Genomic DNA, 226,587 nt, shown 5'->3' on the forward strand with positions numbered 1-226,587 from the left:
GGTCTGGAAGACCGCCCCCTCTTCGACGACGGGGCTGCGCCGCCGGCCCCGGTAGGTGGCGGAGATGTCGCGGCGCCTGGACGGGGCGAAGGCGTCCCACGGGCTGGTCGCGCCGGGGATCACGATGCGCTCGAACGGGCCCGTGTCGACGACGCGCCGCAGGGGTCCGGTGTCGAGGATGAGCTCCAGCGGTCCCGTGTCGTCCTGGATGGCCGCGATCGTCCCGGTGTCCTCGGTGAAGGCGAAGCTGCTCCGGTCGAAGTCGGCCTCGAAGGGGTCGGCGTCGAACGCGGGTGTGAACGGCTCGGTGTCGAGCGGTTTCGTACCGGCGGCGTGGCGGTGGGGCCTGGAAGCGGCCTGGGCCGGCGCGGCGTCCGTGGCGAGATCGAACGGCCTGGTCTCCAGCCGGCGATGCCTGGGCGTCTCCACAGAGCGCTTGGGAGCGTCCAGGACCTCCAGCGGGTCCCGGCGCGAGACGGTGGCCGTGACCGGCGCCGTGGTGGCCCTGCGCCGGCGGCGGCGGCCCGCCTTGGAGCGGGACGGGCGGGACGGGCGGGACGACGCCGCCGCGGCGGGCGCCGGAGCCAGGCGGAGGCGGCGGGTCTTGGCCACCGCGAGCAGCGCGATGGCGGCCACCAGGGCCGAGCCGATCAGCGTGGGGGAGTCGACGCTCGGCAGCGGGCTGCCGGCGGAGGCGTCCACGTGGGTCGGGAGGGGCTTGGCGGTCTCCGCCGTGGTGTCGGCCGTGGCCGGCTTGGCGTGCTTGCCCTTCTTGGGCGCGCCCGTGGGTGTGCCCGAGGGGGCGGCCTGCGGGGCCTTTTGAGGGGACGTCGCGGGCTGCCTGGCCGGCTCTTCCGCGCGGGTCTGGGTCTTGGTCTTGCCCTTGGCGGGCGACTCGTTCTGGAGCTGGATGCGGCCCTGGTCCTGCTTCTGGGCCGACTCGCCTGGGTGGGCGATCAGCGGGACGGGGTCTCCGTCCGGCCGGGGGATCATGGAGCTGAGCGCCTCGTCCCCGATCTCGATCGGGGCCTCCTTCTTCGCGGCCTCCTTGTCCAGCCGCTCCTTGACACGCTGCGGATAGCCGTACCCGACGACCTTGCTCGTGTCACGTTCCTTGCGTTTGGCGACGCCTCCGTCGATGTTGCCCTCGATCGTGTAGATCGTGTCGCCTTCGATCCTGGTCACGATGCCGACGTGGTCGATGCGGTCGATGCTGTTCGTGCCGCTCCAGTCGTAGAAGACGAACGCGCCGACCTTGGGCGTCTTCCCCCACGCGTCCTGCTCCTTGAACCACTTGGCGTGCGCGACCGTCCACGCGAACTGCCCGATCCACTCCTCGTAGCCGAGCTTGTGCGCGGCCCAGGAGAGATACATGTCACACCAGGGAGCGGAGGCGTAGTCGGCGTCGAACTCGATGTTCTTGCCGTACCAGTCACCGAACTTGGTGTAATCGCCTGACTTCTCCGAGTAGCCGAGCTGACTCTCGAGCAGGTCGATGTACTTCTGCATCTCTGGCGTCATGGAAGTGAGGGGCAACCTTCCGGGCAAGACCGGGTTTGCGCACGCGACACGGGGTAGAGGTGCAACCCGGGACGCGTGTGACAAAACCGGAGGCCTGTCGTCTTACGTGATGAGTGAGGTTACCAAGTCGTAACCCCAGGTCAAGCACGTTCCAAGAAAGACCCATGTCTTCCTCGGGATCGAATCCGCAGGTCAGCGATGCTGCCAGAAATGTCCAAACTAAGGTGGTTTAATGTAAAAAGATCTACCTTTGGGTGAGATTTCAGTACCCTGCGCCCGTCAGTAGACCCCCGTCGACCGTGAACTCGCTGCCCGTGCAGTAGCTGGACCGGTCCGACGCCAGGAACGCCACCACGTGCGACACCTCGACGGGCTTGGCGAACCGCTTGATGACCATGGACTTCGCGAAGGCGTCGGCGTCGACCTCGCGCATCATCTCCGGATCCATGACCATCGCGGTGTTGATCGCGCCGGGGTGCACCGAGTTCACCCGGATCTTGAACCTGGCCAGCTCCCGCGCCGCCGACTTGGTGACGCCGCGCACCCCGAACTTCGAGGCCGCGTACGCCGACAGCCCCTCGGCCCCGACGAAGCCCTCGATCGAGGAGATGTTCACGATCGCGCCGCGCCCGGCCGCCTTCATGGGCTCGATCACCGACTTGATCCCCAGCCAGGTGCCCTTGAGGTTGACGCCGATGATCCGGTCGAAGTCGTCGGGCGACATTTCGGCGATTCGCCGAAATTTCAGGATCCCGGCGTTGTTGACCAGGATGTCGAGCTTCCCGTACGTGTCCGTCGTCGTCTCCACGGCCCGGTCCCATTCCTCCGGGCTCGTCACGTCATGACGCACGTACGTCGCCCCGGTCTCTTCCGCCAGCGCCTTGCCCTCCTCGTCCAGCACGTCCCCGAACACCACCCGCGCGCCCTCCGCCAGGAACAGCCGCACGTGCGCCGCCCCCATGCCCCGCGCCCCGCCGGTGATCAGCGCGACCTTGCCGTCAAGCAGCCCCATAGCGTCCTCCAGCCGCGACGGCCACGGCGGCCGCCTCCATGGAGCGGTAGACGGGGATCCCCGCCGCCGCCGCGATCCGCCTCACTTCGTCCTCGGCGCCCGGGGGCGCGCACTCGCCGTTCCTGGTGACGAGGGTGATCCTGGTGGCCGGCCGCGCGGCCTGGGCTCCGGCCAAGGCCCGCGTGTACGCGTACAGGGGTTCGGCCGCGTCGCCGTAGGTGAAGAACGCCTGGACGTTCACGTGCGCCACCACGTCCCGGTACGGCACCCCGAGCGCGTCGACCACCTCGGCCACCAGCCCGGGCCGCCCCATGGGCCCCACGGGCACTTCGAGCGGGTTGCCCGTGGCCACCACCCCGAGCCCGCGCAGCGCGGCCAGGCGGTCGCCGGGCAGCGCGCCGAGCCGTACCCCGGCCAGGTCGAACGCGTCCGCCGCCAGCACGCTCGCACCCCCGCTCGGCCCCACCACCAGCACCTGGTCGCCGGAGGTGACGCGCGAGCCGTGCGCCTGGAAGTAGGCCAGCACCCCGATCAGGTCGTCCTGGCTCGACACCAGCGCGGCTCCCGCCTGCTCGGCAACCGCCTCCCAGATCCGCCGGTCGCTCACGAGGCCGCCGGTGTGCGAGGCCGCCGCCTCCTGGCCCTGCCCGCTGCGCCCGCCGACCAGCAGCACCACGGGCAGGTCGGCGGCCCGCAGCGCCGCGTACAGCTCCCGCCCGTCTCTCGGGTCCTCCAGATAGAGCCCCACGGCCTGCGTCTCGGGGTCGCGGGCGAGCCAGCGCAGCAGCTCGGCCGGGGTGACGTCGGCGGAGTTCCCGACGGTGACGACCCTGCTGAACGCCAGCCCGCGCCCCTCACCGACCTTGATCACCTCGCCCGCGAGGCCGCCGCTCTGCGAGATCAGCGCGACCGACCCCGGCGGCCCCAGGCCACCGCCGACGAACGTCTGGCGCCCGCGCGGGCAGTAGACGCCCATGCAGTTGGGCCCCAGCAGCCGCGTGCCCGCCGCCCGCGCCGCAGCGACCAGCTCGGCCTCCAGCTCGGGCCGCCCGGCCTCGCCGAACCCGCCGCTCATCACCTGCACGAACGGCACCCCGCGCGCCTGCCGCAGCACCTCGGCGCACCGCTCGGCGGGCACGGCCACGAGCGCGTAGTCGACCGCGTGGTCGACCGCTTGGTCGAGCTGGGCCCGCTCCAGCGACGGCACCGCGCGCACCCCGGCCACCTCGTCCGCCGACGGATGCACGGCCACCAGCGGGACGCCCGCCGCCCGGTAGAAGCCCAGGAACATGTTCCCGAAGTTCGGCCGGGACGTGGAGGCCCCGGCGACGGCCACCGCCCTGGGTTCGAACAGCGGCAGGAAGTCCGTCGTCCTGGTCACGGCGGCGGGCGGCGTCTCGCCCGGCAGATGGCGGGCGTCGACCGCGATCACCCCCGAGGGGCCGGCGATCACCGGGTTCAGCTCGAACTCGCCCAGCTCCAGCCGTTCCCACAGCCCGCCGGGGCCGCCCACGGTCATGAGCAGCTTGACCACGGCGTCCACGTCCACGGGCGGGCCGCCGCGCCAGCCGTCCAGCAGCGCGGCGCCGCGCAGGGAGGCCAGCATGCGGCGCGCGTCCTGCTCGGAGATCGGGCAGAGCCGCAGCGCGGTGTCGCGCAGCGCCTCCGTCCACACGCCGCCGAGCCCGGTGAGCAGCACGGGGCCGAACGCCGGGTCCCGCACCAGGCCGACGATCAGCTCGACCCCCGGCCCGGCCTGCTCCTCGACCAGGAACCCGGCGGGCTCCAGCCTGGCCCGCATCCCGGCCGCGACCGCTTCGAGCTCGCTGAAGCGCAGCCCCAGGGCCACCGCCTGGTTCTCGCTCTTATGGACGAGGCCGGCCCCGAACGCCTTCAGCACCAGCGGTTCGGCCAGGTCGCGGGCCGCGCCGAAGTCGGTCCCGCGCACCACGACGCCGCGTGGCACCGGCACTCCCGCCGCGCTGATCAGCGCCTTGACCTCGTGTTCGTAGATGGTCACGTGAGCAGCTCGCGGATCTTCCTGCGCAGCAGCTTGCCGGGTCCGCCGGAGGCGTCCTGCGAGTGCGGCAGTTCCTCGGCCACCACGATATGGTCGGGGCACTGGTGCGCGGGCAGCAGGTCGGCCAGGGCCAGCGCCAGCTTGGAGGCGTCCAGGCCGTGCCCGGCGCGCGGTACGACGGCCAGCAGCACCCGCTGCTCGGCGGCGCCCTCGGGCACCCCGACCGCGCCCGCCTCGGCCACTCCGTCCAGCGCCGAGGCCGCCTCCTCGATGACGGACGGCTGGGTCCAGACGCCGCCCTTGACGATCGCGTCCTCGCGCCGCCCGAGCACGCGCAGCACGCCGTCGGCGGAGATCGTGCCGAGGTCGCCGCCGACGTACCAGTCGCCGCGCAGCACCTCCGCCGTCTTGTCCGGCAGGCCGTCGTAGCCCGCCATCCGGTGCGGCCCGGCCAGGTTGATCTCACCGACCTCGTCGATCACCCGGTCGCCCTGTGTGTCGGTGATCAGCACCGCGTTGCCCGTGCGGGCCCGCCCCGACGACCCCAGCGGCGTGGAACCGTCGTCCACCCGCCCCATGCACGTGTACGGCGCCTCGGTCTGCCCGTAGTACGAGAACACGCCCGCCTCCGGCAGCCGCGCCTTGATCCGGTCGAGCATGGTCGCCGTCAGCGGCTCGCCACCCAGCATGATCACCCGGAGCGACGACAGGTCCACGCCCTCGTGGTCGGGCGAGGCCAGCAGCGCCGAGTAGAACGACGGGATCTGCGACACGTGCGTGACCCGCTCGCGGGGCACCACCCGCAGGAAGTTCGCCGGGCCCCAGTCCTGCTCCAGCACCAGCCGCATCCCCGCGTACAGGGCGGGCCCCACGATGGCCGGGAAGCCGATGCCCCAGATGATCGCGCCCGTCCCGAACACCGAGTCGGGCGCGCGCGGCACGTCCAGCCAGATCTGGGCCGTGGCCAGCGACGACGCGTGCGTGTGCACGACCGCCTTGGGCAGCCCGGTGGTCCCCGAGGTGTAGTAGAGCGCCAGCGGGTCGTCGTGGAACCCGCTCAGCGGCGGCTCGTCGTCGGGCGCGCCGGGCAGGTCCCGTACGTCGATCCAGGTGGTCACGCCGGGCAGCGAGTCGCGGATCCGGCCGACGACGTCCTCGACGGTGGCGTCGTACACGAAGGCCGTGCAGCCGGAGGCCGCCACCACGTCCCGCAGCGTCTCCACCGGCCAGTACGGGTTCAGCGCCGCCGTGACCGCCCCGATCTTGGCCTGCGCCAGGTAGACCTCGGCCACCCGCAGCGTCTCGTTGAGCAGCGCGGCCACCCGCTGCCCCGGCGCGACGCCGGCCGCGAGGAGGGCGTTGGCGATGCGGTTGACGTTCCGGTTGAGCCGGTCGTAGGTGAAGCTCTGCTCACCGCAGTACGTCAGCGCCACCCGATCGGGCGTGCGCAGCGCTCCGGCGGTCAGGATCGCGTGGCCGTAGTTGCCGTAAGGTGATCGCGCCATGGGGGGTGCCTCCAGGTCAGAGGGGCGAATAGAGCACGAAGACGTTTCCGGAGGGATCGCGCAGCACGGCCCGCGTCTCGTGCGGCCCGGCCTCGGGAGCCCGCACCACCTCGGCCCCGCGCCCGGCCATCTCCGCCACGGTCCGCGTGACGTCGTCCACCTTGTACGACGGCGCCGCCGACGCGGTGACGTGCTCGGCGGGACCGGCCAGCGCCACGGTGACCCCGCCCCCGTCGAGCGCGGCGAACCTGTCGCCGTCGCGGAACTTCACCGGCAGCCCGTAGAAGGCGATCGCCTCGTCCAGGTCGGTGACGGGGATCAGGACGTTGCCGAGCTTCACGCGGGCCTCCAATGGGGAAGGTCGTCGACGAACGTCACCCGTACCGGCAGGCCGATCCGCACGTCGTCCGGCGCGCACCCGATCACGTGCCCGAACGCCCTGACGCCTTCTGGCAGGTCCACCCAGGCCATGACGTACGGCTCCCGGCCCCGATAGGCGGGGGCGAAGGAGCGGTGCACGACGGTGAAGGTGTGCACGACGCCCTCGCCGGAGGCGGGCTCGAAGACAAGGCGCTCGCCGCCGCACCAGGGGCAGGACGCCTCGGGGAGGTGGATGGGGCGTTCGCAGGAGGTACAGCGCTGGATGACCAGCGCGGAGGTGTCACCGCTCATCGCTTGCCAAGCTAGCGCACGCTTGGTTGGCCGACAAGGGCCGAGTCGGTCGGGGCCGGAGCGGCGGTCGTGGGCGTCGCGCTGGGCGTCGGAGTGGGGGCGGGCTCGGGGGCCGGGCAGGCGGGGCCGTCCAGCGCCGCCTCGCGCACCTGCGGGCCGTTGAGCGCGGCCGGCTCGGTCATCACCAGGATCCCGGCGTAGGCCCGCTCGCCGCAGCGCACCCGGCCCGGGGCGTGCGTGACGCGGGCGGTGTAGGTCGTGCTCCCGCGCAGGGTGCGGGTCTCCCGCCGGACCGTCCTGGCCGCGCCCTCCTCGCCGTCCCGCCGCGTGTACGTGATCCGCAGTCGCACGGTCGCCGTGCCGTTCGCCGCGACGGTGATCGTGCCCGCCCGGCCGCTCCACCGCACGATTCCCACCGTTCGCACACCGGGACGCGGCCCGGAGGTGCCGCCCTGACGGACCGTGGGCAGCGGCGGCGGGCTGGTGCTCGGCGGGGGAGGGGGCGCGGTCGTGCGCTTCGGGGGTGTGGTGATCGGGCGCGGCGAGGGCGTGGGGGCGGGCTCGGTCTGGACCTGCGGCGGTGGCATCAGGATCGTCCCGGGCCCGGCGGGCATTCCGCCGCCCGACATCAGGATCGCGATCACCGTCGCCGCCACCGCCGCCCCCGCCACCCAGAGCTGCGGCGGCAGCCGGTTCGGCGCGCGAGCCGGTTCGGGGCCGGTGGCGGCCAGCGGGAAGCGGAGGGCGAGCACGGTGGCCTGCTCGGCCAGGTGGCGGCGGCCGCGCTTCTCCCAGTCGAGGCCGTACCCGGTGTTGGCGGCCTCCTCCAGCTCCGCCGCGAACTCCCTGGCGGAGGCGAACCTGGCCGCGGGATCCTTGGCCAGCCCGCGCCTGAGCAGGTCGCGCAGCGCGGGCGGCGCCACCTCCAGCGGCACGGGCTCCACCAGGTGCAGATCCCGCAGTGCCGGTACGTCCTGCGCCCGATAGGGAGGGTGACCCGCGACCGCCTCGAACAGCACGCAGGCCGCCGCGTACACGTCCGCCGGCGGCCCGGCCCTCTCCTGCGTCCACAGCTCGGGCGACATGTACGCGGGGGTGCCGGCGGGCACGCCCGGCTCCTCGGCGTGCACCACGACGCCGAAGTCGCCCAGCTTGCCGGTGCCGTCGGCCTGGACCAGGATGTTGCCCGGCTGGACGTCGCGGTGCGGCACGCCCTTCTCGTGGGCGGCGGCCAGGGCCAGCAGCGCGCTCTTGGTCACGGTCAGCGCCGCCTCAGGGCCGGTCCTGCCGTGCTCGGCCAGCAGCGTGCGCAAGGACACGCCGTCCACCAGCTCCGTGACCACGGCCGCCCTGGACGAGGTCTCGACGTACTCGTAGAGCCGCACGACGTGGGGGTCGTCGATCTCGACGAGCCGGTGGGTGTCGGACCGGAAGCGGTCCATGAACTCGGTGTCCCTGCGCAGGGTGGCGTTCAGATACTTGATCGCCACGTACGCGCCGGTCTCCTGGTAGGTGGCGAGGAACACGCGGCCGGTACGGCCCGCGCCGAGCTGGCGTGCTTCACGGTAACCAGGGACCAAGTCGAACCCCCAACGTGTTGGATTCGACGTTCTCACCCGGGGTGCGGGTTGTCACGGTTCGAACTGTTCCGTCCCCGGGTCCGGGGGGTATGCTGTGGCGGTCCCAAGCAAGCGCTCGGCTAAAAGCTGAGGAGGTCGCCGGTGGAGCGGGTGGCGGTGCTGGTGATGGAGATGCAGCGGGGCGTCGTCGGCGATCTCACGAAATTTCCGGAACTGGTGGACGCCTGCGCCCGCCACGACGTCGTACCCAACGCCGCGCGCCTGCTCCACGCCGCCCGGCACGCCAAGATCCCGGTGATCCACTGCACGGCCGCCTTCCGGCCCGACCGGGCGGGCTCCCACACCGACAACTGCCCGTTCATCGTCTCCCTGCTCAAGGACCCCGCCCACATGCTGGAGGGCAGCCCCGCCATCGAGGTGCTGCCCGAGCTGCTCGGCGCGGACGACCTGGAGAGCCGGCGCCACCACGGCTTCTCCCCGTTCACCGGCACCTCGCTCGACATGACGCTGCGCTCGCTGGGCGTCTCCACCGTGGTCGCGCTCGGCGTCTCGCTCAACCTGGGCATCCCCGGGCTGGCGCTGGAGGCGGTCAACCTGGGCTACCGGGTGACGGTGGTCAAGGACGCGGTGGCGGGCATTCCCGAGGACTACGCGCGTGCCGTACTGAAACACACCATCAGCCTGCTCGCCGGCCGCGCCACCGTGACGGAGCTGGTCGGGGCGTGGACCTGATGGACGGGCTGCGCCTGGACGGGCGCGTGGCCGTGGTGACCGGGGGAGCGGGCGCGATCGGCACGGCCATCGCGACCGACCTGGCCGCCCTCGGCGCCGACGTCGTGATCGCGGACCTGCCCGAGGCGGTGAAGGCCACGGACCTGCGGGCGCTGCCCGTGGACCTCGCCGCACCCGCCTCGGTGGAGGAGTTCGCGGACGCGGTCGGGCCGGTGGACATCCTGGTGCACAACGCCGGGGTGTCGGTCGTGGAGCCGTTCACGCGCAGCGACCCGGCGAACTGGGACCTGATGTGGCAGGTCAACCTGCGCGGGCCGATGCTGCTGACCAAGCTGCTGCTGCCGGGCATGATGGACCGGGCTTGGGGGCGGCTGGTGTTCGTCTCCTCCGACGGGGCGCGCGCCGGGTCGGGCGGCGAGGGCGCGTACGCGGCCACCAAGGCGGGGCTGTTCGGCCTGGCCAAGACGCTCGCCCGCGAGGCCGCCAAGGCCGGCGTCACCTCCAACGTGGTCTGCCCTGGGCCGACGGACACGCCCATGCTCCGCCGGGTGTCCGAGGCGGAGCCGGGGCTGGTGGACAAGATCGCACGGGGCATCCCGCTGCGCCGTCTCGGCACGCCGGCCGACGTGGCGGGGCTGGTCGCGTACCTGTGCACGGAGCGCGCCGCGTACATCACCGGACAGACGCTGTCGGTGAGCGGCGGCGTGACCATGCAGTGACGCCCCTACAGCGACTCGTAGACCGCCGTGACCAGCCGCGTCCCGCGCAGGTTGCCGGAGATCGCGTTGGCCATCTTGTTCATGACGTAGCCGATGGCCAGGCCGCGCTCCACGTCGCCCAGCCCGATCGAGCCGCCCATGCCCGAGTGGCCGAACGACGTCTGCGACGGCGTGAAGAACGTGAGCGACGGCCGCATGAAGCCGAGCGCGAACGCGGTGTCCAGGTAGAGGATGCGGTCGGGGCCGTTCACGCGCGGGCGCAGGGCCTCGGCCAGCGTGTCCGGGCGCAGCAGGTCACCGGCCACGAGGTGGCGGTAGAACCCGGCCAGCCCCCTGGCGGTGGTCACCATCCCGGCCGCCGGCCAGCCCGCGCGCAGGATGACCGGGTGGTTCGCGCCGCCCTTGAGCAGGTGCATGCCCGGGTTGCCGAGCGCCCTGTTCATCAGGCTCCGCGGGTCGAGCGCCGCCTTGGCCATGTCGGCCAGCACACCGGTCAGCTCGGTGGAGGAGGGGCCCGCGCCGCCGCGCTCGGCCGCCTTGAGCCGGGCCGTACGGGCGATCACGTCGTCCGGCGCGCCCACCCACAGCTCCAGCCCCAGCGGCCCGGCGATCTCGGCGGCCACCACCTCGCCCACCGACTTGCCCGTCACCCGCCTGATCACCTCGCCCACCAGGAACCCGTACGTCAGCGCGTGATAGCCGTGCGCCGACCCCGGCTCCCAGAGCGGCGCCTGACCCGCCAGCCGGGCCGCGATCGCCGCCTGGTCCTCGAACTCCTCCACCGGCACCGTCTCCTCCAGCACCGGCAGCCCGGCCTGGTGGCTGAGCAGGTGCTCGACGGTGATCGCCGCCTTGCCGTGCGCCGCGAACTCCGGCCACACGTCGGCGACCGGCGCGCGCACGTCCACCAGCCCGCGCTCCGCGAGCCGCAGCAGCACCGTGGCGGTGATCGCCTTGGTGCACGAGTAGGCGAAGGCGGGGGTGTCGCGCTCCCAGGGCCGGTCGGTGTGCCGGTCGGCGACGCCGCCCCACAGGTCCACCACCAGCTCGCCGTCCAGGTGGACGGCGAAGGCGGCGCCCAGCTCGTCGCCGTCGGCCAGGTGCCGCTCGAACACCTCGCGCACGCGGGAGAACCGAGGATCGCAGTGCATCAGACCTCCGCGGAGAAAGGGAGCGCTTACTTGGTTCACGAGCCTAACAACTGGGGACGATTCGGCCCAGACGATCAGCGCGGCACTCTCAACCTCCTCACCCCGGCCGTGGTCCTGGCGGCTCTGGGCAGTGCCACCACGGGTGAGGTGCTGAGCCTGGCCATGCCGATCAGGGGCGCCACCTCCTCACCCGCTCCCACGACGGTCCCGCACCTGCCGGGCCGTCCGCTGCCGCAGCACTTCATGTCCGTGGACGGCGGCGACTACGCGGCCGGCGCGCGGCCGATCGGCGAGGGGCTGCGCGTGGCCGACGACGCCCTCGTCGTCACCCACCACGGCACCACGACGCACATGGACGCGCTGTGTCACATGTGGTCGGGCGACGAGCTCTACAACGGGCATCCGGCCGCCAGGGTGCGTTCCTACGGCGCGACCCGGTGCGGGATCGAGCAGGTGGGCGGGGTGGTGGCGAAAGGCGTCCTGTTCGACGTGCCCCGTCATCTGGGCCTCGATCACCTGCCAGTGGACTTCAGGATCTCGGCCGAACTCTTGGCGGAGATCGCGACGCCGGGGCCGGGGGACGTGGCGGTGATCCGTACCGGGTGGCCGGTGGTGTGGGAACGCTCGCGTGAGGAGTACTGGTCGGGCCAGCCCGGGCTGTCCGCCGAGGCGGGGCGGTGGCTGGCGGCGCGCGACGTGGCCGTGGTGGCCTCGGACAACGCCGCCATCGGCGGGCTCAACGGGAGCGGGCTCGCCGACGAGTCACTGGCCGACGACCTGCACCTCGTCCTGCTGCACCGGCACGGCGTCCACCTGATCGAGATGTTGTGGCTGGAGGAGCTCGGGCGCTCCGGCCGTACGGAGTTCGTGTTCGTGGCGGCGCCGCTGCGGATCGAGGGCGGCACCGGCAGCCCGCTCACCCCGCTGGCGATTTTGTAGCGGTCAGTCCCAGGTCACCGGGAGGCGGGTCAGACCGTACACCGCGGCGTCGTGTTTCAGTGGCACGTCGGTGGTGGCCAGGCGCAGGGCCGGGAAGCGGTCGAACAGTGCCCGGTAGCCGATGCTCAGCTCGATCCTGGCCAGTTGCTGCCCGAGGCACTGGTGAACGCCGTGGCCGAAGGACAGGTGGCGGCGGGCGTCCGGGCGGTCCGGGCGGAGTGTGTCGGGGTCCTCGAATGCTTCCGGGTCGCGGTTGATCATGGGGAGAGAGAGGGCTACCGTTTCACCTTTTTTCACCATTTCTCCGGCTACCTCCACGTCCTCCAACGCTGCTCTGCTGGGGGCGCCGAGGTGGACTATGGCGAGCCAGCGCAGGAGCTCCTCGACCATGCCCTCCTCATATTTCTTCTTTGACGTCAGCAGGGCGTACGTGCCGAGCGACAACATGTTCGCGGTGGTCTCGTGGCCCGCGACCAGCAGGATCATCGCGGCGGTGGCCAGTTCCTCGTCGGTGAGGTCGCCGGTCAGGCCGCTGATCAGGTCGTCGCCGGGCTCGGCCCGCTTGCGGCGCACCAGGGTGTGCAGGTAGGCGCCCAGGTCGGCCATCGCCCCGTCGACGTCGCCGCCCGCCGTGACGATCTGGAGGCTGCGGTCCTGGAAGAACGCGTGGTCCTCGTACGGGACGCCGAGCAGTTCGCAGATGACCATCGAGGGGATCGGCAGCGCGTACGCGGTCACGAGGTCGGCCGGTGGGCCGGCCGCGGCCATGGCGTCGAGGTGGTCGGCGGCGATGCGCTCGATGCGCGGCTCCAGCAGGCGCATCCTGCGCACCGTGAACTGGCCGATGAGCAGGCGGCGGTAGCGGGTGTGCTCCGGCGGGTCGGTGGCGGCGAAGAAGCCGGGTGGCGCGGGGCGCCGGCCGCCGTCGGGCATCGTGGAGCGGACGGCGGAGTGCTTGAGCTCGGTGCGCGCGCTGAACCGGGGGTCGCCCAGAACGGTTCTGGCCGCCTCCAGCGTGGTGGCCAGCCAGCCCTGATGGCCGTCGGCGAACTCCAGGCGGCTCATCGGCGGCAGGCCCTGGAGGCCTTGCGGGGGATCGAAGGGGCACTTCGGGTCTCGGTCTATGGGGAGTCGCATGATTGTGAGAGTAGACTCTTATTTGAGAGTTGACTAGCGTTTTTGAAGTGGACGTGAGGTGGCAGCACGCCCGAGAATGCGGAGTCATGAGTCTGCGTGAGCGGAAGAAGGCCAAGACCAGGGCGCTGATCCAGAAGGAGGCGCTGCGGCTCTTCCGCGAGCAGGGATACACGGCGACGAAGGTCGAGCAGATCGCGGAGGCGGCGGAGGTGGCGCCCAGCACGGTCTTCCGCTACTTCCCGACAAAGGAGGATCTGGTGCTGGTCGACCAGTTTCCGCCCTTCGTCGAGGCGCTCAGGGCGGTGCCGCCCGAGCTCCACCCCCTGCGGGCGTTCCGCGTCGCCATGCGTCAGGTGCTGGCCGAGCAGACACCGCAGGAACGCGTGGACAGCATGGAGCGGGAGAAGCTCATGTTCACCGTGCCCGAGCTGTGGGCGGCGAGCCTGCGGAACATCAGCGGGGTCATGCGGACGTTGCGGGACGAACTGGCGGCGCGCGAAGGCCGCGATCCCGGAGATCCGGAGATCCGCAACGTCACCGGGGCGATCTCGGGGGTGATGGTCGCGCTCTGGTTCGAGTGGGCCGAGAATCCGGAGATGGACGTCGTGGAGGAGTTCGATCGGGGGCTCGCCCATCTGGAGGCGGGCCTGCGGATCCGGCGGGAGTGATCACGCTCCGGGGTAGTTGCCGCCGCCGTGCGCCTCGTCCAGGGCGTCGTAGTCGGGGGTGAAGCCGCGTTTGGGGATGCTGTCCACGAAGGTGATGTGGCGGGGTTTCTTGTACGCGGCCAGCAGGGTTCTGACGTGGTCGATGAGGTCGGCTTCCGAGGCTTTTTCGGCTGGTTTCAGGGCCACGATGGCTTTGACCGTCTGGTGCCAGGTTTCGTCGGGTACACCGATCACGGCGGCGTCGGCGACGGCGGGGTGAGACTTCAGGACGCGCTCGACCTCGGCCGGGTAGACGTTCTCGGCGCCGGATTTGATCATGCGAAGACGGGGGCCGATGAAGGTGATGGTGCCGTCGGGTTCGCGGCGGCCGAGGTCGCCGGTGTGGTGCCAGCCGTTCTTCGACTTTTCCGCATTTAAGTCGGGCCGGGCGAAATATCCGGAAAAAAGGGTTTTTCCTCGGGCGCAGATCTCGCCGGTCTCGCCCGCCGGGACCTCGGTGCCGTCGGGGGCCAGGATCCGTACCTGCACTAGCGGCGACGGCCGCCCCGCGAACCCGGCCCCGCCCTCCGCCAGCCCCAGGAAGGTGAGCATGCCGCCCACCTCGGTCTGCCCGTACCCGCCCATCTTGGACCGGCACCAGGGGGAGTCGTCCACGGTGATCATGCCGTCCCACGCGGCGGAGTGGGCGACGAAGCGGAGCGAGGAGAGGTCGTACTTACCGCTCTCGTTCGCCTTCGCCACCGCGTCGATCATCCCCCCGAACAGGAACGCCTGCGTCACCCGCTCGGCGTCGATCAGCCGGCAGACCTCCTCGGGGTCGAAGGCGGGGGTGAAGACGTTCGTGCCGCCGATCTGGAGGGTGGCCAGGCAGAACATCATGGTGCCGACGTGGAAGAGCGGGCCGTTGTTGAGGAAGGTGAAGACCGGCTCCATCTGGCGTACGACGAGCAGGGACGTGGCGTGCGCGACCAGCGCGGCGCTACTGAGCAGCGCGGCGTTGGGCCGCCCGTCGAACGCGGCGGTGTAGAGAGCGAGGACGGGCTCCGCGTCGTCGACCTGGGGAAACTCCTGCTCCTGGCCGGTTGCGACGAGAGATTCGTACTCTTCGCCCGCCTGCACCCACCCCTCCTGACGTAGGGCCTGGGTGACGTCCGACGGCTCGTACGCGACAGCGGCAGGGCTCAGATCATCGACCACGAAGCGCAGCTCGTCCGCCGACTGCCGCCAGTTGGCCGGGCAGAAGACGGCGCCCAGGCGCGAGCAGGCCAGCAGCAGCTCCAGTACGGCGTGCGCGTTCTGCCCCAGCCAGAGCACCCGGTCGCCCTTCGCGACGCCGCGTGCCCGCAGCGCGGCGGCCAGGCGGGTCACCCGGGCGTCGAGCTCGGGGTAGGTGAGCCGTACGGCACCGTCCACCACCGCCGTGACCTGCGGACGGCTGCGGGCGTGATCGGCGAGGACGTCCGACAGGGACAGGCTGTGGATCATGATCGGCCTCCCGGGCTCGTGGCGAAGGCGGGCATGACTTCGGCGGCGAAGAAGCGCATCACCCGCTTCATGTCCTCCAGCGGCATCGGCCGGGTGCTGCCGAAGTCGCACAGCAGGTTCGTGAACCCGGCGTCCCTGAGCACCGAGATCTGCTCGATCACCCGGGCCGGATCACCGATCACCTCCAACTGCTCCCACCGGAAGTCGGCCGACACCGAGCCGCCCTTGAGATAGCGGTTCTGGTAGTACTCGAACCCCTGCGCCGCCTGCCCCGTCTTCGGATCGATGGGCGCGCTGCGCTCGTTGAAGATCCGCGACCGGTCGAACGACGCCTCGAACCGGGCCTGGTCCTCGCGGGCCTGCTCCAGCGTGGGGGCCACGTACACGGTGCGAGCCACCACCAGCTCGGCCTCCGCCCCGTGGCCCGCCTGCGCCGCCGTCTCCCGCCACGTCTCGGCCGCCTTGACGACCTTCCGGAACGTGGCCGCCGGATCGGCGAGGATGGGCAGGCCGCGCTCGGCGTACATGGTCACGGTCTCGGGCGACACGGCCGCCACGTGCAGCGGCGGATGGGGGTCCTGCAGTGGCCTCGGCACCAGCGACACCTCGGCCCCGGTCTTGTAGAACTTCCCCTCGTGCTGGTACGCGTCCTGCGTCCAGAGCCCGACGATCACCTCCAGCGCCTCGTTGAACCGATCTCTGGCCTCCGCCAGCTCGATCCCGAACCCTTCGAACTCGAAACTCTGATACCCCCGCCCGATCCCCAGCTCCAGCCGCCCGCCGGACAGCACATCCACCTGCGCGGCCTCCTCGGCCACGTGAATGGGATTGTGCAGCGGCAACACCACGATCCCGGTGCCCAGGCGGAGGCGGGAGGTGCGGGCGGCGGCGTGGGCGAGCATGGTGAACAGATTGGGCACGACCCCGTAGTCCCGGAAATGGTGCTCGGCCAGCCGTACCCCGTCGAACCCCAGCTCTTCGGCCAGCTCGATGAGCTCCAGGTGGTAGTCGTACACGTCCTTGAAGCTCTGGCCGTCGAAACGGTGGAAGAGGTGGAAGGTCGAGAACTTCATGCGGCGGCCCCTCAACGGTAAACCAAGCGCTCGCTTGGGAGCGTACCACGATGGGGCCCCAAGAACACGAACCGCAAAAACCTCCGCCAGGACGGGGCGGCCGCACGGCCCCTCGATCATTCCTGGGTGCCAACTCCCGCTTTCGTCCTGGAACGTTCCTGCCGGGCCGTCCGCGCCGAGAGTCGCCGAACGCACGACGGTTCTGGCGCTCTCTTCCGGCGACCTCCACCGCCGAAGGCCGCGGTCAGTTCGGTGGCGGTGAACCCGGGCTGCCGGCGCGCAGATCGCTGTTGGACATCGTCTCTAGATCTGGTTCAGGCCGCCGTCGACGTACAGGCTCGAACCGGTGATGAAACTGCTCTGTTCGGAGGCGAGGAAGACCACGGCGGCGGCGACCTCCTCGGGGCGCCCGAGCCGGCCCAGCGGCACGCGCGCGGCCAGTTGCCGCTGGAACCGCTCCGGGTCGGGGGTGAGCGCCACCAGGGCGGGGGTGTCGGTCGGGCCGGGCGTGACGGTGTTGACCCGGATGCCGCGTCCCTTGAGCTCGTTGGCCCAGGTGCGGGAGAACGATCGGGTGGCGGCCTTGGTCGCCGCGTACACGCCGAGCGCCTCGTCGCCGACGTCCACGTTGGTGGAGCCGTTCAAGATGATCGAGGCGCCGTCGTTGAGCAGCGGCAGCGCCTTCTGAACGGTGAACAGCGTGCCGCGGACGTTGATGCCGAAGAGGGTGTCGAAGTGCTCCTCGGTGATCTGATCGAGCGGCCCGAGCAAGGCGATGGAGGCGTTCGCGAACAGGACGTCCAGGCCCCGTCCCCGGCCGCGGATCGTGTCGTAGAGCCGGTCCAGGTCGGCCAGGTTGGAGATGTCGCCGGTCACCGCGGTGGCCGAGCACGGCCACGAGGGCGACCTGCCGCCGGAGACCGATCCGGGGCTTCTGGCCCGCTACGTCACCACCCTGGCCTTCGGCATCGCCGTGCAGGCCGCGAGCGGTGTCTGCCGCGACGAACTCCAGCGAATGGCCGACGCCGGCCTGCGCAACTGGCCACCGCTCTTCTGAGAACAACCGGCAGGCTCCGGCATCGCGTCGCGCGAGCTCGCCGCAGGCCGCCGCATGGCGCGGCCGCGTTCCTGCCTCGGTGAGCGTCCACGTGCTGGTCGCGAACCAGGCCTCAGCTCAGCGCGAAGCCGGCTGCCGCCTCCGCGTGCAGCCGGGCGCTCGGCAGTACCGGGATGGCGGTGTCCTTCTCGCTGATCAGCAGCTCGATTTCGGTGCAGCCGAGGATGACGCCTTCGGCGCCCTGGTCGGCGAGGTCGGCGACTATCCGGGCGTAGGCGTCTCTGGAGGATTCTTGGATCACGCCGCGTACGAGTTCGTCGAAGATCACGTGGTGGACCAGTTCGCGTTGTTCGCGTGGTGGGACGATGACGTCGAAGCCGTGGGCGGTGAGCCGGTCGCGGTAGAAGGGCTGTTCCATGGTGAAGCGGGTGCCGAGCAGGCCGACCTTGCGCATGCCTCGGGTGCGGACTTCGGTGCCGACGGCGTCGGCGATGTGCAGCACGGGGACGTTCGCGGCCCGCGCGACGTCGTCGTTGACCCGGCTGAAGGTGTTGCTGCAGATGAGCAGCATGTCGGCGCCGCCATCTTCGAGTTTCCGGCCGGCGTCGGCCAGCAGTGTGCTGACGTCGTTCCAGCGGTCGGCGAAGATGAGGTTTTCGACGGTGGTGTAGTCGATGGACCAGATGAGGCTGTTGGCGGAGTGGCTGCCGCCGAGTCGTTCGCGGACCCGCTGGTTGATGATCTGGTAGTAGATCAGGGTCGATTCCCAGCTCAGCCCGCCGATGAGACCGATGGTGCGCATGGAGCTCCGTTTCAAGGGGTGGGGGTGGCCAGTGCGCGGGCGCAGGTGGCGAGGCCGATCTCGCTGGAGGCTTTGACGAACACCACGTCGCCTGGTTGGAGCAGGGTGGTGGCGAGGGTGATGGCCGCGGCCACGTCGGCGACGGTGTGCACGGTGACGCCCTGGCCGGACGATCGCGCGGCGTGCGCGATGGCGAGGGGGTCGCCGGTGCCGACGGTGATCAGCACGTCGTAGTGGAGGTCGGCGACGAGCCGGCCGATGTCGGTGTGCCGGGCGGGGGAGGCGTCGGCCTGCTGGCCCATCGCGCCGAGCACGGCGATGGTGCGGCGGGGGCCGGCCAGGGCTTTGGCGGCGCGCAGGCCGGCGCGCATCGATTCGGGGTTGGCGTTGTAGGCGTCGTTGACGATGGTGATGCCGTCGGGCCGTTCGGTGATCTCCAGGCGGCCGCCGGAGCGCCGCCGGGCGGCGGTCAGTCCGGCGGCGATGGCGGCGGGGTCCAGGCCGAGGGCGGTGGCGACGGCGGCGGCGCCCAGCGCGTTGGACACCTGGTGCTCGCCGATCAGGTCGAGTGCGACCGGGGCACGGCCGGTGGGGGTGACCAGCTCGAACTGGGCGCGAGCGCGCTGGTCCATGCGCACGTTCTCGGCGCGCACCTGCGCGTGCGGTGACCGGCCGTACAGCAGGATCTGGGCCTGGGTGCGGCCGGCCATGCCGATGACGTACGGGTCGTCGGCGTTGAGCAGCGCGAACCCGTCCGCCGGGAGCGCCTCGACGAGTTCGCCTTTGGCCTGGGCCACGTCGGCGGGGCCGCCTCCCATGCGTTCGATGTGGGCGGTGCCGACGTTGAGTACCAGTCCGATCCGGGGCGGTGCGAGTCCGGTCAGGTAGGTCAGGTCGCCCTTGCGGCCGGCGCCCATTTCCAGGACCAGGTAGCGGGTGGCGGCGTCGGCGCGCAGCACGGTGAGCGGCAGGCCGAGTTCGTTGTTGAAGGAGCGGTCGGTGGCGACCGTCGGGGCGTGCCGTTCGAGGATCTGGGCCAGCAGGTCTTTGGTGGTGGTCTTGCCGACGGAGCCGGTCAGGCCGATCACGGCCGGGCTGATGCGCGTCAGCAGATGCCGGGCCAGCAGGCCGAGCGCGACCTGCACGTCCTCGACCACCAGCGCCGGCACGCAGACCGGCCGGGCTGCCAGCACCGCGACGGCGCCGCCCGCGATGGCCACGGCCGCATAGTCGTGGCCGTCGACGTGGGCGCCGGCGGTGGCGGCGAACAGCCCGCCGGGCAGCACCGCGCGGGAGTCGACCGCTGAGGGCGCCGTCACCCGCGCCCCCGGATCGGGCACGTCGTGCAGGTGCGCGCCGACAACCCGCGCGATCTCGTGCAACGTCATGGCGATCACGAGCCGCTCCGGGCGAGCGCGAGGTCGATGAGCCGGCGCAGCAGCTCCGGATAGGCGATCCCACTCGCCGCCCAGGCCCGGGCGTAGACGGAGCGGGCGGTGAAGCCGGGCATGGTGTTGATCTCCAGCACGTACAGGCGGCCGGTGCCCTCCTCGTACAGGAAGTCGACCCGGGCCAGGCCGTAGCCGCCGATCGCCCGGAAGGCGCGCAGCGACAGCTCGCGCACCTCATCGGCCACCTGGTCCGGCAGCACGGCGGGGATGGTGGCGATCTCGGCCGGGCTGAGGTATTTGGCCTCGTAATCGAGCCAGTCGCCGGGCACGATCAGCTCGCCGGGCACCGACGCCTGCGGCGTGTCATGGCCGCCGAGCACACCGCAGATGAGCTCCCGCGCCACCACGCCCTGCTCGACGATCACCACCCGGTCATAGGACAGCGCCAGCTCCACGCCCGCCCGCAACTCCTCCAGGCAGGTGACCCGGGAGATGCCGATGGAGGAGCCCATGTTGGCCGGTTTGACGTACATCGGCCACTCCAGCGACTTCACCAGCGCCCCGGGGTCGGTGCCGGCGCGCCATTCGTGCCCGGTGAACCACACGGACGGAGTGAGGGGAATGTCCTCCGCGAGCAACGCCCGCCGCATCGCCACCTTGTCCATGCCGACGGCCGAGGCCAGCACGCCGCAGCCCACGTACGGGATGCCCAGTGCCTCCAGATATCCCTGCAGCACCCCGTCCTCACCGAACGGGCCGTGCAACACCGGGAACACCACGTCCGCCAGCCCGCGCCGCGGCTCAACCGACCACCGGCCCTGCCGATCGATGATGACGGCCACAGGCTCGTACAGATCCCTCGGCAGAGCGTCGAGGACGGCCTGCGCCGACTGCAGCGACACCTCATGCTCGGCGGACGGCCCACCCGCCAGCACGGCCACCCGTACACGTTCAGACACGATCCATCAGCCTTCCTCAGCGGCACGGAGACAGCCGGACCCACAGGCGCCGGTCGACCCCATCCACTGTCGGGCGATCGTGTCCCCGCCCCGTCAGCGCCGTGTCATGGTTGTGTCACGGCCCCGCCGGTCATCGCCTTCGGGGTGGCGAGCCGGCATGCCGGGTGAGGGGCGGAGGGCCGGGGCGAGCAGGGGCAGCAGCAGGAGTACGCCGGTGATCACCGCGAAGGCCGCCGGATATGACAGGCCGCCCGCCACCCACCCCGTCACCGCCGGGGCCACGAGGCCCGACAGGTACGTGAGCGTGGCCACGCCCGTCACCCCTTCCCCGGGTGTGGCCCCCTTGTTGCCCGCGGCCGCGATCGCCAGCGGGACGATCACCGCCACGCCCAGCCCGATCAGGGCGAAGCCGGCGATGGCGAGGGCGGGGGTGCGGGCCAGGACGACGATCAGGGCGCCCACCGCCGCCACCGCGCCGCCCGTCCGGACCGTCGCCACCGGTCCGAGGAAGCGGATGGCGCGGTCGCCGAGCAGCCGAGTGCCCGCCATGAACAGCATGAGGACCGTGTATCCCGCGGCGCCCACCCCGGGCCCGGCGTCGGTGACCTCGGTGATGTAGACGGCCGACCAGTTCGCGCTGGCGCCCTCGGCGAACGTGGCGCAGAAGCCCACCACGCCGATGAGGGCGATGCCGCGGCCGGGCAGGGCGAAGCGGCGGGGTGCGGGGGCGCCCGCGGGGGTGTCCTCGTGGAGGAGTCCGCGGCCGGCGAGGAGGCCCAGCAGGAGGAGGGCGGCCGAGATCGTGCCGAGGTGCAGGCGGGCGTCGATTCCGGCCTGCGCGGCCAGGGTGCCGAGGCCGGCCCCCACCAGGCTGCCCACCGCCCACATGCCGTGCAGGCCCGACATGATCGAGCGGCCGAGGTGGCCTTCGAGGACGACGGCGTGGGCGTTCATCGTGACATCGGACATGCCCGCGGCCGCCCCGAACAGCAGGAACGCGGCGAACAGCCACACCGGCGACGGCGCGAGCGCGGGCAGGGCCAGACCGGCGCACCACAGCGCGATCAGGACGCGGGTGACCCGGCGGCCGCCGAAGCGGTACGCCAGACGCCCGGCCATGGGCATGCCGATGAAGGCGCCGATCGGCGGGCACAGCAGCGCCAGGCCGAGGATCCGGGGGTCGAGGTGCAACTGGTCCTGGATCCAGGGGATGCGCGTGGACAGACTGCCCGCGACCGCCCCGTGGACGGCGAAGATGGCCGCGATGGCGCGATGATGGCTCATGTGCCGGAAACTATCAGGAAGGCTTCCTGATGAAAAGAGGTTTTAGGCAGGGTCCCTGACTAATATGGGGGGTGTGAAGACCGCGACCCCGTCCATGGCCCGTGCGATCAACGACCGGCTGGCGCTCGACCTGCTGCTGGAGCGGGGACCGCTGACCGCGCCCCAGCTCCGTACGCTGACGGGCTTGTCCAGGCCGACCGTCTCCGACCTGATCGAGCGGCTCATGGAGGGCGGGCTCGTCGAGGCGACGGGAGAGTCGGGGGAGGCTCGGCGGGGGCCCAACGCGCGTCTGTACGGGCTGGTGGCGGGCCGCGCCCACGTGGCGGGGGTGGACCTGCGGCTCGGGACGATCAGCGTGAACGTCGCCGACATCAGCGGGAAAGTCGTCGGTACGGCCGTCCGGGCGGTCAGCGGTGATCTGGTGGATCTCGTGGAAGGCGCCATAGCCGAGGCGGCGGGGGAGCGGGTGCTCGACACGGTCGTGATCGGCGCTCCGGGGCTGGTCCAGCCGAGGGACGGGGAGCTGGTGTCGTCCAACGACGTGCCGGGCTGGCGGGCTGGGCTGGTCGCCTCCTGGCGTCGGCGGCTCGGCGTGCCCGTGGTGCTGGAGAACGAGGTCAACCTGGCCGCCATCGCCGAACTCCGTACCGGGGCCGCGCAGGGGAGCGAGGACTTCGCCCTCATGTGGGTGGGCGACGGGGTGGGGGCGGCGGTCGTGCTGGGCGGACGGCTGCGGCGGGGAGCGTCCGGGGGTGCCGGCGAGATCGGGTTCCTGGAGGTGCGCGGGACCGCGTTCTGCAATCTGGTGTCCAGCGCGGTCGCGGGCGGCATCGAGAGTACGGAACTGGCCGCGCGCCTCGCCGACGGGGCCTTTGCCTTCGTCACACTCCTGGACCCCGGGCTCGTCGTGCTCGGCGGGGAGACCGGGCAGGAGGGCGGGGACGAGCTGGCGGCGATGGTGGCGGCCCGGCTGCGGGCGCTGGGGCCGGCGCCCACCGAGGTCAGGGCCAGTACGGTGACCGGCAACGCGGTCCTCCAGGGCGCCGTGCTGACGGCTCTCGACCTGGCCCGTGACAACGTTTTCGGCGCCTAACCACCGGCCAGGGCGGTAAGGAGGCCGATGGTCAGGGCCGTGCGGGCGGGGATATGGTCGATCAGGACGTGCTCGTGCCGCGCGTGCGCCCCGTCCCCCACCGCCCCCATCCCGTCCAGCACGGGCCGCCCCAGCGCCGACACGAAGTTCCCGTCGCTGGCCCCGCCCACGGCCGCCTCGTCCAGCAGCCAGCCGAACCCGGCCGCCACCTCCTGCGCCTCCTTGAACAGCCGCTGCGAACCGGGGTTCGGGGACATGGGCGGCCGGTTCCACTCGCCGGTGGCCGAGACGGACACGCGCGGGTCGGAGGCCCGCAGGTCGGCGAACACGTCGTCGATCCGTCCCATCTCGGCCGGGTCCGTCACGCGCACGTCGACGCCGCACGTGGCACGCCCCGCGGCCACGTTGCGGCCGGTGCCGCCGCCGATCAGGCCCACGTTCACGGTGGTGCCGCGCTCACGCGAGCCCGCTCCGGCCAGGGTGGTGACGATCTCGGCCAGGGCGTGGATGGCGCTCGCCCCCGCGTACGGATCCAGCCCCGCGTGCGCCTCGACCCCGGTCACGCTCACGTTGAACAGCCCCACCCCCTTGCGCGACGTCTTGACCGCCCCGTCCAGGGACGCCTCGAACACCAGCGTCGCCAGCGCGTCCTCGCCGGCCGCCTCGATGTGCGGCCGGGAGGCCGGGCTGCCGATCTCCTCGTCGCCGTTGAACAGGAACCGCACGCTCGGATGCGGCAGCCCCAGGTCCCTCAGGCCGCGCAGCGCCCAGACCGACTGCACGAGCCCCGTCTTCATGTCGAACACGCCCGGTCCCGTGGCCTTGCCCTCCACCACCGCGAACGGCCAGCCGGCCAGCGTCCCGGCCGGCCAGACGGTGTCGTAGTGGCTGAGCATGAGCACGGTTCCCGGCGCGGTGCCCTGGTAGGTGAGCTCCAGGATGTCGCCGTGCTGACCGCCCTCGTGCAGCACCTCGTCGTCCGGCGTGCCGAGCAGCGCGACGGCCCGGGCGCGGATCGCCCGCAGCCCCTTGACCAGCAGGGCCTTGTCGTAGCTGTGGGTCTCCAGCTCCACGATGGCCTTGAGGTCGTCGAGCATGGCCGGGAGGGCCTGCCGGGTCCAGTCGGTGATCAACACAAACGTCCTTTCTAGGGAACGGGCGCTCCGGGGCCGAGCGGGATGCCGAGCCCCCAGAACACGAAGAACAGCAGCGTCCAGACGACGAGCAGGGTGAACGCGAGCGGGATCGTCATCGAGGCCAGCGTGCCGATCCCGGCCGAGCGGCGGTAACGCTGCAGGAAACCAAGCGCCATCACGAAATATGGACTCATGGGGGTGATCGCGTTGGTGCAGGAGTCTGCGATGCGGTAGAGCGCCTGGGTGTACTCGGGCGGGATGTTCAGCAGCATCAGCATCGGCACGAAGACGGGCCCGACCAGCGCCCACTGGGCCGACCCGCTGGTCACCACCAGGTTGATGACGGTCACCACGAGCAGGATGCCCAGGAACACCACGGGCCCGCTCACCCCGGCCGACTTCAGCAGCCCGGCCCCGTCGATGGCGATGATCTCGCCGATGCCGGTCCACTTGAAGTAGGCCAGGAACTGCGAGATCGCGAAGAACAGCACGAGGATCGGCGCCATCTCGCGCAGCCCGTGGGCCATGAAGCCGGGGATGTCCGCGCTGCGCGTGACCGTGCCGGCGGCCCGGCCGTACGCCCAGCCGACGGCCAGGAAGGCCAGGGCGAGGAAGATCGCGATCGAGGTCAGCAGCGGCGACTGCACGATGCTGCCGCCCTCGCCGCGCAGCGGGGACCCCGGCGGCAGTACGGCGGCCACCATCGCGGCCAGGAACACCACGAGCGTGATGAGGGCGGCCCGCAGCCCACGGCGCTCCTCGGGGCTGAGCGTCAGCGAGCCGAGGTCGTCCTCGTCGGCGTCGGGGTCGACGGGGATCGCCTCGACCCGGCGGGCCAGCACCCGTTCGGTCACCAGGGTGATCGCACCGGCCAGCACCAGGGACGACGCCAGCGAGAAGTAGTAGTTGGCCAGCGGCGTGACCACGTACGCGGGGTCGATGGTGTGCGCGGCGGCCGTCGTCAGCCCGGACAGGATGGCGTCGACCGGCGTGATGAGGGGGCTGGCGTCGTAACCGGCGGAGATCGACACGAACGCCACCACGATGCCCAGGATCGGGCTGCGGCCCACCGCGCGGAAGGCCAGCGCGCCGAGCGGGATGAGCACCACGTACGCGGCGTCCGAGGCCACGTGCGCCACCATCCCGGTGAACGACAGCGCGAACGTCACCCACTTCGGCGACACCCTCGACACCCCGGAGCGCAGCACCGCGGCCAGCAGCCCGGAGCGCTCGGCGACCGCGACGCCGAGCATGACGACGAGGATCGTGCCGAGCGGCGGGAACGACGTGTAGTTCTTGATCGCGTCGCCGACCATCATGCGCACGCCGTCGGCCGACAGCAGGTTCTGGGCCACGACGGTCTTGCCCGTCGCCGGGTTGACCGCCGACACCCCGGCCGCCGCGAGTCCCCAGCTCACCAGGGCCAGCAGCGCGCTCAAGATGACGAACAACCAGAACGGGTGCGGCAGCTTGTTCCCGAGCCGCTCGATGCCGCTCAGCACTCTGAGCAGCGCGTTGAGCGCACGCGAACCCGTCACAGACGCCGACGTGCTCACCGGGGCCCGCCTCCCTCCCGCATTTCGGTCAACCATTACATGCGGTCAGGAAGGCTTCTGACAAGTCAGGCGGGCTCGCGGAGCGGCAACCGCACCTCGAACCAGGTCTCGCCCGGCACCGAGCGCACCTTGATCTCGCCACCGTGCCGGCCGGCCACGATGCGGTAAGAGATGTCGAGCCCGAGCCCGGTGCCCTCGCCGACGCTCTTCGTGGTGAAGAACGGCTCGAAGATGCGGTCCTTGATCGCGTCGGGCACGCCGGGGCCGGTGTCGCCGATCTCGATGATGGCCTCGTCCTCGTCGTGGGCGGTGCGGATCGTCAGCGTGCCCTCCTCGCCCATCGCGTCGAGCGCGTTGTGGATGAGGTTCGTCCAGACCTGGTTGAGCTCGCCCGCGTAGCAGGGGATGAGCGGCAGCGTACGGTCGTAGTCGGTGACCACGCTGATGCCCGGCGCGATCTTGCCGCGGAAGATCGCGACCGTGCTGTCCAGCAGATCGTGCACGTCCACCTGCTGGAACGGCGCCCGGTCCATCTGCGAATACTGCTTGGCCGAGCGGATCAGCGTGGTGATGCGCTCGGTCGCCTCGGTGACCTCGTTGAGCATCTGCGAGATCTCGATCGCCTCGGCCAGCCAGTGCAGCGCCGCGGGGGTGTGCTCCTGGCCCACCTTGGTACGGATCTTGTCCAGGTATTCCGCCGTGAACCCGGCGTTGACCAGCGCGGGAGCCAGATCCCACGCGTCCTCGACGCCCACCTGCTCCAGCGCGTCACCGAGCTCGTCCTCGGCGTCGGAGATCTCCAGCGGCGAGCGCTGCGGCTGGTTGCCCAGGTTGTTCGTGCACGCCTCCTGCGCCTCGATCAGCGTGCGCAGCTTCTCCGGCGGGATGCCGTCCTCGGCGAGCTGGGCGAGCTGGAAGCGCGAGGTCTTGATCAGCGAGCGCAGCTCGCTCACCGCGCGCACGGCCGCCGCGGCCGGGTTGTTCAGCTCGTGGGTGAGCCCGGCGGTGATCGTGCCGAGCGCGGTCAGCCGCTGCCGCCGGTCGATGATCTCCCGCTGCATGCGCCCGCCGGACAGCAGCCCGTCGAGCAGGTGCATCGCCATCGGGAACCACTCGGCCACGATGTAGGCGAACTTCCTGGCGGGCAGCATGAAGATCCGCGACGGCGCGGTGGCCCGGAGCGTGTGCTGGTAGGTCGACGGCGCGCGCTCGCCCAGGTAAGCGCTGGTGGCGCCGCCGTACACGCCGGGCTGGGAGCTGCGGGGCATGGCGACGGTGCCGGCGCTGACCGTCTGGTTGATCATCTGCACCTCGCCCTCGATCAGCACCGCGAAGCACTCGGCCGGCTCGCCCTGCCGGACGATGTCCTCGTCCTGGGCGTACGTCTGCACCCGGCCACTGCCCGCGAGCTTGGCGAGCTGCTCGTCGGTCAGCCGCTCGAAGAGGAAGAGTTTGCGCAGCTCGTCGATGTCGATGTTCACGGTGTCGGTCATTGCTTCTCCAGGTAACGATGCACGAGCGCGACGGCCATCGCGCCCTCGCCGACGGCGGAGGCCACCCTCTTGATCGATTCGGCGCGTACGTCTCCCGCGGCCAGCACTCCGGGCACGTTCGTCTCCAGGTAGTACGGCTCCCGCCGCAGCGGCCAGTTGCGTGGCCGCCGCCCGCCCTGCACCAGGTCGGGCCCGGTCAGCACGAACCCGCGCGAGTCCCGCTCGACGGTCTCGCCCAGCCAGGACGTGTAGGGCTCGGCGCCGATGAACACGAACAGCCACTGCGCGTCGACCGTGCGCTCCTCGCCCTTGGTCGACAGCGTCAGCCGCTCCAGGTGCCCTTCACCGCCGCCCCCGGCGACCTGCGTCTGCAGGTGCACCTCGATGGTGGGGATCGCGGCGATCTGCTCGATGAGGTAGTGAGACATGGACTTCTCCAAACCATCACTCCTCACCAACAAGTGGACCTTGCTCGCGAATCCCGACAGGTAAACGGCCGCCTGACCGGCCGAGTTGGCGGCGCCGACGATGTAGACCTCGGTGTTCTGGCACGCGGGCGCCTCGGTGAGCGCCGCTCCGTAGAAGACGCCCCGGCCGACGAGCTCGTCCAGCCCGGGCGCCTCCAGCCGGCGGTAGGTGACGCCGGTCGCCAGGATCACCGCGTGCGCCGCGATCTCCCCGCCGTCCTTGAACCCGACCACGCGCGCCTGCCCGCGCGGCTCCAGGCTGGTCACCACGCGCGCGGACAGCAGCTCGGCCCCGAACTTCAGCGCCTGCCTGCGCGCCCGGTCGGCCAACTGCTGCCCGGAGACGCCGTCGGGGAAGCCCAGATAGTTCTCGATGCGGGAGCTCTGGCCCGCCTGCCCGCCCGAGGAGTACTTCTCGACCAGCACGGTGTTCAGTCCCTCGGAGGCGCCGTAGACGGCCGCGCCGAGCCCGGCGGGACCGCCGCCGACGACGATGAGGTCGTAGAAGTCGGTGGCCGGGGTCGTCGACAGGCCCACCGCGGTGGCCAGCGCCGAATGGTCGGGCGACTCCAGCGTGGTGCCGTCGGCGGTCACCACCAGCGGCAGGTGACACCCCTCGCCGGCCGCCTTGACGAGCTGCGCGCCGTCGGGGTCCTCCGACAACATCCACTGGTACGGCACGTGGTTGCGGGCCAGGAAGTCGCGCACCCGGTACGACTGCGCCGACCACCGGTCGCCCACCACCCGCAGCTCGGCCCGCTCGACCCGGTCGGTGCGCAGCCAGGCGTCGAGCTGCCCGTCGATCACCGGGTAGAACTTCTCCTCCGGCGGATCCCACGGCTTGAGCAGATAATGGTCGAGATCGACCACGTTGATCGCCTGGATCGCGGCGTCGGTGTCGGCGTACGCGGTCAGCAGCACCCGCCGCGCGTACGGGTACATGTCCATGGCGGCCTCGAGGAACTGCACCCCGTTCATCTGCGGCATCCGGTAGTCGGCCAGGATCGCCGCCACCTCGTCACCCCGCAGCCGCATCTCCTTGACCGCCTCGATGCCGTCGGCGGCGGCCTCCGCGCGGACGATCCGGTATTCCTGGCCATAGCGGCGTCTGAGGTCACGGGCCACCGCCCGCGACACGCCTGGATCGTCGTCCACCGTCACGATGACCGGCTTGTCCATGCCTACGCCCTTTCAATGGTCCCTAAGGGAAGGATGTCATGCGCGGGATCCGAGGTGAGCAGGCGCTCATATCATGGGCGGATGGGCACACGCGATCGCATCATCGACGCCGCCGAGCAGGCGATTCATGACTTCGGCATCGCGGGCGCCACGACCAAGCGGATCGCCCAGCGGGCGGGCTGTTCCGAGGCGCTGCTGTACAAGCACTTCGCCGGCAAGGAGGCCCTGCTGCTCGCGGTCCTGCTCGAACGGCTGCCCGCGCTCGCGCCCGCGCTGACGGGGCTGCGGCGGCGCACGGGAGACCTCGACGCCGACCTCGCCGAGTTCGCGCTGGCCGCCCTGCGGTTCTACGGCAAGGCCGCGGCCATCGCCGGCGGCGTGCTGGGCGACCCGCCGCTCATGGCCGGGTTCAGGGAGATGCTGGCCAAGGCGAACTCCGGGCCGCACGTCCCGATCCAGATCCTGGGCGAGCTCCTGCGGGCCGAGCAGCACGACGGCCGGCTCGACCCCGACATCGACGCCGACGCCGCCGCCGCGCTGCTGATGGGCGCCTGCTTCCATCGCGCCAACCTGTCCTACTTCGTCGACCTGCCCGACGAGGACGAGACCTGGGCGACCATGATCGTGAAGACGCTCATCAGGCGATGACGCGGCCGCCGGTCTCGCCGGAGAGTCAGGCGATGACGCGGCTCTCCCCGCCGTCGACCAGCATCGAGACCCCGTTCACGAACGACGCCCGCTCGCTGGCGAGAAACGCCACCACGTCGCCGACCTCCTCCGGCCGCCCGATGCGGCCGACCGGCACGGCCTCGCCCCGCCGGGTCAGCGCCTCGTCGCCGCCGGCCAGCTCGCGCAGCCGCTCGGTCTCGATCGGCCCCGGCATGACGTTGTTGACCAGCACGCCGTCGCCGCCGACCTCGCGGGCCAGCGTGCGCACGACGCCGGCCACGGCCGAGCGGGTCGCGTTCGACAGGGCCAGCCCGTCGAGCGCCTCCCGCGCCGACCGGCTGGTGACCGTCACGATCCGGCCCCAGCCGCGCGAGCGCATCTCCGGCAGCACGGCGTGGATCAGCCGTACGGTGCCCAGCAGGTTGCGCTCGATGGCCACCTCCCACTCGGCCAGCCCGACCTCGTCGAACCGGCCGGCCGGCGGCCCGCCCGCGTTGGCGACCAGAATGTCCACCGGGCCGAGCACGTCACGCGTCTCCTCGACCACCCGCCGGGCGGCGGCCGGGTCCTCCACGTCGGCCAGGACGGCGTGCACGACCTTGCCGAACTCCTGCAGCTCCACCACCGCGTCCGCCAGTTTCTCCGGGTCACGGGCGCAGACGCAGACGTCGCAGCCCTCTCGCGCGAGGCTCTTGGCCGCGGCGAGCCCGATGCCCGCGCTGCCTCCGGTGACGAGGGCGACCTTGCCCGAGATGCCGAGTTCCATAGGGGCGACTATAGATCGTGCGCCGCGCCGGGCTCAGTCCGGACGCACCCGGGTCAGCTTGTCCGGGTTGAGTACGGCGTACATCTCCCTGATCTTGCCGTCCCGGATGTCGATCATGATGACCTTGGGATGCCCGTTGACCCGCGTCGAGATCGCCGGCAGGCCGTTGACCTCGATGAGGCTGGTGGTGGTGAAGTCGTAGCGGTTCAGCAGGCCGTTGATGAGCGACACCACGTTGTGCTGCCCGAGGATCGGCCGCAGCGCCGCGCGCACCTTGCCGCCGGCGTCGCTGTAGGCCACCGCGTCCTCGTGGAACAGCTCGGTGAGCGCTTCCAGGTCGCCGCCGGCCGCCGCGTCGATGAACCGGGTCAGCAGCCTGGCGTGATCCTCCGAGCTCGGCTGGAACCTGTCGCGCCCCTCGGCCAGCCGCACGGAGGCCCGGTGGTGCATCTGCCTGGCGTTGGCCACGGAGGAGCCGACGATCTCCGCGATCTGGTCGTACGGCAGCTCGAACGCCTCCCGCAGCACGAACACCGCCCGCTCCGGCGGCGAGAGCCGCTCCATCATGTGCAACGTCGCGTACGAGACCGTGTCGCGCAGCTCGGCCGTGTCCATCGGCCCCGCCTCGGTGGTGAGCACCGGCTCGGGCAGCCACGGCCCGGTGTACGCCTCCCGCTTGACCCGCGCGGAACGCAACTGGTCGAGCGCCAGCCGCGAGACCACCGTCACCAGGAACGCCCGCGGCTCCCTGATCTCGCTCTTGTCGATGCTCTCCCAGCGCAGCCACGCTTCCTGCACGACGTCTTCCGCGTCCCACATGCTGCCGAGCAGGCGGTAGGCCAGCCCGAGCAGCATCGACCGGTATTCCTCGAAGTCCACGGCTGGCATCATGCCAATTCCGTGCGGGACGAGCCATGCCGGGCCGCCGGTTGAGCCGGATGTCACGGCGGACGGGTGGAAATGCCGCGGTAACCATGATGAGCTTGGCAAGTGGCGAGAAATCTGATCCTGTCAGGAGGACTGTTCCACGACTTCGCCGCCACATCGGCCGCGCTCTCAGAAGTGCTCGCCGAGGTGGGGGTCGAGTCGGAGATCACCGAGGACATCGCGGGCGCGCTGAGCGAGCCGTCGGAGGTCCAGCTCATCACCGTCAACGCGTTGCGGTGGCAGATGGACCAGGACCGCTTCGCCGACCTGCGTGACGAGTGGCGCTTCGCCTTACCGGCGCAGGCCCGCACCACCCTGCTCGACCACCTCGACCGCGGCGGCGGGCTGCTGTGCATGCACACGGCCTCGATCTGCTTCGACGACTGGCAGGGCTGGCCCCGCGTCCTCGGCGGCTGCTGGACCTGGCCCAAGTCCCACCATCCGCCGCTGGGCTGGACGGGCGTGCGCGTGCACGGAAGGCATCCCGTGGTGGAGGGCCTGCGCGACTTCGACGTGGTGGACGAGGTCTACAGCGACCTTGACGTGCTGCCGGACGTCGAGCCGCTGGCGTCGTCGAACGGCCAGCCGCTCATCTGGGCGCGGCCGGTGCGGCGGGGCCGGGTGCTCTACGACGCGCTGGGGCACGACACGAGGTCCTACGAGAACGAGGTCCACCGGACGCTGCTCCAGCGGGCGGCGCTGTGGCTGCTCAAGCGGCCGGTCGGGATCAGGGACTAGCCGACCACCCCGACCACCTGGTCACCTCGACCATGATCACGGACCCGGCGGGGCGGTGCTCCTCGTACTGCGGATATTTGTCCGCCAGCGCGTCGAGCGCCGCCTCGCGATCCGGCCCGTCGTCCATGACGGCGGCCGGGCCGTCGGCGCGGATCCACCACAGCCGGGTCCAGTCGTCCTCGTAGTGGTCGGCCAGCAGGCTGACGGCGGGGTTGGCCCGGATGTCGCGCAGCCGCCCGAGGTCCGTGGTCGTCTTGGGCTTGTGGTCGACGGCCGTCACGACCCGATCGCCGAGTACGGCGAACGTGACGGGCACCACGCGCGGTGTCCCGCCGGCCCGCACCGTGGCCAGCCGGGCCACCCGCTGCGCGGCGAACCTGGCCCTGATCATCGGCGTTTCTCCCGTCGTGTCCGGAACCTACAAGACCAGACGGCGGCGGTCTGGGCACGATGAGGTCATGAACGTGAACCTTTCCGTGATCCCCGGCTTCATGGCCGGGCATGCGCGCGTCCTGGACCGCCGCCGCTACGACCTGCTCATGGGCGGGGGTGATGCGGCCGGCGTACTGACGGCCCTGGAGGGCTACCGCAACTCCGACGGCGGCTACGGGTGGGGCCTGGAGCCCGATTTGCGCTCGCCCGAGAGCCAGCCGGGTGCGGCGCTGCACGCGTTCGAGGCGCTGGAGGAGGTCGCCCCCGTGACCTCCCCGCAGGCCGCGACGCTGTGCGACTGGCTGGACTCGGTCACGCTGCCCGACGGCGGGCTGCCGTTCGCGCTGCCGGTCACCTTCCCCGACGCCACCGCGCCCTGGTGGGCGGGCGGCGACTCGACCACCTCGTCCCTGCAGATCACCGCCATCTCGGCGGCCGCCGCCCACCGCGTGGCCGCTCACGACCCGGCCGTGGCCGCGCATCCGTGGCTGGCCAAGGCCACCCGCTACTGCCTCGACACGATCGGGGCACTGGAGGAGATGCCGCACGCGTACGTGCTGATGTTCGCGGTGCGCTTCCTCGACTCCGTGTACGACACCCAGCCCCGCGCGGCCGACCTGCTCAAGCGGCTCGGCGCCCACATCCCCGCCGACGGGCGGGTCCCGGTCGAGGGCGGCACCGAGAACGAGTCGCTGCGGCCGCTCGACTTCGCGCCCGTCCCCGGGCGGCCGGTCCGCGACCTGTTCGAGCCCGACGTCATCGCGGCCGACCTGGTACGGCTGGCCGGCGAGCAGAAGGACGACGGCGGCTGGACGGTGGACTACGCGCGGATCTCGCCGGCCGGCGCCCTGGAGTGGCGCGGGGCCATCACCGTCGCGAACCTCCAGACCCTGCGGGCCAACGGCGTCGTCTAAGCCAGATGATGGGCCGACGCCGACTCCTGGGCCATGCGGCGCAGCGTGTCGAGCGCCTTGCCGTAGAGGACCGTCCCGAGCACCAAGGCTTCCACGGCCGCGTCGCGCGGGCCGTGGAACGGGATGGTCTTCATCTCGACCTCCGACACCAGCTTCCGCGCCACCTCCGCGTACGGAGCCAGGTCGACGGGCAGGCCCAGTTGACGCATCCGGATGAGGGTCTGGGCCAGCTCGTCCCGGGTGGGGGCGTCCGGGTGGATGTCCCAGCCCAGTTCGGTGACGAGGCCGTCCACCTGGTCGCGGGCGGCCTGCCACTCCTCGCCCGGCTCGGGCTCGACGGCCGGGCTCAGGGCGTAGTGGGCGGTGCCCAGCATCTGGTGCATGGGCAGGGACTCGTCCTCGACGGCGGCGATGACCTTCTTGATCGAGGCCACGGAGAGCCGGCCCACTTCGAGCAGGGCCCGGATCAGACGGAGCCTGCGCAGGTGGGACTCGTCGTACTCGGCTCGGGTCGCGGCCAACTGCTCGCCCTGGTGCAGCAGGCCCTCGCGCAGGTAGTACTTGATCGTCGGGAGAGCGACGCCGGACGTGGCACTGAGTTCCGAGATGCGCATCGTTGGATAATAGCGCTATCCAGATCGGGCCAGATGCCGGGCCGCGCTCACGAGTTCGTGCACGTCAGACTGGCGGTTCCAGAGGAAGACCACCTCCAGCGGCGGCACCTCCTCCTTTATGGGGATGAAGCATAAGGCGTCGGGAACCGTGGTGCCCTCGTGCACGCACAGGGCGTAGCCGGCGCCCTCCTCGACCAGGTTGATCACCAGGTCGTGGGTGGTCGCGGCGGGGCCGAGGCGGGGGTGCAGGCGATGGCGTACGAAGCCTTCGAGGAAGCGCCGGGCCCCGGCCACCGCGTCGGACTCCGGCATGACCAGCGGCTCACCCGCCAGGTCGGACAGCGACAGCGCCTCCGACGTGGCCAGGTGGTGATCCCGGTGCAGCAGCGCGCGGACCGGGAACCGGTGGACGAGCATGCGGGCCACGCCCCTGGGCAGCGAGCCGGGCGCGTAGCCGAGCCCGGCCTGCAGGGCGCCGTCCGCGATGGAGACGATCTGCTCGGCCGTGCCCATCGGGGCCACCCGCAGGCGCACGGAGTGGAGCTGGGCGAGCAGGCGGGCGGCCACGTCCGCCAGCCCGTCGGCCACCCCCAGGCGGGCGGTCTGCCCCGTGCTCCTGGCGGCCACCACGGCGCGCTCGAAGGCGTCGATCGCGACCGTGGCCTGGGCCAGGAACGCCTCTCCTGCCTCGGTGAGCTGCACGCCGCTCGACGAACGGCTGAACAGCTCGACACCGATCTCCTTCTCCAGCGCCCTGAGCTGCTCGGACAGCGTGGGCTGCGCGATATGCAGCGCGGCGGCGGCCCGGCGGAGACTGCCCGCGCGGGCGATTGCCATGGCGTACCGGACATAGCGTAAATCCATCGCTCACCTCGGCGTGATGATGATGGGCTATCGGTTGATCGCACCTCCGTATTACAAGAGCGGATAGCTTTCGTGAAGACACTCAGTCAAACTTCGCCATTATGGTCACCCGGAACGCACCCGAGCAAGCGCTTGCCTCGCCTGGTGGGCGCGGGTTAGCGTGGGGTCATGCAGCCGTTCGCGGGGCGCGCGGCCGTGGCCGGGATCGGGATGACGGCGCTCAGCAGAGAGTCCGGGCGCACCGAGCTGGAGCTGGCGGTCGAGGCGGGCCGGGCGGCGTGCGCGGACGCCGGGATCGGGCCGCGCGACGTGGACGCGGTGCTCAGCTACCACCTCAACGACTCCGCGCCCGTGGCGCAGGTCGCCAGGGCGCTCGGGATCGAGCGGCTGGGCTGGCACAACGACATCGCCGGAGGGGGTACGCAGGCGGCGTCGATCCTGGGTGACGCGGCGATGCTCATACACGCCGGTTTAGCGCGAAATATTTTGATATATCGGGCGTTGAACGGGCGCTCCGGGAAGCGCATGAACACCGTCTCCACCGGCCCCCAGGAGCGCCACACCTACGGGCTCGCGGGCCCGATCCCCATGTTCGCCCTGGCCGCCACCCGCTACCTGCACGACACCGGGCTCACGGCCGAGCACCTGCACGCCGTCGTCGCCCAGTCCAGGCAGAACGCCAAGGCCAACCCCCGGGCGCTGCGCCGCGAGCCGCTCGAACTCGGCGACTACCTGGCCAGGCCGTACGTCTGCACCCCGCTCCGCACGGTCGACTGCTGCCAGGAGACCGACGGCGCCTGCGCGCTGCTGGTCAGCGCCATGCTCGACGGGCCGCGTGTGCGAGCGGTGGTGCGCGGGGGCGGGCCGGGCTGCTCGTCGATGGACCGGGCGCCGGACGTCACGGCGATCTTCTCGGCGTATGTGGCTCCCATGCTCTGGGAGGCGTCCGGGATGCGGCCGTCGGATGTGGACGTGGCGCTGCCGTACGACGCCTATTCGTGGCTCGTGCCCCGGCAGCTTGAGGACTTCGGGCTGGCCGAGCGGGGGGAGCTGGGGGCGTACCTGCTGGAGCGTCGCCACGCCTGGGTGAACCCGCACGGCGGCCTGCTGTCGGAGGGCTACGTGCACGGGCTCAACAACGTGGCCCAGGCCGTGCGGGAGCTGCGGGCGGGGCGCGAGGTGGCGCTGGTGACGGGGTTCGGCGGGAGCTACGGGAGTGCGGCTCTGCTCACCTCATGAAAAATCGGGTGAAATGCTGATGGCGGCCTCGACATGTACGGGGTGTTCCGACCCCTAACCTGAGGAGGCCACCATGGGGACCGCCCGTGGATGACGACCGGAAGCACCGGTTCGAGGCCGTTTACCTGAAGACGTACGAGCACATCCTCGGCTACGCCACCCGCCGCTGCGACTCGCCGCACGACGCGGCCGACGTGGTGGCCGAGACGTTCGCCATCGCCTGGCGCCGCGTCGACGACCTGCCGGCGGACGGCGAGGCCAGGCTCTGGCTGTACGGCGTGGCAAGGAACGTGCTGGCCAACCACCGGCGCGGCGTGGCCAGGCACCGGCACCACAGCGTGGAGCTCGACACCGACCTCGCCGACCTGTACTCCTCCTCGCCCGAGGGCAGCGTTCTGCTGGGCGAGATCGGGCGGGCGTTCCGGCAACTGCCCGGCGACGACCGGGAGCTGATCTCGCTGGTCGCCTGGGAGGGGCTGGACCACGGGGAGATCGCCAAGGTTCTGGGGTGCTCTCGCAACGCCGTACGGATCCGGCTCTACCGCGCGCGCAAGCGCCTGTCCAAAGCGCTGGCCGGAGCCGGCGTCGCCACCCACCACCTCGTCATGGAGTCCGCGTGAACCGGCTGAACGACCTGGCAAGAGTACGAGACGAGGACCTGGCCGGGCGGGCGTCCGGCGCGGGGGCGCGGGCGCTGCTCGCCTCGATCACCGCCGAGGAACCCACCATCGTGGGGCACCGTACGCGGCGCCCGATCTGGGGCTCGCGCCGCTTCCTGGCGAGCGCGGTCGCCGTGGCCGGGCTCGCGGCTGTGGCCGTCATCGTCCCGGCCGCCCTGGGCCCCGCCACCTCCTACGCCAGCTCCGCCATCGACATCCAACTGCGCGGTGACCATTACGTGGCGGTCATCAAGGACCCGCTGGCCGAGTACGCCGAGTACACCAAGGGCTTCAAGGCGGTGGGCCTGGACGTGCGGCTGGAGCCGGTGCCCGCCTCACCTACCGCGGTGGGCGAGGTCACCGGCATGAGCGGCAGCTTCGCCGGCGTCGATCATCCGAACCAGGACCGCACGATCGGCAGCGACACCGAGCCGGCGGGGTGCGACCTCGGCAAGCCGGGCTGCGCGATGACGATCATGGTGAGCCGCGACTACGACGCGCATGCCGTGATCCGCCTCGGCCGGGTGGCCCAGCCGGGGGAGAAGTATCAGAACGCGCGCCCGGCCACGAGCAGGGGCGAGATGCTCGAAGGCTTCCGAGCCGACGAGAAGACGGTGGGCGAGGTGCTCACCGAGGCCCGCAAGCGCGGCCTGAAGGCGGTCTACGAGGTCATCACTCCGGAGCCGGACAACAACGGGTGGAGGGTGGAGCCGGACAAGCAGTCGGCCGAGGTCGGGGACGACTGGATCGTCTGGGAGGCGGAGTCGGAGCAGGCCGGCGTCCTGCGCCTGCTGGTCACCAAGGAGCGTCTGCCCAAGAACCCGATCTACGCCGGCCCGAAGCCGGCCGGGTTCATCGACTGAGGCCGTACGAAGCGGGCGTGACAGGACTCCGCTGAGTTCAGGAACGGGCGCGCCGCCAGCCAGGCCGCCGCGCCCGCCGCGTCACCCGCCACCGACGCACCCTCAAGAAGGCCCTGTACGGCGTCCCGTACGGGGCCTTCCGCCGTGAGCACACTCCCGGCCAGCACGGTCGGCAGGCCGGGTTCGCGCACCTTGCGCGCGGTGCGCGCGAGCCGCTCGGCGGCCTCCGCCACGATGGCCACGGCCACCGGATCGCCGTCCAGGGCCGCCCGGCTCACCAGCGGCGCCAGCTCGGCCAGCGCCAGCGGCGGCCGCGCCTGGACCACCGCCGCCAGCCGCGCGACCGGGTCATCACCCGTCCCCTCGGGCAGTAGCCGCCGGACCACCAGCCCGGCGAGCGCGCCGTCGGTCTTCGGGTCGCCGTCGGTATTCGTGTCGAGGGCGGTCTTCGGGTCGCCGTCGGTCTTCGTGTCGAGCGCGCGGATGGTGGCGCGGGCGGCGGCGCGGCCGAGCCAGAAGGCCGAGCCCTCGTCGCCGAGCTGCCAGCCGTAGCCGTCGGCGGTGGCGGTGACCTCGTGGCCGGTAATTTTTGCCGCGATGGCTCCCGTCCCCGAGATGAGCACGGTGCCGGACGGGGACGCCGTGCCCGCCGCGAACGCGGTCACGACGTCGCCCACCGTCCGCACCGGCAGGCTTCCGAAGACGCGGGCGGTCAGCTCGCCGCACAGCTCCGGGTTGCCCGCCAGCCCGACGACAATGGCCTTGACCTGTGGAAACGTGATGTCCGCGAGTGCGGCGCGCACGGCACTGCTCAGGTTGGCGGCCGCCCGGTCGAGGCCGAGCGCGCCGGGATTGGCGCCGCCCGCCTGCCCGCGTCGCAACGGCTCGCCGTCCATGGTGAACAGGGCGGCGCGCGACGACGTGCCGCCCGCGTCGATGCCCAGAACCACGTGCATGTCAAAAATTATTGCCCAAAGTGCTTGACGGCACCAGGTGCTGAGCATAATTATCGCCGCGTGGAACTACTGAGCCGCATCAAGGCCGAGCGGCACGACATGCCCGAGGCTCTGCGCAAGGTGGCCGACGCGATTCTCGGCAGCCCGGCCGAGGCCGCCCGGCTGACGATCGTGGACCTGGCCGAGCGGAGCGGGACGTCCACGGCCACCATCACGCGCTTCTGCCGCGCCCTCGGCTTCGCCGGGTACGCCGAGCTGCGCGTGGCCATCGCCACCGAGGGCGGCCGAGTGGCGCAGCAGACCTGGGAGACCGACATCGGGCAGGAGATCCTGCCCGATGACAGCCTCGACCGCGTGCTGGGTGTGGTGTCCGGCAACGACATCCGCCTGATCCAGGAGACCCGCGACCAGCTCGACCTGGCCGTGGTCGAGAAGGTGGCGCAGGCCGTGGCCAGGGCCGGGCGGGTGCTGCTGTTCGGGGTGTCGAGCAGCGCGGCCGTGGCCAGCGAGATGGAATACCGGCTGCAGCGCATGCGGGTGCCCACCTGGAGCAGGTCCGACGCCCACAGCGCGCTGACGGACGCGGCGCTGCTCGGCCAGGGCGACGTGGCGATCGGCATCTCGCACAGCGGCAGGACCCGTGAGGTCATCGAGGTGCTCGCCGAGGCGGGCAGCCACGGCGCGATCACCGTGGCCGTCACCTCGCAGCCGCGATCGCCGCTGGCCGAGGTGGCCGAGCTGGTGCTGACCACGGCCAGCCGGGCGACGAGCTTCCGGTCCGAGGGGTTCGCCGCGATCCACTCGCAACTGCTGGTGCTCGACGTCGTGTACGTGTCCGTCGCCCAGCGCACCTATGAGCGGACGAAGCAGGCGTTCGACGTCACCGTCCGCGCCGTCGCCGGACACCGCCTGCCCGATGAAGGGAATCCATGACCATAAGCCGAGAGAGGTACGCCGACCAGGTCGCGCGTCTCGTACAGGCCATTCCCGGCGATCCGGAGATCTCGCGAGCCGCCGACCTCTTCACCAAGTCACTCACCGCGGGCGGCGTCATCCAGGCGTTCGGCTCCGGCCACTCCGAGGCCGTCGCCATGGAGATCGCCGGCCGCGCCGGCGGTCTCGTCCCGACCAACCGCCTCGCGCTGCGGGACATCGTCCGGTACGGCGACGCCCCCCGCTCCGAGCTCGACCGCTACGACCTCGAACGCGACCCCGCGATCGCCCGCACCATCCTCGGCCTCGCCCCCGTCCAGCCGCACGACCTGTTCGTCATCATCTCCAACTCGGGCGTGAACGGCGTGGTCGTCGAGCTGGCCACCCTCGTCAAGGAGCGCGGTCACGACCTGATCGCGATCACCTCGCGCGCCCACGGCGACGCCGTCGCCGCCCGCCACCCCTCGGGCCGCAAGCTCACCGACCTGGCCGACGTCGTCCTGGACAACCTCGCGCCCTACGGCGACGCCGTCCTGCCCCTGCCCGACGGAGGCGCCGTGGGGGCCGTCTCCACCATCACCTCCGCGCTGCTGGCCCAGCTCGTCGTCACCCAGACGGTACGCAACCTGCTCGAAGCCGGTGAAGTGCCACCGGTCTATCTGTCGGCCAACGTCCCCGAGGGCGACGCGCACAACCTGCGCCTGGAGGCCCGGTACGCGGGCCGCATCCGCCGCGGCGCCTGACCGTCCCAGCACCATCAGCTCTCTTTGGCATGCACGAAATTCGGGGGCCGCACAACAGCAAGGAGACCAACCCCCATGTCCCGAAATTTCGGAAAAGTCCTTCTGGCCTTAGCCCTGACCGCCCTGCTCACCGCCGTCGCCCTGGTCGTGCCCGCCAGCGCCGGCCAGGCCGTCCGCCTCCAGTACCGGACCAGCGCCCCCGGCGCCACCACCGCCCAGGCCGAGCCCTGGCTCCGCCTCTTCAACGACGGCACCACCACGATCCCGCTCAACCAGGTCAAGATCCGCTATTACCTGACGGGCACCGAGACCTACCGCTTCGCCTGCTCCTGGGCGGTGGTCGGCTGTTCGACGGTCACCGGGCAGTTCACCGGCCAGTATCTGGAGGTGGGTTTCACGTCGGGCAGTCTGGCGCCCGGCCAGAACACCGGCGACCTGCAGCTCCGCTTCTACCGCGCGGACTGGCAGACCTTCTCGCAGAGCGACGACTACTCCTACGGCCCTCAGACCGGCTACGGCGACTGGGACAAGATCACCGTCTACGTCAACGGCGCCCTCGCCTGGGGCAAGCCGACGGGCAACGGGCCCGAACCGACGCCGACCGTCACCCCGACCGTCCCGCCGGGCACGGCGGTGCTGTTCGACGACTTCACCTACTCGGGATCGAGCGACCCGCGGCTCGCCCAGCGCGGCTGGACGGTCCGCTCCGCCTCGGGCGGCCCCGGCGTGCCCGGCGCCACCTGGTCGCCGTCGGGCATCACGTTCCCCGGCGGGCTGCTGACGCTCGACTCCTCGACGAACGGGACCGCCGCGGGGACCGTACAGACCGAGTTGTCCACCACGAGCCGCAAGTTCCACGAGGGCACCTACGCCGCCCGCGTGCGCTTCACCGACGCGCCGACCAGCGGTCCCGACGGCGAGCACGTGGTGCAGACGTTCTTCACCATCACCCCGCTGCGCTACAACCTGGACCCCGACTACGGCGAGCTCGACTTCGAGTACCTGCCCAACGGCGGCTGGGGCGAGCCGGCCAACATCCTGTACTCGACCAGCTGGGAGACCTACCAGGCCGACCCCTGGCAGGCCGTGAACACCCACACCGAGGAGCGCGCCAGTTTCGCGGGCTGGCACGACCTCGTCATCCAGGTCGCGGGCGGGCGGATGAAGTACTACGTGGACGGCCGCCTGTTCGCCGACCACGGGGACATCTACTATCCCGAGACGCCCATGTGGATCATGTTCAACCAGTGGTTCATCGATCTGCAGGCGGCGACCGGGACGCGGACGTACCGGCAGCAGGTCGACTACGTCTACTACAGCAAGGGCGAGAGCGTCCCGCCCGCCACCGTGCTGAGCCGCGTCGCCTCCCTGCGCGCCGCCGGCACCGCCTTCCAGGACACCGTCCCCAACCCGTGACCAGTCCCCGCGCCCGCCACGCGGCGGGCGCGGGCACCCCCCATCAGAAGGATCGCCATGAAGGACCGCATCCTCGCCCTGGCGGCCGTTCTCGCGCTCGGCGCCTGCGGCACGACCGCTCCCGAGCGGCCCCAGGCCGCAGCCCCGGCGAAGCTGACCGTCTGGATCATGGACGGCAGCGTCACCCAGGACCTGCTGAAGACGTTCGAGACCGAGTACGAAACCGCCCACAAGGGCATCGACCTCGACATCCAGATCCAGGCGTGGGACGGCATCGGCGAGCGCGTCACCGCCGCCCTTGCCAGCACCGACGCCCCCGACGTGATCGAGGTGGGCAACACGCAGGTCGCGCAGTACTCGGCCAGCGGCGGCGTGACCGACCTGAGCGCCAAGGTCGCCGACCTCAAGGGCGAGGACTGGCTGCCGGGCCTGGCCCAGCCCGGCAAGATCGACGGGAAGCAGTACGGCGTCCCCTGGTACGCCGCCAACCGCGTCGTCGTCTACAACAAGGACCTGTTCGCCAAGGCCGGCATCGAGGAGCCCCCAAAGACTCGGGACGAATGGCTAGAGATAACGGCGAAGCTCAATAAAGGCGGAAATCAGGGCATCTATCTGACCGGCCAGACCTGGTACGCCCTCGCCGGCTTCATCTGGGACGAGGGCGGCGACTTGGCCGTCCAGGAGGCCGGCAAGTGGAAGGGCGCCCTCGACACGCCCCAGGCCCTGGCCGGCATGGACTACTACAAGCGGCTGCAGGCCCTCGGCAAGGGGCCCAAGGACGCCGACGAGGCGAACCCGCCCCAGCACGAGGTGTTCGCCCAGGGCAAGGCCGCCCAGATCATCGCCGTGCCCGGCGTCGCCGCCCGCGTATTGGAGGTCGACGCCGCTCTGAAGGGCAAGATGGGCTTCTTCCCCATCCCGGGCAAGACGGCCGACAAGCCGGGCACCGTGTTCACCGGTGGCTCCGACCTCATTATCCCGGTCGCCTCGCAGCGGCAGGAGGAGGCTTACGAGCTGGTCAAAGCCCTGGCCGGCGAACGGTTCCAGACCGAGCTGGCCAAGGCCATGAGCTTCGTACCGAACCGTACGTCCCTGGCCGGAGTCCTGGCCGGCGACGAGGGCACCGCCGCCATGGCCACGGGCGCCGCCAACGGCCGGGCCACCCCGAACACCCCCAACTGGGCCGCCGTGGAGGCCACCTCGGTCATCAAGCAGTACATGACCGCCGTCCTCACCGGCGCCGACCCGGCGGCGGAGGCCAAGAAGGTGTCCGAGACGATCACCACGACCCTGAACAGCGGCTCCTGAATGTCGTCCAGGCCGTCCGCGCCACCCAGGCCGCCCAGGAGCCGCTCGGCCTGGCCCTACCTGCTCATCGCCCCCACGGTGGCGGGCGGGGCCTTCCTCCTGCTCTATCCGCTGCTCAAGGCGGCGGTGATCTCGTTCCAGCACTTCCGCATGGGGGAGCTGATCAAGGGCGGCGCCGCCTTCATCGGCCTGGAGAACTACGCGGAGCTGCTGACCGGCGCCGAGTTCTGGCAGGTGCTGCTGCGCACGCTCGCCTGGACGACGATCAACGTCGTGCTCATCGTGGTTCTGTCCACCGGCGTGGCGCTCATGCTCCCGCGCCTGCGCCGGAGCCTGCGCCTGGCCGTGATGAGCGCCCTCGCCCTGGCCTGGGCCACGCCGATCATCGCGGCCACCACGATCTTCCAGTGGTTGTTCCAGTCGGAGCTGGGCGTGGTCAACTGGCTGCTGGTCACGCTCGGCTTCGACTCCTTCCAGGGCTACACCTGGTTCGCGAACGGCACGGCCACGTTCGCCGTCCTGGTGATCCTCGTGGTGTGGCAGTCGGTCCCGTTCGCCGCGCTCACCCTCTATGCCGGGCTGACCACGATCCCGGCCGAGCTGTACGAATCCGCCAGGATCGACGGCGGCACCGGCTCGCAGGTGTTCTGGAAGATCACCTTTCCCATGCTGCGGCAGTTGTTCGCGCTGGTCGCCTCGCTGGAGGTGATCTGGGTGGCCAAGTGCTTCCCGCAGATCTGGGTGCTCAGCCAGGGTGGGCCCGACGGCGCCACGACCACCCTGCCCGTGTACGCGTTCAAGGTCGCCCGCGTCCTGCACCGCTACGACCTGGGCTCGGCGGTCGCCATGCTCACGGTCGTCATCCTCGCCGTCGCCCTGATCAGCAACCTGCGTCGGATGGTGCGCTCGTGAAGCGGTTCCTGCTCAACACGGCCGCGATCGCGGTGTTCGTGGTGACGATCTTCCCGGTCTACTGGATGTTCCTGACCGCGTTCAAGCCGACCAGGGACATCCAGTCGGAGACCCCCACGTTCTGGCCCGCCGACCCCACCCTCGACCATTTCGCCACCGCGATCGGCGCGCCGGGCTTCTGGACCTACTGGCGCAACAGCCTCCTGGTCACCGTGGCGGCGGTGCTGATCGCCCTGGTGGTGGCGCTGCTGGCGGCGTTCGCGGTGACCCGGATGCGCTGGCGCGGAGCGGGGCCGTTCGTCGTGGCGGTGTTCGCGGCGCAGATGGCGCCGTGGGAGGCCCTGCTGGTGCCGGTCTTCATCATCGCCCGCGACACCGATCTGCTGGACTCCCTGGCGATGCTGACCGGCGTGTACTTCATGATCACGCTCCCGTTCACCATTGTGACCCTGCGCGGCTTCCTCGCCGCGATCCCCCTGGAACTGGAGGAGGCGGCGCAGGTGGACGGCTGCAGCCGGCCGGTGGCCTTCCGGCGCGTGGTGTTCCCGCTGCTCGCGCCCGGGTTGATGGCGACCTCCCTGTTCGGGTTCATCACGGCCTGGAACGAGTTCGCGTTCGTCAACGTGCTGATCATCAAGGACCAGGACAAGCGCACGCTGCCGGCGTGGCTGTCGTCGTTCAGGGACGTCTTCGGCACGGACTGGGGCGCCACCATGGCCGCCGCCAGCCTGTTCGCCCTGCCCGCCCTGCTGCTGTTCCTCTTCCTGCAACGCCGGGTCGGCACCGGCATGACGGCCGGGGCGGTGAAGGGATAGTCAGGCGGGCCGGCCACCTGGAATGCCGCGTAGCACCGGCATGACAGCCGGGCCGGTCCTCCAGGCCGGATCAGGTGGGCCAGTTTTTCGGATCGGACACACAGACGCCCCGGTGGGGCACCGTGACCACCCACCCGTCGTCGCGCAGGCGTGCGATGGCCTGCCGCGCGGTGACCTTGGCGACCCCGTAACGTCTCATCAGCGCGCTCTCACTCGGTATCGCCCGGTTCGGCCGCAGCTCCCCGCGCCTGACCCGACCGGCGATGTCCTCGGCGATGGCCACGTAGAGAGCCCGGGTCGGCTTCAGCAACGGCACCCCGACCGGCCCGACAAAGGTCCCCTCACCCTGAACGGTGTGAACGAGCCGGCGCCGCCGCAGCTCCCTGGCCACGTTGCGAGCGGTGCTCCGCCCGATGCCGAACTCCGCCTCCATGGCCGCCTCGCTCGGCACGGGCTCGCCGGTCCGCAGCCTCCCATCGGTGATCCGCTCCTGGATCACCTCGGCGACCTGGACGTAGAGGGGGACAGGCCCATCACGGTCGAGCATGCTCATATCCTAGACGTCTAGATACAAGCGGTCAGGCGAAGTCACTCCTGGGGCCACGACTCCTTCGGCGAGACATAACTGCCCCGCTGGGCGACGGTATAAATCCACCCCTGCTCCCGCAGCAACGCCATGGCCCGCCGCACGGTCTCCCGAGCGACCCCGTGCTGCGTCACCAGAGCCATCTCACCCGGTATAGGACGCCGAGGCGGGATTTGCCCACCTTTGATCTGATCAATAATCTCTGTCGCGATCACCTGGTAAAGCGGCGTTTTCCGCTTCTTGCGAGGAGCCTCCGACGCAGGCCCGACAAAGGCGCCTTCACCCTGAACGGTGTAGACGAGCCCTTCCTCCCGCAACACGTGGATCGCCCGTCTCGCCGTGGTTCGCGCGACCCCGAACTCCTGCTGAATGTCAGCCTCACTCGGCACCGGCTGCCCGGACGACAGCCCGGCCACCCGCTCCCGCAGGATGTCGGCGATCTGAATGTAGATGTGGGTGTCCCCGTCGTAATCGAGCACGTAGGCAACATAGGCCAAGACGGGCAACAGCTCTCATATCGTGCTGTCTTTTTAGACAGAGTCCTCGTTACATATAGACAAGAGAAGACGACCAGTCTTACGGTTCCGTCATGCCCCAATCACGCTCAGTGCCACCGGACGACGGCCGCTACCACTCGCCCCACGTCCAGCCCCGCCCCGACTGCGAACGCCTCAGATGGGAGGCCCTCTGGCCCGGCGCCAAGTCGGCACGCGTCCGGAGTTACACGTGCTCCTGCCGGCCGACCTTCTACGAGCTGTGCCAGAGCGGCGGTACGGTCTTCATCCGCAGGACCCGGCGGATACGCGGCGAGGAGGTGATCGACGAGAGCTCACGCGGCCGACCCGCCAAAGTCGAGGCCGTGTGGCGAAAGCTGATGACGGGGGAGGTCGCATGAAACCTACTACGCTGCCCACCGCCCCGACGAAGTGTCTAGCCTGGTGCTGCTCAACCCCCAGCTCGACGACAAGAAGCGCACTATCGACAGCCACCCCTACCGGCACGACGACTACCTGGACGATGACGTCGCCCGCCGGCTCGCCGAGCAGGGATCCATCACCTTCACCCTCGCCTTGAAGCACGGCCGGCCACTCCTTAACGGCTCGCTGTCCGATCCAGGGCACCGGCTCCGACGTCTCAGGCAAATCCGATCTACGGGAAGGCGGTCACAGACCATGGGCAAGGTCATCGCGAGCGCGACGGTGTCGTTGGACGGTTTCATCGCCGACGAGTCGGACGGGGTGGGTCCGCTCTTCGACTGGTACCAGAACGGGGACGTCCCCTTCAACGGCGGCGACCCCGAGCGGGTCTTCCACGTTTCGGCCGCCAGCGCCGCGTATATGGAGGAGACCTGGTCGCAGGTCGGAACGGCGGTGATCGGCCGTCGCCTGTTCGACATCACCAACGGCTGGAACGGCCGCCCCGCAGCCGGCGACGCCGTCTTCGTGGTGACGCACCGACCGCCGACGGACTGGCCGTTCCCCGACGCGCCGTTCACGTTCGTCACAGATGGCCTGGCAAGCGCGATCGCGCGGGCCAAGGCCGCCGCCGGCGACAAGGACGTGTCGCTGACCGGCGGTGACCTGCTGGGCCAGGCCCTGGCCGCCGGCTTGGTGGACGAACTTCAGGTCGACCTGGTTCCGGTGGTGTTCGGCAAGGGCGTACGGTTTTTCGGCGCGTACGACGGTCCACCCGCACTCCTCGGCAACCCGAAGATCGTCCAAGGCGATCGAGTCACTCATCTGCGGTACGACGTCCGCCGATAGCGCTCGTCCACGCTGAACACGATGGCGCCTTGCGGGCGGGTGGCAGAGAACGTGAGGCTCTCCGTCTGCGCCCCGAGCAAGGAACATCACCCAGCGCCTTGACCCGGCCATGCAATGCCGGCTGCGCCACGGCTGTCGGCACCGACGTGTCCGTCAGTTCGGCCACCCTTCAGCGGCAAGCAGCACGATCAGCGGCCGACGGCTCGACAATCTTCGACAGCCGGTCAATGCCGCCGCAGATCCCCGGTTGAACACAGGTGGGCCGTCTACGAGAAGGTCCAGGGTAGGTGGGCCAAGGCGGCGTCGGCGTAATAGCCCGGGCCCGTGCTCAAACCGTACGCCAGGTCTTCGATCAGTGCGCAGCGGGCGTAGAAGCGCACCCTGCCCCGGTCGTCCTCGTCCAGGCCCGGTCCGTAGTGTGCCGCCGTCAGTTCGAAGACCTCCGGGCCCAGGTCGCGGTAGATCAGGGCGAAGTCGTGGGCCGGGTCGGTGATGGCGGCGTCGGTCCAGTCGATGATGCCGGTGATCGTCGCCTCCCCGTCCACGAGCACGTGCTCGGCGCCCAGGTCGTTGTGGCAGAAGCGCAGGGAGCGGGGCTCGTCGGGCGGTTTGGCCCGCAGGAATCGCTCCACCAGGGGGCGCTGGTCCTCCGGTACGTGCCGTTCGACGTCGCGGTAGTCGAGTTCGGCGTCCTGCAACTGCGTGGGCGCCGGGTAGAGGTCCAGGGGCGCGAGCGGCCGCATGCGGTCCGGTTCGGCGCCGTGGATCGCGGTGAGGAACCGGCCCAGCGGTTCCGCCAGCAGGGCGGGGTCGATGAGCGGGTTCCGCAGGAGCGGCTCTCCTCCGAGCTTCCGGTACGCGATCGCACCGGCCTCGTCGTCGGCGAAGACCACGTCGGGGACCGGCAAAGGGGATAACTCCCTGACGACCGCCAGGCGGCCGACCTCCTGCCGATGAGACAGGGGGTCGGCCGCCTGGCCGAGCCGTACCAGCAGTTCGTCGTTGACCTCGTACACCATGTTGTCGAGGCCGTGGCCGAGCCGGGTGACGGAGTGGACCCGGTAGCCGGGAAGGTGGCGGGACAGCAACGCGCGGATGTCGCCTGTCATCCCAGCAGTATGGGAGCTATTTCAGCGCCCCGGAAGTGAGACCGGACTGGATCTGGCGCTGGAAGACCGTGTAGACGATCAGCATGGGCAGGATGGCCAGGGTCAGGGCGGCGAACATGGCCGACCAGTCCTGGTCGTAGCCGGCGGCGGTGGAGATGTCGGCGATGCCCATGGTGAGCACCCACTTCTCCCGGTCCTGGAGCAGGATCAGGGGGAGCTGGTACTGGTTCCACTGGCCCAGGATGTTGAAGATCGTGATGCTGATGATGCCCGGCTTGGCCATGGGCAGCATGATCTGGAAGAACACCCTGGTGTGCGAGGCCCCGTCGACCATGGCCGCCTCACCGACCGCCGTGGGGAGCGTACGGAAGAAGGCCGACAGGAAGAAGATGGTGAACGGCATCGAGTACGCGATGTAGACCAGCACCAGGCCCGCGTGCGTGTTCAGGCCGATCAGCGGGCCGATCACCGGGATGTTGCCCATGTTCTGCACGACGAAGAACAGCGGGGTCAGGGCCAGGTAGACCGGGAACGCCAGCCCGGAGACGAACAGCAGGTAGATCGCGCGGTTGCCGCGGAAGGGGTAGCGGGCCAGCACGTACGCCGCCATCGAGCCGATGAGCATCGTCCCGAACGTACTGAACGTCACCACAATGACGCTGTTGAGCATGTACTGACCGATGTGCACCTGTTCCCAGGCCCGGACGAAGTTGTCCCAGCGCAGGCTGGCCGGCAGCGACCAGGCGTCGCTGAAGATCTCGTCCTCGCTCTTGACCGAGGCCAGGAACGTCCACAGGATCGGGATCATCACGAGCAGGGTCCAGATCAGCAGGGCCAGATGCGTCAGCACCCCGAGGGGGCCGAGCCGGCGTCTCCGCTCCTCGCGGGCGATCTTCCGCGAGTTCGCCGCCGTCCACGAGGTCATCGTTGTCATCAGTACTCGATTCGTTCACGCCGTGACAGCCGCAGCGAGAGGATCGCGAAGCCGACGGTGAAGAAGAACATGACCACGCCCAGGGCGGAGGCGTAGCCGAAGCGGAAGTGCCCGAAGGCGCTGCGGTAGATCTCGGCGGCCATCACCGTGGTCGCCCGGTCGGGGCCGCCCTGCTGGAGGGTCATCACCCAGACGATCGCGAAGACGTCCAGGGCCAGGATGCCCAGGTAGACCCAGGCCACCTGGACGGTGTCCCAGAGCAGCGGGAGCGTGATGCGGAAGAACAGGCTGATCCGGCTCGCCCCGTCGATCTGCGCGGCCTCGAACATGTCCCTCGGGATGCTGGCCAGGCCCGCCGAGAACAGCACGACGTAGAAGCCGACCGCCTGCCAGACCATGACGCCCAGCACCGACCAGAACGCCACATCCCGGTCGGACAGGAACCCGATCGCGTCGAACCCGAGCGCCATCAGCGGGCCGTTCAGCATGCCGCTGCCGTCCGGCCGGAACACCTGCTGGAACAGCACCGCGACCACGGCCACGGCCAGGACCTGCGGGAAGAAGAACACCACCCGGTAGAACTTCGACCCGCGGATCCCCGTGGTGCCCTGCGCCCCGCCCACGTTGAGCAGGAAGGCGAAGAACAGGGCGATGACGATCGTGAACAGCGGCAGCAGCACCAGCAGGGCGCCGTTGTGCGTGACGGCCAGCCAGAAGGCGCTGTCGCCGAAGAGGCGCTCGAAGTTCTCCAGCCCGATGAAGTTCGGCGTGGCGGTCACGCCGCGCCAGTCCGTCAGCGAGATGTAGAACGCCTGCAGGTACGGGGCTATCACGTAGACCACGTAGAGAATCACCGGGGCTGCCAGGAACGAGGCGATGAACAGCCCACGGCGATACCTGTTGAACATCATCAGCGCTTGTACTTCTTGATCGAGGAGTCGTTCTTGATCTCGTCGGCCTTCTTCTGGATGCGCTCAAGGTACTTGTCCGGGGTCAGACCGCCGGACATCAGCTCACCGGTGGCGGCGATGGCCTCGTCCTTGAGCTGGCCGTACCAGTTGAACCAGCGGTAGTAGACGGTGTTCGTGCCCGCGGCGGTGACCGCCTTGGAGGCGCTGGTGACGCCCGGGGAGATGTCGCGGCCCTCGGTGGCGCCCTTGACCACGGTCATCGTACGAACGAGCGCGCTGAAGTCGCCGGCCGCCTTCTTCGACAGCATGGCCCGCAGGTATTCCATGCCGCCCTGCGGGTTGGCGCTCCTGGCCGAGACGATGAAGTTCTCGCCCGGCTGGGTGTGCCGGGTCCCGTACGGCATCTTGTCCGAGCCGGTGAAGTCGGGGATCGGGAACATGCCGTACTCGAAGTCGGCCGGGGTGGTCGTCTTCTGCTCGTTCTCCAGCCAGGAGCCGGAGGGCAGCATGGCCACCTTGTACTTGTTCTGGGCGGTCTGGGTCTGGACGTGGTCGAGACCGGTGGTGCCCTCCATGAGGTATTTCGCCCCGACCTCGGCCCACGCCGTCGCGGCGGTCTTCATGGCCTCCGTGGTCCAGGCGCCGTCCTCGAGGTTGTCGATGTTGACCAGCACCTCGTTGCCGCCGATCTTGGCGGCCATGGTGAGCAGCGGCTCGTAGAGATACTGCGGGAACTTGCCGGCGTAGGTGAACGGCGCCATCTTGCCGGACTTCTTGATCGTCTCGCAGAGCTTGAGGAAGTCGTCCCAGGTCTTCGGGATCTCCCAGCCATTGTCCCTGAAGACCTTCTGCGAGTACCAGATGCCGTGGATGTAGTTGACGTACCCGAGGACGCTGAACTTGCCGTCGTAGGTGCCGATGTCGATGACGGACTGGTCGATGCTGTCGCGGACCTTGACGTTCGGGTCGTCCCAGGAGGGCGCGTCGAGCAGCGCCGTCAGGTCCTGCAACTGGCCGTCCTGGGAGAGCGCGCCGAAGTCGATGAAGTTGGCGCCCGAGTTGTCGATCACCTCGGGCGGGTTGCCGCCGGCGAAACGCGGCTGGAGGACCTTGGTGATCTCCTTGGTCGCGTTGTGCTTGATCTCGGCCTTGGGGTACTTGGTCTTGAACAGCGGCTGGTGGATGTTCTTGGCGTAGTCCTGGCCGAAGCCGCCGTCGAAGATCCAGACCTCCAGCGGCTTGTCGGCCGCCACGCCGAACGGGTTGGCCGCGCTGGTCGCGACCGGCGCCGCCGAGCCCGAGGACGCCGGTGGCGCGGCCGGCGTGGCGCACGCGGCCAGCGCTCCCGCCACGGGCACGAGGGCCGCGCCGCGGAGAAGTTCGCGCCGGCTGATGCGGGGGGTGTGAGGCATTATGGCTACTCCTGACTATTCATGTTCCGCGCCTGATGCGCCCGGCGTAGCGGGCTTCCAGGGCCTTGTTGTGCTCGTCGCCGCCGGTCACGTTCACCGACAGGTAGATGGGAGGCGTCTCGCCGAGTGCCACGAGCTCGTCCACCGCCTCGGTGACCACCATCTGCGCGAGCAACGCGGAGGTGATCGTCGAAACCGCACCGTAGCTGCCGCCACCGGGCAGGTCGAGGATGGCGTCGCCGTACGGCGCGCCGTTGTCGAGGACGACGTCGGCCAGTTCGAGCAGCTTGCCGCCCGACGGGTGCCTGGAGGTCATCCGGGTGCTGTGCGCGACCGACGTGATCGCGATCAGCGCGTGGCCACGGTCCTTGACGAGCCTGGCCAGCTCGACGACCGTGCCGTTGACGCCGGAGCTCGACACCAGGACGAACACGTCCTCGGGCGACACCGGGGCCAGGTCGTAGATCTGGTGCGCGATGGCCGGGTCCCGTTCCAGCTCCGGGGTGAGCACGCTGACCGGCTGCCCGCCGTACAGGACGAGGTCCCTCGGGGTGAGGCGGTTGCTGGGGACCAGGCCGCCGGCGCGGCCGGCGATCTCCATGGCGATGGCCTCGGAATGCCCGGAGCCGAACGCGTTGACCAGCCCGCCGGCCCTGATCGAGGTCACGAACAGCGCGGCGGCCTCCCGTACGGGACCCGCCTGGTTCTCCGCGACCTGACGTGCCAGATCGAGGACCTGGGATGCGTACGTCATCTAACCCCTCTCCACCCGGTGGCTCTCCACGGCGCTGATCGTGCGCTCGAATGCCTCGTTCGTCCGCTCATAAGTGCGCTGCGCGACCGCCACGTAGACGGCGTCCAGCACGAACAACTGTGAGTGCACGGCGGCCAGCCCGCCGAGCCGGAACGTGGTCTCCCTGCTGGCGGTGGTCAGCACCAGGTCGGCCAGCTCGGCCAGCGGGGAGCGGGCGAAGGAGGTGACGGCGACCGCCAGCGCGCCGTGGCTGCCCGCCTCGGCCAGCGACTCCATGACCTCGCGGGTACGGCCCCGGTGGCTGATGCCGATGGCCACGTCGCCCGCCTTGAGCAGGGCGGCCTCTGACAGGGCCACGTGCGCGTCGCCCGCGCTCCAGCCCGGAATGCCGATGCGGCGCAGCCGTCCCTCGAACATCGTGGCGACGTTTCCGCTGGTGGAGACGCCGACGAGGAGCACCCGAGGCGCGGCCACGACGGCGTCGGCCACCTTGGCCACGACGTCGAGGTCGAGCTGGGCGGCGGTGTCCTGGATCAGCCGGGCGTCGGCGGCGGCCATCATCTCGACGGCCGCGTCGAGCGGGTCGTCGGGGCCGATCTCGTGCCCGACGCCCGCGCCCCAGCCCGCCTGGGCCGCCCTGCCGGTCTCGGTGGCCAGGGCCACCCGCAGCTCGGCGTAGCCCGAGAAGCCGAAGGCGCGGCAGAACCTGGTCACGGTGGCAGGCGAGCTGCCCGCGCGTTCGGCCAGCGCGATAATGGTCGACCGGGCGGCCTCGGCCGGGTCTCCGAGAATTACCTCACCGACCCTGCGCAAAGCCTCCGGCAAACCGGGTAGTTCTGTTTCGACGCGCCCGAGCGCTCCTGAAGTCACGAATATTCCTTCCGAATACCCGGTCTTCTGGCGAAAATTATTCTTGCTTCTTGGTCACGTCAACCCCCACACTCGGACCGTGACTGAATCGCTGCTGGTCGGAGTCGATGCCGGTGCGACGTCCACGCGCGTCGCGGTCCACACGCTCGACGGCAGGCGAGTGGGCTACGCGCGGGCCGGGGCCGGCAACCCGACCGCCCATGGGCTGGCCAAGGCCGTGGCGTCGGTCGAGGCGGCCCTCGGCGAGGCGCTCGGCTCCCTGGACGGGGCGCGGGTCGTGGGGTCGATGGCGGGGGTCGCCGGGCACGTCGAGGAGATGGTGCCCGAGCTGACGAAGCTGTGGGCCGCCCACGGGATCACCACAGGCCCCCGCTACGTCGCCGACGTGACCATCGGCTACGCCGCCGGCACCTCCGAACCCGACGGGTCGCTGCTGCTGTCGGGCACGGGGGCGGTGGCGTGCCAGGTGGTGAACTACGAGCTGGGCGAGATCGCCGACGGGCTGGGCTGGCTGCTCGGCGACGCGGGCTCCGGCTTCTGGATCGGCCGCCAGGCGGTGAAGGCGGTGATCGAGGCCCTTGACCGGGGCATGCCCGTGGCGGCGCTCAGCGCCCCGGCACCATCGGGCACGCTCGCTCGACTCGTCGGCGAACACTTCCTCGGCGCGGAACGATTCGCCACCCCCCGCGCCGCCGCCGACCGCATCGTCCGCCGGTCCCAGGCCGACCCCATGCGCCTGGCCGCCGTGTCCTCACTGGTCAGCGAGGCCGCTGCGGCGGGCGACCCGCTGGCCGTCAAGATCGCGCAGGAGGCCGCCCACCATCTGGTGACGACCCTGCGCCGCATTCACGTGTCGGGCCCGGTGGTGCTCGCCGGCAGCGTCCTGACCAGCGACGGACCGGTGCGGAGCGCTGTGACGGAGCTGCTGGCGGACGAGACGGTCACCACGGCCGCCGACGCCGCGGGCGCCGCGGCCTGGCTCGCCGCCCGCCCCCTCCTCACTCCCGCCGACGCCACGTCACGGCACGCCACCTTCACCGGCGGCGCCTGATCGGCCGATCGTCTACTCGCCCTGCCCGCCACCGTCGCCCAGTTCGCCCCCGGCGGATCAAGGGTCGAGTACGCCACCGAGACCACGTGCCGGCTCACACTCGGCGCGGCAAAGGACTCGGTGACCTGGGGCATCAGATGCTGTATTGGTGACGGCCTCCACCTCGGGGGCACGACGCGGGCCCGCGCTACGCGACGTCGTGAGGGCCATAAAGGGTTCGCGGGAGCCCGGACGGATCTGCTTTGATCCCTCGCATGACATCCTCGATCTGGGTGGGCGACCGTGTTCGCCTGCGTGCCAGGGAGCCTGAGGACTGGGAGGCCTTTCACGCCTTCGACGAAGACTCCGACGCGGTGCGGAGCGGCTGGCGGCTCACCCCGCCCAACTCCGCCGCGCGGGCGAAGAAGGCGAACGCGGAGGGTGCCGAAGAGGAGCTCGACCTCGACGAGTTCTCCCTGGTCATCGCCTCAAAGGCCGACAACGCCCCGGTCGGCTCGATCAACACCCACCAGATCGATCGTGTCCACGGCACCTTCGCCTACGGGATCTCCGTCGGCACCCCGCACCACCGCAAGGGCTACGCCAGTGAGGCCATCGTCCTGCTCCTCCGGTACATGTTCTTCGAGCGGCGCTTCCAGAAGGCCGAGGCCTGGGTCTACGGCTACAACGACGCCTCGCAGGCCCTGCACCGTCGCATGGGCTTCGTGGAGGAGGGCCGCCGGCGCAGGAGCCACTACGCCAACGGCCGCTATCACGACGAGCTCCTCTTCGGCATGACCGTCGAGGAGTACACCGAGCGCCACACCTGAAACTACGCCTGAAGGCCGGCGCGCAGGCGGCGGGTCGCGGTCACCACGTTGGTCAGCGAGGCCTCCACCTCCTCGTACGTCCGCGTCTTCAGCCCGCAGTCCGGGTTCACCCAGACCCGCTCGACCGGCAGCACCCCGACGATCCCGCGCAACGACTCCTCGACCTCCCCGGCCCCGGGCACCCGGGGTGAGTGGATGTCGTAGACGCCGGGCCCCAGCCCGCGCCCGAACGAGGAGACCGCCCCCAGGATCCGCGCCCCCGACCGGGCGGACTCGATGGTGGTCACGTCGGCGTCCAGCCCGTCGATGGCGGCCAGGATCTGGTCGGCGTCGGAGTAGCACAGGTGCGTGTGGATCTGGGTGCGGTCGCTCGCCCCCGACGTCGCCCGCCGGTACGCCGCCACCGCCCACTCCAGGTAGTCGGCCTGCGCCGCCCGCCGCAGCGGCAGGAGTTCGCGCAGCGCCGGCTCGTCCACCTGGATGATCGACACCCCGGCCGCCTCCAGGTCGCGCACCTCGTCCCGGACGGCGTCGGCCACCTGGAACACCACGTCCCGCAGCGGCAGGTCGTCGCGGACGAAGGACCAGGCCACGATGGTGACGGGCCCGGTGAGCATGCCCTTGACCGGCTTGTCCGTGAGCGACTGCGCGTACGTGGCCCACCGCACCGTGATCGGCTCCGGCCGGCCGACGTCGCCGTGCAGGATCGGCGGCCGGGTGCAGCGCGACCCGTACGACTGCACCCAGCCGTTTTTGGTGACGGCGAACCCGTCGAGGTGCTCGGCGAAATACTGCACCATGTCGTTGCGCTCGGGCTCCCCGTGCACGAGCACGTCCAGGCCGAGCCGTTCCTGGAGCCGGATCACGTGCTCGATCTCGGCCTCGACCCGCCGCTCGTAGTCGGCCCGCGACAGCGTGCCGGCGGTCACCGCCGCGCGGGCCGCGCGCAGTTCGCCGGTCTGCGGGAACGACCCGATCGTGGTGATCGGCAGCGGCGGCAGCCGCAGGTGCTCGGCCTGGGCGGCGGCGCGCACCGCGTACGGGCCGCGCCCCTCGGCGGGCACCGGCCCGGCCAGCGCCACCGAGGGCCGGGCCGGCGCGGTGCCGTGGAAGCCGGTGGCCGCGAGCGCCACCACCTCGGCCACCTTCTGCTCCGCGAACGCCAGCCGCTCCCTGAGCGCCGGGTCCAGGTCGCTTTCGGCCGAGACGTCGTAGGGCACGTGCTGCAGCGAGCACGAGGTGCTCACCGTCACCCGCGACGCCCGTACGGAGGCCAGCGCGGCCAGCGCCCGCTCGGGCGAGGTGCGCCACACGTCGCGCCCGGACACCACGCCCGCGACCACGGTCTTGCCCGTCAGGTCGGCGGCCGGGACGGCGCCCCGCACCAGGTCGATCCCGATGGCCTCCACCGGCGTCCCGGCCAGCACCGGCAGCGACTCGCCCAGGTCGCCGAAGTAGGACGCCACGAACAGCCCGGGCCGCTCGCTCAGCGCCCCGAGGCGGTCATAGGCGGTCCTGACGGCCGCCAACTCCTCCGGCGTGCGGTCGCCCACCAGCGCGGGCTCGTCGAGCTGCACCCACGCGACCCCTTCTGCGGCCAGAGCGGCGAGCAGTTCCGCGTAGCAGGCCAGCGCCTCCTCCAGCCGGTCCAGCGCCGACCCCAGCAGCAGGAACGTCACCGGTCCCACCACCACGGGCCGCGTCTCGTGGCCCAGCGCCCGCGCCTCGCGCACCTCGGCCAGCGGCTTGGCCGCGTCCAGCTTGAACACGGTGTCCGGCCCGATCTCGGGCACGATGTAGTGGTAGTTCGTGTCGAACCACTTCGTCATCCGCAGCGGCGCCAGCCCATCGGTGCCCCTGGCCATCGCGAAATAGGGGTCGTCGGCGTCGCGGTAGCGCGACGGCACCGCCCCGAGCAGCACGGCCGTGTCCAGCACCTGGTCGTACAGGGAGAACGTGTTCGACGGCAGCCCTTCGAGCCCGAGCCGGGCCAGATCGCGCCAGGTCCGCTCGCGCAGCTCGGCGCCTGTCCGTTCGAGCTCCGCCCGGCTCGAACGCCCGTCCCAGTACGACTCCAGCGCCCGCTTCAACTCCCTGCGCGGCCCGATCCGCGGATAGCCGAGAACGGTGGACTTCGGAAATGCGGACATCTTCTTGAGGCTCCCTCGATCTACGTCAGGTCGCGTCGAATCCTGCCGAGCACTCCGGAAGTCGTGCACCATGTATTGGTGCTGCTTATGCTTCGCGAGATCCACTGCTTCACCAGGGTCGCCGGCCGGCTCAGCTTCTCGGCGGCCGCCGCCGACCTGGGGATGTCGCAGCCCGCCATGAGCCAGGCCATCACCCGGCTCGAACGCGCGGCCGGGGTCCGGCTCTTCGAGCGGACGGCCCGCGAGGTGCGGCTCACGGCGGAGGGCAAGGCGCTGCTCGCGTACGCGGAGCAGGTGATCGAGTCGGTCGGCGCGTTCACCGCGGAAGCGGGCAGACTGGCCCGGCCGACCATTCACCTGGCTTATCCACCACTCGTCGGAACGCTGGCGGCGCGGATCGTCAGGCGGCTCGCGGGCCGCACGCCGGCCATCGGGGTGGAGCTGCGGGCGGCCGGGCGCGACGCGGCGGCGCGGGCGCTGGCCGACGGCGAGGTGTCGGCCGCGATCCTGGCCACGCCCGCCCCGGCGCGGTTCGTCACGGCGGCCAGGTTTCACGTCACCGTCGACCACCTGGCCGTCCCGGCCGGGCACCGGCTGGCGTCCAGGCCCAAGGTGAGCGCCGACGAGCTGGGCGGCCAGGTGCTGATCACGCCCGGCAGCCGGCCCTGGGGCCTGCCGGGCCGCTCCCGGCTGGTGGCCGACGACTTCACCGCCGCGATCGACCTGGTGGCGGCGGGGGCGGGGCTGCTGCCGATCCCGCACCTGCTGGTCCGGAGCGTGCGGCGGGAGGACGTGCGGTTCGTGCCGCTGGAGGCGGGCGACCTGCGCATCACCTACGCCCTGGCCTGGTCGAAGGAGCGCGTCACACCGGAGCTGATGGCCCTGGTGCAGGCCGTGCAGGACGCGCTGTGGACTAGGTGACGGGAAGGTTTTTGAGGGCTTCGCGCCGGCTCAGGCCAGAAATGCCCTTGGCCTTGACGTAGCGGATCACCTCGGCCGGGTTCGTCTTGGCGTATTCGCGTAAGGCCCAGCCGATCGCCTTGCGCGCGAAGAAGTCGTTGTCCGACAGGCTCGGCTCGATGCACGCGTAGAGCAGGGCGGTGTCGGTGCGGGCCTTGAACCGGTTCTGGCACAGGATGGCCGTGCGCCGTTTCCACAGGTCGTCGTCGTGCGCCCACTCCAGCACGAGGGTGCGCATCGAGTCGGGGTAGGCGGTGAGCAGGCCGCCGACGCGGTGCGTGGCCAGCTCGTCGACCAGGTCCCACCAGGCCCCCGAGACGATCATCTCCTCGTACATGGGGACCGTGTAGAGGGTCTGGAACTCCCGGTAGAGGTGGTAGCCGGACAGCTCGACGGCGGCGTAGCGCTCCTCGCGGTATTCGGCCTCGCGCCACAGCGACAGCACCGCCCGCCGCCACTCGGGCGCGCTCTCCAGCCGGTGCTCGGCGAACACCTTCCGCAGCGCCGCCCGCCTGGGTACGGCCTGGACGCCCAGGAACGGCATCTCGGACTTCATGTAGGCCCGCATGGCCTCGGCCTTGCCCGGCTCGGCCGTCTCCTGCAGTGCGAGTCGCACCGCCTTGCCGAGGCTCATCCCTTTTGCGTGGTGCGGTCGCCTGTGGCGAGCCCGTCGAAGAGCACCGTGATGTAGTGCTCGGCCAGGCCGGCGGTGTTGAGCCGGCCGCCGGGACGGAACCAGCGCACGGCGACCCAGATCGTGTCGCGGATCATCCGGTAGGTCAGCTTCGGGTCCACATCGGACCTGAACAGCCCGGCCGCCTGCCCGGCCTTGATCTGCGACACCCAGATCTGCTCGACCTCGTCCTCGGCCTTGACCAGGTAGTTGAACCGCTCGAACTGGCGCAGGTAGTTCCAGTCGTTCTGCATCACCGTGATCGCGGCGCGGTGCGGCTCCAGCGTGCCGAAGCCGATGCGGACCATCTCCGACAGCACGGTGCGGGCGTCGGCGCTCGTGTCGAGCGCGGCCCGGTAGCGGGCGATGAGATCATCGAGGAAGGTGGACAGCACCTCGTCGACGATCGTCTCTTTGGAGTCGAAGTGGTGGTAGAGACTTCCGGACAGGATGCCCGCCTCGTCGGCGATCTCGCGTACGGTCGTGGCCTGGAAGCCCTTGCGCGCGAAGAGCTCCGCGGCGAGCTTGACGAGGTGGTCACGGCGCTCGGACGCCGACCCCGATGAGGTCGCGCGCTGGCGCTTCGCCGGGGTGGTGGTGCCGGAGTTCTTTCGCGTGGTCACGTCCCCATTATGAGCCCTAGGACAATCGCTTGTTCACCTAACCGGCCCAGCTCATACGGCATTCCCGTATAGACCAAGCGCTTGCTACGATACCTGGATGAGCGAGGCGTACATCGTCGGTGCCGTCCGGACGCCCGTCGGGCGCAGGAACGGCGGCCTGGCCGGAGCCCACCCCGCCGACCTCGGCGCGCATGTGCTCAAGGAGCTGATGGACCGCACCGGTGCGGATCCGTCGGCGGTCGAGGACGTGCTGTTCGGCTGCGTGGACACGATCGGCCCGCAGGCCGGCGACATCGCCCGTACGTGCTGGCTGGCCGCCGGGCTGCCCGAGGAGGTGCCCGGCGTCACCATCGACCGCCAGTGCGGCTCCTCCCAGCAGGCGCTGCACTTCGCCGCCCAGGCCGTGCTGTCCGGCACGAACGACCTGGTGGTGGCCGGGGGAGTGCAGAACATGAGCATGATCCCCATCGCGGCCGCGATGCTCGCGGGCCGCCCGTACGGCCACGAGACCCCCTTCGGGGGCTCCAAGGGCTGGGCCGCGCGGTACGGCACGCAGGAGGTCTCCCAGTTCACCGGGGCCGAGATGATCGCCGCCAAGTGGGACATCTCGCGGGAGGAGATGGAGCGGTACGCGTACGAGTCGCATCGGCGGGCCCTGCACGCCATCGACGCCGGATATTTCCGGCGCGAGATCGCCCCCTACGAAGGCGCCGCCACCGACGAGGGCCCGCGCAGGGACACCACGCCGGAGAAGATGGCCGCGCTCAAGCCCCTGACCGAGGGAGGCCGCCTGACGGCCGCCCTGGCCTCACAGATCTCCGACGGCGCGGCCGCCCTGCTCATCGCCTCGCCCCGCGCCGTACAGGAACACGGCCTGATCCCGCGCGCCCGCGTGCACCACCTGTCGGCGCGCGGCGACGACCCGATCATGATGCTGTCCGCGCCGATCCCGGCCACCGTGCACGCGCTCGGCATGACCGGCCTGTCCATCGACGACTTCGACGCCATCGAGATCAACGAGGCGTTCGCCCCCGTCGTGCTGTCCTGGATCCGGGAGACCGGCGCCGACCCGGCCAGGGTCAACCCGAACGGCGGCGCGATCGCGCTCGGCCACCCGCTCGGCGCGACCGGCGCCGTCCTGGCCGTCAAGCTGCTGCACGAGCTGGAGCGGACCGGCGGCAGGTACGGCCTCCAGACCATGTGCGAAGGGGGAGGACAGGCGAACGTCACCATCATCGAGCGCCTCGATCCGCCCGCCCCTGGGTCACCATGAAGATATGGCGAACCCGTTCACTCTGGGCATCGCGTCCGGTGAGCCGTTGCCCGACGGGGTGATGCTCTGGACCCGATTAGCGGTCGACCCCCTGAACACCGACCCCAAACGGCCGGGCGGCATGGCCCCGAGGGCCGTCGAGGTGAGCTGGCAGCTCGCCGAGGACGAGCGCTTCACGCGGGTCGTGCGCCAGGGCGCCATCCAGGCGCTGCCGGTCTGGGCGCACAGCGTGCACGTCAGGGTCACCGGGCTCCGGCCGGGCACCGACTACTTCTACCGGTTCAGGACCGGCGGCGGGCAGAGCGCCGTCGGCCGCACGAGGACCGCCGACGACCCGGTCTCGTCGCGGCCGGTACGGTTCGCGGTGGCCAGTTGCCAACGCTACGAGCACGGGTTCTACACCGCGTACCGGCATCTGGCCGACGAGCGGCCCGACGTCGTCTTCCACGTCGGTGACTACATCTACGAGTCCCGCCAGGCCGCGACCGTCGTGCGCCCGCTCGGGCCGCTGCCGGGGGAGACGAGCCGGCTGCACGAGTATCGGCAGCGATACGCCCGCTACAAGACCGACCCCGACCTGCAGGCCGCGCACGCCGCCGCGCCCTGGGTGACCACCTGGGACGACCACGAGGTGCTCGACAACTACCGGGGCAAAGGCGACGGGTCGGCGGCGTTCCTGCGTCGCAGAGGGGCCGCGTACCAGGCGTTCTACGAGAACCACCCGATCCGGGTCCGGCCCGACGACGGGAACCTGCAGATGTATCGCAGGCGGACCTACGGGACCGTGGCCGACTTCATGGTGCTCGACGTGCGCCAGCACCGTAACCGCGTCACCATGCTCGGGGCCGCGCAGGAGCAGTGGCTGGTGTCGCGGCTGGTCACCAGCCCGGTCAGGTGGCGCGTGCTGGTCCAGCCGCTGTTCTTCGCCCGCCGGGTGGTCCCGGAGGACGGCGGCGAGCTGCGCCTGGACTCCTGGGACGGCCATCCGCAGCAGCGTGCCCGCATTCTGGCGGTACGGGCGCCCGGCCTGGTCGTGTTCAGCGGCGACGTGCACAACGCCTGGGCGGGGGAGCTGAAGGCCGACTTCCTGGACCCGGCCTCGGCCACGGTCGGGGTGGAGTTCGTGGGCAGTTCGATCTCCAGCCGGCCCCCGCCGACCGACGGGCCCGGCGTGCTCGCCCGCAACCCGCACCTGAAGTTCTTCGACGACCGCAGGGGCTACCTGTCCTGCACGGCGAGCGCTGAAGAGCTGCGGGTGGCGTTCCGCGCCGTGGGGTTCGTGCACAAGGCCGGGGCTCCGGTGCAGACCGTGGCGGAGTTCGTGACAGAGGGAAGTGGGTTGACGTCAGAAAATACCTCTAGCAAATAGGAAACTTTCCTATTAGATTTCTGGACATGTCCCTGAGCGGTGACCTGCTTCGCCTCGCCGACGCGGTCCTCCTACCCGGCTTCACCGGCCACGCCCCGCCCGACTGGATCCGGCGCCGGCTCGGCGCGGGCCTGGGCGGTGTGGTGCTGTTCACCCGCAACATCGCGGACCCCGCCCAGGTGGCCCGGCTGACCGCCGCGTTGCGCGCGGAGAACCCCGCCGTCCTCGTCGGCATCGACGAGGAGTCGGGCGAGGTCACGCGGCTGGAGGTGGCGACGGGCAGCAGCAGGCCCGGCGGGTACGCGCTCGGCGTCGTGGACGACGTGGACCTGACCGAGTCCCTCGCCAGGGACCTCGGCGGCGACCTGGCCAGGGCGGGCATCACCATCGACTTCGCCCCCTCGGCCGACGTGAACTCCAACCCGGACAACCCGGTCATCGGCCTGCGGTCCTTCGGCGCCGACCCGGCGCTGGTCGCCCGGCACACCAGGGCGTTCGTGCGCGGCATGCAGTCGGCCGGCGTGGCCGCCTGCGTCAAGCACTTCCCCGGGCACGGGGACACCTCGGTGGACTCCCACCACGGGGTCCCGGTCGTGGCCGAGCAGGGGGTCGAGGAGGCACTCCGCCCTTTCCGCGAGGCGATCGAGGAGGGCGTCAAGGCCGTCATGACCGGTCACCTCCTCGTGCCCTCGTACGACGCCGAGCGGCCCGCCACGCTCAGCCCCAAGGTGCTCACCGGGCTGCTGCGGGAGGAGCTCGGGTTCGACGGGATGATCGTCACTGACGGCATCGAGATGACCGCGGTGTCGGGGGCGTACGGGATCGGGGGCGCCTCCGCCCGCGCCATAGCCGCCGGAGCCGACGCGATCTGCGTCGGCGGCGAGCACGCCGACGAGGCGACCGCCGCCGGGATCCGCGACGCGATCGCCACGGCGGTGACCGAAGGACTGCTGCCCGAGGAAAGACTGGCCGACGCCGCTCGCAGGGTCCGCGAGCTGGCCGCCTGGTCGGTCTCCTCGGGCGGCATCGACATCACGCCCGCGAACTCGGGCGGCGTCGCGTCGGCGGCTTCGGGCGGCGTCGAGTTCGCGAACGGCCACCTCGGGCTGGCCGCGGCGCGGCGCGCGATCCGCGTCACCCGCCGCTCCACCGCCCCCGTCCTGCCGCTGGCCGGGCCCGCGCACGTGGTCGAGCTGACCCCGCAGATGAACCTGGCCATCGACGGGAACACCCCGTGGGGCGTGGGCGAGCCCCTCCGCGCCCTGCTGCCCGGCACCACCGTCACCCGCCTGGCGGCCGGGGAGGCGAGCGGGCCCGTCCTCGAACGCCTGATCGTCCGGGCGGCCGGCCACCCCCTGGTCGTCGTCGTCCGTGACGTCCACCGCTACGCCTGGCAGTCGGAGGCCCTGCGGCACCTGCTCAGCGCCCGGCCGGACGCCGTCGTGGTGGAGATGGGCCTGCCCGCCCGCTCGGACGTCGGCGCCGTGCACATCGCCACGTACGGCTCCGCGCGCGTCTGCGGGCAGGCGGCGGCGGAGGTGCTGACCGGTACCCTGTGACCCGTGGACTTCGACGGTGAGGATCTTTCACACAAGGCGCTCGGCGACCGGCTCCCGTCCGGGGAGACGCACGTCTTCCGCGAGTGCGACCTGACGGAGGCCGACCTGTGGGGCGCCTCGCTGGCGGGGGCCCGGTTCGAGTCCTGCGTCCTGGAGCAGACCGACTTCCGCAAGGCCGACCTCGACGGGGCCGTCTTCACCGGCGGCGGCGGAATGCGCACCCGCTTCAACGACGCCGACCTGATCGACGTGACGTTCACGGACGTCGACCTGTCCTCGGCCCAGTTCGGCGGCGCGCTGGTGACGGACGTCTCCTTCACCGGCTGCCGGATGATCGGCGCCGCGCTCACGGGCTCCCGGGGCACCGGCTTCAAGGTCGCCCGCTCCAACCTCACCCTGGCCAACCTCGGCGGCTGCTCCCTGCGCGGCGAGCACATCGAGGGCGTGCGCTTCGACGACGCCGACCTGTCGGGGTGCGACTTCACCGAGGCCACGCTGTCCGACTGCCGCCTGATCGGCACCCGGCTGCTCAACACGAAGTTCGCCAAGGCCGACCTGCGCGGCGCCGACCTGGGCCAGCCTGACGACTCCAAGGTGCGCGCCTTCGCCGGCGCGATCATCAACCAGACCCAGGCCAACGCCATCCTCGCCGCCCGCGGCATCACCGTTCTCTAGGACGCCGGGCCCGTTCTCGGCTCCGCGCACTTCGGAGGGCTCCGCGCACTCCGGAGGAAGGAGAGGGGACACGAGGCTAGGGGGCCAGGCGGGCCAGGGTGGTGTTCGCCTCGTCCATGACGCGTTCGATGAGCTCCCGGCAGGTCGGCAGGTCGTCGAGTACGCCGACCACCTGCCCGGAGGCCATCACCCCCAGGTCCACCCGCCCATCGACCATGGCGGCGCGCAGCAGCACGGGCGTGTTGGCCGCCTGGAGCACCTGGGCCCAGGTCAGCCCCCGCCCCCGCCGCATCCGGCGGCCCTCGCGGAACATCTGACCCCACGACAGGCCCGACAGCCGCTTGAACCGGGCCCCGTTCACCACCGCGCGCACCAGCCGCGAGCGTTCGAGCGAGGTCACGAACGGCGTGCTGAGCACCCGGTGCGGCACCCCGTCCACGTTGCTGGTCACCACGGTCTCCCTGGCCGCCAGGTAGAACTTCTTCACCTCGTCGGGCACCGGGGAGTCGCTGGTCAGCAGGAACCGCGTCCCCATGGCGATCCCGCAGGCCCCGTAGGCCAGCGCCGCCACCAGCCCCCGCCCGTCGAAGAACCCGCCGGCCGCGATCACCGGAATGTCCACCGCGTCCACGACCTGCGGCAGCAGCAGCGTGGTGGCGACGGGCCCGGTGTGGCCACCGCCCTCGCCACCCTGGACGATCACCGCGTCCACGCCCCACCCGGCCACCTTCTCCGCGTGCCGCCGCGCGCCCACCGAGGGGATCGTCACCACCCCGGCGTCCTTGAGCCTGGCGATCAGCTCCCGCCGTGGCGCCAGGGCGAACGACGCCACCCGTACGCCCTCCCTGACCAGCACCTCCACCCGGTCGGCGGCGTCGTCGGCGTCGGAGCGGATGTTCACGCCGAACGGCGCGTCCGTGCGCTCCTTCACCCGCCGGATGGCCGCCTCCATCTCGGGCAGCGACATGGTGGCGGCCCCGATGACGCCCAGCCCGCCGGCCTGGGAGGTGGCCGCCGCCAGCCGGGCGCCCGCGACGTACCCCATGCCGGTCTGGACGATCGGATGGCGGCAGCCGGTCAGGTCGGTGAGCGCGGTTCTCACGCCGGCACCTCGCGGTCGCGTACGCGACCGGGGTCGAGCCGGTCGAGGACGGCGAGCTCCTGCGCGGTCGGCTCGCGGGTCTGGGGGATATTTCCGGAAATGTCGCCTAAAGCGAACCCGGTCGCCGCCACCACGTCGTCCACGGTCACCCCCGGGTGCACCGACACCAGCCGCATCGCCCCATCAGCGGTACGAAAGTCCAGCACCGCCAGATTCGTGACCACCCGGCGCAGCTCGAAGGCCCCCCGATCCGTCCCGAGCCCGCTCACCATGTCCACCGCGTCCACGAACACCCGGGGCGAGTGCCGGGGGATCCAGTAGCTCGTCGGATCGCACCGCGTGTTCCCCGGCGCCCCCCGCACCCCCAGCAACTGGGCCTTCGGCCGGGCCCAGTCGCCGATGCAGGAGATGTTCGTGTTGCCGTACCGGTCGATCTGGCCGGCCCCGAGCATGACGTGCCGCCGCCCGTTCAGCACCAGCCACAGGTGCTCGCGGAACGGCAGCCAGCCCTCCACCACCTCGGGAGCCTCACCCAGCGCGGGCACGTCGCCGGTGAGCAGGCAGACACCGTCGTTCGTGATCAGGTCGGGCTCGAACGTCAGCCGCGCCAGCCGCGCCGCCAGCACCGTGACGGCTCCGCCGATCCCGGCCGCGAGGATCTCCCCATCGCCCCTGAACGCCTCCGCGCACGCCACCACGCAGACGTCGGCCCTGCTCATCGGGCCTCCTCCACGTAACGCCGCTGCGCCGCCTCGTCCCGCCCGTAGTCGGGCTCGCACGAGGTGAAGCCCGCCCCGCCCGGCGCCTCCACCACGCCGGCCACCATCGACCGGCTGATCAGCAACGACTGGACCGGCCCCTCCTTGAGCAGGTCGGCCGTGTCCACCACCCGCTCGCACGACACGTAACACCGCGCCGCCGCCTTCGCGTAGAGATCGTCGAAGTACGGGTCTGGCCCCAGGTACTGGGCGTTGCCCCGGGCGTCGGCCCGGTTCAGGTGGACGAGCGCCACGTCCATGGTCAACGCCGGCACCGCCACCAGCTCCTCCCCGTCCTCGTACGGCGACCGCACCGTCCGCAGCCCCGGATTGACCCGCATGACGTCCGACCCCAGCCCCGCCCGCGTCGGCAGGAACGGCAACCGGTGCGCCGCGGCCAGCAGCCCGAACATGAACATGCCCTCGTCGTACTCCACGAACTCGATCTCTCCGGCCTGCCGGGCCCGCCTGAAGTGCGGCTCCAGCGGGATGGTGTCGAGCGTGACGAACGGCGCCACGACTTTGCGCACCTTCCGGGCCGCGCAGAGCAGGCCGACGTCGGGACCGCCGTACGAGACGACCGTGAGGCCGGTGGCGGGGGAGCGGAGCAGCGCGTGGACGAGGGCCATCGGCTTGCGGCGCGAGCCCCAGCCGCCGATCCCGACCGTCATCCCGCTCTCCACCGACGCGGCGACCTCGTCGGCCGACATCATCTTGCTCACGTGAACTTCTCCCGGTGCCGGTCGCCGATGCCCATCAGGTTGAGCTCGAAGGTGAAGCCCTGCTCGAAGCGGTAGCTGCGGTGTACATCCACGGGGTCGATGCCGTTGAGCGACTCCTTGGCGCGGCGGATGACGTACGGATCCTTGGCGGCGATCCGATCCGCGACCTCCATGGCGGCGTCGCGCAGCTTGCCTGCCGGCACGACCTCCAGCACCGACCCGAACGCGTGCAACTCGGCCGCCGTCACGTTCCTGCAGGTGTAGACCATGGCCCGCATGAGGTGCTGCGGCACCAGCCGGGCCAGGTGCGTGGCGGCTCCCAGCGCGCCCCGGTCCACCTCGGGCAGCCCGAAGTACGCGTCCTCGCTCGCCACCACCACGTCGGCGTTCCCGGCCAGCCCGACGCCGCCGCCCAGGCAGAAGCCGTGCACCGCCGCGATCACCGGCACCGCGCACTCGTACACCGCCGCGAACGCCGCGTAACAGGCCCGGTTGGCGCCGACCAGCGCCGTGAACCCCGTGTCCGCCCGCATCTCCTTGATGTCGACCCCGGCGTTGAACCCGCGCCCTTCGGCCCGCAGCACGACCACCCTGGTCTCGGCGTCGTCACCTGCCGCGAGGAGGGTTCGCGCCAGTTCCTCCCAGCCCCGCACGGTCAGCGCGTTCACCGGCGGCACGTCCACGACGATCTCGGCGACCGGGCCCTTGCGCAGCGTGATCCCCATCCGACTCCCTAGGTGCACCTAACGCTTGCTTGGTACGGTAGCACCCGTGACCGTCACTTACGACTACACGGGCAGGTCCGTCCTGGTGACGGGCGGCACCAGGGGCATCGGCGCCGGCATCGCCAGGGCCTTCCACGAGGCGGGCGCCGAGGTCACCGTCTGCGCCCGCACGCCGCCAACGGCCGGTGAGTTCCGTTTCGTCCAGGCGGACGTGCGCGACCCCGGGGACGTCGAACGGCTGATCGCCGGGCTCGGCCGCCTCGACGTGGTCGTCAACAACGCGGGCGGCTCCCCGCCGGCCCCGCTGGCGGGCACGTCGCCGCGCCTGCACGCCCGCGTCATCGAGCTGAACCTGACGGCCCCGCTCCTGGTCTCCCAGGCCGCGCACCCGCTGCTCGCCGCCACCGGAGGGGCGATCGTGATGATCGGCAGCTCCAGCGGCGCCCGCCCCTCGCCCGGCACCGCCGCCTACGGCGCCGCCAAGGCCGGCCTGCACCACCTGGCCCGCTGCCTGGCCGCCGAGTGGGCCCCGGACGTCCGGGTCAACACCGTCGTGGTCGGCCTGGCCGCGACCGAGGACACCACCGCCCATTACGGCGGCAAGGACCTCGACGGCAAGGCCATCCCGGCCGGTCGCATGGCGACCCCCGCCGACGTGGCCGCCGCCTGTCTGTGGCTGGCCGCCCCCGGCTACGTGACCGGCGCCGAGGTACGGGTGGACGGCGGCGGCGAGGTGCCCGCCTGGCGGCACCTGGTCACGGGCGACATTTCCTGATATCTGTGCTTGATCCTTCCGGGAGGTCTGTGTGGGAATCTGTGCCGGCCGAGTCGTGGTCGTGACGGGCGCCGGTCGCGGCATCGGCAGAGAGCACGCCCTGGAGTTCGCCAGACAGGGCGCCCGCGTCGTCGTGAACGACCTCGGCACCGGCCCCGGCGGCGAGGGCAGGTCCGGCGACACCGCGCTCGACGTGGCCGGGGAGATCCAGGAACTCGGTGGCCAGGCCGTGGCCAGCAGCGACGACGTGTCCGACTGGGACGGCGCGGCGCGGCTGGTCAAGACCGCCGTCAGCGCGTACGGCCGGCTCGACGTGCTGGTCAACAACGCCGGCTTCGTCAGGGACCGGATGCTCGTCTCGATGACCGAGCAGGAGTGGGACGACGTCGTCCGCGTCCACCTCAAGGGCCACTTCCTGCCGCTGCGCCACGCGGCGGCGTACTGGCGGGAGCGGTCGAAGGCCGGCGACCGGGTCACAGGCCGGGTGATCAACACCTCGTCGGGCGCGGGCCTGCTGGGCAGCGTCGGCCAGGGCAACTACGCGGCGGCCAAGGCGGGCATCGCCGCGCTGACCCAGGTGGCCGCCGCCGAGCTGGCCAGGTACGGCGTCACCGTCAACGCCATCGCCCCCGCGGCTCGCACGCGGATGACGGAACAGGTGTTCGCCGCCACCATGGCCAGACCCGAGTCCGGCTTCGACCTCATGCATCCCGCGAACGTCGCCCCGCTCGTCGTCTGGCTCGGCTCCGAGGAGTCGGCCCACGTGACGGGGCGGGTGTTCGAGGTGGAGGGCGGCACGATCGCGCTGGCCACCGGCTGGCGCCACGGCCCGAAGGTGGACCGCGGTGCCCGCTGGGACCCGGCCGAGGTCGGCGAGGCCGTCACCGGCCTTCTGGCCACCGCCCCGCCCCCGGAACCGGTCTACGGCACCTGATCACCGCACGACCCCCGGCAGCACCATGACGCCGTCCCCGCGAATCGCGAACATCTCACTGCTCACCCCCGTCCGCACGTCAACGGCGTAGACCGCGGCCGGGACGCCGTCGCGCACCCGCTCCGGCACGGCGATCACCATCACCTGGTGCTCGCTCACCCACGCCCCCAGCCATGCCGGGTTCAGGCCCTCGCGCAGGCCGGTGACCCGGACTCGCGCCTTCTCCTGGCCGCCTCGCAGGACGTCGATGGTGGCGATCGAGTCGATCTCTCGCGGTCGCTGGTTCGTGTCGCCGGTCAGCCGGGCCAGGCTGCGCCCGTCGGACGCCAGCGGGCTGAAGTCGTAGGCGAAGTCCTGGATGGTGAAGGGCTTCCGCCCGAGCACCCACACCTGGGTGATCTTGTCGTACGGCTTGACCAGCACCACGGGCCCGTTCCCGTCGGCCACGCTCACCGGGAACCAGCCCTTCTTGAGCTCGGACGAGGTGCCGCGCTCGACGTCAACCAGCAGGTTGGGCTCTTTCCGCCCGCCCCACCCGGACACGATGAAGCGCAGCCCGCTGGGCGACAGCCGCAGCGCGTATTCACCCTCGAACGCCTTCTCGGGCTCGTCGATCGGAGCCTTCCAGATCTTCCCGCCGGCCAGGTCGCGGATCAGGATCGTGCCCTGCTTCGCGCTGAAGTAGCCGATCCGCCTGCCGTCCGGAGTCACCGCGACCGGCCCCGGATCGGCGTCGAACGTGTAGACGGCGCCGTCCCGGGCCACCAGCCGCCATTCACGGCGCTCACACGGGCTCTCACACGGTTCCTGATAGAGCTGCTCCACCGGCGCGACCCCCTTCGCGGGCAGCGGCACCGCCTTGACGTCCGGCGGCGTGAGCACGACCGGCGGCTCGTAGGACCGGAACAGCGCCGCGGAGCCGGCCGCGATCAGGCAGACCACGGCGGCGGCGACCCCGGCCAGCCGCGCCGACCGCCGTCTGCGCGCCCCCTGGACCGCGCGCGCGGCCAGGTCGACGTCCGGCGCCTGCGCGGCCAGGTCCCGCAGGTCGTCACGTAGCGTGTTCATCGGTACGCCTCCTGCGGGTCGAGCGCGCGCAGCTTCGACAGCGCGTAATGGGTCTGGCTCTTCACCGTCCCGAGGGAAACGCCCATGAGCTGGGCGGTCTCGGCCTCGGTGCGGTCCTCGTAGAAACGCAGCACGATCACGGCCCGCTGCTTCGGCGTGAGCCGGCCGAGCGCCTGGCGCAGGGCGAGGCGGCGCAGGGTCGCCTCGTCGTGCGAGTGCCCCCTTTCCGGCGGCTCGACGCCGGGCAGCTCGACCTGTTTGCGCCTGCGCCAGGAGATGGTCTGGTTCACCAGGGCCTTGCGGGCGTACGCCTCGGGGTTGCCGTTCCTGGCGAGCTTGGCCCAGTGGGAGGCGACGCGGGTGAGGACCGTCTGCAACAGGTCCTCGGCGAGGTGGGCGTTCCCGGTGAGCAGGTACGCGGTCCGCATCAGCGATTGCTGGCGGTCGCGTACGAACTCGTGGAACCCCTCATAACGGTCCATGTACTGAAACAACTCCGCCGAGGGGTCCAGGGTTGGAAAACCTCATCGTAGAGAAGAGCGCGCCGTCGGCCGCAGCCGGAGCCGCTCCGGGGCGGCGGTGAGGAGGGGGTCGAGGAACGGCAGGTCCACCTCCCGTTCCTCCTCGGGCGTGTCGAAGCGGGCGAACCACACGAACACGTTCTCCCCGGTCCGTACGGGTAGGCGCGGGAAATCGTTCTCCGCGTGCTCGCTCTCCAGGCAGGCGACGGGCGGCACCCCGGCCTCGGTCAGCACCGGCACGGCCTTCCCGGCGAAGAGCTCGGCGAAGCCGTCCTCGACGTGGTAGATCGTGGCGACGTACAACGCCGGAGGTCCGGCGGTCGCGCCCACCGGCGGGCGGTCCCACGACGGGAACTCCGGGCCCGCCGGGCGCAGCAGGAGCACGTCGTCGGAGTCGATCATGGTGGCGTTGGCCGCGTCGCGGTTGGCCTGCCACACCGGCCCGCCGTAGAAGGCGGTCAGCGCGGCCCGGCGGGACGGCATGTCGGGGAAGGCGCGCAGCCAGGTGAAGGTGTCGGGGGCGTCGGGATCACGGAACGAACCGGTGACGCGCATGCCGGTCGCCTCCTGCCCCTCGACGAACTCCCGCTCGAACAACTCGATGAGCGTGTCCCGCCGTCCGGGGTGGAGCGTGTAACGCCGCAGCTCGTAGATCATGCGCGGCAGGTTAGGCCCGTGTCACTGACACCTCATGTCAGCGTTCGAATCGAACAATATTCCAACTACGGAGAGCTATCGAAAGGCAACGCATAGTTATATGCTCGCATTGACCTTGATCTCCTGGGGTCAAGGAAGGTCAAAGGGGAGGGTGGTGCGCTATGGGCCCTGGCGCCTCCGTCCCGGAGGGCTTCCCTATGGGCGAAGGAGCAGAACGTGATCAGAAGGGTGTGCGCCGCCGCGGCCGTGTTTGTCATGGCCGGCGGCGGCGCACTGCTAGCAGTCCCCGCTCACGCTGACGACGACTGGTTCGGTCCCCTGCCCGGTGGCAACTGGGCGACGAACCGGAGCAGCAACAGCGACTCGTTCCAGTCAGGAAACAACTTCGGTGACGTCCTCGCCGGAAACCACGGCGAGGGTCGTTCGACCAACGTCAACAACATCAACGGCATCGCCCCGACCGCCACGAACGGCGGGATCACGGTGACGTACATCTTCGACTGACCGGCTGACCACCGGAAACGAAAGGACTCGCATGATGAGGAAGATCTGCGTGACGGGCATCATCGCCGCCGCGGCCGGGCTGACCCTGCTGTCGGCCCCCGCCTACGCCGACACCAACGCCGGCAACTCCAGCTCCAACAACGACTCCTCGCAGTCGGGCAACAACTTCGGCAACGTCGTCAACGCCAACGTGAGCGGGCACGGCGCGACCGGGGTCAACAACGTCAACGGCAACACCGTGACCGCCACCAACGGCAGTGACGTGGTCGTCGACGACGTTCACGACTAGAAGACGCAGCGCGAGCCGGGTCCGGAATAGCCCGGCTCGCGCCGTATTAGCATCCATGCGTGACTATCTGTGCCTATGCCACTTTTGAAGACCCCGAAAACAGCGACGACGAGCGTGACGTGGTGCTGGCGGCCTGGCGGGAGGCCGGCATCGAGGGGCGCGCCGAGCGCTGGGACGATCCGGCCGTCGACTGGAGCGCCTACGACGCCGTGGTCGTCCGCTCGGTCTGGGACTACATCCTGCGGCGGGAGGAGTTCCTGACGTGGGCGCGCGGCGTGGAGTCCGTCACGAGGCTGCTCAACCCCCGCGCCGTACTCGAATCCAACACCGACAAGACCTACCTGCGGGATCTGGGCGTGCCCATCGTGCCGACCCACTGGTCGTCCGAGGGGCTGCCGGACTGGCCGGAATACGTGGTCAAGCCGTCGATCTCCGCCGGTGCCCGCGACACCACCAGGACCACCGGCCGCGCCGAGGCCGCCGCGCTGGCCGCCGCCCTTGAGGCCGCCGGGCGCACGCCGATGGTGCAGCCGTACCTCGACATGGTCGAGTCGGAGGGCGAGACCTCGCTGCTCTACTTCAACGGCCGCTTCAGTCACGCCGTCCGCCGTCACCCCATGCTCGCGCCGGGGGTGACGCCCGACGACAACGCGCGGGCCCAGCTCCGCACCCCAGCTCCGGACCAGGTCGAACTCGCCGAGAAGGTGCTCGCCGCCGTACCCCATGCCCTTCTCTACGCCAGGATCGACCTGGTCCGGCTCGCCGACGGGACGCCCGCGGTCATCGAGCTGGAGCTGACCGAGCCGTACCTCTATCTGAGCCTCGCGGAGGGGTCGGCGGCGCGCCTGGCCACGGCGCTGCGCGAGCTGCTCTGATCAGCAGGAGATCCCGCCGTCCACGGGGATGACCGCCCCGGTCAGGTACGCCCCCGCCCGCGATGACAGATAGATCGCCGCGCCCGCCATGTCCTCGGGCCGGCCGATGCGGCCCAGCGGCACGTTCGAGGCGATCATCTCCCGGGTGGCGGGGTCGCCCAGCGCGAACGCCATCATCTTCGAGTCGAACGGCCCGGGGGCGATGGCGTTGACCGTGATGTGCTCCTTGGCCAGCCGCTGGGCCAGGTGCCGGGTCAGCATGTGCACGGCCGCCTTCGTCGAGGAGTAGGCGTAGCTCTCCAGCGCGGGCACCCGGAGGCCGTCGATCGAGCCCACGTTGATCACCCGCGCCGGGTCGTCCGCGCTCGCCGCCTCCCGCAGCCGCGGCAGGAACCTCTGGGTCAGGTGGAAGACGCCTTTGACGTTGATGTTCCAGAGCTTGTCGAAGGCGCTCTCGGGATATTCCTCCAGGGGCGCGCCCCAGGTGGCACCCGCGTTGTTGACCAGCACGTGCAGCGGCCCGCCGACGGCGTCCACCAGGGCCGCGAGCCCGTCAGGCGTGGACAGGTCGGCCGGCACGGCGACGCAGCCCAGCTCGGCGGCCGTCTTCTCGACCTCGGCCGTCTTGCGGGCGGAGATGTAGACCGTCGCCCCCGCTTCGACGAACCCGGCGGCGATCATGCGGCCGATGCCCCGGGAGCCGCCGGTGACGACGACGGTCTTGCCTTCCACAGAGAACAGAGTCATGTTCTGGAAGCATGCCATACCGACCGGTCGGTTGCTAGAAACCCTCGTCCTTCACCCACAACCGCAGCAGCCCGCGGAAGTGCTCGACGAACATCTCGCGCTCCTGTGCCGGATACGTCGCGAGCACCGTCTCGACCAGCAGCCGGTCGAACTCGGGGCCCGCCACCCACTCCAGCGTGAGCTCGTCGAGATGGGCCAGGTGCTTCTGGCAGAACTCGTGGTAGCGCTCGGTCTCGAAATACTTGTCCGCCAGCCGCCGGTATGCGGCCAGCCGCTCCTCGTAGGTCCCGGTGACGGCGAAGTAGTCGTGCGTCTCCAGGTCGATCCTGGGCCGCCGCCGCGTGGCCACGCAGAACACGCTCCACTTCACCAGCGTCTTGATCGCCCAGGGGAAGTAGTAGTGCAGGCTCGTCAGTGCCACGTCGGGACAGGCGTTGGCGTAGTCGATCGGGTGCACCTCCGAGCCCTTGACCAGGGTCTCGCAGGAGTTGAACTCCCACCGGAAGAACGCGTTGACCAGCCGCCCGATCGTCACGACCTCGTCGCCGACGTCCGGCGACAGGAACGAGTGGTCGACGACGTAGCGGGCGTGCATCGGCTCCTCGGGCCTGAAGCGCATCACCATGGTCTCCGCCCCGATGGACAGCGACCTGGCGAACGCGTCGTAGCCCTGGATCGCCTGCTGGAGATGCATGAGCATCTCGCCGCTCTCGTCGTAGGCGCGGTGCAACTCGTCGCGGTCGCGTACGAGGGAGACGCCGCGCCAGGCCCCGCCGTCGTACGGCTTCATGAACAGCGGATAGCCGATGCCCTCCGCCACCTCGTCCAGGTCGAACGAGCGGTTGTAGCGGGCGGAGGTGTAGGCGTACCGGGAATTGTCGACCGGGTTCTTGTACGGCACCAGCACCGTCTCCGGCACCTTGAGCCCGAGCCGCATCATCGCGCAGTAGGCGGCGTGCTTCTCCATCGACTGGAACGTGAACGGGCTGTTGAGCAGATAGACGTCGTCCATCATGGAGATCTTCTTCAGCCACTCGCGCGGGTGGTAGTACCAGTAGGCCAGCCGGTCGATCACCAGCTCATGGCGCGGCTTGGCCCGCAGGTCGAACGGCTCTATGGTGAGCCGTTCGACGTCGAACTCGCCCACCCCCTCGATCGGCCCCAGCCGCCTTAACAAGGTCTCGAACGCCGCCGGCCAGTCCTCCTCCGTTCCGAGCAGCAGCCCGATCAGATGTCGCACGACACTCCTCCTAGCCTGGCCCGCTCACACCCCGGGAAGACGGCCGTTGCGGAACAGGTCGACGAACCGTTGATGGTCTTCACGGGCCTGTGCCCCATAACGGTGCGCGAAATCCACCAACATCCCGATGAACCCGGACCTGTCGTTTCCGATCACCGCCACGATCGCCTCCTCCGTCGAGAAGTCGACCAGGTCGTGGCTGGACTCGTCGTCGGCCACGGAGTGCATGCGCGCCACCGCCCGTCCCAGGTCCTGCACGATCGAGCGCAGCTCGTCCGGCTCGCTGACGTCGTCCCAGTCCAGGTCGGCCGAGTATGGTGACACCTCCGCCACGAGCTGTCCCACCCCGTTGAGCGTGCTGTAGCCCAGCCACGGATCGGCGTAGGCCTGCAGCGCCCGCTGCGACTCGGCCGTGCGGTGCCCCTGGTGCAGAAAGTAGGAGGCCACCTTCTCGTCGGTGACGTATTTCGCGACCGCCGGCACCGCCGCCTGCTTCATGTACAGGATGACGTCGTTCTCCAGCGCCTGGGAGTGCCCCTCCAGCAGCAGGTTGTACGAGGGCAGCCCCGCCGACCCGATCCCCACGCCCTTGCGCAGCGCCACGTCCTTGATCACGTGCTCGACCGGCAGGCCGGCCGCGGGCAGCGTCGTCAGGTAGTCCTCGAACGCGGCCAGCACGGACCGCCTGGTCGCCGTGTCCACGGGCTCGCGGCCGTCCATGAGCGCGAAGCGCCGGTCGTAGTCGGCGATGACGGTCTCGACGTTCAGCAGCGCCACCCGGGTGCTGAGCCGCGCCGTCTGGAGCACGCGGTGTAGCACGCCGGAGGTGGTGCCCAGGGTGAGCGAGCCGATGGCCTCGTCGCCGCCCGCGGCGATGCCGGCCAGCTCCACCAGGTACGCCCCGGCGAAGTCGGTGACCAGCACGCTGATGGAGTCGTCGGACAGCGCCTTGGCGTAGCCGAGCAGGGCCACGCTGGCGGCGAACCGCTTGAGGTCCCAGACGTAGGGCCCGACGTACGCCTCGTCGAAGTCGTTGACGTTGAACACCAGGACGCCGGAGGCGTTCATGTAGGTGCCGAAGTTCTCGGCGTGCAGATCGCCGTGGATCCACACCCTGCTGGTCGGGCCGTCGAGGTAGGACTCGTCGGCGAAAGGACCGGCCATGTCCGCGTAGAACAGGCAGGCGCTGCCCCGGTAGAAGGCGAACGGCGAGGCCGCCATCTTCCGGAACTTCCGCCTGAACGCGGCGGGGTCGCGCTTGATCGATTCGCCGAACTCCGACATGAGGACGTCGAGCAGGAAGGAGGAGCGTGTGCCCATGCTCCGGACACTAGATCGCGATCGTCCCGCCGCCTACCCTGATCTTTCCCCGAGCCGGTCCACCGTCGGCAAAGGGGCGGGCAGGCTTCTGAGCCCGGCCGCGATCAGCAGGCAGGCCAGGGCGGCGAGCAGCGCGCACTGCGCGGCGCCCATCGCCACGGGACCCCCTCGGGGAAGTTGGGGAGCATCGGCAGGCGCACCGCCATCAGGAGCAGCCCGGTCGCGGACATCGCCAGCGCCCATGACGGGGAGCCGCGGCGGGACAGCACGGCCACCGCGCCCGCCGCCCAGATTGCGACGGCCAGGCCGGCGAGGTCCATCCACAGGTAGAGCCAGTCCGACTCGTACAGCCGGAGCGCCAGCGCCACGTGCACCGCGCCCAGCGCCGCCTGACCGGCGGCCAGTGGTGCCAGGCGCGGCGCAGGACCGAGCGGTAGCGCTCTTCGAGCAGGCTCACGCGGCACCCCCGACGAGCCGGCGGAAGGCCGCACCGTCCGCCGTCCTGGCGCGCAGCCGGGTGGTGGCGGCGCGAGCGTTGGCGGCCATCCTGTCGGCCTCCTCGCGCAGCGCGCCGGCGCCCTCGTCGGTCAGCCGGTAGTAGCGCCGCAGGCGCCCCTGCTGCACCTCTTCGCGGTCCAGCGCCACCAGTCCCTCCGCCGAGAGCCGGTCGAGCACGCCGTAGAGCGTGCCGATCTTGAGCTGCACGCGGCCTTCGGACAACCGGTCGACCTCCTGGACGATGCCGTAGCCATGGCGCGGCTCGTCCACCAGCGCGGTCAGCGCCAGGAACATGGGCTCCGTTATATTCACACCCTCACGATATCCTGTCACTCAGGATATGGTTACGGATGCTGTGAGGAGACCGAGACGACCTCGCCCGTCATGTACGACGAATAGTCACTGGCCAGGAAGACGATCACGTTGGCCACCTCCCACGGCTCCGCCGACCGCCCGAACGCCTCCTTGGCCGCCAGCTCCGCCAGCAGCTCCTCACTGGTCACCTTCGCCAGGAACGGATGCACCGCCAGCGACGGCGCCACCGCGTTGACCCGCACGCCGTGCTCGGCCGCCTCCAGCGCCACGCACCGGGTCAGGGCCATCACCCCGGCCTTGGCCGCCGCGTAGTGCGCCTGACCGTGCTGGGCCCGCCAGCCGATCACGGAGGCGTTGTTGACGATGACGCCGGAGCCCTGGGCGATCATCTGCCGGAGCGCGGCCCTGGTGCAGCGCATGGTGCCGTTCAGGGTGACGTCGATGACCGCGTGCCACTGGTCGTCGGTCATGTCGGCCAGGGGAGACGTACCGCCGAGGCCGGCGTTGTTGACCACCACGTCGAGCCGCCCGTGCGCCTCGACCACCGCGTCGAACAGCGCCAGCACCTGCGCCTCCGACGTCACGTCGCACGGGACCGCGAGCGGCTTGACGCCGGTGAGCTCGGTCAGCTCGTCGGCGGCGGCGCTCAGGCGGCGCTCGTGGCGGTCGGAGATGACGATCGTGGCGCCCTCCTCGGCGCAGCGCTTGGCGGTGGCGTGGCCGATGCCCGCGCCGGCGGCCGCCGTCACCAGCGTCACCTTGCCGTCGAGCAGGCCGTGCGCCTTCGGGTAGGGCGGTGTCATCGATCAGCTCCGATCAGCGGGGGAGTCCCAGGGTGCGTTCGGCGATGATGTTCCGCTGGATCTCGCTGGAACCGGCGTAGATCGTGTCCGCCCGGCTGAACAGGTGGAGCCGCTGGAGGTCGTTCAGCCCGCCGTCCGCGACGAGCCCGGCCTTCCCCTGTACGGCCTGCGCCAGCTCGCCCAGCCTGCGGTGCCACTCCGACCAGTACAGCTTGGCGATCGACACCTCGGGACCCGGCTCGGGGCGCAGCATCCTGAGCGCGTTGAGCCGCATGATCTCCAGCTCCAGCCACGATCTGACCAGCCGGTCGCGCAGCACGGGATCGCGGTCCGCGCCCGTCCGCCGCGCGGTCTCGATGACCTTGGCCAGCTCCCGCCTGAACCCGATCTGCTGCCCCAGCGTGGACGCGCCGCGCTCGTAGCCCAGCGTGGCCATCGCGACCCGCCAGCCGTCGCCCGGCGCGCCGAGGATGTTGCCCGCGTCCGTCCTGGCGCCGTCGAAGAACACCTCGTTGAACTCCGACGTCCCGGTGAGCTGCACGATCGGCCGCACCGTGACGCCGGGCTGATCCATGGGCACGAGCAGGTACGACAGCCCGTGATGCCGCCGGGAGCCCGGCTCGGTCCGGCACAGGACGAAGCACCAGTCGGCCACGTGCGCCAGCGAGGTCCACACCTTCTGTCCCGTGACGACCCACGCGCCGTCGTCGAGGTGCGCCCTGGTCTGGACGTTCGCCAGGTCGGACCCGGCCTCGGGCTCGGAGTAGCCCTGGCACCACAGCTCGTCGCCGCGCTGGATCGGGGGCAGGAAACGGTCCTTCTGCTCGGCGGTGCCGAATTCGAGGATGGTCGGGCCGATCAGGCCCTCGCCGATGTGGCCCACCCGGGCGGGGGCGTCGGCCCTGGCGTACTCCTCGTGGAAGGCGACCTGGTCCTCCAGGGAGGCGGCGCGGCCGCCGTACCGCTCGGGCCAGGCCAGGCAGGTCCAGCCGGCCTTGCCGAGGTGGCGTTCCCAGTCGTGGCGCGGTTCGTGGCCCTCGTGCTCGCGCCCTGGCCCGCCGAGCCCTCTGACGTGGGCGAACTCCCCGCTCAGGCTCTCTTCCAGCCAGGCGCGCGCCTCCTCACGAAGGCTCAAAGAACCCTCCGTACCCGCCGCGGAAGAACACCAGCGGGCCGCCTTCCGCGTGGGTGTCGAGCTGCAGCACCCGGGCCACCACGATGGTGTGGTCGCCCGCCGGGTGCTCGGCCTCGACCGCGCAGTCGAGCCAGGCCAGGGCGCCCGCGAGCACCGGGTTGCCGCCGGGGGAGCCGGTCCACTCCAGGCCGGCGAACTTGTCGCCGCCCTTGGACGCCAACTGGGCGCAGACCGCCCGCTGGTCCTCGGCCAGCACGTTCACCGTGACGACCTTGGCGCCGCGCACCCGGGGCCAGCTCGTGCTGGTGTGCCCCACGCAGAACGCCACCAGCGGCGGGTCCAGCGACACCGAGGTGAAGGAGTTGGCCGCCAGGCCGCAGGGCCGCCCGTCCTCCGGGTCAACGCCCGTGATCGCCACCACGCCGGTCGCGAACCGGCCGAGCACCTGCCGGAAGCGGTGACTGTCGAGGTGGCCGTTTCCGCTGTGGGAGGAAGGGCCCGTCGGCATGGCGGCTCCGTTGCGAGTCCTGCGCGGATGGGACGCCGGAAGGCCGCGACAACCATCCGGCGCGATGAGCCGGGCGGTATGTGTGCTCATGGTCAGCCTCCTCGTCACTTACTGCCGCACGCATCTTACCAAGCGCTTGCTTGGGGTGGTAGGGGGGATCGGAAAAAGTCGCGCTTTCCGGCCGCATTTGACAGGCGCGAAGCGTGCTGCCTAACGTGACGATCGTGCCCAAGCGCTTGCTTGACATGCGGAACCGGACGGCGATCGCCGGAGTCGGCTACACCCCCTTCACCAAGGACTCCGGCGTCAGCACCCTCACGCTGGCCTGCCGCGCCGTGCTCGCCGCCCTGGAGGATGCGGGCCTGACGCCGGACGACGTGGACGGCCTGGCCACGCACCGGGTCGGCGACTCGGCGGCCCCCACGCTGGTCGCCCCGGCGCTGGGGCTGACCGACCTGTCCTGGCACCTGGACCAGTTCGGCGGCGGCAGCGTCTCCCACGCGGTGGTCGGCCAGGCCGCGCTGGCGGTGGCGGCGGGCGTGGCCGACACCGTCGTCTGCTACCGGGCCATCAACGCCCGCTCGGAGTTCCGCATGGGCGGCACCGGCCGGGGCGTGCCGGTGAGCCCGGAGGTGCAGTATCAAGCTCCGTACGGGTTCGTGGCCCCGCCGCAGCAGTACGCCATGTACGCCCGCGCCCACATGCTCCGCTACGGCACCAGGGAAGAGCACTTCGGTCGATTGGCGGTCACCCAGCGCGCCAACGCCGTCAAGAACCCCCGGGCGCTCATGCGCACCCCCATCACGCTCGACGACTACCTGGCCGGCCGATGGATCGCCGAGCCCTTCCGTCTCCTGGACTGCTGCCTGGAGACCGACGGGGCCTGCGCGGTGGTCGTCACGACGGCGGAGCGCGCCCGTTCGCTGCGCCGCCCGCCGGTGCTGATCTCGGCCGCGGCCTGGGGCGGCGGCACGTCGCATCTGTCGGGCCCGGCCGCCGACCCGACGGTGACGGCGGCCGCGGCGCTGGCGCCGCGCCTGTACGCCCAGGCCGGGCTGGGTCCCGCGGAGATCGACGTGGCCGAGCTGTACGACTGCTTCACGTACTCGGTGATCGTCCAGTTGGAGGACTACGGCTTCTGCGCCAAGGGCGAGGGCGGCCCGTACGTGGCCTCGGGCGCCACCGCGCTTGACGGCCCGCTGCCGGTCAACACGCACGGCGGCTTCCTGTCCGAGGGATACGTCCACGGCCTCAACCACATAGCCGAGGCGGTGTCCCAGCTCCGCGGCGACGCCGGGGACCGGCAGGTCAGGGGGGCCGAGGTGGCGCTCTCGACGGCTCAGCCGGGCTACATCCTGCCGGCCACGTCGGCGCTGATCCTGAGGAGGGCGTGATGGCCTATCGGCCCGAGCCCGACCGCGACTCCCGGCCCTGGTGGGAGCGGGTGGCCGGGCACGAGTTCGCGGTCCAGGAGTGCGTGACCTGCGGCACGCCGCGCTTTCCGCCGCGGGCGTTCTGCCCGGGATGCCGTACGGAGGAGTGGCGCTGGCTGGAGGTGGCGGCCGAGGGGAGGGTGGAGAGCTGGATCGTCAGCCATCAGCCGTTCCTGCCGGGGGCGCGCGAGCCATACCTAGTGGTAATGGTCAGATTGGCGGCGGTGCCCGGATGCCTGGTGTACGGGAACTGGCGCGGTGAGGGGCCGCCCGCGTACGGGCAGCGGGTGGAGGCGGCGTACACCGAGGTCGATGAAGGGGCCGGCGAGGGGCTGACGCTCGTGAACTGGAAACCGGCCGAAATCGGAAACGACCATTCCGTGGAGAATTCTCCCACTGGCCGACCTTGACCCGGAAATTGGATTGGTACCGGAAAATCCCACCAGTCCCACCATCCCGAAGGTGCCCCTAGGTTGGCTCCCGAGGGTTGATGATGAGGCGGTAGACGTCAACGTGGACGGCCCGGATTTGGCGGCAGGCATGTTCGGCAGCGATGAGGCGACGAGGGTGACCGCGAGGTCACCGATCCCTGTCCTGCCTGCCCGCCCCGTCGCCCGCGACCCTCCGCGCCCATGAAAAAGCCCCCATCGGTGATGGAGGCGTCGATCGTGGCCGGTCTTCGGAGGAAAGCGCGCCCTGGCGGGCGTGGGGGACCCGCCAGGACGCGCTTCCTGCCCCGTGTGCGACGGCACCAGGACTCCGGCGAGGGATGGAGTCCTAGACCGTTGGTTCGCACACGGAGTCGATGGGGGAGCGCGAAGGTCCCTGTTGCCGGCGACGTGCGGCGATGCGTCGAGCTGTACCGACCGGGTCATCAATGGGGTGCGTGACGGGGGCGCCACCCTCCTCGTTACAGGTAAAGGATCCGTCGTTGCACCACACGGTCAGCTCAGTCAACGCCGATGGCACGGACGCGCCATTGCTCTGGTAGGTGTGGGTGAACCGCTGGCGAGGCAACGCGTAACGCAGTAAACGTGGTGCTTCGCGAGGGTCATGCCAGGGCAGGTATGGCGTACCCATGCGGACCGGCAACACTGGCCTTCACCCCCTCACCGGCCTTTAGATGGATTTGTACCAACGAATGGATGATGGGCCTGTCGAGGGGGTTCGGTCAAGGGGCTGTGGCCTGCTAGAACCAGATCGTCTAAATTGTTGGAACAAAAGGGGTGAAAGTGGCAAGGTCGGTGCTGTATCAGCAGGTGGCTGCGGAGTTGCGACGGGCCATCTACTCGGGTGTCCTCGGCCCCGGGTCACAGCTGCCGACCGAGGCACAGCTCATGGAAGACCATGGCGTGAGCAGGAACACCGTAAGGCTGGCCCTGGGAGAGCTCGTCAATGAGGGGCTCGTAACGCGCACGCCGCGGCGCGGAACAGTGGTCAGAGACCGCAGGCCGCTGCTCATCTATCCGCAGCGCGAGTTGGAGCCGCAACCAACGGGCGAACTGCGGGAAGCCTTCGCCTACGCCGTGGCACAGGAAGGCCGCGCGCCAAGCCAGTACATCGAGGTGCTGACGGTTTCTCCCGTCGAGGAGATCGCCAGCAGGCTGGAGTTGGCGGATGGGGAACTGGCGGTGGTGAGACGCCGTCTGCGGTTCGTGGACGGACAGCCGTACAACACCAACGATTCCTATTTTCCCCGTGACATGGTGGCCGACTCCGAGATCGCCAGGCCCGGTGACATCGCGCGAGGGGCGAACCGGGTGCTGGAAGAGCTGGGGCATGCCCAGATACGCGTCGTCGACGACATCTGGGCCCGCATGCCCAACCAGGAGGAGGCCGAGCGTCTCCAACTCGAACTCGGCACGCCGGTCATGGTCTATGTCCGAGTGGGTTTCGACGGGGCCGACATGCCCGTCCGTGTCGCCGTGTCGGTTTTGCCAGCCGACAAGCATCTGATCAGGTACGAGCTCGATCGCCGCTGACCGAGCTCGGGATGAAGGGGTGATTTCGCCGGCCGGGTGCAGCGAGAAATAGCCGCCTCGCTGGCCTGGGGGAGTCGTGCATACTCCCCTAAATCGCCATTTATCCATAAATATCGGGTTGAGGCCCCATTTCGCCCTTACGCGACATTGCATCATCACGCTGTGCTTTCGCGTGGGAACCCAACGCAACGAAGGGTTGTACTATGCACACAAACACCCTGCTTCATCCGCTCTCCCTGCGCAGAGCGGAACCCGCGGACCTTCCCGGCGTACTCACACTGCTCGCGGACACCGCCGAGTGGCTGTACACGCGCGGAGTGAGGCAGTGGCCCCGCGGGGGGTTCGGTTCTGAACGAATCGAGCCGCTCATAGAGGAGCGGGTGCTGTTCCTGCTGGACGACGAGCTCAGATACCTCGACCCCGACGAATCGGCCCCGCCGGTGGCGACCATAGCGCTCGACGACCACGCCGACCCCGAGTTCTGGACCCCGTCCGACGACCCCGAAGCGGCCCTCTACATTCACAAGCTCGCCGTCGCCCGGCCCTGGTCGGGCAGCGGCCTGGGCGACGCCCTGCTGGACTGGTCATCCGCGGCGGCCTTCGCCGCGGGGCTGCCGTGGCTCCGGCTCGACTGCGCCAAGGCCAACCTCCGGCTGCAGGACTACTACCGCAGCCGTGGCTTCCGCCACATCCGCACCGTGGACCTGCCGCACCGCTCCTCCGGGGCCCTCTTCGAGCGCCCCTCCGAGGACATGGCCACCACGGCCTTCCGTGACCTGACGGTCGCGGAACTGATCAGCGCCTAGCCGCGCGCCCCCAGGGGTCCGGCCCACCCGGTGATCGGGCCCCTGCTCCCCTTTGTGATCGAATCGCGCTCAAACGCCCGCTGCGCCCCGGAATTCGGCGTCTGGACACTATGGGCCTTGGGGAGCGGTTCTGTCCTCCTGTGCCCGCTCGCGGCCCGGCGGGACGTGTCCACGGGCGCGGCTCCGGCTCGCGGTCGCCTGGCCCGAGAGGTGGGACCTGTGGGGCGATTGAGGCTGACGGCTTTTGGTGTCATCCGCACCAGAAAGGTGCAGAGCACCATATAACCTCTCCTCCATGACCGGATCCCTGCTCGAGGTGATCGCGCTCAACGTGCGCGACGCCGTAGCCGCCGAACAGGGCGGCGCCGACCGGCTGGAGGTCGTCGCCGACATGGCGGCCGACGGGTTGACCCCCTCGCCGGAGACGGTCGCCGCGATCGCCGCGGAATGCCCCCTTCCCCAGATGGTGATGCTCCGCTGCGACGCGAACTTCGCCGCCGACCCCGACGTGCTCGACCGCCTGCGCCGCGACGCCAAGGCCCTGGCGCAGGCCGGCGCGGCCGGGTTCGTGTTCGGGTTCCTCGACGGCGCGGGCGCGGTCGACCTGACGGCCACCGAGGCGCTCATCCACGCGGTCTCCCCGCTCCCGTGGACGTTCCACCGCGCCGTGGATCACGCCGCCGACGTCCAGGCGGCCTGGCGGGCCGTGCGGCTGCTGCCCAACCTCGCCACCGTGCTCACCTCCGGGTCGCCGACCGGGGTGGGGGCGGGCCTTTCGCTGCTGAAGGCGCGCGCGGACGCGGGTGACGGCTCGATCATCCTGGCCGGTGGCGGGCTGAAGCCGGCGTACGTGCCCTCCCTGCTCGACTACGGCATCCGCGCCTTCCACGTCGGCTCGGCCGTCCGCGCGAGCTGGTCGGACCCCGTCGAATGGCGCCTGGTGCGCCAGTGGCGCGCCCTGGTGGAGCGCGACTGAGTCAGGGGAGTGCCAGGTCGGCGCGGCGAAGGGCCGCGGTGAGGGTGCGGATCGTGGCCGGCTCGTCCATGACGCCGCCCCCGGCCGCCCGCCGCTCCTCCCAGGCCCGGACCCGCTCCCGATAGGAGTCGTAGCGGGCCAGGTGGAAGGCGTAGACGGTGACGTATCGGCTGACCAGGTGTGACGGGTGCATGTCCCACCCCTGGTAGTAGCCGTGCCGCAGCGAGTGCTCCACCAGCGCGGCGTGCCGCCGCCACAGGTCGTGCACGTCGCCGGCCTGATCCGAGGCGGGCGAGGCCGCCAGCGACCCGTCGGACAGCTCCACCCCCGTCCCCGCGAACGCCGTCTGCATCACGTGCCGGGCGTGGTCGCACGCCGGATGGTCGAGCCGCTGCTCGTGCGGCGGCAGCCCGAGGGCGGCCGTGTAGTCGAACACCCCGAAGTGCGCCGCCGCCAGCCGCCCGCCCAGCCCCTCGTTCAGGTCGCCGCGCAGGAACGCCAGCGTCTGCGGCGCCTCCACCTGCATCTCGAACCGCAGCCGCGTCCCGGCCTCCAGCCGTTCCAGCACCTGCGCGAACTGGCCCAGGTACGCCTCCATCAGCACCTTGGGAAAGGTCACCGTGAACCCGGCGGGCAACTCCCCGGCCCCTTCGACGATCCCGGTGACGAACCGTTCGAGGGTGCGTACCGACCGCTCGGGATCGCCGTCGGCGAACGACTTCACCCGCGGCCCCCACCGGCGGGGCAGTGTCCCGGCCGCGCGCATCGCGACGACCGCCGCCACCGCCGCGTCGGCGTGCGCGTCCTCCTCGGCGCCGGGACGCACGCCGTAGCCGTCCTCGAAGTCGATCCGCACGTCCTCGACGGGCTCGGTGGCGAGCTTGCGCAGCACCCTCTCGTGGACGGCTCCGGCGAGCCCGGCGGGCACGCCGAACACCTCGGCGAGCGCGTCAGAGCCCGGCAGGTGGGCTTTGACCAGGGACGACGCCTGGCCGCCCCACTCGGCGACCGTGCCCGCGGAGAAGCGGTCGGCGGGCACGTAGACGGTGTGGACGGGTTGCCAGGCCGGGTCGGCGGCGGGGTAGCGGGCCTGCTGGACCCGGTACGCCGCCGCGAACCCCTCAGGGACGGCAGGCACGGAGCATGGCCGCGAGGCCGACGAGCTTGACGCGATCGCCCCGGCTCAGCGACTTGGCCAGCTCGCCCTCGGCCGCCTCGATGGCCTGCCACTCCTCGTACGTCACCGGCCGCAGACCCCGTGAGGTCAGCAGCGCGTCGATATCGGTGTGCCGGGTGGACTCGGTGCCCGCGAGGTCGGCCAGCAGCGTGCGGACCGTTTCGGCGGCGTCGGACTTGTTGGTGCCGATCACCCCGGTAGGCCCGCGTTTGAGCCAGCCCGCCACATATTCGCGCTCGCGTACGCGCCCGGCCTCGTTCGGCACCGTCATGGTCTTCTCGGAGAACGGCACCCCGGGCAGGGGCACGCTCTGGTAACCCACCGAGCGCAGCACCATGCCGACCGGCAGCGTCTCGAACTCGCCGGTGCCGACCACGCGCCCCTTCTCCGACAGGCGGGTGCGCTCCAGCCTGAGCCCCTCGACCCGGTCGGTGCCGAGGATCTCGACGGGCCGCAGCCAGAAACGTACGTCGAGGCGGCGCGGGCGGCCGACCGGCTCGCGGGCGGCCCACGACCGCAGGATGTTGATGTTGCCCTGCACCTGGCGCGGGAAGTCGCCGCCCAGGACGACGGACTCCTCGGGCCGCACGCAGACGTCGGCGTTGGCCACCTCGCCGAGCTCGCGCAGCTCCTTCAGGGTGAACTTGGCGTGCTCGGGGCCACGGCGGCCGACCATGTGGATGGCCTTGACCTGGCTCGCCTCAAGGCGTTCGAGCACCTCGTGCGGCACGTCGGTGGAGCTCAGCTCCGCGGAGGTCTTGGCCAGCACGCGGACCACGTCGACCGCCACGTTGCCGACGCCGATGACCGCGATCTCGGGGCTGTCGAGCGTGAACCGGCCGGGGTCGACGTCGGGATGGCCGCAGTACCAGTTGACGAAGTCGGTCGCCGCCACACTCCCTGGCAGGTCCTCGCCGGGGATGCCGAGCCTTCTGTCGACCATCGCGCCCGTGCAGTAGACCACCGCGTCGTAGGCGCCGAGCAGGTCTTCCACCGACACGTCCGTGCCGAGCGTGACGCCGCCCAGGAAACGGACCTGGGGCAGCTCCAGCACCCTCCGCAGGTAGTTCGCGATCGACTTGATCGAGGTGTGGTCTGGCGCCACACCGTACCTGACCAGCCCGTACGGGGTCGGCAGGCGCTCGATCACGTCCACTTCGACCGGCTCGGCCGACTGCTTGACGAGCGCTTCGGCCGTGTAGATCCCGGCCGGGCCCGACCCGATGACCGCCACGTGCAACGCCACGCTGCCTCCTAAGACTCGGCTGCATGAGACACGCGTCCCACCAGATGCAACCGGCCGGTGTGATCGATGTATCCCCGGTCGCCGGTGCGGATGAACCCGTCCCTGGCGAATACCGCGTGATCGGGGCTGTTGCCAACGTAGCCGCTCATCACCGCTTCTGAGCGGAGAAGCACCTCACCCTGGTCCTCACAGGGCAGAACACGGCCCTGTGCGTCCCTGATCGAGACGTCCACGCCGCCGCGTGGCCTGCCGACACTCACTTCCGCGTCCTCGGGAGGGTCGTCGGGCCTGGTGCCGAGTCCCAGCCCGGCTTCGGTGCAGATGTAGCGGTTGCACACGGGCACGCCGTACCTGTCGCGCAACGCGGTGATCAGTCCGGGTGTGGCGGGGGCGCCGCTGGACAGGATGAGCGTCAGGCCCGGCAGGTCCTCGTCGCGCTCCAGAACCCCCGCGAGCTGGTACGGGCTCCCCTGCAGCACCGGGACGCCGTGCTCGCGGAGATGGCGCAGCGCCGCCTCCGGGCTCCATTCGGGCAGCACATGACAGGTCCGCCCGGTCTGGAGGAACACCGGCAGCCGCGTGGCGAACCCCACCCGCCCCAGCGCGTACGGCATCAGCCGCGCGTCCCCCGTACCCCACCGCGCCCCCGCCCCGTGCGCCCGGATGGCTTCGAGCTGCCGGTTCCCGAACACCACGCCCTTCGGCGGTCCCGTCCGGCCCGACGTGAACGTGATCACCACGGGCCGCCCGGGATCCGGCGGGAACGGCGGTGGCGGCGCCTCGGCCCTGCGCAGCCGGGCCAGATCGTAGGAGCCCCGTTCGAGGGGCAGCCGGATCACGTCGAGCCCGGGCCGCGCGGGCAGCCCCTTGGGGCCGGTGATGACGAGGGCCGGGTCCAGCCCGGCCATCAGGTCCAGGCGCTCGGTCCCGAGGCCCGCGGTGACCGCGCCGATCTTGGCCGCCGCCACGTAGCAGATCACGAACTCGGGCCCGTCGGGCAGCGCCACGACCACGACGTCGCCGATCCGGACGCCGCGGTGCGCCAGACCGGCGGCCACTTCGTCGGAGAGCCGGTCGAGGTCGGCGAAGGACAGTGTGGACGATCCGGTGATCACGGCCGCGCGCGCCCCGAACCTGCGTGCGGCCTCCCCGGCAAGCAGGCGCAACATGGCGGCTCCTGGGGCAACAGGCGCACTTCTACGCTACTCGCCCGAAGCCTGCCGGCGGCGCAGCGCCAGCTTGTCGATCTTGCCGTTGGCGTTGGCCGGGAGGTCGTCCACCACGATGACCCGCTTCGGGATCTTGTAGTTGGACATGTTGTCCTTCGCCCACGCGAGCAGCCCCGCCGGATCGGGTGTCACACCCGGCCTCGGGACGGCGTAGGCCACGCCCGCCTCGCCCGACGCCGGGTCCGGCACGCCGATGACCGCCACCTGCGCCAGCGAGCCCTCGCGCAGCAGGAGCGACTCGACCTCGGCGGGGGAGACGTTGAACCCGTTGACGATGTAGAGCTCCTTCTTGCGGTCGACGATCGCGAGGTTGCCCGCCGTGTCCAGCACGCCGACGTCGCCGGTGTGCAGCCAGCCGTCCGCGTCCACGACCTCGGCGGTCCGGGCGGGTTCGTCCCAGTAGCCGCGCATCACGCCGTACCCGCGCTGCAGGACCTCGCCGCGCTCGCCGGGCGCGACCTCCTTGCCGTCGTCGCCGACGATCTTGACCTCGATGCCGGGCACGGGCCTGCCGGTGGTGCCGGCGATCACGTCGATCGGGTCGCCGGCCCTGGTCATGGAGACGACCGTGCCCTCCATCAGCCCGTACGCGTTGATCATGCGTTCCAGCCCCACCCGCTCGACCAGCCGCGTGATCAGCTCGGCCGGTACGGCGGCGGCCCCGCAGATGGCCACCCGCAGCGACGACACGTCCGAGGCGCCGCGCTCCAGCTCGTCCAGCAGCCGGTGGAACAGCGTGGGCGGCCCGGCCAGAACGCTCACCCGCTCGGTGGCGATCAGCGACATCAGCGCGTCCGGCGAGAAGATCGGGACCGGCAGCATCGTGGCCCGGCGCAGCACACACGCGATGAGTCCGGCGTTCAGCCCGAACCCGTGGCTGAAGGGCGCGATCACCGGGTAGCGGTCGTGCTCGTCGAGGGTGACGATCTCCGACCAGTCCCAGTAGCCGCGTAAGACCTGGGCGTGGTCGAGCATGACGCCCTTGGGGGCGCCGGTCGTACCGGAGGTGGACATGATCTCGCACAGGTCCTCGGGCCGGACGGCGAGCGCCCGCGCCTCGGCCTCCCGCGCGGGAATCCGCGCGCCGAGCGCGGTCAGCTCTTTGCCGGCGGTGTGGCGCAGCGCGGGGAGCGGCGGCAGCAGGTCCGCCAGCGGGGTGCCCGCCGGGCCCGCGCCGGTGATCAGCACCTTGGCGCCGGTCTTCTCGATGAGCTGGGCGGCCTCGATGCCCTTGCAGCGGGACGAGAGCGGCACGATCACCGCGCCCGCGTCCCAGATCCCGAACGCGTGCGCCACCCAGGACGCCGAGTTCACGCCCCACATCGCCACCCGGTCGCCGGGGGCCACGCCGAGCGCGAGGAGCCCGCGCGCGGTCTCCGCGGCGGCGTCGAGCAGCCCGGACAGGGTCAGGCGCGTGCCGCCCTCGGCCACGACGGTGTCGCCGGGATGACGGCCGGCCTGGTGACGCAGCATGCGGGGGAGCGTTCCCCAGTCCTCCGGTGCCATCGAAGCTCCTCAGGTGAGCAGCGCGCGGTCCCTTCCCAGATGGTGGCCGCGCAAGTCGTTCACCGTGCCGGGCGCCGGGGTCTCGGAGACGTCCCGGGCGATCTCGACGGTGATCGACAGGGGGGTCAGCGCGCGTACGGCCTGCTCGATCCGCGCCTTCCACATGGGGTTGCGCACCAGGCTCTCCCGGCCGAACGTCACCGTGAGCACCGCCGCGTCCAGCGTCCCCTGCCGGCTGACCGCCAGCTCCCAGCCCGTCACGCCGTCGATCTTCGCCAGCGCCTTCTCGATCCTGGGCAGCGCCAGCCACACGCCCCGGACCAGCACGTGCTCGCCCACGGTGTGCGCCGGCACGCCCGCCGCGGCCACCAGGCCGGTCCTGAGCACGGCGTCGCCCAGCGTCGAGTGGTGGCGCGGGGTGACGACGAGCTCGGCGTACGCCGCCTCGGGGCCGGGCGCGTCGTCCTTGGCCAGCGCCGCCAGGTCGAGCAGGCCGTCGGCGAGCGGCGTGAGCGGGTCGTCCTCCGACGCCCGCCAGGCCAGCGCCCCGCCGCCGAACGGGCTGGCGAGCACCTCGGTGACCTGGGCCCCGAACTCGCCCGCCAGGTGGCTCATCGTGCGTTTCGAGGCGATCTCGCCGGTCAGGACGATGTTCCTGAGGCCGAGGTCCAGCGGGTCCAGCAGGAACTCCAGGTGCAGCCGGGCCAGGAAGTCCATCGCGCCCGTCGGGGTGGCGACCAGCGTGGTGGCCTTCAGTGCCGTCAGCGCGTGGTGCAGGCGCATCCGGCCGCGCGGGCCCACACAGGCGGCCGCTCCGGCGGTGGCGGCCGCGGCCTCGGTCCAGAGCGCGCCGGCGGGCTCGGCGAGTGCCACGACCACGCGGTCGCGCTCGCCGGCCCCCGCCTCGCGCAGCGCCGCCGCGGTCAGGTCCACCGCCGCGGTACGGTCACCGGGACCCATCGGGAAGACGCTGGAGACGTCGGGAGAGACGAGCAGCAGCCCGGCGGCGGAATGCCCGGCACTCCCGAGATCGTCCCGAGTCAGCCACCGCGCTCCGGACGGCGTCATCAGCGCACCACCTCGGTCATGAACAACCTCATCGAATCGCACACCCGCTCGTGCGCCAGCCCGCCCACCTGCGCCTGGATGATCAGATCCGTCGCCCCGGCCTCGGCGATCCTGGCCAGGGCCTTGCGCGAGCCCTCCACGTCGTCCACCACGACCATCAGGTGCTCGCGCAGCGTGGCCATCGCCTCGTCCGGCGGCAGCCCGGCGGCGAGCTGCCCGAGCACGCGGTGGGTGGCGTGGCGGGCGTCGTAGTAGTCGGGCGGGGTGACGAGGTTGACCTGGCGGCGGATGTACCAGAGGACGGGGTCGGCGGCGGTGGCGTTGGCCTCGTCGCGGGTGGGGGCGACGAACCACGGGATCATGAGGGCGATCCGCCGGGAGGCGGGGTCGAAGCCATGCTCCGCCAAACATTCCCGATATTTCGCGATATCGGCGGCGACGTCATCGATGCCCTTGAGCATCGTCATGCCGAGCAGGTTGTACCCGTGCTTGGCGGCCGCCAGGTAGCCCTCCAGCGAGGTGGAGGCCACCCACACCGGCGGATGGGGCTCCTGGGCCGGGCGCGGGTAGACGGCCACGTCGGGGATCTCGAAGAACTCGTTCGACCTGCTGATCGGCTCGCCGTCGGCGCGCCAGATGGCCAGCGTGGCCTCCAGCGTGTCCTCCCAGATCTGCCGCGACTTCTCGAACGGCCGCTGGAACGCCTGGTACTCCAGGGGCGAGGCCCCTCTTCCTGTCCCGAACTCCACCCGGCCGCCGCTCAGCACGTCCAGTGTGGCGACGCGCTCGGCGGTGCGGATCGGGGACTGGAACGGCAGCAGCACCACGCCGAGCCCCAGGTGGATGCGCTCGGTGCGCTGCGAGATGGCGGCCAGGACCAGGTCGGGGGCGGAGGAGTGGGAGAAGCCCCTCGTGAAGTGGTGCTCCACGAACCAGGCCGTGTCGAATCCCAGACCGTCACCCAGTACGACCTGGTCGATCACGTTCTGGAACGCCCGCTGCTCTACTTCGCGGGTGCGACCGCGGACCTCCAGCTCATACCCCAGGCTGATCCGTAGGGACGTCATCGCGCCTCCGGCGTAATTAGTGAACCAAGCGCTCGCTTGGTAGAGCGTATCAGCGGCAAAGACTTGCGGGAAGGGCGCGGCGGCGATCAGAGTGATGCTCGTGAAGCGAAAGCACGCGCTGCGGCGGCCGAAGGATGGCACGTTTCCCGACCACGGCGACGACCTCTCGCTCACCGGCGACCGGCGCTACGAGGCGTTCGGGCGCGTGATGGCCGCGCTCGCCACCGAGGCCGACTTCATCGAGTCCTGCCGCGACCTGACCTGGTGGCGCGGCGCCGACCACAGCTGGCACATCGAGTGGCGCGACGGGCCGTACGCGTCGGAGGTGGCCGGCCTGCTCGCCGAACAGGTGCGCGACTCCGGCCACGACGACTCACCGGCCACCGAGGCGGGCCCCGGCTACTCGCTGGTCACCGAGGTGGGGCCGGGAAGCGACGGTTCGGCCGTGCTCGACGTGATGGGCGTACGGTTCGAGCTGCGCGCCATCGACCCCATGGGCCGGGCCACCGTACGCGCCCGCCCCGGCTTCTGGCGCCTGGCCGAAGCCCTCGACACCACCCGCCGCACCAACGCCCGCCATCCCTGGGAGGAACTGCTCGGGGGCTGAAATACGCCGGAGGGCGTAGACCGGCTTTCGCTCAGCGGCGGACGCCCGGGACGAGGCCGTTCGCGACACTGGTGATCCGGAACATCGACCGGACACGAGGCGGGGTCATGGGAGCGAGAGGCGAGCCGGCGTTACGGGACCTGTTGCGGAGGTGGCGCGAACGCGCGTTACTGACGCAGGAACAACTGGCGGACCGGACCGGGCTGAACGTCCGCACGGTCCGGCGCCTCGAAGCGGACGCCCTGAGCCGCCCGCGCAGCGAGTCACTGCGGGTCCTGGCCGAGGCGCTGAGCCTGACCACCGAGGAACAGGCGACACTGACCGCCCTCGCCCGAGGCATCCCACCAACCACTCCCACCCACGGCACCCCACCTACCGCCCTCACCCGCAGTGGCCTGCCGACCGGCGAGCTCGTGGTGACGGTGCCGAGGGGGTTGCCGGGCGACGTGGCGGCGTTCACCGGCCGGTCGGCCGACCTGGCCGAGTTGACCGAACCGGTCGCACCGGCCGAGTTCGGCTGGGACGGCGACCACGGATGCGCGTCCTCGACCTGCGCTTCCCCGACCGGTGCCGCCCCCACCTGTGCCTCCCCGACCGTGCACGCGATCGACGGAATGGCGGGAGTCGGTAAGACGGCGCTGGCCGTGCACGCGGCGCACCGCCTCGCCGCCCGCTTCCCCGACGGGCAACTCTTCCTCGACCTGCACGGCCACACCCTGGGGACGGCGCCCGTCGAACCGAAGGACGCGCTCGGCCGCATGCTGCGCTCCCTGGGCGTGCCCGGCGACCTGGTGCCGGAGCCCCTGGAAGATCGTGCCGCGCTCTACCGCACACTGCTGGCCGACAGAAAGATCCTGATCGTGCTGGACGGCGCCCTCGACGAGACCCAGGTGCGCCCACTGCTGCCCGGCGGCCGGCAGTGCCGCGTGCTGATCACCGGCCGTCGCCGCCTGACCGGCCTCGACAACGCCCGTACGCTGTCGCTAGATGTGCTGCCCGTCGAGACCGCCGTCACGCTCCTGACCAGGACCGCCGCGGCCGCCCAGGTGGCGGGCGCACCGGCCGGGACGCTGGCGGCCACCGTACGGAGGTGCGGCCTGCTGCCCCTGGCCATCCGCATAGCCGCCGCCCGGCTACGCGCCCATCCCGCGTGGACGGTGGAACACCTACTCGAACGTCTGGCCCGGCACGACCGGCGCCTGGCCGAGCTGGAGGCCGGCCAACGCAGCGTCACCGCCGCCCTCGACCTCTCCTACCGCGAACTTCCCAGGGCATCGAAACGCGCGTACCGGCTCCTGAGCCTGCACGTCGAACCGGACTTCGCCGCCGACACCGCGGCGACCCTCCTGGACACGACCGTCTCGCAGGCAAGCCGCCTTCTCGAACGCCTCCTGGACGTACACCTCCTACGGGAGACCACCCCGGGCCGCTACCACTTCCACGACCTGGTCCGCGAACACGCCCTCGAAGCCGGCTGACCACCTCCGCCATACAAGCCGGACAGCCGCACGTGGGAAGGAGCGGAATCAGCCGAAGACGTGACCCGCCAGGCGGGCGCGGTGGGCCTGCGGGGGGCAGAACAGTTGCGCGTCGGAGGTGGCCCGCTTGAGGTAGCGATGGGCAGGATGCTCCCACGTGATCCCGATGCCACCGTGCACCTGGATGTTCTCGCCCGCCGCCGCCAAATAGGCCTCCGTACAGTACGACCCCGCGATCGCCGCGAACACCTCGTCCCCGGTCGCGGCCCCCGCCGCGGACCGGGCGGACTCCACGAGGAGCAGCAGGTCGGCGAGCTTGTGTTTGATCGCCTGGAACGACCCGATCGGCCGCCCGAACTGGTGCCGCCGCCCGGCGTGCTCGACCGCCATCTCCAGGCACCGCTGCGCCCCGCCCACCTGCTCGGCGGCCAGGGCGGCGATGCCGAGGTCGCGGACGCGGGCCCACGACGAGTCGTCGCCGAGCTGCCGTACCGGAACGTCCTGGAAGGTCAGCTCCTGCAGCGGCCGGCTCTCGTCCACGGTCCGGTGCGGCACCCGCCGCGTCGGCACCGCCTCCACCAGCAGCCCTCCGGCGTAGACCAGCACCATCTCGCCCGCCAGCGCGTACGGCACCACCCCCGTGAGCAGTTTCCCGTCGAGCCGCAGGTCGCCGTCACCCGGCAGCGCCACGGTCGCGGTCACCGCCCCTTCGGCCAGCGCTTCGAGCAGCCACCCGGCCCCGCTCGCCCGGGCTGCCTCGACGGCCATCACCGCCGACTGCAGGAACGGATGCGGCGACAGCGCCCGCCCCAGTTCCTCGGCCACGGCGGCCATTTCGGCCGGACCGCATCCCGCCCCGCCGTGCTCTTCGGGCACCAGCAGCCCGGCGATCCCGACATCGCGGGCGAAGGACTGCCACGGCGCCTCTGGGCGGTCGGTGAGATAGGCGCGGACGACGGCGCGGAGCTCATCGGGAAGTGCCACGAGAGGCATATTAACCAAGCGATTGGTTGTTTTGATATGCGGATGACCGAAATTTGCCTTTTCTGTAGGGTCACATAATCTGAAAGTGGTCATCCCCATGAATACCGGGGGGAGGGTTGACCAGGTAATGGAGATGAACAACACCACCATCGAGTACGCCGACTTCGCCGAATACGATCGGCGGCAGCGCGCCATCGAACGCCATTTGCTGGCGGCCTTCCTTGGGGGACTGGCCGTGGGCCTGCTGGGCATGTTCGTCGCCGGACTCGACACCGCATGGATCGGGCAGGTCTACGACCCCTACGCCTATCTCGCCCTTTCGCTGGCCGTGGGCGCGAGCGCGTCGGGGTTCGGGTGGGCGCTGCTGACCACGTTCCTCGCGGCGGTGTCGACGCTGGTCGCGGCCATGGGCGCGAGCGCGCTGCGCGGTCAGGACACCTTCCAGATCATCGGTGGCAGCGCCGCCGGGCTCAACTGGACCCTCGCCCTGCTCGTGGCGCTGGGCCTGCTGGCGTACGGCACGCGCAGGGACGACGCCTGGGGCGACGTCGCGGCGGGCGCGGTCGGCGCGGCGCTGATCGCCGACGTGGTAGACCGATCCACGCCCGGCTTCATCGGCAGTGAGCGGTCGTTCTGGCCGGGGCCCGCGCTGGTGATCGGGCTGCTGTCCGTCGTCCTGGTGTTCCTGCTGCGCAGGAGCGCGCGGGGCCGGGTGCGGGCGCTGGCGGCTTCGGCGTTGTTCGCCGGGCTGTTCACGGTCGGCCTGGCGGCCTTCGTGGCGGGCTGGATCCCCCTGGAGGTCTGATAAGGCCGCGCGCACGGCTCCCACAACTCGATAGCCTGTAGGTCCTTCACATCCAGGTTCGATCGAGGAGTAGCCGTGTTGCTGCGCATGTCGTCGTTGTTTCTTCGCACCCTGCGGGACGACCCGGCAGACGCGGAAGTCCCGAGCCACAAGCTCCTGGTCCGCGCCGGATACGTCCGCCGCGTGGCGCCCGGCATCTACTCCTGGCTCCCCCTCGGCAAGATGGTGCTGGAGAACGTCGCCAGGATCGTCCGCGAGGAGATGAACCGGATGGGCGGCCAGGAGGTGCTCTTCCCCGCTCTGCTGCCCCGCGAATACTACGAGGCGACCGGCCGCTGGACCGAATACGGCGACACGCTGTTCCGGCTCCAAGACCGCAAGGGCGCCGACTACCTGCTCGGCCCCACGCACGAGGAGCTCTTCACCGACATGGTCAAGGGCGAATACTCCTCCTACAAGGACTATCCGGTCACTCTCTACCAGATCCAGACCAAATACCGGGACGAGGCGCGGCCCAGGGCGGGCATCCTGCGCGGCCGCGAGTTCCTCATGAAGGACTCCTACTCCTTCGACCTCGACGACGACGGGCTCAAGCGCTCCTACGAGCAGCACCGCGAGACCTACATCAGGACGTTCGACCGCCTCGGCATCGACTACAAGATCGTGTTCGCCCAGTCGGGCGCGATGGGCGGGTCGGCGTCGGAGGAGTTCCTCGCGCCCACGCCCACCGGCGAGGACACGTTCGTGGCCTGCCACTCGTGCGGCTACGCCGCCAACGCCGAGGCCGTCACGACCACCCCGCCCGCCGCCGGCGAGATCGACGACGCGGCGCCGCTCCAGGTCCTCGACACCCCTGACACCCCGACCATCGAGACGCTGGTCTCGTACGTCAACGAGCACCACGGCCTGTCCGTCACCGCCGCCGAGACCCTCAAGAACGTCGTCGTCAAGATCACCACGCCCGGCTCCGACAAGGCCGAGACGCTGATCATCGGCGTGCCCGGCGACCGAGAGGTCGACTTCAAGCGCCTGGAGGCGGTGCTGTCGCCCGGCGAGCCCGCCATCTTCGAGGCCGCCGACTTCGCCAGGCACCCCGGGCTCGTCCGCGGCTACATCGGCCCGCAGATCCTGCGCGAGCTCGGCATCCGCTACCTCGTCGACCCCCGGGTCGTCACGGGCACGTCCTGGGTGACGGGCGCCAACGAGCCCGGCAAGCACGCCGTCAACGTGGTCGCGGGCCGCGACTTCGTACCCGACGGCACGATCGAGGCCGCCGAGGTGCGCGCCGGCGACGCCTGCCCCCGGTGCGGCTCCGAGCTGTCCATCGACCGGGGCATCGAGATCGGCCACATCTTCCAGCTCGGCCGCAAATACGCGGACGCGGCGGGCCTCGACGCGCTCGGCCCCGACGGCAAGCCCGTCCGCATCACCATGGGCTCCTACGGCATCGGCGTCTCCCGCGCGGTGGCGGTCATCGCCGAGCAGGCCTACGACCAGCTCGGCCTGGTGTGGCCGCGCGAGGTCGCGCCCGCCGACGTGCACATCGTCGGCACCGGCAAGGAGAACCAGGTGGAGGCCGCCCTGCAACTGGGCGCCGAGCTGGAGTCGCGCGGCCTGCGGGTGCTGGTGGACGACCGGCCCCAGGTCTCGCCCGGCGTGAAGTTCAAGGACGCCGAGCTGCTGGGCCTGCCGACGATCGTGGTGGTCGGGCGCGGGCTGTCGCAGGGCGTGGTGGAGCTGCGCGACCGCGTCTCCGGCGAGAAGACGGAGATCCCGCTCGCCGAAGCCGCCGACCGCGTCCAGGCGGCCGTCGGAGCCTGAACATGACTGCCTGAACATGACCGAGGGCGCCGTGGACGACTCCACGGCGCCCTCGGGCTTTCAGGCGGCCGGCAGGGCCTTCCTCGTCCGCCGCCGTACCAGCACCGGCCCCACCAGACAGGCGACGGCGACGAGCAGGATGACCAGCGACATCGGCCGCGTCACGAACACCGAGGGATCCCCCTCGCTGAACGCCAGCGCCCGCCGGAACTGCACCTCCATCAACGGCCCCAGCACCGCCCCCAGGATCAGCGGCGCCACCGGATAGCGCGCCCGGTGCAGCACCCACCCCAGCAGCCCGAACCCGTAGGCCACGAGCACCTCGAACACGCTCTGCGAGATCGAGTACACCCCCAGCGTCGCGAACGTGAGGATGGCGGCCGTCAGCAGCGCCGCGGGCACGCGCAGCAGCTTCACCCACACCCGGATCAGCGGCAGGTTCAGCACCAGCAGCATCACGTTGCCGATGTAGAGGCTCGCGATGAGCGTCCACACCAGCACCGGCTGCTGGTCGAAGAGCTGCGGCCCGGGTTGCACGTTGTAGATCTGGAACGCGATCAGCAGCATGCTCGCCGTCGCCGACGTCGGGATGCCGAGCGTGAGCAGCGGCACCAGCACACCGGAGAACGCCGCGTTGTTGGCCGCCTCCGGCCCCGCCACGCCCTCGATGGCCCCCTGCCCGAACTCCTCCTTGTGCTTGGACAGCCGTTTCTCGACGTTGTAGCTCAGGAACGTCGGCAGCTCGGCCCCGCCCGCGGGCAGTGACCCGATCGGCAGCCCGAACAGCGTCCCGCGCAGCCACGGCTTCCAGGACCTGCGCCAGTCCTCCCGGGTCATCCCGATCTTCCCGTCCAGGGTGACGGGCGGCTGCTCAGGCCGGTTCCGCGCGGCGGCCGTGGAGACCGCCTCCGCCACCGCGAACAGCCCGACCGCGACCGCCACGACCGACAGGCCCTCGTACAGCTCGGGCACGCCGAAAGCGAACCGCGGCTGGCCGGTCATCTGGTCGATCCCGACCATGCCGATCGTCAGCCCGAGGAACAGGCTCGACAGCCCGCGTACGATCGAGTCGCCCATCAGCGACGTGACCGTCACGAACGCGAGCACCATGATCGAGAAATACTCGGCGGGCTGGATGAGCTTGGCGATGTTCGACATGCCGGGGGCCAGGAACGTGATCACGACAGTGGAGATCGTCCCGGCCACGAACGACCCGATGGCCGCCGTCGCCAGCGCCGCCCCCGCCCTGCCCCGCCGGGCCATCGGATAGCCCTCGAGCGTGGTGGGGATGGAGGCGGTCTCGCCCGGGATGTTGAGCAGGATCGCGGTGGTCGAGCCGCCGTACATGCCGCCGTAGTAGATCCCGGCGAACATCACGAACGCCCCGACCGGATCGAACACGAACGTCAGCGGCAGCAGCAGCGCGATCGTCGTGGCGGGCCCGAGGCCCGGCAGCACGCCCACGAGCGTGCCGACGGTCACGCCGAGCATGCTCAGCAACAGGTTCTGCAGGCTCAGGGCGTGGCCGAAGCCGTCGAGCAGGTTGGCGAGCACGTCCATGTCAGATCGCCAGCCTGATCAGCCCAGGCGGCAGCGTGATGCCGAGGAGCCGGTCGAACAGAAAGTACGTCGCCAGCGCCAGCACCAGCCCCGCCAGGACGTCGCGCAGCAGCCGCCGGCTGCCCAGCACCCTGGCCACGGCCACGAAGAACACCGTCGTGGCCTGCCAGTAGCCCACGGGGACGAGCAGCAGCGCGTACGCCGCCAGCGCCCCGAGCAGCATCAGCACCGACGGCCAGTGGGTCTCCTCGGCCGCGGCGGCCTCCGCCTTGAAGGCCTGGGCCACGCCGATGACCGACACCACCGCCAGCCCCGCCCCCACCAGCAGCGGGAACGCCCGGGGCCCCACGGCCTGATAGCCGTTGCCCTGCGGGATCGCGAACGCCTGGGCCAGCACGACCACGGCCGCCGCCAGGAATCCGAGCGAGACGATGCGCTGCGTCACTTGCCGAGCCCCAGCTCACCCAGGATCGCGGTGACCTGTGTGCGCTGCTCGGCCAGGACCTTGCCGAACTCCGCGCCCGGCTTCCAGTCCTCGGTCCAGTTGTTGCGTTCGAGGACCTTCTTCCAGCACGTCGTCTGGCGCACCTTGTCGAGCAGGCCGACCACCTCCTGCTGCTGCTCCTTCGACAGCCCGGCCGGCGCCAGCACGCCGGCCAGCGTGGAGATCGCCTCCTCGCCCAGCCCGAGCTCCTTCATCGTGGGGGCGTCGATGCCGTTGACCCGCTGCGCGGAGTCGACGGCCAGCACCCGCAGCTCGCCCGCCTCGATCTGCGGCCGCAGCTCGGCCACGGTGTCCACGCCGATCGTAGCGGCGCCGCTGAGCAGCAGGTTCAGGGACTCGCCGCCGCCCGCGGTGGGCACGAAGTTGATGTCCTTGGCCTCCAGGCCCTTGCTCTTGGCCATCGCCGCCACCGTCATGTGGCCGGGCGCGCCGAGCGAGCCGCCCGTCCACTTGATGCTCTGCGGCTTGGCCTTCATCGCGTCGAGCAGCGCGTTCAGATCCTGGTACGACGACTTCTTCGGCACCACGAAGGCGCTCGGCCCCCGGCTCAGCCCCGCCACCGGAGTCAGCGTGGCCAGGTCGACCGGCGACTTGTTGTTCACGATGCCGCCCAGCATGGTCACGCTGTCCATGACCATGAGCTGGTAGGGGTCGCCCTGCCGCTTGACGAACTGGGCCAGCCCGATCGTGCCGCCCGCGCCCGGCACGTTGGTCACCGTGGCGTCCACGTCGGCGACCTTGCACTCGCTGAGCGCGCTGGCGATGCCCCGGGCCCGGGTGTCCCAGCCGCCGCCGGGGCTGCCCGGCGCCATGATCGACAGGGCCTTGCTCGGGTAGGTGCCGCCCGCGTCGGCGCTCTCGCCCACGGCACAGCCGGTGAGCGAGACGGCCACCGCGAGGGCGGCGACCAATTTGATCTTCATGATGACTCCCGGGGGGTGAGGATCGAAGCGAAGAAGTCCTTGACCGGCTCGAGCACCCGCATCGGGTCGTGGCCCACGCCCGGCACGACGTCGAACCGCACGTCGATGCCGTGCTCCGCGTAGTTGTCGCGCAGCGCCGTCAGCCGCGCGACACGTGTGACGCCGTGGGTGTCGGCGCCGTCCATCCAGTTGGAGTCGCCCTGGTTGTTGATCTCCCAGGTCTCCACGTCGGCACTGCCCACGACCATCTGCACCGGCACCTCACGCAGCTCGGCCACCCTCGGGGCGCAGCCGAACTCCTCCTCGAACCCCTTCAGCCCGATCCACCACGGGCTGTTCTGGTCGATGTACGTTATGCGCCCTGGTGCACCAATCGACAATCCGGCGAGCCGGTCGGGGTGCAGGTAGGCGAACCGGTGCACGAACTGGCCGCCGCCGGAGAACCCGTGCAGCAGGAACCGCTCGGCCCGTACGTTGAAGCGCTCGCCCACCTCGTCGACGATGGCCAGCAGGGCGTGGTCGAAGCGGATGTCGCCGTACCGGAGGAACTTGAAGCCGTGCAGGTCGTCGGGGTCGTCGCCGATACCGGCGGGGAAGAGCGGGGCCAGCACCACGCAGTCGTGCTCCTCGGCCCACGCGGCGAAGTTGTCGCGGTACTGCGGGCCGCGCCGGCCCGTCCCGTGCTGCAGCACGGCGAGCGGCAGGGGGGCGCCGTCCGGGTCGTGCGCGGAAGGGACGTACAAGCAGTAAGAGAATCTCTGGTCGTATCTCGACGCGAAGACGGTCGTAGCGCCCGCCGAATAGAAGCCGGTCGGATGCTTGACCACGTGCAGTACCTCAGCCATGCCGCCACAGCCTGCGCAAACACCGGTTTCTCCACAAGGAGATTGCCGCGAACGCGGTAATCTGCAGGGTGGCCGTCACGCTCCTCCTCGACTCACCCGGCACCGGAACCGTCGCCGTGCAGCAGTCGCCCCTGGCCGAGCTGTGCGCCTGCCTGCACGTGTTCGACGAGCCCGGGCACCACCCGGCCAGCGCGGCGTGGGTGGCCAGGGCGCACGCCGAGCTGGACACCGCGCTGCTGGCCACGGCCATCGTCTGGGGGCCGCTCTGGGGCGCCTTCCGCGCCCGCTACCTGCTGCCGCTGTCCGCCGGGCCCAGGCGCACGCTGGCCGACGAGCTGCGCGAGGTGGCCGCGCTGCCCATCGGCGACTTCGTCGCGATGACCGTGCAGGCGCTGATCGGCAAGAACGACACCGAGCTGACGCCCAGGCTCGGCGACGAGGTGCTGCACCGGCTGCGGCTGATCTCCTCCAGCCGCATGGAGATCGGCGCCCGGCTGCGCGCCGATCCCGAGGGCGTACGCGGCGAGCTGCTCGACTTCCTGGCCGCCTTCGCCGCCACGGCCTTCGACGCCGAGTGGCCCGCGCTGCGCCGCGCCCTCGACCACGACGGCGCGCTACGGGAGCGCGACCTGCGCAGGAAGGGCACGCTCGCGCTGGCCGACTTCCCGACGGCTTCCATCGCCGGCGCCTCGGAGGGGCGGCTGCGCCTGGTGTTCGACAAGCTCTACAGCGCCACCGCCCGCGTCGACGATGGCCGTCCCTGCCTGCTCGTCCCGACCGTGCACGGCAGCCCGCACTTCGTGATCAAGCACTATCCCGGCTATCCGGTCGTCATCCAGTACAGCGCCGACGACGCCACCACGCCGACCCTGGAGACCGCCAGGCGCCGGCTCGCCGCCCTCCAGGACCCCACGAGGCTCCGGCTCTGCTACGCCATTCTGCGCAACCCGGTCGCCACCGCCGAGCTGGCCACCCAGCTCGGCATGACCGCCCCGCAGGTCTCCCGGCACCTGAGGCGGCTCAGGGAGGCCCAGCTCGTTCACACCCACCGGCGCGGCTCGGTCGTCTACTACCAGCTCGACGCCGGCGCCATCGAACGCCTCGGCCCCGACCTGCTCTCCGTCCTCTACCGCTGAGGGCCTGTACCGCTGAGGGGCCTCTGCCGTTGGGGGCCTCTGCCGCTGGAAGCCGGTCAGCCGCCGCTCTGGGCGGGCGAGGGTGAGGCGGGCGGCGGGGTGGCCGGGGCGGGCATGCCGGGGAAGGCCGCCGGCTGGGCCGGCTGGAAGGCGTAGGAGCGCGCGACCGCCTCCTGCATGGCCAGCGCGGCGTAACGGCGCAGCGCCGCGTCCTGCGCCGCCACCAGCTCCAGGTAGGCGGCCATCACGCCGCTCTCCAGGTGCACCGCCAGCTTGACGGCCAGCGCGGCGCCGGAGGGGAGGAACGGCAGCGCGTAGGAGGCGTCGGGCTCGGCCGGCTTGCCGCCCCGCGCCGTGATGTAGGCCCGCAACTGGTCGCGGCTGGCCCGGTGCTCGTCGAAGGCCGCCGAGATCCGGGCCCGCAACGTCCCCGACGTGCGCGCCCCGAGGATCCCGTACGCGAACAGCGCCGCGTGCTCGGCCGCCAGCGCCTTGCGCAGCTTCTCGACGTCGTCGGCCGCCCCCCGCGCGCTCACAGCGACCTCGGCAGGGCGAGCGCGTGGGCGGCCTCGCAGGCGCCGATGCTGGCGATGAGCTGGGCCAGCCCCGGCGAGACGGCGGCGAGCTGGCGCGGCCGCCGGGCCGCCGCCTTGCGCTCGACCTCGCGCAGCCGCGACAACGACGCCTTCGGGGTGACGGACGGCGAAGGCTTGGGCGACGAGGGCGCCGGGGTCAGGGTCACGTGTTTGCGCAACTCGTTCAGGTGGGCCTGGTGACGGTCGCGGAACGGGACGAGCTTGCCCTTGCCGCCGTCGATCAGGGACGCGTAGAGCGCGATCGTGCGCTCCTTCTCGGCGATCAGCTCCTTCAGCAGCAGCGTCTCGGGGGAGTCCGTGGCCCGGGCGGGCGGCTCGGCGGGGCCGGACGCGCTGCAGGCGGTGAGAGCCGCCGCTCCGCCCGCCAGCAGGGTCCGCCGGGACAGGTGACGCGGGCGCACGGGCTTGGACCTCCAGTGACGGTGCGGCAGGCCGACGAGAAACCCGCCCATCGGAGCGCCGCTCGGCGGCCGTGCCCGATCGACGCCGTCACGGCGGAACGCCGGGCGGCTTTCTCATCGGTAGCATCGTACGGGCTCGTGCCCGGGATCGCTCTCAGGCGACGCTCCGCCATTCGACCGTGACGAGTGGCGCTCTTTCCGTGCCCTCATACGGATAGGGTGTCAACTGTCGTCGCTGGCTGAGCGGCCAGACGGCGGAGAGCCCGAGGCGAGGTCCGCCCGGCTGAGACATGACAATAGGGGAGGTCGATATGGGCAGCGCATCACCCCGCGACCACCTGATGAAGCTCCTGGAGCCCGTGGTCAGCGCGGAGGGCCTCGACCTGGAGGACATCACGGTCACCCAGGCAGGAAAGAGACGGTTGCTTCGTGTGGTCGTCGACCGTGACGGCGGGGTGAGCCTCGACGACGTCGCCGACGTGAGCCAGGCGGTCTCCACGGCCCTGGACGACGACGATGTGATGGGCCAGGCGGCTTACACGCTTGAGGTCTCCTCGCCGGGCGTCGATCGCCCGCTCACCGAGCCGCGCCACTGGCGCCGTGCCGCCAAGCGGCTGGTGAAGGCGGAGCTGAAGAACGGCGCCGTGGTCGAAGGCCGCGTCATGGGCGCCGACGAGAGCGGCGTCGACCTCGACGTCGCGGGCGCGGCACACAGGCTTGGTTACGAAGACCTGACCCGGGGACGGGTACAGGTGGAGTTCCGCCGGATCGACGACGCTGACGACGTCGACGGCGACGAAGGCTAAGGGGGAGCCGTCGTGGACATCGACATGAGCGTCCTGCGCAGCCTCGAGCGGGAAAAGGACATCTCCTTCGACCTGGTCGTCAAGGCGATCGAGGACGCGCTGCTGATCGCGTACTTCCGGACCGAGGGCGCCGCCGACAAGGCGCGGGCCGAGCTCGACAGGAGCAGCGGCCACGTCACGATCCTGGCCGCGGAGCTCGACGAGGACGGCGAGATCGTCAGGGAGTTCGACGATACGCCCAACAACTTCAGCAGGATCGCCGCCACCACCGCCAAGCAGGTCATCCTGCAGCAGCTGCGCGACGCCGAAGACGAGATCAACTTCGGTGAGTTCGCCAGCCGCGAGGGCGAGCTGGTCTCCGGCGTGATCCAGCAGGGCAAGGACCCACGCGTGGTGCTGGTCGACCTCGGCAAGATCGAGGCCGTGCTGCCGCACGCCGAGCAGGTCCCCGGCGAGGAATACGTGCACGGCGAGCGCCTGCGCGTCTACGTGGTGCAGGTGAAGAAGGGCCACAAGGGCCCCTCGATCACCCTGTCGCGCACGCATCCCGGGCTGGTGAAGAAGCTGTTCGCGCTGGAGGTGCCGGAGATCGCCGACGGCACCGTGGAGATCGCGGCGGTGGCGCGCGAGGCCGGCCACCGTACGAAGATCGCGGTCAGGTCGCGCAAGCCGGGCGTCAACGCCAAGGGCGCGTGCATCGGCCCGATGGGCTCGCGCGTGCGCAACGTGATGACCGAGCTGCACGGCGAGAAGATCGACATCATCGACTGGTCGGAGGACCCGGGCGAGTTCGTGGGGAATGCCCTGTCGCCCGCGCGCGTTTCCCACGTTGAGGTCCTCGATCTCGAGGGGCGCGTGGCGAGGGTGACCGTTCCCGACTACCAGCTCTCGCTGGCCATCGGGAAAGAGGGGCAGAACGCCCGGCTCGCCGCGCGACTGACCGGATGGCGGATCGACATCCGGCCCGATACACAAGCCGAGGACGCCGCCGGTTCCGTAGATGCGTCAACACGGTAAGCTGGAATATGGTGGCCAAGCGGTCCCACAGCGCACCTGTGTGGGCTGCAGGGTTCGCACGGCTAAGTCCGAGCTGCTCCGCCTGGTGCGGGTCGAGGACTCCATAGTCCCTGACCTGCGCGGACGACTCCCAGGCCGAGGTGCATCACTGCATCCGGCCTTGAGCTGTCTGGAGCTCGCCGAGCGTCGCCGAGCGTTTCCGCGCGCGTTCCGCGTAGCGGGGCCGCTTGACGTGTCGCCCGTGCGGGCGCACTTGGAGGGGGAACCACGAAATGTCATGTAGGACGCCGAGTTGATGGGCGGAGTCAGATTGCTATGAGCGCCTGATGAGCACGCGGCGATGAAGACGTCAAGGTAGCGACGGTCCGGACGGCATTAGCCAGCCTCCCGGGCCGAGTAAGGGAGTGCAGTGGCGAAGGTCCGGGTATACGAGCTCGCTAAGGAGTTCGGCGTAGAGAGCAAGGTCGTCATGGCCAAGCTCCAAGAGATGGGGGAGTTCGTCCGTTCGGCGTCCTCCACCATCGAAGCGCCGGTGGTCCGCAGGCTCACCGAAGCTCTGGGCGCATCCAAGGGTGGGCCCTCTAGGGGCGGCGGACAGCCGTCCAACAAGCCGCAGCCGCCAAGGGCTGCTCCTCGGCCGGCGGACAGCCAGGCCGGAAACGGCGCCGGTCAGGCGCCCCTGCCCGGTCCTCCGCGGCCGGGTCCCAAGCCGGGTCCGCGTCCGAGCCCCGGTGCTCCTGCCGGCGGTCCGGCGAGTTCCGGTGGTCCCGCGACCTCCGGTGGTCCCGCGAGTTCCGGCGGCGCCGGCTCCGGCGGTCCCGCCGCGCAGCCGCGTCCGCCGGTGGCGATGCCGCACCAGCAGCCCCAGCAGCAGCCTGAGGCCGCTCGCGGCGAGACGTCCGGCGCCCCGCAGGCGCGTTTCGAGAGTGGCGCCGGCGCGCCCGCTCGCCCGGCGGCGCCGGGCCCGCGGCCCGGCCCCAGCGCCCGTCCGGGTCCCAAGCCCGGGCCCGCGCCCCGTCCAGGGCCCTCGGACCGTGGCGGTGACCGTGACCGTGGCGGCGACCGTGGCGGCGACCGCGGCGGCTCCACTCAGGCGCCGCGTCCCGGTGCCCCTTCCGGTGGCGGCCCGCGTCCCGGTCCCGGCCCCAAGCCGGGTCCGCGCGGCCCGCGTCCCGGTAACAACCCGTTCTCGTCCAACGCCAGCGGCATGGGCCAGTCCCGTCCGCCGCGCCAGGGTGGCAACCGCGATGGCGGTGGCGGCCCCGGTCAGCGTGAGCGTCGTGACGGCCCGCCGCGCGACGGCGCGATGCCGCGCCCGCCGCAGGGCCGTGGCGGTGGCGAGGGCAGGCCGGGCAGCGCCGGTCCGCGTCCGGGTCCGCCCGGTGCGGGCGGTCCGCGTCCGGGTCCCGGCGCCGGTGGCCCGCGTCCCGGTGGTCCGCGTCCCAACCCGATGATGATGCCCCAGGGTCGTCCCGCCGGTCCCGGCGGTGGCGGCGGCGGTGGCGGTCGTCCCGGCGGCGGTGGCGGCGGTGGCCGTCCCGGCGGCGGTGGCGGCGGTGGCCGTCCCGGTGGTGGCGGTGGCGGTCGTCCCGGTGGCGGTGGCGGCGGGTTCGCCGGTCGCCCGGGTGGCGGCGGCACCGGTCAGCGCACCGGCACCGGTGGTCCCGGCGGCGGTGGCGGCGGCTTCGGCGGTCGTCCCGGCGGCGGAGGCCGTGGCCGTGGCGGCGGCACCGCGGGAGCCTTCGGGCGTCCCGGTGGCCGTCCCGCGCGTGGCCGTAAGTCGAAGCGTCAGAGGCGCCAGGAGTTCGACAACATGTCGGCGCCGGCGATCGGCGGCGTGCAGGTCGCTCGTGGCAACGGCGCGACGATCCGCCTTCCGCGCGGCGCGTCGCTGTCCGACTTCGCCGACCGCATCGGCGCGAACCCCGCCTCGCTCGTGCAGATCATGCTGCACCTCGGCGAGATGGTGACCGCGACGCAGTCGGTCAACGAGGAGACGCTGCAGCTTCTCGGCCAGGAGCTCGACTACGACATCCAGGTCGTCAGCCCGGAGGAGGAGGACCGCGAGCTTCTCGAGGCCTTCGACATCGAGTTCGGCGAGGACGAGGGCGACGAGGCCGACCTGGCCGCGCGTCCGCCGGTCGTGACCGTCATGGGTCACGTCGACCACGGTAAGACCAAGCTGCTCGACGCCATCCGCAAGACCAACGTGGTGGCGCGCGAGGCCGGTGGCATCACCCAGCACATCGGTGCCTACCAGGTCTCCGCCGAGCACGAGGGCGAAGAGCGCAAGATCACCTTCATCGACACCCCGGGTCACGAGGCGTTCACCGCCATGCGTGCCCGAGGCGCGAAGTCGACCGACATCGCGGTGCTGGTGGTCGCGGCCGACGACGGCGTGAAGCCGCAGACGATCGAGGCGCTCAACCACGCCCAGGCGGCCGACGTGCCGATCGTGGTCGCGGTCAACAAGGTCGACAAGGAGGGCGCCGACCCGAACAAGGTGCGGGCCCAGCTCACCGAATACGGCCTGGTGGCCGAGGAGTACGGCGGCTCGACGCTGTTCGTCGACATCTCGGCGAAGAACGGCACGGGCATCGACCAGCTCCTCGAGGCGATCGTGCTGACCGCCGACGCCGAGCTCGACCTGCGCGCCAACCCGACGATGGACGCTCAGGGCATCGCGATCGAGGCACACCTCGACAAGGGCCGTGGCCCGGTCGCGACCGTCCTGGTCCAGCGCGGCACGCTGCGCGTCGGCGACTCGATCGTGTGTGGCGAGGCCTTCGGCCGCGTCCGCGCGATGCTCGACGACACCGGCGAGGCGGTCGAGGAGGCCACGCCTTCGCGTCCGGTCCTGGTCATGGGTCTGACGGCCGTGCCGAGCGCCGGTGACAACTTCATCGTCGTCACCGACGACCGGATGGCCCGCCAGATCGCCCAGCAGCGCGCGGCGCGCAAGCGCAGCGCCGACATGGCGAAGTCGAGCCGTCGCCGCACCCTCGAAGAGCTGTTCAGCGACCTTGAGAAGGGTCGCGTCGACGAGCTCAAGCTCATCATCAAGGGTGACGTGTCCGGTTCGGTGGAGGCCCTGGAAGACGCTCTGCTCAAGATCGACGTCGGCGACGAGGTCAGGCTCCGTGTCCTGCACCGCGCGGTCGGCGCCATCACCGAATATGACGTCAACCTGGCCGTCGCCGACGACAACGCGGTGATCATCGGCTTCAACGTCCGGCCTGAGCCCCGGGCGCGCGACCTCGCCGAGCGCGAGGGCGTCGACATCCGCTACTACTCGGTCATCTACCAGGCGATCGAGGAAATCGAAGCGGCGCTCAAGGGCATGCTCAAGCCCGAGTTCGAAGAGGTCCAGATGGGCACCGCCGAAGTCCGCGAGGTCTTCAAGGTGCCGAAGATCGGCAACGTGGCCGGTTCGCTGGTCCGCTCCGGTCTGATCGTCCGCAACAGCAAGGCCAGGATCATCCGCGACGGCGTCGTCATCGCGGACAACCTGACCGTCTCGTCCCTGCGTCGCTTCAAGGATGACGCGACCGAGGTCCGCGAGGGCTTCGAGTGCGGCATCGGTGTCGGTTACAACGACATCCGGATCGACGACGTGATCGAGACGTTCGAAATGCGGGAGAAGCCGCGCGCGTAACACGCGGCCGGGCGCCCGGCGGGACATCCGCCGGGCGCCTCTCGCACGCCCTGGCCTGGTCCCCACCGCACCGGGCCGGTCGTGCATTCAGCACACCAGATCAAGCGGTGGTGACCAACGATGTATGTGGGTGCTCTGACCCTGGACATCCTGCTCGGCGACGTCAGATCGCTGAAGCAGAAGCGCTCTGTCGTACGGCCGCTGATCGCCGAGTTGCAGCGCCGTTATCCCAGCATCGCGGTGGCTGAGACCGGCCTGCTGGATCTGCATCGCAGAGCGGAGGTCGGTATCGCGGTCGTTTCCGCCTCCGCGGGTAACTGCAAAGAGGTGATGGACGCCTGCGAACGCATGGTGGCCTTCCGCCCCGAGATCGAGCTGCTGTCGGCCCGGCATCGGCTCTACAACGACGAAGATTGAACGACTGCACGGCCACGTCGTGCGTGAGGGGGCAAACATGGTGGATGCACCACGAGCACGCAAGCTCGCCGATCGCATCCAGCAGATCGTCGCCGAGATGCTGGAGCGCCGGATCAAGGATCCGCGTCTGGGCTTCGTCACCGTGACCGATACGCGGGTCACCGCTGACCTGCGTGACGCGACGGTGTTCTACACGGTGTTCGGCTCCGACGCCGAGCGGGCCGACAGCGCGGCGGCGCTCGAAAGTGCCAAGGGGATCATCCGCTCCGAGGTGGGCCGGCAGACCGGCGTGCGTTTCGCCCCGACGCTGACGTTCACGCACGACCCGCTGCCCGACAGCGCGCGGCACCTCCACGACCTCATCAACACCGCTCGCGCGCGGGACGCCGAGGTGGCGCGTCAGGCGGAGAACGCGGCCTACGCCGGTGAGGCGGACCCGTACCGCAAGCCTGAGGACGAGGAGCTGGAAGCGAAGTCCGGCGTCAACGGCGCCGACCCGGACGGGGACGACCGGGCGTGACGCCCGACGTGCGCGACCGGGCCGACCGGCCGCCCCGCGCGGCGGGCCGGCCGGCCGAGAGCTGCCCGATCCCCGAACCCGCGTGGGATCGGGCGCTGCGGCTGATCGGCGAGGCCGACGAGGTCGCGCTGGCCTGCCACGTGACGCCCGACGGTGACGCGCTCGGCTCGATGCTGGCCGTCGCGTTCGTGCTGCGGTCGATGGGCAAGCGCGTCGTCGCGTCGTTCGGTGACCGGCACTTCGTGGTGCCACGGCTGCTGCGGTTTCTGCCCGGGCAGGAGATGCTGGTGCCGCCGGAGTCCTATCCGGCCGAGCCGCGGCTGATGATCGTGTTCGACTCCTCGACGTTCGAGCGGCTGGGGCTGCTCGGGGCCAGCGCCGCCATGGCGCGTGAGCTCATCGTGGTGGACCACCACCCGTCCAACGAGGGCTTCGGCACGCTCAGCCTCATCGACGCCCATGCGGCGGCCACGGCCATGCTGGCCGAGCAGCTCGTCTACCGGCTCGGCGGGCGGCTCGACCGCGACATCGCCACCTGCCTCTACGCGGGGCTGGTGACGGACACCGGGTCGTTCCGGTACGCCTCGACCACGCCCGCCGTGCACCAGATGGCGGCCAGGCTGGTGGCGACCGGGCTGCGTACCGACGAGATCGCGCGCGAGCTGTGGGACCGCTCGCCGTTCGGCTACCTGAAGGTGCTGGCCGGGGCGCTCGACCGGGTGACGCTGGAGGGCCGGATGGTGTGGACGTACGTGACGCGGGTCGACCGGGCCGCGTACGGGCTGCCGTACGCGGAGCTCGAAGGCATCATCGACATCGTGCGGCGCACCGACGAGGCCGAGGTCGCGGTCGTGCTCAAGGAGGACGACCAGGGCGACTGGCAGGTGTCCACCCGCAGCAAGGGAGCCGTCGACGTGGCCGCCGTGTGCGCGGCGCTGGGCGGCGGCGGGCATCACTACGCGGCCGGATACACCTCGCGCGACAGCGTGGAGGAGACCATGGCGAAGTTCAGGCGAGAGCTGGGGAAGGCTTGATGGCCGAGAGCGGTCTGATCATCGTCGACAAGCCGGGCGAGTGGACCTCGCACGACGTGGTGGCCAAGATGCGGCGCATCGCGGGCACCCGGCGGGTGGGGCACGCGGGCACGCTCGACCCGATGGCGACGGGCGTGCTGGTGGTCGGCGTGGAGAAGGCGACCCGGCTGCTCGGGCACCTGATGCTGACCGAGAAGGTCTACGAGGCCACGATCCGGCTCGGCGTGAGCACGAACACCGACGACGCCGAGGGCGAGGTGACCGCCTCGGCGCCGGCCACGGGCGTCACCGCGGCCGAGATCCACAAGGGCGTCGTGGCGCTGAGCGGCGAGATCATGCAGGTCCCGCCGCAGGTGAGCGCGATCAAGGTGAACGGGGAGCGGGCCTACAAGAAGGCGCGCGCGGGCGAGGAGGTCGAGCTGGCCGCCAGGCCCGTGACCGTGCACGCGTTCGACGTGCTCGACATCCGGGTCTCCGGTGACGTCGTCGACGTGGACGCGGTCGTGACGTGCTCCAGCGGCACCTACATCCGCGCGCTGGCCCGCGACCTGGGCGGCGCGCTCGGGGTCGGGGGGCATCTGACGCGGCTGCGGCGCACCCGGGTGGGGCCCTACGACCTGTCGCTGGCCAGGACCATCGAGGGGCTGGCCGAGGAGTGCGTGATTCTGCCGATCGGTGAGGCGGTGGCGGCGGCGTTCCCGCGTAGAGACGTCACGGCCGAGGAGGCGCGCGTGATCGGGCACGGCGGGCGGCTGCCGGCGGCCGGGCTCGGCAAGGGCCCGATCGGCGTGTTCGGCCCGGACGGGGCGCTGCTGGCGCTGGTGGAGGAGCAGGGCAAGGTGGCCAAGCCGCTGGCGGTCTTCGCCGGTTAGGCCCGGCGCGCGCCGGTCGCGGGTCAGGCGGGTTTTCTGGCCACGATGATGTCGCGGACGATCGCCTGGTCCACCCAGTGCTCGAAGCCGGGGTAGTCGACCACGTCGAGCCCGGCGTCGTCGAGGATCTTGGCCAGCTCGGCGCTCTTGCCGCCGTAGGTGTTCCAGGAGATGCCCATCGCGCCGCCGGGGCGCAGCAGCTCGGCCCAGACGGGGATGGCCTGCCCGAGCAGCTCCAGCGGGCTGCGCGACAGGCCGGCGCCGCCCTTGCTGCCGTGCTGGACGCCGTAGGGGGCGTCGGTCACCAGCAGGTCGAACGAGCGCGGCTTGAAGAACTCGCGGCTCTTGAGGGTGTCGGCGCTGACCACGGTCAGGCGCTGGACGTCGCCCGCCTTGACGGCCTCCTTGGACAGGCCGAACGTGACGTTGAAGCGCCGCCCGACCAGGGCGCGCTCACGCCGCACAGGTACGGTCTCCGCCGTGTGCTTGAGCTTCTTGTTACGCAGCCAGGTCTTGATGAAACCGGTGTAGGCCTCGAAATCCTTGCCGTCGACGTCGATCCCGTAGGCGTCGTAGCCGTACATGAGCGCCTGGTTGAGCGTCGTGCCACGGCCGCACAGCGGGTCGAACACCGACAGCCGCTCGCCCAGCCCCTTGTCGGCGGCCAGCGCGGTGACGTTGAGCAGCAGCTTGGTGAAGTGCTCGTTGGTCTTGCCGGCGTATTTCTGGATGGTGATCAGGTCACTGCTCAGCCGGTCGCGCGGGCGCATCTCCAGCGGTCTGAGCAGCTCGCCCTCCACCTGGAACACGGCGTAGACGGACGAGAGGTCGGACAGCAGCGCCACGTCCGGCGGGCTGAGGGGCTCGGCGGTCTCGAAGGACACATAAGGGACACCGCCGATGCGGGTCTCCTCGCTGTCAAGAACCTCGCCGCGGAGGCCGCGCGAGCTGAAGACGGCCAGCTCACTGCGGGTCAGCCGGATGGAGCTCTCTCCGTAGACCCGGTTGAAGGCGGGCAGGATCAGAAGCGCGTAACGAGGCATGATGCCCGATCATAACCCCCTCGATTAAGGGGAACGGCGCGGCGCATGGCAGGCTTGTACGCGATTGGTCCGGCCGAGCGAATGGGGCCTAGCGTGCAGGGTTCGGAAAGGTCCGTCGTCACCCTGGGTGTCTACGACGGCGTCCACCGCGGGCACCAGCGTGTCATCGAGCGGACCGTCGCCCTCGCGCGCGAGCGGGGGCTGCGCGGCGTGGCCGTCACGTTCGAGCCGCACCCCGACGAGGTCGTGCGGCCCGGGTCGCATCCGCCGCGGCTCACCAGCCTGCGGCGCAGGGCGGAGTTGCTGACCGGGCTGGGCGTGGACGAGGTCGAGGTGGTGGAGTTCACGCTCGGGCTGTCGCGGCAGAGCCCCGACGATTTCGCCCAGAGCATCCTGGCCGAGCGGCTGCGGGCGGCCGTGGTGGTGGTCGGGGAGGACTTCGTGTTCGGGCACAAGGCCAGCGGCGATGCAGAGATATTGCGGACGCTGGGCGAAAAATACGACTTCGCGGTGGAGGCCGTGCCGCTGCTCGACGACATCTCCTCGACCTCGATCCGCGGACGGCTCGCCGAGGGCGACGTGGAGAGCGCCAGGGACCGGCTCGGGCGGCCGCACCGGGTGGAGGGCGTGGTCGTGCGCGGCTACCAGCGCGGGCGCCAACTCGGCTTCCCCACGGCCAACGTGGAGACGCCCCCGCACACGGCGATCCCGGCCGACGGGGTCTACGCCGGGTGGATGGAGTGCGTGCCGGTGGCCAACCTGCCCGCTCTCTACGCGGGCGAGCGATGGCCGGCGGCGATCTCGGTCGGCACGAACCCGACGTTCGAGGGCGTGCCCAGGACGGTCGAGGCCTACGCCCTGGACCGCGATGACCTGGAGCTGTACGGCGTGCACGTGGCGGTGGAGTTCGCCGCCCGGCTGCGGGGCAACACGCGGTTCGAGTCCATCGAGGCGCTCATCGACCAGATCCACGCCGACGTCGACGCGACCCGCCGCCTGACCGGTTAGGCCGCCCGGCGCACCGCCTCCAGCAGGCGTGACAGCGCCGCCAGGGTGTCCGGCAGGTCGGTCGGGCCCGTCGACTGGGCCAGCCACAACGCGGCCTCGTTCATGGCGCCCGACAGCAGGCGGGTGAGGGGCGCCACCGGCTGGGGCGGGATCGTGCCGTCGTTCACCAGCTCCGTCAGGGCCTCCGACAGGTGCGCGGCCGAGGCGGCCTCGTCGATGGCCCGCCACTCGGCCCAGCCCAGCACCGCGGGCCCGTCGATCAGCATGACGCGCTGCACCTCCGGATCGGCGCTCGCCTCGACGAACGCCGCGCATCCCGCCTTCAGCCGGTCCCACGGGTCGCCGGCCGCCTCCGCCGCCGCGACCACCCGGGCCGCCACCTCCTGCTGCACCTGCTCCAGCACGGCGCGGAAGAGCGCGCTCTTGCCCTCGAAATGGTGATAAAGCGCACCCTTGGTCACCTGGGACTCGCGCACGATCTCCGCCAGGCCGACCGCCGCGTACCCCCGGGTGGCGAACAACCGCCTGCCCTCGGCCAGCAGCGTCCGTCTGGTCCGCTCCCTCTGCTCGGCTCTGGTCACGCGCCCCCCTTTGACATACCGATGGTAGGCGAACTAGCGTACCTTCGCATACCATCGGTATGTGAAAGGGATGTTCATGCTGCTCAACAGCTTCTATCCGGTGATCTGCACCGGCCAGGTCGCCGCGTCCAGAGACTTCTACGTGCGCCTGTTCGGGTTCGAGGTGACATTCGAGGCCGACTGGTACGTGAGCCTGCGCCGCGGAGACCACGAGCTGGCCCTGCTCGACCACACGCACCCGACCCTGCCCGCCGCCTACCGCAGACCGGTCGCGGGGCTGCTGCTCAACTTCGAGGTCGGCGACGTGGACGCCGAGTGGGAGCGGCTCGTCACGGGCGAGGGGCTGGTCCCCGAGCTGGCGCTGCGCGACGAGGACTTCGGCCAGCGCCACTTCATCGTGTCCGACCCCAACGGCGTGCTGATCGACGTCATCACCCCCATCGCGCCGTCGGAGGAGTTCGCGACCCAATACGTTTCCGGCTGATAACCGACCGCCCAGGCACTGGACACTTGGTGGTAGCCTTGCATGTCGGCTCTGTAGCGGCGGCGCTGCGCGCTGCCATGACGGCCTTCACGCGGCGACTGTAGGCACGCACGGTTGTTCGCGCCCATCATCTCATTCGCGCGTGTCCGTAGATTGAAGGAGAGCCGTGTCCCTCGACACCGCTGCCAAGAAGTCCATCATCGATGAGTACGCGACCGTCGAAGGCGACACCGGGTCGCCCGAGGTGCAGATCGCGCTGCTCAGCAAGCGCATCAGCGAGCTGACCGAGCACCTGAAGACGCACAAGCACGACCACCACAGCCGTCGTGGCCTGCTTCTGCTCGTGGGTCGCCGGCGCCGCCTGCTGAAGTACCTGCAGAAGGTCGACATCCAGCGCTACCGGACGCTCATCGAGCGGCTCGGCCTGCGCCGATAGCATGAAAGGGAGCGGCGTCCGCGCCGCTCCCTTCTCATATGGGTCTCTGATGGGTAGGGACCCGGCTGAGAAAACGCGTGGCGACGTGAAAACGGCCCCGCACCTGACGTACAACTGAAGATCCGAGACACACAGCCCCCGCGTCCGCTTAGCACCATGCGACCCGCGACGCCTGCGGGCCGGTCCTCGGTAGTGGCTTCCGGTAGGAACGGCAGAGTTCCTCGACCGGGCGCTTCGATCGAAGACCGGCGCTGCACCTAACGAGGGTGCCGGTGAGAAAAAGGGCGCGGGAGACCGACCACAAGGAGGTCCCCCGTGGAGGGTGTCCACACCGCTGAAGCCGTCATAGACAACGGCACATTCGGCACGCGCACGATCCGGTTCGAGACCGGCCGGCTCGCGCGTCAGGCGGCCGGCTCGGCCGTCGCCTATCTCGACAACGACACGATGGTCCTTTCGGCGACCACCGCGTCGAAGAACCCGAAAGAGCAGTTCGACTTCTTCCCGCTGACGGTCGACGTCGAAGAGCGCATGTACGCCGCGGGCCGCATCCCCGGCTCGTTCTTCCGCCGCGAAGGGCGTCCCTCCGAGGACGCCATCCTGACCTGTCGCCTGATCGACCGGCCGCTGCGCCCCTCGTTCGTCAAGGGCCTGCGCAACGAGATCCAGGTCGTGGCCACGGTCATGGCGCTCAACCCCGACCACCTCTACGACGTGGTCGCCATCAACGCCGCGTCGCTGTCCACGCAGCTCGCCGGCCTGCCGTTCTCCGGTCCCATCGGCGGCGTGCGGGTCGCGCTGATCGACGGCCAGTGGGTCGCGTTCCCGACGCACCACGAGCTGGAGCGCGCCACGTTCGACATGGTCGTGGCGGGCCGCGTGCTCGCCGACGGCGACGTCGCGATCATGATGGTCGAGGCCGAGTCCACCAAGGACACGCTCAAGCTGGTCGCCGAGGGCGCCGTCGCGCCCACCGAGGAGACCGTCGCGCAGGGCCTCGACGCGGCCAAGCCGTTCATCAAGGTGCTGTGCGAGGCGCAGTCGCGCATCGCGCAGGTCGCGGCCAAGGAGACGGCCGAATACCCGGTCTTCCTGGAATACCAGGAAGACGCGTACAACGCGGTCGAGGCCGCGGTGAAGACCGAGCTCGCCGCCGCGCTGACCATCGCCGGCAAGCAGGAGCGCGAGACCGAGCTCGACAAGCTCAAGGCGCTGGCCGCCGAGAAGCTCCTGCCCGAGTTCGAGGGCCGCGAGAAGGAGATCTCCGGCGCGTTCCGCTCGGTGATGAAGAAGCTCATGCGTGAGCGCGTCATCAACGAGGGCATCCGCATCGACGGCCGCGGCACCAAGGACATCCGCGCCCTGTCGGCCGAGGTCCACGTGGTGCCCCGGGTGCACGGCTCGGCGCTGTTCGAGCGTGGCGAGACCCAGATCATGGGCATCACCACCCTCAACATGCTGCGCATGGAGCAGGTCATCGACACGCTCAACCCCGAGCGGACCAAGCGCTACATGCACAACTACAACTTCCCGCCCTACTCCACCGGTGAGACCGGCCGGGTGGGCTCGCCCAAGCGCCGCGAGATCGGTCACGGCGCGCTGGCCGAGCGGGCGCTGATGCCGGTGCTGCCGACGCGTGAGGAGTTCCCCTACGCCATCCGGCAGGTCTCCGAGGCGCTCGGCTCCAACGGCTCCACCTCGATGGGCTCGGTCTGCGCCTCCACGATGGCGCTGCTCGACGCCGGTGTGCCGCTGCGCGAGATGGTCGCGGGCATCGCGATGGGCCTCATCGGCGAGGGCGACCAGTACGTCACGCTGACCGACATCCTCGGCGCCGAGGACGCCATGGGCGACATGGACTTCAAGGTCGCCGGCACCAAGGACGTCATCACCGCGCTGCAGCTCGACACCAAGCTCGACGGCATCCCCGCGAGCGTCCTGGCCGGCGCGCTGAAGCAGGCCAAGGGCGCCCGCCTGGCGATCCTCGACGTGATGCAGGAGGCGATCAACTCCCCGGCGGAGATGAACCCGACCGCGCCGCGCATCATCACGATCAAGGTCCCGGTCGACAAGATCGGCGAGGTCATCGGCCCGAAGGGCAAGATGATCAACCAGATCCAGGACGACACGGGCGCCGAGATCACCATCGAGGACGACGGCACGATCTACATCGGCGCCACCGACGGGCCGTCCGCCGAGGCCGCCCGTTCGGCGATCAACGCGATCGCCAACCCGCACATGCCGGAGGTGGGAGAGCGCTACCTGGGCACGGTCGTCAAGATCGCGGCTTTCGGCGCGTTCGTCTCGCTCATGCCGGGCAAGGACGGTCTGCTGCACGTCTCCCAGATCCGCAAGCTGCACGGCGGCAAGCGGATCGAGAACGTCGAGGACGTCATGAGCGTCGGCGAGAAGATCCAGGTCGAGATCGCCGAGATCGACGGCCGGGGCAAACTCTCCCTGGTGCCGGTCGAGGTCATCGAGAAGGAGGCCGCCGAGAAGGAGGCCAAGGGCGCCGACGGTGGTTCCGAGCCGGCTTCGGAGCAGCCCGAGAGCGCCGCTCCCGCCGCCGAGGACAAGTCCGACCGGCCGCGCCGTACCCGTACGCGCGTGCGCACCACCCGCTCTGATGGGGACGACCGGAACTCGTGACCACGACCACGCTCCACCCCGGCAAGGACGGAGCCGGGGTGGTCAGGCGCACCGTCCTCCCGGGTGGGCTGCGCGTGGTGACCGAGACCATGCCGACCGTGCGAAGCGTCGCGGTCGGCATGTGGGTCGGCATCGGCTCGCGGGACGAGGCTCCCGAGCACACGGGGGCCACCCATTTCCTTGAGCACCTGCTGTTCAAGGGCACCCCCACGCGCGACGCCATGGAGATCTCGGCGTCCATCGAGGGCATCGGCGGTGAGATCAACGCCTTCACCGCCAAGGAATACACCTGCTATTACGCGCGGGTCCTCGACGAGGACCTGCCGATCGCGGTCGACGTGCTCGCCGATGTGGTGACCAGTTCGCTGGTGACCGACGACGACGTCGAGTCCGAGCGGGGTGTGATCCTCGAAGAGATCGCCATGCACGACGACGACCCCTCCGACGTGGTGCACGAGCAGTTCGCCGCGGCGCTCTACGGTGACTCGCCGATCGGCCGGCCCATTCTCGGGACGATCGACTCGATCAACACCCTGGGCCGCGACCGGATCGCCGAGTACTACCACCGCTACTACCAGCCCCGGCGCACGGTGGTGTCGGTGGCGGGCAACGTACGGCACGAAGAGGTCGTCGAGCTGGTCGCCAGGGCCTACGAGCGGGCGGGTGCGCTGGTCGGTCCCGCCGAGTTCGCGCCGCCGCGCACGAGCGGTCCCGGGGCCGAGACGAGCTCCGGTGTACGCGTGCTCGACCGGCCCACCGAGCAGGCCAACCTGGTGCTCGGCACGACCGGCCTGGCCCGTACGGACGATCGCAGGTTCGCCCTCGGCGTGCTCAACGCGGCGCTGGGCGGCGGCATGTCGTCCAGGCTCTTCCAGGAGATCCGGGAGAAGCGCGGCCTGGCCTACTCCGCCTACAGCTACACCTCGGCCTACGCCGACACCGGGCAGTTCGGCATCTACGTGGGCTGCCTGCCGTCGAAGATCGACGACGTGCTCAAGATCTGCCGGGACGAGGTGTCCAGGGTGGTGGCCGAAGGGCTGAGCGCCGACGAGATCACGCGGGGCAAGGGGCAGATGCGGGGCGGGCTCGTACTCGGCCTGGAGGACACCGGCTCGCGCATGTCGCGCATCGGCAAGAACGACCTGGTCTACGACGAGCTCATGTCGGTGGACGAGGTGCTCTCACGCATCGAGTCCGTCACCGCCGACGAGATCGCCGAGGTGTCCGCCGACGTGCTCAACCGGCCGCTCACGCTCGCGGTCATCGGCCCGTACGGCGACAAGGACTTCAGCGAGTCGATTCGATAGAGTTGCCCGCGTGATCAGGGTAGGTGTGCTCGGCGCCCGTGGGCGTGTGGGCGTTGAGGTGTGCAAGGCTGTCGAAGCGGCCCCCGACCTGGAGTTGGTGGCCGCGCTCGACAAAGACGACCCCATCGAGGGGCTCGAAGGCGCCGAGGTGGTGGTCGACTTCACCCATCCCGGTGTGGTGATGGGCAACCTCGAATGGGCCATCGGGCACGGCATCCACCCCGTGGTGGGCACCACCGGGTTCGACGAGGAGCGGCTGGCCACCATCCGTGGCTGGCTGGCGGCCAATCCGGGCACCAACTGCCTGATCGCCCCCAACTTCGGCATCGCCGCCGTGCTGATGATGCACTTCGCGCAGCAGGCGGCCCGCTACTTCGAGTCCGTCGAGATCGTCGAACTGCATCACCCCAACAAGGCCGACGCGCCCTCGGGCACGGCCCGCCGTACGGCGGAGCTGGTGTCCGAGGCCCGCGGCAAGGCCGGGCTCGGCCCGATGCCCGACGCGACGACCACCGCGCTCGACGGCTCCCGGGGGGCCGACGTCGGCGGCGTCCACGTGCACGCGGTGCGCCTGTCGGGGCTGATCGCGCACCAGGAGGTGCTGCTCGGCGGCGACGGCGAGATCCTCACGCTGCGGCACGACACCATGAGCAGGGCGGCGTTCACCCCGGGCGTGCTGCTCGGCGTGCGCAGGGTGCGCGAGCTGCCCGGCCTCACGGTGGGCCTCGAACCGCTGCTCGACCTCTGAGACCTGTGCAACACGGCGTGCCCACCACCTGGACGGTCGTGGGCACGCCGTGAGGAGAGGGCCCCGGCTCCGCACAGCCGGGCCTACGGTCAACCCTAAATAACCAGCGGCGAGATCCATCCGAACCATGAGATCGTGTCGCCATGGTGCGTTGGGCGGAAGCGGGTGAGTTGCCCGGATTGGTGGCCATAGAGCTGGCCGCGGACGGGCTTTTCGAGCAGGTGGGCATCGTGTTCCCGCCGGGCACGACCATGATCGAGGAAGTGGACGACCCCGGGACCGTGCTGGTCGAGGGGGAGCCGCCGGCCGGATTCGCGATGCTCGGCCGGGTCGACGGCAACGTGCACCTCGAACAGCTCGCCGTGCGGCCCGATGACATGCGCCAGGGCATCGGCGGGCGGCTGATGACGGCGGTGCTCGACCACGCGCGGGCGAGCGGTGGGTCCGCGGTGACGCTGACGACTTTCCGGGACGTGTCGTGGAACGCGCCCTGGTACGCGCGGCACGGCTTCTCCGTGCTGCCCGAGGCCGAGTGGGGGCCGGAGCTGCGGGCGGTCGTCGAGCACGAGCGCGAGCTGGGCATCGAGATCGCGCCCCGGGTGGCGATGCGCTTTCAGCTATGAACGGTGCCCCGCCGTGCTCTGCGGGGGCTCCTCGAAGCGGGGGCGCTGCGGTGGCTCGCCGCTCACCGTCTGGATGATCGAGGCGGCGATCTGGTGCAGCTTGACGTTCTTGTCCTGGGAGACGTGACGCAGGATCTCGAACGCCTGCTGCGCCGTGCACCGCCGCTGCGCCATGACGATGCCGAGCGCCTGGTCGATGATCGCCCGGGTGGTGAGCGCCTCCCTGAGCTGGGCCGCCACCTCACGCATCCGGGCCACGCCGAGCGCCGTACGGAACAGGACACCGACATGGCCGGCGGTCACGCGCGCGGCGACCAGGGTCTCGGCGGCGAGCGCGTCTGTCCGGCAGGAGTAGAGCGTGAGCACGCCGAGCAGCGCGCCCTCGGACTCCAGCGGCTCGCAGTGCACCCGGCGCACCTCCGGTGACTCCGCCGCCAGGCGCCGCCAGCGGGAGTCGGCGGCCAGGTCGGTGACCGTCACGGGGCGCCGGGTGTTGAGAGCGTCGAGGACGGGCCCCCGCCCGGCGGCCTCCTGCAGCTCATCGAGCAGCTCGGCGCGCGCGTGGGTGCAGGCCACGGTGCGCAGGCCGTCGTCGCCACGGAGCACGATGCTGAGCATCGGGGAGTCGGGCATCGCCTGGGCGGCGACGGTCAGACACTCAGCGAGAGCGCGCTCGAACTCCTCGATGTCGGTGGGCACGCTCGGCCGTTTCACCAGAGATCCCTCGCGCTGTCAGGTCCCCCCAGCCTAGCCGCTCGGTGGCGCCATCACGAGGCGTAGGCGTCGATCTCGGCGAGGTAGGCGTCCTTGAGCTGCCGGGGCAGCCAGGCGATCTCGAAGGCGTTGCGTTCGAGCTGGACGAGTTCGTGCTCGTTGAGCTGGAGGGTGTCCTGGAGCGCGATCAGGTTCTCCGTCACGTAGGCGGCGAAGTAGGCCGGGTCGTCGGAGTTGACCGTCACGCGTACGCCCAGATCCATCAGCTTGCGGATGCCCTCGGCCTGCATCGAGTCGGTGACGTAGCCGTTGGAGATCGGGCAGCAGGTCAGCCCCATGCCCCGCGCCAGCACCACCTCCACCAGCCGCTGGTCCTCCAGGATGTTGACGCCGTGGTCGATCCGGTCGACGCCGATGTCCTCGATGGCCTGGCGGATGTGCTCGGCCGCGTCGTCCTGGTCGACGTCGCAGTGCATGGTCAGGAGGTAGCCCTCCTGACGGGCCCGCTCGTAGACGGTCGCGAACTTACTCGGCGGGTTGCCCCGCTCGTCGGAGTCGAGCCCGACGCCGGCGATCCACTCCTTGTACGGCAGCGACTCCATCAGCGTCGCCATCGCGTATTCAGCCTGGAAGTCGCGCAGGAAGCACATGATGAGCTGCGCCCGCACCCCCAGCCGCGCCTGGGCGTCCATCAGCGCCCGCCGCAGCCCGCGGATCACCACGTCGAACGGCACGCCGCGCGAGGTGTGCGCCTGCGGGTCGAAGAAGATCTCGGCGTAGCGGACGTTCTGCTCGGCGGCCTTGCCCAGGTAGGCCATGGCCAGGTCGTAGAAGTCGGGCTCGGTGCGCAGCACCTTCATGCCCTCGTAGTAGATGGTCAGGAAGGAGGACAGGCTGTCGAAGGTGTAGGCGGCCCGCATCTCCTCCACGGTCGCGTACGGCAACTCCAGGCCGTTGCGCCTGGCGAGCTCGAACTTCAGCTCGGGCTCCAGCGTGCCCTCGATGTGCAGGTGCAGCTCGCACTTGGGCAGACCGGCGATGAAATCCTTCACCCTAGAAGACTACGGCGAGCCCTATCGCGAACAGCAGTCCGTACGCCATTTGTAGCTTGCCCGTCTGCTGCAGCACCGCGATCAGCGCGGGCCCCACGGCCTTGCCCAGCACCATCCTGATCGGCTGGATGGCCAGCGGCGCGGCGAGCAGCACCAGCGCCGCCCAGGGCGTGATCGGGATCATCGCCAGCGCCACCACGAACGGCACGACCTGGCAGGCCACGTAGAGGGTGCGGGTGCGCTCGGGCCCCAGCAGCACCGCCAAAGTGCGCTTGCCCGCCTGGCCGTCGGTGCCGACGTCGCGCAGGTTGTTGACCACGAGCATCGAGCACGACAGCAGCCCCACCGGGATCGAGGCGAACAGCGCCGCCCAGCTCAGCTGCTCGGTCTGCACGTAGGCGGTGCCGACGACGGGCACGATGCCGAAGAACACGAACACGGCCAGCTCGCCCAGCCCGCGGTAGCCGTACGGGTGCTTGCCGCCGGTGTAGAACCAGGCGGCCGCGATCGCCGCCGCGCCCACCAGCAGGACCCACCACGCCTGGATGGCGACGACCAGCACGAGCCCCAGCACGGCCGCGAGCGCGAAACACGACAGCGCGGCGGTCAGCACCTGCCGGGGCGTGGCCGCGCGCGAGCCCACCAGGCGCATCGGGCCGACCCGCTCGTCGTCGGTGCCCCGGATGCCGTCGCTGTAGTCGTTGGCGTAGTTGACGCCGATCTGCAGCGAGAGCGCCACGAGCAGCGCCAGGAGCGCCCGCCACCACACGAAGCCGCCTTCGCCGATCGCCACGCCGGTGCCCACCATGACGGGCACGATGGCGTTGGGCAGCGTGCGCGGGCGCGCGCCGGAGATCCACTGGGCGGGGGTTGCCATGACCTTCTTCTACCTTTAGCTGATGTCCGTAGTGAGCCTGACCATGCGGATCGGGCGTCCCATGTCGAGGACGCGCTCCGCCATGTCCTCGCCCCACCCGGCCGACTCCAGGAAGCCGAGGACCGCGTAGTTGTCGGCGAAGACCCAGGTGACGATCTGCCGGAAGCCGTCGTCGCGCAGGTAGTCGACCGTGGCGTTGAGCAGCCGGCTGCCGTGGCCCCTGCGCACGAAGTCGGGGTCGACGAGCAGCGTCAGCATCTCGGCCGTCATGGTGGGGTCGAGGTCGGGGTCTTCGGCGGGGGCGTGGGAGGCCAGCCCGACCACGCGCTCGCCGCCGCGGGGGGTGACCAGGGCGGCGCTGCCACCCGCGCCGAGGGCGGGAAAGCCCTCGGTGTCGAGGATGGTCTCAACCGCCACCAGCACCCGGTGCATGGGCGTGGGCGGGGCGACGATCGCCTCGTCCCACTGGCGCAGCCACATCTTCTCGGCCGCCGCGCCCGTCATCTGCTCGAGTGGGCCTTCGGGGAGAAAATTCCGATAGCCGTAGCGCCAGGCGCGTATCTGGGTATTCGCAACCTGGAGAACATCCTCGCGCCGGGCCGCCCGGACGCCTACGTCTGCCATCTCGGCCCGCTCCTTCGCCTGCCGTTCGTGCCACAAGGCACGAGTTACACCGTATCGGTGTTTGACGCTTGGAGATGACGCGAACCCCGCTTCCTCGCCCGGTAAGCCCGTGTCTTGGTGCGGTTGCCGCATACCCGCATGGAACACCACGAGCGGGAACGGTTTTTCGACGAGTCTATGAACGCCCACTGACAAGTTCCTTCGGCGCACACTTTCAGCCGGTCCCACGACGCCCCCACGGCCGCCGCCGCGATGCTCGCGAGCCCGCCCCGCACGCCGCCTCCGGCCGGGACGAGCGCGGGCTCCTCGCCCGCGCGCACCGTGACCTGGAGGGGGAGCGCGGGCAGCTCGGCGGCCTCGCGCCGGAGCGCGGCCCGCAGGCCCTCGCGGAGGACCAGCGCGGTGTGCAGGTCGTCGTCGGTGGCCCGGTCGCGGCTGCCGATGAGGCCGCGCTCGCGCAGCCAGATGGCCAGCTCGGCGGGGGAGGACAGCTCGTCGGACTCGGCCTCGACGTCGTAGGTGTTCACGAAGTCGCGTACGAGCTCCGCGGGGAACGGCATGCCGTCACTCTACTGGGCTCGATCGTCCTTCCATGGCCTGGGCGAGACGTCGTACCCCTTCCTGCAGTTCGGCGGGGTGGGCGGCGGCCATGTGGGTGAGCCGGAGGCGGGGGCCTGGCGGCTCGGACGGGTAGTACATACGGCCGGGGCTCACCAGCACCCCGTTGCGCCTGGCGGCCTCCACGAGGGCGTTCTCGTCGACGGCGGCGGGCAGGTGTGCCCACAAATGCATCCCGCCGATGGGCAGCAGGTGCAGGGCCGCCTCCGGCAGGCGCGCCGCCAGAGCGGCCGCCAGGGCGTCACGGCGGGACCTGATCTCGGCGTGCACGATCGCGAGATGCCGCCGCCACGCCGGGGAGCCCACGAACTCCAGCGCCGTCTCCTGCAGCGGCCGCGCCACGAAGAACGACTCCACGAGCTGGCTCGCCCGCAGCCGGTGCGCGGCGGGCCCCCTGGCGATGACGGCCGCCACCCGCATGCTCGGCGAGAGGATCTTCGTCAGTGAGCCCACGTTGACCACCGTGCCGTGCCGGTCCATGGACGCCAGCGACGGGGGCGCCTGCTCGGTCAGGTAGCGGGCGAAGTCGTCCTCCACCACGAACGCCCCCGCCGCCCTGGCCACCTCCAGCACCTGCTCCCTGCGCGCCACCGGCAGGGTGGCGCCCGTCGGGTTGTGCAGGGTGGGCTGGCAGAAGAACACCCGCGCGCCGGTGACGGCGAACGCCTCGGCCAGCAGCTCGGGCCGGACGCCGTCACGATCCATCGGTACGGCCGTCGCGCGCAGCCCCGCCGCCCTGGCCGCCGCCAGCGCTCCCGGGTAGGTGGGCGTTTCCACCAGAATGGGCGTGCCGGGCGCCGCCAGGGCCCTGAACGCGTGCGTGAGCGCCGCCTGGCCGCCGCTTACGATCAGCGCGTCGGCCGCCGTCACATCGCCCCCGGCCTGTGTCGCGAACCAGCGCCGCAGCTCCAGCAGCCCGGTCAGGGGCGGCATGGCCCAGGCGTCCGGCCTGCGTACGGCCCGCGCCGCCGCCGCCGCGAGCTGCTTGTCCGGCCGCAGCCCCGGCCGCAGGTAACCGCCGGTCAGCGGCACCACGCCGTCGGCCGCCCGCTCCAGCAGGACCGACACCGGCCCGTCGTCGACCACCCGGTCGCCCAGGGCGACGGTCTGCCAGGACAAGTCGGCCGCGTCCTGGGCGTCGTGCGGCTGGGGTGCCACGAAGGCGCCGCTGCCGGGTCGCGTCACCACTCGTCCTTCGGCGGTGAGCTGCCCGATGGCCCGCGAGACGGTGACCGGGCTGACGTTGTGCCGGCGCATGATCTCCCGGCTCGACGGCAGTCGCGCGCCGGGGCCGAGGCGATCGGCCTCTTCGCGCAGCATCGCGGCAATCTGAGCGATACTGCTATCGTTATTCATGACATATCATGATAGCGCTACTGTTGTTCGCCGAGTAGCCCTACCCGGCAGCGCCCTGGCGTTCCTGGGGGTGCTGGCCTTCTCCGGCTCGTTGCCGGCCACCGCCTTCGCGATGCGAGGCTTCGACCCATGGCTGGTGGCGATCGGCCGGGCGGTCATCGCCGGCGTGATAGCGGTGGCCTGTCTGAAGGCCACGGATCGTCCGCTCCTACCGCCCAGAGACCAGTGGCACTCGTACGGGCTGATCTCGCTCGGGGTGGTCTTCGGGTTTCCGGTGTTCAGCGGCCTGGCGCTGGCCCTGGGGGCGAGCACGGCGCACGCGGCGGTGGTCATCGGCCTGCTGCCCGCCGCCACGGCCGTGTGCGCGGTCCTGCGCGCGGGGGAGCGGCCCCGATTTCTGTTCTGGGTGGCGTGCGCGGCCGGCGCGCTGGCGATCACCGCCTTCACCCTCACCCAGCATCAGGGGGCGTTCGGCTGGCCCGACCTGCTGCTGGTCGGGGCGCTCGTCTCGGCGGCGATCGGCTACACGGAGGGCGGCCGGCTGTCCCGCACGACGCCGGGCTGGCAGGTGATCTCCCACGCTCTGGTGCTCTCCCTGCCGGTGACCGTTCCCATCACGGTGGTGCTCTTTCTGGTCACGCCCGTTCAGCCGAGCTTCGAGGCCGTGGCCGGGTTCGCCTATGTCGCCGTGATCTCCATGTTCCTGGGCTTCATTCCCTGGTACGCGGGGCTGGCCAAGGGCGGGATCGCCAGGGCCGGTCAGACCCAGCTCGTCCAGCCGTTGCTGAACCTCGTCTGGTCGTGGTTCCTGCTGGGCGAGCGCTTCGGCCCGCTCACGGTGGGGGCGGCGCTGGCCGTACTCGTCTGCGTGGCCATCACACAGCGCGCCCGTACTTGAAAGCCGTGACGCCGCGCCACAGGATGGGAGAGGAGGTGTCACACCATGGCGGACCTCACGATCCCAGAAGGCGGTTTCTGGCCGGCGCCGGAGATCCCGCAGCCCAATATCTATCCGATGGAATGGCGGGTGGAGACCGAGAAACTCGCCGCCATCTACGAGAAGTCCAAGCGCGTGCTCTGGAACCCGGCCGACCTGCCCTGGGACGACCTGGACCCGGCCGACTTCACGCGCGAGCAGCGCCTGGGCATCATGTACTGGTTCGCGGTCCTGGCCAACTTCGACGCCTCGGGCCCCGCGGTTTTCGCCCGCGCCACGATCCAGGCCTTCGAGAAGCACGAAGAGGACCCGGTCAGGAAATGCTTCTTCTCGATCACCCGTGACGAGATGAACCACGAGGAATGTTGCCAGCGCAGCATCGCCAAACTCTGGCCGGGCGGCCCGCTCGACTGGACGCCGTCGGACGACCTTGAAAAGGCCGCGCACAACAACATCGGCTGGCTCTATCACAATGGCGGCCGCTACTGGACCGGTTACACCTCGGCCGTCGGCAAGTATTCGCTGCCGGTGCTGTTCACGAGCTTCATGATGGGGGAAATGGCCGCCTCCACGCTCTTCAGGGGCATGGCCACGGGGACGCGGCACCCGGTGTTCAACGAGATGTTCCAGCGCATCGGGCGCGACGAGTCGCGTCATCTCCAGATCTGCATGACGATTCTGGAGAACGAATGGCCGGGCCTCACCGACGAGACCCGGGGGCTCATCACCCGTCAGCTCAGGGCGGGGTTCGTCTTTCTCAGCATGATTCTCTGGGAACCGCCTTCAGGGTTCTGGGACCTCCCGCCGTACTTCCTGGCCAACCATCGCGTTCTCATGGACCATGCCAGGCAGGCCGGGCTGGGGGTGCTCTCGTACGAGGAGCAGGCGGAGAACTGGCGGGTGGCGATGGCGAAGGTACGCGCGATCGTCGAACGGTGGGGGATCGCTTTTCCGGCCATTCCCGAGCTGGATCTGGAAGGGGTGCCGGTGGAGTTCATCGATCCCGAGGAGATCATTCCCGTCTTCTAAGATGGCGCCATGTGGCCACGCATGAATGGGCTTCGCGTTCTCGAACTGGGTACGCCCGGCAAGCTTCGCACCTGGCTCACCGACCTGACCCTGGCGGGCACCAAGACGGCGACCGCCGGTCTCTTGTCGCTCGACTACGAGGTCGAGGGTGAGGAGCTGGAGCAGGTCGGCGAGCGACTCGTTCTTGTCGATGACTCGGGCGGGCGGGTGGCGGAGATCGAGGTCACCCGGGTGGAGCTGGTGCCGTTCGCCGAGGTGACGTGGGAGTTCGCGCAGGCGGAGGGTGAGGGGTACGAATCCGTGGCGCAGTGGCGCGAGGCGCATCGGCGGTATTGGGCGGGGGAGGGGTACGAGGTGGGGGACTCGACCACGGTGGTCTGCCTCTGGTACCGCCTCGCCACTCCCTGACGCCTGGCCGGCGGTTCGATTCGGGCCTTGAGAAGTCTCCGATGAGCCGTAGCCTCCCGAGGCTCAGCCAGCGAAGCCCTTCCGAGACCCGCCGTGACCCCGGTCGGTCCGGCCAGGGCGTGGCCTTCCGAAATCCGAATGGCCTCCCGAGGCCCCAGTCAGTTATGGCGTGGTCTTCCGGGATCTGCGTGGCCCCGGTTGGTTCGGTCATGGCGTGGTCTTCCGGGATCCGAATGGCCTGCCGAGGCTCCAGTCAGCTATGGCGTGGTTCTTCCGGGATCCGCGTGACCTGCCGTGACCCCGGTCGGTCCGGCCACGGTGCGACCCTCCGAGACCCGGCGCTAATGGGGACCTTCCGCGACCCGCTCGGTCGTGTCCTCCTACGGCCCCGGTCAGCCCGGCCCCGTCCGGGGCGGCCCCGGCGCGGCCTCCCGAGATGCGGCGGCAATAGGACACCTTCCGAGACCCGCCTGGCCTCCTGAGACCTGGATCGGCCCGGTCATGTCGTAACCCCCGGAGGCCCGGCTCAGTTGTTGGGTTCAGTCGTTGGCCATTGCTCCTTGGGCGCGACATAACTCCCACGATGGGGAACGCTGTAGACCCATCCCTGCTCCCGCAGTAGCCCCATGGCCCGCCGTACGGTCTCTCGCGCGGCGCCGTACGTACGCACCAGTTCGACCTCACTGGGCATCGGCCTCTCCGGCGCCGGCTCGCCACCCTTGATCTTCTCCAGCAGCTCACCGGCGATATGCCGATAGAACGGCGCCCGGCGCTCCCCGGCCCCGCCCTGGCCAGGCGTGTTCACAAAGGTGCCCTCGCCCTGCCGCGTATGGACCAGCCCTTGGTTACGCAGCACCCGGATCGCCCGGCGCGCCGTCGTACGCGCCACCTGAAATTCCCGCTGGATCCCCGCCTCGCTGATCACAAGATCGCCGGGCGCGAGCTCCGCGAGGATGCGCGACTTGAGAACCTCACTGATCTGCAGATATAGGTGGGTGCCACCCTCGCGATTCAGCACGCCCCAAGAGTATCCAACCACCCCGGCAAAGGCAGGGCGATTACGATCCCTGGCTCCCGGGCCATTTATCGGATGTCGTGACATATGTACCGCGATAAGGCACGGTGAAGACCCACCCCCGATCCCTGAGATGGGCAACGGCCTGGCGCACGGTCACCTTGGCGACACCGTATTGCCGCATCATCACTTTCTCGCCGGGAATAGCCCGGTTCGACGGAATCTTGCCCTGCTGGATCTGTTCGACGATGTCCTGGGCAATTTTCTGATAGAGCGGCACCTTACGCGGCGACCGCGGCGTACCCGGCCGGCCAACGAACGTCCCCTCACCCTGAACCGTGTGCACCAGCCCCTGGTCACGCAACTCCCGAGCCACCCGCCGAGCGGTCGTGCGCGCGATGCGGTGGTCCTTTTCGAGGGCGGCCTCGCTGGGGATGGGATCGCCGGCTTTGAGCTCGCCGCGTTCGATCTGATCGCGGACCAGGTCGGCGACCTGCTTGTAGAGAGGCACGGGTCCCTCGCGATCTAGCACGCCCGGAGTATAGACGAAACCGTACAAGCCTGCTCAACACAGACATCTGTTACGAAGACTCGGCCGACGGCGTTTAGTTCGCGATCGCAACGCTTTAGCCGATAAGCCATTCACACTTGTCCAACGCCGTACACACCCCATCTAACGGCCGGCAACCCCTCTCTCAACTCATTCCCACCCCATGCCCCAACAACAGATTCCCGACCAACACCCACTCCCCGCACTGGACCATGACGACACACAGAGCCCCCCACAGCCACCAAGCCGAAACCCGCAGACACCAATCCACAACCTACGAGCGCGGACCCACGACCTTTCGAGCGCCGAGTCGCTGAGCACTGTAGTTTCCGCTCGCCCGCTCGCCCGCTCGCCCGCTCGCCCGCTCGCCCGCTCGCCCGCTCGCCCGCTCGCCCGCTCGCCCGCTCGCCCGCTCGCCCGCTCGCCCGCTGGGGGAGGCGACCTGCCGCAAGATCGTCGATCCGCCCCTCGGCGGGACGCCACCCGACCTGCGTGCCCAGCACGCCACCCCGACCTGCGTGCCCAGCACGCCACCCCGACCTGCGTGCCCGCACCGCCACCGTGCTCCGCGACATCAGCGTGTCGTGTGTCGCCTGACACCTAGTTCCACCATTCGCCGCCTCATCACGCTCGACCTGACTGGCCCGGCATGGGAAGGCCTACCCGACTTCGGATAGCGCCCCACCTGGATAGCGCCCCACCTGGACAGCGCCTGCCCCTGGAGAACGCCTGCCCCTGGAGAACGCCTGCCCCTGGAGAACGCCTGCTAGGGCAAACGACCGTCTCTGGGCGGCGACCGTATCTGGACGGTCACGAAGTCGGAGTCCCCGATCTCGATCTGCAACGCCCGTCATCAGCCCAGAAGCCACACTGGTCCTGCGGCCATCGCTCCGTTCTCCTTCGATTTCTGACTAGGCCCTCGAAGGAACGCGCGGTGGCCGTCACCATGTACGCACAGCGTGCCTGATCGACTATCCCTGCGCAAAACGAAGACGGCCACCGCATAAACCCCTTCTACAGCAACGATTCAGGCGAAGGAGAATAGCGATGGCCGCAGCAACTATTGTGACGGGTAGGGATGGCCGGGCGCAGCAGATCTCAATTCTTTTCCCGGCAATCGTCCGGCCCCGCAACAAGAACCATGCGCACAAATCAACCCACTCCGTACGGTCGCTGGCTCCGCGGCCGGCATGTGCCCGCAGCATGCGACTTCGAGGGGAAGAAATGGTGACGGCCATCGCGGTCCTTCGAAGACGCAGTTCGGAAGGACGAAGACGCGATGGCCGCGGACAACAGTGTGCCGTGTGAGGCGCCCGGTGTGAAGACCCTGCTGACAGATGGTTCCGACTTTTTGTTGAGCAAGCGGTGAAGACCGCGCAGGGAGGGCGTTGAAAGGCCACGCACGGAGGCATCGTCGCAGGCCACACGGGACCACGTGGGACGTAGGGCCACGTGGGGTGACGTCACCGCCTTGCCGCACCCCTGCTTCGCCACCGCCGGACCGCCGGACGAGTACCGACGGGCTCGTCCGGCGGCCAGCGGTGCGGCGGAGACCGACTCGTGTCACATGCCACTGCGTGTACGAGCCGACCTCCGGCGACGGCACGTATGTGGTCGTCGCGAACACACCCTTTTGTCGTCGCGCGATCCCTGACGGCGCGCCCGCCCAAACGCTCAATAAAAGCGAATGGACTCCATCAGAGATCAGCGCGAGACCATGGACGTGATCCCATGCTTCTAAAGGGGGCGCGGGATCACGCCACGACGAGTAGTGGCCGGCTGACGTCCATAACGGCCTACCCGCGCCATTAGGTTCTCATGGTCATCCGTTGGAAAACCACCGTTCGGCGCTATAAACGGGATCATGGCTTTCGGTATTCGCTGCGTTCAAGGTCCGGAGTGGATGGGTTTATATAGGGATCCTCCTCCAGGCGCCGTCGGTAATGATCAGGTGGTCGAGGAGGCGTAGACCGACCATCTCGGTGGCCTCGATGAGCCGGGCGGTGGCCTCCAGGTCGGCCGCGCTCGGCTCGAGCGAGCCGCCCGGGTGATTGTGGGCAAGGCCGAACATCGCCCCACCCGAGGTGAGCACTTCCGTGATCACTTTCCGTATCGGCATCACCGTGTGGTCCGACTCTCCCTCGGTCAGCACCACCCGCTTCAGCACACGTCCGCCGGTGTCGCACACCACCATGACCAGTCGCTCCTGCGTCCGGTCGTGCAGAAGCGGGGCGCAGGCGTGAGCCAGATCCGACGTGCTCGTGATCCGTTCACGCTCGGGCCACGCCTTCGCCCGGCGTACGAGATGGAAGGCCGCGGTCAGTCGCGCGGCCTTGGCCGGACCGATGCCCTGCAGGGCCAGTAACCGGTGGGGATCGGAACGGCCCAGGGCATCGAGATCCCCGCAGTGCTCGATCACCTGGCTGGCCAGATCCAGGGCACTCGCCCCACGAAACCCCGAGCCGAGCAGCACGGCCAGCAACTCACGGTCCGCCAGGGCTTCGGCGCCGCTGGACAAGAGCCGTTCGCGCGGCCGGTCCCTCTTGGACAGGTCTTTGACTCGCATCGGCAACCTCCGCACCCGTTCTATCAACGCCCACCGACAATCTCTGACCTGCACTTTCACCCCTGGACCCCAGCGACTCCTTTCGTCGGAGGATGAGCGAAATGTCGTCAACACGAATCCCCAACAGCGCTCACATCGACCTCACCTCGCCACCCCAGGCCCACGCCGACGACCCCGCAATCTCCACACCCGACAACAGGCCCCGCAAACTCCACGCACCCGACGACGGGCCCCGCAAACTCCACACACACCCGACGGGCCCGGCAGACCTCACACACCGCCCGGAGGCCGCACCGCCTTCATGAAAACGCCCAGAGACCGCACCGCCTTCATGCCACGGCATTCGGGCGACGACGAGTTCCGACCGGTTCGTGCAGCGGAGCCGAGCAGTTGGCAGCGCATGATCAGCTCGCTTCCCAGGGTTCGCGCGGTGGCCGTCCTTGACGGGCTCCATGCCAAAGCGTCTGGCCGACGACACGGGATCCGCGCACCTCGAGCGCCCTACCCAGCCGCCGCACCACCTTCTGCCTGCACAGCAAATCCGGCGATGGCGGTGCATGGTCGGCTCCGTGACGCAGGTTCGGCGATGGCGGCCCTCGATCGGGTTCCGTGCCACAGAGTCCGACTGAACCGGGATCCGCAAGCCGCGACCGCGCTGCCCGGCGGGCATACAGTCACCATCGCACCGTCGTCCGGCGCTTGCCGCAGGGTCCGGCTGACGGCGGCGGCTCTGCAGGCCCAGGGCCAGGTCACCCGCTTACCTGACACCGTCCGCTCGTCTGGGTGCCGCCCGCTGGACCGGCTCCCGCCGGCGTGCGACTGGGTCCGAGCGGCGGCGGCTTCGATCGGCCTTGTATCGCTGGGTCCAAGCGGCGACGGCACTGATCGGCCGTGTGCCGCTGGTCCGAAGGGCGGCGGCGGCGATCGGCCCTGTGTCGCTGGGCCCGCGCGGCCACGGCCCAAAAAGCGTGGTCGGCGATCTACCGGCCAACGCCATTACCGATGTTCAGAGGGCCGGATCGGATGTGTGCGGGGCGACACCGTGAGGGCCGGTGCGCGAGCCGGCTTGGGTCGGCCGAATGGCGTGGGATGCAACGGACATAGTCCGGAGTCCGCGGTTATGGCCGCTTGGGGCGGACAAGGGTGGTGCTGTGATCGTTCAAGAGGCTCCGGGCGAGAGGTGCTCGCCCGGAGCAATCTGTCCTAGACAGGCATGCTGTACGTGATACGGAAGCGATCTCCCGGAATGACGATGTCGCTCGTCTCGACAGGGCGATCGCCTGCCCAATGAGTACGTTCGATGTGCAGCACGTGGACACCCGCCGCCAAATCGAGCGCATCGCTCTCCGCCGGCCGGGGAACGCGGGTGTGCACGCTTTCGACGATCTCGGTGATCTTGATCCCGTGCCCGTACATCCTCGCGACAAGACTCCGGCGTTCCTCGTCCGAGTGGGCGGCGAACTCCCGTAGCTCGTAGGACGTGGCCAGTTGCAGCGGCCTGCCGTCCCCGCGAAAGACGTAATGCGTTCTGGTCAGCGAGGCCGACTCCGGGAGGCGTAGTCGTCTCGCGATGTCGGGTCCCGCTTCGGTCGGCTCGCTGTGCCAGTCCCATGTCACGCGTCTGCCCTGGGACTGCAGATCGGCGGCGAACGGAGCGGGATGATCGAGAAATCGCCATCGGTAGAGCGGTGTGAGGTCGGGGCGTTCCCTGACGTAATGGCCCGAGCCCACGCGGCCGATGATGAGGCCTTCGCCCGCGAGCACACGAAGTGCGTGACGGGCGGCGGTCTCGCCGACCTGGTACTTACGGGTCAACTGCGCCCGTGACGGAATGGGCGCGCCTGGGGACAGGGTGCCGTCGGTGATCTGTCGCCGGATGTCTTCGACGACGCGCAGGTAGACCGGATCTGAGGTGGCCACTAGTCCATCCCTGGGGGTTCGTGTGAGGCGTTGCCCTATGTTGCCGTATTCGGCAGGTAACCGACCGTCATCGATGACAGATGGAGCCCCAACTTTGCGATGGCGGAAAATTATCGGAGAAACCCTGTAACGCCGATGTAAGAGGGGCCGATTCTCCGGTAGAGGTCGTCGATGTGTGTACCCCCGAGCACATATCGGCGGCCTCTTCCCATGCCCGCTCAAAGCCGGCGATCGGAGCCTCGCAGTGAGATGCGGGAGCTTGCGAGGACTGCGGAGTAACCGGAGCGATGTCCCTTCTGTACGGGCGAGGGCCAGAGCATCGATCCAAGTGGTCTTCGGGTATCGCGGACGAGTGGCCGTGTCCAGATGACCACTCCTTCCTTAGGTTGTGGCGGCGTACGGGCTGACCTGCGCCCCGTGTGACCAAAAGGAAGTCCATGATCGAAATCGGCAAGCTCCTCCCGTCCGATCGCGACGCATGGGAAGGCATGTTCCGCGCGTACATCGACTTCTACCAGCGAGTCGAGCCGGACTCGATGTACGACCGCGCATGGCAGGAGTTCCAGGCGGACACCCGGCTGCACGCCTTCGGCGCGAGGCTGGACGGAAGGCTCGTCGGCATCACGCACTTCTTCACCCATGCGAACACCTCGGCCCCCGACACCGACGTCTGCTACCTGCAGGACCTGTTCACCGCTTCCGACGTCCGGGGCAGGGGCGTGGGCCGGGCGCTGATCGAGGCCGTGGCCGGCTGGGCCGGGGAACGCGGTTGCTCCCGCGTGTACTGGAACACGCACGAGTCGAACAGCACAGCACGTCGCTTGTACGACAAGGTCGCCGAGAACCGGGGTTTCATCAGGTATCAGATCGAACTGCCGCGGTAACGGCTCACCCATGTTGCCCGGCCGCAGGCGACGCCTCCTACAGCCGCCGTACCCGACCGAATCGCTCATCGCCGCGCGAGCCGCCCCCCAGATGCTGGCGAAAGGGGGCAAAAGGCGGCTCCAGGCAGGCAAAGCGGGGTGGCGACGTCCAATGGATTTCTGAATCCGGGTAGCGTTCGCACTATGGCATCGCCAACTGGAACCACCGACGCGCCCTTCGGCCGTATGCTGACTGCGATGGTCACGCCGTTCACCGTCGACGGCGAGGTCGATTATGTGGCTGTGCGGCGTCTTGCCGCCTATCTGGTGGATGAGCAGCGCAACGACGGTCTGATCGTGAATGGGACGACCGGTGAATCGCCCACCACCTCCGACGAGGAGAAGCAGCGCATCGTCAGTGCCGTCCTCGACGCGGTCGGCGACCGTGCGACCGTGGTGGCGGGAGCCGGCACCAACGACACCCGTCACAGTGTCGAGCTCGCGAAGCAGGCGGCCCGTGCCGGTGCGCACGGCCTGCTGGTAGTGACGCCGTACTACAACAAGCCCCCGCAAGAGGGGCTGTATCAGCACTTCACCGCTGTCGCCGACGCAACCGGGCTTCCCGTGATGCTCTACGACATTCCTGGGCGCAGCGGCGTACCGATCAAGACCGAGACCTTGATCCGGCTGGCGCAGCACGAACGCATCGTGGCCGTGAAGGACGCCAAGGGCGACCTGTTCGCCGCCAGCCAGGTGATGGCCATGACCGATCTCGCCTTCTACTCCGGCGATGACCTGCTCAACCTGGCCTGGCTGTCGCTGGGCGCGGCCGGGTTCGTCAGCGTCGTCGGGCACGTGGTGGGCGCCGAGCTGGCGCGCATGATCCACCTGCACAAGAACGGTGATGTCGCCCAGGCGCTGGCCATCCACGGCCAGGTGGCGCCCGTGGTAGACGGGATCATGCTGCGCGCCGGTGGGGCGATCATGGCAAAGGCGGCACTGAGCATGGTGGGCGTACCGGCCGGACCGGTACGGCTGCCGCTCGTGGACGCGACAGAGAAGCAAATCGCCGAGCTGCGTGCTTGCCTGGTAGCCGGCGGGGTGAAGTTGACCGACGCATAGGAACGGGGAGGAACCGGGAGTTTTGAGAACACGATCTGACTGTGGGGGCCAGATATGAGCCATCCACATCCTGAGCTTGGCCCCCCGCCGACGCTGCCTGATGGCGGCTTGCGCATCGTCGCGCTCGGCGGGCTGGGGGAGATCGGCAGGAACATGGCCGTCTTCGAATATGACGGCCGTCTGCTGATCGTCGACTGCGGGGTGCTTTTCCCCGAGCCCGATCAGCCGGGTGTCGACCTCATCCTGCCCGACTTCGAATACATCAGGGACCGGCTCGACGACATCGAAGCCGTGGTGCTGACGCACGCCCACGAGGACCACATCGGGGCAGTGCCTTATCTTCTGCGCGAGCGGCGCGATATCCCGCTCATCGGATCCAAGCTCACGCTTGCCCTCATTGAGGCCAAGCTCACCGAGCACCGGATCCAGCCCGTCAAACACGAGGTCATCGAGGGCGAAAGGCACGTATTCGGGCCTTTTGACTGCGAGTTCCTCGCCGTCAATCACTCGATCCCCGACGCGCTGGCCGTCGCCATCAGGACGCCCGCGGGCATCGTCCTGCACACCGGCGACTTCCGCATGGATCAGTTGCCGAGTGATGGTCGCCTCACCGACCTCGGCGGTTTCGCCAGGCTCGGCACCGAGGGCGTCGACCTGCTGATGTCCGACTCCACCAACGCCGAGGTGCCGGGATTCGTCACCAGTGAGCGGGAGATCGCGCCGGTCATCGAGGAGGTGATCCGCACTTCGGAGCAGCGGGTCATCGTGGCCAGCTTCGCATCGCACGTACACCGCATCCAGCAGGTCATGGACGCGGCCGCCAAGCACGGCCGCAAGGTGGCCCTGGTCGGACGCTCGATGGTGCGCAACATGGGTGTGGCCCGTGACCTGGGATATCTCAAGGTGCCGCCGGACCTCATCGTCGACTCGCGCGACATCGAGGAATGGCCGCCGCAGGACGTGGTGCTGGTCTGCACCGGTTCCCAGGGCGAGCCGATGGCGGCGCTGTCCCGGATGGCCAACCGTGATCATCCGATCCGCATCGCCGAGGGCGACACCGTGCTGCTGGCCTCGTCGCTGGTCCCCGGCAACGAGACCGCGGTCAACAAGGTGATCAACGGCCTGACCAGGTGGGGCGCCCGCGTCGTACACAAGGGCAACGCCAAGGTGCACGTCTCCGGCCATGCAGCCGCGGGCGAGCTCCTCTACGTGCTGAACCTCACCCGCCCGTCGAACTTCATGCCCGTGCACGGCGAATGGCGCCATTTGCGCGCCCACGCCAAGCTGGCCGCCCTCACCGGTGTGCCGAACGACCACATCGTGATCGCCGAGGACGGCGTCGTGGTGGACCTGGTCGACGGGCGGGCAAGGATCGTCGGTGCGGTGCACGCCGGGTACGTCTACGTCGACGGCTCGTCGGTGGGCGAGATCACCGACACCTCGCTCAAGGATCGCCGGATCCTCGGTGACGAGGGGTTCATCTCCGTGGTCATCGTGGTCGACTCCAACACGGGCAAGCTCACCGCGGGTCCCGAGATCCACGCGCGTGGCTCGGGAATCGACCCCCAGCAGTTCGAGACGTTCATTCCGCAGATCGAAAGGGCCCTCGCCGAGAAGGCCGCGGATGGCGTGGTCGACATGCAGGAGATCCGCCGCGTGGTCCGCCGCACGGTGGGGCGCTGGGTCAGCGACACCTATCGTCGCCGGCCCATGATCATTCCCGTGGTGCTCGAGGTCTGAGCCTCCTGACGGTACGGCAGGCGTCCGCGTCTGCCGTACCTGGAGACGGCCCCGGGCGACCGGCGCTTGCTGCACCCGAGAAAGATCACAGGTAGCACTGACCCGCCTCCGCCTCACCCGCGGAAAGCCACTGGTGGCAGGGGCTGGCATCCGCCGTGGTAGCGGAAGGCCAGGGGCGGTTGTGGTTGGCATCTGCCATGCCCGGGGAGGGCCATGGGCGATCGTAGCTCGCGTTCGCCGTACCCGCCGAAGGTCGCTGGCGGTAGGAGTCGGCATCCGCAATGGTGGCGGAAGGCCACAGGTGGTTGTGGGTGGCATCCGCCAAGCCCCGGAAAGAGGGGCCTGCGTCTGCCGTACCCGTCGAAGGCTACGGGTGGCGGTGGGCCCCATCCGCATAAGCAGCGGACAACCACGTGCGGCAGTGGTTGGCACCAGCCGCACTCGTGGATGGCCGCGGGTGGCACTGGCACCCGTCCACGCCTGCGGCGTTCCGTGCTTGCCATCCTGGATCGAGAGGCGATCGACCTTCGCATCCGGCAGAGCCGTGGTAGTGCCGGGTCGAATGCGCCACACCTGCAGACCGCCGTTAGCGCGCTCGGGCAAGCGCACTACGTCGTAGCCGCCTGTGTGCCGTGCCTCCATGAGACCCCCTTGCCGATTTGTTAGGTACGGGTATGCGCGCCCAGGAACGGAAGTACCTGGGGAAGAACGTCTGCGCTGCTGTCCCAGCCGGCCTTGTGGTCGGCGCCAGAGACGGAGAAGAAGCCGGACCCGGTGCCGGTCGCGAAGGCCCGCATTGGTTCGTGCCAAGGGTCGGTGGTGCCCGCGTACATCAGGATGGCGACACCGGCCGTCGCCAGCTCGGTGTGCAGGCCAGGCTCTCGGGAGAACGCGTCGTAATTGGCGCGGAAGGCGGCAAGGTCTCCGCCGTCGATCAGGGCAGCTTGGTACGGGTCGGTGTAAGCACCCCTTTTCATGATCTCGTACGCGTCCACATCGGCCGGCAGGCCGAGCGCCTGGATCGCCTGGTCGACCGCGGATCGGAAACCGTCCATGGGATCGAAGGCTCCGGCAACAAGGCAGGTCAGCCGCTCAGGTGCGTACGCGGCGACCGCATAGCCGGTCATCGCGCCCAGCGAATATCCCCAGAACGCAGCCCGCTCGGCCCCGGCGTCGTCGAGCACGGCCATGACGCAGTCGACGCGCCGCTCGAGAGCATAGGCCCCGATCTCGTGCGGGGCATCACTCGAGCCCAGCCCCAGCGGATCGATGGCGATCACGGTGTAGGCGCCGGTCAAGGCCGCGGTGTATCCCCTGTGCGCCCAATGCGCGCCGTCCTGGAACATTCCCGGGTGGAGGACGACCGGCGGGCCGTCCCCGGAGACCTCGTAAGCGATCTTGAAGCCGTTGCTACGTGCGAGGGGCATGCTGTCAGTTCTCGCTCTCCAATAGATTCCTGTGCCTGTACGCAGGAACGTTACGATTTGTAACGGTGCTCATCCTGAAGCATGATCAGACGGTCCGGAAGAAGGCACTTTCTTGTCACAACGGAACATCGCGGGAACAGACCAGCTCACGGCCGCGACCGAAACGGACGATTGCCCGCTGCCCGAGGTACTGGCCTTGATCGGAGGGAAATGGAGTGCCCAGGTGCTGGTCGAACTCGGACGGGGCCCGCGTCGCTTCACCCAGTTGGAGCGGGCCATCGAAGGCATCAGCCGCCGGATGCTCACACTGAGCCTGCGAGACCTGGAACGCAGCGGCCTTGTTACCCGCACGGTGTACCCGGATGCTCCTCCCCGAGTGGAGTACGCCACCACGGCGTTGATCGACGAGATCCGTGAACCGTTGGAGGCGCTGTCGGCCTGGGCCCGCCATGCCGCGCCCGCCATCACCGCCGCCCGCCAGGCCTTCGACGAGGGCCGCCGCGAGGCTTGAGAAGTCGGTGGTGAGCTGCGGATGACGGCGGAACCGACGGACAACGGTGACTGCCATGCGGGCGTGACCGCCTTTGAGGCCAAGGGCTCTGGGGTTTGCAGCGGGAGCGGCAACTGAGGGCTGTGGTGCCGGCTTGTAGCGGAAACGGCGGCCAAGGGCTGCAGGGGGCCTGTAGTGGGAGCGGCGGCCGAGGGTCGTGAGGGGTTGCAGCGAGAGCTGGGGCGGGGCCGCGAGACCTGGGAGTGGGAGTGGGAGTGGGAGTGGGAGCGGGAGTGGGAGCTGTGGGGCTGGCTTGCATCGGGAGCGGCGGCCGAGGGTTGTGCGGGCATGTAGCGGGAGCTGAGGGCTGTGAGACCTGCGAGATCTCCAGCGAGAGCTGGAGCTGAAGGTTGTGAGGCCTGTAGCGGGACGGTGGCTGAGAGCTGTGAGGCCTGTAGCGGGACGGTGGCTGAGAGCTGTGAGGCCTGTAGCGGGACGGTGGCTGAGGGCCGTGAGACCTGCGGTGTCGATGTGGTGGGAGCGGGGCTGAGGGTTGTGGGGCTGCTTGCAAGGGAGCGGCTGGGGGTGGCCAGTTGCCGCGGGCGAGTCTGATGTTCTGATGGAGGGGGTTTGCCGGTGCCGGGCCGTGGTTCCTCTCTCGCGCAGGCTGCATGCGGAGCGCGGGCTGGTGCGACGGCGGTGGGGTGAGGGCAGCGGGTGTCAGGGGCCACATGTCAGGCGTCCCTTCGGCCCAACGACCAGGTGGCCGCCAGCATGGGGAGGGTCGCGTAGGCGACCAATAGCGCGGCGGCCGCTGCCGGAGGCAGGAGCGAGCCGTACACCGACGTGGTGATGAGGTCGCCGGTGATCTCGCGGGGGAGTGCGCCGATCATGAGAGAGCCAAGACGTTCGCTCCATGGTTCGGGGATGTTGCCGATGATCATCGGGATCACGTAGACGAGGCCGACCAGGACGGCGATCGCCCCTGCCGCGGATCGCAGGAGTGCGCCCAGCCCCAGGCCGAGGAGTGCGAACACCGGCACCGTGAGGCTGGTCGCCGCCAGGAACGGGAATCGTTCTGCGAATGCGATGGTGTACGCGCCCGAGAAGCGGTCGCCGAGCACCGCTTGGGCGGCGAAGTATGTGCCGAAGACCGTCAGCACGCCGACGATCAGGCCCAACGTGCCCACGATGGCGGACTTGGCGGCGAGGATCGGCCAGCGGCGGGGGACGATGGTCAGGGTCGTCCTGATCAAGCCGGTGACGTATTCGGAGGTGATGGCGAGCGTACCCAAGATGCCCATGCAGAGTTGAGGCACGATCACCACCACCTCCTCCAGATCCGCGATCTTGGCGCCTGATCGTTTCTCCGAAGGAGCGGCGTCGTACGTGCCCGCGGCGGCGACGGCGACGGCCAGGCCCAGAAGGACGGCACCGAGACTGAGGCTGAGGATCAGATAGGTCGAGCGCAGCGAGCGGACCTTCAGCCATTCCGAGGTCAGAACGCTCATGCGGGCATCCGTTCGGTCCTGGGAGCACACACGTTGAGGTCCGTTCGTCGAGGACTAATGCCTGTACGGGCGTTCGCTTCGGAGCGGAGAACGCTTCTGCGACCTTCGGAAGTGAGGGTGAGAGCGTGGGTTGCAGCGGCGAGATTCAGGCGGATGTCGGAGGCAAGGGATGGAACGGTCACGCGTCTTTCCGTCTCAGTTGGTAATAGCCGATGGCGAGAGCGAGGAGCGGGTAGGCGAGGAGCACGATCACTGCTGCCCACGGAGGTAGGTAGCCGTCACCGAGACGGGTCGAGAGGTGCTGGTCGGCTATCTGGGGGACGAGGTTGGGCAGGAGCAGCGTGGCGATGCGGGTGTTCCATGGCGGTGGCAGGTAGTTGACCAGGCCGGGAAGCATGAACAGCAGGGCGACGACGGAGACGATCGCGCCGGCCGTCGATCGCACGGCGGCGCCGAGGCCGAGACCCACCAGCGCCAGCGCGGTCACGGACAGGGCAGAGCCGAACAGCATCGGGAGATCGTCGGCGAACGAGGTCTGATTGAAGCCGAGGGCGCGGTCGCCCGCGATCAGGCGGCCGGCCGAATAGGTGACCAGCAGGATCGAATTGGCGGCCAAGAACGTGGCCAGGCCGACGACTCCGGCCTTGGCCAGGAGTAACGTGCTTCGCTTCGGGACGGTGGTCAGGCTGGTGCGGATCATGCCCGTGGCGTACTCGGAAGTGATCGCGAGCACGCCGAGCACCGCCAGGCTGATCTGAACCAACGGGAGAAAGCCCTGCTCGGGGGCCGCGGCGCTTCGCACGCCTCGCTCGTCGGCGAGATCGCTCACATAGAGCGTCCAGGCTGCCCCCAGCACTATCGTCAGTGCCGCCGTGCCTATGGTCTGGTAAGTCGAGGTCACCGAGCGTAGCTTCAGCCACTCGGAGGAGAGGATGGCCTTCATCGGGCCGCTCCGAACTGGACGCTGTCGGAGGTCAACGCCATGTAGGCGTCTTCGAGGGTCGGGTAGCGCGCGGTGAGCTGCGCGACGGTGGCGTCGGTGATCAGCTTCCCGCGGCCGACGACCACGATGCGCTCGGCGGTGAGGGCCATTTCGCTCATCAGATGGCTGGAGAGCAGGACCGTCCTGCCCTCGGCGGCCAGTGAGCGCATCAGGTCACGGATCCAGCGCACGCCGTCGGGATCCAGGCCGTTGACCGGCTCGTCGAACATCAACACGCCTGGGTCGCCGAGCAGCGCGGACGCGATGCCGAGCCGTTGCTTCATGCCGAGGGAGAATCCGGCGACCCGCTTGCGCGCAACACCGGCCAGCCCGACCTGTTCGAGCACCTCGGCCACGCGCATGGGGCCGATGTCATTGGTGCGGGCGAGGCAGAGCAGGTGGTTGTAGGCGCTGCGTCCGCCGTGGACCGCGCCGGCGTCCAGGAGCGCGCCGACCTCGCGCATGGGCTTGCCGAACGAGGAGTATCGGCGCCCGTTGATCAATGCCTGGCCGGACGTGGGCGCGTCGAGGCCGAGGATCAGGCGCATTGTGGTGGACTTGCCCGAGCCGTTGGGGCCGAGGAAGCCGGTCACGTGGCCGGGCTCGACCTTGAAGGACAGGTCGTCTACGGCAAGGGTGCCGCCGTAGCGCTTTGTGAGGTGCTGGAGTTCGATCACGCCGTAAAGGATGCGGGACGGTGGGTGGGCGGCGCGTCGGACCACGGTTCGAATCTCAAGGTCAGACCCTGGGTTGACGTGCGCACGCCACCCCACCGGCTACGGTTCAACGCGTGGACGACACGCACCCCTTCTTCGCCAGGCGCCTGAGCCGTCACCAGCAGGTCATGCTCGATCTGGTGGCGGGAATGTGCTTCGCGTTCGTGTTCTTCACGACCGCTGTGAACGCCATCGACCTGCCGCCCTGGGCCCGGATCGCGCTTGCCCTCGGGCTGGGGCTGCCGCTGGCCGTACGAAGGCTATGGCCCGTGTCCGTCTTCTACTTCACATTACTGCTGGCCGCCTTCGCCGTGATGACCGATGCCGTGGGGTTCGCGTACGTCGCACCCGCGTTCGCCCTTTATGTCGTTGCCCTCTCAGAGAAGATCGGCCCGGTGGTTCCGACGTCGGCCATAGGCTTCGTGAGCCTGGTCACCGTCTTGAGCTTGGCGATGGTGGGCGTGCCGGGCGAAGGCGCTCCTGACTGGGTGATGCACCTGGACAAGCCACTCATGGGTATCGCGGCACTGGGCGGGGCATGGACGGTCGGGCGGGCCGTGCAGGAGCGCAGGGTCTTCGCGGCTCGCAATGCCGAGCGGCTGGCTGCGCATGCGGTGACGGAGGAGCGGTTAAGGATCGCTCGCGAGCTGCACGACGTGGTCACGCACAGCGTGGGATTGATCGCGGTCAAGGCCGGGGTCGCCAACCATGTGATGGCCAGCAAGCCAGAAGAGGCGTACGACGCCCTGCGTGTGATCGAGACCGCCAGCCGGAGCGCCCTGGTCGAGATGCGGCACCTCCTCGGCGTGCTGAGGTCCACCACCGTGCCCGACCTCGTTCCCGCGCCTGGTGTGGCAGGAATCCAGGGCCTGGTCGAGCAGGCCCGACTGGCGGGGGTGGAAGCAGAGCTCGACATCCGAATGGGGACGGGGGACGGAGTGCGGCCGGCCAAGAACGAGACGGGGTGGCCGTCCGACGATGGCGGGCGTCGCGGTGGTGCGGCGCGGTCGGATGGCGTCGGCCAGTGGGGCTTGGGGCGGTCGGGCAGCGGATCGCACGATCCGGGGCGGTTGGGCGGCGGCCCCCATGATCCGGGGCGGTCGGGCCGTGGTGGGCCGTCCGGCAATGCGGGGAGGTCGCTTAGCGGGGGGCCGTCCCGCAATGCGGAGAGGGCGGGTCGTGGTGGGCTGTCGGGGAATGCGGGGAGGTCGGTTGGTGGAGGGTTGCCCGGCGATGCGGAGGGGTTGGGCGGTGGCAGGCCGTCCCGCTATGGGGAGGGGTGGGTCCGTGGTGGGCTGTCCGGCGATGCGGAGGGGTTGGGCGGTGGCAGACCATTCCGCGATGCGGAGAAGTCGGGCCGTGGTGTGCCGTCCGGTGATGTAGGGAGGGTGGCGGGCGGTTGTGGGCCGTCCGGAGATGGATCGTCCGATGGTGTGCGGTTGCCGGATGGGGTGGCGCTTTCGGTGTATCGCATCGTGCAAGAGGCGCTCACGAACGTGGTCAAACATGCCGCGCCTGCTCGGTGCCGGGTGTCGGTGGTCGCAGACGGAAAAGAGATACAGATCGAGGTGATCGATGACGGGCCCGGGAGACGTGTGCTGCCTTCTGGTGGTGCCGGGCACGGGCTCATTGGCATGCGGGAACGGGTCATGATGTACGGTGGCGCGCTCGAAGCCGGCAGCCTTCCGGGTCGAGGGTTCCGTGTCTTTGCGAGATTGCCTTATCAGGAGGTTTCGTGATCCGGGTAGTCGTTGCCGACGATCAGGCGTTGCTCCGGGGGAGTTTCAAGGTGCTGGTCGATTCCGAGCCTGACTTGGCTGTGGTGGGTGAGGCCGGCACGGGGGCCGAGGCCATTTCGGTAGCCCTGGAACAGCGTCCGGATGTGGTGCTCATGGATGTGCGCATGCCGGAAATGGATGGCATTGAGGCTACTCGTCATATCAAAGATGTTGCTCGGGTTCTCGTTGTGACGATGTTCGACCTGGATGCTTATGTTTATGATGCGCTGCGGGCCGGCGCGAGTGGCTTCTTGCTCAAGGACACGCCGCCTGCGGATTTGCTTGCAGCCATTAGAGTGATCGCGAGTGGGGAGGCGTTGCTGGCTCCGAGGGTTACGCGGAGATTGATCGAGGAGTTTGCGCGTACCCCTGTTCTTCCTCGGATGAAGGGGCTGGACGGGGTCACGGAGCGGGAGTGTGAGGTTTTGATGTTGATCGCGCGGGGGTTGTCGAACGGCGAAATCGCTGACCATCTACGGTTGAGTCTGGCCACGGTTAAAACCCATATCACCCGGTTGCTGGCCAAGCTGGATGCTCGGGATCGGGCGCAACTTGTTATCGCCGCATATGAAAGTGGGCTGGTTTCGGCGGCGCCGTGATGGCGCTCTTGTGGTGCTATCATCGTGGCTGATGTTGTGGTTGCATCACGTTCCTCTGGATGAGGCTGAGGTAGACGCTAGTAGCGATCTTGGCCGATTGGTCGTGATGTGCGTTTTGGGGCTAATGAGTTTGTCGGGTTGATTTTTCCAGCCACTCTGAGTGTGCGCCGCCGAACGGTCCTTTTCTTGCGCCTACTGCCTCAAGTAGCCAACGTGCCGTTTCTTCTGCCTGCGTGATCAAGTCGGGTGGGTAGTTCAGTAGCAGTTGATGTTCAGCGAATTCGTCTTCGTCGTCGAGAATCAGTCGTCCGTCGCGCATTCGGATCACGTCTAGGTCGAGGTCGAGCATGGTCACCTCGCCGTCCTTCCACTCCGGAACGGTGGTGACGTCGACGTAGATTTCGCTCTTGTGGGGTGGGGTGTTGAAGGATGCCGTCCACCAGGCGTCTCTTGGGAAGAGCATGATCGCGGGGCTGTCCCAGGTGACCGGCGGGCCATTGCCCTTGTAGGCCACGGTTCCTCCGGGCACTTCCGCCCAGACACCGTGCTCATCCTCGCCAAGCAGCCGACCAGGGTGGTTCCAGTGCAACGCGCCGCCGTACTTGCGGTACACGATTCGAACATCAGTCACAGGGAGAACTTATCCACGGCAGACGTTGTCCACACGAGATCTTGGTGATGGGGCGTGGCGAGGTTATTGCCTCTCGTGTGGAGATACGGACTGGACGTGGTCACTTGTCGGTGTCTCTGAGACAGGGCCGTCCAAGATCGCCCGAGGCCCCCAAGGCCCAAGGACTCCCGAGGCCGAGCAGGCGAAATCTTTGGCACCCGACGGGATGCCACCTTCCTCACCAACTCGGGACGGTTGTTAGGCACGGGTGGCCTTAGACGGTGTAGGGCTGAGCTCGGCGGCTCGGCGGCTCGGCGGCTCGGCGGCTCGGCGGCTCGGCGACCCGGTGGCCCGGGTGGCCCGTGTGGTCCAAGTGGCGTGGGTGGTGAGGGTGTGAGGAGTTGGATGGCGCCGAAGTGGCGCCTATCGGGGGCGATGAGTGGTGGTTTGGGGTAGTTGTCCGTGGCGTTCTGCTGGGGTTCGTTGCGGGGTGGAATTGGGTGGTTGTTCGCCGGCGTCGTTGGCTCTCGGTCAGTGGCGGTCGTGAATTAGGTGTGCAAACGGAGGGCTTCGGTGAGTGCTGCCAGACGGTGGGGGGAGGCCAGGCCCGCGTGGTACAGGTGGAACTCTGAGGCTCCTGCCTTGGCGTACGTCCTGAGGAGGTCGGCCAGGGCGGCGGCGTCTGCTGGGCGGGGTGGGAGAGCCAGGACGTAAGCGCCTACTCGTTGGCCTGGGGTGGAGAGTTCCTTGAGGCGGGTGAGTCTGGCGGAGTCCGTGGTGGGGTCGCCCCAGCAGTTGCCCACCAGGACGTCTGCTCCTGGTTCGCCTTCGGGGAGGGGGGCGAAGGCGCCGGCGGCCCAGGGGTCTGGGTTGGCGTGCAGGGTGATGGGGACGTTGGGGGCGGTTCTTCTGGCGACGGCGATCAGGCGTTGGCGGAGGGTCGTGGACAGCGCGACGCGGACGGTGCGCACCTCGTCGGCGAGGGAGCCGAGGGCCTGATCGATGGTGTCGGCAGGCAGGTGTCGGGGGGTGGATGGGGGTGATGGGTTCGTGGGGGGAGTGCGGTCTATGGCGGCGCGGACCTGGGCTCTGGTGTCGTCTGGGTAGCGGGGGGCGCAGGCCGTGCAGAAGCAGAGGGAGAGGAGGTCGGTGTCGGCAGTGGTCCAGTCCGCGCCGGAGGTCTTCTCGTGGACACTCTGATGGCCGAAGCCCAGAGGGCCGCAGGCCTCCAGGATCAGGCCGTCCGGCTCGGCCACCTCGAGGATCTCCTGGACGAGGCGCTCGCAGTACTCGATGACGTCCTCGTGTGCCGGGCACAGCGCGTACGGGTACGGGTCGCCGAAGGCGTTGCGTACGACAAGGTCGGAATGGGCGGTGCCCAGGTGGGAGTTGTGGGTCAGGACCGTCCAGGCGTGTACCTGGAGGCCGGCGGCCTTCAGCGCGTCCCGGGCCTGGAGGTAGGCGTCGGCGGGGGTCCAGGTCGGCGAGGCGGGAACCAGACGGGACCAGGAAGACGGGCGGATCGGGAGGTAGAAGGCCGGATATGGGACATCGAGTACGCGATGGGACGGGTGGTATGGCGTGGCCGCGCGCGTCGAGTGGTACATCGCCGCCAGGGCCACCGCTTCCACCCCCATGGCTGCCAGGCGGGCGGGGGCCGACGGGTCGCCGACGATGTCCCAGGGGTAGAGGTAGGCGATGTTCACCAGCGGGGCCTCCTGGCCGAGAAAGTCGGGTTGAAGCGTTGCATGTAGGTCGTGTCGTCCCGGGCCACGATGCCGCACTTCTCGTACTGCTCGTTCATGACCGCCAGCGCGTCGCGGTCGAGTTCGATGCCCAGGCCCGGGCCCGCGGGCACCGGGACGGCGCCGTTCACGAAGGTCAGGGCGCCGGGTTTGACCACGTCCTGGCCGTCCTGCCACGGGGTGTGGGTGTCGCAGGCGAACGTGAGGTTGGGCGTGGCGGCGGCCAGATGCGTCATGGCGGCCAGGCTGATTCCGAGATGGGAGTTGGAGTGCATCGACATCGCCAGTCCGAACGCGTCGCACATGGCGGCGATGTGCGAGGAACGTACGAGACCGCCCCAATAGTGGTGGTCCAGGAGGAGCACGCCGATCGCGTGGGAGGCCGTCGCGGGCGGGAGATGTTCCGGGGTGACCACGCACATGTTGGTGGCCAGCGGCATCGGTACGGCGGCGGCCACCTGCGCCATGCCGGCGATCTCAGGCGTGGGATCCTCCAGATACTGGAGGGCGCCGTCCAGTTCGTGGGCCACGCGGATCGAGGTCTCGACCGTCCAGGCGGCGTTCGGGTCCAGGCGGAGCGGCACGCCGGGGAACGCCTCGTGCAGGGCTTGGATGGCGGCGATCTCCTGGTCCGGAGGGTAGACGCCGCCTTTGAGCTTGATGGACTCAAAGCCGTACTCGTCGATGAGGAGCCTGGCCTGCTCCACGATGCCCGCTTCGTCCAGGGCCGCGCCGAACCTGTCCGGGTCCTCGCCCGGGTGGGCGGCCCACTTGTAGAAGAGGTACGCGCTGTACGGCACGGCGTCCCTGACCTTGCCGCCCAGCAGGTCCACGACCGGGACACCGGTGGCTTTGCCGCGAATGTCCAGGCAGGCGACTTCGAAAGGGGAGAAGACCCGATCGATGCTCTTCTCCTTGTTGGCGACACCGGTCAGGCCGTGCCGGTCGTTCACCACGTTGCCGACGATGGCGCTGATGCGGGCGTACATCGTGTTCAAAGCATGGACGTCGAGGCCGATCAGAGCCTGGGCGCATTCGCGTACTTTGCCGAGATGTACGAGATCACCATAGGTCTCGCCCAACCCGGTCAGGCCCTCATCTGTGACGACCTCGACAATGGTACGGAGGGCCCACGGCTCGTGGACTCCGGCGGCGTTCAGGAGGGGCGGATCCCGGAAGGCTACAGGTGTTACGTGGATCTGCCTGATGATCATTCGAACCCCGTCCATATATGTGAACAATTGCCAGATTTGTGGACAAGTTGCCGCAACTGTAAGAATCAAGCTGAAGAAGTGTCAAGACTCCGAAGGGCCATTCGATGATCTACGGACACGACCCCAGGACCGGCGAAAATGTGGGCGCCGCCCTGCCCGAGACCGACCGTGCCGGGGTCGACCTGACCGTTTCCGCCGCGGCCGCCGCAGGCGCGGCCTGGCGGGCGACGCCGGCGGAGGAGCGGGCGGTCGCGCTCGAGTCCGTCGCCGACGCGCTCGCCGCTCACGTGGACGAGCTGTGGCAGCTCGCCGACCAGGAGACCGCCCTCGGTGAGGTGCGGCTGCGGGGCGAGGTGGGGCGTACGGCGGGGCAGTTCCGGCTCTTCGCCCAGGTGATCCGCGACGGCGGCTACCTGGAGGCCATCATCGATCATGCCGATCCGTCGCTCGCGCCGCCCAGGCCCGACGTGCGGCGGATGAAGCATGCGCTGCCCGGCGTCGTGGCCGTCTTCGCGGCCAGCAACTTCCCGTTCGCGTTCTCGGTCGCCGGCGGTGACACCGCCTCCGCGCTGGCGGCTGGCTGCGCGGTGGTCGTGAAGGCGCACCCGGGGCACCCGAACACGTCCGAGCGGGTGGCGAAGATCGTACGGGAGGCGCTGCCGTACCCCGACCTGCTGGGTCTTGTGCAGGGGATGCAGGCGGGCGCCGATCTGGTGCAGCATCCCGGGGTCGTCGCGGCCGGGTTCACCGGGTCCGTGGCCGGGGGCAAGGCGATCCAGAAGCTGATCGACGAGCGGGAGGAGCCGATCCCGTTCTTCGGTGAACTGGGCAGCGTCAACCCCGTGGTCGTGCTTCCGTCGGCGCCCAAGAAGGAGGTGGCCACGGGGTTCGCGGGGTCGCTGACGCTGGGGGTCGGGCAGTTCTGTACGAATCCGGGGCTCATGTTCGTGCCCGAGGACGACGAACTGCGCGAGGCCATCGTGGAGGCCGTCGAAGGCACCAGCGGTGGGCCCATGCTGGCCGAGCGGATCCGGGACGGGTACCTCGGTGGCATCGAACGGCTGGGTGAGCTGCAGCTGCTGGCCGAGGGCAAGCCGGGGGTGGGGAGCCTGGCGGTCACGCCCAAGGTGTTCACCGCCGACCTCGACACCTTCGCGGCGAAGCTGCCGCACATCGGCGAAGAGTGTTTCGGGCCGGCGTCGATCGTGGTGACGTATCGGGATGTTTCGGACCTGCGGCCGGTACTGGAGCGGCTCGAAGGGTCCCTGACCGCCACCGTTCACGGCACCGAGGCCGAGGAGGTCGGCGACGTCGCCGAGGTGCTGGGCCGGAAGGCCGGCAGGCTCATCTGGAACGGGTGGCCCACCGGGGTGGCGGTCTGCTGGGCGATGCACCACGGTGGTCCGTGGCCGGCGGCCACGGCGTCCTCCACCTCGGTGGGGGCTACGGCGATCGAGCGATGGCTGGCACCTACGGCTTATCAGGACTGGCCTGAGGCGCTGCTGCCGGATGAGCTGAAGGACGGCAACCCGCTGGGCATTCCGCGGCGAGTGGACGGGCGTCTGCAGGCTTGAGCGGGGCCGGCAGGCTTTGCCGGTGTAAGCGGGTTCGTCCGCCAGGGTGTGGGTTTCCTCTTGGAGGGCTCGTGCTTCACGGCCTGGGCGGACGATTCCCGTGTGCCCGCATCTCGGGGGAAGGGGTGGCCCTGGGGTGAAGGCTGGTCCGTTTCTTGGGGAACTGTGGGCCGGAGAGGAACTGGGTCCGCTTCTCGGGAGAGGGCGAGGCTGGGGCTGGGGTCGGGCCGAGGGCGAAGCCGGGGGTCGGACCGGGGGCGGCGGTCCAGGGTTGGTGGTGAGGGGGCCGGGGGCGGTGGTGGTTGGTGCGGTTAGCGGATGCCCTCTCTGCGCAACGTCGCCGCCAGCTTCCGGGTGTGCCTGATCACGGCCTCGGTAATGGGCTCGATGTTCCCCGGCCCGAACCGAGCCGGCATAGAGCAACTGATCGCATCCGTAGCGGGAATCCGATAGTCCACCGTCACCGCCACACAAGCCACCCCCGGCGTCCCCTGCTCCCGCTCGTACGACCACCCCCGCGTACGGACATGGTCGAGCTCACCGGTCAGCTTGGCCAGGTCGGTGATCGTGTGCGAGGTCAGCGACGTCAGCGGGTCGGGCAGCAGCGCCTCGACCTCGTCATCCGTGAGCTGGGCGAGCAGCACCTGGCCCAGTGCCGTGACGTGGGCGGGCAGCCGCCGGCCCACCCGGGGGATGATGTGGTCGGCCTCACGCGACTCCCTGGTCGCCAGATAGAGCACATGCGCGCCGTCCCGGCGGGCGAAATGTACGGTCTGGCCAATCTCGTCCCGCAGGTCCTCCAGAGTCTCCTGGGCGAAGGGCAGGGCGGGGTCCTTGTCCAGGTACGCGGTGCCGGTCAGCAGCGCGTGCGGCCCGATGCCGAAGGCCGACCTGGCCGCGTCCGTCTCCACCCAGTTGAGCTCCACCAGCGTCCGCATGAGAGCGTGCAGGCTGCTACGCGGAAACCCGGTGCGCTGCTGGAGCTGCGACAACGTCAGATGGTCGTGTGAACCGGCGAGCGCTTCCAGGATGCGTACCGTCCGCTCCGCGGACTTGACCAGCTGGGGCTCCATGCTCATCCCATCTCACTCGGCGGCTGAGTACATCCAGGGTATTGGCTACCGTCCAGATACATGGACAGTTAACCCTTCACCGCACCGCTGGTCAGGCCCCGCATGAACTGCCGCTGGAAGGCCAGGAACGCGATGATCGACGGCAACAACGCCAGCAGCGAGGCCGCCAGCAGCACCCCGATGCCGACCTCCTCGTCCGAGCGGAGCGAGCGCAGCGCGATGGGCAGCGTCCACATGTCCGACTCCGGCGCGACGATCAGCGGCAGCAGGTACTGGTCCCAGATCATCGTGAACCCGAAGACACCGATCACCCCGAGGGCGGGGCGGCACAGCGGCAGGATGATCGTGGCGAAGACGCGCAGCTCGCCCGCCCCGTCGATGCGCGCGGCCTCCTCCAGCTCGACCGGCACCTCCTTCATGAACTCGGTCATGACCAGGATCGAGAAGCCCCAGGCGCCGACGGGCAGGATCATTCCGGCGTAGGTGCCGATGAGGTTCAGGTGCAGGATCGGCAGGTCGGCCAGGACGAGCGAGAGGGGGATCGCGATGATCTCCTCGGGCAGCATCATCGTGGTGAGCATGAGCAGCATCACGAACGTCATGCCCCTGAACTTCTTGCGCGCCAGCGAGTAGGCCGCGAAGACGCTCACCAGCATCTGCAGCAGCAGCCCGAAGCCCACGACCACGAAAGAGTTCAGCAGGTAGAGGTAGACGTTCTTGTCCTTGGCCTGGACGAAGTTCTCCAGGGTGAACTCGTCCGGCCACAGGGAGAACGAGGTCGGGTCGAGCGTCTTGCTGAACGCGCTCATCAGCAGCCCGACCAGTGGCCCGGTGAAAACGACCACCATAAGCCCATAAATCAGGGTCTTGCCGATGACGGCCAGCGGCCCCCGCCGCGACTCCAGGCCCAGCGCGCTGTCGAACCTCATGTCGTCTGCCTCCTGCGCAGCGCCTGCACGACCACGGTGAGCACCAGCGTGGCCAGGAAGAGCACGATCCCGCCCGCCGAGGCGACCCCCAGCTCGTTCTTCTGGAACCCGAGCTTGTAGATCAAGGTCATGAGCACCTCGGACGAGCCGTTCGGCCCGCCGTTCGTCAGCACGTACACCTCGACGAAGACCCGCAGCCCGCGGATGGCGGCCAGCGTGAACAGGATCCAGAACACCGGCCGCAGCGCGGGCAGCGTGATGTGCCGCAGCCGCCGCCAGGTGGAGGCCCCGTCCACGGCCGCGGCCTCGTACAGGGTGCGGTCGACCCCGACGAGCCCGGCCAGGAAGATCATCATGTCGTACGGCGTCCCGCGCCAGATGCTCATCAGCATGATCGACCCCAGCGAGGTGTCCTCGCTGCCCAGCCACGGCTGTGGATCGATGCCGACCCAGCCGATGATCACATTGAGCATCCCGTTGTCCGCCGGGTGGAACATGATGCGCCACACCTCGGCCACGGCCGCCATCGTCGTGACGACCGGCAGGAAGGCCGCGGTTCTGATGAACCACAGATACCGGGCGGGCCCCTCGATGAGCAGCGCGAACCCGAGGCCCAGCACGAGCGAGCCGAGCGTGGTGCCGAGCGCCAGCACGACGCTGTGCCAGATGGCCGCGCCGAACTCGTCGTCCGTGATGATCGTCTGGTAGTTCTGCCAGCCGACCCACTCGTCACCGAGGAAGGTCTGGACCTTGAACAGGCTCTTCCAGAGACCGACGAACATCGGGATGAACTTGAAGTACAGGAAGAGCAGCAGCGCGGGCGCCAGGAACAGCCAGGCGACCAGCGGCCCCCGCCACCGCGCCGCCTTGGGGCGGTGGCCGGGGGGTGACGACCGGCTGGGTGCCGGGGCGATGGTGGAGGTCATGAGGCTTTCTGACTCTGCAGTTCCTGGGTCAGCTTGGTGTTCGCCTGCTCCATGGCCGCCTTGACGTCGGCGGAGCAGTCGGCCCAGACGGTGTTGATGGAGTCGGCGGAGTCCTGGCGGATCGGCGCCCAGTTGGGCACCGGCGGGGCGTAGACGGCGTTCGCGTACGCCTCCTGGAAGACCTTCCAGCGCGGATCCTGCCGCTCACCGGCCATGTCGACCTGGGTGTTGACGGGCAGGCGGACGATGGCGCCGTTGGCGTCCTTGTTCATGCCGATCTTCTGGCCCTCGGGCGAGATCGCGAACTCGGCGAACTTCTTCTGCGCGTCCTGGTTCTGGGAACCGGCCATGACGTAGACGTTCTCGCCCTCGCCGAGGGTGCCGGGACCGCCCGACGGGCCCTTGGGCACGGGCAGGACCTCGATCTTGTCGGTGCCGATGCTCTTGACGAACCGCGCGAGCACGTACGGGCCGACCAGGTAGATGCCGCCCTGGCCCTTCTCGAACACCTCGTGCGTGACGGTCGTGTCGTTGCTGACGGCGCCGGGGTTGACGGTCTTGGACTTGCAGAACTGGTCCTGCAGGTACTGGACGGCCTCGACGGTCTTGGGGTCGTTCATCGTGGCGGTGTACTTACCGGGCGCCGCCGCCTTGATGAAGTCGCCGCCGTTGGCGTAGATGAGCGAGGAGGCGTACCAGGAGGCGTAGCCGCGCTTGGTGCCCGCGGGGATGACGAAGCCGGCGGTGTCCTTCTGGCCGTTGCCGTCGGGGTCCTTCTCCGTGAACGCGGTGGCCAGCTTGGACAGGTCCTCCCAGGTCGCGGGCGGTTCCATGGACACCTTCTCGCGCCAGTCCTTGCGGACGATCAGCGCGAACGCCTGGGCGGAGAACGGGGCGGCGTAGAACTTGCCGTCGCTGCCCGTGGCGGCCTTCCAGGCCAGCTCGGACAACTGGTCGCCGCCGGCCAGCTTGGCCTTGTCCATCTCGACCAGCCAGCCCTGCGACTGCATGTTGCCGAGCTGGGCGGTGTCGTTGATCACGATGTCGGGCAGCTGCTTCTGCGCCGCCTGCTGGTTCAGTTTCGTTTCGAAGTCGTCGAAAAGTGCGACGACTTTAGTTTGAACGCCACTCGCCTTGGTAAAAGCGTCGGCGAGCTTCTTGGCTGTCTTGGCGGAGTCGGAATCCGGCGCCTGCCTGATCCAGATCTCCAGCGCGTTGTCCGAACCCGATTCCCCGGAGCCGCAGCCTGTCAGCCCTACGGCCAAGGTCGTCATGATCGCGACCCCGAGTAGACGACGTGACATCAGACCGCCTCCCGTTCACATACGTGGACATGTGTCGTGCACTTGACGGACGTGTGTGAACGTAACTAGTGGCATAGCTCACGGTCAATATTCAAGGATGTGAATCTCAAGCAGAATCGTGTACATCATGGATGCATGCGCATTCTCATGACAGGGGCCGCCGGAAATGTGGGCAAGCTGCTCCGGCCACGGCTCGCCCGCGAAGGCCGCACGCTGCGTCTTTCCGACCTTCACCCGGTCGAGCCCGGCCCTGGCGAGGAGTGGGTGACGGCCGACCTGGCCGACCCGGCCGCGATGGCCGAGGCGATGAAGGGCGTGGACGCCGTCCTGCACCTGGGCGGCCAGAGCCGCGAACACCCCTGGGACGACATCGTGCGGGCCAACATCGACGGCACGCAGGTGCTCATGGAGGCGGCGCGCAACGAGGGCGTGGAGCACCTCGTGCTCATGGGCAGCCACCACGCGGCCGGCTTCCACACCAGGCCGGAGTCCGGCGAGGACCTGCCCGACTACGCCTTCCCGCGCCCCGACACCTTCTACGGCGTGAGCAAGGTCGTCATGGAGGCGCTCGGCAGCCTCTACCACGACCGGTTCGGCATGAACGTGACCGTCGTCAGGCTCGGCACCTGCAATGAGGGCTCCGTGGACACCCGCGGCCTGGCCACCTGGATCTCACCCGACGACCTCGCCCGCCTGGTCGAGGCCGCCCTGGTCGCGCCCGGCTACCACGTCGTCTGGGGCGTCTCCGACAACGCCCGCCGCTGGTGGTCCCTGCGCGAGGCCGAGGCCATCGGGTACGTCTCCCGCGACTCCTCCGAGCCCATGGCCGCCGCGCTGATCGCCGAGCACGGCGAGCCCGACCTGTCGGAGCCCCTGCACCACCGCGCCGGCGGCGTCTTCACGCTGAACGAGCTGGGCGGCTCCTGGTAATCGGCAACCGGTTGCAAGAACCTTGACGACTTGAGGCCCAAAGGTCAAGGTTTGATCTGGCAACCGTTTGCAAGGGAGGGCCCGGATGGCGGCGACGATCAAGGACGTGGCGCGCGCCTGCGGCGTGCACGTGTCCACAGTGTCCCGTACGTTCTCCGCGCCGCACCTGGTCAATCCTGCCACCAGAAGCCGCGTGCTGGCCGCCGCCGACGACCTGGGCTACCGCCCCAACCGGGCGGCCAGGGCCCTGACCACCGGGCGCACGTTCAACATGGGCCTGATCGTCGCCGACATCGCCAACCCGTTCTTCCCGCCGCTCATCAAGGCCGCCCAGTCGCAGGCCAGGGGCCGCGACTACCACGTGTTCGTGGCCGACACGGACGAGGACCCGCGGGTCGAGGAGGAGCTGATCAGGACGTTCACCAAACAGGTGGACGGCGTCCTGTTGTGCAGCCCCCGCCTGTCGAACAAGATGATCGAGCGCCTGGCCGAGGACGTGCCGTTCGTCGTGATCAACCGGCGGATCAAGGGCATGCCCGCCGTGCTCATGAACGTCGCCCAGGGCGCCGAAGCCGCCCTGGAGCACCTGGCCGGGCTCGGCCACCGCAGGATCGCGCTCGTGTCCGGGCCGATCGGCTCGTGGACCAGCAACGAGATGCAGGGCGTGGCCGCCGAGGCGGTCGGGCTCGACCTGGTCTTCTTCGGCCCCAACCAGCCGACCGAGGCCGGCGGCCTGGCCGTGGCCCCCGACGTGGCGGCCTGCGGGGCCACCGCGGTGCTCGCCTACAACGACCTCGTGGCGCTCGGCGTCATTGAGGGCCTGTCGGCGATGGAGATAGGGGTACCAGACCAGATAAGTGTCATCGGGTTCGACGACATCCTCCCGGGACGGCTCAACCGGCCCAAACTGACCACGGTCGCCATGCCGGCCGTGGCCGCCGGAAGGATGGCCGTCGATCTGCTGCTGCAGTCGGGGGGCGAGGGTGCGACGGTGACCCTCGACACCGCCCTCATCGTCCGCGAATCCACGGGAAGGGCCCAATCATGATCTTCGGAACGCTGCCGTCAGGCCGGCAGGTCGAGAGCGTAGAGCTGTCCTCAGGGCGGCTGCGCGCCGAGGTGCTCACCTACGGCGCCATCGTGCGCACGCTGGAGGTGTCCGGGGTCAACGTCGTGCTCGGGCTGGACACGCTGGAGGACTACCGGACCCGCAGCCGCTACTTCGGCGCCGTCGTCGGCCGCTACGGCAACCGCATCGCCGGCGGCACCTTCACCCTCGACGGCGTCGAGTTTCGGCTGCCGCTCAACAACGGCCCCAACAGCCTGCACGGCGGCACCGAGGGCTTCGACAGCCAGGTGTGGACGATCGCCGAGCGCACCGGCTCGTCGGTGACGCTGACGCTGACCAGCCCCGACGGCGACCAGGGCTACCCGGGCACGCTGACCGCCTCGGTCACGTACACGCTCGCGGACGACGCGCTCCGCATCGACTACACGGCCGAGACCGACGCCCCGACCGTGGTCAACCTGACGAACCACAGCTACTTCAACCTCAAGGGCGGCGGCGACGTGCTCGACCACGTCATCCGCATGGAGGCCGAGCACTACCTGCCGGTCGACGAGGACAAGATCCCCACGGGCGAGCTGGCCAAGGTCAAGGACACGCCGTTCGACTTCCGCGAGCCGCACGCCCTGGGCGAGCGCTACGACGGCGCCTACGACCACTGCTTCGTGCTCGACGGCCCCGTCCAGGTCACGGCAGGCGATCTGACCATGGAGGTCACGACCACCGAGCCCGGCGTGCAGTTCTACTCAGGGAGCATGCTGGACGGGGTCACCACGCCGTTCGGGGCCTTCGCCGGGCTGTGCCTGGAGACGCAGCACTTCCCCGACGCGCCCAACCAGCCGCAGTTTCCCTCGACCGTGCTGCGGCCGGGCGAGCTCCGCACCTCCACCACGACCTATCGCTTCATCTGACCTGACGCAGGGCGGCGGCGGCCTTGATCACCAACAGGGCCACGTCGTCCTGCGACGGCTCGGTGGCGAAGGTCTCGACGGCGTGCCGCACGCGCTCGGCCACCGCGTGGGCGCTCAGCCCCGCGCAGCCGGCCAGGATCGCCGACAGCCCGTCGCCGTCGTCCAGCAGCCGGTCGCCGTCGCGGCGCTCGGTCACGCCGTCGGTGACGCACAGCAGCACCTCCTCCGGCGCGAGCTCGAACGTCTCCACGTAGAACCGGGCGCCGGCCTCGATGCCGAGCAGCAACTGCGGCGTCGCCATGGCCTCCACCAGGCCGCTCTCCCGCAGCAGGAGGGGCGGCGGATGGCCGGCCGAGGCGATCGTGCACAGCGCGCCGCCCTGGGGGAGCGGGGTCAGCTCCCCGCACAGCAGGCTGAGGAACCGGCCCTCCTCGCCCTCCTCCAGCAGTGCGTGGTTGAGCCGGTCGAAGATGTCGGCCACCGTGTAGTGCTCCTTGGCCAGCAGGCGTACGGCGTGCCGGGCCAGCCCCGTGACCGCGGCCGCCTCCGGGCCGCTGCCGCACACGTCGCCCAGGGCGAAACACCAGTGGTCGGCCACCGTGAACAGGTCGTAGAAGTCGCCGCCGACGTCCGCGCCCTCCTCGGCCGGCTCGTAGACGACCGCGGACTCCAGGCCCGGCATGGGCGCCGTCCGCATGGGCAGCAGGCTGCGCTGCAGCACCCGCGAGGTGGTCGCCTGCCTGGCGTACAGCATGGCGGTGTGCAGGTTGAGCGCCACCAGCCGGCACAGGTCGGCCAGCAGGTCGGCCAGTTCGAGCGGCAGCGTCGTCTCGGCCCGGCCGATCACCAGCGCGCCGTGCGACCTGCCCTGGGTGAGCAGCGGGAACGCCAGCACGTTCTCCGGGCCGACCGGCCAGGTCATCTCGTTGAGCGCGGTGCGCGGGATGGCGGGCAGCGACTTGCGCAGGTCGGCGTTGTGGCGCTCCTCGCTGTGCCAGACGTGGGCGAGCCTGGTCATGCCCGCCAGATCGGTCAGGTAGACCGCGGCCCACGTGGCGATCTTGGGCACCACGAGCTGCGCGGTCAGGGCCGCGATCAGCTCCTCGTCGTGGACGCCCGCCAGCAACTCGCCCGCCTCGGCCAGGAACGACAGCCGCCCCCGGTGCGCGCGCTCCTGCTCGGCCAGCCGCTCGCGCTGCACGGGCACGGCGACCTGGTCGGCGATGTGCTGCAGGCTGACCGTGAGCTCCTGGTCGAAGCGGCCCGGCTGGGCAGCCGTGACCACGATGTAGCCGGTCACCTCGCCGGACACGAGCAGCGGCGCGCACGCCAGCGACCGGGCCCGGAGCTGCTGGGCCAGCTCGACGTCCCCGGCCAGCAGGTCCTCGATCATGGCGGGCGCCTTGCGGTCGACGCCGAACACCCCCGTGGCCAGCACCCCCACCAGCCCGGCCGTGACGCCGGCACCGGCCGCCACGCCGAACCGGTGGCCGCCGTCGGCGGCCAGCAGCACGTAGGCGGCGTCGCCGCCGCACGACATCTGCACGATCTGGGCGATCGTGTCGAGCAGCTCGGAGAACGGCATGTCCTGGTCGAGCAGGTCCTTGATCCGCCGGCCCGCCTCCCTGCGCAGCGGCGCGGGAGGCGGCGTCAGGACATAGCGGTGATCGCTGGCCACCACCATCCAGATCGCCCGGCGCTCCTCGGAACGCGTGCGCAGGTGGGACACGTAGACGGGCACGAGCCGGCCGTCCAGGTGGCGCATCCGCGCCTCGCCCCGCCAGCGGCCCAGGTTGAGCGTGTCGGCCAGCGACAGCGCGTAGGGCCCGTGGCCGCGCCAGGCCACCAGCTCCTTGAGCGACCTGCCGATGGCCTGCTCGGGCCGCCAGCCCAGCAACTGCTCGGCCTCGGAGTTCCACGACTCCACCACGCCGTCGCGGTCGCACACCACCACGCCGACGTGCAGGGTGTCGATGGGCGCGGCGATCATGGCGGGGGCCAGGCCGGGCGGGCCGACCACGACCTCCTGCTGGTCGCAGCCCTCGCTGAGCTCCATGCGCACCCAGACGCGCTTGGCCGTCCTGGTGTAGGTGACGCCCCAGGCGTCGGCCAGCATCCCGGCGAGCGCGAGGCCGCGCCCTGAGGTGGGCAGCGGGTCGCCTTCGGGTGGCGGGGATTCGGCGGCCAGGATGGTGCGGGTGGGATGGTGGTCGTCGACCTCGATTTCGAGTTTCGCCGGAGTGGCGTCGACGTCCAGGCGGCACGTCAGCTCGACGCCGGTGCCCGCGTGCACCACGGCGTTGGTGACGAGTTCGCTGGTCAGGAGCACGGCGTCTTCCGCCAGATGGCTCAGGCGCCACTCGCCCAGCACCTGGCGGACGAATCTGCGCGCGTGCGCCGGTGCATGGGGAGTGCCGTCGAAAGCCGTGCTCGACACCCTGGTCGTGTCCACTCTGCGTCCTAGAACATCACTCGATGTGGCAGTTCAGTCACTCTCAGAGTGGCAGACTGATGCCGTTGATACCTCCAGTTGTGAAGAAGGCCGCCATGGTCGCGCAGTTGGAATCGCCGTACACGCCTGGATCGCTCCACCCAGCGGACCTCCGTCCCCTGCTCGTGGCCCTGCAGGGGCTGCGCGACGGGAACTTCCGCACCCGGCTGGAGATGCCCGGCGATCCCGTCCTCGCCGAGCTGGCGATCACGTTCAACCAGGTGATCGACCGCAACGAGCACCTGTCCAACGAGCTGACCCGATTGCGCGGTGAGGTGGCCAGGCACGGGCGGCTCGACGAGCGCCTGAGCCCGAGCCCCGGCACGGGGAGCTGGGCGGTCAACATCGCCGCCGTCAACACCCTGGTCGACGCGCTCGTCATTCCGGCGGCCAAGGCCACCCGGGTGCTCAACGCGGTCGCCGACGGCGACCTGTCCAAACGGGTGGACCTGCAGGAGGACAACCGGCCGCTGCGCGGCGGGCTGCGCCTGATGGGCAAGGCCGTCAACCGCATGGTCGACCAGCTCGCGCTGTTCTCCGGCGAGGTGACCAGGGTGGCGCGCGAGGTCGGCACCGAGGGGCGGCTCGGCGGCCGGGCCAAGGTGCAGGGCATGTCGGGGAGCTGGCGCGACGTCACCGAAGCGGTCAACGCCATGGCCGGGCGGCTGACGGCCCAGGTGCGCGACATCGCGGTGGTGACCACGGCCGTGGCCAGGGGCGACCTGACCCGGCAGGTGACGGTCGAGGCCACGGGCGAGCTGCTGGAGCTCAAGCTGACCGTCAACACCATGGTCGACCAGCTCTCGTCGTTCGCCAGCGAGGTCACCCGGGTGGCGCGCGAGGTCGGCACCGAGGGGCAGCTCGGCGGCCGGGCCGAGGTGAAGGGCGTGCTCGGCACCTGGAAGGACCTGACCGACAACGTCAACTTCATGGCCTCCAACCTGACCACCCAGGTGCGCTCGATCGCGCAGGTGACGACCGCGGTGGCCAACGGCGACCTGTCGAAGAAGATCACCGTCGACGCGCGGGGCGAGATCCTGCAGCTCAAGGACACCATCAACACGATGGTGGGGCAGTTGTCGGCGTTCGCCGACGAGGTGACGCGGGTGGCGCGCGAGGTGGGTACGGAGGGCCGGTTGGGCGGTCAGGCGCAGGTGCGGGGGGTGAGCGGGGTGTGGAAGGACCTGACCGACAACGTCAACTTCATGGCCTCCAACCTCACCGAGCAGGTACGCGACATCGCCCAGGTCGCCACCGCCGTCGCCCAGGGCGACCTGAGCCGCAAGATCAGCGTCGACGTCAAGGGCGAGATCCTGCAGCTCAAGGACACCGTCAACACGATGGTGGGGCAGTTGTCGGCGTTCGCCGACGAGGTGACGCGGGTGGCCCGTGAGGTGGGCACCGAGGGGCGGTTGGGCGGTCAGGCGCAGGTTCGGGGGGTGAGCGGGGTGTGGAAGGACCTGACGGACAACGTCAACTTCATGGCCTCCAACCTCACCAGCCAAGTACGCAACATCGCCAAGGTCACCACCGCCATCGCCAACGGCGACCTGTACAAGAAGATCAACGTGGACGCCCGCGGCGAGATCCTCCAGCTCAAGGACACCATCAACGCCACCGTCGACAAGCTGTCCGCGTTCGCCGACGAGGTGACCAGGGTGGCCCGCGAAGTCGGCACCGAGGGGCGGTTGGGCGGTCAGGCGCAGGTTCGGGGGGTGAGCGGGGTGTGGAAGGACCTGACGGACAACGTCAACTTCATGGCCTCCAACCTCACCAGCCAGGTGCGCAACATCGCCCAGGTCGCCACCGCCGTGGCCAACGGCGACCTGTACAAGAAGATCGACGTGGACGCCCGCGGCGAGATCCTCGAACTCAAGACCACCATCAACACCATGGTCGACACGCTGTCGTCGTTCTCCTCCGAGGTGACGCGGGTGGCCCGCGAGGTCGGCTCCGAGGGCAGGCTGGGCGGGCAGGCCGAGGTCGAGGGCGTCTACGGCACCTGGGAGCGCCTCACCAAGAACGTCAACGAGCTGGCCGGCAACCTCACCACCCAAGTGCGCGCCATCGCCGAGGTGGCCAGCGCCGTCGCCCAGGGCGACCTGAGCCGCTCGATCAGCGTCGAGGCCAAGGGCGAGGTCGCCGAGCTGAAGAACAACGTCAACCTCATGGTCGCCAACCTGCGCGAGACCACCCGCGCCAAAGACTGGCTGGAGAGCAACCTGGCCCGCATCGCCGGGCTCATGCAGGGCCACCGCGACCTGGTCGAGGTGGCCGACCTCATCCTGCGCGAGCTGACGCCGCTGGTCAGCGCCCAGTACGGCGCCTTCTTCCTGGCCGACGCCGACTCGCCCGACGGCTCGCTGGCCTTCATCGCCGGCTACGGCGCCGCCCACGACGTGCTCCCCGGGCCCGGCACACCCGGTCCCGGCCTGATCAGGCAGGCGGCCCTGGAACGCAAGCGCATCCTGTTCGAGGACGTGCCGCCCGGCTACATCAAGGTCCACTCGGGACTCGGCGAGGCGGCTCCGGCCAGCGTGGTGGTGCTGCCCATCGTGTACGAGGACAAGGTGCTCGGGGTGATCGAGCTGGCCTCGTTCAGCCGGTTCAGCGACGTGCACCTGGCCTTCTTCGACCAGTTCGTGGTGACCATCGGCGTGGCGATCAACACGATCATCGCCAACGCCCGCACCGAGGCGCTGCTGTCGGAGTCCCAGCGGCTGGCCCAGCAGCTCCAGGGCCGCTCCGACGAGCTGCAGCGCCAGCAGGCCGAGCTGCGCAAGTCGAACGCCGCGCTGGAGGAGAAGGCCCACCTGCTGGCCACCTCCTCCCGCTACAAGTCGGAGTTCCTGGCCAACATGTCCCACGAGCTGCGCACCCCGCTCAACAGCCTGCTCATCCTGGCCAGGCTGCTGGCCGACAACCCCGAGGGGAACCTGTCGGAGCAGGAGGTCGAGTTCGCCACGACGATCCACAACGCCGGCAGCGACCTGCTCCAGCTCATCAACGACATCCTCGACCTGTCCAAGATCGAGGCCGGGCGGATGGACGTACGGCCCGAGAAGCTGCCGCTGAGCAAGCTGCTCGACTACGTGGACGCCACGTTCCGGCCGCTCACCGTGGACCGGGGGCTCACGTTCGAGATCGAGGTCAGGCCGGGCACCCCGCGTGAGCTGTACAACGACGAGCGCCGCCTCCAGCAGATCCTGCGCAACCTGCTGTCGAACGCGGTCAAGTTCACCTCCGCGGGCGAGGTGCGCCTGGAGGTCAGGGTCGAACGCGAGGCGGCCGACGGCGACGTGATCGCGTTCGCGGTCAGCGACACCGGCATCGGGATCGCGGCCGACAAACTGCCGGCCATCTTCGGCGCGTTCCAGCAGGCCGACGGCACCACGAGCCGCAAATACGGCGGCACGGGGCTCGGCCTGTCGATCAGCAGCGAGATCGCCCGGCTGCTCGGCGGCGAGATCCACGCCAGCAGCAGGCCCGACTCGGGCAGCACGTTCACCCTCTTCGTGCCGGCCAGGTGCCCGGTCGCGGGCCACGCGGGCGAGCCCGAGCGGGAGGCCGAGCCCGCACTGGAGGCGGTCGAGACCCGCGCGGCCCCGCCGCACGACGAGTGGCCGTCGGCGGAGGGCGACGACCTGTGGCTGCGGGGCTCCACGCTCACCCGGCTCAACGACGACCCGCTCGGCGCGGTGTTCGGCGGCCGGCGGGTGCTCATCGTGGACGACGACATCCGCAACGTGTACGCCCTGACCCATGTGCTCGGCCGGCTCGGCATGGAGATCGTCTACGCCGAGAACGGCAGGGAGGGCATCGAGGCCCTGGAGCGTGAGGAGGACATCGCGCTGGTCCTCATGGACGTGATGATGCCCGAGATGGATGGCTACGAGACGCTCGTCGCGGTACGCCAGATGCCGCGCTTCGCCGACCTGCCCATCGTCGCGCTCACCGCGAAGGCGATGCCCGGCGACCGGGAGAAGACGATCGCCTGCGGCGCATCCGACTACGTTCCCAAGCCCGTGGACCTCGACCAGCTCCTGGAGGTGATGCGCGGGTGGCTCGCGGGAGACAGGGAGGATGGGGGATGAACCGACAGGTCAAGATCCTGCTGGTGGACGACAACGAGGAGAGCCTGGTAGCGCTGGAGGCCGTGCTGCGGCCGCTGCAGCAACTGCTGTTCAAGGCCAGGTCGGGGCCCGAGGCGATGAAGCTGATGCTGCGCCACGACTTCGCGGTCGTGCTGCTCGACGTGCTCATGCCCGGCATGGACGGCTTCGAGACCGCCACCCACATCAAGCGGCTCGACCAGACCCGCGACGTGCCGATCATCTTCCTGACCGGCACCGAGCCCAGTTCGGGGGCGGCCTTCCGGGGCTACGCGGTGGGCGCGGTCGACTATCTCACCAAGCCGTTCGACCCGTGGGTGCTCAGGTCGAAGGTCGCGGTGTTCATGGAGCTGTTCCGCAAGAACGCGGTGCTGTCCGAGCAGACGGCGCTGCTGAGCCAGCTCGTCCAGGACGACGCGGCGCTGGAGGACTTCGCGCGGCGGCTCGGCTCGGTGGAGTCGCGCCTGCACGAGCTGGGGGAGGACACGACGGGGGACGAGGGGCTGATGGAGGCGGTCAAGGACCTCGCCGACCGGGTGGCCGCCATGCAGGCCGCCTTCGAGGCCGTCTCGACGGTCCGCGCGAGAGACTGAAGGTTGAAGACACCGGCGAGCCTACGCGCGCATCGCGGTGTCTCCGACGTACCTTTGGCATCATGGCCACCCGTACGCCGAAAAGCGCATCGAAGGGGCCGGCGAAGCGGTCGACCTCTGCTCGCTCGACCCCCGCGAAGCGCGGGAGCACGTCGGCGGGACGGTCCAGGGCGAAGGGATCCTCCGCCGGTCGCAAACCCTCGATGACCCACCAAGACCCCATCAGCTGGGTCTTCACCATGATCGGCAAGCTGATCGTGGGGCTGTGGATGCTGCTCGCCAACGGCATCGGCAGCACGGCTCGCGCGCTGGGCAAGAACGCCCGCGAGCTTGATCCCGCGCACCGGCGCGACGGCCTGGGCCTGACGGTCCTCGCGGGCGCGATCGTGGTCGCGGCCATGGTCTGGCGCAACTCCGACGGCGCCGTCGCCGGTGTGGTCAACGCGGCCGTACGCGGCGTGTTCGGCTCGCTCGCCTGGGCGCTGCCGCTGCTGCTCGGGCTGCTGGCCTGGCGTTACCTGCGCCACCCCGACCAGAACGCCGACACCGGCCGCATGGTGATCGGGTGGGCCGCGCTGCTGGTCGGCGTGCTCGGCGTCATCCACGTGGCCAACGGCACCCCCTACCCGGCCGGTGAGGGCCAGGGCATGGACCGGGTGTCGCAGGCCGGCGGCATGATCGGGTTCATCGTGTCGGCGCCGCCGATGAGCATCCTGCCGCCGTGGATCACGATCCCGCTGCTGCTGCTCCTGTCCGGGTTCGGCGTGTTGGTGATCACCGCCACGCCCGTGCACCGCATCCCCGAGCGGCTGGCCGAGCTCAAGCACATGCTGTTCGAACGGCACGCGGAGCCCGACCAGCAGAAGACGCCGGCCAGGAAGCGGACCAGGACCAAGAAGACCGAGGACGGCGAGCCCGTTGAGACGGTCAAGCCCTACGACACACCCGTGCTGTCCGAGAAGGACAAGCAGCAGCGGGCCGACCACTCGCCCGAGATCGTGCCGGGGCTCACCGACGAGGAGGAACAGCCCGCTCCCGAGGCTGAGAGGAGGCCTGAGCCGCCGCAGCCCACTCCCGCGCCCCGCAAGGTCGAGCAGCTCGTCCTGTCGCCGCAGGCTGGCCCCTACAGCGTCCCCGACCTGCAGCACCTCAAGCAGGGCACGGCGCCCAAGCCGCAGACCAAGGCCAACACGACCGTGGTCAACGCGCTGACGAGCGTGCTGGAGCAGTTCACCATCGACGCGCAAGTGATCGGGTTCACGCGCGGGCCGACGGTGACCCGCTACGAGATCGAGCTGGGGCCCGCGGTCAAGGTGGAGAAGGTCACGGCCCTCACCAAGAACATCGCGTACGCCGTCAAGTCCGCCGATGTCCGCATCCTGTCGCCCATCCCCGGGAAGTCGGCCATCGGCGTCGAGATCCCGAACGCCGACAAGGACCTCGTCTCGCTCGGCGACGTGCTGCGGGCCCAGGTGGCCCAGGCCGACCACCATCCGATGATCGTCGGCCTGGGCAAGGACGTCGAGGGCCGCACCATCGTCGCGAACCTCGCCAAGATGCCCCACCTGCTCATCGCGGGCGCCACCGGCGCCGGCAAGTCGGTCTGCGTCAACGGGCTGATCACCAGCATCCTCATGCGCGCCACGCCCGACGAGGTGCGCATGGTGCTGGTCGACCCCAAGCGGGTCGAGCTCAGCGTGTACGAGGGCATCCCCCACCTGATCACCCCCATCATCACGAACCCGAAGAAGGCCGCCGAGGCCCTCGAATGGGTCGTGGGCGAGATGGACCGGCGCTACGACGACCTGGCGGCGTCGGGGTTCCGGCACGTGGACGAGTTCAACAAGGCCGTGCGGGCGGGCAAGCTGCAGCCGCCGCCGGGCAGTGAGCGCGTCTACCAGCCCTACCCGTACCTGCTGGTGATCGTGGACGAGCTGGCCGACCTCATGATGGTGGCCCCGCGCGACGTCGAGGACTCGATCGTGCGCATCACGCAGCTCGCCCGCGCGGCCGGCATCCACCTCGTGATCGCCACCCAGCGGCCGTCGGTCGACGTGGTCACCGGCCTGATCAAGGCCAACGTGCCCTCCCGCCTGGCGTTCGCCGTCTCCAGCCTCACCGACTCGCGCGTCATCCTCGACCAGCCGGGCGCCGACAAGCTGGTCGGGCAGGGTGACGCGCTGTTCCTGCCGATGGGCGCGAGCAAGCCGATCCGCATCCAGAACGCGTTCGTCTCGGAGAAGGAGATCGCGGGGATCGTCGAGCACTGCAAGGCGCAGATGCAGGTCGAATACCGCGACGACGTGGCCGCCGCGCCGGTCAAGCGCGAGATCGACGAGGACATCGGCGACGACCTCGACCTGCTGATCCAGGCGGCCGAGCTGATCGTGACCACGCAGTTCGGCTCGACCTCGATGCTGCAGCGCAAGCTGCGCGTCGGGTTCGCCAAGGCGGGGCGGCTGATGGACCTGCTCGAAAGCCGCAACGTGGTCGGCCCGAGCGAGGGCTCCAAGGCGCGTGAGGTGCTCGTGAAGCCCGACGAGCTCGCGGGTTTGCTGGCCGACCTGCGTGGCGAATGACCCCAATGCGTGAGTGCGCGGCGATAACTGATTGAATATGTACCACCACGAAGAGTCATGGTGTGGTGGGGGGCGTTCGCAGTGCAGGAGCAGAGCATCGGGGCCATGCTGAGGGCCGCCAGGCAGTCCGCCGGACTGTCGGTCGAGCAGGTCGGCGCGGCCACCAGGATTCGCGAAGCGATCATCCAGTGCATGGAGCAGGACGACTACGGTCAGTGCGGCGGCGCCTTCTACGCCAGAGGGCACGTCAGGGCCGTGGCCAAGGCCGTCGGGCTCGATCCCGAGGCCGTCATCCATCTCTATGACCAGGAACACGGAGGGGCGCCGCTACCGGTGGCGGCCTCGGCCGTGTTCCAGGCCGACAAGAAGATCCACCTGCCGGAGCGGCGCGGGCCGAACTGGACGATGGCGCTCGGCGTGGCGCTGACCATCGTGGTGGTGTTCGGCATGATGCGGGTGCTGGGCGGCGCGAGTGACCAGGTGCGGACGGGCGACGTGCGGGCGGCCTCGGCCAGGCCCAGCGTCCCGCCCAACACGCCCATCACCGAGGCGCCCAAGCCGGCGCCGGGCAAGGCGGTCGCCAAGAAGATGGTGACGGTCAAGATGAGGGCCAAGCGGTCGTCGTACGTGAACGTGCACGACGCCCAGGGGCGCAAACTGTTCGCCGGGACACTGAAGGCGGGCAAGACCTCCACCTGGCAGGCGGCCGAGAAGGTCAACGTGCTGATCGCGGACGCCGGAGCCATTACCCTGCACGTCAACGGCAAGAGGGTGAAGGGGCTCGGCGGCCGGGGAGAGGTCGTCAGGCGCTCGTTCGGGCCGCCGAAACCGCAGTCACGGTAGTCACGCGGTGGTCAGCGGGGGAGCCAGTGCATCAGGTGGTGGCCAACTCCCGATACCGTAGTGTTCACCATGTCATCCCGCCGAACCGCATCGCTGATCACCCTGGGCTGCGCGCGCAACGAGGTCGACTCCGAGGAGCTCGCCGCGCGACTTGAGGCTGCCGGCTGGCAGCTGGGCGACGACGACCCCGATGTCGTCGTCGTCAACACGTGTGGCTTCATTGACTCGGCCAAGAAAGACTCCATCGACACGCTGCTCGCCGCCGCCGACTCCGGCGCCAAGGTGGTGGCCGCGGGCTGCATGGCCGAGCGCTACGGCAACGAGCTGGCCGAGGCCCTGCCGGAGGCCAGCGCGGTCATCTCCTTCGACGACTACAGCGAGATCGGCGGGCGCCTCGACGACGTGCTCGCCGGCAAGTCGCTCAAGCCGCACACGCCGCGCGACCGCCGCCTCCTGCTGCCCATCTCGCCGGTCGACCGGGCCGCGGCCCCCAAGGCCGGCATCCCGGGCCACGGCGACCTGCCGGCGGGCGTCGCGCCCGCCAGCGGCCCGCGCGTGCTGCGCAAACGGCTCGACGAGAGCCCGGTGGCCTCGCTCAAGCTGGCCTCCGGCTGCGACAGGCGGTGCACGTTCTGCGCCATCCCGGCCTTCCGCGGCTCCTACGTCTCGCGCAAGCCCGACGAGCTGCTGGCGGAGGCCGACTGGCTGGCCCACAGGGGCGTGCGCGAGCTCGTCCTGGTCAGCGAAAACTCCACCTCCTACGGCAAGGACCTGGGCGACCTGAGGGCGCTGGAGAAGCTGCTGCCGCAGCTCGCGGCCCTGGAGGGCGTCGAGCGGGTGCGGGCCAGCTACCTGCAGCCGGCCGAGCTGCGGCCGGGCCTGATCGACGTGCTCACCGGCACCGAGGGCGTCGCCGCCTACTTCGACCTGTCCTTCCAGCACGCCAGCGGCTCGGTCCTGCGCAGGATGCGCCGCTTCGGCGACCCCGAGCGCTTCCTGGGGCTGCTGGAGACCATTCGCGAGCGCGCCCCCGAGGCGGGTGTGCGCTCCAACTTCATCGTGGGCTTCCCCGGCGAGACCGAGGAGGAGTTCGGCGAGCTGGTCGGCTTCCTGGAGGAGGCCAGGCTCGACGTGATCGGCGTGTTCGGCTATTCCGACGAGGACGGCACCGAGGCGGCCGACCTGCCGGGCAAGCTGGCGCAGGAGGTCATCGACGAACGGGTGCGCATGCTGACCGAGCTGGCCGAGGAGCTGACCGCCCAGCGCGCGGAGGAGCGCATCGGCACGGAGGTCGATGTGCTGATCGACGACGACCTGGGCGACGGCGGCTACGAGGGCCGGGCGGCGCACCAGGGGCCCGAGGTCGACGGCTCGGTCACGGTGCAGGGCATCGGCCTGGTCCGGGGCCAGATCGTACGCGCGGTCGTGGTCGACGCCGAGGGGGTTGACCTGATCGCGCGTATCAAGGCCGGTCCATGAAACGGGACGAGCGCCGCGTCGTAAGCCCGTGGAACATCGCCAACGTCCTCACGGTCCTCCGGTTGGTGCTCGTCCCTTTCTTCGTCGTCTGTCTCTTCCTGCCCGGCACGGGATGGCGGGTGGGCGCGCTGGCGCTGTTCGCGGTGGCCTCCATCACCGACCACCTCGACGGAGAGCTGGCCAGGCGCTACGGCCTCATCACCGATTTCGGCAAGATCGCCGACCCGATCGCCGACAAGGCGCTGACGGGCGCCGCGCTCGTGAGCCTGTCGATCCTCGGCGAGCTGCCGTGGTGGGTCACGCTCGTGATCATCGGCAGGGAGCTGGGCATCACGGCCCTGCGGTTCGTGTTACTGCGGCACGCGGTCATCCCGGCCAGCTACGGCGGCAAGGTCAAGACCGTCCTGCAGATCACCGCGATCGTGCTCTACCTCCTGCCCTTCATCCCGGGGCCGGTCCGGTGGGTGGTGATGGGCGCAGCGGTCGTCGTCACCGTGGGCACGGGCGTCGACTACATCGTCCGGGCCGTCAAACTGCGTAAAGTCGCCAAGCAGGCGCGCGGGGAGTGATCGATGGCGGACGTGGCCGGGGTGCTGACGATGCTGGTGCGCCAGGGCGCCACGGTCGCCGTGGCCGAGTCGCTGACCGGCGGGCTCATCGGGGCCGCGATCACGTCGGTCTCGGGCTCCTCCAGGGCGTTCAGGGGCGGCGTGATCTCCTACGCGACCGACCTCAAGCACGAGTTGCTGGGCGTGCCGGCGGAGTTGCTGGCGCGCGAGGGGGCCGTGCATCCGGAGGTGGCCGCGGCCATGGCGGCGGGGGTGGCGCGGCTGTGCGGAGCGACGTACGGGCTGGCCGTGACGGGGGTGGCGGGCCCGGAGCCGCAGGACGGCAGGGGCGTGGGCACCGTGCACGTGGCCGTCTGCGGACCGGGCGGACAGATTTCCGCCCGCGAATTGAGTCTCAAAGGGTCACGCGAACGTATCAGGGTAGAGACGGTGGACGAGGCAGTCGATCTCCTGGCAGGTGTGCTGAAGGCGAACAAAGGGGAACATTCCGGGTGATTACCGTGTTACGTCCCGAGCGAACAAGCGATGCGCGGTCTGACGCGGTGTCGGTGGATACGGGTACGGTGGAGCTGTGAGTGAGGTCCGTGAGCCAACTGCAAGCACCGAGCGCCCGGCAGGCGGGCCTGATAAGTCGCGCAACGAGGCACGAGCGGCGGTCCAGGGGCGGCGACGTCCAGTGATGACGGCGAGGAGTATGTACGAAGCGAAGAAGACCAATGTGCGGCACGATCCGATCGCGCGGGGCGTGGTGAAGACATCCGCGCCGGGGAGGGAGCGACAGATGATTCTGCTGCGTCAGCTGCTCGGCGACGTGCTGAGGCGGTTGCGGGTGCGGCAGGGACGCACGCTACGCGAGGTGTCCACTCTTGCACGTGTCTCACTCGGATACCTGTCCGAGGTGGAGCGTGGCCAGAAGGAGGCCTCGTCCGAGTTGCTCGCGTCGATCTGCGGCGCGCTGGGAGTGCCGCTTTCGCAGGTGTTGCGTGAGGTTTCCGACCAGTTCGCGCTGGCGGAGCTCCAGGCTGCCCCGGTGATGGCAGATGTTCCCGAGCACGAGCGCCTGTCCCTTTCCGAGACGGTTCCCGGGTCGATCGGCGACTCCGTGTTCCCCGAAGTCAAGGACATGGTGGCTGCCTAACGCGGCTGGCAGCCGGCACACCACAGGATCAGCCGTTCCTGTGGACGCGCCCCCATCTCCCCGCGGCTGATGCGCGTGCCGCATCGGCGACAGGGCCTCCCCGCCCTGCCATAGACCCACGTCTGGTTCGCCGGGCGGCGATCACCTGTGGTCACCGTGCCCGCATGCCCCTTGTTGGCGTTCAGCAGCCGCTGGGCCAATGAGACGAGCCCGAAAAGATCCTCGATCTCTCCGACCTGCCGCCATGGCCAGACCCCGCGCAGGAACAGGGTCTCGGCGCGATAGATCGTGCCGATCCCCGCGAGGTTGCGCTGATCGAGCAGCGCCTCCCCGATCGTCCTGTCGGGCGCCCCTCGCAGCCTCCGCACGGCCTCGTCCGGGTCCCAATCGGGCCCCAGCAGGTCGGGCCCCAGGTGGCCGACCAGTCGCGCCTCGTCGCCGGTGCCGACGAGATCCACCATCCCGAGCTTGACCCCCACCGCCTGCCACTGCTCGTTGGCCAGGATCAGCCGCACCTGGTCGCCGCCGGGGGCGCGCCGGCCGGTGGGTGAGACCTGCCAGCTTCCCTCCATGCGCAGGTGGGTGTGGACGGTCAGGTCGCCTTCGACGCGGGTGAGCAGGTGCTTGCCGCGGGAGACGGTGGTGAGGACCGCGCGGCCGGTCAGGTCGGTGGTGGCGTAGCGGGGGACACGGAAGTCCGACCGCGTGAGAGTGCGGCCGTCGAGCGCGCCTCTGAGGCGCGCCGCCGCCCGGTAAACAGCATCGCCCTCTGGCATGTAGGCAGTTTATGAATTTACGCGGTGCCGAGCGGGCCGCCACCCGCCGTACCGGGCGGGTGGCCTCCAGGAATACGCCCTCTGACCGCCACGGGGCGCTCGCCGTCACGCGCGTCAGGTGGGCCCGCCGCGTGGTCGTGCGGACCTGGCGGGGCCATAATGACGATCACAAAGTCGGCCGGGTGGAAGGCTTGAACGCGGTATGTCGGAGATTACGGATTTACGGGCAGAGGATCCCGCCGAAGTCGCGGGATACCGGCTGACCGGACGGCTGGGGCGCGACGTCTTCGCCGGCACGTCCTCCGTCGAAGAAGCCGTGGTCGTGCGGCTGCTGCCGGAGGAACTGCGGGTCGAGGTCTTCCTGCGGGCCATGGAGCCGCTGCGGGAGGCGTCCGCGGTCGGCACCGCGCAGATCCTCGACATGGGGCGGCAGGACGGCCGGGCCTACCTCGTCACGGAGTTCGTCGAGGGGGGCACGCTCGAAGCCGCCGGCGGCTCGCTCGACGGCGTGGGGCTCTACCGGCTGGCCGCCGGGACGATCACCGCGCTGGTCGCGCTGCACCAGGCCGGGCTGGTGCACGGCGACATCCGGCCGGGGACCATCCTGCTCGGCCCCGACGGGCCGCGGGTGGTCGACGCGGGGCTGGCCAAGGCGCTGGCGGAGGCGGCCATCGCCACCAGGAAGGTGGAGGTGCCCGCCTACACCGCGCCCGAACGGTTACGCGGGGCGGACGCCGAGTCCGCCGCCGACGTGTTCTCGTGGGCGGCGACCATGGTGTTCGCCGTCAGCGGGTCGTCGCCCTTCGAGGGCGGCTCGATGGCCGCGACCGTCGATCGCATCACCGGCGGTGAGCCTGATCTGCCCGATCTGGGCGAGTTGCACGGCCTGATCGCCGCCTGCCTGGCCAAGGACCCGGCCGCGCGGCCCGCCGCCAGCGAGGTGTTGTTACGCCTGGTCGGGCAGACGTCGTTCCTGACAGGACGGGTGGAAGGCCCCGCGCCGCCGGTCCAGCAGACCCGGCCGCCGGCCCGGTGGCGCGAGGGAGTGCCGGCGTTGATCGCCGCGTTCGCCGCGGGGGCGCTCGTGTCGGGCGTGAGCGTGTACGCCCTGGCCGGTGATCGCCCGCCACCCACCAATGCAGCCGCGACGAAGCCGCCCACCGCCGCCGCGGCCACGCCCACGATCACCTCGTCGGCGACGGAGGCACCGCTGGAGGACGCGGAGAAGAAGGCGGCCACCGACACGAAGCTGCCGACGACCGGCGTCACTCTGCACGAACACCCCAAAGACCCCGTGCGCCTGGTGGCCTACCTGGAGCCCAGCGACAAGTTCACGGCCTACGCCAGGGACAGGTCAGGTGGGTTCAAGGCCATGGGGGCGACCGAGCAGCCCATGGTCGCGCCGAACGGCGACTGGGTGGCGCTCAACCCCATGATCAAATTTCAGAGCTCCGAGCTGGACCAGGTCAAGTTCTCCAGGTTCTCCACCGGCGAGTCCTTCGTGGTGAACACGGTCAAGAAACCCCTGCAGACCATGAGCCCCGTCTGGTCGAGGGACGGTACCAAGATGCTGTTGTCCGTCCACGACCCGGAATCCGAGCCACGGCGGATTGTCGGCTTCGTGGTCGTCGACGTGACCGCCAGGACGTCCGTGCACGTCGAGACCGAGTACACCGACAACCCCTCCTTGCCCTACACCTTCACCCCCGACGGCTCGATCGTCCGGGGTTACTGGGACGGCAAGCGCGGCGGCGTCGCGTATTACGACATGTCGGGCGAGGTCACCAAGACGCTGCACTGGGTCGGCCTGCCGCGCGGCGTCAACTGGTTCTCTCCCTCCGGCAAGAGGCTGGCCACCGTCTGCCCGGCCGGCAAGGCGTACTGCGTCTGGGACGCCAAGACCGGCGCCCGGCTGGCGACGGTGCCCTACACCGACGACGAGGGCAGCTTCCTCGGCTGGTTCAACGACAAGCATCTGCTCACGGAGGAGCCCGGCAAGAAGAAGGGCACTCAGGTCGTCAAGATCGTCGATTTCCTCGGCGGCACCCGACGCGTGCTGGCCGACATCGCGAACGACAAGCCCTTCCTCTTCCAGTACGCCCCCGTGCCCCGCTCATGAACCCGCCGACCGCGAAAGACCCGGCCCAGATCGACGGCCACCGCGTTCTGGGGCGGCTCGGGGAGGGTGGCCAGGGCGTCGTCTACCTGGGTGAGGCGGCCGACGGGAGACGGGTCGCCATCAAGATGCTCGGGGCCGGGCTCGACGACCCCGAGGCGCGGGCGCGCTTCCGGCAGGAGATCGGGTACGCGCGGCGGGTCAAGGCGTTCTGCACGGCGCAGGTGCTGGCCAGCGGCGAGCTGGGCGGCACGCCGTACGTGGTGAGCGAGTACGTGGACGGGCCTTCGCTGGCCGAGGTGATCCGCGATCGCGGCGCCCTGCGCGGGGCGGAGCTGCGGCGGCTGGCGATCGGGACGCTGACCGCGCTGGCCGCGATCCACCAGGCGGGCGTCGTGCACCGGGACTTCAAGCCCGGCAACGTGCTGCTCAGCAGGGACGGGCCGCGCGTGATCGACTTCGGCATCTCCAGGGCGCTGGAGGAGGCGGAGTTCGACGCGGAGCACCTCGTGGGCACGCCGCCGTACATGGCGCCTGAGCAGTTCGCCGGTCACCTGGCCGGGCCTGCGGCGGACCTGTTCGCGTGGGCCTCCACGATGGTGGCCGCCGCGACCGGGAAGCCGCCGTTCGGCGTGGGCGACGTGCCCGCGCTGATCCATCGCATCATGCACGCCGAGCCGGAGTTCGGCGACCTCGACGGCGAGGTGCGGGAGCTGGCCGCGCGCTGCCTGGCCAAGGACCCCCGCGCCCGCCCCACGGCGACGCGGGCGCTGCTCACGCTGCTCGGGGACCGGGTGCCGGAGCAGGTGCTGCGGGACACCGGTGAGCAGCGGCTGCTGGCCGAGGGGCAGCAGTCCGCCGCGCCTCCCGCACGCGTGCCCGGCAGACGGTGGTGGGTGGGTGCCGCCGCGGTGGTCACGGCGGTGGCGGTCGCGGGCGCCGTCCTGTACTTCAGACCCGCCCCGGCGCCGCCGGCCGCTCCCACGCCGAAGCCGGTGGCCGTGCCGGTGCCGCGGCAAGGCCTGCTGGCGCCGGCCTCCGTTTCCGAGCTGAAGATCCCCGAGACGGGCGTCACGCTGCACGAGAACCCCGCCGATCCGGCCTGGGTCTCGTCCTACGTCGACCACCGCCCCGGACGCAACGATCCTTCGTACGTACGGGATCCCAGCGGTAAGTCCTTCGCCTACTTCGGCAGCTTCGCCGAGCCGATCGTCTCGCCCGGAGGCGGCTACGTGGCGTCCCTGTCGGTCACGAGGGTCAATCGGACCGACTACGAGACCATTCTCCTGCGCGATCGCGCCACCGGACGGGATCGGGACATTCGCACGGTCGACAAGCCCGACACGGTGTACGGCACGGCGTGGTCGGCGGACGGGCGACGGCTGCTCGCCACGGTGTTGGACGATCGGCGCAAGCCGCGCGTGCCCGTCGGTTTTCTGGTCATCGACCCGGTCGGCGGGTCCGTCACCAGGACCGAGACGGAGGACGGCGGCACCGGCACGTACGCGTGGGGCGCCGACACCGACACCGTGCTGCACGAGGCACGGGGTGGCGTGATCCGGGTGCTGAAAGTGGACGGCACGTTGCTGCGCTCTTTCCCCGGCAAGGGCACCCTGCTGCCGGGAGGCGCGGATCGCACCCCGTTCGGGACGGTCTTCACGACCACATGTCCCAAAAAATCGTCGTACATCTGCTTCTGGGACCTACAGACCGGCGCCGCGAAGGGCGACACGCGCCTGCCCAAGGGCGGCGCCTTCCACGGGTGGCTGGACGAGCGGCACTTCATGGTGACCAAGCCCGCCGGCAAGAACGCCGAGGTGGCCATGATGGACACCAAAGGCCGGGTCGTCCGCGTGCTCGTCGACGGACCCGCCGAAGAGATGAAGTCGGTGGTGGTCTGGTTCACCCGGAAGTGACCCCGCGTCAGCTCGGGCGCCGGCGCTGGTCGTCGGCGACCGGCGCGGCCTCGGGGATGACGGGTAACGGGGCCGGCTGGGCGAGGATCAGGGTCAGGTCGTCGGTGGCCTCCGAGCCGTCGGTGTGCTCGCGCAGCAGGCCGAGCACCTCGCGCAGCGACTCCTCCAGCGTGGCCTGGGTCAGGGCGGCGTGCAGGCGCTCGTCGAGGGGCAACTCGGCGCCCGCGCGGTCGCGGGCCTCGGTCAGGCCGTCGGTGAACAGCAGCAGGCGGTCGGAGGGCAGCAGCCGGACGCGCCACACGTAGGGGTCGGGCGACAGGCCGAGGGGACGGCACGGGCGCGGCGGGTGCAGGGCCCGCAGACGGCTGTCGACGCGGATCGGGGCCGGGTGGCCGCAGTTGACCAGCAGGACCCCGCCGGGCACGAACTCGGCCAGCAGCACCGTCACGAAGTCCTCAGGCCCGAGGCCGGGCGCGAGGTGCGCGTCGAGGTCGCGGGCCAGGGCGGCCAGGTCGGGCGCCGTGGCCGCGGTGCGGCGGAACGCGCCCAGCAGGCTCGCACTGAGATGGGCGGCGTCCAGGCCGTGCCCTTTGACGTCACCGATGATCAGGCGCGGGCCGGTGGGCGTGGCCACGGCGTCGTGCAGGTCACCGCCGATGCGGGCGGTGGCGGCGGCCGAGCGCGTGAACGCGGCCAGCCCGACCCCGGCCAGCTCGGCCGGGAGCGCGGGGATGATCGCCGACTCGGCTATGCGGGTCATGCGCGCCAGATCGCCGCGGTTACGGGCGTGGGCGCGGGCGGTCACGACGGCCCACAGCCCGCCGGTGGCCACGATCAGGGCGCGTACGAGGTGGTGCGGAAGGTCGGTCTCCTCCACCGCGGGCAGCAGCAGCGCCAGGGCGAGCGCGGAGGCGGCGGCGAAGGTGGTGCGGCCGGGGGTCAGGTAGTGGGCGGCGGCCAGCGGCCCGACCAGCAGCAGCCCGGACAGGGAGAGCGTGGCGTAGGCGGCGTCCGCGAGCGCCACCACCACCTCGGCCAGCAGCAGCGCCAGCAGGAGCCGGCGCTGGCGACTGGTCACGGATCGGCGCGGGATGGGAACTCCTTGGGCCGTTCTGGGTGATGAGTAGCCACCTTCTCACTTTTAGTAACGGTGCGGGGGTGATTCCGGCAAACTAGGGGTCAGGCCGAGTCATGTGAGGTGACGATCGTGCAAGCAAGCCCGTGGCAGGGAAATCTGCCCAGCGAGACCACGACACTGATCGGGCGCCGTGAGGAGGTGTCGGGGCTGCGGGCCCTGTTCGGCGGGTCGCGGCTGGTGACCGTCACCGGGGTCGCGGGGGTCGGGAAGACCAGGATCGCGCTGCGCACCGCCGCCGAGATGCAGGGCGATTTCGCCGACGGGGCCTGGCTGGTGTCGCTGTCGCCGCTGGCGGAGGGCAGCGCGCTGCCGTACGCGATCGCGGAGTCGCTGCCGATGACCGACCAGAGCTCCCGCCCGGTGACCGACGTGCTGGCCGACTACCTGGCCGAGCGCGAGCTGCTGCTGGTCCTCGACACCTGCGAGCACCTGGCCGAGGCGTGCGCGACGGTGGTCGAGACGCTGCTGGCCGCCGCGCCCCGGCTGCGCGTGCTGGCCACAAGCCGCCGGCCGCTGGGCTGCCGGGACGAGCAGGTCTTCCCGGTGGAGCCGCTGCCGGTGCCCACCGGCGCCGGCCGGGCGGGCCGCGACCCGGACCGCGACCTGGACCGCGACCTGGACCGCGGCGCGGACGGCGACCCGGATGGCGACCCGGATGGCGACGCGGTGGCGCTGCTGGCCGACCGGGCCGCGGCGGCGGTCCCGGGCTTCGAGGTCACCGAGGAGAACCGGGACGCCGTGATGCGCGTGTGCCGGCGGCTGGAGGGGCTGCCGCTGGCCATCGAGCTGGCCGCCGCCCGGCTGCGCGAGCTGCCCATCGAGCGGCTGGCCGAGCGCCTGGAAGACCGGTTCGACGTGCTCGGCACCACCGACCACAAGGTCTACGACGCCGACCCGCCCTGGCACCAGGCGCTGCGCACCGCGATCGGCTGGAGCCACCAGCTCTGCACCCCCGCCGAGCGGCTGCTGTGGGCGCGGGCCTCGGTGTTCGCCGGCGGCATCGACCCGGCGGCGGTGAAGGAGGTCTGCGCCGACGACCGGCTGCCGACCTGGCAGATCCCGCAGCTCCTGGAGTCGCTGGCGGACAAGTCGATCCTGGTCTGGGAGCCGACCGGCGGCGGCGACCGCTACCGGATGCTCGACACCATCCGCGAGTTCGGCGCGATCTGGCTGCGAGACCTGGGCCAGGACGAGCGCCTGCGGCGCCGGCACCGCGACCACTATCTGGCGCTGGCCCGCGAGGGTGACGCCCGCTGGATCGGGCCCGACCAATACTCCTGGTACGACAGGATGACGGCCGAGCACGACAACCTGCGGGCGGCGCTGCAGTTCAGCCTGGCCCGGCCGGAGGGGCACGCCGCGATCGAGCTGGCCGGGGCGCTGTGGTTCTTCTGGTATCCCTGCGGGTTCCCCAAGGAGGGGCAGCACTACCTCGAACGGGCCCTCGCCCAGGACCGCGAGCCCGGGCCGGCCCGCAACAAGGCGCTGTGGGCCTGCGGCTTCGCCATGATGTGCCAGGGCGAGGAGGTCCTGTCGGAGAAGCTGGCCGTCGAGTGCGCGGCCGAGGCCGAGCGGCTGGGCGACGTGGAGGCGGCGGTGGCGGCCAAGGGCACCCTCATGTGCGCCAGGCTGCTCGCGGGGGACCATCCGCGGGCGGGTGAGCTAGCCAGGGAGCTGATCGACGAGGCCGATCCGGCGGTGCTCGCGTTCACCACGCTCATCGCGCTCAACGCCTACGGTCTCATCCAGACGGTCACCGGCCGGTCCGAGGAGGCCATCGCCACGCTGGAGCGGCTGCGGGTGCTGTGCGACCGGCATGGGGAGCGCTGGCAGCGCGCGTACGGTGACGTGCTGCGGGCCCAGGCCGAGATGGCGGCGGGGCGGGCCGCGAAGGCGCAGGCGTACGCGCGGGAGGGCCTTGAGGTGAAGTGGCGGCTGCACGACAGCGTGGGGATGGCGATGGCGATCGACGTGCTGGCGCCGGCCGCGTTGGCGGCCGGGCAGGGCGAGCGGGCGGCCCGGATGCTCGGGCTGGCCGAGCAGATCTGGGGCACGCTGGGCAAGCAGCAGGTCGGCCTGCCGGAGCTGGTCGCCGCCCGCCGGGCCTGTGAGAACCAGGTTCGCGGCGTGCTGGGCGATCCCGCCTACGACAGCGCGTTCCAGGCTGGCCGCGATGCCGACCTGGACGCGGGCGTCGCGTACGCGCTGGGCGGACCCGCGCCGCGTTGATCAGAGCAGGGGTTGGTTCCGGGCGGTCAGTCCCAGGCGGCGGGGTCGGCGGCGAGCTGGCGGATGCGGTCGGGCAGGGCGCCGGTCGCGACCTGGTCGAGCGTGACCTCCTCCAGGATCGAGCGCTCGGTGGCCCGCAAGGCGATCCACACCTGCTGCAGCGACTCGGCGGGCCCTCGGTAGCCCACGTGCTCGGGCCGCTCGCCCCGGACGTTGGCCAGCGGCCCGTCCACGGCCCTGATCACGTCGGCGAGCGAGATGTCGGCGGCGGGCCTGGCCAGCACGTAACCGCCCTCCGGCCCCCGCTGCCCGCGCACGAGCCCGGCGCGGCGCATCTGCAGCAGGATGTTCTCCAGATATTTGGGCGGCATGTCCTGCTCCTTGGCGAGCTCGCCCACGGTGGTCGGGCCCGCACCGGCCGCGGCTAGTTCGGCGGCGGCACGCAGGGCGTAGTCGACTCGAGCGGAAAGGCGCATGTTCTCGATTATCCCTCCTGGTCAACACTGGTTAGGCGCAAGGTCGTCAGAACGGGCAGGTGATCCGAATACGGAACGTATGAAACGGCCGCTGATCGGGCGGGGATACACGCAGGACGTCGAACAGGAGTACGATGCCGAGCGCGAGCATGACCCATCGGGGTGCGGGGGATGGTCATGAGGAATCCTCGTGTTCACCTGCGGCTGCACGCAAGGGCCGGAGCGCTAAACTTCCAACAACCTTTTCCGATTTGACGGCGGGATTCAGCGTGGAGCGACGCCCTGGTGTGCCCAGACTGCTCAGGGAGATCAACGACCGGGCCGCGCTGGAATTGCTACTGGCCACCGGCCCCATGACGCGGGGCCAGATCGGTGACCTGACCGGCCTGTCCAAGGTCACGGCCTCGCAGACGCTGGCCAGGCTGGAGGAGCGCGGCCTGGTCGAGGTGGTCGGCACCCAGGTCGGCGGGCGCGGTCCCAACGCGGCCCTCTATTCGGTGATCCCCTCCAGCGCGTACGTGGCCGGCCTGGAGGTCGGGCCCGAGCTGGTCTCCGCCGTGATCGCCGACATCCACGGCCACACGATCGCCGAGGTAACCGTCGAGCCCGACGGCCAGGACGACCCCGTCGCGGTGGTGCACGGCGCGATCACGAAGGCGTGCCGCAGCGCCAAGCTCAGTATCTCCAAGCTGCGCGGCGTGGTGATCGGCACCCCTGGCGTGGTCGATCCGCGCAGCGGCGACATCCGGTTCTCCTTCGACCTGCCGGGCTGGCACGAGGGCATCCACGAGGCGCTGGCCGGTGACCTGCGGCGGCAGGTGACGATCGAGAACGATGTCAACCTGGCCGCCATCGCCGAGCGCGCCGACGGGGCGGCCAAGGGGGTCGGCGACTTCGTGCTGCTGTGGGCCAGCCGTGGCCTGGGGCTGGCCATCATGCTCGGCGGGCGGCTGCACCGGGGGCGTTCGGGGAGCGCGGGGGAGATCGGCTACCTGCCGGTGCCCGGGGTGCCGTTGCCCGAGGACATCCGCACGCAGCCGGGGCGGCTGCCGTCGCTGGCCGGAGGGCTGCAGTCGCTGGTCAGCGCGGAGGCGGTGACCGAGCTGGCGCGGGGCTACGGGTTCGCGGCCGCCAGTGCCACCGAGGCCGTCAAGGTGGCGGTGGCGGCGGGGGCCAGTGGTGAGCCGATGCTGGATGAGATCGCGCATCGGCTGGCGCTGGGGGTGGCGGCGGTGTGCGTGATCCTCGACCCTGGGCTGGTGGTGCTGGCCGGGGAGGTCGGGCATGCGGGTGGGGCGGCGCTGACGTCCCGGGTGGAGGAGGCGGTGGCGCGGATCTGCCCGGTGCGGCCTCAGGTGGTCACCACTACGGTGACGGACAAGAACCCGGTGTTGCGGGGGGCGGTGCTGGCTGCTCTCGATCAGGTTCGGGAGGAGCTCCTGGCTCCGTAGACCACCGTCCGCGCCACCCCGCCGTACTTCGGTACATGTCCCTTTGGAGAAAGGGGCGGGGGATGGCGCAGGTCCGTTGGCACTGAAAGGCGTGGAGTGGTCCCGGTCCCAAGGGCGGGTGGGGGCCCGGGTCCGTTGGTGGCGCGAGAGACCCGGACGGTGGCGCAGGGGCCTTGGGGAGGGCGTCAGGCGGTCAGGAGTTCGATGGCGGCCTGGGCGTTGGCGCGGGCGGCGCCGTACGTGGCGATGTAGGTGGCGCTGGCGGGGCGCCAGACCGGGAGGCCCATTTCGATCACCGTCGCGTCCGGGCGGGCCGCCACCAGGGCCGAGACCAGGGAGCGGCTCTCCTGGTGCCGGTGGGCGTCCTTGACCACGACGACCAGCGACCGCCCGGTGGCCGTCGTCAGCAGGCCGGAGACGTCGGCGGCGGCCGGCTTGACGCGGACGATCTCCGCGTCCGGCAGCCACGGCCCCACCCCCCACGGCACGTCGCCGACGGCGATCGTCGGCGGGGTGTCCACCTCGATGACCAGCGGCTCGACCAGGGGCCCTGCGGAGCCGGTGAGGCGGACGGCGCGGCGGGCCGCATGGAGGCCGACCACGTTCTGCTCGGCCGCCACCCCCTCGGTGGCGCCGAACCAGGCCCGCAGCGCGGACACCCGGGCCGCCGCCTCCTCCAGGCGGGCCGGCGGCAGCCGGCCCTCGCGCACCGCCATGACGATCTCCGCGATGATGGCCTGGACGTCGTCGTACGTGGGCAGCGGCCCCAGGCACAGCAGGTCGGAGCCGGCCGCGAGCGACAGCACCGCGCCCCCGGCCAGGCCCACGCTCTCGGTGATCGCGTGCATGTCCAGCGCGTCGGTGACGACCACGCCGTCATAACCGAGCTCGCCCCTGAGCAGCCCGGTCAGCGCGGCCGCCGACAGCGTGGCGGGCGTCTCGCCCGTCACCGCCGGCACCGCCACGTGCGCGGTCATCACCGACTTGGCCCCCGCGCCGATCGCCGCGCGGAACGGCGTCAGCTCCCGCTCCCGCAGCACGTCCAGGCTCACGTCCACGACGGGGACCGCCAGGTGGGAGTCCACCCGGGTGGCGCCGTGGCCGGGGAAGTGCTTGACGCAGGCGGCCACGTGCGCCGACTGCAGGCCCTGGACCGCCGCGACCGTGTGCCGGGCGGCCAGCTCCGCGTCGGTGCCGAACGACCTGGTGCCGATCACCGGGTTGTCGGCCTCGCTGTTGACGTCGGCACTCGGCGCCATGTCCAGGTTGATGCCGCACGCGGCCAGCTCCGAGGCGATCGCCCGGTAGACGCGGCGGGTCAGCTCGACGTCGTCCACGGCCCCCAGCGCGGCGTTGCCCGGGTACGGGCTGCCGACGTGGTACGCCAGCCGCGTAACGTCCCCGCCTTCCTCGTCGAGCGAGATGACGGGCTCACCGGCTCCCCGTAGCGCGGTGGTCAGGCCGAGCACCTGGCCGGGATCGGCCACGTTGAAGCCGAAGAGCGTGACGCCGCCCAGTCCGTGCTCCAGCTCGCGCAGCACCCAGTCGGGCGCCGTGGTGCCCTGGAAGGCGACGAGCAGCGTGCCGGCCGCGAGACGGCGCAGCCCCCGATCACTCTGACTCATGGCTCCTCATCAGTTTCGTGGCATGGTCGGGTACGGCATCCGCGTGCCGTACGGGAGATCAGCCCTTCACGGCCCCGGCGACCAGGCCGGAGACCATGCGGCGTTGAACGAGCATGAAGAAGATGACCACCGGGATGGTCATCAGCGTTGAACCGGCCATGATCGCGCCCCAGTCGACGCCCTTCTGGCCGAAGAAGTACTGCAGGGCGACCGGCATCGTGTACCCCTCGGACCCGGACATCAGGTAGAGGGCGAAGACCAGGTCGTTCCAGGCGGTGATGAACGAGAAGATGCTCGTGGCCACCAGGCCGGGCGCGACCAGCGGGAAGAGCACCTTCCAGAAGGTCGTCATGCGCGAGGCCCCGTCGATCCAGGCCGCCTCCTCCAGCGACCTGGGCACCGCGGCGACGAACGTCCGCAACATCCAGACGCCGAACGGCAGCGTCAGGGCCACCTGGGTGATGATCAGCCCGAGGAGCTGGTCGCCGAGGCCGACCCGCTTGACCATCATGTACAGCGGGATGAGCAGGCCCTCCGCCGGCAGCATCTGCACGATCAGCAGCACGACCAGGAAGACGCCGCGGCCCTTGAACCGGAAGCGGGCGATGGCGGTGGCCGACAGCAGCGCGAAGGCCGAGCCGATGATCACCGTGCCGAGCGCCACGATCGCGCTGTTGCGCATGTAGAGCCAGATGGAGTTGTTCGCGACGCCCTCGGTCAGCACCCGTGCGAAGTGGTCGAAGGTGAAGTGCGTCGGGAACGGGATGAACTCCGTGGTGAAGATCTGGTCGTTCTCCTTGAAGCCGGTGGAGACCATCCAGTAGACGGGGAAGACGGCGTACAGGAAGACCAGGACGCCGGCCGTGTTCAGGAGGATCTTGCCGAGCCTCTTGCGGGCGAGGGGGGTCACATCTCCTCCTGCTTCACGATCTGCCGGACGTACACGACGGTGATGATCAGCAGGATGATCGTCAGTACGACGGAGATCGCCGCGCCGGTGCCCAGCTTCTGCGGGGCCTTGAACGCCTCGGCGACGGCGTACATGGACAGGTTGAAGCCGTCGCGGTTGGTGGGGCCGTTCATCAGCACGTAGAGCTGGCTGAACACCTTGAAGTCCCAGATGATCGACAGGATCGTCAGGACCGCGAAGACCGGCTTGAGCAGCGGCAGGGTGATCTTCCTGAACGTGCGCCAGGCACCCGAGCCGTCCACCCTGGCGGCCTCGTACAGCTCGTTGGGGATGCCCTTGAGGCCGGCCAGCACCGAGACGGCGATGAACGGGAACCCGGCCCACACCACGCACACGACGAGCGCGACGTAGAGGGGGAAGGCGTCGTTGAGCCAGGGGGTGCCCGTCCAGCTCGACTGGCCGGCGGGCGGGGCGGCCAGCCAGTCGGGCAGCAGGTTGAGCGCCCAGTTGACGATGCCGGACTCGGCGTCGAAGAGGGAGCGCCAGATGACGCCCTGTGCGACGGGCGGCACGGCCCAGGCGAACATGCAGCCGACGATCACGAACAGCGACATCTTCCTGCCGAGCCGGTGCAGCAGCACGCCGACCGCGGTGCCGACGATCAGCGTGAGGCTGACGGCGACGACGGCGAACATCACGGTGTTGCGCAGGGCCGACCAGAAGATGTCGTTGCCGAGGATCTTCTCGTAGTTCTCCAGGCCCAGCCACTCGGCCGGTTTGGTGCCCCTGATCTGCGCCAGGCCGACCTTCTGGAAGGACATGACGCCGAGCTGGTACATCGGATAGAGCAGCAGACCGGCGATGACCAGCAGGCCGGGGATGAGCAGAACGTACGGGATGCTCCAGGCCGGCATCCCGCTCGCCCGCGCGGGCCGGCCCTTCTTGTTCCGCCGGTGTCCCGGGGCGGGAGAGGAGTCCCTGCCCCGGGTGACCGCAGTCGTGTTCGCCATCGTTACTGGTTCAGGATCTCTTCGAGTTCCTTGTTGGCGGCGGCGAGGGCGGCCGGGGCGTCCTGCTTGCCCTCGATGACGGAGCGGGCCGCGTTCTGCAGCACCATCTTCGTCGCGTCCGCCTCCGACCAGTTCGGGTCCGCGGGGAAGGCCTTGGCCTTGGCGAACGCCTGGGCGAACGGGCCCTGCGCCGGGTCCTCGTTCAGCGCGGCGAGGGTGTCCGGGTAGACCGGGAGCAGGCCGCCTTCCTTGGCGTAACGGTCGGCCCAGGTCTTGCTGGTGGCCAGCTTGATGTACTCCTTGCCGAGGTCGGCCTCCTTGGTGCCGCCCCACAGCGCGATGTCGTTGCCGCCGAAGAAGGAGGGCGCGACGCCGCCGGTCTTGGCGGGCAGCGGGAAGAAGCCGAGCTTGTCGCCCTTCAGCTTGCCCTTGGAGTCCTCCTCGATGCCGGGCAGGTCCCAGCCGGCGGTGAGGTACATCGCGACCTTGTTGTTGGCGAAGCGCTTACGGATGTCGACCGTGTTGAGCGTCAGGTTGGCCTTGCTCGACAGACCGGTCTTGACCAGGCCGGTGTAGGTCTCGAAGCCCTTGGTGAAGCCGGGCTCCGACAGCTTGCCGACCCACTTGTCGCCCTCCTTGACGGCGAACTCGCCGCCCTCGGACCAGGCGAACGCGGCCAGCAGGTGGTTGGCGTCCGAGCCGCCGTTGAAGGCGAAGCCGTCCACCCCCTCGCCCTTCTCCTTCTGGACCTTCTGCCCGGCGGCGACGAGCTCGTCCCAGGTCTTCGGGACCTCGATCTTCAGGTCCTCGAACCAGTCCTTGCGGTAGAGCACCGCGCGGGCGCCGGCGCCCCACGGCACGGCGTAGATCTCGCCGTCCACGGTCTCGTAGCCGTAGAGGTTCTCGGGGATCTGCGACCGGTCACCCTCGCGGGCGACGTCCGTGATCGGGGTCAGCGCGTCCTGGCTCTGCCACATGGGCACCTGGTCGTTGCCGATCTCGGTCACGTCCGGGCCGGTGCCGGTGGCGGCGGCGGCGAACTTGTCGGCCACCTGCGGCCACGGGATCCATTCGAGCTTGACCTCGGCGCCGGTCTTCGTCTTGAACTCGGCGTTCAACTCTTCCATGTACTTGGCCGCGGCGGGGTTGCTGTCTCCCAGGCGCCACACGCTGAGGGTCTTGCCGGCGTACTTGGGGCCGGTGGCCGAGGCGGCCGCTCCAGGTGAGGACGTGGGGGGTGTCTCACCGGACCCACAGGCGGCCAGGCCCAGGGCCAGGGCGGCCGTGGTGACCGTAGTGGCTGTGATCTTCGCGATCCTCACAGGGTTCTCCCTTCCCGGGTGCCGGCCTACGGTCCGCACCAGGCTGATCGTCAATGCCGAACGATGCTGTTAAACTAACAAGAAACTTTCTTAAAAGAAACGCTCGTTAGCCGATCGTGACGGAGGGGGCCAGTCGATGAGCCGAGACCCGGGAACCCCCCGGTTGCTGCGCCGGTTGAACGATCGCGCCGCACTCGAACTACTCCTCGGAGACGGCCCTCTCACTCGTGCCGAGCTCGGCGAGCGAACCGGGCTCTCCAAGGTAACCGCAGGTCAGCTCCTGGCTCGCCTCGAAGACCGGGGGCTGGTCGAGGTCGCGGGGGAGCGCGCGGGGGGCAGGGGGCCGCACGCCGCCCTCTACGCCGTGGTTCCCTCCAGCGCGTACGTCGCCGGCCTCGAAGTCCTGCCCGACAGTCTGACGGTCGGTGTGGCGGACATCACAGGCCGGGTGGTGGTCGAGATCACCCTCAACCCCGCCGACGGCCGCGACCCGGTCAAGGCGGTGCACGCGGCCGTACGGCGGGCCTGCGACGCGGCGAACGTCAGCCTGTCGCGGTTGCGCGCGTTCGTCATCGGCACCAGGGGCGTGGTCGATCCGATCACCGGCGACGTGCGCCTGTCGGTCGACCTGCCGTCCTGGCACGTCGGCGTGCTGGCCAGCCTGCGCGAGACGCTCGGCGCCTCGGTGACGATCGAGAACGACGTCAACCTGGTCGCGCTCGCCGAGCACAAGTACGGCGCCGCCGCCGGCTTCGATGACTTCGTGGTGATCTGGGCCGGCGTCGGCCAAGGCCTCGGCGTCATGCTGGGCGGCCGGCTGCACCGGGGCATCACCGGCGGCGCAGGCGAGATCGGCTGGCTGCCGGTCCCCGGCGAGCCGCTGCCCTCCGACGTCCGCAGGCCGCAGTCGGGCTCGTTCCAGCGCCTGGTGGGCCACGACGCGCTGCGCGGCCTGGCCGAGGAGCACGGCGTGCCCGGCGTTACGGTGCCCGACCTGGTACGCGGCGGCGACGAGGGCTACCTGGACGCGGTGGCGGCCCGGCTGGCCGTGGGCGCGGCGGCCGTCACCGTCGTGCTCGACCCGGGGCTCATCGTGCTCAGCGGCGAAATCGGCCGGGCCGGTGGCGCGCGGCTGGCGGCCAAGGTCGAGGAGGCGGTGGCCCGCGTCTGCCCGAGCCGGCCGACCGTGGTCACCACGCGGGTGGCCGGCAACCCGGTGCTGCGCGGCGCCCTCGCGGCGGCCCTGGAGCAGGCCCGGGAGCAGGTTTTCTCCGACACTGTGTGAGAATTTCTGCCCATGTGGCAGTCCCCGCACGACGTCGTGCTCATGTCCGATCCCCGCGTGACCTCCATTCCGGTGCAGGAGTGCGGCGAACCGCTGGCCGACGTACGCGGGCGGCTCCGCGCGGACACCCGCATGGCCGACGACGTGGGCGCCTACGCGCAACTGCGCTCGGGGCTGCTGCGGCGGCTTGAGCACGCGGAGAGCCTGCTGCCGTCCGGCTACCACCTGCTCGTCGTCGAGGGCTACCGGCCCATCGCCACCCAGCGCGAGATCTTCGACGGCTACCGCGCCACGTTCCCCGACCTGTCGCCCGAGGAGTCGTACATCGCGGCCAGCCGTTACGTCTCCCCGGTCGAGGTCGCCCCGCACACGGCGGGCGCCGCCGTCGACCTGACCCTGTGCGCGCCCGACGGCACCGAATACGACATGGGCACCCAGGTCAACGACAACCCGGAGCAGAGCGACGGCGCCTGCTACACCGCCGCCCCGAACATCTCCGACGACGCCCGCGCCCACCGCAAGCTCCTGGGCGCCGCCCTGGAGTCCGCCGGCCTGGTCAACTACCCGACCGAGTGGTGGCACTGGAGCTACGGCGACCGCTACTGGGCCATGGTCACCCGGTCGGCGCACGCCCTCTACGGCCCCGTGGAGTTCAACCCCCTGACCCAGTAGGTTTTCCCGGGGGTCAGGCAGGGGCACAACCTTCGTACGGAGTTCTGGACTCCCCAGCGAGGTGTGGGCATGGTTCCGCTCATCGGGATCGAAGAGGAATACCTCGTCGTCGATCCCCGCACCCGCCACGTGGCTCCCCGAGCGGCCGAGGTCCTGGCCGCGGCGACGGACGTGCTGGACGTGGTGCATGAAATCACCCGATTCCAGGTGGAGGCCCGCACGCCGCCCTCCGCCGACCTCAGCGCACTGGGCTCGCACCTGCGCGCCGCGCGCAAGGAGGTGGCGGGCGCGGCCCGCTCGTGCGGACTGGCCGTCGTCGCGAGCGGCATCCCCGTCCTGGGGAACGTCATGCCGCCGCCGCTCACCGACGACGTCCGCTACCAGCGGGGCCAGGTGCTCTACCGGGCGCTGCAGGACGAGATCAGCATCTGCGCCCTGCACGTCCACGTGGACGTGCCCGACCCGGAGCACGCCGTCTACGTCGGCAACCACCTGCGGCCCTGGCTGCCGACGCTCATCGCGCTGGCCGCCAACTCGCCGTTCTTCGTGGGCCGCGACACGGGGTACGCCTCCTGGCGGGTGATCAGCTGGGGCCGGTGGCCGGTTTCGGGCGCGCCTCCCTACTTCTCCTCGTTCGGCGACTACGAGCTGGCCCTGCGGTCGCTGGCGGAGTCGGGCGTGCTGCTCGACCCCAAGACCGTCTACTGGGACACCCGCCCGTCGCCCAACCTGCCCACGGTCGAGATCAGGGTGGCCGACGTGCCGCTCGACGTGGCCGACAGCCTCACCCTGATCGGGCTCATCCGCGCGCTGGTGGTGACCGCGCTGGCCGCCGTCAGGCGTGGTGACCGGGGGCTGCCGGTGCCGGCCGAGGTGTTGCGGGCCGCGTACTGGCGGGCCGCCCGCGACGGGTTGCAGGGCGACAGCCTGGACGTGCGGCACGGCACGCTCGTGCCCGCCGCGGTGCTGGCCGGGCGCCTCCTGGAGCACGTCAGCCGGGCGCTGTCCGAGGCCGGCGACCTGACGTTCATCCAGGAGGGTCTCGACCGGCTGCTGCGCGCGGGGTCAGGGGCCATGCGGCAGCGCAGGGCGTACGCGAAGGGCAACGACCTGGCCGAAGTGGTGGACGACCTGATCGAGGCCACCGTCGCCTGAGGCTTTTAACGGCCGGCGGCGTAGCCCTGGGCGCCGCGCGGGTTGGCGGCGGCCTTGAGGAAGTCGCCGTCACGGGCGACCGCACTGAGCCTGCCGAGCGACCACGGGTCCTGCGCCTCGACCTCGTGCCCGCGCCGCCGCAGCTCCGCGACGACGCCCGGGTCCACGCGGTCCTCGACGTGCACGACGCCGGGACGGGAGCCGCGCGGGAAGAACGAGCTGGGGAAGTGCTCGGTGTGGAACATCGGCGCGTCGATCGCCTCCTGCAGGTTCAGCCCGCCGTGCACGAGCGCGAGGAAGAAGTTCAGGCTCCACTGGTCCTGCTGGTCGCCGCCCGGGGTGCCGAACGCCAGCCACGGCCGGCCGTCCCTGAGCGCGAACGACGGCGACAGCGTGGTCCGCGGGCGCGCCCCCGGCCGCAGCGACGCCGGCAGGCCCTCCTGCAGCCAGAACATCTGCGCCCGCGTGCCCAGGCAGAAGCCCAGCCCGGGGATGGTGGGCGAGCTCTGCAGCCAGCCGCCGCTGGGGGTGGCGGAGATCATGTTGCCGAAGCGGTCCACGACGTCGATGTGGCAGGTGTCGCCCCTGACCGTGCCGTCGCGCGCCACGGTCGGCTCACCGACGCCCTGCGGAGCGCGGGCGCCCGACAGGCCGGGCGCGTCGCTGGCCAGGGTGGGGAAGACCGGCAGTCTCGGCGTGCGCCCGCCCGGCGCGCCAGGGCGCAGGTCCTGGCTGGCCTCGGTGCCGATCAGCCGCCGCCGGTCGGCGTTGTACGCCTTGCTCAGCAGGTCGGACGTGGGGACGTCGGCGTCGCCGTACCAGGCTTCGCGGTCGGCGAAGGCGAGCTTGGCGGCCTCGGTGACCGTGTGAACGTAGTCGGCGCCCAGGAAGTCCGTCGCGCCGAGGTCGAAGCCCTCCAGCAGGGCGAGCTGCTGCAGGAACACCGGCCCCTGACCCCACGGGCCGGTCTTGCACACGGTGTGCCCGTGGTAGTCGTAGGTCAGCGGCTCCTCGACCGTGGCCGACCAGCCCGCCAGGTCGTCGCCGGTGAGCAGGCCGCCGTGCACCTCGCCGGAGCTGTCCCGCCAGGCCGTCGTGGCGCTGAACTCGGCGATGGCCTCGGCGACGAAGCCCTCGTACCAGACCTTTCTGGCGGCGGCGAGCTGTCCCTCACGGGTGCTCGCCGCGGACTCGGCGATCAGCCGCCGGTACGTCGCCGCCAGCACCGGGTTGGCCAGCTTCGTCCTCGGGGCCGGTACGTTCCCGCCGGGCAGCCACGTGGCTGCCGACGTCGGCCAGTCCTCCTTGAACAGGCCCTCGACCGACGCGATCGTCGCCGAGATCCGCTCCAGCACCGGCACGCCGTTCTCGGCGTAGTGGATCGCGGGGGCCAGCACGTCGGCCAGCGACCAGGTGCCCCAGCGCTCCAGCATGAGCAGCCAGCCGCCGAACGCCCCCGGCACGGTGGCCGCCAGCAGCCCCGTGCCGGGCACGATGTCCAGGCCGAGCCCGGCGTAGCGCTCGATGGTGGCCGTGGCGGGGGCGCCGCCCTGACCGCACACGACCGACACCCGCTGCTCGGCCTCGCTCCACAGCAGGATCGGCACCTCGCCGCCGGGGCCGTTCAGGTGCGGCTCGGCGACCTGCAGCACGAACCCCGCGGCCACCGCCGCGTCGAACGCGTTCCCGCCGCGCTCCAGCACGCTCATGCCGGTGGCCGAGGCCAGCCAGTGGGTGCCGGCGACCATGCCGAAGTCGCCCGTCAGCTCGGGCCTGGTGGTGAACAACATTGCTCCTTACTTGGCCGCGTCGGGGACGCGTTCCGCCGTGACGAGGTGACACGCGGCCGGATGGCCGTTGCCACGTGGGTCGTGCAAGAGGGGCTCGATGGTGCGGCACTCGTCGTACGCCAGCGGGCACCGCGTGTGGAACCGGCACCCCGGCGGCGGGTCGATCGGGCTCGGCACGTCACCGCCGAGCACGATCCTGCGCCGCTCCCGCTGCCTGACCGGATCGGCGACCGGCGCCGCCGACAACAGCGCCTGCGTGTACGGATGCCGCGGCCCGGCGAAGATCTCCGCCGTCGGCCCTGACTCCACGATCCGGCCCAGGTACATGACGGCGACCCGGTCGGCCAGGAACTCCACCACCGACAGGTCATGGGTGATGAACAGGCACGAGAACCCCATGTCCCGCTGCAGATCGGTGATCAGGTTGAGCACCGACGCCTGCACGGACACGTCCAGCGCCGACACCGGCTCGTCGGCCACGATCAGCCGCGGCTCCAGGATCAGCGCCCTGGCCAGCCCCACCCGCTGCCGCTGCCCGCCGGACAGCTCGTGCGGGTGGCGCGTGCGCATCTCCTGGCGCAGCCCGACCTTCTCCAGCATGGCCGCGACGCGCGTGGCGGCCTCGCGCCGGTCGGCCAGCCGGTGCCGCAGCAGCGGCTCGCCGATGATCCGCTCGACCGTGAAGCGCGGGTTGAGCGAGGAGTAGGGGTCCTGGAACACCATGTGGACGTCCCTGCGCAGCGGGCGCATGGCCCGGCGCGACAGGCGGGTGATGTCGCGGCCGGCCAGCTCGATCGTGCCCGCCGTGGGCTCGGTCAGGCGTAGCACGCACTTTCCGACCGTGGACTTGCCGCTGCCCGACTCGCCGACCAGGCCGAGCACCTCGCCCTCGCCGATCTCCAGCGACAGGCCGTCCACGGCGCGTACCGGGCCGTAGTGCTTGACCAGGTTGTCGATGCGCAGGATCATTTCCCACCACCTCGCTGGGTTCCTTTTCCGCTGTCCGGGATGTCCCCGCAGGGGTGAAAACAGGCGGCCAGATGGTCGTCGGCCTGGCGGGTGAGCGGGGGCCTGGACAGGCGGCAGTCCGTCTGGACGCGCGGGCAGCGGTCCTGGAAGGCGCACTCGTCGGGGTCCGTCAGCGGCGAGGGCACCATGCCGGGGATCTCCGCCAGCCGGCCGTTCACGGCCGCCGTGGGCAGGGCGTTCATCAGGCCCAGCGTGTACGGGTGCCGCGGGCGGGCGAACAGCTCGGTCACCGGGGCCTGCTCGACGGCGCGGCCCGCGTACATGACCACGGCCCGGTCGGCGATGTCGGCCACCACGCCCAGGTCGTGCGTGATCAGGATGATCGCGGTGCCCAGCCGGTCCCGCAGGTCGCGGAACACGTCCAGCACCCCCGCCTGGATCGTCACGTCGAGCGCCGTGGTCGGCTCGTCGGCGATCAGCACCCGGGGCGAGCAGGCCACCGCGATCGCGATCATCACGCGCTGCCGCATGCCCCCCGAGAGCTGGTGTGGATACTCCTTCACCCGCCGCGCCGCCGCCGGGATGCCGACCAGCTCCAGCAGCTCGACGGCCCGCCCCGCGGCGGCCCTCCGCGACATGCCCTCGTGCCGGCGCAGCACCTCGGCGATCTGGTAGCCGACGGTGAACGACGGGTTCAGCGAGGTCATCGGCTCCTGGAAGACGACCGAGACGGCCTTGCCGCGCACGTGCCGCATCTCCGACTCGGGCAGCGTGGTGAGCTCGCGGCCGTCCAGCGTGACCGAGCCCGACAACCGGGTCGTCTCGGGCGGCAGCAGCCGCGGCACCGACATCGCGGTGACCGACTTGCCGCAGCCGGACTCCCCGCACAGCGCCAGGATCTCGCCCTCGTCCAGGGTCAGCGAGATGTCCCTGACCGCCTGGACGAGGCCGTCCTCGGTGTCGAAGCCGACGCTCAGGTCGGTGATCTCCAGCAGGCTCATCGGGCGCTCCTCGGATCCAGTACGTCGCGCAGCCCGTCGCCGAGCAGGTTGAAGCCGAGCGTGGCCAGCGCGATCATCACGCCGGGCCAGATGGCCAGCCAGGGCGCGTCGCCGAGATACTGCTGCGCGGTCGTCAGCATCACGCCCCACGACGGCGTCGGCGGCTGCACGCCCAGGCCCAGGAACGACAGCGTGGACTCGCCGATGATCGCCGCCGGGATCGCCACCGTGGCCTGCACGATGAGGGGGCTGGCGCAGTTCGGGAGCACGTACCGGAAGATGATGTGCCCGTCGCCCGCGCCGTCGGCGACGGCCGCGGCCACGTAGTCCATCTCCCTGACCGCCAGCACCTCGCCGCGCGTGATGCGGATGACGGCGGGCAACTGCGCGAAGCCGAGCGCCAGCACCACGCCCTTGAGCGAGGGCCCGATGATCGCCGCCAGCCCGACCGCGAACACCAGGAACGGGAACGCCAGCGTCACGTCCACCAGCCGCATCACGACCGGGTCCAGCCAGCGCCGGTAGAACCCGGCGACCAGGCCGATCGGGATGCCGACGGCCATCGCCAGCAGCGTGGACAGCACGCCGGCCTGCAGCGACACCTGCGCGCCGTGCGCGATCCTGGCGAAGGCGTCCCTGCCCAGGTCGTCGGTGCCCATGGGATGCGCGCCCGACGGGGGCGCGAGCGTGGCCAGGTAGTCCTGCGCGGTGGGATCGCCGGTCACCAGCGGCCCGGCGAGGGCCAGCAGCAGGAACCCCGCCACCAGCACCAGCCCCGCCATCGGCATGGGACGCCGTTTGAAGCGCCGCCACAACCTAGTCATGGGTGCCTCCCGACAGCCTGATCCGGGGGTTGAGGAAGGCGTAGGCGATGTCGACCAGCAGGTTGACCAGCACGTAGCCGATGACCGTGATCAGCACGACGGCCTGGATGACGGGATAGTTCCTGGTCAGGACCGCGTCCACGGTCAGCTTGCCGAAGCCGGGGATCACGAAGATCTGCTCGGTCACCACGGCGCCGCTGATCAGCGCGCCGAGCTGCAGGCCGAGCACGGTCACCACGGTCGTCAGGCTGTTGCGCAGCGCGTGCGCGCCCACGACCTTGACCTCGGACAGGCCCTTCGACCTGGCCGTCCTGACATAGTCGGCCGACAGCGCGCCCAGCATGGCCGAGCGGGTCTGCCGCATCAGGATCGCCGCGAAGCCGGTGCCGAGCACGAGCGCGGGCAGGATCATGCGCTGCAGATTCTGTACGGGGTCCTCGGTGAAGGGGACGTACCCCGAGGCGGGCAGCACCCGCCAGGTGACCGCGAACAGCAGGATGCCGAGCAGGCCCAGCCAGAAGTGCGGCACCGACAGCCCGGCCAGCCCGAAGCCGGTCGCCACGTAGTCGGCCGCCTTGCCGCGCCGGACGGCCGCCACGATGCCCGCGCCCACGCCGACCACGATCGCGATCAGCATGGCGAGGGCCGACAGCTCCAGCGTCACGGGGAGCCGCTCGGCGATGATGTCGATCACCGGCAACTGGTCCTGGGTGGAGCGGCCGAGGTTGCCGGTGACGGTCTGGGCGACGTAGTCCACGTACTGGGCGGGCAGCGGCTTGTCCAGGCCGAACTCGGCCCGGATGGCCGCGACCACGGCGGGTGAGGCCTCCTCGCCCGCCATGACCGTGGCCGGGTCGCCCGGCAGCGCCCTGATGCCCAGGAAGATCAGGACGCTGGCCAGGAACAACACGATCACCGCGGACCCGCAGCGCCGGAGGATGAACCAGAGCATTACGCGGCGAACCCGGCGGTGACGAAGCGCGGCAGGCCGTCCTTGAAGTACTGGACACCGGCGACCTTCTTGCTCATGCCCAGGTAGTACTTGTTGTGGTACAGGTACAGGACGCCCCGCAGCTCGGCGGCCTTCTGGAGCGCGCCGGCGTACAGCTCGGCCCGCTTGGCCGGGTCCGACTCGGCGGCGGCCTGCTTGATCGGGTCGTCGATACCGGGGTCGGACATGCCGCTGTAGTTGTTGCTGCCGCGGCTGGTGACCAGGTTCGTGAGGTTGCCGTCCGGGTCCACGCGGCCCGACCAGCCGTTCAGCATGACGTCGAACTTGCCCGACTTGCCCTGCTCCAGCGTGCTGACGAACTCGGCCGTCTGCACGCTCACGTTGAATCCGGCCTCCTTGGTCATCTGCTGGATGACCTGCGCCAGGCGTACGTTGGTGGCGTCGTTGGGGCTGGTGAGCGTGACCGCGATCGGCACGGCCACCCCGGACGCCTGCACCAACTGCTTGGCCTTGGCCAGGTCGCGCTTGGGGCACCGCAGGTCCTGGGCCCGGTAGGGGCTGTCCAGCGGCACCGGGAAGCAGTCGACCTCGTGCAGGCCGTTGTAGACGGTCTTGTTGATCATGTCGCGGTCGAGGGCCAGCTCGAACGCCTCACGCAGCTCCGGGCTCTTGCCCAGTGCCGTGCTCACCGCGCCCGGCTTCTCGGTGGAGCCGGTCACGTTGCCGGTGTTGATCGTGATGCCGTAGTAGCCGAGGCCGCCGCCGGACACGACGGTCAGGTTCGGGTCGGACTGCACGCCCTTGACCGTGGTCGTGGCGAGCTGGTCGGCCACCTGTACGTCGCCGGACTTGAGGTTCGCGGCCCGGACGTTCGGGTCGACGATGATCTTGTACACGAGCTTGTCGAGCTTGACCTTGGCCGCGTCGTAGTAGTCGGGCGCCTTCTCCAGCACGATCTGGCTGCCGGAGGTCCGGCTCGCGAACTTGTACGGCCCGGCGCACACGGGGCTCGCGCCGAAGTTGTCGCCGCCCGCGTCGAGCGCCTTGGGCGACATGATCATGCCGGCGCGGTCGGCGAGCTGCGCGGTCAGCGGCGTGAACGCGCGGTCCAGCGTGAGCTTGATCGTGGCGGGATCGACCACGGTGACCTTGGTGACCGCCGCCAGGTCGGCCTGGCGGGCCGACTTCTCCCACGTACGGTGGCGGTCCAGCGACTTCTTGACCGCCTCGGCGTCCAGCGCGGTGCCGTCGTTGAACTTCACGCCCTCTTTCAGCTTGATGGTCACCTCCTTGCCGTCCTCGGAGACCTCGGGCAGGGCGCCGGCGAGCTGGGGGACCAGGGTGGCGGTGGCGTCGATGTCGTAGAGCTTCTCGCACATGTTCGCGAACACCTCGCGGCCCACGAGCGTGGTCGAGATGCTCGGGTCGAGGGCGTCGGGGTCGGCGTTGAGCGCGATGTTCAGCGTGCCGCCGCCCTTGACCGGCCGGTTGTCGGCCGAGGCGTCGGCTATGGAGGGAGGGGCCGCGGGCGTGCTGCCGGCGCCGCCTCCGCCGCAAGCCGCCAGGGCTAGGGGGAGGGCGGCGAGTGCCGCTACGAGCCTGGGGGACGGTCTCATGGGGCCTCCGTTTAAAGGTTTCTGGAGACTGTATACAAGACCTGACATTTCAGTGGTGTTTCATGACGCTGTGTTGTTATCTAGGCGTTTCCTCATCGTTCGGGTGGTTTGCGGTTTCATTGAGGAATGAGCGCCTGGCCGCGGCCACGTGGGCGACCGCCCTGGCCTGTGCCTCGTCCTCGTCGCCCGCCACGATGGCCTCGTACAGGCTGAGGTGCTCCGACCAGGAGTGCGGCCCGCGGACGGCGGCGGTCTGGCTGAAGACCCACTGGGCCCGCTGGAGCATCGGCTTCATCATCAGGGCGAGGTACGAGTTGCCCGCCGCCTCGCCGACGGCCAGGTGGAAGGCGGTGTTGAGGTCGGCCACCTCTTCCAGCCGCCCGTTGTCCACCGCCTCTTTGGCCTGGTCGAGCACCTGACGCAGCCGTGCGGCGGAGGCGGGGGAACGCTTGCGCGCCGCCAGCCGGGCCGCCAGCCCTTCGACGGCCATTCGCACGTCGAACAGCTCCTCACCCTCCGCGGCGGACAACCGTGCGACCGTGGCGCCGAGCCGGGGGACGACCTGAACGAAGCCCTCGGCGGCCAGCACCCGGATGGACTCGCGGACGGGGTTGCGCGAGACGCCGAGCGCGGCGGCCAGCCGATCCTCGACCAGCCGTTCGCCCTGGGCGAGCTCCCCTGACAGGATGCGGCGCCGCAGCTCGGCGGTGACCTCGTCGCGCAGGCTCCGGTGGGCCGCGCCCAGCGTCAGATCAGTCATAGCGGAACCACATCGTATACAGGAGGCCGCCTACGCCAAGCGGTCAGGTGCTCGGCCGGGCCGGCACCGGTCGGCCTCGGGTCAGGTGCTCGGCCGGGCCGGCGCCGGTCGGCTTCGGTCAGGTGCTGCGCTGGGCCGGGTACCAGTCGGCCTCGGTCACCTCCCGCGCGGCCTCCCACAGCCGGTCGAACTCGGCTGTGAAGTGCCGGCACCAATGATGGTCACGAGCACCGTCGAGCGTGAATCCCGGGTCGCGGCCTGGGGAACGGTGGGTGCCCAGCTCGACGTGGATGACACCGTCGTCGTCGCCGGGGTCCAGCATGAGCATCCCGAACGCCGGCAGGAACGGCAGCAGCCGCACCTCCAGGCGCTCCTCGCCCTCCATATCGCGCAGGACGTAGAGGGTGTACCTGACCCTGTGCTCGAAGACGTCGGGCTGGTCGGGGATCGTGCTCCGCCTGGCCGCCTCCTCCGGCACCGTGCCCGTGGGGTCGATCACCAGCACCCTGACCCGCGCGCCCCGGTTCAGGCCCTTCTGCAGATCGTCCACGTAGGCGCGAATCGTCCGGCTGAGCGTCACACCGACGAAGCGGATGTCGTTCGCGTGGGCGATGCGTGGCTTGAGGTCCTTCTCGGTGCTCAGGAAGCCGTCGCCGGCCAGCTTCGACTCCACGAGGCGGGTCAGCTCGGCCACCTGCTGCTTGGGACCGAGCGTGTTCACGGCCACCAAGGCGAGCGTGGCCAGCGTGGCGGCGCCCACGACCTTGGTGTTCACCACGTCGAAAACGCCCAGCACGCCCACCGTCAAAGCGATGAGCGCCGTCAGATAGATCTCGAGGTTCTTGCCGGTGCCGAGGTCCGCGCGTAACCGATCCAGTAGCCACATGCGCGGTTCCTACCCGGCCCCACCCTCCTTCGCCCGGCCCCGAGCCCCCGGCCAGGCGAGCCGCCTGCCATGCCCGCCAGGCGTCGTGAGGCCGGTCCTCGGTCAGGTGAGCCGTTTCCTGCGCACGCCCAGCGTCGTCAGGCCGGTCCTCGGCCAGGTGAGCCGTCTCCTGCGTACGCCTGGCCTCGTGAGGTCGGGTCCCGGGTCGGGTGAACCGCCTCCTATGCCTAGCGTCGACAGGCAGGGCACCCGTCACGCCGGGCCCGCCTGCTGTGCCCGGCGTCATCATCAGGCAGTGTCGTGGGTGGGGTGTGTGTGCTGATCGTCTATGCCCGCAGCCGCAACCCCCGTGGTGTCGGGTGGAACCCGGCCGCCTCCAAGGCCGCCGCCAGGGGGGAGTCGACGATGGAGCCGCCGTCGGCCCGTTCGACGGTCAGTTTGCCCAGGGCGCCATCGCGTACGGCCAGGGCCAGCGCGTCCACCGCCGGCTGCAGCCGGTCGTCGTCGGTGAACGACAGCAGGGTCTTGCCCCCGCGCTCCACGTACAGCACCAGATGACCATCGACGAGCACGACCAGCGACCCCGCCTTCCGGCCGGGCTTGTGCCCGACGTCACCGGGATGCTGCGGCCACGACAATGCGGCGCCGTAAGGGCTGGCGGGGTCGGCGGCGGCCAGCACCACGGCCCGCCGGGTGCCGTCCCCGGACGGCCCAGGGGCCGCGCTCGGCGCCATGGCGCGCATCCGGTCGACCGCCCCCGGCAACGCGAACTGCGCCCCGCCGAGCCCTTCCACGAAGTAGCCCCGCCGGCACCGCCCGCTCTCCTCGTAGGCCCGCAGCACCTGGTAAACGGGCGTGAACCCGCCGGGCAGCCGCTCCGACGTCACCGCGCCCCGGGTGACCACCCCGTGCCGTTCCAGCAGCACCTCGGCCTGGGCGTGGGCGCGCTGGGTCGTGTCGGCGGCGGGTGAGGGCAGCAGCCACCACCGCCCGGCCACGGTCGGCGGCCCGCTCCTGCTCGGCAGCACCGCCCGGCGCCGCCGCGTCGTGGCGGGCCGGTGCGCGGGCCGCCCGGTGCCGAGCGTGGCCCGCAGTGGGGAGAGCGTGTCGCCCGACACGCGGCCCGACCACACCAGGTCCCACAGCGCCGACACGAGCCCCGCGTCGTCCAGCGAGCCGAGCTGGTCGGAGATGCCACGGAAGAACAGCGCGCCGCCGCCGCCCAGGAGTTCGAGCATCCGCTCGTGCACAGGGGTGAGCGTGATCTCGGCGGGCTCCGGCAGTAGGAGCGGCGCGGTGTCGGCGAAGTAGAGCGACACCCACCCATCGCCGCCGGGCAGCGACCCCTGCCCCGACCAGATCACCTCACCCGACGAGGTCAGCTCGTCGAGCAGCGCCGGGTGGTAGCCGGGCACCCGCGAGGGCAGCACCAGCGTCTCCAGCGCCGACGCGGGCACGGCGGCCCCCTGGAGCTGCTCGATGGCGCGCACCAGCGCATCCATCGCCCGAGCCGCCCCACCTGCCCCGGAGCCGTATCCTCCGGCCCCGCTCCGAGCTCCGCCCTCACCAGGCCCGAAGGCTCCGCTCCCGCCCCGTCCGTATGCCCCCGCACCGGCCGAGCCCGACCCAGAACCCGAGCCCGACCCAGAACCTGAGCCGGTGATGCCGTGCCAGGCGGGGAGGAACAGGGCGAGGGTCTCCGGGGCGACCGGCTCGACCTCTTTGCGGAGCCGGGCCAGCGACCTGCGGCGCAGCATGCGCAGCACCCCGGCGTCGCACCACTCCTCACCCCGCCCGCCAGGCCGGAACTCACCGTTGACGACCCGCCCGGACGCGGCCAGCCGCCGCAGCGCGTCGGTCACCACGGCCACGCCCAGCCCGAACCGGGCGGCGGCCGTACCGGCGTGGAAGGGGCCGCGGGTGCGGGCGTGCCGCGCCACCAGGTCGGCCAGCGGATCGGCCACCGGTTCGAGGAAGGCGTGCGGGATCCCGACGGGCAGCGGCACGCCCAGCGCGTCACGCATGCGCGCCGCGTCCTCGATCGCCGCCCACTGCTCCTCGCCCGCGAGCCGGACCCTGATCGCCCGCCGGGTGCGTTCGAGCTCCTCCAGCCACGCCGGATCGCCACCGCGTAGGCTCACGTCGGGCGCCAGCAGCGGCCCGTGCGAGCGCAGCAGGTCGGCGAGGTCCTCCACGTCGCGCAGCGGCCGGTCGAGCCTGGCCAGCTCGCGCTCACTGTCGGAGATCACGTCGGGGTCGAGCAGCTCGCGCAGGTCGGCCTGGCCCAGCAGCTCGGCCAGCAGCGTGGTGTCCAGCGCCAGGGCCTGCGCGCGGCGTTCGGCGATGGGGGCGTCGCCCTCGTACATGAACGCGCCCACGTAGTGGAACAGCAGCGAGGCCGCGAACGGTGAGGCCTGCGAGGTCTCCACCTCCACCAGCCGCACCCGGCGCGCGGCGAGGTCGCGCATGAGCCGCACCAGCCCCGGCACGTCGAAGACGTCCTGCAGGCACTCGCGCATCGTCTCCAGCACGATCGGGAACGAGGCGTACTGCGAGGCCACGCCCAGCAGATGAGCGGCCCGCTGCCGCTGCTGCCACAGCGGGCTGCGCTTGCCCGGGGTGCGGCGCGGCAGCAGCAGCGCCCGGCCCGCGCACTCCCTGAACCGGGAGGCGAACATGGCCGACCCGCCCAGCTCCTCGGTGACGATCTGCTCGATCTCCTCGGCGTCGAACGCCGCCACGTCGGTGGGCGGCTCGGCGAGCGTGTCGGGGATGCGCAGCACGATGCCGTCGTCGGAGTGCACGGCCTGTACGTCGACGCCGTAGCGTTCGCGCAGCCGCCGGTTGATCGCCAGCGCCCACGGGGCGTGCACCCGCGCGCCGTAGGGGGAGTGGATCACCACGCGCCAGTCGCCCAGCTCGTCGTGGAAGCGTTCGACCAGCAGGGTGCGGTCGTCCGGCACGTAGCCGGTGGCCTCGCGCTGCTCCCGCAGGTAGGCCAGCAGGTTGCCCGAGGCGTATTCGTCGAGCCCGGCGGCCCGCATCCGTTCGGTCGAGTCCTGTTTGGCCTGTTCGCGGAGGAACTGCCCGATCGCCCGTCCCAGCTCGGCCGGCCGCCCCTGGGCGTCGCCGTGCCAGAACGGCAGCTTGCCCGGCTGCCCCGGCGCGGGCGAGACGAGCACCCGGTCCGCCGTGATGTCCTCGATCCGCCACGAGGTCGCGCCCAGCACGAACACGTCGCCCACGCGCGACTCGTAGACCATCTCCTCGTCCAGCTCGCCCACCCGGGAGGCCCGCTCGCCCACCAGGAACACGCCGAACAGGCCCCGGTCGGGAATCGTGCCGCCGTTGGTGACCGCCAGCCGCTGCGCGCCGGGCCGGCCCTGGAGGGTGCCGGTGACGCGGTCCCACACGATGCGCGGGCGCAGCTCGGCGAACTCCTCGCTCGGGTAGCGCCCGGCCAGCATGTCGAGCGTGGCCTCCAGCGCGCTCCTCGGCAGGGTGGCGTAGGAGGCGGCCCGCTTGATCACGGACTCCAGCTCGTCGACCGTCCACTCGTCGAGCGCGGTCATCGCCACGATCTGCTGAGCCAGCACGTCGAGCGGGTTGCGCGGGTAGCGCAACTCCTCGATCTCACCGCTCTTCATCCGCTCGGCCACCACGGCCGTCTGCACCAGGTCGCCCCGGTATTTGGGGAAGATGACCCCCTTGGACACCGCCCCCACCTGGTGCCCCGCCCGGCCGATGCGCTGCAGCCCGCTGGCCACGCTCGGCGGCGCCTCCACGCACGCGACCAGGTCGACCGCGCCCATGTCGATGCCCAGCTCCAGGCTGGAGGTGGCGACCACGGCGGGCAGCCGGCCGGACTTGAGCGCCTCTTCGATCTGCGCCCGCTCCTCCTTGGAGACCGAGCCGTGGTGAGCGCGTACGATCTCCGTCACGGCCCCTTTACTGGCCCCGGCCTGCGCCATCATCTCGGCGGGCGGCCGTCGGGGCGGCTTGCCCGCCGCATTCTCACGCGCGGCCCCGCCGGCTTCTGGCGGCCCCGTCTCCCAGATCGACAGGTCGATGGCTTCGGCGCCGTGCTCCCGGTCGTAGGCCAGCTCGTTGAGCCGGGTGCACAGCCGTTCGGCCAGCCGCCTCGAATTGGCGAACACGATCGTGGAGCTGTGGGCCTCGATCAGGTCGAAGAGCCGGTCTTCGACGTGCGGCCAGATCGACCGGCTGGTGGGCTCCGGGGCGAACTCTTCGCCGTCCGCCTGCCGCGGCCGGCCCTCCATCTCCGTCATGTCCTCGATGGGGACGACGACCTCGACCTCGATCCGCTTGTCGGAGGGCGGCTGCACCACGGTGGCCGGCCGGGCGCCGCCCAGGAAGGCCGCCACCTCGCTCACCGGCCGCACGGTCGCCGACAGCCCGATCCGCTGCGCGGGCTTGCCGAGCAGCGCGTCGAGCCGTTCGAGACTGATCGCCAGGTGGGCGCCGCGCTTGGTGGCCGCGACCGCGTGGACCTCGTCGACGATCACCGTCTCCACGTCGCGCAGGGCTTCCCTGGCCTGGCTGGTGAGCAGCAGGAACAGCGACTCGGGCGTGGTGATGAGGATGTCGGACGGCTTGGCCGCGAACCGGCGGCGGTCTTCGGCCGGCGTGTCACCCGACCGGATCGCCACCGAGATCTCCGGCACGGGCAGCCCGAGCCGGCGCGCCGTCTGCTTGAGCCCGGCCAGCGGCGCGCGCAGGTTGCGCTCGACGTCGACGGCCAGCGCCTTGAGCGGCGACACGTAGAGAACCCGGGTGCCTTTGCGCTCGGCCTGCTTCTCGGACCGAGCGCCCTTGCGCTCGGTCTCATGCCGGTCATGCTGGATGGCGGCGAGCCGGTCGAGGGACCACAGGAAGGCCGCCAGCGTCTTGCCCGAGCCGGTGGGCGCGACGACCAGGGTGTTGTCGCCACGCGAGATCGACTCCCATGCCCCCTCTTGGGCGGCCGTGGGAGCTTGGAAGGCTCCGGTGAACCATTGCCTGGTCACCTGGCTGAAGTGGTCTAGCGAGCTCACCAGCACATATTGCCTCGCGCCACCGACAGAAAACGCATTGGCCCGGCGGCGGGCGATTGAGCAGGGGTCCTGGCGGACATACAGCGACCGTGACCATCGATTATGCGGCCATCGACGCCCGCCGTGCGGAGCTCAGGCAGAGCTACGTCTTACCGCACCGACCATCGAGCAGTGCCCGCGGCCTGCACCACATGGCTCTGGTCTCCTCCGACGTGGAACGGACCATCAAGTTCTACCAGGAACTCCTGGAGTTCCCGCTCACCGAGATCATCGAGAACCGCGACTACAAGGGTTCGAGCCACTTCTTCTTCGACATCGGCAACGGCAACCTGCTGGCGTTCTTCGACTTCCCCGGGCTCGACCTGGGGCCGTACCAGGAAGTGCTCGGCGGACTGCACCACATCGCGATCTCCGTCGACCCCGCCACCTGGGAACGGCTGCGCGGAAAGCTGGAGATGGCCGGCGTGCCGCACCAGATAGAGAGCGGCGCCTCCATTTACTTCAAGGACCCCGACGGCGCCCGCCTGGAGCTGCTCGCCGACCATCTCGGTGAGATGTACGGCACGCGGGTGTTGTGACCTAACGTCGCGACGCCCTGCGCGTACGCGGCTTGCCCGCACGGGGCTCCTGCCTGATGCCCGCGTGCCGTTCGGCGCGCTCCGCCTTCTCCTTCCTCACGGCTAACCTCAGCTCGAGCAGTAACCGGCGGCGTTTGGCCCTGTTGGCCTTCGTTCTGGCGGTCCTCGGGGGTGAAGACTTGGGGGTCTTTGGCATGAGGATGTCCTACCCACACCTCACGCGATTCCATACTTGATTCATGCGCCTGACGGAGTTCTGGAGACGGATGAAGGCTCACTTCGGTGAGAGCTACGCCGAGTCGTGGGCCCGCGACTACGTGATCGCCCCGCTGGGCGGACGGACGGTCGACCAGGCGCTGGCCGAGGGCGAGAGTGCGAAGACGGTGTGGCGCGCGGTCTGCCAGGTGGAGGACGTCTCGTCCAAACTGCGCTAACCCGGCTGTGCCAGATCGAGCGTCCGGCGCAGCGCGGCGGCCGTACGCTCCAGGTCGTCGGCGCTGCCCTGCCCGCCGGACGACCACAGGAACAGCCAGCCCTGGTTCGACGGGGTGGCGAAGATGATCGTCTGGCGGCCGGTGCTCGGGTGCCAGACCCACAGCACCGGGTCGTCGTCGCCGACCATACGGCTGACCAGGCCCTGGTTGGGCAGCAATTCGGCGAGTGCCTCGAGATGGACGCGCCGTTCCCCGGTGTAGCCGCTCGCCACGTGCCGCCTCCAACTGTCGCCCTGCAGTGAGTCTCCCCAGCTCACCCCGCATGCCAACCCGTTGGCGGCCAACCCTCATGAGGGGGTGTTCATGAGGATGCGCATGCGCGCGAAGTCGAATGTCAGGGCGTACGGACGGAAGAACTCGTGCGTGGGCAGCCCGCCGATCCGGAAGCCGAACCCGTTCTCGAACCACTCGGGGAACGCCCCCGTCAGGCCGGGCACCCGCTCGCGGACGGCGGAGCCGAGCGTCACCCGCTCGACCGTCACCGGATGCGTGCCGTCGCCCTCCGGCACCTCCATCCCGGCCGCGGTGAAGGTGGCGCGTGGAGCGGTGAAGCCGATGTCGCCGCCGCCCGTGTCGACGAAGAACACCATCTTGTCCAGGTGGTTCACCGTGCCGTGGGACAGCGGGAAATGGTCTCCCACGAACCACATGGGCGCGCTGTGCGTGGCGGCGAGGGGTGCGCGCCTGTTCCTGTTCAGCACGAGTGCGCGGCCCGGATAGTCGATGGTGGCCAGGAACCGTGCCAGGACGCTCGTGCCGATCGCGCCCTGGGTGGTCCTGCCGTCGGGCGCGGTGAGCCGGATCGCGTCGGGGATCGTGTGGACCGGTAGCCGCTCGATGTCCAGGCCGCCCAGGGTGAGGCGGTCCACGCGCCCTTGGTACGCCTTGTGCTCGCCGTACATCGTCCGGCCGGTCGTGTGGCCGTACATGGGGATGCCGAGCCGGTCGGCGTAGTCCTCGTTCAGCGCGAACAGCGCGCCGGTGTCGAGGAAGAACAGGGCGGGTGGCGCGCCGTTCAGCGACGCCTCGACCATGGGGAGCGGGTCGGTCGCCGCGAACGGGATCCTGACCGAGCCGGGTCCCGAGATCCGGTACGGCCTGCGTCCGGCGAAGCTTCTGAGCTGCGCGGGCGTCGCGCTGGGAGCGTCGTCCCGGACCGAGGGGAGCAGCGCGGCCAGCTCCTCGAACGCGTGGCTCCGCCACAGGGCGTCGGCCAGGTTCTTGCGTGCGCGTACGTGCCCGGGTTCGAGCCGCAGGACCCTGTGCAGCAGGCGCCTGGCGACGGGGAGCCGATCTTCGAGCAGCGTGACGTAGGCGTGCTGGGCGAGCGCGTGCACGTGGTCGGGATCCCTGGCGAGCACCTGACGGTACAGGGCGTTCGCGGCGTCGAAGTCGCCCCTGTGGAACAACTCGTCCGCCTTGTCCCGGGCTTGCACGGGATGAGCCGCGAGTCCCGCGACGGCCACCCCTTTCACGAAGATACGGCGCGTGGGCTGGTTCATTGGGCGCCTCCAGGCGTTGAGATACCGATCAGTATTCGAATACCGCTCAGTATTCATATACTGTTGGGGATGTCAACGGCGGAGAACGGAGATCGTGGCGGTGGCGGAACGGCTCACGAGGCAGGAGCAGCGCGAACGCAACCGGCTCGCCCTGCTGGAGGCCGCGGAGAAGGTGTTCGCGGAGCGAGGCGTCCAGGGCGCCTCAGTGGACGAGGTCGCCGCGGAGGCCGGCCTCACCAAGGGCGCCGTCTACTCCAACTTCGACGGCAAGGAGGACCTGCTGCTCGCGGTCATGCGGCACGGTCTCGGGCGGGAGGCGCGCGCCCAGTCGGAACGGCTGCTCCATGGCGGCAGGGACGCGGGGGAGCTGGTGGCGGAGTTCGGGGCGTACTGGGAGGAGAGCGCCCGGAACGGCGAGCAGGACAGGTTCGCGCGGCTGACCGTGGAGTTCATGGTCCACGCCACCCGCGATCCGGCCGTACGCGAGCAGCTCGTCGCCCTGCTGTTCCCGCCCGGCGGACCCGATCGCCATCCCCTGGCGCCGCCGGGCAGCGGGCTGGCCGGGCTGCCGTACGAGCAGGCCGACGCCATCCTGAAGTCCCTGGACATCGGCATGCGCCTGCTGGCGCTGCTCGCCCCCGAGCGCTGCCCTCCGGAGCTGTTCTCGACGGCCCTGCGACTGCTGACCGCGCCCGAGGCGGGGGATTGACGCCTACCTGCGTGTTCCTGCTGTGATCGAACAGCCGTTCGGCTACCATGGACAACGCCGGGCCTCGACTTCCCCGACTGCGGCAGAAAATGTCGGTGGCAGGCCGTAGCTTTCACTCGACTGATTCGGACCACGACCCTCCAGGGGGAGTTCCCATGGCTATCAACGACCGCGAGAAGGCCCTTGAGACCGCCCTCGCTCAGATCGAGCGGCAATTCGGCAAGGGCTCCGTCATGCGACTGGGCGATGACGCCCGAGCCCCCATCGAGGTGATCCCCACAGGGTCGATCTCCCTGGACGTGGCCCTCGGCATCGGCGGCCTGCCGCGTGGGCGCATCGTGGAGATCTACGGCCCGGAGTCCTCGGGTAAGACCACGATCGCCCTGCACGCGGTGGCCAACGCCCAGCGGGCCGGCGGCATCGCGGCGTTCATCGACGCCGAGCACGCCCTCGACCCCGAATACGCCAAGAAGCTCGGGGTCGACACCGACGCCCTGCTGGTCTCCCAGCCCGACACGGGTGAGCAGGCGCTCGAGATCGCCGACATGCTGATCAGGTCCGGCGCCGTCGACATCATCGTCATCGACTCGGTGGCGGCGCTGGTGCCCAAGGCCGAAATCGAGGGCGAGATGGGCGACAGCCACGTCGGCCTCCAGGCCCGCCTCATGTCCCAGGCGCTGCGCAAGGTCGCCGGCGCGCTCAGCAGCACCGGCACCACCGCCATCTTCATCAACCAGCTCCGCGAGAAGATCGGCGTCATGTTCGGCAGCCCCGAGACCACGACCGGTGGTAAGGCGCTGAAGTTCTACGCCTCGGTCCGCCTCGACATCCGCCGCATCGAGACGCTCAAGGACGGCACGGAGGCGGTCGGCAACCGCACCAGGGTCAAGGTCGTCAAGAACAAGATGGCCCCGCCCTTCCGCGTCGCCGACTTCGACATCCTCTACGGCGTGGGCGTCTCCCGTGAGGGCGGCCTCATCGACATGGGTGTTGAGCACGGCTTCGTCCGCAAGTCCGGCGCCTGGTACACCTACGAGGGCGACCAGCTCGGCCAGGGCAAGGAGAACGCCCGCAACTTCCTGAAGAACCACCCCGACATGGCCAACGAGATCGAGAAGAAGATCAAGGACAAGCTGGGCGTGGGCCCGCGCCTCGACGCCCCCGCCGAAGCCGCCGCCGCCGCGCCGGCCCCGGCTCCCGCGCCCTCGGGTCGTGGCTCCAAGTCCACCCCCAAGCCGGGTGACGTCTGATCGATCGCCCTATGAGCAGCAAGGACCGGCCACCGGCGCCCCACTCGCAAGGCGGGGGCGCCTGGCCCGACTCCACTTCCCCCCGGAGCCGCGACCTGGCTCGTTCGTCCGCTGACGCCTGGCCGTCGGTGGACGAGTGGCGCGAACAACGCGACCGCCGCCGCACCGAGGAAGCGGCCGCCACGCAACCTTCCGAGGATCGGCCCGACGGCCCGCCCTCGGAAGCAGACGCGCACCCCGGCGACCCCAACAGCTCTTCACCCGGTACGGCCTCAGCCCACCGAACCGCTGAGGGCTGGGGTGACGGCGCGCAGGGCGACCCGAGCGGTCGGGGCGCTGAGGGTGGTGACCTTCGCGGTCGGGATGGTCTGAGCGGTGAGGCCGATTCGGGTGGTGAGGCCGGTCTGAGCGACCAGGATGGGCCGGGCGGTCGGGGTGATCCGGCCGGTCTGGACGGTCCAAGGGCGCAGGATGGTGTGAGGGCTCAAGGTAGCGCGGAGGACCAAGGCACCGCAGGGGCTCAGAGCAGCGCGGCGGCTCGGAGCGGTGCTGGGGCTCAGGGCGGCTCGGAGAATCGGAGCGGTGCGGGGGTTCGGGGCGGCGCGGAGAGTCGGGGCGGCTGGAGCGCTCGCTCGGAGAGCCCGCCCAAGGCGCGGCCCGGGGATGAATGGCACTCCGAGGTGCTGGCCGGAAGCAGTTGGTTCGCGGAGCAGTCGAGTGATGGCGTGCCGGGTGATGGTGCGCTGGGTGACGGCGGGCAGCGCCGATCCGGCAAGCGGGCCGGGCGTTCCGGCGGTGAGTCTGGGCAGTCCGGCGGTGGGTTCGGCGGGTCCGGTAGTGGGTTCGGGCAGTTCGGCGAGTCCGACGGGTCTGGCGGTGGGGCTGGGCGGTTTGGGCGAGGTTCCGGGCGGTTCGGTGAAGGATCCGGGCGGTTCGACGAGGGCTCTGAGCAGTTCGCCGAAGAGGCCGGAGCGCCCGGTTGGTCGGGCGAAGGATCTGGGCCGTTCGGTGGAGGATCTGGGCCGTTTGGTGAAGGGCTTGGGTCGCCTGGCGGAAAGGCCGGGCGGTCGGGTCGGAAATCTGGGCGGCGCGGTGGAAAGTCCGGGCGGTTCGGTGGCAGGTCTGGGGCGGGTGCTCGGGATCGGGGCCGGTCAACTGACGGGCCGGATGCCGAGAACTCTGTCGGGTTCGGGCCTGATGGCGAGAGTTCCGCTGGGTTCGGGTCAGAAACCGGCGGGTCGGCAGGTTTCGGGCTGGGAGCAGCGGATTCACGCGGGTTTGGGTCTTCGATCGGAGGCTCGGCAGGGTCCGGGTCTGAGGTCGAGGATTCAGGCGGTTTTGGGAGTGATGCCAAGAAGTCGGCCGGTTCGGGGTCTCGTAGTGATCCGGAGGCTGCGGCTCGGGCCATCTGCCTGCGGCTGCTCACCATGGCGCCCAAGACGCGTGCCCAGCTCGCCGAGGCGCTGCGCAAGCGGGATGTGCCGGACGAGGCCGCCGAGGCGGTGCTCAGCCGGTTCTCCGAGCTGGGGCTGATCAACGACGAGGCGTTCGCGGCGGCCTGGGTCGACTCCCGGCACCACGGCCGGGGGCTGGCCAAGCGTGCTCTGGCGGCCGAGCTGCGCCATCGAGGTGTGGACAGCGACACGGTCAACGAAGCAGTCGAGCGGCTGGATCCTGATCAGGAGGCGGAGACGGCCCGGCGGTTGGTGGAGCGCAAGCTCGCCTCCACCCGATCCCTCGACCCGCAGACCCGTACGCGGCGGCTGGCGGGGATGCTCGCCCGTAAGGGATACCCCTCTGGCCTGGCTTTCCGCGTTATTCGGGAGGCTCTCGAACAGGAGGGCATCGAGATGGAGGACGACTTCCCGTAAGCGCCCCTTCCCGTCCCTCGGGTTTGCTTGAGCGGCCTTCAACCCAGCTACCTGAACCCGCCGCCCGGCCACCTGAGCAGCCCTCCGCCGACTCCCTGGGCGGCCTTTGGTCGGGTGCGTGAGTGGTGGTCAGCTTGGCCATCTGAGTGATCCACCGCCCGACTGCCTGAGTGGCCTTCCAGTCGGCTGGCTTGGCAGCTCTCGGCCGGCTGCCTGTGACCTTCGGCCCGGCTCCCTGGGCGGGCCTCGGTCGGGTGCTTGAGCGGGCTTCGACCCGGTTGTCTGAGCGACCTCTCGATCGTTACCTGAAGGGCCGTCCGTCCGGCTGGGTGGCCTTCAGTCCGACTGCCTGTGGTCCTCTGTCTGGCTGGCTTCCGGCTGCCTGTGGTTCTCCGCTCGGTTGCTTGGGTGGCCTTCAGTCGGTTGCCTGCTCCTCGCTCGGGTTGATGGTTTTGGCCCGCGACTCTGGGTTCGCCTGTGTTGTTGGCCTGAGGTGGGGCTTGGTCAGCCGGTCGTTGGCTGGCTCTGAGTGGGGCAATTCGGGCTGTAATGGGGTTTATCGGGCTGAATGTGGAGATGCAAGCCTGTAAGACACGCTTGATGACGCGTTTGCTTGCTCGTGACCTGTTCGACGCATAACCTCGACGGCAGTGAGGAGTTACTCCGCGCAGCGCGGATTGCCATACCGGTGAACGACGGACGAACGAGCTTGGTCGAGCGAGGCAGGCGAGGTGTCGGCTTTCCCAGTCGACGCCCAATCAGTCTTGGCTTGACATCGATCGCGGGCAGGACGCCGACCGGGCTTTCCGTGGCGCGCTTGTGACCCCTCCCGTTTTGTGGCCGCGTTATGAGATCTTGACGACGCGAGGAGGGCGGGGCGCACATGGGGCCGCTTGTCGTGGTGCTGATGGTGGCGGTGCTCGTGCTCGCGTTCGGCATGATCGTCGCGCTCCTCGTCGTCATACGGCGCACCTCGGGCTCCCTTCCCCGCGTCGGTGCCAAGCCGAGCGCCGAGCAGGTGCAGGCCGTACACGAAGAGCTTGAGCAGGCTCGTGACGAGGCGCGGGAGATCCGGCACAAGGCGGAGACCGACGCCGACGAGATTCTGCGCAGGTCCGAGGCGGCCGCCGAGAGCGCCGCGCAGATGCGGCGGGAGGTCGAGGAGGAGAGTCGGATCCTCAAGACCGAGCTCAAGGAGCTGCGGACGGATCTTGAGCGCCGGGAGGCCCGGCTGGCCGAGCGGGAGCAGCGGCTGGACGAGGAGGCCAGGCGGCAGTCCGAGCGCGACAGGAAGCTGGGCGAGACCGAGGTCGAGCTGGCCGACCGCAGGGAAGAGCTGCTCCAGGTCGAGGAGGAGCGGCGGGTCATCCTGGAACGGGTCGCCGGGCTCACCGGCGACCAGGCCAAGGCCGAACTGGTCAAGGACATCGAGAACCAGGCCAAGCGCGAGGCCGCGCTGATCGTCAGGGAGATCGAGGGGGACGCCCGCAAGGAGGGCGAGAAGCGGGCCACGAAGATCGTGACGCTGGCCGTGCAGCGGGTGGCGGCCGAGCAGACTGCCGAGTCTGTCGTCAGTGTTCTGCATCTGCCCGGCGACGAGATGAAGGGCCGCATCATCGGGCGCGAGGGGCGCAACATCCGTGCCTTCGAGTCCACCACCGGCGTGAACCTGATCATCGATGACACGCCGGAAGCGGTGCTGCTGTCCTGTTTCGACCCGGTCCGGAGGGAGACGGCGCGGCTCACGCTGGAGAAGCTGGTGCTCGACGGCCGCATCCATCCGCAGCGCATCGAGGAGGCGCACGACCGCAGCCGCCAGGAGGTACAGGACCTGTGCGCGCGGGCCGGTGAGGACGCCCTGGTCGAGCTGGGCATCACCGACATGCACCCGGAGCTGACGCTGCTGCTCGGGCAACTGCGCTACCGGACCTCGTACGGACAGAACGTGCTCAAGCACCTCATCGAGTCGGCTCACATCGCGGGCATCATGGCCGCCGAGCTGAAGATGAACCAGCCGCTGATGAAGCGCTGCGCCCTGCTCCACGACATCGGCAAGGCCCTGACGCACGAGGTCGAGGGCAGCCACGCGCTGATCGGGGCCGAGATCGCCCGCCGCTACGGCGAGGAGGAGGACGTGGTGCACGCCATCGAGGCGCACCACAACGAGGTCGAGGTCCGTACGGTCGAGGCGGTGCTCACGCAGGCCGCCGACGCGATCAGCGGCAGCCGCCCGGGGGCGCGGAGAGAGTCGCTGGAGGCGTACGTCAAGCGGTTGGAGCGGCTGGAGGAGATCGCGCAGTCGTACGACGGCGTGGAGAAGGTCTTCGCCATGCAGGCCGGGCGGGAGATCCGGGTCATGGTCAAGCCGGACGCGATCGACGACATCCAGGCCCAGGTGATCGCTCGCGACGTGGCCAAGCAGGTCGAGGAGGAGCTCACCTATCCCGGGCAGATCCGGATCACCGTGGTGCGGGAGTCGCGGGCCACGGAGTTCGCCCGGTAACGCCGGCATCATCCGAAGAGCTGCTGGTAGAAGGCCAGTTCGGCGGCCAGGGCGGCGGCGCGGGTCTCGGTACGCCGGAATCCGTGCGACTCGCCCTCGAAGGCCAGGTACGTGCACGGCACCCCGCGTTCGGACAGCGCGTCGGCGAAGGCCGCGGACTGTTCGGGGGGCACCACGGGATCTTCGAGGCCCTGCAGGAGCAGCATGGGGCACGACACGCCGTCCACGAGGGCCAGAGGCTCGCGGGTGGCGTACACCTGCGGATCTTCCGGCCCCACCAGCCACTCCACGTACCGGGACTCGAAGTCATGGGTGTGGGCGACGAGTGGGGCGAGCGCGCTGACGCCGTAGTAGGAGACGCCGCCGGCGAACACGTCGGAGCGGCAGCAGGCCGCCATCACCGTCCAGCCGCCCGCGCTGCCGCCGCGTACCGCGATCCTGGTGGGGTCGGCCAGGCCCTCGGCGGCCAGCCAGCGGGCGGCGGCGATCGTGTCCGCGACGTCCACCAGGCCCCATCGGCCCTTCAACCGGTCCCGGTAGACCCTGCCGTAACCGGTCGAACCGCCGTAGTTGACGTCGAGGACGCCGATGCCGCGCGAGGTCAGGAACGCCTTCTCCAGGTCGAGCGCGGTGTCGGCGTGCGCGGTCGGGCCGCCGTGCACGAACACGACATAAGGAGGTGTCGGTGTTTCGTCGGTGGCGGCCGGGCTCCGGGGTGGGTAGAGGAAGGCGTGCACCTGCTGCCGGCCGACCGGCACCGTCACGGCCTGGGGGAGGGGGAGGTAGGCGGGGTCGGGCGGAGTGCGGAGGTCGCGCCTGAGAACGAGGCCCCCATCCCGAACATCGGTGGGCTCCCTGCCCGTGTGGACGGTGACGACCGAGCGGGGGATGGTGGCGGCGTACCCGATGCCGGTGACGGTCGTGCCGTCGGTGGTCAGGGTCGTGTCCCATCCCGTGTGGGGCAGGTCGAGGTCCGTCAGCTCGCCTGACGTGGGGTCCAGTATGCCCAGGCGCAGGTCGCCGCGGCCATGCAGGACCGCGATCCGGCCGTCGGCGAGCACGGTGTACGGTGTTCCGCCCAGGCGCCACGGGGGCAGCGTGAACTCCTCCTCGGCCGGGTACACCGCTCGCGGCCCGTCGCCGTGCAGGCCGATCTCGTACAGGTTCCACCAGCCGGAGGAGTCGGAGATCAGGTAGAGGTGGGAGTCGTCTTTCCAGGAAGGGGCCAGCACGGATTCGGCCGGGCCGCCGGCGACCGTCCATGGGTCGCCGCCCGTGAGCGGGGTGACGCGTAGTTCGGTGCCGTCCCAGGGCATGCGCGGGTGGTTCCAGCAGACATAGGCCAGATGTCGCCCGTCGGGCGATATTTCGGGTGAAGCGTAGAAGTCGCAGCCGGTGACCCATTCGCGGATCTCGCCCGAGCCCGGTGGAGTCGAGCCGCCGTCCAGCGGAGCCGAGCCTCCGTCGAGCGGAGTCGGGACGCCGTCCTGTGGAGCCGGGTTCCCGTCCAGTGGGGTCGGGTCTCTGTTCAGTGGGATCGAGACGATGGCTCGGGTGACCTTGCCGTCCTCTGTGTGGCGTTCGCGTACGCACCACACCTGCCCATCACGTACGAGCAGGTCGGCATAGCGATCACCCTCGGGCGTAAGGGGTTTCGGCTCGCCGTTTTCCGGCAGGAGGTAGAGGCGCTGGTCCTTCAGGTTGGCGAAGACGACCTCGCCCGAAGGGGTCACCGCGTACGGTTTGCCACCGTACTCGTGTACCCGCGTACGAGCGCACCAAGGCGCCGGCAGCAGGTCACGGTGGGTGCCGTCGGCGGTGCGGCACACGATCGTGGTGCGCCCGCCCTCGCCGGGACGGTCCTCGGTCCACCACACCCGGCCATGAGCGGCCGTGGGCCAGCCGGGGCGCACGCCAGAACCGGCCACGTCTCTGGTCGTAATGGGGGAGGGCCAGAAAGGCATACCCCGCATCCTGCCGGAAGATCGCCGGGCATGCGGGGCGGTCTCCACAGTTCAGGGGCATCCCTCGGCGCGCGGCAGAGAGGAGGGCAGGTCGAGCCCCGTCCGGCCGAACCATTTGTGCAGCAGCCGCGAGGCCGTCCCGTCCCGCCACATCTCGGCGATCGCCCTGTTCACGGCCTCGCAGGTGGCGGTGTCGCCCTTCTTGAGCCCGACGCCCCATTTCTCGTTGGTGATGGGGTCGTTCAGCAGCCGGAACCTGCCGGGCTCCTGCTCGGCGAACCCGGCCAGGAGCAGGTTCTCGGTGCTCACCGCGTCAAGCTGGCCGGCGGCGAGCTTGCGTACACAGTCGGAGTAGTTGCCGGCCGGCACCAGCTCGGCCGGCAGGCCCAGGCGGCCGTCCGGCGGCGGTTCCACGATGCGCCGGTAGGAGTTCGAGCCCTCCGCCAGGCAGATGCGCTTGCCCCGGAGATCGTTCACCTTCTTGATGCTCGTGTCGTCGGCGCGGACCATCGTGTCCTGCTGGACGATCACGTACGGGCCGCCGAACGTCACCTTGGGCCTGCGGGCCTCGGTGATGGTGTAGGAGGCCACGATCATGTCCACGGTGCCGTTCTGGAGCAGCGCCTCGCGGGTGGACGACGGCGACTCGCGCCAGGTGATCCGTACGGGCGTGTCGCCGGCCAGATTCTTGACGATGTAACGGGCGACGTCGGTGTCGAACCCCTGGGGCTCGCCGGGGCCGGTCTTCAGGCCCAGGCTCGGCTGGTCCCATTTGGTGCCGACGGCGACCGTACCGGAATTGCGGATCTTGTCCACGACGGTCGTGTACGAACCCCCACCGCCGCACGCGCAAAGGCCCACGGCCAGGGCCACGAGAGGGAACGCCGCACCACGCATACGACATCAGTAACCCGCGCGAGCCGGTGTCAGCCCGGCTCCACCGCGGACGTGGGACATTCTTGAAGATCTCTGGGCGGCGGGCAGGACACCCGCCGCCCAGAGGTCACGCGCCCTTACCCAAGTCCACGCCGACCGAGTCGGGCGGGGCGACCGGGGGCGCGCTCGTCTTGCGGCTGCGCCTGCTGCGCCGTTCCAGCCAGTTGGCCAGGTAGCTGAGCGCCATGTTGAGCGCCACGTAGATGATGCCGATGACGATCGCCGCCGGGATCAGCGCGCCGAAGTGAGCGGCAGGCAGGATCTTGAACCCGGTGTTGAGCAGGTCGACGTAGGCGATGATGTAGCCCAGCGCCGTGTCCTTCAGCAGCACCACGAGCTGACTGACGATGGCCGGCATCATGGCCGTGACGGCCTGGGGCAGCAGCACCAGGCGCATGACCTGGTTCTTGCGCATGCCCACGGCGAACGCGGCCTCCGACTGGCCCCTCGGCACGGCGTGCACGCCGGCCCGGATGACCTCGGCGAGCACCGACCCGTTGTAGAGCATCAGGCCGACGACCAGCGCGATGAAGGTGTAGTCGCCGCTGCCTCCCAGCGTCGGCAGCAGGTAGAAGATGAAGAAGATCAGCAGCAGCAGCGGGATGGCACGGAAGACCTCCACCACCACGCCGGCCGGGATCCGGATCCAGCGATGGTCGGAGAGCCTGGCCAGGCCGAAGATCGCGCCGAAGAGCAGCGCGAGCACCGCGGCCACCGCGGCCGCCTGCAAGGTGCCGATCAGACCCGGGATGATGGAGTAATTCCAGGTGTCGGCCAGCAGGAACGGTTCCCAGAACTTCGGGTTCCACTGGCCCTTGGCGTCGAAGCCGACGTAGACGCCGTACAGGACGGCGGCCACCGCGAGGAGGCTGAGGACCGTGAGCAGGTGGTTGCGCACGCGGGCGCGCGGCCCCGGCACGTCGAACAGGACGTTCGTGCTCATCGGACCACCGCCAGGCGCTTGGCCAGCCAGCCGGTGAAGTAGCCGATCGGGAGGGTCACGGCCATGAACGCGACCACGATGCCGAGGAAGATCGGAATCGAGGCGCCGACCTGGTCGAAGGCCTCCTTCATCTTGTTCGCGGACTCCAGGGCGTAGCCGCCCGCCACCGCGACCGTGGTGTTCTTGATCATGGCGATCATCACGCTCCCCAGCGGGGCGATGACGGCCCGGAACGCCTGGGGCAGGATGATCATCCTGAGCGACTGCATGAACGTCAGCCCGATCGCCCTGGCCGCCTCCGCCTGGCCGAGCGGCACCGTGTTGATGCCCGACCGCAGCGCCTCGCAGACGAACGCCGCCGTGTAGGCCGACAGGCCCATCGACACGATCCAGAACGAGTTGACGCTCGGCGTCTGGGAGAAGACCAGGCCGAGCGTGTCGCTCAGCCCCAGTGCGCAGAAGGCCAGCACCAGGGTCAAGGGGGTGTTGCGCACCACGTTGACGTACATCGTGCCCGCCGCGCGCAGCACCGGCGTCGGGGACACTCGCATCGCCACCAGGACGGTGCCGAGAATCAGCGAGGCGATCGCGCCCACGATGGAGAGCTTGATGTTCTCCAGGAACCCCAGCGCGAGGTCGGGCGCGTACCTAATCAGATCTTCCATCGTGCTCCACCACATAGGACGGCGGCGGCCGGGAGACCGGCCGCCGCCACTGACGTGATCAGGCGCAACCCTCCGCCGGCGGTGCGGCGTCAGACACCTTCAGGCCCTGGATGCCGCCGAACCACTTGTCCAGCAGCTGCTTCATCGTGCCGTTGTCCCACAGCTTCTTCACCGCGGTGTTGACGGCCTCGCAGGTCTTGGTGTCGCCCTTCTTCAGGCCGATGCCGTACTTCTCGTCCGTGAAGCCCTGGCCCAGCACCTTGAAGTTGCCGCCGGCCTGCTTGGCGAAGCCCGCCAGGATCAGGTCGTCGGTGGTGACGGCGTCGAGGTTGCTGCCGTTGAGCTTCTGCACGCACTCGGAGTAGTTGGCCGCGTCGACGGTGGTGGCGTCGATGTCGAGCTCGCCGTCCGGGGGCGGGTCGGTGATGCGCTTGTAGGAGTTGGAGCCCGCGGCCTTGCAGATCTTCTTGCCCTTGAGGTCCTGCGGGGTGTTGATCGACGTGTCGTCCTTGCGGACCATCACGTCCTGGTGGGCGACGACGTAGGGGCCACCGAAGGTGACCTTGCCCTTGCGCTCCTCGGTGATGGAGTAGGTGGCGAAGACGATGTCGACCGTGCCGTTCTGGAGGAACGGCTCGCGGTTGGACGAGGCCGACTCCTTCCAGGAGATCTTCACGTCCTTGCCGCCGGCCATCTCCTTCAGTACGGCCTTGGCCACGTCGACGTCAAAGCCCTCGGGCTCGTTGCCCTTCTTCAGACCCAGGCTCGGCTGGTCCCACTTGGTGCCGACCACGACCGTGCCGCCACCCTGGGCCTTCTCCACCACGGTGGCGAAGGTCTGCTCCCCGCCGCCGCAAGCGGCCAGGCCGGCCGCCAGGGCCGCTATCGAGAGCACCGCTCCCGTTCGACGCATGTGCATGTGTACCTGCCTCAATTTATTCAGTGCGTGAGGATCTTCGAAAGGAAGTCACGCGCCCGGTCGGTCTGCGCATTGGTGAAGAACTCGTCGGGAGTGTTCTCCTCCACGATCTGCCCGTCGGCCATGAACACCACCCGGTTGGCCGCCCGGCGGGCGAAGCCCATCTCGTGCGTGACGACCATCATGGTCATCCCGTCACGTGCCAGCCCGATCATCACATCGAGCACCTCCTGGACCATCTCCGGGTCCAGCGCGGAGGTCGGCTCGTCGAACAGGATCATCTTCGGATCCATGGCCAGCGCTCTCGCGATCGCGACCCGTTGCTGCTGGCCGCCGGAGAGCTGAGCCGGATACTTGTCCGCCTGCGCCGCGATGCCGACCCGCTCGAGCAGCTCCATCGCCCGCTTGCCGGCCTCGTCCTTGGCCTTGCCGCGGACCTTGATGGGGCCGAGCGTGACGTTCTCGCGGATGGTCTTGTGCGCGAACAAGTTGAACGACTGGAAGACCATGCCGACGTCAGAACGCAGTCTGGCCAGCGCTTTGCCCTCTTCGGGCAGCACCTGGCCGTCAAATATGATCTTGCCGTCGTTGATCGTCTCCAGCCGGTTGATCGTGCGGCACAGCGTGGACTTACCGCCGCCCGACGGGCCGATGACGACCAGTACCTCGCCACGAGAGACGGTCAAGTTGATGTTCTTCAGGACGTGCAGCGCCCCGAAGTGCTTGTTGACGTTCTCCAACTGAACCAGTGGAGTGGCGTCGCCGTTCTCCGTCATGGACCAAAACGGTAGAGGGCATTAGAGCGCTGGTCACTAACCGAGCGGTACCGATCCGATCACATCATGCCATCAAGCTGGTCTTTTAGATCGATAGGGGCCGCCGCAAGCCGGACTACGACTACCCTTGAACGTGCCATGACTGTGACCCAGGAGGGCGCCCGCACCTATCAAGTGCGCACATACGGGTGCCAGATGAACGTCCACGACTCCGAGCGGCTGTCAGGCCTGCTGGAGGACGCCGGTTACGTGCCCGCCCTCGACGGCGAGAGCGCCGACGTGGTCGTGTTCAACACGTGTGCCGTGCGGGAAAATGCCGACAACCGCCTCTACGGCAACCTCGGCCATCTGAGACCGGCCAAGGTGAGCAATCCGCGCATGCAGATCGCCGTCGGCGGCTGCCTGGCGCAGAAGGACCAGGGCGAGATCGTCCGCAAGGCCCCGTGGGTCGACGTCGTGTTCGGCACGCACAACATCGGCTCGCTGCCGGTGCTGCTGGAGCGGGCCCGCATCGAGGGCGAGGCGCAGGTCGAGCTCAAGGAGTCGCTGGAGGTCTTCCCCTCGACGCTGCCCACCAAGCGCGAGTCCGCCTACGCCGCGTGGGTGGCCATCTCGGTCGGCTGCAACAACACCTGCACCTTCTGCATCGTGCCGTCGCTGCGCGGCAAGGAGAAGGACCGCCGTCCCGGCGACGTGCTGGCCGAGGTCCAGACGCTGGTCGGCCAGGGTGTGCTCGAAGTCACGCTGCTGGGCCAGAACGTCAACACCTACGGCGTGGAGTTCGGCGACCGGCTGGCCTTCGGCAAGCTGCTGCGCTCGTGCGGCGACATCGAGGGGCTCGAACGGGTCCGCTTCACCTCGCCGCACCCGGCCGCGTTCACCGACGACGTGATCGCCGCCATGGCGGAGACGCCCAACGTGATGCACCAGCTCCACATGCCGCTGCAGTCCGGCTCCGACCGGGTGCTCAAGGCGATGCGCCGCTCCTACCGGGCCGAGCGCTACCTGGGCATCATCGAGCGGGTGCGCGCGGCCATGCCGGACGCGGCCATCTCGACCGACATCATCGTCGGCTTCCCCGGGGAGACGGAGGAGGACTTCCAGCAGACGCTGGAGGTGGTCCGGCAGAGCCGCTTCGCCAACGCCTTCACCTTCCAATACTCCATCCGTCCCGGCACCCCCGCGGCCACCATGGACGAGCAGGTGCCCAAGGAGGTCGTGCAGGAGCGCTACGAGCGGCTGGTGGCCCTGCAGGAGGAGATCTCATGGGCGGAGAACAAGAAGCAGGTGGGCCGCACGCTCGAAGTGCTCGTGGCCGAGGGTGAGGGCCGCAAGGACGACGCCACGCACCGGCTGTCGGGGCGGGCGGGTGACAACCGCCTGGTGCACTTCGCCGTGGGCGACGAGAAGCCGCGGCCGGGCGACATGGTGACGGTCGAGGTGACGTACGCGGCTCCGCACCACCTGGTGGCGGACGGGGCGGTGCGCGCGGTCCGGCGCACCAGGGCGGGCGACGCATGGGAGGCCCGCCAGGGCGCTCCGTCGTCCGGGCCGGGGGTTCTGCTGGGCATGCCAACGATCGGGCGCCCGGCGCCCCTTCCGGCGGCCACCGGGGGCTGCTCGGCGCACTGATCGGGCTTTGACGAAAAGGGCGGTGCTTCGGCGCCGCCCTTTTTCGTGTTTCAGCGGGTGAGGCGGTCGAGGAAGGCGTAGCAGGGCTGCCTGCGGAAGTCGTGGAACGTGGCGCAGGGGTCCGGCAGGCCGCGCGGTTCCTCTTGCCTCGGCTTGATCGTCGGGCGCGGCTTCTGACGCGGGGTGGGGGAGTTCTGCGGACGAGGTACGGCCTTCGGGGGCGCCTTCGTCTTCGGCGGTCGTCTCCGTGGCGGGCCGGCCGAGCGGAGGGGCGTCGCCGGGGCGGGGACCGATTCGAACCACGGCGGCAGTTGCACGGCTTCCGGTTCGTGACTGGCGACGATGTGGAGCGGTCCGGCGGCGGGCGTCGGCGCGAGGAGCGATTTGGTGGCAACAGGTGTTCTCACCGACGCCGAGAGTGGCGAAGGCGATGAATTCGATCTTGGGGAAAGTGGCGTTTCCTGATCGATTTCCGGTGTTGATCGAGGTGAGTTGGTGAATGCCAGGAATATTCCCAGCGACGCGGTGACGAGTACCCCGGTGACTCCGGCCAGGGGTGCCAGGTGGGCGCGGCGACCTGGGCAAATGGATCTAAGGGGGGACAAGTCGTGATTCCTTTGTGATTGGTGTGCGAGCATTCCACTCTTGCGGCTAGTGTGGTCCATCACCCCCGAAGCCGTTGAGGTTTCCCGATACGACCGCAGGGAGCTGCACCACCATGCAAGATCCGATCGAGGCGGATCGTCAGGAGGTCCTGTCCGGGCCGGGAGACGTTCGCCTGGCGTCGAGAAATAGGCCATCGGAAAACCGCCCACAGAGGAAGAAGAGCAAGAACAAAGTCCTCTTCATCGCCGCTTCCGTGCTCGTCGCCGTGCTCACGGCGGGCGGCGCCGGCTACCTGCTGGCGTCCAGCCCCGGCGGGACGTCGCAGCAGCAGGGCGGTGCGCCCGCGCCGGCGCCTTCGCAGAGCGCCGGAGGGGACGAAGACCTCCAGGGCGACGACAACGCCACCATGGGCGACGCCACCACCGACAACCCCGAGGACGGCCTGTCCACCGACGCCCCCGACGAGGGCGGCATGGGTGACGTCGCCGACCCGGGCACGGGATCCACGGGCACTGACTCCACGGGCGCCAACTCCACGGGCACCGGCTCCTCCACCGGCAACACTCAGACCGGCAAGGAGCCGTCGAAGAGCACCCCGACCAAGGGGCCGCAGTCCGGTGGCGGCACGACGGAGGACACCCCCGGCGACGGACCGGCGGGCGAGGTCAGCGGCCAGTGCGCGAAGAGCGGCTGCTAGCGACCCGGCGAAGTGGCTTGCCGCTTATGGGTGGCACTGGACCTATGACGGGAGCCCCTCGGCTCCGTAGGGTCGCTTCATGACGACTGACAGAGCGGCCGCGCTGCGCGCGCTGCACGTGCCGGGCACGCCACTCGTCCTGCCGAACGTCTGGGACGCCGCCTCGGCCCGCGCCGTACGGGATGCCGGGTTTCCCGCGGTCGCCACCGGCAGCGCCGCCGTCTCCCGTGTGCTCGGCTACGACGACGGCGAGGCCACGCCGGTGGGGGAGATGATGGCGGCCATCGCCCGCATCGTGCGGGTCGTGGACGTGCCGGTCACCGCCGACATCGAGCGCGGCTACGGCCTCAAGCCCGCCGAACTGGTCGAACGCCTGGCCGCGACCGGGGCCGTGGGGTGCAACCTGGAGGACTCCGTCCCCGGGCGGGGCGAGATGGTCGAACCTGAGGCGCAGGCCGCCTTCCTGACCGAGGTGCGGGCGGCCGCGGGCGACACGCTCGTGATCAACGCGCGCGTCGACCTCTACCTGCGGGGCGAGGCCACTCGGGAGGCGGTGGCCGAGCGCGGCCGGCGTTACCTGGAGGCGGGGGCCGACTGCGTGTACCCGATCGGGCTGGCGGACGAGGACGAGATCCGGGCGCTGGCCGGTGAGCTCGGCGGACGGGTCAACGTGCTGTTCAGGCCCGGCGTCCCGGGGCTCGCCAGGCTGGCGGAGCTCGGGGTGGCCAGGGTCAGCTTCGGGGGCGGGCTGCACCAGGCGTCCCACGCCTACGCCCAGAGCCTGTTCGCCAAGGTGAGGCAGGGGGACAGCCCGTACTGAGCCTCCCGTACGCTTGCGCTCGTGCTTGTCGCCGCGGCCGTCTGCCCGCCAACCCCGCTGGTCGTGCTGGAGTTGCCCGACCTTCGCTCCACCTGTCACACCGCGATCGACGCCCTGCGCGCGGCGCGCCCCGACACGCTGGTGATCGTGGGCGGCGCGGAGGCCACGAGCGCGTACGACGGCACGTCGGCGGGCACCCTGCGGCCCTGGGGCCTGGACGTCACGGCAGGGGGCGGCGAGCCCGTGCTGCCGCTGTCCCTCACCATCGGCCGGCTCCTGCTGGACGACGACCCCGGCCTCCTCCAGTCCGTGGCCTTCGACGCGACCGGCGACGAATGCCGGGAGCTGGGGGCGAAGCTGGCCGTCGCGGGGGACCGGGTGGCGCTGCTCGTGATGGCCGACGGCTCGGCCTGCCTCAGCCCGCGAGCTCCTGGCCGGTACGACGACGCGGCCGGGCCGTTCAACGACCACATCGCGACCGCCCTCGCCGGAGCCGACGCCGGCGCCCTCACCGCGCTCGACCCCGCCGAGGCGGACCGGCTGTGGGTGAGCGGGCGCGCGGCGCTGCAGGTGCTGGCGGGCGCGGCGGGACCGGCGGCGTTCGAGGGCCGCCTGCTGATGGCGACCGCCCCTTACGGCGTCGGCTACTTCACCGGTGTGTGGACCTGACGGCGTGGGACCGGGATCCGCATCAGGTCGCGGGCCGTGATGATCTCGCCGGTGAAGCTCTGGTGGGCCTCGGCGGTGAACGCCGGCTCGTCGTCGAACCCGTACCGCTCGGAGAAGTGCGTGAGCACCAGCCTGCGCACCCCGGCCTCCGCCGCCACCTGCCCCGCCTCGTACGCCGTCAGATGCCCGTATTCCTTGGCCAGCGCGCTCTCCTCCGCCAGGAACGTCGACTCGATCACCAGCAGGTCGACCCCGGAGGCCAGCTCGAAGACGGCGTCGCAGAGCCGGGTGTCCATGACGAACGCCATGCTCTGCCCTGGTTTGGGCACGCTGCACTGGTCGAGCGTGACCCCGCGTACGGAGCCGGTGCGCTGCAGTTCGCCGACCTCAGGCCCCCGGATGCCGTGGGCGGCCAGCCGCTCGGGCAGCATGCGGCGGCCGTCCGGCTCCTGGACGCGGTAGCCGTACGACTCGACGGGGTGTGACAGGCGGCGCGCGGTCAGCGGCCCGACGCCGTCCAGCTCGCCGGAGAGCGGATGCTCGGCGATCACGGACGTGTCGGCGAACGCGGCCGCATGGCGCAACCTGCGCCAATAGTCCTCCCCGGAACCGGGATAGACCGCGCGAACCGGATGCCGGACCCGGTCCCTGGCGATCCGCTGCACGACCCCGGGCACGCCCAGGCAGTGGTCGCCGTGGAAGTGCGTGACGCAGAGCCAGTGCACGTCGTGGGCGCTCATCCCGGCGTGCACCATCTGCCGCTGGGTGCCCTCACCAGGATCGAAGAGAAACCCCTGACCGTCCCAGCGCAAGAGGTAGCCGTTGTGGTTACGGTGTCGGGTAGGAACGGCGCTCGAGGTGCCGAGCACCACGAGCTCACGAGAGGACACGATGACCACCCAGTCCACGGTCGCTTTCGCGGAGGTCCCGACGCCGGTGGGGCCGTTCGTGCTGGCCGTCACCGAGGTCGGCCTGGTCGCGTCGGGCTGGGGGTCCCGGGAGTGGCCCGCCGACCGCCGCCTCGGCCTGGCTGAGGTTCATGATGCGGATCGTACGGCCTCCGTCGTCGCCGAGCTGAATGCTTATTTCGCCGGAGAGCTGAAGACCTTCGAGACGCCCATCGACTGGCGGCTCATGTCCGGCTCGCGGCTGAGCGTGCTCCAGGCCCTGCACCGGGTCCCCTACGGCACCGCCGTCACCTACGGCGAGCTGGCCAGGCTGAGCGGCTCCAGCGTGCCCGCCCGCGGCATCGGCTCGATCATGGGCTCCAACCCGATCCCCATCATCGTCCCCTGCCACCGCGTCGTGGCGGCCGGCAACGGGCTGGGCGGGTTCAGCGGCGGGGAGGGCGTGGAGACCAAGCGGTGGCTGCTCACCCACGAGGGCTACCTGCAACCGTCACTGCTCGATCTCTAGCACACTTGTCCGTGTGCGCCAGCAGCCAGTCATCGCCGTCGTCGGTCCCACCGCGGCGGGAAAGTCCGATCTCGCCGTCGACCTCGCCCTCCGGCTGGGGGGTGAGTGCGTCAACGCCGACTCCATGCAGCTCTATCGCGGCATGGACATCGGCACGGCCAAGCTCACCCAGGCCGAGATGCGCGGGATTCCGCACCACCTGCTGGACATCTGGGATGTGACGGTCACGGCCAGCGTGGCCGAATACCAGAAGCTGGCCAGGGCGGTCATCGACGCCGTCGAGGTGCCGGTGCTGGTGGGCGGCAGCGGCCTGTACATCCGTGCGGCCATCGACGAGCTGGAGTTCCCCGGCACCGACCCCGCGATCAGGGCCAGGCTGGAGGCCGAGCTGGCCGAGCGCGGCCCCGGGCCGCTCTACGAGCGCCTGCGTGAGCAGGACCCGGACGCCGCCGCGGCCATCCTGCCGAGCAACGGCCGCCGCATCGTGCGCGCCCTCGAGGTGATCGAGTTCTCGGGCCGCCCGTTCTCGGCCACCATGCCGTCCTACGACGCCGTCTACCCGAGCGTCCAGATCGGCGTCGAGGTCCCCAGGCCGGAGCTCGACCGGCGGATCGAGGTCAGGGTCGAGCGCATGTGGCGGGCCGGGCTGGTCGACGAGGTGCGCGCGCTGCTCGGGCAGGGGCTCGCCGACGGGCGTACGGCCGGCCGGGCCCTCGGATACGCCCAGGTCATCCGGTTCCTGGAGGGTGAGTGGAGCGAGGAGCGGGCGTTCGCCGAGACGGTCAGGCTGACCAGGCGTTTCGCCCGCCGCCAGGAGTCGTGGTTTCGCCGCGATCCGCGGGTGTGCTGGCTGCCGTACGACGCTCCAGACCTGCTTGAGCGGTCCCTGGCGCGAATCGCGGGACAGCCGTGCGCATAAACTCCTACAATGCGCTTTCTCAAGGGGCACGGCACCGAGAACGATTTTGTCATCCTGCCTGACTTCGACGGCGAGGCCGATCTGTCGGCCGCTCTCGTCGCGAAGATCTGCGACAGGAGGGCCGGGATCGGCGCCGACGGCGTGCTCCGGGTGGTGCGCACGAAACTGTCGCCGGAGGTGGCCCAGCACGCCGGGGTGAGCGAGTGGTTCATGGACTACCGCAACGCCGACGGCAGCATGGCGGAGATGTGCGGCAACGGCACGCGGGTGTTCGCCCGTTACCTCCTGGACAACGGGCTGGCCGATCCGTCGGGGTTCGCGGTGGCGACCCGGGGCGGCCTGCGCTCGATCCACGTGGAGGCCAACGGCGACATCACGGTCGACATGGGCAAGCCCGTCGTCCACGGCGAGAGCGTGGCCACGGTCAACGGCCACGAATACACCGGGCTCCACGTCGACATGGGCAACCCCCACCTGGCCTGCGCCATCGGTGACCCGGTCGTCCAGCTCGACCTGCACTACCAGCCCGGGTTCGACACCACGATCTTCCCCGCGGGTGTCAACATCGAGCTGTTCAACCCGGTCGGCACCGCCCGCGCGGTCATGCGCGTCTACGAGCGCGGTTCCGGCGAGACCCGCGCCTGCGGCACCGGCGCGGTCGCCACGGCGGTCGCCGCCGCGCACCTGTCGGGCGACACCACCGGCACGTGGGCGATCGAGGTGCAGGGCGGCACGCTGACCGTCATCCTCGACAAGGACACGAGCTACCTCTCCGGTCCCGCGGTCATCGTCGCCTCCGGGGAACTGATGCTTGCAGAATGAAGTTCTGATGGGGGATTCTGGGTCTACTTCGCGAACTGAGAGGTGGACATGGCCGACCCCCGCACCACCGCCGTCCAGGTCAAGGCGCCCATCGGCCAGTACGGCGGCGGATTCATGATCTCCAGAGAGGCCAAGGCCGTCTGTGAGAAGTACGGTCTCGGCGCCCGCGAGTTCTACTTCCGCGGGCGCTGCGGGGTCCTCGGCGACTGCGACGCCGACGTGGTCACCTCGGTCGCCGTCTTCTTCCCCGCCGAGC

The 226,587-nt window shown here is 70.2% G+C and carries 214 protein-coding genes and 2 pseudogenes (1 of these 216 running past the window's edge); 100 read left to right on the forward strand and 116 right to left on the reverse strand.

Annotated features, from left to right (window positions below; all coding sequences use genetic code 11):
• Positions 1–1,200: 1,200 nt before the first annotated feature.
• From C4V41_RS66020 to C4V41_RS00560, 7 genes and pseudogenes are all read right to left on the reverse strand, one after another.
• Positions 1,201–1,521 (reverse strand): annotated as a pseudogene (locus C4V41_RS66020) (CHAP domain-containing protein); the annotation flags it as partial.
• Between the two features lie 262 nt (positions 1,522–1,783).
• The gene (locus C4V41_RS00535; RefSeq protein WP_103953719.1) at positions 1,784–2,533 is read right to left on the reverse strand and encodes a glucose 1-dehydrogenase; all 750 of its coding nucleotides are present in this window, start codon (positions 2,531–2,533) and stop codon (positions 1,784–1,786) included.
• Positions 2,520–4,553, reverse strand: coding sequence for an acetate--CoA ligase family protein (locus C4V41_RS00540; protein WP_103953720.1), 2,034 nt, complete (start codon positions 4,551–4,553; stop codon positions 2,520–2,522). The genes C4V41_RS00535 and C4V41_RS00540 overlap by 14 nt, the downstream gene beginning before the upstream one ends.
• Positions 4,550–6,058 carry a class I adenylate-forming enzyme family protein gene (locus C4V41_RS00545; protein WP_103953721.1) on the reverse strand — a complete coding sequence of 503 codons (1,509 nt, stop codon included), beginning with the start codon at positions 6,056–6,058 and terminating at the stop codon, positions 4,550–4,552. The genes C4V41_RS00540 and C4V41_RS00545 overlap by 4 nt, the downstream gene beginning before the upstream one ends.
• 16 nt (positions 6,059–6,074) lie before the next feature.
• Entirely contained in the window at positions 6,075–6,398 is a 324-nt protein-coding gene (locus C4V41_RS00550) for a VOC family protein (RefSeq protein ID WP_235029829.1), read from the reverse strand.
• On the reverse strand, positions 6,395–6,730 hold the full coding sequence (locus C4V41_RS00555; protein ID WP_103953723.1) for a Zn-ribbon domain-containing OB-fold protein: 336 nt from the start codon (positions 6,728–6,730) through the stop codon (positions 6,395–6,397). The genes C4V41_RS00550 and C4V41_RS00555 overlap by 4 nt, the downstream gene beginning before the upstream one ends.
• 11 nt (positions 6,731–6,741) lie before the next feature.
• Entirely contained in the window at positions 6,742–8,310 is a 1,569-nt protein-coding gene (locus C4V41_RS00560) for a serine/threonine-protein kinase (RefSeq protein WP_160150132.1), read from the reverse strand.
• A 141-nt stretch (positions 8,311–8,451) separates the two neighbouring features.
• On the opposite strand from C4V41_RS00560, the gene C4V41_RS00565 reads away from it, so the two are divergent.
• Positions 8,452–9,042: an isochorismatase family cysteine hydrolase gene (locus tag C4V41_RS00565; protein WP_235029830.1), complete on the forward strand. Its 591-nt coding sequence runs from the start codon at positions 8,452–8,454 to the stop codon at positions 9,040–9,042.
• Complete coding sequence (locus C4V41_RS00570) at positions 9,042–9,761, forward strand: SDR family NAD(P)-dependent oxidoreductase (protein ID WP_103954655.1); 720 nt, start codon at positions 9,042–9,044, stop codon at positions 9,759–9,761. Before C4V41_RS00565 ends, C4V41_RS00570 begins: the two co-directional genes overlap by 1 nt.
• Before the next feature lie 5 nt (positions 9,762–9,766).
• Here C4V41_RS00570 and C4V41_RS00575 read toward each other — a convergent pair whose 3' ends face one another.
• A complete protein-coding gene (locus C4V41_RS00575; RefSeq protein ID WP_103953725.1) occupies positions 9,767–10,912 on the reverse strand; it encodes a serine hydrolase domain-containing protein in 1,146 nt (381 codons plus the stop codon).
• Between the two features lie 30 nt (positions 10,913–10,942).
• On the opposite strand from C4V41_RS00575, the gene C4V41_RS00580 reads away from it, so the two are divergent.
• Positions 10,943–11,851, forward strand: a complete 909-nt coding sequence (locus C4V41_RS00580) for a cyclase family protein (RefSeq protein ID WP_103953726.1) — start codon at positions 10,943–10,945, stop codon at positions 11,849–11,851.
• Between the two features lie 3 nt (positions 11,852–11,854).
• Here C4V41_RS00580 and C4V41_RS00585 read toward each other — a convergent pair whose 3' ends face one another.
• The gene (locus C4V41_RS00585; protein ID WP_200823667.1) at positions 11,855–12,988 is read right to left on the reverse strand and encodes a cytochrome P450; all 1,134 of its coding nucleotides are present in this window, start codon (positions 12,986–12,988) and stop codon (positions 11,855–11,857) included.
• A gap of 86 nt (positions 12,989–13,074) precedes the next feature.
• Here C4V41_RS00585 and C4V41_RS00590 point away from each other — a divergent pair, with 86 nt between their 5' ends.
• Positions 13,075–13,656 (forward strand): TetR/AcrR family transcriptional regulator, encoded by a 582-nt coding sequence (locus tag C4V41_RS00590; RefSeq protein ID WP_103953728.1) that lies wholly within the window; start codon positions 13,075–13,077, stop codon positions 13,654–13,656.
• On the opposite strand, the gene C4V41_RS00595 is transcribed toward C4V41_RS00590, so the two are convergent.
• The 3 genes from C4V41_RS00595 to C4V41_RS00605 all read right to left on the reverse strand — a co-directional run bounded on the left by C4V41_RS00595 (position 13,657) and on the right by C4V41_RS00605 (position 17,090).
• Positions 13,657–15,141 (reverse strand): AMP-binding protein, encoded by a 1,485-nt coding sequence (locus tag C4V41_RS00595; RefSeq protein ID WP_200823668.1) that lies wholly within the window; start codon positions 15,139–15,141, stop codon positions 13,657–13,659. It abuts the gene before it with no gap.
• Positions 15,138–16,214 carry an LLM class flavin-dependent oxidoreductase gene (locus C4V41_RS00600; protein WP_103953729.1) on the reverse strand — a complete coding sequence of 359 codons (1,077 nt, stop codon included), beginning with the start codon at positions 16,212–16,214 and terminating at the stop codon, positions 15,138–15,140. The genes C4V41_RS00595 and C4V41_RS00600 overlap by 4 nt, the downstream gene beginning before the upstream one ends.
• A gap of 303 nt (positions 16,215–16,517) precedes the next feature.
• Positions 16,518–17,090: an SDR family NAD(P)-dependent oxidoreductase gene (locus C4V41_RS00605; protein ID WP_103953730.1), complete on the reverse strand. Its 573-nt coding sequence runs from the start codon at positions 17,088–17,090 to the stop codon at positions 16,518–16,520.
• On the opposite strand from C4V41_RS00605, the gene C4V41_RS00610 reads away from it, so the two are divergent.
• The gene (locus tag C4V41_RS00610; protein WP_235029831.1) at positions 17,077–17,271 is read left to right on the forward strand and encodes a hypothetical protein; all 195 of its coding nucleotides are present in this window, start codon (positions 17,077–17,079) and stop codon (positions 17,269–17,271) included. The genes C4V41_RS00605 and C4V41_RS00610 overlap by 14 nt on opposite strands.
• Before the next feature lie 112 nt (positions 17,272–17,383).
• Here the strand turns inward: C4V41_RS00610 and C4V41_RS00615 are convergent, their stop codons facing one another.
• The 4 genes from C4V41_RS00615 to C4V41_RS00630 form a co-directional block, all read right to left on the reverse strand.
• The gene (locus C4V41_RS00615) at positions 17,384–18,073 is read right to left on the reverse strand and encodes an aspartate/glutamate racemase family protein (RefSeq protein WP_103953731.1); all 690 of its coding nucleotides are present in this window, start codon (positions 18,071–18,073) and stop codon (positions 17,384–17,386) included.
• Between the two features lie 11 nt (positions 18,074–18,084).
• Positions 18,085–19,461: a UDP-N-acetylmuramoyl-tripeptide--D-alanyl-D-alanine ligase gene (locus C4V41_RS00620; RefSeq protein ID WP_235029919.1), complete on the reverse strand. Its 1,377-nt coding sequence runs from the start codon at positions 19,459–19,461 to the stop codon at positions 18,085–18,087.
• Positions 19,462–19,466: 5 nt separating this feature from the next.
• Complete coding sequence (locus C4V41_RS00625) at positions 19,467–20,423, reverse strand: D-alanine--D-alanine ligase family protein (protein WP_103953733.1); 957 nt, start codon at positions 20,421–20,423, stop codon at positions 19,467–19,469.
• A 93-nt stretch (positions 20,424–20,516) separates the two neighbouring features.
• Positions 20,517–21,707, reverse strand: coding sequence for an MFS transporter (locus tag C4V41_RS00630; protein WP_103953734.1), 1,191 nt, complete (start codon positions 21,705–21,707; stop codon positions 20,517–20,519).
• A gap of 73 nt (positions 21,708–21,780) precedes the next feature.
• Between C4V41_RS00630 and C4V41_RS00635 the strand changes: the two genes are divergently transcribed.
• The gene (locus tag C4V41_RS00635) at positions 21,781–22,800 is read left to right on the forward strand and encodes an ROK family transcriptional regulator (RefSeq protein WP_235029832.1); all 1,020 of its coding nucleotides are present in this window, start codon (positions 21,781–21,783) and stop codon (positions 22,798–22,800) included.
• Here the strand turns inward: C4V41_RS00635 and C4V41_RS00640 are convergent.
• From C4V41_RS00640 to C4V41_RS00655, 4 genes are read right to left on the reverse strand one after another with little or no spacing between them, the layout of a single operon-like run.
• Positions 22,797–23,897, reverse strand: coding sequence for a M20 family metallopeptidase (locus C4V41_RS00640; protein WP_103954658.1), 1,101 nt, complete (start codon positions 23,895–23,897; stop codon positions 22,797–22,799). The two genes, C4V41_RS00635 and C4V41_RS00640, sit on opposite strands and share 4 nt — an antisense overlap.
• Positions 23,898–23,947: 50 nt before the next feature.
• Positions 23,948–25,528, reverse strand: a complete 1,581-nt coding sequence (locus C4V41_RS00645; RefSeq protein ID WP_103953736.1) for an AbgT family transporter — start codon at positions 25,526–25,528, stop codon at positions 23,948–23,950.
• Positions 25,529–25,557: 29 nt separating this feature from the next.
• Positions 25,558–26,985: an ATP-binding protein gene (locus C4V41_RS00650; protein ID WP_103953737.1), complete on the reverse strand. Its 1,428-nt coding sequence runs from the start codon at positions 26,983–26,985 to the stop codon at positions 25,558–25,560.
• Positions 26,982–28,631: an FAD-dependent oxidoreductase gene (locus C4V41_RS00655; protein ID WP_103953738.1), complete on the reverse strand. Its 1,650-nt coding sequence runs from the start codon at positions 28,629–28,631 to the stop codon at positions 26,982–26,984. The genes C4V41_RS00650 and C4V41_RS00655 overlap by 4 nt, the downstream gene beginning before the upstream one ends.
• 81 nt (positions 28,632–28,712) lie before the next feature.
• Between C4V41_RS00655 and C4V41_RS00660 the strand changes: the two genes are divergently transcribed.
• Entirely contained in the window at positions 28,713–29,279 is a 567-nt protein-coding gene (locus C4V41_RS00660; RefSeq protein ID WP_160150133.1) for a TetR/AcrR family transcriptional regulator, read from the forward strand.
• A gap of 25 nt (positions 29,280–29,304) precedes the next feature.
• On the opposite strand, the gene C4V41_RS00665 is transcribed toward C4V41_RS00660, so the two are convergent.
• A complete protein-coding gene (locus C4V41_RS00665) occupies positions 29,305–30,066 on the reverse strand; it encodes an SDR family oxidoreductase (protein WP_103953740.1) in 762 nt (253 codons plus the stop codon).
• Between the two features lie 33 nt (positions 30,067–30,099).
• Entirely contained in the window at positions 30,100–30,957 is an 858-nt protein-coding gene (locus C4V41_RS00670) for an RNA polymerase sigma-70 factor (RefSeq protein ID WP_103953741.1), read from the reverse strand.
• Positions 30,958–31,056: 99 nt separating this feature from the next.
• Between C4V41_RS00670 and C4V41_RS00675 the strand changes: the two genes are divergently transcribed.
• Positions 31,057–31,731, forward strand: a complete 675-nt coding sequence (locus C4V41_RS00675; RefSeq protein ID WP_103953742.1) for a ThuA domain-containing protein — start codon at positions 31,057–31,059, stop codon at positions 31,729–31,731.
• Here the strand turns inward: C4V41_RS00675 and C4V41_RS00680 are convergent.
• The gene (locus tag C4V41_RS00680; RefSeq protein ID WP_103953743.1) at positions 31,721–32,122 is read right to left on the reverse strand and encodes a TIGR03668 family PPOX class F420-dependent oxidoreductase; all 402 of its coding nucleotides are present in this window, start codon (positions 32,120–32,122) and stop codon (positions 31,721–31,723) included. The genes C4V41_RS00675 and C4V41_RS00680 overlap by 11 nt on opposite strands.
• Before the next feature lie 67 nt (positions 32,123–32,189).
• Between C4V41_RS00680 and C4V41_RS00685 the strand changes: the two genes are divergently transcribed.
• On the forward strand, positions 32,190–33,077 hold the full coding sequence (locus C4V41_RS00685; protein WP_103953744.1) for a hypothetical protein: 888 nt from the start codon (positions 32,190–32,192) through the stop codon (positions 33,075–33,077).
• Here C4V41_RS00685 and C4V41_RS00690 read toward each other — a convergent pair.
• A complete protein-coding gene (locus C4V41_RS00690; RefSeq protein ID WP_103953745.1) occupies positions 33,074–33,691 on the reverse strand; it encodes a MerR family transcriptional regulator in 618 nt (205 codons plus the stop codon). The genes C4V41_RS00685 and C4V41_RS00690 overlap by 4 nt on opposite strands.
• Positions 33,692–33,706: 15 nt before the next feature.
• Positions 33,707–34,555, reverse strand: coding sequence for a LysR family transcriptional regulator (locus C4V41_RS00695; RefSeq protein ID WP_103953746.1), 849 nt, complete (start codon positions 34,553–34,555; stop codon positions 33,707–33,709).
• A 168-nt stretch (positions 34,556–34,723) separates the two neighbouring features.
• Between C4V41_RS00695 and C4V41_RS00700 the strand changes: the two genes are divergently transcribed.
• From C4V41_RS00700 to C4V41_RS00710, 3 genes are all read left to right on the forward strand, one after another.
• Positions 34,724–35,794, forward strand: coding sequence for a thiolase C-terminal domain-containing protein (locus C4V41_RS00700; protein ID WP_103953747.1), 1,071 nt, complete (start codon positions 34,724–34,726; stop codon positions 35,792–35,794).
• A gap of 86 nt (positions 35,795–35,880) precedes the next feature.
• Positions 35,881–36,414, forward strand: a complete 534-nt coding sequence (locus C4V41_RS00705; protein ID WP_103953748.1) for an RNA polymerase sigma factor — start codon at positions 35,881–35,883, stop codon at positions 36,412–36,414.
• Complete coding sequence (locus C4V41_RS00710; protein ID WP_103953749.1) at positions 36,411–37,316, forward strand: hypothetical protein; 906 nt, start codon at positions 36,411–36,413, stop codon at positions 37,314–37,316. Before C4V41_RS00705 ends, C4V41_RS00710 begins: the two co-directional genes overlap by 4 nt.
• Here the strand turns inward: C4V41_RS00710 and C4V41_RS00715 are convergent.
• On the reverse strand, positions 37,280–38,272 hold the full coding sequence (locus C4V41_RS00715; RefSeq protein WP_160150134.1) for an N-acetylglucosamine kinase: 993 nt from the start codon (positions 38,270–38,272) through the stop codon (positions 37,280–37,282). The genes C4V41_RS00710 and C4V41_RS00715 overlap by 37 nt on opposite strands.
• A gap of 60 nt (positions 38,273–38,332) precedes the next feature.
• Between C4V41_RS00715 and C4V41_RS00720 the strand changes: the two genes are divergently transcribed.
• The 6 genes from C4V41_RS00720 to C4V41_RS00745 all read left to right on the forward strand — a co-directional run bounded on the left by C4V41_RS00720 (position 38,333) and on the right by C4V41_RS00745 (position 44,399).
• Positions 38,333–39,205: a MurR/RpiR family transcriptional regulator gene (locus C4V41_RS00720; RefSeq protein WP_235029834.1), complete on the forward strand. Its 873-nt coding sequence runs from the start codon at positions 38,333–38,335 to the stop codon at positions 39,203–39,205.
• Complete coding sequence (locus C4V41_RS00725) at positions 39,202–39,948, forward strand: sugar isomerase domain-containing protein (RefSeq protein WP_103953751.1); 747 nt, start codon at positions 39,202–39,204, stop codon at positions 39,946–39,948. Before C4V41_RS00720 ends, C4V41_RS00725 begins: the two co-directional genes overlap by 4 nt.
• A 75-nt stretch (positions 39,949–40,023) precedes the next feature.
• Positions 40,024–41,364 carry a cellulose binding domain-containing protein gene (locus C4V41_RS00730; RefSeq protein WP_103953752.1) on the forward strand — a complete coding sequence of 447 codons (1,341 nt, stop codon included), beginning with the start codon at positions 40,024–40,026 and terminating at the stop codon, positions 41,362–41,364.
• A 57-nt stretch (positions 41,365–41,421) separates the two neighbouring features.
• Positions 41,422–42,672: an extracellular solute-binding protein gene (locus tag C4V41_RS00735; protein WP_103953753.1), complete on the forward strand. Its 1,251-nt coding sequence runs from the start codon at positions 41,422–41,424 to the stop codon at positions 42,670–42,672.
• On the forward strand, positions 42,673–43,584 hold the full coding sequence (locus tag C4V41_RS00740; protein WP_103953754.1) for a carbohydrate ABC transporter permease: 912 nt from the start codon (positions 42,673–42,675) through the stop codon (positions 43,582–43,584).
• Positions 43,581–44,399 (forward strand): carbohydrate ABC transporter permease, encoded by an 819-nt coding sequence (locus tag C4V41_RS00745; RefSeq protein ID WP_235029835.1) that lies wholly within the window; start codon positions 43,581–43,583, stop codon positions 44,397–44,399. The genes C4V41_RS00740 and C4V41_RS00745 overlap by 4 nt, the downstream gene beginning before the upstream one ends.
• Before the next feature lie 70 nt (positions 44,400–44,469).
• On the opposite strand, the gene C4V41_RS00750 is transcribed toward C4V41_RS00745, so the two are convergent.
• The gene (locus tag C4V41_RS00750) at positions 44,470–44,946 is read right to left on the reverse strand and encodes a GntR family transcriptional regulator (RefSeq protein WP_103953755.1); all 477 of its coding nucleotides are present in this window, start codon (positions 44,944–44,946) and stop codon (positions 44,470–44,472) included.
• Positions 44,947–44,987: 41 nt separating this feature from the next.
• Positions 44,988–45,464: a GntR family transcriptional regulator gene (locus C4V41_RS00755; protein WP_235029836.1), complete on the reverse strand. Its 477-nt coding sequence runs from the start codon at positions 45,462–45,464 to the stop codon at positions 44,988–44,990.
• 110 nt (positions 45,465–45,574) lie between these two features.
• Between C4V41_RS00755 and C4V41_RS00760 the strand changes: the two genes are divergently transcribed.
• Complete coding sequence (locus C4V41_RS00760; RefSeq protein WP_146103481.1) at positions 45,575–45,880, forward strand: hypothetical protein; 306 nt, start codon at positions 45,575–45,577, stop codon at positions 45,878–45,880.
• A 31-nt stretch (positions 45,881–45,911) separates the two neighbouring features.
• The gene (locus C4V41_RS00765; protein ID WP_235029837.1) at positions 45,912–46,748 is read left to right on the forward strand and encodes a dihydrofolate reductase family protein; all 837 of its coding nucleotides are present in this window, start codon (positions 45,912–45,914) and stop codon (positions 46,746–46,748) included.
• Between the two features lie 266 nt (positions 46,749–47,014).
• Here the strand turns inward: C4V41_RS00765 and C4V41_RS00770 are convergent, their stop codons facing one another.
• From C4V41_RS00770 to C4V41_RS00795, 6 genes are read right to left on the reverse strand one after another with little or no spacing between them, the layout of a single operon-like run.
• Positions 47,015–47,857, reverse strand: a complete 843-nt coding sequence (locus C4V41_RS00770) for a phosphotransferase family protein (protein WP_103953758.1) — start codon at positions 47,855–47,857, stop codon at positions 47,015–47,017.
• 16 nt (positions 47,858–47,873) lie between these two features.
• On the reverse strand, positions 47,874–48,791 hold the full coding sequence (locus tag C4V41_RS00775; RefSeq protein WP_103953759.1) for a carbohydrate ABC transporter permease: 918 nt from the start codon (positions 48,789–48,791) through the stop codon (positions 47,874–47,876).
• Positions 48,791–49,702 carry a carbohydrate ABC transporter permease gene (locus C4V41_RS00780; protein WP_103953760.1) on the reverse strand — a complete coding sequence of 304 codons (912 nt, stop codon included), beginning with the start codon at positions 49,700–49,702 and terminating at the stop codon, positions 48,791–48,793. Before C4V41_RS00780 ends, C4V41_RS00775 begins: the two co-directional genes overlap by 1 nt.
• A complete protein-coding gene (gene ngcE / locus C4V41_RS00785) occupies positions 49,702–51,114 on the reverse strand; it encodes an N-acetylglucosamine/diacetylchitobiose ABC transporter substrate-binding protein (protein ID WP_103953761.1) in 1,413 nt (470 codons plus the stop codon). Before ngcE ends, C4V41_RS00780 begins: the two co-directional genes overlap by 1 nt.
• A 19-nt stretch (positions 51,115–51,133) precedes the next feature.
• The gene (locus C4V41_RS00790; protein ID WP_103953762.1) at positions 51,134–51,868 is read right to left on the reverse strand and encodes a sugar isomerase domain-containing protein; all 735 of its coding nucleotides are present in this window, start codon (positions 51,866–51,868) and stop codon (positions 51,134–51,136) included.
• Positions 51,869–52,738 (reverse strand): MurR/RpiR family transcriptional regulator, encoded by an 870-nt coding sequence (locus C4V41_RS00795; protein ID WP_103953763.1) that lies wholly within the window; start codon positions 52,736–52,738, stop codon positions 51,869–51,871.
• 79 nt (positions 52,739–52,817) lie between these two features.
• Between C4V41_RS00795 and C4V41_RS00800 the strand changes: the two genes are divergently transcribed.
• Together C4V41_RS00800 and C4V41_RS00805 are read left to right on the forward strand one after the other, a co-directional pair.
• Complete coding sequence (locus C4V41_RS00800) at positions 52,818–53,789, forward strand: N-acetylglucosamine kinase (protein WP_160150135.1); 972 nt, start codon at positions 52,818–52,820, stop codon at positions 53,787–53,789.
• 254 nt (positions 53,790–54,043) lie between these two features.
• On the forward strand, positions 54,044–54,598 hold the full coding sequence (locus tag C4V41_RS00805) for a GNAT family N-acetyltransferase (protein WP_103953764.1): 555 nt from the start codon (positions 54,044–54,046) through the stop codon (positions 54,596–54,598).
• 2 nt (positions 54,599–54,600) lie between these two features.
• Here the strand turns inward: C4V41_RS00805 and metE are convergent, their stop codons facing one another.
• Positions 54,601–56,748, reverse strand: coding sequence for a 5-methyltetrahydropteroyltriglutamate--homocysteine S-methyltransferase (gene metE, locus C4V41_RS00810; protein WP_103953765.1), 2,148 nt, complete (start codon positions 56,746–56,748; stop codon positions 54,601–54,603).
• A gap of 87 nt (positions 56,749–56,835) precedes the next feature.
• Here metE and C4V41_RS00815 point away from each other — a divergent pair, with 87 nt between their 5' ends.
• Positions 56,836–57,669 carry a LysR family transcriptional regulator gene (locus C4V41_RS00815; protein ID WP_103953766.1) on the forward strand — a complete coding sequence of 278 codons (834 nt, stop codon included), beginning with the start codon at positions 56,836–56,838 and terminating at the stop codon, positions 57,667–57,669.
• On the opposite strand, the gene C4V41_RS00820 is transcribed toward C4V41_RS00815, so the two are convergent.
• Positions 57,662–58,342, reverse strand: coding sequence for a DNA alkylation repair protein (locus C4V41_RS00820; RefSeq protein WP_103953767.1), 681 nt, complete (start codon positions 58,340–58,342; stop codon positions 57,662–57,664). The genes C4V41_RS00815 and C4V41_RS00820 overlap by 8 nt on opposite strands.
• Positions 58,339–59,004, reverse strand: a complete 666-nt coding sequence (locus tag C4V41_RS00825; protein ID WP_103953768.1) for a TetR/AcrR family transcriptional regulator — start codon at positions 59,002–59,004, stop codon at positions 58,339–58,341. The genes C4V41_RS00820 and C4V41_RS00825 overlap by 4 nt, the downstream gene beginning before the upstream one ends.
• Before the next feature lie 97 nt (positions 59,005–59,101).
• Between C4V41_RS00825 and C4V41_RS00830 the strand changes: the two genes are divergently transcribed.
• Genes C4V41_RS00830 through C4V41_RS00845 form a run of 4 tightly spaced genes read left to right on the forward strand, consistent with a single transcriptional unit; the run spans position 59,102 to position 63,880 of the window.
• On the forward strand, positions 59,102–60,277 hold the full coding sequence (locus C4V41_RS00830) for an acetyl-CoA C-acetyltransferase (protein ID WP_103953769.1): 1,176 nt from the start codon (positions 59,102–59,104) through the stop codon (positions 60,275–60,277).
• Positions 60,278–60,281: 4 nt separating this feature from the next.
• Positions 60,282–61,646, forward strand: coding sequence for an alkaline phosphatase D family protein (locus C4V41_RS00835; RefSeq protein ID WP_200823669.1), 1,365 nt, complete (start codon positions 60,282–60,284; stop codon positions 61,644–61,646).
• Between the two features lie 26 nt (positions 61,647–61,672).
• Entirely contained in the window at positions 61,673–63,205 is a 1,533-nt protein-coding gene (locus tag C4V41_RS00840) for a glycoside hydrolase family 3 protein (RefSeq protein ID WP_103953771.1), read from the forward strand.
• A gap of 3 nt (positions 63,206–63,208) precedes the next feature.
• Positions 63,209–63,880, forward strand: coding sequence for a pentapeptide repeat-containing protein (locus tag C4V41_RS00845; RefSeq protein ID WP_103953772.1), 672 nt, complete (start codon positions 63,209–63,211; stop codon positions 63,878–63,880).
• A gap of 76 nt (positions 63,881–63,956) precedes the next feature.
• Here C4V41_RS00845 and C4V41_RS00850 read toward each other — a convergent pair whose 3' ends face one another.
• The 4 genes from C4V41_RS00850 to C4V41_RS00865 are packed head-to-tail and all read right to left on the reverse strand — an operon-like array spanning position 63,957 to position 67,187.
• Complete coding sequence (locus C4V41_RS00850) at positions 63,957–64,982, reverse strand: NAD(P)H-dependent flavin oxidoreductase (protein WP_103953773.1); 1,026 nt, start codon at positions 64,980–64,982, stop codon at positions 63,957–63,959.
• On the reverse strand, positions 64,979–65,701 hold the full coding sequence (locus C4V41_RS00855) for a CoA-transferase subunit beta (RefSeq protein ID WP_103953774.1): 723 nt from the start codon (positions 65,699–65,701) through the stop codon (positions 64,979–64,981). The genes C4V41_RS00850 and C4V41_RS00855 overlap by 4 nt, the downstream gene beginning before the upstream one ends.
• A complete protein-coding gene (locus C4V41_RS00860; protein WP_407669923.1) occupies positions 65,698–66,453 on the reverse strand; it encodes a CoA transferase subunit A in 756 nt (251 codons plus the stop codon). The genes C4V41_RS00855 and C4V41_RS00860 overlap by 4 nt, the downstream gene beginning before the upstream one ends.
• A gap of 5 nt (positions 66,454–66,458) precedes the next feature.
• Complete coding sequence (locus C4V41_RS00865) at positions 66,459–67,187, reverse strand: enoyl-CoA hydratase family protein (protein WP_103953775.1); 729 nt, start codon at positions 67,185–67,187, stop codon at positions 66,459–66,461.
• A 46-nt stretch (positions 67,188–67,233) separates the two neighbouring features.
• On the opposite strand from C4V41_RS00865, the gene C4V41_RS00870 reads away from it, so the two are divergent.
• Together C4V41_RS00870 and C4V41_RS00875 are read left to right on the forward strand one after the other, a co-directional pair.
• A complete protein-coding gene (locus tag C4V41_RS00870) occupies positions 67,234–67,962 on the forward strand; it encodes an SDR family oxidoreductase (protein WP_103953776.1) in 729 nt (242 codons plus the stop codon).
• Between the two features lie 31 nt (positions 67,963–67,993).
• Complete coding sequence (locus C4V41_RS00875) at positions 67,994–68,896, forward strand: SDR family oxidoreductase (protein ID WP_103953777.1); 903 nt, start codon at positions 67,994–67,996, stop codon at positions 68,894–68,896.
• Here C4V41_RS00875 and C4V41_RS00880 read toward each other — a convergent pair whose 3' ends face one another.
• From C4V41_RS00880 to C4V41_RS00890, 3 genes are read right to left on the reverse strand one after another with little or no spacing between them, the layout of a single operon-like run.
• Complete coding sequence (locus C4V41_RS00880; protein ID WP_103953778.1) at positions 68,897–69,964, reverse strand: hypothetical protein; 1,068 nt, start codon at positions 69,962–69,964, stop codon at positions 68,897–68,899.
• Positions 69,961–70,446 carry a SigE family RNA polymerase sigma factor gene (locus C4V41_RS00885; protein WP_103953779.1) on the reverse strand — a complete coding sequence of 162 codons (486 nt, stop codon included), beginning with the start codon at positions 70,444–70,446 and terminating at the stop codon, positions 69,961–69,963. The genes C4V41_RS00880 and C4V41_RS00885 overlap by 4 nt, the downstream gene beginning before the upstream one ends.
• A gap of 42 nt (positions 70,447–70,488) precedes the next feature.
• Positions 70,489–71,142: an NIPSNAP family protein gene (locus tag C4V41_RS00890; RefSeq protein WP_103953780.1), complete on the reverse strand. Its 654-nt coding sequence runs from the start codon at positions 71,140–71,142 to the stop codon at positions 70,489–70,491.
• A 216-nt stretch (positions 71,143–71,358) separates the two neighbouring features.
• Here C4V41_RS00890 and C4V41_RS00895 point away from each other — a divergent pair, with 216 nt between their 5' ends.
• Genes C4V41_RS00895 through C4V41_RS00905 form a run of 3 tightly spaced genes read left to right on the forward strand, consistent with a single transcriptional unit; the run spans position 71,359 to position 72,810 of the window.
• Positions 71,359–71,646 carry a hypothetical protein gene (locus C4V41_RS00895; protein ID WP_103953781.1) on the forward strand — a complete coding sequence of 96 codons (288 nt, stop codon included), beginning with the start codon at positions 71,359–71,361 and terminating at the stop codon, positions 71,644–71,646.
• 31 nt (positions 71,647–71,677) lie between these two features.
• The gene (locus C4V41_RS00900; RefSeq protein ID WP_103953782.1) at positions 71,678–71,935 is read left to right on the forward strand and encodes a hypothetical protein; all 258 of its coding nucleotides are present in this window, start codon (positions 71,678–71,680) and stop codon (positions 71,933–71,935) included.
• 59 nt (positions 71,936–71,994) lie between these two features.
• Complete coding sequence (locus C4V41_RS00905; protein WP_103953783.1) at positions 71,995–72,810, forward strand: ATP-grasp domain-containing protein; 816 nt, start codon at positions 71,995–71,997, stop codon at positions 72,808–72,810.
• Here the strand turns inward: C4V41_RS00905 and C4V41_RS00910 are convergent, their stop codons facing one another.
• From C4V41_RS00910 to C4V41_RS00945, 8 genes are all read right to left on the reverse strand, one after another.
• On the reverse strand, positions 72,811–73,557 hold the full coding sequence (locus C4V41_RS00910; protein ID WP_103954664.1) for an SDR family oxidoreductase: 747 nt from the start codon (positions 73,555–73,557) through the stop codon (positions 72,811–72,813).
• Between the two features lie 34 nt (positions 73,558–73,591).
• Positions 73,592–74,797 (reverse strand): ATP-grasp domain-containing protein, encoded by a 1,206-nt coding sequence (locus C4V41_RS00915; RefSeq protein WP_200823670.1) that lies wholly within the window; start codon positions 74,795–74,797, stop codon positions 73,592–73,594.
• Between the two features lie 24 nt (positions 74,798–74,821).
• Positions 74,822–76,117 (reverse strand): DUF2252 domain-containing protein, encoded by a 1,296-nt coding sequence (locus C4V41_RS00920; RefSeq protein WP_103953784.1) that lies wholly within the window; start codon positions 76,115–76,117, stop codon positions 74,822–74,824.
• Between the two features lie 104 nt (positions 76,118–76,221).
• Positions 76,222–76,608, reverse strand: coding sequence for a hypothetical protein (locus C4V41_RS00925; RefSeq protein ID WP_146103485.1), 387 nt, complete (start codon positions 76,606–76,608; stop codon positions 76,222–76,224).
• Positions 76,571–76,927: a PadR family transcriptional regulator gene (locus tag C4V41_RS00930; RefSeq protein WP_235029838.1), complete on the reverse strand. Its 357-nt coding sequence runs from the start codon at positions 76,925–76,927 to the stop codon at positions 76,571–76,573. Before C4V41_RS00930 ends, C4V41_RS00925 begins: the two co-directional genes overlap by 38 nt.
• Before the next feature lie 32 nt (positions 76,928–76,959).
• Positions 76,960–77,733 carry an SDR family oxidoreductase gene (locus C4V41_RS00935; RefSeq protein WP_103953786.1) on the reverse strand — a complete coding sequence of 258 codons (774 nt, stop codon included), beginning with the start codon at positions 77,731–77,733 and terminating at the stop codon, positions 76,960–76,962.
• A gap of 13 nt (positions 77,734–77,746) precedes the next feature.
• Positions 77,747–78,868, reverse strand: coding sequence for an acyl-CoA dehydrogenase family protein (locus tag C4V41_RS00940; RefSeq protein WP_103953787.1), 1,122 nt, complete (start codon positions 78,866–78,868; stop codon positions 77,747–77,749).
• Positions 78,855–79,376, reverse strand: a complete 522-nt coding sequence (locus C4V41_RS00945; protein WP_103953788.1) for a flavin reductase family protein — start codon at positions 79,374–79,376, stop codon at positions 78,855–78,857. Before C4V41_RS00945 ends, C4V41_RS00940 begins: the two co-directional genes overlap by 14 nt.
• Positions 79,377–79,621: 245 nt before the next feature.
• Here C4V41_RS00945 and C4V41_RS00950 point away from each other — a divergent pair, with 245 nt between their 5' ends.
• From C4V41_RS00950 to C4V41_RS00970, 5 genes are all read left to right on the forward strand, one after another.
• The gene (locus tag C4V41_RS00950; protein ID WP_103953789.1) at positions 79,622–80,770 is read left to right on the forward strand and encodes a thiolase C-terminal domain-containing protein; all 1,149 of its coding nucleotides are present in this window, start codon (positions 79,622–79,624) and stop codon (positions 80,768–80,770) included.
• Positions 80,770–81,219 (forward strand): Zn-ribbon domain-containing OB-fold protein, encoded by a 450-nt coding sequence (locus tag C4V41_RS00955; RefSeq protein WP_235029839.1) that lies wholly within the window; start codon positions 80,770–80,772, stop codon positions 81,217–81,219. The genes C4V41_RS00950 and C4V41_RS00955 overlap by 1 nt, the downstream gene beginning before the upstream one ends.
• Before the next feature lie 834 nt (positions 81,220–82,053).
• Positions 82,054–82,791, forward strand: a complete 738-nt coding sequence (locus tag C4V41_RS00960; RefSeq protein ID WP_103954667.1) for a GntR family transcriptional regulator — start codon at positions 82,054–82,056, stop codon at positions 82,789–82,791.
• 203 nt (positions 82,792–82,994) lie between these two features.
• The gene (locus tag C4V41_RS00965; RefSeq protein WP_103953791.1) at positions 82,995–83,597 is read left to right on the forward strand and encodes a GNAT family N-acetyltransferase; all 603 of its coding nucleotides are present in this window, start codon (positions 82,995–82,997) and stop codon (positions 83,595–83,597) included.
• A gap of 295 nt (positions 83,598–83,892) precedes the next feature.
• Positions 83,893–84,573 carry a copper homeostasis protein CutC gene (locus C4V41_RS00970; protein ID WP_103953792.1) on the forward strand — a complete coding sequence of 227 codons (681 nt, stop codon included), beginning with the start codon at positions 83,893–83,895 and terminating at the stop codon, positions 84,571–84,573.
• A gap of 1 nt (position 84,574) precedes the next feature.
• On the opposite strand, the gene C4V41_RS00975 is transcribed toward C4V41_RS00970, so the two are convergent.
• The 6 genes from C4V41_RS00975 to C4V41_RS01000 are packed head-to-tail and all read right to left on the reverse strand — an operon-like array spanning position 84,575 to position 91,866.
• Positions 84,575–85,711, reverse strand: coding sequence for a DUF6986 family protein (locus C4V41_RS00975; RefSeq protein ID WP_103953793.1), 1,137 nt, complete (start codon positions 85,709–85,711; stop codon positions 84,575–84,577).
• A complete protein-coding gene (locus C4V41_RS00980; RefSeq protein WP_235029840.1) occupies positions 85,695–86,996 on the reverse strand; it encodes an FAD-dependent oxidoreductase in 1,302 nt (433 codons plus the stop codon). Before C4V41_RS00980 ends, C4V41_RS00975 begins: the two co-directional genes overlap by 17 nt.
• A gap of 8 nt (positions 86,997–87,004) precedes the next feature.
• Positions 87,005–88,165: a class I adenylate-forming enzyme family protein gene (locus C4V41_RS00985; RefSeq protein ID WP_103953794.1), complete on the reverse strand. Its 1,161-nt coding sequence runs from the start codon at positions 88,163–88,165 to the stop codon at positions 87,005–87,007.
• Between the two features lie 33 nt (positions 88,166–88,198).
• Entirely contained in the window at positions 88,199–89,731 is a 1,533-nt protein-coding gene (locus C4V41_RS00990; RefSeq protein ID WP_235029841.1) for an AMP-binding protein, read from the reverse strand.
• Between the two features lie 9 nt (positions 89,732–89,740).
• Positions 89,741–90,799: a phenylacetate--CoA ligase family protein gene (locus C4V41_RS00995; protein ID WP_103953795.1), complete on the reverse strand. Its 1,059-nt coding sequence runs from the start codon at positions 90,797–90,799 to the stop codon at positions 89,741–89,743.
• Positions 90,799–91,866 (reverse strand): LLM class flavin-dependent oxidoreductase, encoded by a 1,068-nt coding sequence (locus C4V41_RS01000; RefSeq protein ID WP_103953796.1) that lies wholly within the window; start codon positions 91,864–91,866, stop codon positions 90,799–90,801. Before C4V41_RS01000 ends, C4V41_RS00995 begins: the two co-directional genes overlap by 1 nt.
• Before the next feature lie 94 nt (positions 91,867–91,960).
• Here C4V41_RS01000 and C4V41_RS01005 point away from each other — a divergent pair, with 94 nt between their 5' ends.
• Complete coding sequence (locus C4V41_RS01005) at positions 91,961–92,473, forward strand: hypothetical protein (protein ID WP_103953797.1); 513 nt, start codon at positions 91,961–91,963, stop codon at positions 92,471–92,473.
• A 107-nt stretch (positions 92,474–92,580) separates the two neighbouring features.
• Positions 92,581–93,951 carry a helix-turn-helix domain-containing protein gene (locus C4V41_RS01010; protein WP_103953798.1) on the forward strand — a complete coding sequence of 457 codons (1,371 nt, stop codon included), beginning with the start codon at positions 92,581–92,583 and terminating at the stop codon, positions 93,949–93,951.
• 48 nt (positions 93,952–93,999) lie between these two features.
• Here C4V41_RS01010 and C4V41_RS01015 read toward each other — a convergent pair whose 3' ends face one another.
• Positions 94,000–94,944: an acyl-CoA dehydrogenase family protein gene (locus C4V41_RS01015; protein WP_103953799.1), complete on the reverse strand. Its 945-nt coding sequence runs from the start codon at positions 94,942–94,944 to the stop codon at positions 94,000–94,002.
• A 124-nt stretch (positions 94,945–95,068) separates the two neighbouring features.
• On the opposite strand from C4V41_RS01015, the gene C4V41_RS01020 reads away from it, so the two are divergent.
• Entirely contained in the window at positions 95,069–95,740 is a 672-nt protein-coding gene (locus C4V41_RS01020) for a hypothetical protein (RefSeq protein WP_146103486.1), read from the forward strand.
• A gap of 75 nt (positions 95,741–95,815) precedes the next feature.
• Positions 95,816–97,561 carry a proline--tRNA ligase gene (locus C4V41_RS01025; protein WP_200823673.1) on the forward strand — a complete coding sequence of 582 codons (1,746 nt, stop codon included), beginning with the start codon at positions 95,816–95,818 and terminating at the stop codon, positions 97,559–97,561.
• A gap of 60 nt (positions 97,562–97,621) precedes the next feature.
• Here C4V41_RS01025 and C4V41_RS01030 read toward each other — a convergent pair whose 3' ends face one another.
• From C4V41_RS01030 to C4V41_RS01045, 4 genes are read right to left on the reverse strand one after another with little or no spacing between them, the layout of a single operon-like run.
• The gene (locus C4V41_RS01030; RefSeq protein WP_103953801.1) at positions 97,622–99,121 is read right to left on the reverse strand and encodes a tripartite tricarboxylate transporter permease; all 1,500 of its coding nucleotides are present in this window, start codon (positions 99,119–99,121) and stop codon (positions 97,622–97,624) included.
• A gap of 1 nt (position 99,122) precedes the next feature.
• A complete protein-coding gene (locus C4V41_RS01035; protein ID WP_103953802.1) occupies positions 99,123–99,566 on the reverse strand; it encodes a tripartite tricarboxylate transporter TctB family protein in 444 nt (147 codons plus the stop codon).
• Positions 99,563–100,549 (reverse strand): Bug family tripartite tricarboxylate transporter substrate binding protein, encoded by a 987-nt coding sequence (locus C4V41_RS01040; RefSeq protein WP_103953803.1) that lies wholly within the window; start codon positions 100,547–100,549, stop codon positions 99,563–99,565. Before C4V41_RS01040 ends, C4V41_RS01035 begins: the two co-directional genes overlap by 4 nt.
• Entirely contained in the window at positions 100,546–101,394 is an 849-nt protein-coding gene (locus tag C4V41_RS01045) for a hydrolase (protein WP_103953804.1), read from the reverse strand. Before C4V41_RS01045 ends, C4V41_RS01040 begins: the two co-directional genes overlap by 4 nt.
• Before the next feature lie 68 nt (positions 101,395–101,462).
• Here C4V41_RS01045 and C4V41_RS01050 point away from each other — a divergent pair, with 68 nt between their 5' ends.
• The gene (locus C4V41_RS01050) at positions 101,463–102,530 is read left to right on the forward strand and encodes an ArsR/SmtB family transcription factor (protein WP_103953805.1); all 1,068 of its coding nucleotides are present in this window, start codon (positions 101,463–101,465) and stop codon (positions 102,528–102,530) included.
• A 56-nt stretch (positions 102,531–102,586) separates the two neighbouring features.
• Here the strand turns inward: C4V41_RS01050 and C4V41_RS01055 are convergent, their stop codons facing one another.
• Positions 102,587–103,066, reverse strand: a complete 480-nt coding sequence (locus tag C4V41_RS01055) for a ferritin-like domain-containing protein (protein ID WP_103953806.1) — start codon at positions 103,064–103,066, stop codon at positions 102,587–102,589.
• Positions 103,063–103,527 (reverse strand): hypothetical protein, encoded by a 465-nt coding sequence (locus tag C4V41_RS01060; protein ID WP_146103487.1) that lies wholly within the window; start codon positions 103,525–103,527, stop codon positions 103,063–103,065. The genes C4V41_RS01055 and C4V41_RS01060 overlap by 4 nt, the downstream gene beginning before the upstream one ends.
• A gap of 311 nt (positions 103,528–103,838) precedes the next feature.
• On the opposite strand from C4V41_RS01060, the gene rimP reads away from it, so the two are divergent.
• The 8 genes from rimP (at position 103,839) to truB (ending at position 111,848) form a co-directional block, all read left to right on the forward strand.
• Entirely contained in the window at positions 103,839–104,333 is a 495-nt protein-coding gene (gene rimP, locus C4V41_RS01065) for a ribosome maturation factor RimP (RefSeq protein ID WP_103953808.1), read from the forward strand.
• Between the two features lie 12 nt (positions 104,334–104,345).
• On the forward strand, positions 104,346–105,350 hold the full coding sequence (gene nusA / locus C4V41_RS01070; protein WP_103953809.1) for a transcription termination factor NusA: 1,005 nt from the start codon (positions 104,346–104,348) through the stop codon (positions 105,348–105,350).
• Positions 105,334–105,633 (forward strand): YlxR family protein, encoded by a 300-nt coding sequence (locus C4V41_RS01075; protein WP_103953810.1) that lies wholly within the window; start codon positions 105,334–105,336, stop codon positions 105,631–105,633. Before nusA ends, C4V41_RS01075 begins: the two co-directional genes overlap by 17 nt.
• Positions 105,634–105,759: 126 nt before the next feature.
• The gene (infB, locus tag C4V41_RS01080) at positions 105,760–109,005 is read left to right on the forward strand and encodes a translation initiation factor IF-2 (protein ID WP_103953811.1); all 3,246 of its coding nucleotides are present in this window, start codon (positions 105,760–105,762) and stop codon (positions 109,003–109,005) included.
• Between the two features lie 120 nt (positions 109,006–109,125).
• The gene (locus C4V41_RS01085; protein WP_103953812.1) at positions 109,126–109,422 is read left to right on the forward strand and encodes a DUF503 domain-containing protein; all 297 of its coding nucleotides are present in this window, start codon (positions 109,126–109,128) and stop codon (positions 109,420–109,422) included.
• Positions 109,423–109,459: 37 nt separating this feature from the next.
• Positions 109,460–109,942, forward strand: a complete 483-nt coding sequence (gene rbfA, locus C4V41_RS01090) for a 30S ribosome-binding factor RbfA (RefSeq protein ID WP_103953813.1) — start codon at positions 109,460–109,462, stop codon at positions 109,940–109,942.
• Entirely contained in the window at positions 109,939–110,976 is a 1,038-nt protein-coding gene (locus C4V41_RS01095; RefSeq protein ID WP_103953814.1) for a DHH family phosphoesterase, read from the forward strand. The genes rbfA and C4V41_RS01095 overlap by 4 nt, the downstream gene beginning before the upstream one ends.
• Positions 110,976–111,848 (forward strand): tRNA pseudouridine(55) synthase TruB, encoded by an 873-nt coding sequence (truB, locus tag C4V41_RS01100; protein ID WP_103953815.1) that lies wholly within the window; start codon positions 110,976–110,978, stop codon positions 111,846–111,848. The genes C4V41_RS01095 and truB overlap by 1 nt, the downstream gene beginning before the upstream one ends.
• A 23-nt stretch (positions 111,849–111,871) precedes the next feature.
• On the opposite strand, the gene C4V41_RS01105 is transcribed toward truB, so the two are convergent.
• Positions 111,872–112,891 (reverse strand): TRM11 family SAM-dependent methyltransferase, encoded by a 1,020-nt coding sequence (locus tag C4V41_RS01105; protein ID WP_103953816.1) that lies wholly within the window; start codon positions 112,889–112,891, stop codon positions 111,872–111,874.
• An 81-nt stretch (positions 112,892–112,972) separates the two neighbouring features.
• On the opposite strand from C4V41_RS01105, the gene C4V41_RS01110 reads away from it, so the two are divergent.
• Positions 112,973–113,899, forward strand: coding sequence for a bifunctional riboflavin kinase/FAD synthetase (locus C4V41_RS01110; protein ID WP_103953817.1), 927 nt, complete (start codon positions 112,973–112,975; stop codon positions 113,897–113,899).
• Here C4V41_RS01110 and C4V41_RS01115 read toward each other — a convergent pair.
• Positions 113,896–114,480: a TetR/AcrR family transcriptional regulator gene (locus tag C4V41_RS01115; RefSeq protein ID WP_103953818.1), complete on the reverse strand. Its 585-nt coding sequence runs from the start codon at positions 114,478–114,480 to the stop codon at positions 113,896–113,898. The two genes, C4V41_RS01110 and C4V41_RS01115, sit on opposite strands and share 4 nt — an antisense overlap.
• 76 nt (positions 114,481–114,556) lie before the next feature.
• Between C4V41_RS01115 and C4V41_RS01120 the strand changes: the two genes are divergently transcribed.
• From C4V41_RS01120 to C4V41_RS01145, 6 genes are all read left to right on the forward strand, one after another.
• A complete protein-coding gene (locus C4V41_RS01120) occupies positions 114,557–114,964 on the forward strand; it encodes a VOC family protein (protein WP_103954671.1) in 408 nt (135 codons plus the stop codon).
• 166 nt (positions 114,965–115,130) lie between these two features.
• Positions 115,131–115,400, forward strand: coding sequence for a 30S ribosomal protein S15 (rpsO, locus tag C4V41_RS01125; RefSeq protein WP_103953819.1), 270 nt, complete (start codon positions 115,131–115,133; stop codon positions 115,398–115,400).
• A gap of 315 nt (positions 115,401–115,715) precedes the next feature.
• Complete coding sequence (locus C4V41_RS01130) at positions 115,716–118,049, forward strand: polyribonucleotide nucleotidyltransferase (RefSeq protein WP_103953820.1); 2,334 nt, start codon at positions 115,716–115,718, stop codon at positions 118,047–118,049.
• Positions 118,046–119,356 (forward strand): M16 family metallopeptidase, encoded by a 1,311-nt coding sequence (locus C4V41_RS01135; RefSeq protein WP_103953821.1) that lies wholly within the window; start codon positions 118,046–118,048, stop codon positions 119,354–119,356. Before C4V41_RS01130 ends, C4V41_RS01135 begins: the two co-directional genes overlap by 4 nt.
• 10 nt (positions 119,357–119,366) lie before the next feature.
• The gene (dapB, locus tag C4V41_RS01140) at positions 119,367–120,104 is read left to right on the forward strand and encodes a 4-hydroxy-tetrahydrodipicolinate reductase (protein WP_103953822.1); all 738 of its coding nucleotides are present in this window, start codon (positions 119,367–119,369) and stop codon (positions 120,102–120,104) included.
• Positions 120,105–120,247: 143 nt separating this feature from the next.
• On the forward strand, positions 120,248–120,727 hold the full coding sequence (locus C4V41_RS01145) for a GNAT family N-acetyltransferase (RefSeq protein ID WP_103953823.1): 480 nt from the start codon (positions 120,248–120,250) through the stop codon (positions 120,725–120,727).
• On the opposite strand, the gene C4V41_RS01150 is transcribed toward C4V41_RS01145, so the two are convergent.
• Genes C4V41_RS01150 through C4V41_RS01175 form a run of 6 tightly spaced genes read right to left on the reverse strand, consistent with a single transcriptional unit; the run spans position 120,722 to position 125,932 of the window.
• The gene (locus C4V41_RS01150) at positions 120,722–121,441 is read right to left on the reverse strand and encodes a GAF and ANTAR domain-containing protein (protein ID WP_103953824.1); all 720 of its coding nucleotides are present in this window, start codon (positions 121,439–121,441) and stop codon (positions 120,722–120,724) included. The genes C4V41_RS01145 and C4V41_RS01150 overlap by 6 nt on opposite strands.
• A 53-nt stretch (positions 121,442–121,494) precedes the next feature.
• Positions 121,495–122,493: an adenosine deaminase gene (locus tag C4V41_RS01155; RefSeq protein WP_103953825.1), complete on the reverse strand. Its 999-nt coding sequence runs from the start codon at positions 122,491–122,493 to the stop codon at positions 121,495–121,497.
• 1 nt (position 122,494) lies between these two features.
• The gene (locus tag C4V41_RS01160; RefSeq protein ID WP_103953826.1) at positions 122,495–123,370 is read right to left on the reverse strand and encodes a 1,4-dihydroxy-2-naphthoate polyprenyltransferase; all 876 of its coding nucleotides are present in this window, start codon (positions 123,368–123,370) and stop codon (positions 122,495–122,497) included.
• 15 nt (positions 123,371–123,385) lie between these two features.
• A complete protein-coding gene (locus tag C4V41_RS01165) occupies positions 123,386–123,994 on the reverse strand; it encodes a GNAT family N-acetyltransferase (RefSeq protein WP_200823674.1) in 609 nt (202 codons plus the stop codon).
• 44 nt (positions 123,995–124,038) lie between these two features.
• Entirely contained in the window at positions 124,039–124,554 is a 516-nt protein-coding gene (locus tag C4V41_RS01170; protein ID WP_103953828.1) for a CGNR zinc finger domain-containing protein, read from the reverse strand.
• Positions 124,555–124,558: 4 nt separating this feature from the next.
• On the reverse strand, positions 124,559–125,932 hold the full coding sequence (locus tag C4V41_RS01175) for an aminotransferase-like domain-containing protein (RefSeq protein ID WP_103953829.1): 1,374 nt from the start codon (positions 125,930–125,932) through the stop codon (positions 124,559–124,561).
• A gap of 34 nt (positions 125,933–125,966) precedes the next feature.
• Between C4V41_RS01175 and C4V41_RS01180 the strand changes: the two genes are divergently transcribed.
• The 3 genes from C4V41_RS01180 to C4V41_RS01190 are packed head-to-tail and all read left to right on the forward strand — an operon-like array spanning position 125,967 to position 128,342.
• The gene (locus C4V41_RS01180; protein WP_103953830.1) at positions 125,967–126,866 is read left to right on the forward strand and encodes a DMT family transporter; all 900 of its coding nucleotides are present in this window, start codon (positions 125,967–125,969) and stop codon (positions 126,864–126,866) included.
• Positions 126,867–126,911: 45 nt separating this feature from the next.
• Entirely contained in the window at positions 126,912–127,934 is a 1,023-nt protein-coding gene (locus C4V41_RS01185) for a hypothetical protein (RefSeq protein ID WP_103953831.1), read from the forward strand.
• 21 nt (positions 127,935–127,955) lie between these two features.
• The gene (locus tag C4V41_RS01190; protein WP_235029842.1) at positions 127,956–128,342 is read left to right on the forward strand and encodes an ASCH domain-containing protein; all 387 of its coding nucleotides are present in this window, start codon (positions 127,956–127,958) and stop codon (positions 128,340–128,342) included.
• 526 nt (positions 128,343–128,868) lie between these two features.
• Here C4V41_RS01190 and C4V41_RS01195 read toward each other — a convergent pair.
• From C4V41_RS01195 to C4V41_RS01215, 4 genes are all read right to left on the reverse strand, one after another.
• Positions 128,869–129,360, reverse strand: a complete 492-nt coding sequence (locus tag C4V41_RS01195; protein ID WP_235029843.1) for a GntR family transcriptional regulator — start codon at positions 129,358–129,360, stop codon at positions 128,869–128,871.
• 40 nt (positions 129,361–129,400) lie between these two features.
• Positions 129,401–129,889 carry a GntR family transcriptional regulator gene (locus C4V41_RS01200; protein ID WP_200823675.1) on the reverse strand — a complete coding sequence of 163 codons (489 nt, stop codon included), beginning with the start codon at positions 129,887–129,889 and terminating at the stop codon, positions 129,401–129,403.
• A gap of 1,927 nt (positions 129,890–131,816) precedes the next feature.
• Entirely contained in the window at positions 131,817–132,533 is a 717-nt protein-coding gene (locus C4V41_RS01210; RefSeq protein ID WP_235029844.1) for a JAB domain-containing protein, read from the reverse strand.
• Positions 132,534–133,676: 1,143 nt separating this feature from the next.
• Positions 133,677–134,393: a GntR family transcriptional regulator gene (locus C4V41_RS01215; RefSeq protein WP_103953835.1), complete on the reverse strand. Its 717-nt coding sequence runs from the start codon at positions 134,391–134,393 to the stop codon at positions 133,677–133,679.
• Between the two features lie 437 nt (positions 134,394–134,830).
• Here C4V41_RS01215 and C4V41_RS01220 point away from each other — a divergent pair, with 437 nt between their 5' ends.
• From C4V41_RS01220 to C4V41_RS01230, 3 genes are all read left to right on the forward strand, one after another.
• On the forward strand, positions 134,831–135,277 hold the full coding sequence (locus C4V41_RS01220) for a GNAT family N-acetyltransferase (RefSeq protein ID WP_103953836.1): 447 nt from the start codon (positions 134,831–134,833) through the stop codon (positions 135,275–135,277).
• Between the two features lie 183 nt (positions 135,278–135,460).
• Complete coding sequence (gene dapA, locus C4V41_RS01225) at positions 135,461–136,378, forward strand: 4-hydroxy-tetrahydrodipicolinate synthase (protein WP_103953837.1); 918 nt, start codon at positions 135,461–135,463, stop codon at positions 136,376–136,378.
• A gap of 54 nt (positions 136,379–136,432) precedes the next feature.
• Positions 136,433–138,118, forward strand: coding sequence for a ribonuclease J (locus C4V41_RS01230; RefSeq protein WP_103953838.1), 1,686 nt, complete (start codon positions 136,433–136,435; stop codon positions 138,116–138,118).
• A 662-nt stretch (positions 138,119–138,780) separates the two neighbouring features.
• On the opposite strand, the gene C4V41_RS01235 is transcribed toward C4V41_RS01230, so the two are convergent.
• Positions 138,781–139,545 carry an alpha/beta fold hydrolase gene (locus tag C4V41_RS01235; protein WP_103953839.1) on the reverse strand — a complete coding sequence of 255 codons (765 nt, stop codon included), beginning with the start codon at positions 139,543–139,545 and terminating at the stop codon, positions 138,781–138,783.
• A gap of 112 nt (positions 139,546–139,657) precedes the next feature.
• On the opposite strand from C4V41_RS01235, the gene C4V41_RS01240 reads away from it, so the two are divergent.
• Positions 139,658–140,056 (forward strand): winged helix-turn-helix transcriptional regulator, encoded by a 399-nt coding sequence (locus tag C4V41_RS01240; RefSeq protein WP_200823676.1) that lies wholly within the window; start codon positions 139,658–139,660, stop codon positions 140,054–140,056.
• A gap of 204 nt (positions 140,057–140,260) precedes the next feature.
• Positions 140,261–140,389 carry a hypothetical protein gene (locus C4V41_RS65200; RefSeq protein WP_268808509.1) on the forward strand — a complete coding sequence of 43 codons (129 nt, stop codon included), beginning with the start codon at positions 140,261–140,263 and terminating at the stop codon, positions 140,387–140,389.
• A gap of 380 nt (positions 140,390–140,769) precedes the next feature.
• Here C4V41_RS65200 and C4V41_RS01245 read toward each other — a convergent pair whose 3' ends face one another.
• The 3 genes and pseudogenes from C4V41_RS01245 to C4V41_RS01255 all read right to left on the reverse strand — a co-directional run.
• On the reverse strand, positions 140,770–141,546 hold the full coding sequence (locus C4V41_RS01245) for an ABC transporter permease subunit (RefSeq protein WP_103953840.1): 777 nt from the start codon (positions 141,544–141,546) through the stop codon (positions 140,770–140,772).
• A 178-nt stretch (positions 141,547–141,724) separates the two neighbouring features.
• Positions 141,725–142,489 carry an ABC transporter permease subunit gene (locus tag C4V41_RS01250; protein ID WP_103953841.1) on the reverse strand — a complete coding sequence of 255 codons (765 nt, stop codon included), beginning with the start codon at positions 142,487–142,489 and terminating at the stop codon, positions 141,725–141,727.
• 62 nt (positions 142,490–142,551) lie between these two features.
• Positions 142,552–143,205: pseudogene (locus C4V41_RS01255) on the reverse strand (ABC transporter ATP-binding protein); the annotation flags it as partial.
• A gap of 113 nt (positions 143,206–143,318) precedes the next feature.
• Here C4V41_RS01255 and C4V41_RS01260 point away from each other — a divergent pair.
• Both C4V41_RS01260 and C4V41_RS01265 read left to right on the forward strand, forming a co-directional pair.
• Entirely contained in the window at positions 143,319–144,983 is a 1,665-nt protein-coding gene (locus C4V41_RS01260; RefSeq protein ID WP_103953842.1) for a histidine kinase, read from the forward strand.
• On the forward strand, positions 144,980–145,621 hold the full coding sequence (locus tag C4V41_RS01265; RefSeq protein ID WP_103953843.1) for a response regulator: 642 nt from the start codon (positions 144,980–144,982) through the stop codon (positions 145,619–145,621). Before C4V41_RS01260 ends, C4V41_RS01265 begins: the two co-directional genes overlap by 4 nt.
• Positions 145,622–145,742: 121 nt before the next feature.
• On the opposite strand, the gene C4V41_RS01270 is transcribed toward C4V41_RS01265, so the two are convergent.
• From C4V41_RS01270 to C4V41_RS01280, 3 genes are all read right to left on the reverse strand, one after another.
• Entirely contained in the window at positions 145,743–146,234 is a 492-nt protein-coding gene (locus C4V41_RS01270) for a DUF402 domain-containing protein (RefSeq protein WP_235029845.1), read from the reverse strand.
• Positions 146,235–146,779: 545 nt separating this feature from the next.
• A complete protein-coding gene (locus C4V41_RS01275) occupies positions 146,780–147,937 on the reverse strand; it encodes a glycoside hydrolase family 10 protein (protein ID WP_103953845.1) in 1,158 nt (385 codons plus the stop codon).
• A complete protein-coding gene (locus tag C4V41_RS01280) occupies positions 147,934–149,190 on the reverse strand; it encodes a glucarate dehydratase family protein (RefSeq protein ID WP_103953846.1) in 1,257 nt (418 codons plus the stop codon). Before C4V41_RS01280 ends, C4V41_RS01275 begins: the two co-directional genes overlap by 4 nt.
• A 104-nt stretch (positions 149,191–149,294) precedes the next feature.
• Between C4V41_RS01280 and C4V41_RS01285 the strand changes: the two genes are divergently transcribed.
• Positions 149,295–150,764 (forward strand): aldehyde dehydrogenase (NADP(+)), encoded by a 1,470-nt coding sequence (locus C4V41_RS01285; RefSeq protein ID WP_103953847.1) that lies wholly within the window; start codon positions 149,295–149,297, stop codon positions 150,762–150,764.
• Positions 150,765–151,075: 311 nt separating this feature from the next.
• On the opposite strand, the gene C4V41_RS01290 is transcribed toward C4V41_RS01285, so the two are convergent.
• The 4 genes from C4V41_RS01290 to C4V41_RS01305 all read right to left on the reverse strand — a co-directional run bounded on the left by C4V41_RS01290 (position 151,076) and on the right by C4V41_RS01305 (position 154,996).
• On the reverse strand, positions 151,076–151,837 hold the full coding sequence (locus C4V41_RS01290; RefSeq protein ID WP_103954675.1) for an IclR family transcriptional regulator: 762 nt from the start codon (positions 151,835–151,837) through the stop codon (positions 151,076–151,078).
• Positions 151,838–151,905: 68 nt separating this feature from the next.
• Complete coding sequence (locus C4V41_RS01295) at positions 151,906–152,766, reverse strand: carbohydrate ABC transporter permease (RefSeq protein ID WP_103953848.1); 861 nt, start codon at positions 152,764–152,766, stop codon at positions 151,906–151,908.
• On the reverse strand, positions 152,763–153,692 hold the full coding sequence (locus C4V41_RS01300; RefSeq protein ID WP_103953849.1) for a carbohydrate ABC transporter permease: 930 nt from the start codon (positions 153,690–153,692) through the stop codon (positions 152,763–152,765). Before C4V41_RS01300 ends, C4V41_RS01295 begins: the two co-directional genes overlap by 4 nt.
• Positions 153,689–154,996, reverse strand: a complete 1,308-nt coding sequence (locus tag C4V41_RS01305; protein ID WP_103953850.1) for a sugar ABC transporter substrate-binding protein — start codon at positions 154,994–154,996, stop codon at positions 153,689–153,691. Before C4V41_RS01305 ends, C4V41_RS01300 begins: the two co-directional genes overlap by 4 nt.
• A 135-nt stretch (positions 154,997–155,131) precedes the next feature.
• Between C4V41_RS01305 and C4V41_RS01310 the strand changes: the two genes are divergently transcribed.
• From C4V41_RS01310 to C4V41_RS01320, 3 genes are all read left to right on the forward strand, one after another.
• A complete protein-coding gene (locus C4V41_RS01310; protein WP_235029846.1) occupies positions 155,132–155,926 on the forward strand; it encodes an NAD-dependent epimerase/dehydratase family protein in 795 nt (264 codons plus the stop codon).
• A gap of 85 nt (positions 155,927–156,011) precedes the next feature.
• Positions 156,012–156,974: a LacI family DNA-binding transcriptional regulator gene (locus tag C4V41_RS01315; protein WP_103953852.1), complete on the forward strand. Its 963-nt coding sequence runs from the start codon at positions 156,012–156,014 to the stop codon at positions 156,972–156,974.
• On the forward strand, positions 156,971–157,903 hold the full coding sequence (locus tag C4V41_RS01320) for an aldose epimerase family protein (RefSeq protein WP_103953853.1): 933 nt from the start codon (positions 156,971–156,973) through the stop codon (positions 157,901–157,903). Before C4V41_RS01315 ends, C4V41_RS01320 begins: the two co-directional genes overlap by 4 nt.
• Here C4V41_RS01320 and C4V41_RS01325 read toward each other — a convergent pair.
• Complete coding sequence (locus C4V41_RS01325; protein ID WP_103953854.1) at positions 157,896–160,355, reverse strand: SpoIIE family protein phosphatase; 2,460 nt, start codon at positions 160,353–160,355, stop codon at positions 157,896–157,898. The two genes, C4V41_RS01320 and C4V41_RS01325, sit on opposite strands and share 8 nt — an antisense overlap.
• 95 nt (positions 160,356–160,450) lie before the next feature.
• On the opposite strand from C4V41_RS01325, the gene C4V41_RS01330 reads away from it, so the two are divergent.
• The 8 genes from C4V41_RS01330 (at position 160,451) to C4V41_RS01365 (ending at position 171,707) form a co-directional block, all read left to right on the forward strand.
• Positions 160,451–164,488 carry a HAMP domain-containing protein gene (locus C4V41_RS01330; protein ID WP_200823677.1) on the forward strand — a complete coding sequence of 1,346 codons (4,038 nt, stop codon included), beginning with the start codon at positions 160,451–160,453 and terminating at the stop codon, positions 164,486–164,488.
• A complete protein-coding gene (locus tag C4V41_RS01335) occupies positions 164,485–165,099 on the forward strand; it encodes a response regulator (protein WP_103953855.1) in 615 nt (204 codons plus the stop codon). Before C4V41_RS01330 ends, C4V41_RS01335 begins: the two co-directional genes overlap by 4 nt.
• A 62-nt stretch (positions 165,100–165,161) precedes the next feature.
• Positions 165,162–167,678: a DNA translocase FtsK gene (locus tag C4V41_RS01340; protein WP_103953856.1), complete on the forward strand. Its 2,517-nt coding sequence runs from the start codon at positions 165,162–165,164 to the stop codon at positions 167,676–167,678.
• 105 nt (positions 167,679–167,783) lie between these two features.
• Entirely contained in the window at positions 167,784–168,521 is a 738-nt protein-coding gene (locus tag C4V41_RS01345; RefSeq protein WP_160150136.1) for a helix-turn-helix domain-containing protein, read from the forward strand.
• Between the two features lie 69 nt (positions 168,522–168,590).
• Positions 168,591–170,000 carry a 30S ribosomal protein S12 methylthiotransferase RimO gene (gene rimO, locus C4V41_RS01350; protein ID WP_103954677.1) on the forward strand — a complete coding sequence of 470 codons (1,410 nt, stop codon included), beginning with the start codon at positions 168,591–168,593 and terminating at the stop codon, positions 169,998–170,000.
• Positions 169,997–170,569, forward strand: a complete 573-nt coding sequence (pgsA, locus tag C4V41_RS01355) for a CDP-diacylglycerol--glycerol-3-phosphate 3-phosphatidyltransferase (protein WP_103953858.1) — start codon at positions 169,997–169,999, stop codon at positions 170,567–170,569. The genes rimO and pgsA overlap by 4 nt, the downstream gene beginning before the upstream one ends.
• 3 nt (positions 170,570–170,572) lie before the next feature.
• Entirely contained in the window at positions 170,573–171,064 is a 492-nt protein-coding gene (locus C4V41_RS01360) for a CinA family protein (protein ID WP_103953859.1), read from the forward strand.
• Positions 171,065–171,350: 286 nt separating this feature from the next.
• Positions 171,351–171,707, forward strand: a complete 357-nt coding sequence (locus C4V41_RS01365) for a helix-turn-helix domain-containing protein (RefSeq protein WP_103954678.1) — start codon at positions 171,351–171,353, stop codon at positions 171,705–171,707.
• Here C4V41_RS01365 and C4V41_RS01370 read toward each other — a convergent pair.
• A complete protein-coding gene (locus C4V41_RS01370; RefSeq protein WP_103953860.1) occupies positions 171,704–172,483 on the reverse strand; it encodes a DNA-formamidopyrimidine glycosylase family protein in 780 nt (259 codons plus the stop codon). The genes C4V41_RS01365 and C4V41_RS01370 overlap by 4 nt on opposite strands.
• 202 nt (positions 172,484–172,685) lie before the next feature.
• Between C4V41_RS01370 and C4V41_RS01375 the strand changes: the two genes are divergently transcribed.
• Entirely contained in the window at positions 172,686–174,602 is a 1,917-nt protein-coding gene (locus tag C4V41_RS01375; protein WP_103953861.1) for a serine/threonine-protein kinase, read from the forward strand.
• Complete coding sequence (locus C4V41_RS01380) at positions 174,599–176,515, forward strand: serine/threonine protein kinase (protein WP_103953862.1); 1,917 nt, start codon at positions 174,599–174,601, stop codon at positions 176,513–176,515. Before C4V41_RS01375 ends, C4V41_RS01380 begins: the two co-directional genes overlap by 4 nt.
• Positions 176,516–176,522: 7 nt before the next feature.
• Here C4V41_RS01380 and C4V41_RS01385 read toward each other — a convergent pair whose 3' ends face one another.
• Positions 176,523–177,593: a PP2C family protein-serine/threonine phosphatase gene (locus C4V41_RS01385; RefSeq protein ID WP_200823678.1), complete on the reverse strand. Its 1,071-nt coding sequence runs from the start codon at positions 177,591–177,593 to the stop codon at positions 176,523–176,525.
• 129 nt (positions 177,594–177,722) lie between these two features.
• On the opposite strand from C4V41_RS01385, the gene C4V41_RS01390 reads away from it, so the two are divergent.
• Positions 177,723–179,882, forward strand: coding sequence for an ATP-binding protein (locus tag C4V41_RS01390; protein WP_146103488.1), 2,160 nt, complete (start codon positions 177,723–177,725; stop codon positions 179,880–179,882).
• Between the two features lie 26 nt (positions 179,883–179,908).
• Here C4V41_RS01390 and C4V41_RS01395 read toward each other — a convergent pair whose 3' ends face one another.
• A complete protein-coding gene (locus C4V41_RS01395) occupies positions 179,909–180,358 on the reverse strand; it encodes an RrF2 family transcriptional regulator (RefSeq protein WP_103953864.1) in 450 nt (149 codons plus the stop codon).
• Positions 180,359–180,627: 269 nt separating this feature from the next.
• Here C4V41_RS01395 and C4V41_RS01400 point away from each other — a divergent pair, with 269 nt between their 5' ends.
• Positions 180,628–181,809 carry an ROK family transcriptional regulator gene (locus tag C4V41_RS01400; RefSeq protein WP_200823679.1) on the forward strand — a complete coding sequence of 394 codons (1,182 nt, stop codon included), beginning with the start codon at positions 180,628–180,630 and terminating at the stop codon, positions 181,807–181,809.
• 185 nt (positions 181,810–181,994) lie between these two features.
• On the opposite strand, the gene C4V41_RS01405 is transcribed toward C4V41_RS01400, so the two are convergent.
• Genes C4V41_RS01405 through C4V41_RS01420 form a run of 4 tightly spaced genes read right to left on the reverse strand, consistent with a single transcriptional unit; the run spans position 181,995 to position 186,676 of the window.
• Positions 181,995–183,434, reverse strand: a complete 1,440-nt coding sequence (locus C4V41_RS01405; RefSeq protein WP_103953866.1) for a glycoside hydrolase family 3 protein — start codon at positions 183,432–183,434, stop codon at positions 181,995–181,997.
• 58 nt (positions 183,435–183,492) lie between these two features.
• The gene (locus C4V41_RS01410; protein ID WP_103953867.1) at positions 183,493–184,344 is read right to left on the reverse strand and encodes a carbohydrate ABC transporter permease; all 852 of its coding nucleotides are present in this window, start codon (positions 184,342–184,344) and stop codon (positions 183,493–183,495) included.
• Positions 184,341–185,354 (reverse strand): carbohydrate ABC transporter permease, encoded by a 1,014-nt coding sequence (locus C4V41_RS01415; RefSeq protein ID WP_103953868.1) that lies wholly within the window; start codon positions 185,352–185,354, stop codon positions 184,341–184,343. Before C4V41_RS01415 ends, C4V41_RS01410 begins: the two co-directional genes overlap by 4 nt.
• Before the next feature lie 2 nt (positions 185,355–185,356).
• On the reverse strand, positions 185,357–186,676 hold the full coding sequence (locus C4V41_RS01420) for an extracellular solute-binding protein (protein ID WP_103953869.1): 1,320 nt from the start codon (positions 186,674–186,676) through the stop codon (positions 185,357–185,359).
• A 136-nt stretch (positions 186,677–186,812) separates the two neighbouring features.
• On the opposite strand from C4V41_RS01420, the gene C4V41_RS01425 reads away from it, so the two are divergent.
• From C4V41_RS01425 to C4V41_RS01435, 3 genes are all read left to right on the forward strand, one after another.
• Positions 186,813–187,961 (forward strand): ROK family transcriptional regulator, encoded by a 1,149-nt coding sequence (locus tag C4V41_RS01425; RefSeq protein WP_103953870.1) that lies wholly within the window; start codon positions 186,813–186,815, stop codon positions 187,959–187,961.
• A 12-nt stretch (positions 187,962–187,973) separates the two neighbouring features.
• Positions 187,974–188,633: a M15 family metallopeptidase gene (locus tag C4V41_RS01430; RefSeq protein ID WP_103953871.1), complete on the forward strand. Its 660-nt coding sequence runs from the start codon at positions 187,974–187,976 to the stop codon at positions 188,631–188,633.
• A gap of 69 nt (positions 188,634–188,702) precedes the next feature.
• Positions 188,703–189,788: a carboxylate-amine ligase gene (locus C4V41_RS01435; RefSeq protein WP_103953872.1), complete on the forward strand. Its 1,086-nt coding sequence runs from the start codon at positions 188,703–188,705 to the stop codon at positions 189,786–189,788.
• A gap of 5 nt (positions 189,789–189,793) precedes the next feature.
• Here C4V41_RS01435 and C4V41_RS01440 read toward each other — a convergent pair whose 3' ends face one another.
• The 9 genes from C4V41_RS01440 to C4V41_RS01480 form a co-directional block, all read right to left on the reverse strand.
• The gene (locus C4V41_RS01440) at positions 189,794–191,578 is read right to left on the reverse strand and encodes a gamma-glutamyltransferase family protein (protein WP_200823680.1); all 1,785 of its coding nucleotides are present in this window, start codon (positions 191,576–191,578) and stop codon (positions 189,794–189,796) included.
• A gap of 6 nt (positions 191,579–191,584) precedes the next feature.
• Entirely contained in the window at positions 191,585–192,547 is a 963-nt protein-coding gene (locus C4V41_RS63860; RefSeq protein WP_103953873.1) for an ABC transporter ATP-binding protein, read from the reverse strand.
• Positions 192,544–193,548 carry an ABC transporter ATP-binding protein gene (locus tag C4V41_RS63865; protein ID WP_103953874.1) on the reverse strand — a complete coding sequence of 335 codons (1,005 nt, stop codon included), beginning with the start codon at positions 193,546–193,548 and terminating at the stop codon, positions 192,544–192,546. Before C4V41_RS63865 ends, C4V41_RS63860 begins: the two co-directional genes overlap by 4 nt.
• The gene (locus tag C4V41_RS01455; protein WP_103953875.1) at positions 193,545–194,372 is read right to left on the reverse strand and encodes an ABC transporter permease; all 828 of its coding nucleotides are present in this window, start codon (positions 194,370–194,372) and stop codon (positions 193,545–193,547) included. The genes C4V41_RS63865 and C4V41_RS01455 overlap by 4 nt, the downstream gene beginning before the upstream one ends.
• Positions 194,365–195,324 (reverse strand): ABC transporter permease, encoded by a 960-nt coding sequence (locus C4V41_RS01460; RefSeq protein ID WP_103953876.1) that lies wholly within the window; start codon positions 195,322–195,324, stop codon positions 194,365–194,367. The genes C4V41_RS01455 and C4V41_RS01460 overlap by 8 nt, the downstream gene beginning before the upstream one ends.
• Positions 195,324–196,940, reverse strand: a complete 1,617-nt coding sequence (locus C4V41_RS01465; protein WP_160150137.1) for an ABC transporter substrate-binding protein — start codon at positions 196,938–196,940, stop codon at positions 195,324–195,326. Before C4V41_RS01465 ends, C4V41_RS01460 begins: the two co-directional genes overlap by 1 nt.
• A 76-nt stretch (positions 196,941–197,016) precedes the next feature.
• Complete coding sequence (locus C4V41_RS01470; protein ID WP_103953878.1) at positions 197,017–197,700, reverse strand: GntR family transcriptional regulator; 684 nt, start codon at positions 197,698–197,700, stop codon at positions 197,017–197,019.
• Between the two features lie 118 nt (positions 197,701–197,818).
• Positions 197,819–198,586, reverse strand: coding sequence for a hypothetical protein (locus C4V41_RS01475; RefSeq protein ID WP_103953879.1), 768 nt, complete (start codon positions 198,584–198,586; stop codon positions 197,819–197,821).
• Positions 198,587–198,912: 326 nt separating this feature from the next.
• Positions 198,913–203,643: an Lhr family helicase gene (locus C4V41_RS01480; RefSeq protein WP_456093848.1), complete on the reverse strand. Its 4,731-nt coding sequence runs from the start codon at positions 203,641–203,643 to the stop codon at positions 198,913–198,915.
• Between the two features lie 86 nt (positions 203,644–203,729).
• Between C4V41_RS01480 and C4V41_RS01485 the strand changes: the two genes are divergently transcribed.
• Together C4V41_RS01485 and C4V41_RS01490 are read left to right on the forward strand one after the other, a co-directional pair.
• Entirely contained in the window at positions 203,730–204,218 is a 489-nt protein-coding gene (locus C4V41_RS01485) for a VOC family protein (protein ID WP_103953880.1), read from the forward strand.
• Between the two features lie 239 nt (positions 204,219–204,457).
• Positions 204,458–204,652, forward strand: coding sequence for a DUF3046 domain-containing protein (locus C4V41_RS01490; RefSeq protein ID WP_103953881.1), 195 nt, complete (start codon positions 204,458–204,460; stop codon positions 204,650–204,652).
• Here the strand turns inward: C4V41_RS01490 and C4V41_RS01495 are convergent.
• Together C4V41_RS01495 and C4V41_RS01500 are read right to left on the reverse strand one after the other, a co-directional pair.
• Complete coding sequence (locus C4V41_RS01495; RefSeq protein ID WP_103953882.1) at positions 204,649–204,924, reverse strand: hypothetical protein; 276 nt, start codon at positions 204,922–204,924, stop codon at positions 204,649–204,651. The genes C4V41_RS01490 and C4V41_RS01495 overlap by 4 nt on opposite strands.
• 75 nt (positions 204,925–204,999) lie before the next feature.
• Positions 205,000–206,214 carry a retropepsin-like aspartic protease gene (locus tag C4V41_RS01500; protein WP_160150138.1) on the reverse strand — a complete coding sequence of 405 codons (1,215 nt, stop codon included), beginning with the start codon at positions 206,212–206,214 and terminating at the stop codon, positions 205,000–205,002.
• A gap of 100 nt (positions 206,215–206,314) precedes the next feature.
• Here C4V41_RS01500 and C4V41_RS63870 point away from each other — a divergent pair, with 100 nt between their 5' ends.
• Together C4V41_RS63870 and recA are read left to right on the forward strand one after the other, a co-directional pair.
• Positions 206,315–206,923: a TetR/AcrR family transcriptional regulator gene (locus C4V41_RS63870; RefSeq protein WP_103953884.1), complete on the forward strand. Its 609-nt coding sequence runs from the start codon at positions 206,315–206,317 to the stop codon at positions 206,921–206,923.
• A gap of 155 nt (positions 206,924–207,078) precedes the next feature.
• Entirely contained in the window at positions 207,079–208,173 is a 1,095-nt protein-coding gene (recA, locus tag C4V41_RS01510; protein ID WP_103953885.1) for a recombinase RecA, read from the forward strand.
• A gap of 272 nt (positions 208,174–208,445) precedes the next feature.
• On the opposite strand, the gene C4V41_RS63875 is transcribed toward recA, so the two are convergent.
• Positions 208,446–208,661 carry a hypothetical protein gene (locus tag C4V41_RS63875; RefSeq protein WP_160150139.1) on the reverse strand — a complete coding sequence of 72 codons (216 nt, stop codon included), beginning with the start codon at positions 208,659–208,661 and terminating at the stop codon, positions 208,446–208,448.
• A 918-nt stretch (positions 208,662–209,579) separates the two neighbouring features.
• On the opposite strand from C4V41_RS63875, the gene C4V41_RS63880 reads away from it, so the two are divergent.
• Both C4V41_RS63880 and rny read left to right on the forward strand, forming a co-directional pair.
• Positions 209,580–210,044, forward strand: a complete 465-nt coding sequence (locus tag C4V41_RS63880; RefSeq protein ID WP_407669924.1) for a regulatory protein RecX — start codon at positions 209,580–209,582, stop codon at positions 210,042–210,044.
• Positions 210,045–210,927: 883 nt separating this feature from the next.
• Positions 210,928–212,547 carry a ribonuclease Y gene (rny, locus tag C4V41_RS01525; RefSeq protein WP_103953888.1) on the forward strand — a complete coding sequence of 540 codons (1,620 nt, stop codon included), beginning with the start codon at positions 210,928–210,930 and terminating at the stop codon, positions 212,545–212,547.
• A gap of 8 nt (positions 212,548–212,555) precedes the next feature.
• Here rny and C4V41_RS01530 read toward each other — a convergent pair whose 3' ends face one another.
• From C4V41_RS01530 to C4V41_RS01555, 6 genes are all read right to left on the reverse strand, one after another.
• The gene (locus tag C4V41_RS01530; RefSeq protein WP_235029847.1) at positions 212,556–214,511 is read right to left on the reverse strand and encodes a S9 family peptidase; all 1,956 of its coding nucleotides are present in this window, start codon (positions 214,509–214,511) and stop codon (positions 212,556–212,558) included.
• Positions 214,512–214,562: 51 nt separating this feature from the next.
• The gene (locus tag C4V41_RS01535) at positions 214,563–215,327 is read right to left on the reverse strand and encodes a glutamate ABC transporter substrate-binding protein (RefSeq protein WP_235029848.1); all 765 of its coding nucleotides are present in this window, start codon (positions 215,325–215,327) and stop codon (positions 214,563–214,565) included.
• A gap of 187 nt (positions 215,328–215,514) precedes the next feature.
• Positions 215,515–216,390 carry an amino acid ABC transporter permease gene (locus C4V41_RS01540; RefSeq protein WP_103953891.1) on the reverse strand — a complete coding sequence of 292 codons (876 nt, stop codon included), beginning with the start codon at positions 216,388–216,390 and terminating at the stop codon, positions 215,515–215,517.
• Positions 216,387–217,055: an amino acid ABC transporter permease gene (locus tag C4V41_RS01545; RefSeq protein WP_103953892.1), complete on the reverse strand. Its 669-nt coding sequence runs from the start codon at positions 217,053–217,055 to the stop codon at positions 216,387–216,389. Before C4V41_RS01545 ends, C4V41_RS01540 begins: the two co-directional genes overlap by 4 nt.
• 58 nt (positions 217,056–217,113) lie before the next feature.
• Positions 217,114–217,974 carry a glutamate ABC transporter substrate-binding protein gene (locus C4V41_RS01550; RefSeq protein ID WP_103953893.1) on the reverse strand — a complete coding sequence of 287 codons (861 nt, stop codon included), beginning with the start codon at positions 217,972–217,974 and terminating at the stop codon, positions 217,114–217,116.
• Between the two features lie 20 nt (positions 217,975–217,994).
• Positions 217,995–218,750 (reverse strand): amino acid ABC transporter ATP-binding protein, encoded by a 756-nt coding sequence (locus tag C4V41_RS01555; protein ID WP_103953894.1) that lies wholly within the window; start codon positions 218,748–218,750, stop codon positions 217,995–217,997.
• A gap of 138 nt (positions 218,751–218,888) precedes the next feature.
• On the opposite strand from C4V41_RS01555, the gene miaB reads away from it, so the two are divergent.
• Positions 218,889–220,382: a tRNA (N6-isopentenyl adenosine(37)-C2)-methylthiotransferase MiaB gene (miaB, locus tag C4V41_RS01560; RefSeq protein WP_235029849.1), complete on the forward strand. Its 1,494-nt coding sequence runs from the start codon at positions 218,889–218,891 to the stop codon at positions 220,380–220,382.
• A 50-nt stretch (positions 220,383–220,432) separates the two neighbouring features.
• On the opposite strand, the gene C4V41_RS60565 is transcribed toward miaB, so the two are convergent.
• Complete coding sequence (locus C4V41_RS60565; RefSeq protein ID WP_146103489.1) at positions 220,433–220,789, reverse strand: hypothetical protein; 357 nt, start codon at positions 220,787–220,789, stop codon at positions 220,433–220,435.
• Between the two features lie 452 nt (positions 220,790–221,241).
• Here C4V41_RS60565 and C4V41_RS01565 point away from each other — a divergent pair, with 452 nt between their 5' ends.
• From C4V41_RS01565 to C4V41_RS01575, 3 genes are all read left to right on the forward strand, one after another.
• Positions 221,242–221,685, forward strand: a complete 444-nt coding sequence (locus C4V41_RS01565; RefSeq protein ID WP_103953896.1) for a hypothetical protein — start codon at positions 221,242–221,244, stop codon at positions 221,683–221,685.
• Positions 221,686–221,764: 79 nt separating this feature from the next.
• Positions 221,765–222,505: an isocitrate lyase/PEP mutase family protein gene (locus tag C4V41_RS01570; RefSeq protein ID WP_103953897.1), complete on the forward strand. Its 741-nt coding sequence runs from the start codon at positions 221,765–221,767 to the stop codon at positions 222,503–222,505.
• 21 nt (positions 222,506–222,526) lie between these two features.
• Positions 222,527–223,174, forward strand: coding sequence for a class III extradiol ring-cleavage dioxygenase family protein (locus C4V41_RS01575; protein ID WP_103953898.1), 648 nt, complete (start codon positions 222,527–222,529; stop codon positions 223,172–223,174).
• On the opposite strand, the gene C4V41_RS01580 is transcribed toward C4V41_RS01575, so the two are convergent.
• Positions 223,150–224,064 carry a ribonuclease Z gene (locus tag C4V41_RS01580; RefSeq protein WP_103953899.1) on the reverse strand — a complete coding sequence of 305 codons (915 nt, stop codon included), beginning with the start codon at positions 224,062–224,064 and terminating at the stop codon, positions 223,150–223,152. The genes C4V41_RS01575 and C4V41_RS01580 overlap by 25 nt on opposite strands.
• 1 nt (position 224,065) lies before the next feature.
• On the opposite strand from C4V41_RS01580, the gene C4V41_RS01585 reads away from it, so the two are divergent.
• The 4 genes in view from C4V41_RS01585 to C4V41_RS01600 are tightly spaced (at most 48 nt apart) and all read left to right on the forward strand, a layout consistent with a single transcriptional unit that may run on beyond the window.
• On the forward strand, positions 224,066–224,590 hold the full coding sequence (locus C4V41_RS01585; RefSeq protein ID WP_103953900.1) for a methylated-DNA--[protein]-cysteine S-methyltransferase: 525 nt from the start codon (positions 224,066–224,068) through the stop codon (positions 224,588–224,590).
• A 13-nt stretch (positions 224,591–224,603) separates the two neighbouring features.
• Positions 224,604–225,509, forward strand: a complete 906-nt coding sequence (gene miaA / locus C4V41_RS01590; protein WP_103953901.1) for a tRNA (adenosine(37)-N6)-dimethylallyltransferase MiaA — start codon at positions 224,604–224,606, stop codon at positions 225,507–225,509.
• A gap of 9 nt (positions 225,510–225,518) precedes the next feature.
• Positions 225,519–226,331 (forward strand): diaminopimelate epimerase, encoded by an 813-nt coding sequence (gene dapF, locus C4V41_RS01595; protein WP_103953902.1) that lies wholly within the window; start codon positions 225,519–225,521, stop codon positions 226,329–226,331.
• Positions 226,332–226,379: 48 nt separating this feature from the next.
• A protein-coding gene (locus C4V41_RS01600; protein WP_235029850.1) for an SCO6745 family protein crosses the window boundary here: on the forward strand, positions 226,380–226,587 show its beginning. 548 nt of this gene lie beyond the right edge of the window; the window shows 208 of its 756 coding nt (coding positions 1–208); it begins with the start codon at positions 226,380–226,382; the stop codon falls past the right edge of the window.

Origin of the sequence: Nonomuraea solani, assembly GCF_900108335.1 — a bacterium.
Classification (GTDB): Bacteria; Actinomycetota; Actinomycetes; order Streptosporangiales; family Streptosporangiaceae; genus Nonomuraea; species Nonomuraea solani.

Excerpts from the sequence above, each read along its gene's own strand:
- C4V41_RS00535 (WP_103953719.1), bottom strand. The coding sequence starts at position 2,533 with ATGGGGCTGCTTGACGGCAAGGTCGCGCTGATCACCGGCGGGGCGCGG.
- C4V41_RS00545 (WP_103953721.1), bottom strand. The coding sequence starts at position 6,058 with ATGGCGCGATCACCTTACGGCAACTACGGCCACGCGATCCTGACCGCC.
- C4V41_RS00555 (WP_103953723.1), bottom strand. The coding sequence starts at position 6,730 with ATGAGCGGTGACACCTCCGCGCTGGTCATCCAGCGCTGTACCTCCTGC.
- C4V41_RS00570 (WP_103954655.1), top strand. The coding sequence starts at position 9,042 with ATGGACGGGCTGCGCCTGGACGGGCGCGTGGCCGTGGTGACCGGGGGA.
- C4V41_RS00575 (WP_103953725.1), bottom strand. The coding sequence starts at position 10,912 with ATGCACTGCGATCCTCGGTTCTCCCGCGTGCGCGAGGTGTTCGAGCGG.
- C4V41_RS00585 (WP_200823667.1), bottom strand. The coding sequence starts at position 12,988 with ATGCGACTCCCCATAGACCGAGACCCGAAGTGCCCCTTCGATCCCCCG.
- C4V41_RS00590 (WP_103953728.1), top strand. The coding sequence starts at position 13,075 with ATGAGTCTGCGTGAGCGGAAGAAGGCCAAGACCAGGGCGCTGATCCAG.
- C4V41_RS00595 (WP_200823668.1), bottom strand. The coding sequence starts at position 15,141 with ATGATCCACAGCCTGTCCCTGTCGGACGTCCTCGCCGATCACGCCCGC.
- C4V41_RS00600 (WP_103953729.1), bottom strand. The coding sequence starts at position 16,214 with ATGAAGTTCTCGACCTTCCACCTCTTCCACCGTTTCGACGGCCAGAGC.
- C4V41_RS00610 (WP_235029831.1), top strand. The coding sequence starts at position 17,077 with ATGTCGCCGGTCACCGCGGTGGCCGAGCACGGCCACGAGGGCGACCTG.
- C4V41_RS00615 (WP_103953731.1), bottom strand. The coding sequence starts at position 18,073 with ATGCGCACCATCGGTCTCATCGGCGGGCTGAGCTGGGAATCGACCCTG.
- C4V41_RS00620 (WP_235029919.1), bottom strand. The coding sequence starts at position 19,461 with ATGACGTTGCACGAGATCGCGCGGGTTGTCGGCGCGCACCTGCACGAC.
- C4V41_RS00630 (WP_103953734.1), bottom strand. The coding sequence starts at position 21,707 with ATGAGCCATCATCGCGCCATCGCGGCCATCTTCGCCGTCCACGGGGCG.
- C4V41_RS00640 (WP_103954658.1), bottom strand. The coding sequence starts at position 23,897 with ATGCTCGACGACCTCAAGGCCATCGTGGAGCTGGAGACCCACAGCTAC.
- C4V41_RS00645 (WP_103953736.1), bottom strand. The coding sequence starts at position 25,528 with ATGGTTGACCGAAATGCGGGAGGGAGGCGGGCCCCGGTGAGCACGTCG.
- C4V41_RS00650 (WP_103953737.1), bottom strand. The coding sequence starts at position 26,985 with ATGACCGACACCGTGAACATCGACATCGACGAGCTGCGCAAACTCTTC.
- C4V41_RS00655 (WP_103953738.1), bottom strand. The coding sequence starts at position 28,631 with ATGGACAAGCCGGTCATCGTGACGGTGGACGACGATCCAGGCGTGTCG.
- C4V41_RS00660 (WP_160150133.1), top strand. The coding sequence starts at position 28,713 with ATGGGCACACGCGATCGCATCATCGACGCCGCCGAGCAGGCGATTCAT.
- C4V41_RS00665 (WP_103953740.1), bottom strand. The coding sequence starts at position 30,066 with ATGGAACTCGGCATCTCGGGCAAGGTCGCCCTCGTCACCGGAGGCAGC.
- C4V41_RS00670 (WP_103953741.1), bottom strand. The coding sequence starts at position 30,957 with ATGATGCCAGCCGTGGACTTCGAGGAATACCGGTCGATGCTGCTCGGG.
- C4V41_RS00680 (WP_103953743.1), bottom strand. The coding sequence starts at position 32,122 with ATGATCAGGGCCAGGTTCGCCGCGCAGCGGGTGGCCCGGCTGGCCACG.
- C4V41_RS00685 (WP_103953744.1), top strand. The coding sequence starts at position 32,190 with ATGAACGTGAACCTTTCCGTGATCCCCGGCTTCATGGCCGGGCATGCG.
- C4V41_RS00690 (WP_103953745.1), bottom strand. The coding sequence starts at position 33,691 with ATGCGCATCTCGGAACTCAGTGCCACGTCCGGCGTCGCTCTCCCGACG.
- C4V41_RS00695 (WP_103953746.1), bottom strand. The coding sequence starts at position 34,555 with ATGGATTTACGCTATGTCCGGTACGCCATGGCAATCGCCCGCGCGGGC.
- C4V41_RS00700 (WP_103953747.1), top strand. The coding sequence starts at position 34,724 with ATGCAGCCGTTCGCGGGGCGCGCGGCCGTGGCCGGGATCGGGATGACG.
- C4V41_RS00715 (WP_160150134.1), bottom strand. The coding sequence starts at position 38,272 with ATGCACGTGGTTCTGGGCATCGACGCGGGCGGCACGTCGTCGCGCGCC.
- C4V41_RS00725 (WP_103953751.1), top strand. The coding sequence starts at position 39,202 with ATGACCATAAGCCGAGAGAGGTACGCCGACCAGGTCGCGCGTCTCGTA.
- C4V41_RS00730 (WP_103953752.1), top strand. The coding sequence starts at position 40,024 with ATGTCCCGAAATTTCGGAAAAGTCCTTCTGGCCTTAGCCCTGACCGCC.
- C4V41_RS00735 (WP_103953753.1), top strand. The coding sequence starts at position 41,422 with ATGAAGGACCGCATCCTCGCCCTGGCGGCCGTTCTCGCGCTCGGCGCC.
- C4V41_RS00740 (WP_103953754.1), top strand. The coding sequence starts at position 42,673 with ATGTCGTCCAGGCCGTCCGCGCCACCCAGGCCGCCCAGGAGCCGCTCG.
- C4V41_RS00750 (WP_103953755.1), bottom strand. The coding sequence starts at position 44,946 with ATGCTCGACCGTGATGGGCCTGTCCCCCTCTACGTCCAGGTCGCCGAG.
- C4V41_RS00760 (WP_146103481.1), top strand. The coding sequence starts at position 45,575 with ATGCCCCAATCACGCTCAGTGCCACCGGACGACGGCCGCTACCACTCG.
- C4V41_RS00770 (WP_103953758.1), bottom strand. The coding sequence starts at position 47,857 with ATGACAGGCGACATCCGCGCGTTGCTGTCCCGCCACCTTCCCGGCTAC.
- C4V41_RS00775 (WP_103953759.1), bottom strand. The coding sequence starts at position 48,791 with ATGACAACGATGACCTCGTGGACGGCGGCGAACTCGCGGAAGATCGCC.
- C4V41_RS00780 (WP_103953760.1), bottom strand. The coding sequence starts at position 49,702 with ATGATGTTCAACAGGTATCGCCGTGGGCTGTTCATCGCCTCGTTCCTG.
- ngcE (WP_103953761.1), bottom strand. The coding sequence starts at position 51,114 with ATGCCTCACACCCCCCGCATCAGCCGGCGCGAACTTCTCCGCGGCGCG.
- C4V41_RS00790 (WP_103953762.1), bottom strand. The coding sequence starts at position 51,868 with ATGACGTACGCATCCCAGGTCCTCGATCTGGCACGTCAGGTCGCGGAG.
- C4V41_RS00805 (WP_103953764.1), top strand. The coding sequence starts at position 54,044 with ATGACATCCTCGATCTGGGTGGGCGACCGTGTTCGCCTGCGTGCCAGG.
- metE (WP_103953765.1), bottom strand. The coding sequence starts at position 56,748 with ATGTCCGCATTTCCGAAGTCCACCGTTCTCGGCTATCCGCGGATCGGG.
- C4V41_RS00815 (WP_103953766.1), top strand. The coding sequence starts at position 56,836 with ATGCTTCGCGAGATCCACTGCTTCACCAGGGTCGCCGGCCGGCTCAGC.
- C4V41_RS00820 (WP_103953767.1), bottom strand. The coding sequence starts at position 58,342 with ATGAGCCTCGGCAAGGCGGTGCGACTCGCACTGCAGGAGACGGCCGAG.
- C4V41_RS00830 (WP_103953769.1), top strand. The coding sequence starts at position 59,102 with ATGAGCGAGGCGTACATCGTCGGTGCCGTCCGGACGCCCGTCGGGCGC.
- C4V41_RS00835 (WP_200823669.1), top strand. The coding sequence starts at position 60,282 with ATGGCGAACCCGTTCACTCTGGGCATCGCGTCCGGTGAGCCGTTGCCC.
- C4V41_RS00840 (WP_103953771.1), top strand. The coding sequence starts at position 61,673 with ATGTCCCTGAGCGGTGACCTGCTTCGCCTCGCCGACGCGGTCCTCCTA.
- C4V41_RS00855 (WP_103953774.1), bottom strand. The coding sequence starts at position 65,701 with ATGAGCAGGGCCGACGTCTGCGTGGTGGCGTGCGCGGAGGCGTTCAGG.
- C4V41_RS00860 (WP_407669923.1), bottom strand. The coding sequence starts at position 66,453 with ATGATGTCGGCCGACGAGGTCGCCGCGTCGGTGGAGAGCGGGATGACG.
- C4V41_RS00865 (WP_103953775.1), bottom strand. The coding sequence starts at position 67,187 with ATGGGGATCACGCTGCGCAAGGGCCCGGTCGCCGAGATCGTCGTGGAC.
- C4V41_RS00880 (WP_103953778.1), bottom strand. The coding sequence starts at position 69,964 with ATGAACACGCTACGTGACGACCTGCGGGACCTGGCCGCGCAGGCGCCG.
- C4V41_RS00885 (WP_103953779.1), bottom strand. The coding sequence starts at position 70,446 with ATGGACCGTTATGAGGGGTTCCACGAGTTCGTACGCGACCGCCAGCAA.
- C4V41_RS00890 (WP_103953780.1), bottom strand. The coding sequence starts at position 71,142 with ATGATCTACGAGCTGCGGCGTTACACGCTCCACCCCGGACGGCGGGAC.
- C4V41_RS00900 (WP_103953782.1), top strand. The coding sequence starts at position 71,678 with ATGATGAGGAAGATCTGCGTGACGGGCATCATCGCCGCCGCGGCCGGG.
- C4V41_RS00910 (WP_103954664.1), bottom strand. The coding sequence starts at position 73,557 with ATGACTCTGTTCTCTGTGGAAGGCAAGACCGTCGTCGTCACCGGCGGC.
- C4V41_RS00920 (WP_103953784.1), bottom strand. The coding sequence starts at position 76,117 with ATGGGCACACGCTCCTCCTTCCTGCTCGACGTCCTCATGTCGGAGTTC.
- C4V41_RS00935 (WP_103953786.1), bottom strand. The coding sequence starts at position 77,733 with ATGACACCGCCCTACCCGAAGGCGCACGGCCTGCTCGACGGCAAGGTG.
- C4V41_RS00945 (WP_103953788.1), bottom strand. The coding sequence starts at position 79,376 with ATGCCGACGGGCCCTTCCTCCCACAGCGGAAACGGCCACCTCGACAGT.
- C4V41_RS00950 (WP_103953789.1), top strand. The coding sequence starts at position 79,622 with ATGCGGAACCGGACGGCGATCGCCGGAGTCGGCTACACCCCCTTCACC.
- C4V41_RS00955 (WP_235029839.1), top strand. The coding sequence starts at position 80,770 with ATGGCCTATCGGCCCGAGCCCGACCGCGACTCCCGGCCCTGGTGGGAG.
- C4V41_RS00965 (WP_103953791.1), top strand. The coding sequence starts at position 82,995 with ATGCACACAAACACCCTGCTTCATCCGCTCTCCCTGCGCAGAGCGGAA.
- C4V41_RS00970 (WP_103953792.1), top strand. The coding sequence starts at position 83,893 with ATGACCGGATCCCTGCTCGAGGTGATCGCGCTCAACGTGCGCGACGCC.
- C4V41_RS00985 (WP_103953794.1), bottom strand. The coding sequence starts at position 88,165 with ATGTTGCGCCTGCTTGCCGGGGAGGCCGCACGCAGGTTCGGGGCGCGC.
- C4V41_RS00990 (WP_235029841.1), bottom strand. The coding sequence starts at position 89,731 with ATGGCACCGGAGGACTGGGGAACGCTCCCCCGCATGCTGCGTCACCAG.
- C4V41_RS00995 (WP_103953795.1), bottom strand. The coding sequence starts at position 90,799 with ATGACGCCGTCCGGAGCGCGGTGGCTGACTCGGGACGATCTCGGGAGT.
- C4V41_RS01000 (WP_103953796.1), bottom strand. The coding sequence starts at position 91,866 with ATGACGTCCCTACGGATCAGCCTGGGGTATGAGCTGGAGGTCCGCGGT.
- C4V41_RS01005 (WP_103953797.1), top strand. The coding sequence starts at position 91,961 with ATGCTCGTGAAGCGAAAGCACGCGCTGCGGCGGCCGAAGGATGGCACG.
- C4V41_RS01010 (WP_103953798.1), top strand. The coding sequence starts at position 92,581 with ATGGGAGCGAGAGGCGAGCCGGCGTTACGGGACCTGTTGCGGAGGTGG.
- C4V41_RS01015 (WP_103953799.1), bottom strand. The coding sequence starts at position 94,944 with ATGCCTCTCGTGGCACTTCCCGATGAGCTCCGCGCCGTCGTCCGCGCC.
- C4V41_RS01020 (WP_146103486.1), top strand. The coding sequence starts at position 95,069 with ATGAACAACACCACCATCGAGTACGCCGACTTCGCCGAATACGATCGG.
- C4V41_RS01030 (WP_103953801.1), bottom strand. The coding sequence starts at position 99,121 with ATGGACGTGCTCGCCAACCTGCTCGACGGCTTCGGCCACGCCCTGAGC.
- C4V41_RS01040 (WP_103953803.1), bottom strand. The coding sequence starts at position 100,549 with ATGAAGATCAAATTGGTCGCCGCCCTCGCGGTGGCCGTCTCGCTCACC.
- C4V41_RS01045 (WP_103953804.1), bottom strand. The coding sequence starts at position 101,394 with ATGGCTGAGGTACTGCACGTGGTCAAGCATCCGACCGGCTTCTATTCG.
- rimP (WP_103953808.1), top strand. The coding sequence starts at position 103,839 with ATGGGCAGCGCATCACCCCGCGACCACCTGATGAAGCTCCTGGAGCCC.
- C4V41_RS01075 (WP_103953810.1), top strand. The coding sequence starts at position 105,334 with ATGCGTCAACACGGTAAGCTGGAATATGGTGGCCAAGCGGTCCCACAG.
- C4V41_RS01085 (WP_103953812.1), top strand. The coding sequence starts at position 109,126 with ATGTATGTGGGTGCTCTGACCCTGGACATCCTGCTCGGCGACGTCAGA.
- rbfA (WP_103953813.1), top strand. The coding sequence starts at position 109,460 with ATGGTGGATGCACCACGAGCACGCAAGCTCGCCGATCGCATCCAGCAG.
- truB (WP_103953815.1), top strand. The coding sequence starts at position 110,976 with ATGGCCGAGAGCGGTCTGATCATCGTCGACAAGCCGGGCGAGTGGACC.
- C4V41_RS01105 (WP_103953816.1), bottom strand. The coding sequence starts at position 112,891 with ATGCCTCGTTACGCGCTTCTGATCCTGCCCGCCTTCAACCGGGTCTAC.
- C4V41_RS01110 (WP_103953817.1), top strand. The coding sequence starts at position 112,973 with ATGGGGCCTAGCGTGCAGGGTTCGGAAAGGTCCGTCGTCACCCTGGGT.
- C4V41_RS01120 (WP_103954671.1), top strand. The coding sequence starts at position 114,557 with ATGCTGCTCAACAGCTTCTATCCGGTGATCTGCACCGGCCAGGTCGCC.
- C4V41_RS01145 (WP_103953823.1), top strand. The coding sequence starts at position 120,248 with ATGGTGCGTTGGGCGGAAGCGGGTGAGTTGCCCGGATTGGTGGCCATA.
- C4V41_RS01160 (WP_103953826.1), bottom strand. The coding sequence starts at position 123,370 with ATGGCAACCCCCGCCCAGTGGATCTCCGGCGCGCGCCCGCGCACGCTG.
- C4V41_RS01165 (WP_200823674.1), bottom strand. The coding sequence starts at position 123,994 with ATGGCAGACGTAGGCGTCCGGGCGGCCCGGCGCGAGGATGTTCTCCAG.
- C4V41_RS01170 (WP_103953828.1), bottom strand. The coding sequence starts at position 124,554 with ATGCCGTTCCCCGCGGAGCTCGTACGCGACTTCGTGAACACCTACGAC.
- C4V41_RS01175 (WP_103953829.1), bottom strand. The coding sequence starts at position 125,932 with ATGCTGCGCGAAGAGGCCGATCGCCTCGGCCCCGGCGCGCGACTGCCG.
- C4V41_RS01180 (WP_103953830.1), top strand. The coding sequence starts at position 125,967 with ATGACATATCATGATAGCGCTACTGTTGTTCGCCGAGTAGCCCTACCC.
- C4V41_RS01185 (WP_103953831.1), top strand. The coding sequence starts at position 126,912 with ATGGCGGACCTCACGATCCCAGAAGGCGGTTTCTGGCCGGCGCCGGAG.
- C4V41_RS01190 (WP_235029842.1), top strand. The coding sequence starts at position 127,956 with ATGAATGGGCTTCGCGTTCTCGAACTGGGTACGCCCGGCAAGCTTCGC.
- C4V41_RS01220 (WP_103953836.1), top strand. The coding sequence starts at position 134,831 with ATGATCGAAATCGGCAAGCTCCTCCCGTCCGATCGCGACGCATGGGAA.
- dapA (WP_103953837.1), top strand. The coding sequence starts at position 135,461 with ATGGCATCGCCAACTGGAACCACCGACGCGCCCTTCGGCCGTATGCTG.
- C4V41_RS01230 (WP_103953838.1), top strand. The coding sequence starts at position 136,433 with ATGAGCCATCCACATCCTGAGCTTGGCCCCCCGCCGACGCTGCCTGAT.
- C4V41_RS01235 (WP_103953839.1), bottom strand. The coding sequence starts at position 139,545 with ATGCCCCTCGCACGTAGCAACGGCTTCAAGATCGCTTACGAGGTCTCC.
- C4V41_RS01245 (WP_103953840.1), bottom strand. The coding sequence starts at position 141,546 with ATGAGCGTTCTGACCTCGGAATGGCTGAAGGTCCGCTCGCTGCGCTCG.
- C4V41_RS01250 (WP_103953841.1), bottom strand. The coding sequence starts at position 142,489 with ATGAAGGCCATCCTCTCCTCCGAGTGGCTGAAGCTACGCTCGGTGACC.
- C4V41_RS01280 (WP_103953846.1), bottom strand. The coding sequence starts at position 149,190 with ATGATCATCAGGCAGATCCACGTAACACCTGTAGCCTTCCGGGATCCG.
- C4V41_RS01285 (WP_103953847.1), top strand. The coding sequence starts at position 149,295 with ATGATCTACGGACACGACCCCAGGACCGGCGAAAATGTGGGCGCCGCC.
- C4V41_RS01290 (WP_103954675.1), bottom strand. The coding sequence starts at position 151,837 with ATGGAGCCCCAGCTGGTCAAGTCCGCGGAGCGGACGGTACGCATCCTG.
- C4V41_RS01295 (WP_103953848.1), bottom strand. The coding sequence starts at position 152,766 with ATGAGGTTCGACAGCGCGCTGGGCCTGGAGTCGCGGCGGGGGCCGCTG.
- C4V41_RS01300 (WP_103953849.1), bottom strand. The coding sequence starts at position 153,692 with ATGACCTCCACCATCGCCCCGGCACCCAGCCGGTCGTCACCCCCCGGC.
- C4V41_RS01305 (WP_103953850.1), bottom strand. The coding sequence starts at position 154,996 with ATGTCACGTCGTCTACTCGGGGTCGCGATCATGACGACCTTGGCCGTA.
- C4V41_RS01310 (WP_235029846.1), top strand. The coding sequence starts at position 155,132 with ATGCGCATTCTCATGACAGGGGCCGCCGGAAATGTGGGCAAGCTGCTC.
- C4V41_RS01315 (WP_103953852.1), top strand. The coding sequence starts at position 156,012 with ATGGCGGCGACGATCAAGGACGTGGCGCGCGCCTGCGGCGTGCACGTG.
- C4V41_RS01320 (WP_103953853.1), top strand. The coding sequence starts at position 156,971 with ATGATCTTCGGAACGCTGCCGTCAGGCCGGCAGGTCGAGAGCGTAGAG.
- C4V41_RS01330 (WP_200823677.1), top strand. The coding sequence starts at position 160,451 with ATGGTCGCGCAGTTGGAATCGCCGTACACGCCTGGATCGCTCCACCCA.
- C4V41_RS01335 (WP_103953855.1), top strand. The coding sequence starts at position 164,485 with ATGAACCGACAGGTCAAGATCCTGCTGGTGGACGACAACGAGGAGAGC.
- C4V41_RS01340 (WP_103953856.1), top strand. The coding sequence starts at position 165,162 with ATGGCCACCCGTACGCCGAAAAGCGCATCGAAGGGGCCGGCGAAGCGG.
- C4V41_RS01345 (WP_160150136.1), top strand. The coding sequence starts at position 167,784 with ATGCTGAGGGCCGCCAGGCAGTCCGCCGGACTGTCGGTCGAGCAGGTC.
- rimO (WP_103954677.1), top strand. The coding sequence starts at position 168,591 with ATGTCATCCCGCCGAACCGCATCGCTGATCACCCTGGGCTGCGCGCGC.
- pgsA (WP_103953858.1), top strand. The coding sequence starts at position 169,997 with ATGAAACGGGACGAGCGCCGCGTCGTAAGCCCGTGGAACATCGCCAAC.
- C4V41_RS01360 (WP_103953859.1), top strand. The coding sequence starts at position 170,573 with ATGGCGGACGTGGCCGGGGTGCTGACGATGCTGGTGCGCCAGGGCGCC.
- C4V41_RS01365 (WP_103954678.1), top strand. The coding sequence starts at position 171,351 with ATGATTCTGCTGCGTCAGCTGCTCGGCGACGTGCTGAGGCGGTTGCGG.
- C4V41_RS01370 (WP_103953860.1), bottom strand. The coding sequence starts at position 172,483 with ATGCCAGAGGGCGATGCTGTTTACCGGGCGGCGGCGCGCCTCAGAGGC.
- C4V41_RS01375 (WP_103953861.1), top strand. The coding sequence starts at position 172,686 with ATGTCGGAGATTACGGATTTACGGGCAGAGGATCCCGCCGAAGTCGCG.
- C4V41_RS01380 (WP_103953862.1), top strand. The coding sequence starts at position 174,599 with ATGAACCCGCCGACCGCGAAAGACCCGGCCCAGATCGACGGCCACCGC.
- C4V41_RS01395 (WP_103953864.1), bottom strand. The coding sequence starts at position 180,358 with ATGCGCCTTTCCGCTCGAGTCGACTACGCCCTGCGTGCCGCCGCCGAA.
- C4V41_RS01405 (WP_103953866.1), bottom strand. The coding sequence starts at position 183,434 with ATGAGTCAGAGTGATCGGGGGCTGCGCCGTCTCGCGGCCGGCACGCTG.
- C4V41_RS01415 (WP_103953868.1), bottom strand. The coding sequence starts at position 185,354 with ATGGCGAACACGACTGCGGTCACCCGGGGCAGGGACTCCTCTCCCGCC.
- C4V41_RS01425 (WP_103953870.1), top strand. The coding sequence starts at position 186,813 with ATGAGCCGAGACCCGGGAACCCCCCGGTTGCTGCGCCGGTTGAACGAT.
- C4V41_RS01430 (WP_103953871.1), top strand. The coding sequence starts at position 187,974 with ATGTGGCAGTCCCCGCACGACGTCGTGCTCATGTCCGATCCCCGCGTG.
- C4V41_RS01435 (WP_103953872.1), top strand. The coding sequence starts at position 188,703 with ATGGTTCCGCTCATCGGGATCGAAGAGGAATACCTCGTCGTCGATCCC.
- C4V41_RS01440 (WP_200823680.1), bottom strand. The coding sequence starts at position 191,578 with ATGTTGTTCACCACCAGGCCCGAGCTGACGGGCGACTTCGGCATGGTC.
- C4V41_RS63860 (WP_103953873.1), bottom strand. The coding sequence starts at position 192,547 with ATGATCCTGCGCATCGACAACCTGGTCAAGCACTACGGCCCGGTACGC.
- C4V41_RS63865 (WP_103953874.1), bottom strand. The coding sequence starts at position 193,548 with ATGAGCCTGCTGGAGATCACCGACCTGAGCGTCGGCTTCGACACCGAG.
- C4V41_RS01455 (WP_103953875.1), bottom strand. The coding sequence starts at position 194,372 with ATGACTAGGTTGTGGCGGCGCTTCAAACGGCGTCCCATGCCGATGGCG.
- C4V41_RS01460 (WP_103953876.1), bottom strand. The coding sequence starts at position 195,324 with ATGCTCTGGTTCATCCTCCGGCGCTGCGGGTCCGCGGTGATCGTGTTG.
- C4V41_RS01465 (WP_160150137.1), bottom strand. The coding sequence starts at position 196,940 with ATGAGACCGTCCCCCAGGCTCGTAGCGGCACTCGCCGCCCTCCCCCTA.
- C4V41_RS01470 (WP_103953878.1), bottom strand. The coding sequence starts at position 197,700 with ATGACTGATCTGACGCTGGGCGCGGCCCACCGGAGCCTGCGCGACGAG.
- C4V41_RS01475 (WP_103953879.1), bottom strand. The coding sequence starts at position 198,586 with ATGTGGCTACTGGATCGGTTACGCGCGGACCTCGGCACCGGCAAGAAC.
- C4V41_RS01490 (WP_103953881.1), top strand. The coding sequence starts at position 204,458 with ATGCGCCTGACGGAGTTCTGGAGACGGATGAAGGCTCACTTCGGTGAG.
- C4V41_RS01500 (WP_160150138.1), bottom strand. The coding sequence starts at position 206,214 with ATGAACCAGCCCACGCGCCGTATCTTCGTGAAAGGGGTGGCCGTCGCG.
- recA (WP_103953885.1), top strand. The coding sequence starts at position 207,079 with ATGGCTATCAACGACCGCGAGAAGGCCCTTGAGACCGCCCTCGCTCAG.
- rny (WP_103953888.1), top strand. The coding sequence starts at position 210,928 with ATGGGGCCGCTTGTCGTGGTGCTGATGGTGGCGGTGCTCGTGCTCGCG.
- C4V41_RS01530 (WP_235029847.1), bottom strand. The coding sequence starts at position 214,511 with ATGCCTTTCTGGCCCTCCCCCATTACGACCAGAGACGTGGCCGGTTCT.
- C4V41_RS01540 (WP_103953891.1), bottom strand. The coding sequence starts at position 216,390 with ATGAGCACGAACGTCCTGTTCGACGTGCCGGGGCCGCGCGCCCGCGTG.
- C4V41_RS01545 (WP_103953892.1), bottom strand. The coding sequence starts at position 217,055 with ATGGAAGATCTGATTAGGTACGCGCCCGACCTCGCGCTGGGGTTCCTG.
- C4V41_RS01550 (WP_103953893.1), bottom strand. The coding sequence starts at position 217,974 with ATGCACATGCGTCGAACGGGAGCGGTGCTCTCGATAGCGGCCCTGGCG.
- C4V41_RS01555 (WP_103953894.1), bottom strand. The coding sequence starts at position 218,750 with ATGACGGAGAACGGCGACGCCACTCCACTGGTTCAGTTGGAGAACGTC.
- miaB (WP_235029849.1), top strand. The coding sequence starts at position 218,889 with ATGACTGTGACCCAGGAGGGCGCCCGCACCTATCAAGTGCGCACATAC.
- C4V41_RS01570 (WP_103953897.1), top strand. The coding sequence starts at position 221,765 with ATGACGACTGACAGAGCGGCCGCGCTGCGCGCGCTGCACGTGCCGGGC.
- C4V41_RS01585 (WP_103953900.1), top strand. The coding sequence starts at position 224,066 with ATGACCACCCAGTCCACGGTCGCTTTCGCGGAGGTCCCGACGCCGGTG.
- dapF (WP_103953902.1), top strand. The coding sequence starts at position 225,519 with ATGCGCTTTCTCAAGGGGCACGGCACCGAGAACGATTTTGTCATCCTG.